Here is a 192,981-nt window from a genome sequence, read left to right as displayed (position 1 = left end):
CGCGTGCCGGAGCGGCGGTCGCCCTTGACCATGTCGATGGTGTAGGTTTCACGCACGTTCAGCGACGCCGGGTTGACGCCGGAGATGGTGCTCGAATTGATCAGCGGAATGCGTACCGATTTGCCGCCGATTGGCAGCGCAATGCCTTTCGAGGTGTTCTTGAAGCGCATCTGGAACGTGATGTCTTCCTTGGCGTCGCCGTTGTTGTCGATGTGGATTTCGTACAACGCGTTTTCGTCGAACTGGTAGAAGTTCGGGCCGCCCTGCGGATCCTGGAAAGGCTGGAAGTTGGCGATCATCGTCACGAAGCCTTCGCGTCCGGCGGCGTAGCTGCGGAACATGTAGAAGTCGGTGCCGTCGACCTTTGGCGCCTTGGTCAGGAACGGCGCTTCGCGGTGGCTCGACGCCTGCGCCGGCGCGAATGCGCCTGCCAGCACGGCGCCTGAAATCATACTTGCTAGCAAGAGGTTGGTTCGTTTGGTCTTGTCCATGATCGTTCCTTTGGTTATGTGGGATGCAGCTGCGCCGCGGAGTTGTTTGAACGTTACTTCGTGCTCCTAAGCTCATATACGAAGTCTTTTTGGAAATGGATTCAAACTTTTGAACTTATTTTTTTATGCCGTCGTAAAACGGCACGGTGGCTCGGAAACACGAGAAGTTCTCGTCTATAATTGTTGCGCTCTTCACAACGCTGGACACCACTAGCTCGGCCAAAATTCTAGAACGGATAATCTCGTGTCATCTATCGATCCGCAGCAAACTGAAATGCGGGAATGGCTCGCGGCGGTCGCACAACGCGACGCCGTGGCCTTCCGCCGTCTGTACGACGCAACTTCGCCGAAACTGTTTGGCTTTGCCACGCGTATATTGATTAAGAAAGAGTGGGCCGAGGAAGTGCTGCAGGAGAGCTACATTAGCATCTGGAACAATGCCGCCAGCTACCAGCCAGCGCTTGCGGCGCCAATGACGTGGATGACGACGATCGTGCGCAACAAGGCTTTCGATGCGCTGCGGCGCGCCGGTGTGACGGGCGCCGGCGTGGAGATCGATGCCGACACCTTCGATCCGGCCGTGATGGAAGCGCTGGAAAGTGGCGCGGCGACGCCGTTCGAAGCGCTGCAATTGAGCGGCGACGCGAAATCGCTGGCGCAATGCCTCACGCGCCTGGAAGGAATGCATCGGCAGGCCATCGCGCTGGCGTTCTATCACGACCTGTCGCACAGTGAAGTGGCGGAGCAGTTGAAATTGCCGATAGGTACAATCAAGACGTGGATCCGGCGCGGCCTCGAACGCCTGCGCGGTTGCATGTCGAAACTGGAGCGCGCATGAATCACCGCAATTTGCAGCGCAATGAAGTGCTCCGCGAACAGCTGGCGGCCGAGTACGTGCTCGGCACGCTCAAGGGCGGTGCGCGCCGCCGCTTCGAGCAGTGGATCGAGATCGATGCGACCCTGGCGCAGGCGGTCACGCGCTGGCAGAGTACGCTTCATCCATTGGCCGAACTTTCATCTTCCGTGCAGCCGCCGGCGAGCGTGTGGGCCGGCATCGAGCGCAGGCTCAACCTGGCGGCGCTGCGCATGGCGCCAGTGCAAGCAGCGATTTCCGGTCGGTTGCGCGACAGCCTGAATTTCTGGCGCGGCCTTGGACTCGGTGCAAGCGCGGTCGCGATGCTGCTCGTGTTCGTCCTCGCAACGCGCGCCCCGGTTGTCGACGCCCCCGCAGTTTCCTACGTTGCGGCACTGAGCGGCGAGAACGCGCAGGCCGCGGTCGTTGTTACCGCGGACGCCGTACGGCGCACGCTGATGGTCAGGGTCATCGGCGATTCGGCCGTCACTGCCGACAAGGTTCTGCAGTTGTGGGCGTTGCCGAAGCAGGGCGCACCGCGCTCGCTGGGTCTGCTCGCGGCCAACGGCGCGGTGACGCTGGCGATGCCGGGCGATGTCACACCGGGCTCGACGCCTCTGCTGGCAGTCAGCCTGGAGCAAAAAGGCGGCTCGCCAAATCCAAACGGGCCAACGGGACCGATCTTGTATAAGGGCGCACTGGTGCAGATTTAACTGCGCGAGTTGCCGTTAGAATAAATTGTGAATCTGGTGTGGTTGTGGCCGCGTATAAATTTATGCACATGCAAACAATCACACCAGGAGTCATCATGAAAAAGCTCGTTACCGTACTCGTTCTGACCGCAACATTTGCAACCGCCGGCACAGCGCTGGCCGCCAATACCATTATCGTCGGCGGCCAAAGCATGTTGCAGTCGAAGGACATCGTCGACAATGCCGTCAACTCGGCGGATCACACGACGCTGGTTGCCGCGGTCAAAGCTGCCGGCTTGGTCGAAACGTTGAAAGGCAAGGGCCCGTTCACGGTGTTTGCGCCGACCAATGCAGCGTTCGCCAAGCTGCCCGCCGGCACCGTCGATACGCTTGTCAAGCCGGAAAGCAAAGCGACGCTGACCAAGATCCTGACTTACCACGTCGTGCCGGGGAAGTATGATTTCAAGGCGCTGCAGGGCGCCATCAAGAAGGGCAATGGCAAGGCCGAACTGGCGACCGCGAGCGGCGGCAAGCTGATGTTCCACATGAACGGCATGCATAACATCGTCGCGATGGACGAAGCGGGCAACACCGCCAACATCAGCACCTACGATGTCTACCAGTTGAATGGCGTGATCAACGTCATCGATACGGTGCTGATGCCGAAGTAATTGTGCTGCGGGCGGGCTGCCGCGGTGGCGGCAACCCGGCGGGAAGCCGTCCAAAAGCGTGCTGCGAGGCTGACCCTGTGTAGTCAGCCGATGGGTCAAGCGATGTTCGGTGGCGGAACGCCACGCGCCGAAACTTAGCCTGCACGGGCCCAGCCCGATACCTGTTGCTTGCCTCGAAAAGCCCTTGTTAATCCAGGGGCTTTTTTATTTCTCATTGTCGAAAGGTTATGTTAGCCGCCGCACAGAACTGCCGCGTGGAAATTGCTAACCTATCGACAAGTAATCCTTGAAGCAAAAGACAAACGCTTGGTTTGTGGCTCGCGCTCCGCTATGAAATCCGCTCCAACGAGGAAGCAAAAATGAATTACACGTACGACATTCGCCCAGACGCCAAGGCTCCCGGACGTGGTTGGAATCTGCATCTGTTTGACAATGGCAAGGAAGCAGGGCAGATCGACTTCCCCGCTACCGATTACGAGAACACTCACTTAGATGCGATGAAGGTAGCCTTTCTTCGCGCGGAAGCGGAGGCAAAGGTGTGGATCAAGGGTCGTCGTGTCTATAGCAAGCGACGCATGCGCCTGGTGGTGCATCCCGCCCTCGCTGCAATTTTGGGTCTGGCCGTGCTGGTCGCCGCATATAACGTATTTAAATACGCCTTCTAGTCGAGGCCGGTCCATTCGGTTGGCGTAACGTGCATGTGACTACAATCAGCTCCCGAAAGGGAGCTTTTTCTCGTGCGCCCAGCATGGGCGCACTCCTGTGGGTGAAAGTCCCGCCGCGAGCTGACCACAGTGAGCGAAGTGAAGCGCAACTGCATGAGGGCAACCGAGTGTGGGAAGGAAGCGTGGAGCATAAATCATGAGCCGAGGGACACGAATCGCATAGAAGGCGCTGCCGATCAGGGCGAGCGGGCGAGAAACCGCAAAGCCCTTGTGGTCAATGAGAAGTGGCGTAAATGCGGCGGTTGTGTGATGAAGGAGTGCGGCCCTTACCTGGGGACGCCCCGCCTTGTGCCTGAAAGGGCGACGGTGCAAGCCGGAGCGGGGTCTCAGCAGAGGTCATAGTAGTCGGAGGTAGCGCCGGGAAGGCCCGTCGACACGAAATACCGTGGCTGCCGATTGTTTATCCTCAGGGCTTGTGCGACAGGCCGTTAGCCGTGTTTGAATCTGTCTCGATACGGCAGAGTGAAAGTCAGGTGCAGCGGGCAATGCGTTTTCTGTTGAGTACGTACATCGATCTGCTGTTCGCGTTAATCGGTACAACCCTGACAGTGCAGTTCGTATGTAACTGCGCGCAGAACGCACCAAAGACCAAATACTCATCAGGCTGTCAGCCCTGTCAGTTCCATCGCCGCTCCGGTATCATTCGGGGATGAACAAGAACTCAAACCTTCCGTTTGTCATTGGTGTCGCTGGCGGAAGCGGCAGTGGCAAGTCAACGGTGACCCAGCAAGTGCTGGCGTCGTTCGGCGCCGAGATGGTCTCGGTCGTGATGCAGGACGATTACTACTGCGACCAATCCGATCTCTCCCCTGAAGTGCGCCGCAAGCAAAATTACGACCATCCGCAGGCCTTCGACTGGCCCCTGCTGGTACAGCACGTCCAGGCCTTGCGCAATGGCGAGGCGATCGACATGCCGGAGTACGACTTCACCATCGACAACCGCTCCGACAAGACCATTCGAGTCAAACCAGCCCCGGTCATCGTGATCGAAGGCCTGTTTGCCTTGTATGACGCGGACCTGCGCAAGATGATGTCGCTGAAGATCTTTGTCGACACCGCGCCCGATGTGCGCTTCATTCGCCGCATGCAAAGGGATATTACCGAACGCGGTCGCTCGGTAAACAGCGTCGTTGCCCAGTATCTGGAAACAGTGCGCCCGATGCACAAGCAGTTCATCGAGCCGACAAAGCGTCACGCCGATGTCATCTTGCCGCATGGCGCGAACGGCCCGGCGGTCGATGTCATCACCACCAAGGTGGCGAGCGTCATCCGCCAGTTGAAAAAGCCCTGATCCGAGCTGCTGATGGTTCCGGCATTTGCTGAGGCCATTTCCTTCATCCTAACGGCAACGCATGCGTTTCAAACGGTGACAGACCTTATGCGCCTGAGTGCCCCGGCGTTTGCTGCGGCCCCCATTTTTGGTTATAGTCAACGTTTTACCTAGTGACAGGATAGTCGCCTTTCCTGCAGCGAGTCCGCCAATGAGTAGCAGTGCTTCATTTTCCAAGGTGACGTCAAGCTCCGTTCTGACCGCAACCTGCATCCTGGGCCTGCTCTATTTCGGTCGCGACGTGCTCGAGCCGCTCGCTCTGTCGCTGGTCCTTAGTCTCATTCTGGCGCCGCTGGTCCGCGCGCTCGCCAGGACAGGAATGGGGCAAATGCCATCGACCTTGATCGCGGTGTTGCTGAGCAGCGTGTGCGTGCTCGGCGTGTGCATCGTGCTGGCCGCGCAGATGGTCGCCGTCACCGCCGACTTGCCGCAGTACCGCGCGGCCATCCAGACCAAGCTCGAGACGGTGAGGGAGATCACCGAGCGTCCGTTCGCGCGCATTCAGGCCGAGCTGCGCGCGGTGGCGCCCGCCTTGCCGGTGGCCCCGGCGCCAACCCGCCGCGGCGGGCCGACCCTGGCGGCCGGTCAGAACAAGCCGATCGCCGTCGAGATCCGCACGCCTGAATTGTCGACCACCGCCACGGTCACGCGCTTGCTGTCGCTGGTGTCCGGTCCGATCGGCAAAGCGGGCCTGGTGCTGGTGCTGCTGATATTCATCCTGCTCGAACACGAATCGCTGCGCGACCGCGTGGTCCGCCTGGCGGGGAAGGGTGAAGTGGGCCGCACCATGCGCGCGCTGGGCGACGCCACCGAAGGCGTGTCGCGGTTTTTCTTTTCGCAGTTCCTGGTCAATGTCGTCTTCGGCACCGTGGTCGGCGCCGCGCTGTGGGCCGCCGACGTTCCGCACGCGGCCCTGTTCGGCGCCCTGAGCGGGCTGCTGCGCTTCGTGCCGTACCTCGGCGCGCTGGTTGCCGGCGCGGCGATCGCCCTGTTCGTCGCCGCCATCGATCCTGGCTGGACGCTGGCGCTGACGTGTGTGGCGATATTCGTCGGCCTCGAGCTGATTGTCGCCAACGTGGTCGAACCGAAGGTGTATGGCCACAGCTCCGGTTTGTCGCCGCTGGCGGTGATGGTGTCGGCGCTGTTCTGGGGCGCGCTGTGGGGGCCCGTCGGCCTGCTGCTGTCTACGCCGCTGACGCTGTGCCTCGTCGTCGCCGGCCGCCACGTCCGCGCGCTTGAACCAATCACGATCCTGTTTGCCGATACGCCCAACACCAGCGAGGCGCAGCGCTTCTATCACCGCATCATTTCCGGCGACGCGGACGCGATCATTCGCGATGCCCACGCCTATCTGCGCAAGTTCAACTTCGCCCGCTATTGCGACCAGGTGCTGCTGCCAGGCCTGGCGCTCGGCGCCGACGAATATGCGACCGGGCGTATCGAGAAGGCGCAGCAGAACAAGGTGCGCGCCACGATCGCGGCGCTGGCCGAGGCGGTCGTGCCGATCTCCGGCAGTGCGCGCAAAAGCCGCGGCCGGCGCCGCATATCGATGCTCGATGCGAACGTCGGCGCCCATCTGCGCCAGATGCGCCAGCTCCATCTTGGCCGCTGGCAGGGGTCGCTCGACGTGCCGCCAGGGTCGATTGCGCTCGCCGCCGGCCTGCCGAACGAGCGCGATGACTTGCTCAATGAGCTGTTCGTGCTGTCGCTGCGCGAAGTCGGGCTCGACGCGCGCAGCGTATCGGTGTCGGCGCCGGACGAAGGTCCCGGACCTGATCGCAGCAACCTGGTGTCGACCGTGTTCCTGACGTACCCGCTGAAGGACACGCTGGTTCAATGGCAAGTGGTGGCCGGCCACTTCAGGGAGCGCCTGCCGCAAGCGTTGGTGGTGACGATCCGCCTCAGTCCCGACGACAGGGACGCCGACCAGTCGGTGGTCGAGCAGAGCGTCGACATGGTGCTGCGAACGTACGAGGAAGGCGTGGCGCTGCTGACGCCGGAGGCGCCGGTGCCGGCATAAGCCGCAGTTGCGGTTGCTGTGGTTGGCAAACACCCGCGGTCACAAAACACCCGGTGTCAGGTCTGGCATTCGGACATTTCGTATCGAGAATGTCCGATTGTCAGACCTGACCCCAGATTTTCAGGCTGCGATTACTTGCCCAGGTGCGCATTCGGATACGCCTGCAGCAACACCTGCCCGCTCAGGCTCGCCAGCAATTGAAGGCGCTCGTCGCGGCGCTTTTCGTCGTCGTCGATCTCATGATAATTGTAATTCTGCGATTCGGCGCTGCGACCGAGCCGCAGCTCGGTGCCGGGCACGGAAGGGGTGTGATAGCTGGCCCTGAGCTGGAATTTCTGTTGCTGCGAGAACCAGCGATCGGCCTGGCTGCGGCCGCCAACACTGGTCTCTCGCGACACCTGATAGGCGAAGTTGTCCTGCTCGGCGGGACGCATCGGATTGACCGCGTCCGGCGTCTGGGTGATTGCAGAGCTGAAGTCGGCCAGGCCCGTCATGGCGGCGTGGTCTTGCGCCTCCAGTTGCACGGCGCTGGCCGCGCACCCGCCCGGGGAGGGTGCGGCGCCGATACTGCTGTGCATGCCAGCAAACGCTTCCTTGAACATCGAGACCAGGGCGGCGTCGCCATGTCCCCTGGTGGCGGCCCGGTCGAACTGTTTGAGGTAGCTGCCGACGGCGGTGGCTTGCCGCTCGGTCGGTGCGCATGCTGTGGATGGCTCGTACCCGCGCAGGCTAGCTGCCGCCGCGCAGGTCTGCCAGCAGCGCCATCAGCGCATTGCCGTCGACCGGCTTGGTGAAGTGATGATCGAAGCCGGCGCCACGCGCGGCGTCGCGGTCGGACTGCTGGCCGTAGCCGGTCACCGCCACCAGCACCGAAGCGCCCGTCGCCGGTTCCGCGCGCAGGCGCCGCGCCAGTTCATAGCCGTCCAGGTCGGGCAGGCCGATGTCGAGCAGGCAGACGTCGGGCACCATGGACGGCGCCCGCTGCAACGCCGCCCCGCAAGTATGGTCGACCGCGACGTCGTGGCCGGCCGATTCGAGCAGCATGGCGAGCATCAGCGCGGCGTCGACGTTGTCGTCGACCAGCAGCACCTTCAACGGCGCCGCCAGCGCGTGCGCTGCGGGGCGCGTCACCGGGCCAGGCGCCGCGGGCGCGATCGTCGGCAAGGTGACGATGAATTCGCTGCCGCGGTCGAGTCCCTCGCTGCGCGCGCGTACCGTGCCGCCGTGCAGTTCCACCAGCGTCTTGACGAGCGCCAGGCCAATGCCCAATCCGCCTTGCGAGCGGTCGGCGTTGCGTTTGCCCTGGGTGAACAGCTCGAAGGCGCGGCCCACCAGGTCTGCATCCATGTCGATGCCGTCGTCGGTCACCGCCACCGATGCCTGCGAGTCCTGCACCGTCACGCTCAATGTCAGGTGGCCGCCGGCCGGCGTGTATTTGGCGGCGTTGTTAAGCAGGTTGGCCACCACCTGCACGAGCCGCTTGCGGTCGCCGCGCACGATGGCGGCAGCCGGCGGCAGGTCGAACTGCAGCGTGTGACCGCGCAGCGCCATCAGCGGGCGCACCTGGTCGACGGCGTCGGCCAGGATGTCGCGCAGGTCGATCTCGTTCGATTCGAGCGTGATCAGGCCGCGCGTCACGCGCGAGATGTCGAGCAGGTCGTCGACCAGTCCGGTCATGTGCGCCACCTGGCGCTTGATGACGGCGCTGGTCTTGCGGATACTCGCCATATCCTGGTTGAGCGCCGACAGCAGGTCGGCCGCAGCGCTGATCGGCGCCAGCGGATTGCGCAGTTCGTGCGCGAGCATGGCGAGGAATTCGTCCTTCAGCTGGCTCGACATGCGCAGCGCTTCTTCGGCGCGGCCTCGCTCGACCGCATTCCAGGTGCGCTCGGCGACATCGGCAATGAGAGCGACGTCTGCCTGGCTCCAGCGGCGCGGCAGCGCGTGGACGACATTGAAGTTGCAGCGCCAGCGACCGGACTGGAACAGCGGGACGATCACCATCGACGCGATACCAAGCTGCCCGAAAGCGCCGGCGAACGCGCGCAGGTGCGGATCGGCGCCGATGTCATCGACCACGATTGCCTCGTTGGCGCGCAAGGTCTGCAGCAGGTGCGCGCCGAAGTCGGCGATGTTCCCGTGCGAGGGCAGCTCGGGCAGGTCGCCGCTTTGCGTCCACCGCTGATCGATGCGGAAGGTGCCGGCCTCGTCGTCGACCTCGGCGTAGTAGACGCGCGCGACGTCGAGATGCTGTCGTACCAGCTCGGTCGCCGTGGCGATGATGTCGTCGGCGGTGACGAGGCCGCGCAGGCGGTCGGCCAAGGTCAGCTGGAACGCCTGCCGGCGCTCGGCCAGCACGCGCGCGGTGGTCTCCACCGCCGCCGTGAACATGCCGTCGATGCGGCCATCAACGGAGCGGATCGGGCTGTACGAAAACGTGAAGTGGCACAGTTCTGGGAAGCCGTTGCGGTCGAGGACGAGCGGCATGTCGTCGCCGCGCACGGCGATCCCGCGCTGCACCACCTGTTCGACCATCGAGCCGATGGTTGGCCAGATTTCAGGCCAGGTCTCGACCGCTGGCCGGCCGAAGGCCGCCGGGTGCTTGGTGGCGCCGAGGATAGGGCGGTAGGCGTCGTTGTAGAACTGGACCAGGTCCGGGCCCCACCAGATGGCAATCGGGAACTGCGAATCGAAGCAGACGTTGAGCTGTAGCCGCAGCGTTTCGGGCCAGGTGCCGGGCATACCCAGGCTGCTGCGGGACCAGTCGGTGCTGCGCAGCAGCCCCACCATCTCGCCTTCTTGAGGCAGGTATTCGAACTCTGGAACTGAACTAGCCATGCGCGGCGCCGGGAAACTGTTGGATAGGGTGTATGCCTGCATTCAAATTGCATGTAACTTGGCTGAACCGGATTCCGTGCGAACAGCTGGGGTCAGGTCTGACAATCGGACATGTCGTATCGTGCATGTCCGATTGCCAGACCTGACCCCAGATTTTCAGGCGGCGATTACTTGCCCAGGTGCGACTTTACCGCCACCACCGAGGTGCCGACCGCCTTTACCGCGTCTTCGAGTTGTTGTTTCGATACGCCGAGCGCTTCGGTCCAGTGCTTCACTTCCCACGCTTCGTTCACGTTGATGCGGCTGCGGTCTTGTGAGCCGGCTTTCTGCAGATTGTCTGACATGGCTTTCCTCCCGTAGATGCGACGAAGTTGTCGGTACCAGAGGATTGCATGTTTGCTTGGATGATATCTGTTCGCTGCTTCACCTTGCGCTGCGCTTACTGCTGCCTTTACTCGGCAGTGCTCTGGCGGCGACGCCAGAACAGCAGGGCGCCGAGGCCAAGCACGATCAGCGCGACGCTGCCGGGCGTCGGCACCATGCTGACGGCACCTTCAATGACGTCGTTCTGGCAAGTCTCGCCCCAGTGCATCGCGAACGAGGCGAAGTTCATCAGGTCGCTCGAGGCAATGTTGATGACGAAGCGCAGTTCCTGGTCGGTGGTGACGGACCATTTGCCGGTCAGGCCGGTGTTGCTCACGGTGCCCGAGTCACGCTTGACGGCGGTGGCCTGGCCGTTGCGGTAGTAGCACTCGCTACCGATGTCGCAGTTCATGAATTGCTCGGAATTGTAGATATTCGCGGCATTCGTGGCGCCGTTCAGCTTGTAGAGCATGAAGTCGCCGCCGGTGTTGCTCCAGCGGTTATCCAGGCTGAGGCCGTAATTCCACAGCGTGCCGTTGACCGCGTTGTCGTTGGTGTGGTGCGAATCGGTGCCGAACGGGTTCCACATTTTCGACAGGAACACGTCGCCATAGCCGATGCCGCCCGGCGCGCTGCCAGGCTGCGCGCCGGCGTGGCCGGCGAAGTTCGTCGCGATCGCTACCGTCAGGATGCTGCCGACGCGGGTGATGGTGGCGCCCTGGATGTCGTAGGTGCTGCTGCCGATGACGTCGTTGTAGCCGTGGCCGTCGCCGCCCCAGTAACCGTTGACCCCGATGTCGCTGATGCCGCCGGCGCTGGCGCCGGCCACGGCGAACGCGAGGCAGGCGGCGAGCACGACGCTGAACAGGTTTTTCATTTTGGACGATCCCTTATTGTTTGAGATCATTTAAGCATTAATCATGCCTAAAATAAACAACTGTTTATTAACAGCGACTTATCGATGGATTGCATAATTCGTTGTCGGACGTTGTAAGTAATCCCGACAAATGCCGTAACACTGGCTTGTAGCTAGGAAATTTATTGCTACTATGCTGCTAACATGCCAACATTCAACATCGTTGAACGGCCGGCTGGCGAGGGTTTGGATGTTGCAACTTAACAACAAAAGTTTCCTGTGGTTTAGTGCTGCGGGCGCCGTCACGCTGACCTCCGTGCTTGCCGGCTGCAAGGGCGATTTGGCCCCCGGAACGTTGGCCGAGGCAAAGATCTACCATCAGAAGGGCGAATTGAGCGCCGCGGCGATCGTGCTGAAAAACGTCGTCGAAACGGCGCCCGATGACGCCGAGACTCGCTACGAGCTGGCCACGGTCTACCTCGACACGGGCGACGGCGTCAGCGCCGAGAAAGAAATCCGCATGGCGCTCAAGCACGGCTATCGCGGCGCCCAAGCGTTGCCGGTACTGGGCAAATCCTTGCAGATGCAGGGATTGTTCCATAAAGTGCTGGACGAAACGGCGGCCGAGGCGCGCGTGAAGCAAAGTGCCGAGTTGCTCTGCGTGCGCGCCGATGCGCTGCTCGCCATGGGCAAGCGCGATGAGGCCAAACAACTTTATTCGGCGGCGCTGGCCACCAGGCCGACGTTCACGCCGGCGCTGATCGGCATGGGCCGCGTGGCGGTGCTGGCGCGCGATGTCGACAGCGCCGTCCGCTATGCCGACCGGGCCACGGCAGCCGAGCCGCGCAACACCGATGCACTGCTGTTCAAGGGCGACCTGCTGCGCGCACAGAACCAGCCGGAGCAGGCCCTGGCGGCGTACGACAAGGTGGTGGCGATCGCGCCGCAACATCGCTCGGCGCACATCGAGAAAGCTTACCTGAAGACGGCGATCGGCAAGTTCGAGTCGGCCCAGGCCGACCTCGATATCGCCAGGAAGCTCGCGCCGACCAGCGTGCTGCTGAACTATACGCAAGCCTTGCTGGACTTCTCGCAAGGCAAGTACTCCGCCGCGCAGGATGCGATGCACCGGGTGTTGCGCGTGGCGCCGGATCACATGCCAAGCGTGCTGCTGGCCGGCGCCATCAGCCTGAACCTCGGTTCGCTGCACCAGGCCGAGCACCACCTGCGCCACTACCTCGAAAAGAATCCGGACAATGTGTATGCGCGCAAGTTGCTGGCGTCGACCTTGCTGCGTACCGGCCACACGCCCGACGCGCTGACGGTGCTGGCGCCTGCGCTGAACGATCCGCGCCGGGATGCGCAGGTGCTGGCGCTGGCCGGCGAGTCGTACATGCAGGCGCGCCACTTCGGCAAGGCCACCGAGCTGTTCGAAAAAGCCAGCGCGCTGGAACCGAAAGCGGCCAAGCTGCGCACGTCGCTGGCGCTGAGCCGGCTTGGCGCAGGCGACCAGGCGCAGGCGGTCAATGACTTGCAGCTCGCTGCCACGCTCGACGTCAAGTCGCCGCAGGCCGGGATCGCGCTGGTGCGCACCGAACTGAGCTTGAATCATATCGACAAGGCGTACGATGCCGTGCTGGCGCTGGAAAAGACGCAACCGAACAATGCGGCCGTGCAGGAACTGAAGGGCCTGGTCTACGTCGGCAAGCAGGACCTGGCGCAGGCGCGCGCCAGCTTCAGCAAGGCGCTGACGATCCAGCCGGCGTACTTTCCGGGCGCCGCCAACCTCGCGCAGCTCGACATGCGCGAGAAGAAGCCGGAGGCGGCCCGCCAAACCCTGCTCGCCTTCCTCGCCAACAACAAGACCGACAGCGACGTCATGACCGCGCTGGCCACGCTCGCCGCCGGCGAAGGCAAGAACGATGACGCCACCAAGTGGCTGGAGCAGGCCAACGCGGCCGATTCGAATGCGATTGCGCCGGCGGTCAACCTGGTCGCGCAATACCTGCAGACCGGCAAGACCCAGAAGGCGCTCGACACGGCGGCCAAGCTGCAAGTGATCCATCGCGACAATCCGGACTTGCTGGACTTGCTTGGCAAGGGCCAGCTTGCCAATGGCGAAAGGGAGCAGGCGCTCGACACGTACAAGAAACTGGCGGTGGCACTGCCGCGCTCGGCGCACGCGCAGATGCAGGTCGCGGCGATGCACCTGCTGTTGAAGCGGCCGACGCAGGCCGAGGATTACCTGAAGGCGGCGCTGGCGATGCAGCCCGACTTTCCGGCGGCCCAGCTGGCGCTGGCGGAGTTGTATGTCCGCAAGGGATGGAACGAGCTGGCGCTGATGACCGCGGCCAGCATGCAGCGCAACCACCCGAAAGGGGCGGCCGGCTACCAGCTGCAGGGCGACATCAACATGGCGCAAGGCAAGCCGGAACTGGCGCTCGACGCGTTCGAGCGGGCGATGGAGCTGAGCAAGACGAGCGAACTGATGGTCAAGTCGGTCAACGCGCTGCGTGCAGCCGGCCGGCAGGACGAGGGTGGCAAGCGCCTGGCGGCGTGGCTGCGCCAGCATCCCGATGACGTCCGCGCGCAGCTGTACAAGGGCGAAACGATGATGGCTGACAAGCAGTACAAGCCGGCGTCGGCGCAGTTTGAATCGATACTGAAACAGCAGCCGGCGAACGTGGTGGCGCTGAACAACCTGGCGCTGGCCTACCAGCTGTCGCAGGATACCCGGGCGGCAGACATTGCCGCGCAAGCGTACAAGCTGGCCAACGACCAGCCGATGGTGATGGATACGTTCGGCTGGATCCTGGTCGAGCAGGGCGACACCGCGCGCGGCCTGCCGCTGCTCAAGCAGGCCAGCGCCCTGGCGCCGCAGGCGCGCGACATCCGCTACCACATGGCGATGGGCTTGTTCAAGGCCGGCGACAAGACGGCCGCGCGCAAGGAGCTCGAGGTGCTCATGGCCGGCAACATGAAGTTCGCGCAGGCCGACGAGGCGCGCGCCTTGCTCAAGCAGCTGCAGTAATTTTCGCTGTCATAATTTCCGGTGTCTAATTTCCGGTGTCAGGTCTGACATTCGGACAGTTCGCTCCTTGAAATGTCCGAATGTCAGACCTGACACCAGCATTTCGGGTTGAAATGTCCGAATGTCAGACCTGACCCCAGCTTGTTGGGCTTAGCGCGGCGCCACCTCGAGCACGATCTTTCCGACGTGCTCGCTCGACTCCATCAAGGCGTGCGCGAGCGCAGCGTCGGCCAGCGGGAACGTCTTGTAGATCACCGGCTTGATCGCGCCCGCTTCGAGCAGCGGCCAGACGCGCTCGCGCAGCCGCGCGGCGATCTGCGCCTTGAACGACACCGGGCGCGGACGCAGCGTCGAGCCGGTCACCGTCAGCCGGCGCCGCAGGATCTGGCCCAGCGGTATCGTCGCGTTGGCGCCGCCCAGCAGCGCAATGATGACCAGCCGGCCATCGTCGGCCAGGCAGCCGATTTCGTTCGGGACGTAGTCGCCGCCGACCATGTCGAGGATGACGTCGACGCCCTTGCCGCCGGTGGCGGCCTTGACGACGTCGACGAAATCCTCGGTGCGGTAGTTGATGGCGCGGTCGGCGCCCAGCGCTTCGCAGGCACGGCATTTTTCATCCGAGCCGGCAGTGGCGAACACCGTGTGCCCCAGGGCCTTGGCAAGCTGGATTGCAGTCACGCCGATGCCCGATGAGCCGCCCTGCACCAGCAGCGTTTCGCCGTCGGCCAGCGCGCCGCGGTCGAACACGTTGCTCCATACCGTGAAGAACGTTTCCGGCAGCGATGCCGCTTGCAGCGCGCTCATGCCTTTCGGCAGCGGCAGGCACAGCGACAGCGCGGCGCTGCAATACTCGGCGTAGCCGCCGCCCTGCACCAGCGCGCACACCATGTCGCCGAGCGCGAAGCCGCTGCCGGCAAGGTCGCCGTCAACAATTTCGCCGGCCACTTCCAGGCCCGGAATGTCGGACGCGCCTGGCGGCACCGGATAGTTGCCGGTGCGCTGCAACACGTCCGGGCGGTTGATGCCGGCCGCGTGCACGCGGATCAGCACGTGGCCCGGCGTCACTGCCGGTATCGGCCGCTCGCACAGTTGCAAGACATCGGGCGGGCCCGGCTGGGTAATTTCGATTGCGCGCATGGTCTGTCTCCTCGTTTCGTTAGCCAAGCATACAAGAGCCTTGGCTGACGCGTCGAAACAGCACGTGCAATCGACCGCCTACCGCGTGTCCCCCTCGCTGGCGATCAGCAGCGCCGCGGCATACAAATCGGGTGCGATGCGCGTCGGCACCCGGCGCGGCCCCAGCCGCCATTCCTTCTCGTGACCGTTGTCGACCAGCAGCGTGCGGCAGCCGGCGCGGTTGCCCGCCTCGATGTCATGCAGCGTGGCGCCGACCATCCACGAGGCGCGCAAGTCGATCGCCAGCTCCTTTGCCGCCGTCAGCAGCATGCCCGGCTGCGGCTTGCGGCAGAAGCAGCGCGTCGACGACCCTTGCGGATCATGGGTGCAGTGGTAAAAGCCTTCCAGCGTGAGGCGTTCGCGAAACAGCAGGTCGCCCAGCCGGTGCGCCACCGGCGCCATGGCGTCGTCGTCGCCGGGCCCGATCCAGATCGGCGCCTGGTCGCTGACGACAACGAGCCGATAGTCGAGCCGCGCCAGCAGCCGCAGCGCCGGGCCGGTGCCGCTGCGCAGCGTGAAGCGGCACGGGCCGGCGAAGTCGTCGACCAGCGTGCCTTCCTTGTCGAGGAACACGGTCTTCATCGGTCAGGCAAAGCGGACGCGGTACTTGATGGCGCCGAGCAGGCGCCAGAATACGGCCAGCGGCGGAATCAGCGCCGACGTGAACAGCATGTCGGCCACATGCGCCACGCTCGCGCTGCTGCCTTGCAGCCGCCGGATGCACAGCATTGCGGTCAGCACCAGCCAGGCGCCCCAGCCGGCGACGGCGAGGATTTCGTGGCCCACCACCAAGCCCAGCACGCCGACCGCCAGTGCCGCCACGATCGCGTAGTCCTCCCAGCAGGGCTGGCGGCGGATTTTCTTGCGGTACAGCGCGGGATGCTTCTTGTAGAGCAGCGCGTCGAAGCTGATCTTGTGCAACTGGAACAGGCTCGCGCCCCATGCCGCCGGCCGCACTGGATGCACGACGACCGCCTGCGGCGCCGAGACAATGCTGGCGTTCATCTCCAGCAGGCGGAAGTGGAAGTCGTTGTCCTCGCGCCAGTCGTCGCGGAAGCGCTCGTCGAAGCCGTCCAGCGCTTCGAGCACGCGGCGCCGGCAAAAGCAGTTGGCGGCGACGAATTCGACCGCGCCGTCGCTGTCGCTGGCCACGTCGTCGCGGTGCGCGGGCGCCGGCGTCGGCGTTTCCACGCGGCCGCACAGCACGTCGGTGCCGGCGTCGAAGGCGGCCATGGCCTGCGTCAGCCAGCCGGTGGCCGGCACCGTGTCGTCATTGGTGAAGGCGATGATGGGCGCGCGCGCGCTGCGCCAGCCGAGGTTGCGGGCCGCCGCCAGCCCATGCGCGCCGTCGTTGGCGACATACACCAGGCGCGCATCACGGTCGAGCGTGCGCGCGCGCCAGCCGGCCACCAGCTGCAGCGTGTTGCGGCTGGGCTCGTCGTCGACGACGATGACTTCGTAGGCGCCGGCCGGGTAGTCCTGGCGGGTCAGCGCGTCGAGGCTACGGTCGAGCAGGTCGAGCCTGCCGCGGGTGGGGACAACGACCGATATTTCGATACCGATTGCGTCGGCGGCGTTTGCTGGTGTCGACGGCATGGCTCCCCCACGAACACTACCTGTTTGTTCGAGTTGGATCACGCCGTCGGGGCGGCGGTTCTTACTGCGTCACGCGGGTTGAACCTGCATCAATGGGACGCTTCGCGCTCGCCTGGACAAAGCGCGCCACCGCATCGACCGTCGGCGCGAGCGTGCGCAGCGGCGCGGCCATCGAGGCCACCAGCGTGGTGTGGCTGACGCCGTCGTAGTAGATTTCCTCGACCGGCACGCCGGCCGCGCGCAGCCGGTTTGCCAGGCCGCCGGTGTTGCGCACCGGATTGACCAGCTTGTCGTTGCGCGCCGCGATCAGCAACGCCGGCAACGCCGGGCCGGAGACATGGTTGACCGGCTGCGAATCGGTCGGCGTGTTCGGATAATGGAACACCGGCCGCGCCGTCGGGTTGACGATCGGGATGAAATCGTAGGGTCCGGCCAGGCCGATCCAGCCGGTCAGCGCGCTCGGCGCCATGCCCTGCTTGCCGAGCCAGCGCGGGTCGAGCGCCAGCATCGACGCGTTGTAGGCGCCGGCGCTATGGCCCATGACGAACAGGCGCGCCGGGTCGCCGCCGTAGGTCGCGATCTGCCTGGCGGTCCACGCTACCGCCTGCGCGGAGTCGTCGAGGAAGTCGGGATAGCGCACTTCGGGATACAGCCGGTAGTCGGGAATGACGACGACGATGCCGCGCGCGGCCAGGGCGCGGCCGACAAAGGCGTAGTCACGGCGCTGGCCGGTGCTCCAGTTGCCGCCGTAAAAGAACACCACCACCGGCGAGGCCGCGCTGGCCTTTGCCGGCCGGTAGATGTCGAGCTTGTTGCGCGCGCCTGGCCCGTAGGCGATGTCGACGTTGCTGTCGGAACCGATAGCCGGCGACAGTGCGTTGAGCGCCGTCAGCGGCGAGCAGGCAACCAGAGAGCCCAGCGCGACGATACCGGCGCCGAAGGCGAGCCACTTCACAGCTGGCGCGCGTTGAAGGTGTCGCACCGCTCGAACTGGCCGGTGTCGATCCCCTTGTTGAACCATCGCACACGCTGAGCCGACGTGCCGTGCGTGAACGAGTCGGGCACCACGGTACCTTGCGACTGGCGCTGCAGCGTATCGTCGCCGATCGCGGTGGCGGCGGTCAGCGCCGCTTCGACGTCACCTTTTTCAAGGATGCTGCGCGAGCGGTTGGCGTGGAACGCCCAGACGCCGGCGAAGCAGTCGGCCTGCAGTTCAAGCCGCACCGAGGCGGCGTTGGCCTGGCGCTCGTTGCCGCCCTGGCGCAGCGCAGCGACTTTCTGGTCGATGCCGAGCAGGTGCTGGACGTGGTGTCCCACTTCATGCGCGATGACATACGCTTGCGCGAATTCGCCGGTGACCTTGAAACGCTGCTCCATCAGGCGGAAGAAGGCCAGGTCGATGTACACCTTCTGGTCGCCGGGGCAATAAAACGGTCCGGACGCGCTCTGCCCGGTGCCGCAGGCGGTCTGGGTAGCGCCGGTAAACAGCACCAGCTTCGGCTTGATGTACTGGGCGTTCTGGGCGCGGAACAGCTCGCCCCAGGTGTCCTCGGTGTCGGCCAGCACGGTCGAGACGAACTTGGCCTGCGTGTCGGACGCCGGCGGGCGCTGGGCCGGCCCTTGTTCCTGCTGCACCGGCACGGCGCCGCCGCCGCCGCTGAGCATGTTGATGATCGTCATTGGGCTCACGCCCAGGAAGTACGAGCCGACGAGCGCAATGGCAATGGTGCCGATACCGATCGACCGACCACCGAAACCAAAGCCGCCACCGCCGCCGCCGCCGCCGTCACCGCGGCGGTCTTCGACGTTATCGCTCTCGCGATTGCCTTCCCATTTCATATGCTTCTCCTGCTGAATTATTGATGAGGTGTGCTTTTGCCAAGAATATACGCGCTTGCTGGGAATGGCAGCGCTACGTTGGCTGCGTTTGGGAAATTTCGCCGGGCGCCCCCGGCGGGCGAGGGCAGCCCGGCCTGCCGCTTAGTCCGGCGTGCCGTCGGAGCGGCGGCCGACGTTGCTCTGCAGGTCTTGCCGGTCGGGGTTGGCCGGCGGCTGGTTGGCGGTGTTCGACAAGCCGGTGTCGTCGTCCATTTTCTGGTCGGCGGCGAGGTGTTTGCCGCCAGGACTTTTCGGCAGGCCGCCGGCAACGTCATTCGACTCGCGCACCTGCGTCACGCCGTCCGGCGTCGACGTGGTGTCGTCTTTCGAAAAGGCGCGCGAGGACGACACGTTCAGCTCGTTGCCGCCGTTGTCGGTCTGGTTGTTGTCCGTGCTGCGTTGATTCGACGTGGTCATGGTGGTTTCCTTTGTGGAAGTGAAAAAGCGGTGAACTGCGGCGCGGTCGCGCCCGCGATATTAGATTGCCATCATGCAGGTTCGCTACGCGGTTCAGAATAGGAATACCGACCGAGCCGATGTAGGACGCACGCTGACGGGACGTTTCCAGCGGACGAAGCTTTTATTTTGCGCATTTTCTGTCGCCTGTTGTCCTACAAAGTCGGCTGCTTTCGTCCTATACCCTCATCCATCCCCGCTGCATAAGATGGTTTCACCTGCTCGCTCAACGGCCTTGCCGTAGAACGGATCGGGCATCGACCTCCGCAATCGCGGCGGATTGAACAGATGAGGGAGGTTCACCATGGCTTCAAGTAATCAGGGTAACCAAGGCAACAAGCAGAGCGGCAACCAGAGCGCAAGCCAGGGGGGCGGTACCAAGAATCGCGGATTCGCATCCATGGATCCGGCCCGTCAGCGCGAAATAGCCAGCGAGGGCGGCAAGGCAGCACACCAGAAAGGCACGGCGCATGAGTTCACGTCCGAGGAAGCCCGCAAGGCCGGCAGCATGAGCCACGGCAACCGGCAGTCGGCGGAGTCGCGCTCGCACAGCAGCGAGCGCGCCGGCAGCAAGGCCGAGCAGGGCGGCAGCAAGCAGTCCGAGCAGGGCGGCGGCAACCGCAGCGGCGGCGAAGGCGGCGGCGCGGAAGGCGGCAAGTCGGGTCGTTCGAGCGGCAGCAAGAAGTAGCCTGGGGCGCCGCCGCCGGCAGTGACGCTGGCGTCGGGCGGCCAGGCCCGTGGTGCGGCGGGGGGCGTCAGCTCCCCGCTTTTTATTTCCGCTCTCCCATTCCAGTTTGACCCATTCGCCAGAATGGATGGGGTAGAATCGTCGCGCCTTTTCAATCTACCCTGGGGAATTTCGTGGTGAAACAAGCGGTTATCCGTCAAGTCAAGAGCATGTGCATGTCCTGCGATCAGGTGGGTAACTTGCTGCTGTTTAAATTTTCCTACCGTGAAGCGAAAGAGTCGGGCGTCTTCGTGCCGGCGTCGATCGTGTTCTGGCTGCTCGAGCACCTGCCGGTCAACCAGGATCCGAACCTGCTGCAGCCGCCGGCGCCGCCGGCGATCTACCAGCACGACTGGGACGATCAGGTCACCCCGCGCGCGCTCAGCGTGCAGTGCCGTCAGTTCAACGATTTCATCCGCATGACCATCGAGCTCGACCGCAAACCGAACCTGACCGTGCTGCTCGACCGTGGCAATGTCGAACTGATGCGCCAGATCATGGAACACTACCAGGGCGACCTGATCAATCTCGACGCCTGAGGCAGCGGCGCCGCTGTCGGCGGCGCCTGAAATACGGGTATCATGCTCATCTTCGTGAACCCGTTTTTCAAGGATCTTCCATGCCCATCAAAATCAGCCAGCTGTTCGACTCCGGCGCCATCGACGTGGTGGCCGCCGACAGTGCCGCCCGGATCGACCTGAACCTGCGCAGCGATTCGCACGCGGACATCCACCAGTGGTTCCACTTCCGCCTGCAGGGCGCGCGCGGGCAGGCGTGCACGATCCGCTTCCTGAACGCCGGCCAGGCCACCTATCCGAAAGGTTTCGAAGGCTACCAGGCCTGCGCCAGCTATGACGGCGAGACGTGGTTCCGCGTTGCCACCAGCTTCGACGGCCAGGTCATGACGATCAGCCACACGCCAGAACTCGACAGCGTCTACTACGCCTACTTCGAGCCGTACTCGTGGGAGCGCCACCTGCGCCTGCTCGGCGAAGTGGCCGAAAACCCGCTGGCGCGCGTGATCGACATCGGCAGCACGGTCGACGGGCGCGACATGAACCTGGTCGTGGTCGGCAAGGCGTCGGCGGCCAACAAGATCTGGGTCATCGCGCGCCAGCATCCTGGCGAGACGATGGCCGAGTGGTTCGTCGAAGGCATGCTCGACGCCTTGCTCGACGACGCCAACCCGGTCGCCCGCAAGCTGCTGCAGCGCGCCGTGTTCTACATCGTGCCGAACATGAATCCGGACGGCGCCTACCGCGGCAACCTGCGCACCAACGCCGCCGGCGCCAACCTGAACCGCGAATGGATGACGCCCTCGCTCGAGCGCAGCCCTGAAGTACTGTGCGTGAAGAACAAGATCCACGAAGTCGGCTGCGACATGTTCTTCGACATCCACGGTGACGAAGCGCTGCCGTACAACTTCGTGGCCGGCAACGAGATGCTGGCCGACTTCACGCCCGAGCGCGCGGCCAGGCAAAAGGCGTTCGTCGACCAGTACATGGCGGCCAGCCCTGACTTCCAGAACGTGTATGGCTACGCCGCGAGCAAGTACAACGAAGACATGCTGACATTGGCGTCGAAGTACATCGGCCACACGTTCAAGTGCCTGTCGCTGACATTGGAAATGCCGTTCAAGGACAACGCCGACCTGCCCGATACCTGCACCGGCTGGAACGGCGCGCGCAGCAGCTTGCTCGGCGAGGCTATCTTGCAGCCGATCCTGCAGTCGCTGGACTGATCATGGGCGTCGAGATCGAGCGCAAGTTCTTGCTCGCAGCGGACGGCTGGCGCGCGCTTGGTGCGCCGGTGCTGCTGCGCCAGGGCTACCTGTCGTCCGATCCGGCGCGGGTGGTGCGGGTGCGCGTCGAAGGCGAGCACGCCTGCATGACCATCAAGGGCCAGAGCGTCGGCGCCACCCGCGGCGAGTGGGAGTATCCGATTTCGCTGGCCGACGCCAACGAGTTGCTCGAACGCCTGTGCGAGCAACCGATCGTCGAAAAGTACCGCCGCCGCATTGACTTTGCCGGCAACACCTGGGAGGTCGACGAGTTCCTCGGCGCCAACGAGGGCCTGGTGCTGGCCGAAATCGAACTCGGCGCCGAAGACCAGCAGTTCGACAAGCCGGAGTGGATCGGCGACGACGTCACCGGCGACCGGCGCTATTACAACTCCAACCTGGTGCGCCATCCGTTTTCAAGCTGGTAGCCATTCCAAAGAAAGTTGCAGATGATGACATTGTGCCGGCGCGCCGCCTGGCGCCTGTGTGTTGCGGCCGTGCTGGTGCCGATTGCCGTGCAGGCTGCCGAGCCGCAGTATTTCCCGCCTGCTGGTGACTGGGCCAGGAAGACGCCGGCCGAGATGGGTTTGAACCCGGCGCTGCTGGAAGCGGCGGTGAGCTACGCCAGGAACCACGAGACGACGCGCGCGCTCGACTTTTCCGACCAGGAGGCCACCTTCGGCACGCTGCTCGGTTCGATGCCGACGCGGCGTGCGCGCACCAACGGCCTGGTCATCTACAAGGGGTTCGTGGTGGCTGAATTCGGCGACACGGCGTTCGTCGACCCGACCTATTCGGTGGCCAAGAGCATGCTCTCGACGGTTGCCGCGGTGGCTCAGCGCGACGGCAAGATTGCTAGTCTGGACGAGTCGGTGGGCAAGCGCGTGCTCGATGGCGGCTACGAGTCACCGCGCAACGCCGCGGTGACCTGGCGCCAGCACCTGCAGCAGGAGTCGGAATGGGAAGGCGCCATCTGGGGCAAGCAGCACGACTTTGTCGGCGCCGCCGCTTACGGCCAGGGCGAGCGCAAGCCGCGGGCGCTGCAGCGGCCGGGCACGTTCTACGAATACAACGACGTGCGCATCAACCGCATGGCGCTGTCGCTGCTGCGCGTGCTGGACAAGCCGGTGCCGGAGGTGTTCCACGATGAGGTGATGGGACCGATCGGCGCGTCGACCTCGTGGAAGTGGGTGCCCTACCACAACAGCTACGTCGAGCTCGGCGGCAAGCGCGCGCCCTCGGTCAGCGGCGGCACCCGCTGGGGCGGCGGCATGTGGATCAATTCGTCGGACATGGCGCGCTTCGGCTACCTGTGGCTGCGCGGCGGCGCCTGGGGAGGCAAGCAGATATTGCCCGCGTCCTACGTCAAGGCGGCGCTCGCGCCAAGCGAGCACGGGCCCGACTACGGCTACCTGTGGTGGCTCAACACCAAGGGCAAGAACTTCCCCGGCTTGCCGGCCAACGCCTACGGCGCGCTGGGCGCGGGCAGCAACACGATCACCGTGTCGCCGGATCATGACCTGGTGATCGTCTGGCGCTGGCACGCCGGCAACTCGGCCGAATTCGCCCGCCGCGTCATCGAGGCGATTCCCGCACGCTGACGCGGGCGACGGCTGGCAGGAACTATCGGGGGCCCTGCGGTCAAACTTCTCTTGCAGCGTCAGGGAAGGCCCAATCGAAGACGAGTTGCTCGGCAATGCAATGGCCCGATGGACGATGGCGTTCGCCATCGCCCTCGGTCTGTACCTGGCCGCCATGCTCGCCAGGATGATTATTGTGCGCCATGTCGCGGTAATCGCCCGGCGAACCCCCACCAGGCTCGACGATTTCGCGATGCGCGTGCTGCACGCGACGTATTGGCCGGTGATCGCCGCGCTCGCCGTGTACGCCGGCAGCCTGACGCTGGAATTGCCGCAGCGCGTGGAAATCATCATCGCCCGCGTCGCCGTGATCAGCATCCTGACCCAGCTGGCGCTGTGGGGCGACAAGGCGGTGCGGTCGTGGCGCTCGGTGTACCACGACCAGGCCGGCAAAGTTATCGGCCATCTGGAATGGCGTCGAAGTGTGTGGATTCTTCGACCATCAGGTACCGAATCTATTTGGCCCAAGGGACGACGGCGTCAAGTTCTCGTGTACGCTGAAGATGTGCGAGGCAACCCGATCTGACAGTTCAGTGAAATCCCATATCCGGCTGCCGAAGTAGGGTCCTTGTTCCCGCCCCAATCGTCGGAGTCTGTATAGGGCGAACTTGCCGGGACGATCTACCGCGACAAATTGACCAGCGTGACGCGCCGATTCTCGGCCGCAATCGGATTGGCCTTGTTCATCAGGTGCTGGTCGCCTTTGCCGATCGGGTCTAATCTTGCGGCATCGATATGCTTGCTGTTGACCAGGTAGTCGCGCACCGCGACGGCACGCGCCTGTGACAGCTGCAGGTTGACGGCCGGCTTGCTGAACGGCCAGCGTGTCGAGGATCTTGCTCAGTTCAAGCTGCTTTTGCAGCAGCGCCGCTTTCATGCTTTCCATCTCGGCCAGCTTGGCCGTCGACGCGCTGAGTTCGGCATTGACCGAGGTCATCGCGTTTTTCTGCTGTACCGCGTCGCGGCCCTTGCCGCTCGGGGCTTGCTCGACGCTGCTCCTGAGCTTGTCCAGCTCGGCCTGCTTCTTCAGCAGCGCGGCCGTCTGCTCGGCCAGCTCGTGCTGTTTGGCCCGGGTCTGCGCGATCGCCACCTGCAGCTTGTCCAGTTGCGCCGCTTTGGCATTGAGTTCGGCGTCGCTGGCCAGCCGCTTGTCGGAACAGCCGGCCAGGCAGAACTTGCCGGCAAACGACGTGGTCACTTGCGGATCCTGGCGATGGCCGAGCGATCTGGCCTCGACGCTGGTGTCGCCGCTGGCCGCCTTGAACATGTCCTCGATCGGCTGGCGTGGCGTTGGCAGAAATTTCAGCAGATTTTTCGTGAAGGTGCCGTTGCGACCGGTGCCGTCGAGCGAGAGCTGGCCCAACCCGGTCGACATTGCGATGATGCTGTTGCTTGGCGCGTACAGCTGCGAGGCCAGCCCTCGTGCGGGCGTGTAGCCGCGGATCGGGTTGATGAAGGGATTGTTGCGGCAGGCGTCGAGCACGAAGATATTGAGGGCCGCGTGGCGCCCCTCGAGCTCGTTCATCCGATAGTTGATCTGCACGCTCTCGTCTTCGATGTCGCTTTTGGTGCGCATCGCAGCGGCGGTCGGCACCAGATAATTCAGGCCGTCGATCTGCACGCCGTGGCCGGCGTAGTAGAACAGGGCGATGGTCTGGTCGTTGATCCTGCCGCTGAACTCGAAGATGGCATCTTTGAATTCGCGCTTGGTGGCGAGATTCGTCTTGCAAAGCACGTCGAAGTCGAGCTTGCGCAGCGCTGCGCAGACATCGTTGGCATCGTTGACGGTATTGTCCAGTGGCACGGCGTTGACATAGGTGGCGTTGCCGATGACCAGGGCCAGTTTCTTTTCGGCAGCGCCGCGGCCAACTGCCGACAGCATGATCAGCATAGCCACAATAACGCGCACGATCAATTTCATGGTGACACATCCAATGGCGACCTGCCAACAGTTGAAATTATCACAAAATTCAAGCTTATTTACCTAGCTGAACGAAGCGTACCTAATTCGCAACCTCTTCAACAGAAAACATGCTCGCGCCATATGCAGGCGAACACCCGGGCTTGCCCGTGCAGTCGGGCGTGCCGGCGAACAGCGGCGTCGCGCCGGTGTAACTGCGGTGCATTTGCCGGGCGCGCGCGATCGGAAACTCGGAGAAAAGTTCGCCGGCAACAAGGCCGGCGCCGTCAAAGTTGCGCGGTACATCCGACACGATGGCGACGAAACGGTCAGTGCCCGGCGGGCCATCCACCCCCATGTGCCAGCCGCGGCGCGGCAGCGTCACGGTCTGTCCAGCCTTGATGAAGTTGTCCTTGTCCACGGCATTCGGAAACAGCAGCCAGAAATGGCTGCGTTCGCTGCCGACCATCTGCACGTAGAGATAGCCGTCGTGCGATGCGCGCACCGAAAAGTTCAGGCGGTCGCGGCCGATCTGAACGCGCGGCTGCGCGGCGTTGACATCGGCGCTGGCGCCGGCCACCACATGCTGCAGCGCCGCGGCCGGGACGAACGGCGCGGCGGCAACGGGCGGTGCCGCCGGCGGCGCCTTGCTGCGCAGCGTTGCATAGCCGCTTGCGGCCGCGACCACCGCCGCGATCACCGTTGCGGCGATGGCGCAGGCGGCCAGGTAGTGCCAGCGCGGGCGCAAGACGGGCCGCGCAACGCGGCGGCGATCGGCCAGCCGCAGCAGCGCGCGCATCTCGGCGGCGCTTTGCGGCCGTTGCTCCGGCCGGACCGACAGCGCGCGGTCGATGGCAGCCAGGAAACCCGCACTGAGGCGGCCGGCGAAGCGCTCGGCCAGCGGCACATAGGGATCGATCATCACACGCGCCACGGCCGGCGGCGGCGCGCAACCGGCGATGGCGAAGTGGACCACTGCCGCGAGCGCGAACAAGTCGGTCCATGCGCCTTGCTGCATGGCCGGCGTGTCGGCGTATTGTTCGATCGGCGCGTAGTTCTGCTTGTAGATGACGGTGAATTCCTGCGTCATGCCGGCGATGGCACGGCGGGCGGCGCCGAAGTCGAGTAGCAGCGGGCGGCCGTCTTCGAGCATCAGGATATTGTCGGGCGAGATGTCGCGGTGGAAGCACTGTTGCTCGTGCAGCAAGGCCAGCGTGTCGAGCAGCGGCGCCAGCAGCCGCTTCAGCCACGCCTCGTCGGGTGGCTCCGGACGCATCATCAGGGCTTCCTTCAGCGTCGGCCCGTGATAGTAGGGCATCACCATATAGGCGGTGCCATTGGCTTCCCAGAAACGGTACACCTTGATCAGCGACGGATCGTCGAAATGGGCGCTTCGTTGACGAAGCTGCGCAGGCCGGCCTGGAAGGTCTCGTCGTGTTCGGCGTTGACGCGCACGTGCGCCTGCTGCGTGCGCGCGGCGAACGCCGAGGGCATGTATTCTTTGAGGGCGACGTGGCGGTCAAGCGAACTGTCATAGGCGAGATAGACGATGCCGAAGCCGCCCTTGCCGAGCAGGCCAGTGATCTCGAATTCGCCCAGCCGGGTGCCGTTCGGTAACGCGTTGTCGGCGCCATTGCGCGGCGCTCCCGGCGCGTTCGGGCCGGTCGCGAGCACCGTGCATTCGTCGTCGGGCGGTTGGCTCACTTTGTTTCGCGATCGAAAAAGTGATACCAACGGTACCACAGCTTGTTTACCGAATCGATACAATTATATTAATGGCTGGCGGGCATCGGCGTGCGCGCCGTCAATCAACAAGGGAGGATGCCATGACACTTGCAATTACCTCGACCGAATTTGACGCCGGCGGGCCGATCCCGCCGATCTATAGCTGCGATGGCAACGACCTGTCGCCGCCGCTTGCCTGGTCCGGCGTGCCGGCCGGCAGCAAGAGTCTGGCGCTGATCGTCGACGACCCCGACGCGCCCAATCCGGCCGCGCCGCAGCGCACCTGGGTTCACTGGGTGCTGTACAACATTGCGCCCGACGCTGCTGGACTGGAGCAGGGGGCGCGGCAGTTGCCGGCCGGCGCGCGGGAAGGCACGAACGACTCGAAGCGCACGGGCTACGGCGGGCCTTGTCCGCCGATCGGCCGGCACCGTTACTTCTTCAAGCTGTACGCGCTCGATGCGATGTTGCCGGATTTGAAGCCGGCAACCAAGCAGCAGCTGGAGGACGCGATGGCCGGCCACGTGCTGGCGCAGGCCGAGCTGATGGGCACCTACCACCGCGGCTGACTGGTATCGCCGTTGTCCTCGCGAACGCGGTGACCCCATTTCGCGCCAAGGTGGTGGCGCTTGCGCTGGTGGCGATGCGAGCAAATGGGATCCTGCGTTCGCGAGCAGTCATTTCTGCCAGTGGCAGCAATGACGGCTCAGCTGACGGCGGGAGCAATGGCGTTCTCGTATTGCAGACGAAAAAAAGCCCGGTTTCCCGGGCTTCGTTCTAGTGGAAGTGCTCGCCGCCGGTCGGCGTGTCTTCCGGCATCTCGGCATGCACCAGCTCGCCCGCCGGGTCGGCGAACAGCGGTGCGCCGCAGTCGTCGCAGTACTCGGCGACGAAGTGCTCGCTGTGCTTCTTGATGTGGGTGATGCCGGCCTCGTTCAGGTGCGCCAGGATTTCGTCCAGCGGCGCCTTCTGCTCTTCGATGCCGGCGATGCCCGCGCCGATCAGGCCTTCCACCGGCGTGCCGTCCTCGTCCTCCTGGCCGTACAGCGGCCAGACGATGCCGTAGATGACGTCGGCCGTCTGGCGCAAGGTGAAGGCGACGCGGTACTCGTCGATCTGGCCGTCGGCCGCTTCCTCGCCGAAACCGGCCACCACCGCGCGCAGGTCGGATGGTTCCACCGCCAGCGTGTTGGTCAGGTAATGGACGGCGGCGCGGATCGACACCGGCCGGATCAGCTTGTCGGCTTCGCGGCAGGCGACGTAGTAAGCCTCCGGCAACAGCAACTCGATGCCGCAGCCCGGCAGCAGGCGCGCGATGTTCGGCATCGCCTGCTCGCGCCATTGCTCCAGCGCGTTGGAACGCTCGACGGCAAAATTAAGCTGGTGCTGCGGCTCCTGCCAGCGAAACAGCGGCGCGCCCAGCGGCGCGACGACGGCGATCAGCAGGTAGCGCGTGTCGGCCAGGAATGGCGCCGTTTCGGGCGGACGCGCGGCCGGCTTGATGGCGCTGCCCTTGAAGGCGGCCTGCGCCAGCTTGTGCGTGACGGCGTACGTTTCGGCGTGGGTGCGCGGCAGCTGGTCGATCGCAAACAGCGTCGGCGCCATCGCCATGCGCGTGCCTTCGGCCAGCAAATGGGCCGAGAAGTGGGCCGACAAGGTCGTTGCCAGCTCGGCCGGAATCGGGCCGGAGCCGATCGAAAAACGGGTCCAGGCCAGGATCGGCGCAGCTACCAGCAGTGCCTGCCAGCTGGTCTCGACGCCGTTGTGCATCTCGACCATGACGGACGATTCGCTGACTGCCTCGACCGCTTCCATCAGTACGTCATAGCCGTTCAGGTCGTCCTTGAAGAGAGCGTTGAGCACGGTGTCGACGGTATCCTGGTGACCGGTCTTGAGCAGTTTCTGCAGCTGCGTATCGAGCTGATGCTCCCAGGACCGCTCTTCGACGCGGCTGGCAGCTTGCGCGATGGCCATGGACAGACTGACGAGCCGTTGGCTGTCAATGGACAGTTTGTGGGAGGGGTCTTTGGGTGGACGACGCATAGCGCTGATAGGATCTTTATAAGTGGCATGAGCTGGCGGGCGCCGGGAACGAAAACCCGCCCTCATCACCCGTATTGTAGTTGATTCGGCCGTACACCATGAACACGGCGCAAGCAGGGGCCAAAAAACACCGGTTCTTGTTGCAGGCAATTCGTGCGCCCTGGTCGCTGTAGCCGCGACCGTGACTGGACGCCGGCGGATGCTTCAATCACCGTGCCGCCGCAAGCGGCTTTGTCGCCGAGCCGTATCCATCAGATTATTTTCTTGCCCGAGTATGCAAAGCACCAGTACTCTATGTGCAAGGCTGGGTCTTATTCAGTTGGGAACGGAGGCGCAATGCGATGACAACAAGGCAAATCGGCAGCACACTTAAACAGATTCCTCTCGGGATATGGATGCTCGGCTTCGTCAGCATGCTGATGGACATTTCGTCGGAAATGGTGCATAGCCTGCTGCCGATGTTCATGGTTGGCGCGCTCGGCGCGAGCGCCCTCACGGTTGGCATAGTCGAAGGTCTGGCCGAATCCACCGCGCTGATCGTCAAAGTATTCTCGGGGACGCTGAGCGACTATCTCGGCAAACGCAAGGGACTGGCGTTGTTCGGCTACGCATTGGGTGCCCTGACCAAGCCCCTCTTTGCGGTGGCGAATACGACCGGCATTGTGCTGACGGCCAGATTGCTGGACCGGGTTGGTAAAGGCGTCCGGGGGGCACCACGTGATGCACTGGTCGCCGACCTTGCGCCGCCGACCTTGCGCGGCGCGGCCTTTGGCCTGCGTCAGTCCCTCGATACTGTAGGCGCATTCATCGGCCCGCTGCTCGCGGTCGGCCTGATGCTTCTGTGGGCCAACGATTTCAGGATGGTATTCTGGGTCGCTGTGATCCCTGGTGTGCTCGCCGTTGCCCTGCTTTTGTTCGGCGTGCGCGAGCCGCAGCAGCACCAGATGGGCAAACGCACCAATCCGATTCGCCGAGAAAACCTGATACGCCTCAACGCTCCGTACTGGTGGGTCGTCGGAATCGGCGCGGTCTTTACGTTGGCCAGGTTCAGCGAGGCGTTTCTTGTCCTGCGCGCTCAACAAGGTGGCATCCCCATCGCACTGGTGCCGCTGGTGATGGTTGCGATGAATCTGGTTTACGCCGTGTCGGCATATCCATTCGGGAAACTCTCCGACCGCATGAGCCATTCCAAGCTGCTCGCACTTGGCCTCATCGTCTTGATCGCCGCCGACCTGGTTTTGGCCATTAGCGACCACTGGGCTGTCGTGTTGGCCGGGGTCGCGCTATGGGGCGTGCACATGGGGATCACGCAGGGGTTGATGGCGACGATGGTTGCGGATACCGCGCCAGCCGATCTGCGCGGCACGGCGTATGGGGTGTTCAACCTGATGAGTGGCATCGCCATGCTCGTCGCGAGCGTCCTGGCGGGGCTGCTCTGGGATCGACTCGGGGCTTCGTCCACATTCTATGCCGGTGCCGTCTTTTGCCTGGTAGCGCTCATCGGACTGACAAAGTACCAGAATGACGCTCCCCGATGAAGCCAACTTGCTAAATGCCCCGGCCTCTGCCAGCCATGCCAAATCATTATCGACGCACCTTCATATTGCGCAGCCAGTCAACAGCGGCGTGGACTGCTACATCGAACGCGTCGAAACCGATGCGCGCGTTACGCCCTAGCCGTCCGCCTACACCCGCTTGCGGCGGTCCTTGGCCGCCACTGCCTTGACCAGCACCTTCCACCTGGCCCGGTCGGCAATGCGCTCGAGCGGGGTTTGCTGGCTGCGCCGCACTTCGCGCAGCAGCTTGTGGTAATTGCGCAGGCGGTCCTCATCGACCGCGCCGCGCACCGCGCATGCGGGCTCAGCTTCGTGCCTGCAATCGCGGAACTGGCACTGGCGCGCAAGCGTATCGATGTCCTCGAAGGCGGCTTCAAGCTGCTCTTCATCGGCGTCCAGGCGCAGCGCCCGCAAGCCCGGGGTATCGATGATGCAGGCGCCGCCCGCGCAAAAATGCAGGGAGCGCGACGTGGTGGTATGGCGCCCGCGGCTGTCATCCGCGCGCACCCGGCCGGTGGCCTGCTACCCGCCCGTGAGGGTGTTGGTCAGCGTCGACTTGCCGGCGCCCGGCGAGCCCAGCAAAATCAAGGTTTGCGCGCCCCCCATCCAGGGCGCCAGCACGGCCGCAGGTTCGCAGGCCAGCGCATCGACCGCAAACACCGGCACTTGCGCGGAGAAGCGGCGCTGCATCTGTTCCAGCCGCGCCGGCGCGTCGATGACGATATCGGCCTTGGTCAGCACCACCACCGGTGCCACGCCGGCGGCGTGCGCGGACGCCGTCAACACAGGGTTTTTTGGTTGTTGCGTACAATCGAAGCCGTATTTAGTAACCGACCTGCCGTACCGGGACGCCTTGTTCGATTGCGTACGCGCGCTGCGATAGCCCGCGCGCCTGCCACTGCGCCACGCGCTCGTCCCAAAATGCCTCACGGTCCGTCTGCTTCACCATCTGTCTCCTCAATATCGGCGGACTCCAATTAGGCGAGACAAAAAAACACCCCTGCGCGAGGGGTGTAGGGTGAAAACATGTCAAAAAACGCCAACCATGTATCGCCGCTCAGGGGAATATACGAATCCGGCGTCTTGGGCGCTCGCTGAGACGTCGCAATGACGTTTGCTATCGCATCGTATTTACGCAGCCAGCAGCTGGCGCAGCACGAACGGCAGAATGCCGCCATGCTTGTAGTAGTCGACTTCGATCGGGGTGTCGATGCGCAGCAGGACGATCACTTGCTGGGTCTCGCCGTTGGCGCGGTGAATCACCAGCGTTGCCAGCTGTTGCGGCTTGATCTCGCCTTCCAGGCCCATCAGGTCGAACGTCTCGTTGCCGACGATGCCGAGCGACTGCACGCTGTCGTCGCCGATGAACTGCAGCGGCAGCACGCCCATGCCGACCAGGTTGGAGCGGTGGATGCGCTCGAACGAACGGGTGATGACCGCCTTCACGCCCAGCAGCTGGGTGCCCTTGGCCGCCCAGTCGCGCGACGAGCCGGTGCCGTACTCTTCGCCGCCGAACACCATCGTCGGCACGCCGTCGGCCACGTACTTCATGGCCGCGTCGTAGATCGACATCTGCTCGCCCGACGGCTGGTGCACCGTGATGCCGCCTTCGACCGCGGAACCGTCGGCCTTGGCCGGGATCATGCGGTTCTTGATGCGCACGTTGGCGAAGGTACCGCGCATCATGATTTCATGGTTGCCGCGGCGCGAACCGTAGGAGTTGAAGTCTTCCTTCATCACGCCGTGCGCCTTGAGCCATTTGCCGGCCGGGCCGTTTTCCTGGATCGAGCCAGCCGGGGAGATGTGGTCGGTGGTGATCGAATCGCCGAACACGCCGAGCGCGCGCGCGCCGGAGATGCCGGTAGCGGCCGCTTTCGGAATCATCTCGAAGTCGCCGAAGAACGGCGGCTCGGCGATGTAGGTCGATGCCGGCCAGTCGTAGACCTGGCCTTCGGTGGTCGTCACTTTTTCCCACAGCTTGCCTGGCGCGCCCTTGACGTCGGCGTAGTTGGCCTTGAAGACGGCCGAATTCATCGCGTGCTTCATCAGCGCCGACACTTCTTTCGAGGTTGGCCAGATGTCGCCGAGGTAAACGTCGCGGCCTTCCTTGTTCTGGCCGACAGGTTCGGTCATCAGGTCGCGCGTCATGTTGCCGGCGATCGCGTAGGCGACCACGAGCGGCGGCGAGGCGAGGAAGTTCGAACGGATGTTCGGGTGGATCCGCGCTTCGAAGTTGCGGTTGCCCGACAGCACGGCCGAGACGACGATGTCGTTATCGATGATCGTCGTGTTCATCTCCGGCGTCAGGTCGCCGGCGTTGCCGATGCAGGTGGTGCAGCCGTAGGCGGTGACGCCGAAGCCGAGCTGTTCCATGTATGGCAGCAGGCCGGCGGCGGTCAGGTACTCGGTGACCACGCGCGAGCCGGGCGCCAGCGACGTCTTGATGTGCGGCGCCACCGTCAGGCCCGCTTCAACGGCCTTCTTGGCCAGCAGGCCCGCGGCCAGCATCACGCTCGGGTTCGACGTGTTGGTGCACGACGTGATCGCGGCGATCAGCACGTCGCCGTTCTTGACGTGCACGCCATTGCTGGTCTGGTACACTTTGGTCAGGTCGGAGGCAGCCTTGTTGAAACCGTTTTCGGTGGTCGGCTTGGAGAACAGCTCGGCGAAGTTCGCCTTGACGTTGCCAAGTTCAATACGGTCCTGCGGACGCTTCGGGCCGGCCAGCGACGGCGTGACGGTTGCCAGGTCGAGCGTGACGACGCGGGTGTAGTCGATGTCGCCCGCTTGCGGCACGCCGTACATGCCCTGCGCCTTGTAGTAGTTCTGGAACGCGGTGATTTCGTCCTTGGTGCGGCCGGTGCCTTCGAAGTATTCGACGGTGGCGTCGTCGACCGGGAAAAAGCCCATCGTCGCGCCGTATTCCGGCGCCATGTTGGCGATGGTTGCGCGGTCGGTCAGCGACAGCGACTCGGTGCCGTCGCCGAAGAACTCGACGAACTTGCCGACGACTTTTTCCTTGCGCAGCAGTTCGGTGATGGTCAGCACCAGGTCGGTCGCGGTGCAGCCTTCGCGCAGCGCGCCGATCAGGTGTACGCCGACCACGTCCGGGGTGAGGAAGTAGACCGGCTGGCCGAGCATGCCGGCTTCGGCTTCGATGCCGCCGACGCCCCAGCCGACCACGCCGATGCCGTTGATCATGGTGGTGTGCGAGTCGGTGCCGACCAGCGTATCAGGGTAGAACACGCCGCCGGCGTTGTGCACGCCGCGCGCCAGGTATTCCAGGTTGACCTGGTGGACGATGCCGAAGCCCGGCGGCACCACGCCGAAGGTGTCGAACGCCTGCATGCCCCATTTCATGAACTGGTAACGCTCGTTGTTGCGCGAGAATTCGAGCTTCATGTTCAGGTCGAGCGCGCCCTTTTCGCGGAAGTGATCGATCGTCACCGAGTGGTCGACCACGAGGTCGACCGGCACCAGCGGCTCGATGTTTTTCGGATCGAGGCCCATCTTGGCGGCGACGTTGCGCATCGCCGCCAGGTCGGCCAGCAGCGGCACGCCGGTGAAGTCCTGCAGTACGACCCGCGCCACCACGAACGGGATTTCATCGGTGCGCTCGCCGTTCGGGGCCCAGTTCGCCAGTTGGCGAACGTGTTCCTCGGTGACTTTCTTGCCGTCGCAGTTACGCAGCACCGACTCGAGGACGATGCGGATCGATACTGGCAGGCGCGAAATGTTCACGCCCAGGCTCTTCTCCAGGGCGGGCAGCGAGTACAGCTGGCCTTTTTTGCCGGCCGACAGTTTGAAATCCTTGAGTGTGTTCAGAGTGTTGCGGGTCATGGCCTCTCCTTCAGTAGTGTTTTGCTATTTGATTGTTCGGTTAAATCGGTGCTGCTTTCGGCGCCGCCGGATCGGCAGCCGGCGCCGGCGACATTGCCGGGGTCACCACCGGTGTCGCCGCCGGGGCAGTTGCTGGCGTCACCGCCGGCGTCATCGCCGGCAGCGCCTGGGCCGGCACGATCGGCTCGACCTTGACCTTGACCTGGGTCGACGGCATGTCGGCCTGCTTCTCGATCTTCGGCGCCGACGCGGCGCGTTCCTGGTCGGCGTTCTTGCATTCGTTGGCCAGTTGGCGGTTCAGCTTCGAGTCGAGCAGCATGCCCTTGGCCGGGATGCCGATCCAGATCAGGCCGAACGTCTTGTTCTCGAAGCGCTGCGCGCCGGTGGTGGTGCCGATGCGGTCGAGGCGATGGATCCGCTTCTTCCAGCGCAGCGCGATGTGCGAGTCGTCCTTGTCGTTGGCGAAGATGGTCAGCTTGTTGCCAAGTTCGCAGTTGTAGTCGGACGTGACGGTATCGGTAATGTCGGCGTCCGGACCGTCGGGGATAGCCGCGTCGTCCGCTTTCGGGTGCGCGCGCTGTTTCGGTTCGGCCTTCGCTTTCGCCTTGACGGCTTTGGCCGGCTTCTTGTCGTCGGCGGCAAATGCCGCCGGCATGGTCAGCAGGCTTGCAGCGGCCAGCGCGAAACCGCAGGCGGCCAGGGATTTGGACAATAGTGTGGTCATGTTAGATAGGTTCCGGTTGGGAGTCTTGGTTGACCATCGCCGCCGCGGCATCCGGCAAGGCCAGGCCGGCCAGTCTGGCGCGTTGCAAAACCGTCCAGTAGTAGCGATAGCTGGCGCGGTCGTGCAGCCGGCCATGCTGGGCAATAGGGCCCCAGTTTGCGTTGATGGCTTCGGTAAGGATGTTGGTCGCTTCGTTCACTTCCGACACGCGCGGTGTGAAAGCCTTGATGATCGGCTTGATCTGGTTCGGATGAATGCTCCACATGCGCGTGAAACCGAATTCTGCGCCAGCGCGCTGGGCATCGTTGGCGACCAGCGCGGTGTCCTTGATTTCGGTCGTCACATTATGCGACGGTACCTTGCCGTGCGCGTGACATGCCGCAACGATCTCCAGCTTTGCGCGCACGACCAGCGGGTGTGCGAACTGGCCTGGCGTGCGCATCGCGTTGCCGGGAATGGCGCCGTAATGGGCCGACACAAAATCCATGATGCCAAACGACAGGCACTCGACCTGCGCCAGCGCGGCGATGTCCCAGCAATCGCGCAAGGCGCCGTGGGTTTCGATCAGCACGTGGATGGGCAGCGCGGCGCGCCCCGCCGGCACGGCGTAGCGGTTGACAAATTCGATCATGCGCACGACGTCGGCCAGGTTCTGCGCTTTCGGCAGCGCGATGTAGGCGAGCTTGCCGGCGCAGGCGCCGACGATGGTGGCGACGTCGCCGGCAAAATGCGCGCTGGCGCTGTCGTGCACGCGCACGCCGATGCGGCCAAAGCGGTTCGCTTCGTCGTTGACCAGCGTGGCCACCAGCTGCGCATGCTCGTTCTCCGCGCCGGCGGCGGCGCCGTCCTCGCAGTCGAAGGTGATGTCGAACAGGGCGCCGAGTTCCTGCTGCAGCGCCAGCGACTTGCGCATCAGCTTTTCGGAGCCGGCGTAGTGGTCACAGGCCGGCAGCAGCAATGGCTGGCGTTTGCCGTGGAATAGGACTGCGGAAGGGTGCATGGATGTTCTTTTAGATGCCGCGTGCGGCAGTGCTTGCGTTACAGCTTCAGATACAGCAGCGCCCGTGCCGCTCGGGGCGGCACGGCGCGTGCGGCGAACTGGTGGGCTGTCAGGCGCCACGAATCTGCCGCGGGGTTCGCTTAGGCCAGCAAATGGGCAACGCCGTCGCGCTCTTCGGTCAGTTCCTTGAGCGTCAGGTTGATGCGCTCTTGCGAGAACTCGTCGATGGACAGGCCCTGGACGATGGTGTACTCGCCATTTTCAACCGTGACCGGGAAGCCGAACATGGTCTCTTTCGGAATGCCGTACGAGCCGTCCGACGCGATGCCCATCGTGGTCCACTTGCCGCCGGTGCCGAGGTGCCAGTCGTGCATGTGGTCGATCGCCGCGTTGGCCGCCGATGCTGCCGACGACAGGCCGCGCGCTTCGATGATGGCGCCGCCGCGCTTGCCCACGGTCGGCAGGAACGTGTCGCGGTTCCAGGCGTCGTCGTTGATCGTCTCTTTGACCGACTGGCCGTCGATGGTGGCGAAACGGTAGTCGGCGTACATCGTCGGCGAGTGGTTGCCCCACACGCACAGCTTCTCGATCGACGCGACCGGCTTGCCGGTCTTGGCGGCGATCTGCGACAGCGCGCGGTTGTGGTCCAGGCGCAGCATGGCGGTGAAGTTCTTGGCCGCCAGCGACGGCGCCGATTTCATGGCGATGTAGGCGTTGGTGTTGGCCGGATTGCCCACCACCAGTACCTTGACGTTGCGCGAAGCGACGGCGTCGAGCGCCTTGCCCTGCACCGTGAAGATCTGGGCGTTCGCTTCCAGCAGGTCCTTGCGTTCCATGCCTGGGCCGCGCGGACGGGCGCCGACCAGCAGCGCGAAGTCGGCGTCCTTGAACGCGGTCATCGGGTCAGCGTGGGCGGTCATGCCGGCCAGCAGCGGGAAGGCGCAGTCGTCCACTTCCATCATCACGCCCTTGAGCGCTTTCTGGGCTTTCTCGTCAGGGATTTCCAGCAGTTGCAGGATGACCGGCTGGTCTTTGCCGAGCATGTCGCCGTTGGCGATGCGAAACAGCAGCGAGTAGCCGATCTGGCCGGCGGCGCCGGTAACGGCAACACGCATTGGGGTTTTAGCCATGAGAATCTCCAAAGTGGGAAAGAAATCGGTCGATGCCGAGGATACGCTTGTTCGGGCAAACTGCAATCATACCAAAACCGAACGCCTTTCGGCCGCTGCAGAGGAGGGCCGTGCAAGGTCCGCGCGTGTCGGATCGACCGCTACTGTAGGCTGCGCTGGCCCATCTGTCAATTTATATCATATGTCTTATATAAGACATCTAATCTACTGGACGGCGCCGGGCAATTGTGTTGAAATCTTGGTCTATGAACCCACTTCCGTCCCATCCGCCAGGCGATGGCAGCGCGCCCAACGGGACCGGCGGTTCGACTGCCGGCGCCGCTGCACTGCCCACCTTCAGCCCCCTGTACCAGCAGATCAAGGCGCTGATCACGCAAAGCTTGCAGTCTGGCGAGTGGAAGCCGGGCGAACTCATTCCCAGCGAAGTCGAACTGGCCGCCCGTTTCAAGGTCAGCCAGGGCACGGTGCGCAAGGCCATCGACGAGCTGGCGGCGGAAAACCTCGTCATGCGGCGCCAGGGCAAGGGCACCTTCGTCTCGACCCACCATGAAGAACGCGCCCACTTCCGCTTCCTGCGCCTGATGCCCGACGCCGGCGTGCCGCACCATCCCGACAACCGCATCCTCGACGTGCGGCGCCAGAGCGCGCCGGCCGAAGTGGCGCAGCTGCTGAGCCTGAAGTCGGGCGATGCCGTCATCTTCATCAAGCGCCTGATGTCGTTCGACGGCGCCCCCACCATCCTCGAGGAGCTGTGGCTGCCCGGGGCGATCTTCAAGGGCCTGACCGCCGAGCGGCTCGACCAGTACAAGGGACCGATGTACGGCCTGTTCGAGTCGGAATTCGGCACCCGCATGATCCGCGCGTCGGAAAGGATCCGCGCCGTCGGCGCCGACGCCGGCGCCGCCGAGCTGCTCGGCGTGGCCGAGGGCACGCCGCTGCTGTGCGCCGAGCGCGTCTCGTTTACCTACGGCGACAAGGCGGTCGAACTGCGCCGCGGGCTGTACCTGACGGCGTACCACCACTACCAGAACGACCTGTCGTAGCGCTGCCGCGGCGCGAAGGAGGGCACTTCCGGCCCGTCGCGCCGGTCTGACAGATGCGGATGGGAGGGGCGAAAGGGAGCGGGTCACGCGCCTGCAGGAATGCGCTGTTGGTATTAAAATAGGTTGGTTTTGAGAAAAAGAACCGATATCGCGATTTAGATATTGGTGCGGTGCATGAAATCGGCGAAAATTGCGTTTTCTAATTTTGTTCAGTCAGTTTAAGGGAGGTGTAGTCATGTCCGAAGCCGTGAGAGAGGTCCCAAAAAAACAGCGGCCGCAATTTCGTAACATCCACGTTACCGAGTTGTCGAATTACCGCATGACGATGGCGTCGATCGTCTCGATCCTGCACCGCATCAGCGGTTTCCTGATCTTCGCATCGCTGCCGCTGATCCTCTACATGTTCCAGCAGAGCCTGCTGTCGGAAGACACCTTCAAGTACTTCGCCGGCATCGCCTCCCATCCGCTGGTCAAGCTGATCATCCTGGCGCTGTGCTGGGCCTACTTCCACCACTTCGCCGCCGGCGTGCGCCACCTGTTCATGGACGTTCACTTCGCGCTCGACAAAGAGTCGTCGCGCCAGAGCGCCGTCGCCGTCCTCGCGATCAGCCTGTTCCTCACTGTCGTCACCGCCCTCAAATTGTTCGGAGTATTCTGAGATGGCTCACAATAACAACATCGGCCCAAAGCGCCTCGTCGTCGGCGCCCACTACGGCCTGCGCGACTGGCTGGCCCAGCGCGTCACCGCCATCGTCATGGCGACCTACACCTTCACCTTGCTGTTCGCTTTCCTGAGCGGCAACAATTTCACCTATGAAGGCTGGGCCGGCCTGTTCGCCGCCCAGTGGTTCAAGCTGTTTAGTCTGGTGACCTTCGCGGCGCTGTTCTACCACGCCTGGGTCGGCATGCGCGACATCTGGATGGACTATGTCAAATCGGTCGGCCTGCGCCTGACCCTGCAAATCATCTGCATCGTGTGGCTGGTCGTCTGCGCCGCCTGGACCGTACAAATACTCTGGAGTGTGTAACCGTGGCAGCTACTAAAACTGCAATTCCTACCCGCCGCTTCGACGCGGTCATCATCGGCGCCGGCGGTTCCGGCATGCGCGCTTCGCTGCAGCTGGCCGAAGCCGGCCTGAACGTGGCGGTGCTGTCGAAAGTGTTCCCGACCCGCTCGCACACCGTGGCGGCGCAGGGCGGCATCGGCGCCTCGCTCGGCAACATGAGCGAGGACGACTGGTACTGGCACATGTTCGACACCGTCAAGGGCGGCGACTACCTGGGCGACCAGGATGCGATCGAATTCATGTGCCGCGAAGCGCCGAAGGTCGTCTACGAGCTCGAGCACTTCGGCATGCCGTTTGACCGCAATCCCGACGGCACCATTTACCAGCGTCCGTTTGGCGGCCACACCGCCAACTTCGGCGAAAAGCCGGTCCAGCGCGCCTGCGCCGCGGCCGACCGTACCGGCCACGCGATGCTGCACACGCTGTATCAGCGCAACGTGCGCGCGCGCACCCAGTTCTTCGTCGAATGGATGGCGCTGGACCTGATCCGCGACGCCGACGGCGACATCATCGGCGTTGTCGCGCTCGAGATGGAAACGGGCGAGTGCATGATCCTCGAAGCGAAAACGACGATCATGGCCACCGGCGGCGCGGGACGCATTTTCGCCGCCTCGACCAACGCCTTCATCAACACCGGCGACGGCATGGGCATGGCCGCGCGCGCCGGCCTGCCGCTGCAGGACATGGAATTCTGGCAGTTCCACCCGACCGGCGTCTCCGGCGCCGGCGTGCTGATCACTGAAGGCGTGCGCGGCGAAGGCGGCATCCTGATCAACAGCAACGGCGAGCGCTTCATGGAGCGTTACGCGCCGACGCTGAAAGACCTGGCGCCGCGCGACTTCGTGTCGCGTTCGATGGACCAGGAAATCAAGGAAGGCCGCGGCTGCGGTCCGAACAAGGACCACGTGCTGCTCGACCTGCGCCACATCGGCGCCGAGACGATCGCCAAGCGTTTGCCGTCGATCCTCGAAATCGGTCACAAGTTCGCCAACGTCGACGCCACCAAGGAACCGATTCCGGTCGTGCCGACGATTCACTACCAGATGGGCGGCATCCCGACCAACATCCACGGCCAGGTCGTCGCACCAAAGGACGGCAACCCGGTGGCAGTGGTCAATGGCCTGTACGCGATCGGCGAGTGCGCCTGCGTATCGGTGCACGGCGCCAACCGCCTCGGCACCAACTCGCTGCTCGACCTGCTGGTGTTCGGCCGCGCGGCCGGCAACCATGTCGTCGCCTCGAACCTGAAGCAGAAGGACAACAAGCCGCTGCCGGCCGGCGCCGCCGAGTACGCGATGAACCGCCTCAATGCGTTGGAAAATTCGACCGGCGGCGAGCGTGTGCAAGATGTCGCCAACGACATTCGCGCCGCCATGCAGAAATACTGCGGCGTATTCCGTACCGACGAGCTGCTCAAGCAAGGCTTCGATGCCATCATGAAGCTCGACGCGCGCGTCAAGAACGTTTCGTTCAAGGACAAGTCGAAGGTATTCAACACCGCCCGCGTCGAAGCGCTCGAACTCGACAACCTGATCGAAACGGCCAAGGCGACCATCTCCTCGGCCGTGGCGCGCAAGGAATCGCGCGGCGCCCACGCCCACAGCGACTTCCCTGCACGCGACGACGAAGTGTGGATGAAGCACACGCTGTGGTTCTCGCAAGGCAACCGCCTCGAGTACAAGCCGGTGATCACCAAGCCGCTGACGGTCGACACATTCAAGCCAAAAGCTCGTACCTTTTAAAAGATTGCGGATAAGTGCTGCTCACCGGAGGTGGGCTGCCCTGACCCCAACTAGTTAGGAACAGAACATGACACGCACAGTAAAACTGAAAATCTACCGCTACGATCCGGACACGGACGCCAAGCCGTACATGCAGGACGTCACCGTCGAACTGCAGGACAACGACAAGATGCTGCTCGACGCGCTGCAGCGCATCAAGTCCGACGTCGACGACTCGCTGTCGCTGCGCCGCTCGTGCCGCGAAGGCGTCTGCGGTTCCGACGCGATGAACATCAACGGCAAGAACGGCCTGGCCTGCACCACCAACCTGAACGAACTGACCCAGCCGATCGTGCTGCGTCCGCTGCCAGGCTTGCCGGTGATCCGCGACCTGATCGTCGACATGACGCAGTTTTTCAAGCAGTACGATTCGATCAAGCCGTACCTGGTCAACGCATCGATCCCGCCGGAAAAAGAGCGCCTGCAAACGCCTGAACAGCGCGAAGAGTTAGACGGCCTGTACGAGTGCATCCTGTGCGCTTGCTGCTCGACGTCGTGCCCGTCGTTCTGGTGGAATCCGGACAAGTTCGTCGGCCCGGCCGGCCTGCTGCAAGCCTACCGCTTCATCGCCGACAGCCGCGACGAAGACACCGGCGCGCGCCTGGACAATCTGGAAGATCCGTACCGCCTGTTCCGCTGCCACTCGATCATGAACTGCGTCGACGTCTGCCCTAAAGGATTAAATCCTAACAAGGCGATCGGCAAGATCAAGGAACTGATGGTCCGCCGCGCCGTGTAATACGGCAATATGAATATAGTAATACTACCGTACTGCCGAATCAGGGCCGGCGGAGTATGATGTTGACCCAAACGACGGACTCTAGTGTGACTACGCATCAATCCGACCCGGCCAACCGCGCCCGCCTGCGCTGGCGCGCCCGCCGGGGACTGCTCGAAAACGACCTGATCCTGACGCGCTTTCTCGACGCGCACGAGGAGACGCTGAGCGATGATGATGTCGATGCACTGACGCGCTTGCTCGATCTGGCGGACCACCCGCTGATGGATCTGATCCTGTCGCGCGCCGAGCCTGAAGGCGAGCTTGATGTGCCGCACGTGCGCGCCCTGGTGGCGCGGCTGCGGCAAGCGTAGGACCAGATTCGTAATTTAATTGTAGACCCGCATCCATGAAGGAAGTGCCATGAATATCTCCGATACCAAAGCCACACTGTCGTTCTCCGATGGCAGCGCCGCGATCGACATGCCGATCTACAAAGGCACGGTAGGCCCGGACGTCATCGACATCCGCAAGCTGTACGGCCAGACCGGCAAGTTCACGTACGACCCAGGCTTCATGTCGACGGCCGCCTGTAATTCGGCGATCACCTACATCGACGGCGACAAGGGCGAGCTGCAATACCGTGGCTACCCGATCGAGCAGCTGGCGGAGAACTGCGACTTCCTCGACACCTGCTACCTGTTGCTGAACGGCGAACTGCCGAACGCCGAGCAGAGCAAGACGTTCGACGAGACCGTCACCAAGCACACGATGGTGCACGAGCAGATGCAGTTTTTCTTCCGCGGTTTCCGCCGCGACGCGCACCCGATGTCGGTACTGGTCGGCACCGTCGGTGCGCTGGCGTCGTTCTATCACGACTCGCTCGACATCAACGACCCGCATCACCGCGAAGTGTCGGCCATCCGTCTGATCGCCAAGATGCCGACGCTGGTCGCGATGGCGTACAAGTATTCGCTCGGCCAGCCGTTCATCTACCCGCGCAACGACCTGTCGTACAGCGCCAACTTCATGCGCATGATGTTTGCCAATCCGTGCGAAGAGTATGTCGTCAACGACGTGCTGGTGCGCGCGCTCGACCGCATCCTGATCCTGCATGCCGACCACGAGCAGAACGCGTCGACGTCGACGGTTCGCCTGGCCGGCTCGTCGGGCGCCAACCCGTTCGCTTGCATCGCAGCCGGCATCGCCTGCCTGTGGGGCCCGGCGCACGGCGGCGCCAACGAAGCGGCCTTGACGATGCTGAAGGAAATCGGCAGCGTCGAGAACATCCCGGCCTTCATCGACAAGGTGAAAGACAAGAATTCCGGCGTCAAGCTGATGGGCTTCGGTCACCGCGTCTACAAGAACTTCGACCCGCGCGCCAAGCTGATGCGCGAAACCTGCCACGAGGTGCTCGACGAGCTCGGCCTGCACGACGACCCGTTGTTCAAGCTGGCCATGGCGCTGGAAAAAATCGCGCTGGAAGACGACTACTTCGTGTCGCGCAAGCTGTACCCGAACGTCGACTTCTACTCGGGCATCGTGCAGTCGGCGCTGGGCATTCCAGTATCGCTGTTTACCGGTATCTTCGCGATGGCCCGCACGGTTGGCTGGATCGCCCAGTGGAACGAGATGATCGCCGATCCGGAGCAGAAGATCGGCCGTCCGCGCCAGCTGTTCATCGGTTCGCCGAAGCGCGACGTGCAGCCGATCGACAAGCGCTGATCGCGTTTGCCGCATCAAGAAAAGCGAGCTTCGGCTCGCTTTTTTAATGGATATGATTTACCGCGGTAAGGTGCGCAAAGTGCGCGGTGATGAAGCTCGCTATGCGTATGAAGCAGATGGGGCGAACGCTCCATGATAGGACGGTCATCACGATGTTTGCATTCCGTCTTCCCGCTGGGATAGAAGCTCGGCTTGACGCACTCGCCAAGCGCACCGGCCGTTCGAGCGGATGCGGGCTGCGACTGCAGCGGTCAGACCCCCGCCGCCCGGATGAGAATTTCCCAACGTTGTAGGTGTACAATCTTTTGATTCCACAACACTTTTCTGTCGAATCGAGGATTGTATGAAGACATTGGTTTCATTGCTCGCCGCACTGCTGCTGAGCGTTTGCACTGTCGCCGCTGCCGCGCCGCCAGCGTCGTATTTCTCCACCCACGGACGCACCGATGTGCTGAGCGGCGGCGTCAGGATGATTCCGATTTCCACGCCGAAGGGAACCTTCAACGTCTGGACCAAGCGGGTCGGCAACAACCCGACCATCAAGGTGTTGCTGCTGCACGGCGGCCCAGGCATGACGCACGAATATTTCGAAGCGTTCGACAGCTTCTTCCCCGGCGCCAGCATCGAGTACTACTATTACGACCAGCTCGGTTCGTTCTACAGCGACCAGCCGGACGACCCGTCGCTGGTGAACCTGCCGCGCTACGTCGATGAAGTCGAGCAGGTCCGCCAGGCGCTCGGCCTCGACCGCAAGAATTTCTTCGTGCTGGGCCACTCATGGGGCGGCATCCTGGCCATCGAGTACGCGCTGAAGTATCCGCAGAACCTGAAGGGCGTCATCGTGTCCAACATGATGGCCAGCATCCCGGCCTATAACGTGTACGCCGAGAAGGTGCTGATGCCGGCGATGGACCAGAAGGTGCTGGCCGAGGTCAAGCAGCTCGAGGCGCAAGGCAAGTACGAAGACCCGCGCTACATGGAGTTGCTGATGCCGCATCACTACGCCCACCACGTGCTGCGCATGGCGCCGGACAAGTGGCCCGAGCCGGTGCTGCGCTCAACCAGGCATATGAACCCGAAAGTGTATATTCCGATGCAGGGTCCGAGCGAACTGGGCGCCAGCGGCGCGCTGCTTGACTGGGACCGCGTGGCGGACCTGCCGAACATCAAAGTGCCGCTGCTGTCGATCGGCGCCCGTCACGACACGATGGATCCGGCCCACATGAAGATGATCGCCGCCAAGGTCAAGCGCGGGCGCTACCTGTATCTTCCTGACGGCAGCCACATGTCGATGTACGACGATCAGCAGAAATATTTCGACGGCGTCATCCGCTTCCTGCGCGACGTCGACGCCGGCCGCCTCTAAAAGGAACTGCAATGAAACGACTGATCCTGGCGTGCTGCCTGTTGCTCGCAAGCGTCGCCGGCCTGGCGCAGCCGGCCGATGCGGCGCTCAAGAAGCAGGTCAACGCTTTCGTCGACGAGTGGCACGACGACGCCGCCAACGCGCGCCTGGCCTTCTTCGACAAGATTGCCAAGGACGGCGTCTACATCGGCACCGACAAGACCGAGCTGTGGCACCGCGATGAATTCAAGGTGTGGGCCAAGCGTTTCTTCGAACGCAAATCGGCGTGGACGTTCAAGGCCATCAAGCGTAACGTGTATGCGTCGGCCGACAAGCACATCATCTGGTTCGACGAATTGCTCGACACGCAGATGGGCATCTGCCAGGCCAGCGGCGTGATCCACCGCACGGCCACCGGCTTCGAAATCGAGCACTATCAGCTCTCGATTGCGGTTCCCAACGACGTCGCCGGCGAAGTCACCAAGCTCATCAAGGAATTCGAGGCGAAGCCACCGGCGGCGAAATAGCATCAGGAGTTTCGACTTGCCCACCCGACCTGCCTACACCGGCCGATTCGCGCCATCGCCCACAGGTCCGCTGCACGCCGGCTCGATGGTGGCCGCGCTCGCCAGCTATCTCGACGCGCGCGCCCATCACGGCCGCTGGCTGGTGCGCGTCGAAGACGTCGATGAAGGCCGCAGCGTGGCCGGCGCCGCGGACGACATGCTGGGACTGCTGCACCAGCTCGGCATGCAATGGGACGGCGACGTGGTCTGGCAAAGTCGCCGCGGCGCGCTGTACCAGGCAGCCGTCGACCAGCTCGGCGCACACGCCTATCCGTGCGGCTGCAATCGCCGCGAAATTGCCGACTCGCGCCTCGGTACCGCGCCGGACGGCTCGGCCATCTATCCGGGCACCTGCCGCGCCGGACTTGGCGCCGGCAAGAGCATGCGCAGCCTGCGCTTGCGGGTGCCCGACGCGGGCGCCGACCTGATTGAATTTACCGACCGCTTTGCCGGCCCCATCGCGCACCACCTGACGCAGGACGCCGGCGACTTCGTCCTCAAGCGCGCCGACGGCTTCTGGGCATACCAGCTCGCCGTGGTGGTCGACGACGCGCAGCAGGGCGTTACCGATATTGTGCGCGGCGCCGATCTGCTTGACTCCACGCCGCGCCAGATCTACCTGCAACGCCTGCTCGGCGTGCCGACGCCGCGCTACCTGCATGCGCCGGTGCTGCGCAACGAAGGCGGCGAGAAGCTGTCGAAACAGACGGGCGCTGTCGCAGTGGCGCCGCGCAACGAGGCCGAAGCGGTCGCGGTGCTGCTTGCCGCCGCGCGCGGGCTCGGCCTGCCGCTCGAGCGCGCCGAATCGCTGGCCGCGTTCTGGCGCGCCGCCGTGCCGGCATGGGCGGTGCTGCTGCAAGGTCGCGCAGACGAGTTGTGCGACTAAAATGCTTGGGAACGGGCATGATGCTGCAAAGAAAAAAGGAGCTGCATGAATACCAACTATGTCGTCGTGCCACTGTTGCTCGCATGCGGCGTCGCGTCGGCGCAGGATGTCTCGCTGCTGGCCGGCAGTCTCGACAACACGATGGTGGATAGACGTTCGTTCGCCGCCCAGCTCGGCTTTTCGCAACGCTTCAGTCCCTACACGTCGGTCGGCGCCGAGTACTTCAACGAAGGCCATCCGAGCAAGCATCACCGCGACGGCTTGACGGCGCAGTTCTGGCTGCACACGCCGATCCCCGAACGGGGCGTCTCGTTTGGCGTCGGCTTTGGCCCGTACTATTTCTTCGATACCACCACCGGTCTCGGCCAGGCCAGCGACTACCGCAACGTGCATGGCTCGGGCAGCATGACGAGCGTCAACATGAAGTGGCACCTGGCGCAGCGCACCTATCTTGAAATGCGTTTTAACCATGTCGCCGCGCAAGGCCGGGGCGATTCGAACAGTCTGCTCTTCGGCATGGGCTACGAACTGCGCGACGTCCCCGACCATGTGCGCGACCTCAATCAGGAGCCGGGCGACGGCCTGCTGATGCTCCAGTTCGGGCAAGCCATCGTCAACAGTTTTGAATCGGAACGCGCCCGCGCGATGGGAATCGAGTACCGCGGCACCGTCACCCAGAACATGGAGTGGAGCACGTCTTACCTCAACGAGGGACGCATCGGCCTCGCTGAGCGCAAGGGCCTCACCGCACAGCTGTGGCTGCTGCGGCCGTTCACCGACCGCACCGTGATCGAGCTGGGCGTTGGCGGCTACCTGATGCGCGACCGCATCGACCGCTACGAACCGACGGAAGATTCGAACACCAAGCTGGTGCCGATCGTGTCGATCGGCGCGCGCTACCGGCTCAGTCCCGACTGGCGCGCGCAGCTGAGCTGGAGCCGCGTGGTCACCTCATACCATCGCGATTCCGACGTGCTGCTGCTCGGCATCGGCAAGGTGTTTTAAGCTGCGCGCATGGCGCTAAGCCGACTCCGTCTTCTTGACCTTCGGATTCTTCATGATGGTGATCGCGCCGTCGGCCTCGAGAAACGCGCACTGCATCTCCTCCAGCGAGCAGTCCGCCTCACGCAGCGCTTCTTCCAGGTCGGATGGGCCGAGCCGCAGTTCCTTCACCACCTTGTCGAAAAACTTGCCGTCGCGGCCAAGCAGCACCGCGGTGCCGTCGACTAAGTCGGAGATCTTGCGGCTGCGCGACGACGCCAGCGCCACCACCATGTTCAGCACGATGAGGGTGGCCGCGATGATCAGGCCGCCCGCCAGCGAATCGTCGCCGCCCGACAGCGAATTCGATACCGCTTCGCTCAGCAGCATGACCACGAGCAGGTCGAACGGCGTGAACTGGCCAACTGTGCGCCGGCCCGACACGCGCACCATCGCCAGCAGCACGATATAGACGACCGCTCCGCGCACGATAAATTCCCACCAGGGCAGGTCCATGTCGAACATACGCGCCTCCGTAGAATGTTTGACATATTGTAAAGATTTTTCACGCAGGCGGTTTTCAACAGTGCGCGCTAACGTCGCGCGATACGCCCGGACCGTCTACTTGTCGCGATCGAGGATCGCCTGGATCTGTTCACGTTCCTGCTGGGTGACGTGCCCGCGCAGCGCAGCGAGCACCAGGTCCTTGCCGGAACCGGAAAACGCCTTGTGGATCAGGTCCTTGATCAGGCTGGTCTGCGCAAATGTGAACTGGCGCTGCCGTAAAAAAGGTGAGCGCAATGACAACAACGTGGCACCGCGACCAATTTTTACGGCGTAGCTCGCCGGTGTCTCATCGGAGAAAGTGATGTTGCGTTACAATATGGCGTGCTATTCTGAAGGGCTTTCCCAAGAATTCCGCAGTAGTAAATGTCCTTCCCCACAACTTGATGTGCAATCCGCTAACCGGTCAGGCCGTGTCGCGGAAGGTTAGATTAACCCGCCAATTTCGCGAAGCGCGAATGAAAGGTGAGCAAGATGATGCAGAAACAGCTAGCCAACTCGTATCTGTTCGGCGGCAACGCGCCGTACGTGGAAGATCTATACGAGAACTACCTCGACAATCCTGGCTCGGTGCCGGAAAACTGGCGCTCCTACTTCGACGCCATGCAGAACGTGCCTGCGGTCGACGGTTCGAACAAGCCGGATGTGGTCCACTCCTCCGTGATCGCTTCGTTCGCCGAGCGCGCCAAGGCCGGCCCGATCCGCGTCGTCGCCGCTTCCGCCGACGCCGAAATGGGACGCAAGCGCGTCGCCGTCACCCAGCTGATCGCCGCTTACCGCTACCTCGGTTCGCAATGGGCGAACCTGGATCCGCTGCAGCGCCAGGAGCGCCCGGAAATACCGGAACTGCAGCCGGGCTTTTACGGCTTCACCGATGCCGACATGGACATCGTTTTCAACATCAGCAATACCTACTTCGGCCAGGAGACGGCGTCGCTGCGCGACCTGCTCAACTTCCTGCGCGACACCTACTGCCGCGCCATCGGCGCCGAGTTCATGTACATCAGCGACCCGGCCGAAAAGCGCTGGTTGCAGGAAAAGCTCGAATCGATCCGCTCGACCCCTAACTTCAGCGCCGAGAAAAAGCTGCACATCCTCGATCGCCTGACCGCGGCCGAAGGCCTCGAGCGCTACCTGCACACCAAGTACGTCGGCCAGAAGCGCTTCTCGCTGGAAGGCTCGGAGACGTTCATCGCCTCGATCGACGAGACGATCCAGCGCGCCGGCGAAAACGGCGTGCAGGAAATCGTCATCGGCATGGCCCACCGCGGCCGCCTGAACGTGCTGGTCAACACCCTCGGCAAGTCGCCGCAGGACCTGTTCGAAGAATTCGAAGGCAAGCACGGCGACGACCTGCCGTCGGGCGACGTCAAGTACCACCAGGGCTTCTCGAGCGATATCTCGACCGCCGGCGGCCCGGTCCACCTGTCGCTCGCTTTTAATCCTTCCCACCTCGAGATCGTCAACCCGGTCGTCGAAGGCTCGGTCAAGGCGCGCATGGACCGCCGCGGCGACAAGATCGGCTCGCAAGTGCTGCCGATCCTGGTGCACGGCGACGCCGCATTCGCCGGCCAGGGCGTGGTAATGGAGACGCTGAACCTGGCGCAAACGCGCGGTTACGGCACCGGCGGCACCGTCCACATCGTCATCAACAACCAGATCGGCTTCACCACTTCGGACCCGCGCGATGCCCGCTCGACCCTGTACTGCTCCGACGTCGTCAAGATGATCGAAGCGCCGGTCCTGCACATCAACAGCGACGACCCGGAAGCGGTCGTACTGGCGACCCAGATCGCGATGGACTACCGCGTGCAGTTCAAGAAGGACATCGTCCTCGACATCGTCAGCTACCGCAAGCTCGGCCACAACGAGCAGGACACCCCGGCGCTGACGCAGCCGCTGATGTACAAGAAGATCGCCCAGCATCCCGGCACCCGCAAGCTGTACGCCGACAAGCTGGCAGCGCAGGGCACCATCGCCGCCGACACCGGCGACAAGATGGTCGCCGCCTTCCGCGATGCGATGGACGCCGGCAAGCACACGGTCGACCCGGTCATCTCGAACTTCAAGAACAAGTACGCCGTCGACTGGCTGCCGTTCCTCAACAAGAAGTGGACCGACAGCGCCGACACCGCCGTGCCGATGACCGAACTCAAACGCCTGGCCCAGCGCATCACCACCGTGCCGGAAGAATTCAAGGTCCACTCGCTGGTCGAGAAAGTGCTGGGCGACCGCGCCACCATGGGCCGCGGCGAGATGAACCTCGACTGGGGCATGGGCGAGCACCTCGCCTACGCGTCGCTGGTCTCGTCCGGCTACGCGATCCGCCTGACCGGGCAGGATGCCGGGCGCGGCACCTTCGTGCACCGCCACGCGGTACTGCACGACCAGAACCGCGAGCGCTGGGATGCCGGCACCTACGTGCCGCTGGCGAACGTGTCGGAAACGCAGGCGCCGTTCACCGTGATCGACTCGGTGCTGTCGGAAGAAGCGGTGCTCGCGTTCGAATACGGCTACTCGACCGCCGAACCGAACACCTTGACCATCTGGGAAGCGCAGTTCGGCGATTTTGCCAACGGCGCCCAGGTCGTCATCGACCAGTTCATCAGCTCCGGCGAAGTCAAATGGGGCCGCGCCTCCGGCCTGGTGATGATGCTGCCGCACGGTTACGAAGGCCAGGGCCCGGAGCACTCGTCCGCGCGTCCCGAGCGCTTCCTGCAGCTGTGCGCCGACAACAACATGCAAGTGGTGCAGCCGACGTCGGCGTCGCAGATCTTCCACCTGCTGCGCCGCCAGATGGTGCGCCAGTTCCGGAAACCGCTCGTTATCATGACGCCGAAGTCGCTGCTGCGTAACAAGGACGCCGGCTCGCCGCTGTCGGACCTGGCCAAGGGCGCGTTCCAGACCGTCATCGGCGAAGTCGATGACAAGATCGACGCCAAGAAGGTCAAGCGCGTGATCGCCTGCTCCGGCAAGGTCTACTACGACCTGGTCAACGCCCGCAAGACGCGTGGACAGGTCGACACCGCCATCATCCGTGTCGAGCAGCTCTATCCGTTCCCGCACAAGGCGTTCGCCGCAGAACTGAAGAAGTTCTCGAACGCGACCGAGCTGGTATGGGCGCAGGACGAGCCGCAGAACCAGGGTCCGTGGTTCCAGATCCAGCACAATATCTTCGAAAGCCTGGAATCGGGTCAGCGCCTCGCGTATGCGGGCCGCCCGGCGTCGGCCTCGCCTGCGGTCGGTTACTACGACAAGCACTACGCGCAGCAGAAGGATTTGCTGGAGACGGCATTCTCGAAACTCAAGGGTTTCGTCCTGACCAAGTAAGCACGGCGCGCCCCGTCCCAGGCGGGGCGCCGCACATATAACAAGATACGGAGTTTTTCATGGCACAAATCGAAGTCAAGGTTCCACAACTGTCGGAGTCGGTAGCAGAAGCGACCATGCTTTCATGGCACAAGAAAGTCGGCGAGCCGGTCACGCGCGACGAAAATCTGATCGACATCGAAACCGACAAGGTGGTTCTTGAACTGCCGGCGCCGGCCACCGGCGTGATCGTCCAGATCATCAAGGGCGACGGCACCACCGTCGTTGCCGGCGAAGTCATCGCCATCATCGACACCGAAGCCGGCGTGATGGTCAGCCCGATTCCGATTTCCAGCGTCTCGACGCCGAACGCACCGGTGGCGCAAGCTCCGGCCGAAACCGCGCCGACGCCGTCGAAAGGCGACATCGCCATGCCGGCCGCGGCCAAGATCCTGGCCGATAACGCCATGACCACCAGCCAGGTGTCGGGCACCGGTAAAGATGGCCGCGTGACCAAGGGCGACGTGCTCGGCGCGATCGCCGGCGGCGTCAAGCCTGCTGGCCAGGCGCATGCGCCTGGCGCGCCCCTGACTTCTGTAGCAGTGGCCGCCAGACCGCAGCTGCAGCAGGTTGCAGCTCCCGCCGCGGCCAGCCTGGGCGACCGCCCGGAAGAGCGCGTGCCGATGAGCCGCCTGCGTGCCCGTATCGCCGAGCGTTTGCTGCAGTCGCAGTCGACCAACGCGATCCTGACCACGTTCAATGAAGTGAACATGCAGCCGGTGATCGACCTGCGCAACAAGTACAAGGACAAGTTCGAGAAAGAGCACGGCGTCAAGCTCGGCTTCATGTCGTTCTTCGTCAAGGCGGCCGTCGCGGCGCTGAAGAAGTACCCGGTCATCAACGCCTCGGTCGACGGCAACGACATCGTCTACCACGGCTACTTCGACATCGGCATCGCGGTCGGCTCGCCGCGCGGCCTGGTGGTGCCGATCCTGCGTAACGCCGATCAGATGTCGATCGCCGAGATCGAAAAGAAGATCGGCGAATTCGGCGCCAAGGCCAAGGAAGGCAAGCTCACGCTCGACGACCTGACCGGCGGCACCTTCTCGATCTCGAACGGCGGCATCTTCGGCTCGATGCTGTCGACCCCGATCATCAACCCGCCGCAGTCGGCCATCCTCGGCGTGCATGCGACCAAGGACCGCGCGGTCGTCGAAAACGGCCAGGTGGTGGTCCGTCCGATGAACTACCTGGCGATGTCGTACGATCACCGCATCATCGACGGCCGCGAAGCTGTCCTTGGCCTGGTCGCCATGAAGGAAGTGCTGGAAGATCCATCGCGCCTGCTGCTGGACCTGTAACAGCTGATGCTTGAGCCGAACCTGCGCGCTGCTTGCAGCGCGTGCCAATGTCCGTTTTTGAGAGGTAGTCGTGATGAATGTCTCCGATGAAATCAAGCGTTTGCACGAACTGCACCTGGCCGGCGCGCTGACCGACGCCGAATTCGAGCGCGCCAAGGCCAACGCCCTGGGCGGCGCCGTCAATCTCGACAAGACGTCGGACCGGCCGTCGACCGGCGGCGACGACCTCGTCGCCGAACTCGGTGCGCTGCGCCGTTCGCGCAGCGACCGCTGGCTGGGCGGCGTCTGCGGCGGCATCGGCAAGGCGTCCGGCATCGAGTCGTGGATCTGGCGCCTGATGTTCGTGCTGTGCACCGTCTTTATCGGTTTCGGCCTGCTGGTCTATCTCCTGATGTGGATTTTCGTCCCCGAAGAATAAAAGGAATTTCAATCAATGAGCACTTCCAAACAATTTGACGTCGTCGTCATCGGCGCCGGACCTGGCGGCTACATCGCCGCCATCCGCGCCGCTCAACTGGGCTTTTCGGTCGCCTGTATCGATGAATGGGTCAACGCCAAGGGCGGCCCCGCGCCAGGCGGCACCTGCACCAACGTCGGCTGCATTCCGTCGAAGGCGCTGCTGCAGTCGTCCGAACACTTCGAACACGCCGGCCACGGTTTCAAGGACCACGGCATCGACGTCGCCGGCCTGACCTTGAACCTGCCGCAGATGTTGAAGCGCAAGGACGTCGTCGTCAAACAGAACAATGAAGGCATCCTGTTCCTGTTCAAGAAAAACAAGGTCACCTTCTTCCACGGCCGCGGCGCCTTTGCCGGCACAGCTGTTGGCGGCTACAGCATCAGCGTCACCGGCGCCAACGCCGACACGCTCGCCGCCAAGCACGTGATCGTCGCCACCGGCTCCAACGCGCGCGAACTGCCCGGCGCACCGTTCGACGAAAAGCTGATCCTGTCGAACAGCGGCGCGCTCGCCATCGACGCGGTGCCGGCCAAGCTGGGCGTCATCGGCGCCGGCGTCATCGGCCTCGAGATGGGCAGCGTATGGCGCCGCCTCGGCGCCGACGTCACGATCCTCGAAGGCCTGCCGACGTTCCTCGGCGCGGTCGACGAGCAGATCGCCAAGGAAGCGCACAAGCTGTTTACCAAGCAGGGCCTGAAGGTGAGCCTCGGCTGCAAGATCGGCCAGATCACGCCAGGCGCGAACAACGTCACGGTCGAATACGCCGACGCCGCGGGCGCCGCGCAGACGGCCGTCTTCGACAAGCTGATCATCTCGATCGGCCGCGTGCCGAACACGATCGGCCTGAACGCCGAATCGGTCGGCCTCAAGCTCGATGAGCGCGGCTTCGTCGCCGTCGACGACGACTGCAAGACCAGCTTGCCGAATGTGTGGGCGGTGGGCGACGTCGTGCGCGGCCCGATGCTGGCGCACAAGGCCGAAGAAGAGGGCGTCGCGGTTGCCGAGCGCATCGCCGGCCAGCACGGCCACGTCAACTTCAACACGGTGCCGTGGGTGATCTACACGTCGCCGGAAATCGCCTGGGTCGGCCAGACCGAGCAGCAGCTCAAGGCGGCCAACGTCGCCTACAAGGCCGGCACGTTCCCGTTCATGGCGAACGGGCGCGCGCGCGCGCTGGGCGACACGTCGGGCATGGTCAAGGTGCTGGCCGACGCCACCACCGACGAAATCCTCGGCGTGCACATCGTCGGTCCGATGGCCTCCGAGCTGATCTCGGAAGCGGTCGTGGCGATGGAGTTCCGCGCCTCGTCGGAAGACATCGCCCGTATCTGCCACGCGCACCCGTCGCTGTCGGAGTCGACCAAGGAAGCCATGCTCGCCGTCGACAAGCGTTCGCTCAACTTCTGATAGTCCCCCACCGGGCCGGCCGCCAAAGCCGGCCCGTTTTGCATTGTCCGTGCCTCCATGAATGTTCAAGAGTTTTACCAGCATGCGCTATCCCAGCGCGGCTTCCAGTCCGACCAGGCCCAGCAGAAGGCGGTCGACCGCCTGCAGCGCTTCTACGAGCAGTGGGTGCACTACAAGTCGCGCCGCTCGTCGAGCTTCAAGCGGCTGGTCAACCGGCCCGACGTGCCGCGCGGCGTCTACCTGTGGGGCGGGGTGGGGCGCGGCAAATCGTTTTTGATGGACAGCTTTTACTCGGTGGTGCCGCTGGTGCGCAAGACGCGCGTGCACTTCCACGAATTCATGCGCGGCGTGCATCGCCAACTCGACGAGCTCAAAGGCGTTGCCGATCCGCTCGACGAAGTGGCGCTGCGCATCGCCAAGAAATACCGCCTGATCTGCTTCGACGAGTTCCACGTCTCCGACATCGCCGACGCGATGATCCTGCATAACCTGCTCAAGGCGCTGTTCGAAAATGGCGTCTCGTTCGTCATGACGTCGAACTACGACCCGGATTTGCTGTACCCGGACGGCCTGCACCGCGACCGCATGCTGCCGACCATCGCGCTGCTCAAGGACAAGCTCGACGTGCTCAACGTCGACGCCGGCGTCGACTACCGCAAGCGCGCGCTCGAGCAGGTCGAGAGCTACTACACGCCGCTCGGCGCCGCCGCCGACGAAGCGCTGCGCGTGGCGTATGCGAAGATCGCCGAGACGGCCGACGAAGACCCGCGCGTGCGCATCGAACAGCGCGAGATCCGCGCGCTGCGCCGCGCCGGCGGCATCATCTGGTTCGACTTCGCCACGCTGTGCGGCGGCCCCCGTTCGCAGAACGACTATTTGGAGATCGCCAGCCGCTTCCACACCGTGGTGCTGTCGTCGATACCGGCGATGTCCGCTTCGCATTCGTCCGAGGCGCGCCGCTTCACCTGGCTGGTCGACGTGTTCTACGATCACAAGGTCAAGCTGCTGATGTCGGCCGAGGTCCCGCCCGAAGAGCTGTACACGGAAGGGGTGCTGTCGAATGAGTTCCACCGCACCGTCTCGCGTATCATTGAAATGCAGTCGCGCGAGTACATGGATACTGCGCGCCGCGACGCCACCGAGGCGATCGCCTGATGCCGACAAAGGATCGAACAACCATGATGAAGCATATTTCCTTGCGCGCCGTCGCTGCCGCGCTGCTGCTGGCGGCGCTGGCCGGCTGCGCCGCCGTGAAGGCGCCGGAAGCGGCGCCGAGCGCGCCGCCGTCGCAATCGGTGGCCGACGCCGACGTCAAGCTGGCGCAGGCGGCGCGGCAGCGCGCCGCCGCCGAAGCCGAATTCGCCGCCAGCGAGCAGGTCTGCTATACCAAGTTCCTGGTCAACCGCTGCCTCGACACCGCGCGCGAGAAGCGCCGCCTGGCGCTGGCCGGTTTGCGCGTGATCGAAGTCGAGGCATCCCGCTACAAGCGGCAGGCAACCGTCGACGAGCGTGACCGCGAGCTGGCCAGGAGCGAGGCACAATTCAAGGCGGACGAGGCGAAACGCGCGGCCGAGCCGCCGCCGCCGCGAGCCCAAGAGAAGGCGCCGACGGCACCGAAGCGCGCGCGCGACGTCGCCGCCGAGCAGGCCGTCAAGGCGAAGAAGCTGGCAGCGCAGGAGCAGGCCGACGCCGGCAAGCGCGCCGACAGTGTCACCGCCTACGACAGGCGCAAGCGCGAATCGGAAGAGCGGCAGCGCAAGGTAGAAGAGCGCAAAAAAGCGCGGGCAGCCGAAGCCGCTGCAAAGAAGTAAACTGTGCAATAAATTCGTTCGCTCGCGCGAGGACGACCTTAATCGCTGCGTTGAGAGCTCGACTTAAACCGCGCGCCCCATCTTCTGCACCGTGTAGTTCGGCACATCCTTGGCCGGCTTGACCAGCTTGATGATCGCCATGGTGCAGTTGCCGCCCTTGCCCTGGGCGCGTTCGGCGGCCTTGTCGATCAGCATCTCGGACGCCTGCCGCGGCGCGCTCTTGCTCAGCACGGCGCCGAGTTCGGCGTCGGTGAAGAAATGCCACAAGCCATCCGAACACAGCAGGAACGCGTCGCCGGTGCCCAGCGCTTCCTGGCTGCCGATGGCGACGAACGGTTCCTTGCGGCTGTTGCCCAGCACATTGACCAGCAGTTTCGAGTGGCGGTGGTTGCGGGCCGACTCGGCCGGCAGCTTTTCGGTGCCCATCAGGTGGTCGATATAGCTGGCGTCGCTGGTGCGCGCCTTGCAGTCGCCCTGCTGGAAACGATACACGCGCGAATCGCCGACATGGGCCCATACCGCCTGGCCGCCAGGGGTGATGATCAGTCCGGCAAAGGTGCACTGCGGTTCGGTTTCGGTGGCAATGCCGTTCATCTTGATGACCAGGTGGGTCTCGTGGACGATATCGCGCAGTAGCGTGGCCAGTCGCTCGACGCCGGGATTGTCGCCCGGCTTGAATTCGTCGAATAGCTGCTTGGCCGTATGCAGCACCTGCTCGGAGGCGGTGGAGCCGCCGGCGATGCCGTCGGCCAGCACCGCCAGCACGTAGCCTGGGGCGCGCGCACCGGTGAAAATGGCGCTGCGGTCGTTCTGTTGTGGTCGGTTACCGATGTGCTGCGCGGTCCCGGCTTCGAGCTTGTATGGTTTCATAAACGTGGGCTTTCGCGCCCCTGGTCCTAATCTATGTTGGCGGCAACGTCTCGGTAGATTAAACTATGCACTGTTTACGGCAAATGTTGCAAGCAGTTACTAGTTAGCGTCGCGACACAATTGCTCCAGATTGTATGCGGTTCGAGGGGCGCCATTTCAAAGTTTTTGTAATATTCTGTTGGGAACAGCAAAAAATGACGGATGTTCAAGAAATCCAGCGGCGGCTGATCGAACTCGACGTGGAACATCGGGACCTCGACGCGGTCATAGATATGCTGATCCTGGACGGCCATCACGACCAGTTGCAGCTGCGCCGCCTCAAGAAGCGCAAGCTGCAGTTGAAAGACCACATCACCCTGTTGAAAATGCAATTGGTGCCGGATGTTCCGGCCTGATCCGTCTTCGCTTCACTGAAATGCCATTTTGACCGACTCCATCCAGGCGCCAGGCGACAGCCCCGACGCCGCCGACCACGGCGCTCTGCCAGTCGGCAAATACGACGCCGACATCGACCGCCTGTTTAGCGCAGGCGGCCCGCTCGCGCCCGCCGTCGGCAGCTTCAGCCCGCGCCGCTCGCAGACCGAGATGGCCAAGGCGATCGCGCAAGCCATTGCCGACCAGAAGACCCTGATCGCCGAAGCCGGCACCGGCACCGGCAAGACTTTCGCCTACCTGGTGCCGGCGCTGCTGTGGGGCGGCAAGACGATCGTCTCGACCGGCACCAAGAACCTGCAGGACCAGTTGTTCCTGCGCGACATTCCGACCGTGCGCGCCGCCTTGCGCGCCCCGGTCTCGGTGGCGTTGCTCAAGGGCCGCTCCAACTACGTCTGCCATTACCACCTCGAGCGCACGATGCAGAATGGCCGCATGACTTCGCGCGACGACATCGGCCACCTGCGCGAAATCTCGCGCTTCATCAAGATGACCAGCTCCGGCGACAAGGCCGAGCTGGCCAAGGTGCCGGAAAACGCCTCGATCTGGAACCTGGTGACGTCGACGCGCGACACCTGCATGGGCGCCGAGTGCCAGTATTACCAGGATTGCTTCGTCATGAAGGCGCGCCGTGAAGCGCAGCAGGCCGACGTCGTCGTCGTCAACCATCACCTGTTTTTCGCCGACGTCGCGCTGAAGGACACCGGCGTGGCCGAGCTGCTGCCGTCGGCCAACACCATCATCTTCGACGAGGCGCACCAGCTGCCCGACACCGCCACCTTGTTCTTCGGCCAGACGGTGTCGACCTCGCAGATCCTCGAGCTGTGCCGCGACGTGCTGGCCGAGGGCCTGGCGCACGCGCGCGGCGGCGCCGACTGGGCCAAGGTTGTCACCGTGGTCGAGAAGGCCGCGCGCGACCTGCGCCTGACGTTCCCGCAAGACATTATGCGCATGTCGCTGGCGCAGATCACGCCGTCGTCGGATTTCTTCCCGGCGCTGGCGACCGTCAAGGAGCAGCTGGCGGCGATGATCGGCGTGCTCGAAGAGCAGGCCGCGCGCGCCGAGACGATCGAGCAGGTGCGCGTGCGCGCGGTGGAACTGGCGCAGTCGCTGGACGGCTGGAAGGCTGATGGCAAGGGCAAGATGGTCGAGGGCGACGAGGCGGTGCTGTGGGTCGAGGCGTTCTCGTCATCGCTGCAGCTGCACAAGACGCCGCTGTCGATCGCGCCGATTTTCAACAACCAGCGAGAAGGCACGCCGCGCAGCTGGATTTTCACTTCGGCCACGTTGGCGGTGAAGAACGACTTCAAGCACTTCTCCAACCAGATGGGCCTGACGGGCGAGCCGGCGCAGACCTGGCCGAGTCCGTTCGATTACGAGCAGCAGGGCTTGCTGTACGTGCCGATCGGGCTGCCCGACCCGAACGCGGTCGGCTACACCGACGCGGTCGTCGACTGCGCCTTGCCGGTGATCGAGGCGGCCGGCGGGCGCACGTTCTTCCTGTGCACCACCAACCGCGCCGTCAAGCACGTCGCCGAGCGCCTACGCAAGGATTTTGCCGACCGCGGCCTCGCGTACCCGCTGTTCGTCCAGGGCGAGCGCGGCCGCACCGAATTGCTCGACTCGTTCCGCAGCGCCGGCAACGCGGTGCTGGTCGGCAGCCAGAGTTTCTGGGAAGGCGTCGACGTGCGCGGCGACGCGCTGTCGCTCGTCATCATCGACAAGTTGCCGTTCGCCCCGCCCGACGACCCGGTGCTGGCCGCGCGCATCGACGTCATGGAAAAGCAGGGCATGAACGGCTTCATGCACCACACCTTGCCGGAAGCGATCATCAACCTCAAGCAGGGCGCCGGGCGCTTGATCCGGGACGAGACCGACCGCGGGGTGCTGATGATTTGCGACCCGCGCCTCATTTCCAAATCCTACGGCAAGCGCGTCTGGCAAAGCCTGCCGCCGTTCAAGCGCACCCGCCTGCAGTCCGAAGTCCTCGACTTCTTCAAGCCACCGGCAGCCTGAAGGCGCAGCCGCTCCAGGCTTGTCTCAAAAACGGGGTCAGACCTAGGTCTGACCCCGTTTTCTGCTAGGGCACGATGACGACCTTGCCGGTGACCTTGCGCGCCGCCATGTCGTTGAGCGCCCTCGCCGTGTCCGCCAGCGCATAGCGGCCGGAAATGCGCGGCTTGATCTTGCCCTCGGCCAGCCAGCCCAGCAGCTGGCGCATCGCGCCCATGTTCGCTTTCGGCTCGCGCTTGGCGAACTCGCCCCAGAAGACGCCGACCACCGAGGCGCCTTTCAGCAGCATCAGGTTCCACGGCAACTTCGGGATCTCGCCGTTGGCAAAGCCCACCACCAGGTAACGCCCGCGCCAGCCGATCGAGCGAAACGCCGCCTCCGCATAGGCACCGCCGACCGGGTCGTAGATGACGTCAGGTCCCTTGCCGCCGGTCGCCGCCTTGATCGCTTCGCGCAAGTCGGCCGTCGTGTAATTAATGGTGTCGTCGGCGCCGTGCTCGCGGCACACCGCCAGCTTGTCGTCGCTCGAGGCAGCCGCAATCACGCGCGCGCCGAGCGCCTTGCCGATCTCGATCGCCGCCAGCCCGACGCCGCCGGCCGCGCCCAGCACCAGCATCGTCTCGCCAGCCTTCAGCGCGGCGCGGTCGACGACCGCGTGGTGCGACGTGCCGTAGGTGAGGGTGATGGCGGCGGCGGTGTCGAAGTCCATGCCGGGCGGCATCGGCATCACGGCCTGCGCCGGCGCCACCACCTGCTGGGCGAACGCGCCCTGGGCGGTGAACGCGATCACCTTGTCGCCGACCTTGACGCTGGCCACGCCGTCACCGACCGCGCGCACCACGCCCGACAGTTCGCTGCCCGGCGTAAACGGCAAGGCCGGCTTGACTTGGTACTTGCCCTGGATGATCAGTACGTCCGGAAAGTTGACGCCGGCCGCCTTGACGTCGATGACCACTTCGCCCGGTCCCGCCACCGGGTCGGGCAAGTCCTGCACTTCCAGGCTGTCTGGCAGCCCCCACGCTTTGCATACCACCGCTTTCATCGCCGTCTCCGCTTGCTTGTGTTTAATTAAAAAATAGTACGACCGTTTGATTTTTGATTATGCCCGTTCTCGCGCCCTCTGCCAATGCGCTTGAGGCCGCAGGAGGTTTTGCGTTCGCGCAAAGTGGCAAGTGTCGAGCTTGTTACAGTCTTGATGCGAGCGCGCCGTTAGCATTTTGTAAATGGGGAGGTAGAAATGGCAATCCGTTATGGCTGTTTCTTCAGTTATGCACATGGCCGCCACGACCTGATGCTCCGCTTCAAAACCGCGCTCGCCGATGCGCTGCGCTGCTACCTGGAACCGTATTTCGACAACGAGGACGAGCTGTTCGTCGACCATGAGCAACTCGGCGGCGGGGACGACCTCGACCGGAAAATCGCCCGCGCCATGTGCGAGAGCGTGTGCATGATCATGATCTACACGCCGAAGTACGAGGCCCATCCCTACACCCGGCGCGAGTACGCGGCGATGCAGCTGCTCGAGGCCGAACGCAGCCAGTGGTACGACCTGCCGAGCCACCTGATCATCCCGGTCATCATGACGCGCCACCCGACCAAGCTGCCGCCGCAAATTACCAATTCGAGCCTGTACGTGGACTTTTCGCATTTCACGATGGCCACCGCGGACCTGAAGTCGAACATCGACTTCATCCCCGACATCGACAAGATCGTCAAGCGCATCGTGTTGCACTATCAGTACCAGAAAATGTACACGCCTGCGAGCCACGACTGCAACCATTTCGTGCTTCCGGATGTCCCACCTGAATGGCGCGACATACCGGAAGTATTGTTCCCAAAAAAATAAAAGGGGTTCTATGGAAATGACCCGTATTACGCTACCGCCGATAACCGCTGCCGGCGAAGTGACCACGTTCTACTCATTCGAGAGCGGAACGGCGCGCAGTGTGGCGCTGTCGAACATGGCAGTGCTGCTGGCGGGGCGCAACAACGCCACGGTGCCGGTGCTCATGATCGATTGGGACACCGAATCGCCTGGCCTGCACCACTACTTCGACCAGCATGACGATCGTCCCGGCCTGCTCGAATATTTCGAGGCCTGCCGCGACCACATCGAGCTGCTGGCGCGCACCGCCGCGCCGCTCAGCGACGTCAAGATGGCTCGCCAGGTGCTCGAGGCGGTCGACTGGGAGCCATACGTCGAGCGTGTCGATCACAGCCGTCCGCTGTACCTGATGCGCGCCGGCCGCTTCGACGACCGCTACGGCGAGCGTGCCGACCGCGTGGACTGGGACGGCCTGTTCGCCGCCTGCCCGGCGCTGTTTCGCTGCTTCGCCGACCACCTGGCGCGCCGCTTCCGCCACGTGCTGGTCGACGCCCGCAGTGGCCGCTCGGCCGCCGTCAGCATCTGCACCACGCTGCTGCCGCGCAAGCTGGTGGCGCTGTTTACGCCGAACCAGCGCAGCCTCGAAGGCCTCGCCGGCGTGGTCACCCGCAGCATCGAATACCGCTGCAGCCACGAAGAGGCACAGCGCCCGCTGCTGGTCTACCCGCTGCCGTGCTCGATCGACAGCGCCGACTGCGCGCGCCGGCTGCAGTGGCGCCGCGGCGACCCGCAAAAAGGCCTGGCCGGCTACCAGCCGGCGCTCGAAAAGCTGCTGCGTGAATCATACGGACTGGCCCAGCTCTCGCTCGACAGCTACCTCGACGAAGTGCAGCTGCAGCAAACCAACGCCATGTCCAGCGGTGACCATCTGTCGGTGCGCGCCGACCCCGAAGGCGACCGTTTTTCGCTGACCCGTACTTTCGAGACCTTGCTCGACTGGGTCGCCGACGGCCACTTTCCCTGGCAATCGCACGCCGAAGTCGGCCTGCTGACCAACATCTCGGCTGCCCGCCTGCTGTCGGCCGACGGCATTTCCACCGCCGTGTCGGTGCCGCTGGCGGCCGACCTGAAGCGCCTGGGCGACCTGTACCGGCGCCAGGGCCGCGAGCGCCAGGCCCAGCAATGCTACGAAGAAAGCACGCGCTTGCGCCAGCGCCTGCTCGGCGAAGACCACGCCGACACTCGCCTCAGCCGTTCCTGCCTGGCCGACCTGCTGCGCAAGGTCGGCAAGCTCGACGAAGCTAAGTTCCTGTACGAACAGCTGGCCGACGACTGCCAGCGCCTGTTCGGCGCCGACCATCCCGACACGCTGGCCGCCCAGTCCGGCCTGGCCGCCACGCTGGCCCAGTTGGGCGACTTCGCCGCGGCGCTGCCGCTGCACGAACAGATCGTCGAGGCGTGGGACAAGCTGTCCGGCCCCGACCATGTGATGACCCTGGCCAGCATTGCCGCCCAGGCCGACACCATCATTTCTTCCGGCAACCCTGAACGGGGGCGTTTCCTGTACGAGCGGGTGCGGTTCGGCCGTGAACGCCTGCTCGGCAGCGAGCACGAGGACACGCTGCGCAGCACCGAACGGCTGTCGCTGCTGCTGTGTCAGCTGGGCGAAACGGCCCAGGCCATCAAGCTGCAGGAGTCGGTGGTGCGCGCGCGCGAGCGCCATGCCGGCGCCGAGCACCGCTACACGGTGCAGGCGCGCGAGGCGCTGGCCGAAATTCTCGCCGTGCGCGGCGACCTCGATGCCGTGCTGGCGATCCAGGAAACGCTGGTGCGCTCGCACAAGCTGCGTCTTGGCGCCGAGCATCCCGATACGCTCAGCGCGCAGCTGCGCCTGTCGAGCACCTTGGGCGAAAAGGGCTACCTCGACGCCGCGCGCTCCCTGCAGGAGCACGTCGTCAATCTGCACGAGCGCATCCTTGGCATGGACGACATCGAAACGCTCTACAGTAAAAAACTGCTGTCGGAGACCTTGTCGAGCCAGGGCAACACCAGCGCCGCGCGGACACTGAGCGAGACGGTACAGAAAGGCAACGACCGCCTGCGCCATATCGGCATGGCGTCCGGGCCGCACGAGTCCGACCGCGGTGAACTGGGCACCAAGGCGGCAATCCTCGAAGTGCGCGGCGCGGCCGCCAGCCCGAAGTCGCTCGCCCAGGAACTCGACAAGCTGAAGGACCTGAAGCTGCACAGTCCGCGGGAAGCGCGCGAGCTGGCCGACAGCCTGTCGCCGATGGTGCTGGGGCCGAACGTCGCCACGCCGCTGCGGCGCAAGGGCGTGAAGATGATCAAGGAGGTCTACATGCACCAGGGCGACAAGGATGCCCTGCTGGCATTCGGCGAAGCGGTGCAGTCCTTCTTCGAAGAGGCACTGCTCGAAGCGGCCGGCGGCAAGCAGGCCGGCGGGCAATAGGCCAGGGAAGTAGCGCACTACTGCAACGATTTTTCTACGTCATTCTCGCGCCAGTGGGACCCATTCAACGTCACAATATGCGTTGAAGGCGATCAGAATAGGTCCGCGCTCGGATGGGCGTCATTTCTGCAGGTGGTAGCGCGCGTGGCAGGCCTGTTCGCAATCATCCTGACAACGGTGTGTTGGCGCTGCAACGATAGTTTTCCCCATCGCGCCGATGCTGGCGTTGCTTCGGGTAAAATTGCTGCATGAGAATACTTATCAGTAATGACGACGGCTATCTCGCCCCGGGCATCAATGCCCTGGCCGAGGCGCTGGCCGCGGTTGCCGACATCGTCGTGGTCGCGCCCGACAGCAATCGCTCGGGCGCGTCGAATTCTCTGTCGCTCGATCGCCCCTTGTCGGTTCAGCAAGCTTCCAACGGTTTCTATTTCGTCAACGGCACGCCGACCGATTGCGTCCACGTCGCGCTCACCGGCATGCTCGACTACCGTCCCGACCTGGTCGTGTCGGGCATCAACAACGGCCCCAACATGGGCGACGACACGCTGTATTCCGGCACCGTCGCCGCCGCCACCGAGGGCTACCTGTTCGGCATCCCGGCGATCGCCTTTTCGCAAGCCGAACACGGCTGGACCCACATCGACGCCGCCGCCAGGCTGGCGCGCGACATCGTGCTGCGCCGCTTCGACGAGCTGGCCGCGCCGTGGCTGCTCAACGTGAACATTCCGAATCTGCCCTACGACAAGCTCGGTGCGATCCGCGCCACCCGGCTCGGCCGCCGCCACCAGGCCGAGCCGGTGATCCGCGCGCTCGACCCGCGTGGCCGTGAAATCTTCTGGATCGGCCCGCCCGGCGCCACCCGCGATGCTGGCGAAGGCACCGATTTTCACGCCGTCGCCCAGGGCCAGGTGTCGATCACGCCGCTGCAGGTCGACCTGACCCACAAGACGCAGCTCGTTCAGCTGGCACGGGATTTGGCATGAAAGATCGATTCGGCGCCCCGAAAAACAGCAACTTCCCGCTGCCGCTGTCGTCGCTGACCCGGCCGGCTGAACGCAAGCCGGGCGCCTACTCGCCGGCACCGGTGGCCACGCCGCAGACAGCAACGCGCAACGCTGCCCGTACCGCGGTGCTGGCGCCGTATGCGAGCCCGTCCTTGCGGGCGGCGCCGTCGAAGTCGCACAGTGAAGCGCTGCAGCGAGCCCAGCCGGCAACGCCGAGCGCGCCGCGTCCGGATCTGATGGTGTCGGACGCCATCCGGCGCCAGATGGTCAATCGCGTCGCCAAGCAGGGCGTGCAGGATCAGCTGGTGCTGGCCGCGCTCGAACGGGTGCCGCGCCACATGTTCATCGAGCCGGCGCTGTCGGCCCAGGCGTACATCGACGCCTCGCTGCCGATCGGCCACCACCAGACCATTTCCCAGCCGTACATCGTGGCGCGCATGATCGAAGTGATGCGCAACGGCGGCAAGATGGGCCGGGTTCTCGAAATCGGCACCGGCTGCGGCTACCAGGCCGCCGTGCTCGCCTGCGTGGCGCAGGAGGTCTTCTCGATCGAGCGGATCAGGCCGCTGCACGAGCTGGCCAAATCGAATTTGCGGCCGTTGCGCATTTCTAACCTGCGCTTGCATTACGGAGATGGTATGCTTGGCCTGCCGCAGGTCGCCCCATTCGACGGCATCATCCTGGCCGCAGCCGGCCTCGAGGTCCCGCGGGCGTTGCTCGAACAACTCGCCATCGGCGGCCGCCTGGTCGCGCCGGTGGGCGCGCAGGTCCAGCACCTGCAATTGATAACCCGCTGCGGCAAGGCTGACTGGATGAGTGAAACACTCGAAGCTTGTCACTTTGTACCGTTGCGCCCCGGCACCGTCTAAGCTGCCTGTGTGACAAGCCATGGATTGCCGACACCTATACTGATGAGAATGAACCAAACACGCCCTTTAGCCTTGCTGACCCTGACCCTGTCCCTGGGATTGCTGAGTGCCTGCAACACGACCAACCGCAAAGCGCCCGTCATTGACCGTATTGCGCCCGCCGTTGCCACCCGTCCTGCCGCCGCCGACGACGCCAAGGACGACGCGCGCGGCACCTATACCGTCAAGCGCGGCGACACCTTGCTGCGCATCGCCCTCGACCACGGCCAGAATTACCGCGACGTGGTGGCATGGAACAGCCTGGCCAACCCGAACGACATCAAGGTCGACCAGGTCCTGCGCGTGGCCCCGCCCGAGCATGACAGCGCCGCCGTGAGAACGACGCCGATCGCGATGCCCGAGAGCCGTCCGGCCCCGGTGGTGGCCGTGGTGCCGAAAAAGACCGCGCCGCGCGCCGATAAACGGGCCTACAGCGACGCCGCGCTGGCGGACATGAAGAAAGACGACGGCGCCAGGGTCGCCGATAAATCGGATAAGTCGGACAACGCCGACAAGGTCGACAAGCCGGAGCCGAAAGTGGAAAAAGCCGTCGTCGCCGCACCGGCCACGGCCATCGTCCAGGGCAGCGCCGTCAGCGCGGCCGATGACGAGAAACTGAGCTGGATGTGGCCGTCCGAGGGCAAGATCGTCGCCAGCTTCGACGAAGGCAAGAACAAGGGCATCGACATCGCCGGCCGGCCTGGCCAGCAAGTGATGGCGGCCGGCGCCGGAAAAGTCATGTACGCTGGCAGTGGCATCCGCGGTTATGGTAACCTTGTGATCGTCAAGCATAGCAACAGCTTGCTGTCGGCCTACGCTCACAACCGCAGCATTGTCGTGAAAGAAGGCCAGAACGTAAACAAGGGCCAGATGATCGCCGAGATGGGCGATTCGGACGCCGATTCGGTCAAACTGCACTTTGAAATTCGCCAGCAGGGCAAACCGGTCGATCCGTCCAGGTTCCTGCCAACCCGCTAAGCCGATGCCATGAAACGCCCATGACAATGCCGCCGCACCAGCCGGAAGACGATTCGGGTTCGGACGATTTCGCTGACGGCCCGTCGGACGACAGCGTGATCGATCCGGACGAGGGCGAGCGCCCCGATCAGGATGCGGCGCCCGGGCCCGGTGTGGCGCTGGCCAGCGTCGATGAACTGAAGAAAGTCCTGGCGGCCGAGCTCTCGACCGACACCACCCAGCATTACCTGAACCAGATCGGCACCCGGCCGCTGTTGACCGCGCCCCAGGAAGTCCATTTCGCCACGCTGGCCAAGTCGGGCGACTTCAGCGCGCGCCAGACGATGATCGAACACAACCTGCGCCTGGTGGTGTCGATCGCCAAGCACTACATCAACCGCGGCGTCGTGCTGCTCGACATGATCGAGGAGGGCAACATCGGCCTGATGCGCGCCATCGACAAGTTCGAGCCCGAGCGCGGCTTTCGCTTTTCCACCTACGCCACCTGGTGGATCCGCCAAAGCATCGAGCGCGCCATCATGAACCAGGCGCGTACGGTGCGCCTGCCGGTGCACATGGTGCGCGAGCTGAACCAGGTGCTGCGCGCCAAGTACCACCTCGAAGCCCAGCACCACAATGGCAAGGACGCCACCGCCGAAGACATCGCCCACCTGGTCGGCCGCCCGGTCGAGGAGGTGCAGGACATCCTGGCGCTGTCCGAGCACGCCACCTCGCTCGACGCGCCGCTCGACAACGACCCGCAGTCGAGCCTGATGGACATGCTGCCCGGCGACGCCGACGACACCCCCGATGCGCGCGCCGAACACCACGAAATGACGGTGCTGGTGCGCGACTGGCTCACCAAGCTGCCCGACAAGCAGCGCATCGTCGTCATGCGCCGGTTCGGCCTTGACAATGACGATCCGGCCACGCTTGAAACGCTGGCCGAGGAAATGGGCGTCACGCGCGAACGGGTGCGCCAGATCCAGCAGGAAGCCCTCGTCAAGCTGAAGCGGGCGATGGCCGCCCGTGGCGTGGTGCGCGATTCCTTGCTATGATGCGCCCGGGCTGAACGGCTCGCAGTCCGCTTGTTTCCCCACTATTCATCGTCCGCCGGCACCATGCGCCCGCCGACTCTTATTGCCGAATCGCTATGCCAGACATTCAGATTGACATCAAATCCCTCGACATGGATGCGCGCGGCGTAGGCCACCTGCAAAACGAGGACGGCTCCAGCGGCAAGGTGATTTTCGTCGAAGGCGCCTTGCCCGGCGAGCGCGTCAGCTTTTTGACGTTCAAGAAAAAGAAGAACTGGGAGGCGGCGCGGATGACCGAATTGCACCGCGCCACGCCGATGCGGGTCGCGCCCAAGTGCCCGCATTTCGACAGTTGCGGCGGCTGCTCGATGCAGCACCTGGAGCCATCGGCCCAGGTGGCGATGAAGCAGCGCGTGCTGGAAGACAACCTCTGGCATATCAGCAAGGTCAAGGCGGAAAACATCATGCGCCCGATGTACGGCCCGACCTGGGGCTATCGCTACCGGGCGCGGCTGTCGGTGCGCCACGTGGCCAAGAAGGACACGGTGCTGGTCGGCTTCCACGAAAAGCGCTCCGCCTTCGTTGCCGACATGACCCAATGCAAAATTTTGCCGCCGCACATAGAGGCGATGTTGCTGCCGCTGCGCGCGCTGATCGGCGCGCTGTCGATCTACGACCAGATGCCGCAGATCGAAGTGGCCGTCGGCGAGGAAGTTACCGCAATGGTGCTGCGCATCATGGCGCCACTGACGCCCGCCGACCAGACGCTGTTGAAGGCCTTCGCCGACCAGTGGACCATCCAGTGGTGGCTGCAGACCAAGGGCCCGGAGACGGCCGCGCCGTTCTATCCGCTCGGCAAAGAGCTGTTCTACACCTTGCCCGAATTCGGCGTCAAGATGCCGTTCAAGCCGGTCGACTTCACCCAGGTCAACCACATGATCAACCGGGTACTGGTGTCGAGCGCGCTGCGCCTGCTCGACGTGCAGCCGCAGCACCGCGTCGCCGACCTGTTCTGCGGCCTGGGCAATTTCACCTTGCCACTGGCGACCCGCTGCGCCGAAGTGGTCGGCATCGAAGGCAGCGCCAGCTTGACCGAGCGCGCGCTCGACAACGCCAGGGCGAACGGCCTGTCGGCCAAGACCAGCTTCCTCACGCGCAACCTGTTCGACGTCACCACCGAAGACCTCGTTGCGCTGGGCAAGTTCGACCGCATGCTGATCGATCCGCCGCGCGACGGCGCCATGGCCCTGGCGCAAGCACTGGCCGGGCTGCGCGCCAGCCATCCGGACATGCTGCCCGAGCGCATCGTCTACGTCTCGTGCAGCCCGTCGACCCTGGCGCGCGACGCCGGCATCCTGGCCCATGAAGCCGGCTACGTGCTGAAGAAGGCGGGCGTCGTCAACATGTTCCCGCACACCTCCCACGTCGAATCGATGGCGGTGTTCGAGTTGCCCCGATAGTTCCGGTGTCAGGTCTGACACCGCGGTTTCGACACCGCGGTTTCGAGCCGGGCAGCAATTCTCGAGACGTAAAAAAGCCGACCCGCGGGTCGGCTTTTGATTTGCAGCGCCGCCGTCTTATTCGCGGCTGCCGCCACCGATGCCGAGCAAGGACAGCAGCGCGGTGAAGATGTTGTACACGTCGAGGTAGATCGACAAGGTGGCGGTGATGTAGTTCGTCTCGCCGCCGTTGACGATGCGCTGCACGTCATACAGGATGAAGGCCGAGAAGATACCGATGGCCATCACCGAGATGACGATCGACAGCGCCGACATGCCAAGAAAGATGTTGGCCACCGATGCCAGGATCAGCACGATCACGCCGGCCATCAGCCACTTGCCCATCATCGAGAAATCGCGCTTCGACACGGTGGCGACGCTGGCCATCACCGCGAAGATGCAGGCGGTGCCGCCGAACGCGGTCATGATCAGGCTGCCGCCGTTGCTGTAGCCGAGCGTATGGCGCAGCAGCGGCGTCAGCAGCAGGCCCATGAAGAACGTGAAGCCGAGCAGGAAAGCGACGCCGGCGGCCGAATCCTTGGTCTTGTTGATGGCGTAGATGAAGCCGAATGCAACGGCCATGAACAGCACGAAGCCCATCATGCCGGTTGGAATCGGCACTTGCATCGTGACGCCGACGAAGGCGCCCAGGATGGTCGGGATCATCGACAGCGCCAGCAGCCAGTAAGTATTGCGCAAGACGCGATGGCGTACCGCCTGGGTATCTACCGCATATTCGTAGCCTTGTTGCATGGTTGGAATCATAGTGCCTCCGATACGTGAAAAAGGGTGAAGCTCGCTAAAAGAATAGCACACGGCGAAAAAAGCGCGCAGAATCGCTCGCAATGACCAGCAGATTGACACGCGCCACTCTAGCACTTCCGCAGCCGCAGGTGCAATATCGGTCAGATGGGGTGTTATATGGTAAAATCAAAGGTTGATTGAGTTCCTATTTTCTCGATTTAAACCTTTCTTTTTATTGGAGTTTTTACACATGGCAATCGAACGCACCCTGTCGATCATCAAACCTGACGCAGTTGCAAAAAACGTCATCGGCCAAATCTACAGCCGTTTCGAAGGCGCTGGCCTGAAGATCGTCGCTGCCCGCATGACCCAACTGTCGCGCGAGCAAGCTGAAGGCTTCTACGCCGCCCATAAAGAGCGCGGCTTCTTCAAGGACCTGGTTGACTTCATGGTCTCCGGCCCAGTCATGATCCAGGCGCTGGAAGGCGAAAACGCTGTCATCGCTCACCGCGACCTGATGGGCGCGACCGATCCGAAAAAAGCTGAAAAAGGCACCATCCGCGCCGATTTCGCCGATTCGATCGACGCCAACGCCGTCCACGGTTCGGACGCTGTCGACGCTGCAAAAGTTGAAATCGCTTACTTCTTCCCAGAAGTGAAGTAATCAGTAACAAGGGCTAACGCCCTGCCGTTCCCGGGCGGCTGTCGCCGCCCCCTATGCGCGGGGACGGCTTTTTGGATTAAAGAATATGACGACTCTCACCAACTTGCTGGACTTCGATCCCGCGCAACTCGTCGCTTACTGCGCCGAATTGGGTGAGAAGCCGTTCCGCGCCAAGCAGCTGCAGCGCTGGATCCACCAGTTCGGCGCGGCCGACTTCGACAGCATGACCGACCTGGCCAAGTCGCTGCGCGACAAGCTCAAGACGCGCGCCGAAGTGCGCTCGCCCGCCGTCATCAGCGACAACACGTCGATCGACGGCACGCGCAAGTGGCTCGTCGACGTCGGCAACGGCAACGCCGTCGAAACCGTGTTCATCCCGGAAGAAAATCGCGGCACCCTGTGCATCTCGACCCAGGCCGGCTGCGCCGTCAACTGCCGTTTCTGCTCGACCGGCAAGCAGGGCTTCAACCGCAACCTGACCGTGTCCGAGATCATCGGCCAGCTGTGGATGGCCGAGTTCGAGTTGCGCCGCACCAAGGGCATCGAGCCGGGGCCGAAAGGCGAGCGCCAGATCACCAACGTCGTCATGATGGGCATGGGCGAGCCCTTGCTCAACTTCGAGCCGACCGTCACCGCGCTCAAACTCATGCTCGACGATAACGCCTACGGCCTGTCGCGCCGCCGCGTTACCTTGTCGACCTCGGGCGTGGTGCCGAACATGGACAAGCTGTCGCAGGAAGTGCCGGTGGCGCTGGCCGTGTCGCTGCACGCGTCGAACGATGCGCTGCGCGACGGCCTGGTCCCGCTCAACAAGAAGTATCCGCTGCGCGAACTGATGGCTGCCTGCAGGCGCTATCTCGCATTCGCGCCGCGCGACTTTATCACGTTCGAATACTGCATGCTCGACGGCGTCAACGACAGCGACGAGCACGCGCGCGAGCTGCTGGCGCTGGTCAATGACCCGGTCGTCGGCGTGTCGTGCAAGTTCAACCTGATCCCGTTCAACCCGTTCCCGGAGTCGGGCCTGCTGCGCTCGAAGAATCCGCGCATCAAGGCGTTCGCCCAGGTGTTGATCGATGGCGGGCTCGTGACCACCATTCGCAAGACGCGCGGCGACGATATCGACGCCGCCTGCGGCCAGCTGGCCGGCGAAGTGCAGGACCGCACCCGCGTGCAGCAACGGATGGAGAAAATGGACGAATACAAGCAGAAATTCGGCGCCAACTTTGGCCGCATCGTCGAGGTCCGTTCTTGAGCGCGCGCATCGTACGCGCCGCCGGCGCGGGCCTGCTGGCAGCGGCGCTGGCCGGCTGTGCCGGCGGCGGCGCCAGCGCGCCGAACGGCGAACTGAAGACCGCGTCCGACCAGAGCCCGCAGGAAAAGCGCGCGTCGATCCGGCTGCAGTTGGCGGTCGGCTATTTCCAGGACGGCAAGCTCGAAGTGGCGCTCGACGAAGTCAAGCAGGCCATCGCCATCCAGCCGGACTTTGCCGATGCGTACGGCGTGCGCGCGCTGATCTATTCGCAGCTTGGCCAGACGGCGCTGGCCGACGAGAATTTCCAGCGCGCCATCAAGCTGGCGCCGGCCAATCCCGAGCTGGCCAACAACTATGGCTCCTTCCTGTGCCAGCAGGGCAAGGGCGCGCAGGGCATCGCCCTGTTCGAGTCGGCGCTGAAGAATCCGGCTTACGCCTCGCCCGTCAAGGCGATGCTCAATGCCGGCTCGTGCAGCCTGAAAATGAAGAACCTCGAGGCGGCGGAACGCTATTTGCTTGACGCCTTGCGCTACGAGCCCGATCATCCTGCCACCAACGCCAACCTGGCGCGGGTTTACTATGAGCGGCGCGACTATACGCGCGCCGGATTTTTTATCAATCGCGTCAAGGCAGCGGCCAAGCTCGACAGTTTGTCGCCGGACGTGCTGTGGTTGGCGATGCGGATCGACCGCAAGCTGGGCGACAAGGCATCCGAGGCCAGCCTCGGCACCATGTTGCGCCGGCACCATCCCGGCTCTCCCGAGTATGCGGCTTTCCAGCGCGGTGCATTTGATGAGTGAAACAGGATCGACAATGAGTTCAGAGTGGGCAGAACAGCCGGCGGCGCCGGATAACCACGGCGTGCCAGGCAGAACCTTGGCGGCCCAGCGCGAGGCAATGGGCTGGACCGTCGAACAGGTTGCCGACCAGCTCAAGCTGGCGGTGCGCCAGGTGGTCGCGCTGGAAGCGGGCGACTACGCTTCGCTGCCCAGTCCCGCCGTGGTGCGCGGCTTCGTGCGCGCCTACGCCAAGATCGTCAAGCTCGACCCGATGCCGCTGGTGGCCCAGATCGCCCTCGAGGCGCCGGGCCCGACCGATGCCACCGGCACCACCGTGCGCCGCGAGCCGAAGCCGGCTTCATTCGCCGAGGTGCGCTTTCCTAGCTCCGGCAAGCGCGCGTCGCTGCCGATCGTGCCGATCGCCCTCGTCCTCGTCGTTGCCGCCGGCGCTGCCGCCTGGCACTTTGGCCTGTTGTCCGGCCTGATCTCGCGCGGTACGGCGCCGGCCACGCCGGTCGCCTCGACCGCCGTGCTGCAGCCGAATCCGGCGCTGGTGCAGGCGCCGGCCGCGGCCGCCGCGACGCCGACGATGGAAACGAATGCCCTGCAAAACCCGTCGGTGCCGCTGATTTCGGTGCCGCCGCCGAGCACGGCGACGGCCGGATCGCCGGCCGCCAACGTTGCGCCGGCCGCCACACCTGCAGCCGCGGCAGCCGTTGCCGCCGGCGCCAACGCGCTGGTCGTCAACGTGCGCGAAGATTCGTGGATCGAAGTGCGGCGCGCCGCCGGCGCCCCGCTCATTTCGCGCCTGGTCAGGGCCGGCAGCACCGAAACGTTCGACATTACCGAGCCGGTCACGCTGGTGGTCGGCAAGCCGTCCGCCGTCAGCGCCACCTTGCGCGGCGCCGCCGTTGCATTGCCACCGGTGGCAGGCAGCAGCGTGTCGCGCGTCAACCTCAAGTGATCTGCTTACGCTTATGTCTTCTTCGAATTTAGCGATACCTTCCGGCCCGCTCGCGCGGCGCCTCAGCCGCTCCGTGCTGGTGGCCCATGGCGAACGCCGCGTCTGGGTCGGCGGCGACGCCCCCGTGGTGGTGCAGTCGATGACCAACACCGACACGGCCGACGTCATCGGCACCGCGATCCAGATCAAGGAGCTGGCGCGCGCCGGCTCCGAACTGGTGCGCATCACCGTCGACAAGCCGGAAGCGGCCGCCGCCGTGCCGTTCATCCGCGAGCAGCTCGACAAGATGGACATCAACGTGCCGCTGGTCGGCGACTTCCACTATAACGGCCACACCTTGCTGCGCGACTTCCCGGAGTGCGCGCGCGCGTTGTCGAAGTACCGCATCAATCCGGGCAACGTGGGGCAGGGCGCCAAGCGCGACAGCCAGTTCGCGCAGATGATCGAAGTGGCCGCGCAGTACGACAAACCGGTGCGCATCGGCGTCAACTGGGGCAGTCTCGACCAGTCGCTGCTGGCGCGCATCATGGATGAAAACGCCGGCCGGGCCCAGCCCTGGAGCGCGCAGGCGGTGATGTATGAAGCGCTCATCACGTCGGCCATCGACAACGCCGTACGCGCCGAGGAACTGGGCCTGGCGCGCGACAAGATTATCCTGTCGTGCAAGGTGTCCGGCGTGCAGGACCTGATCGCCGTCTACCGCGAGCTGGCGCGCCGTTGCGATTACCCGCTGCACCTGGGCCTGACCGAAGCGGGCATGGGCAGCAAGGGCATCGTCGCCTCGACTGCTGCACTGTCGGTGCTGCTGCAGGAAGGCATCGGCGACACCATCCGCATTTCGCTCACCCCCGAACCGGGCGGCGACCGCACCCGCGAAGTGATCGTCGGCCAGGAAATCCTGCAAACGATGGGCCTGCGCAAGTTCGCGCCGATGGTGATCGCCTGCCCAGGTTGCGGACGCACCACGTCGACGACGTTCCAGGAGCTGGCCGACAACATCCAGACGTATCTGCGCGAGCAGATGCCGGAGTGGAAACTATCCTATCCGGGCGTCGAGGCGATGAACGTGGCCGTGATGGGCTGCATCGTCAACGGTCCTGGCGAATCGAAGCACGCCAACATCGGCATCAGCCTGCCTGGCACGGGCGAATCGCCGGCCGCGCCGGTATTTGTCGACGGCCAGAAAACAGTCACCCTGCGTGGCGAAAACATCGTCCAGGAATTCCAGGCGATTGTCCTGAACTACGTGCAAACGAATTACGGTAAAAAATAATATGCGCAAGCCTGAAAAAATGGTAGGTGTCGCCGGGGTTTAGAGCGGCATGCCGCTCGCCGGCGAAACGGTCCCGGCTTGCAAGCCGGGACTCCTTGGCGACATTCTGAAATTACAGAGCAACAGAATTCATAGAAGCGAAGATAGAGATGTCCGAGAACAAGAAACCTGAAAAAATCGTCGCAGTTAAGGGCATGAACGACATGCTGCCGGCCGAAGCGCCGCTGTGGGAACTGCTGGAAAACACCACCGAGTCGATCCTGAAAAGCTACGGCTACCAGAAGATCGTCACGCCGATCCTGGAACAGACTGGCCTGTTCGCCCGCGCCATCGGCGCCGTCACCGACATCGTCGAAAAGGAAATGTACTCGTTCACCGATTCGATGAACGGCGACCTGTTGACCTTGCGCCCTGAGGGCACCGCCGGCACCGTGCGCGCCGTGCTCGAACACAACCTCGTCTACGACGGCCCGAAGCGCCTGTGGTACAAGGGCCCGATGTTCCGCCACGAGCGCCCGCAGCGCGGCCGCTATCGCCAGTTCTTCCAGTTCGGCGCCGAAGCGATCGGCTTCACCGGCCCGGACATCGATGCCGAGCTGATCATGATGTGCCGCCGCCTGTGGGACGACCTCGGCCTGGAAAACATCCGCCTCGAACTGAACTCGATCGGCGACGCCGCCGAGCGCCTGCGCCACCGCGCCGACCTGATCGCCTACTTCGAAGCGAATGAAGCCACGCTCGACGCCGAAGCGAAGCGCCGCCTGCACACCAATCCGCTGCGCATCCTCGACACCAAGAATCCGGCGATGCAGGACCTGGTCAACGGCGCGCCGAAGCTGCTCGACTATCTCGAAGGCGAGTCGCTGGCGCACTTTAACGGCGTCAAGAAGATCTTAGACCACAACAACGTGCCGTACGTCGTCAACACGCGCCTGGTGCGCGGCATCGACTACTACAACCGCACCGTGTTCGAATTCGTCACCGACGAGCTCGGCGCCCAGGGCACCGTCTGCGCCGGCGGGCGCTACGACCCGCTGATCGAAATGTTCGGCGGCAAGCCTACCCCTGCGGTCGGTTTCGCGATGGGCATGGAGCGCCTGATCGAACTGATGAAGTCGGCCGGCGAGAGCGCCGCGCCGTCGCAATGCGACGTCTACATGGTGCACCAGGGCGAGACGGCGCAGATGCAGGCGTTCGTGCTGGCCGAGAGAATTCGCGATGCCGGACTCGATGTTGTGCTACATTGCGCGGCGGCGAGCGGCGCCGGCAGCTTCAAGACGCAGATGAAGAAGGCCGACGCCAGCGGCGCCGCGTTCGCCGTCATCCTCGGTGACGACGAAGTCGCCAACCACGTGGCGGCGATCAAGGCGATGCGCGGCAGCGCCACCGACACGCAGCAGGCCACGGTGCCGTTCGACGACGTCGTCGAGTACCTGGTCGACCAGATCGTCGGCGACGATCACGACCACGAACACGTGCACTACCATCATTGAGCTGCCCGGCAGCATACATATTCCTTAACCTCTACTAGACAAATCCATGGCATACGATCTCGAAGAACAAGAACAATTGGCCGACCTGAAGGCGTTCTGGAACAAGTACGGCAACGTCTTGACGTGGGTGCTGATCATCGCGCTGGCGTCGTTTGCCGGCTACAACTTCTGGAAGTCGCACCAGTCCAGCCAGGCCGCCGACGCGTCGGTGCTGTACGAAGACCTCAACAAGTCGCTGGCCGACAAGGACAACGTCAAGGTGCAGCGCATCGCCGCCGACATCGAGAACAAGTTCGGCTCGACCGCCTACGGCCCGATGGCCGCGCTGGTCGCCGCCAAGGCCGCGTTCGACGCCAACGACCTGAAGACTGCGAAAACCCAGCTGCTATGGGCCATCGAGCACGGCAACGACGAGTACAAGGCGATCGCGCGCCTGCGCCTGGCCGGCATCCTGCTCGACGAAAAAGCCTACGATGAAGGCCTCAAGGTGCTCGCCGTCGAATTCCCGGCGCAGTTTGCCGGCTCGGTGGCCGACCGCAAGGGCGACATCCTGGTGGCGCAGAACAAGCTGGCCGACGCCCGCACCGCCTACCTGGCGGCGCTGACAGCGATGGGCGAGAGAAGTCCTGGCCGCAAGCTCGTCGAAGTCAAGCTCGAGTCGATCGGCGGCAGCGTGCCGGCGGTGACGGTCAAGCCGGCCGCCTGATCGCTGCAAGCTGCAACTACCAGTACTACAACAAGTCCAAGAACAAGGTTAGAAGACTATGCGTATTACCCAGAAACTGGTTGGCCTGAGTGCGCTGGCGCTGATGGCGGGCTGTTCGTCCCTGCCAAGCATGCCAAGCCTGAGTTCGCTCAATCCTTTTGCGTCAAAATCGAAGACCAACCTGCCGGCGCCGCTGGTCGAGCTGAAGGGCGCGATGGCAGTGCGCACCGCATGGAAACTCGACATCGGCAAGGCCAACGATTTCATCCTGTCGCCGGCGCTGGTCGGCACCGAACTGCTGGTCGCCGGCGGCGACGGCGCCATCGCGCGCGTCGACTCCGTCACCGGCCGCGTCGTCTGGCGCATCAAGGCCGACAAGCCGCTGACGGCCGGCATCGGCTCCGACGGCACCATGCTCGCCGTCGGCGGCGCCAAGGGTGCCGTGATGGCTTTCAGCATGGACGGCAAGCCGTTGTGGACCGCGCAGGCGTCCAGCGAAGTGCTGTCGGCGCCGGCGGTGGGGCAGGGCTTCGTGGTGGTGCGCTCGATCGACAACCGCATCATCGGCCTCGACGCCAGGACGGGCGAAAAGAAGTGGACCGTGCAGCGCCCGTCGCCGCCGCTCACCTTGCGTAACGCGCCGGGCATGGTGATGGCCGGCAAGGACGTCCTGATCGCCCAGCCGGGCGGCAAGCTGCTGTCGCTGATCGTCGCCACCGGCGCGCCGCGCTGGGAAGTCGCCGTCGGCGAAGCGCGCGGCGCCACCGAACTTGAACGCGTCACCGACATCGGCGGCACCCCGGTGGTGATCGAGAGCGACGTCTGCGCCGTCTCGTACCAGGGCCGGGTCGGCTGCTTCGACCTGCTCGCCGGCACTGCCCGCTGGACCAAGGAATTGTCGTCCGACGTCGGCGTTGCCGCCGACCAGCGCTTCGTGTTTGCCGTCGCCGACAACGGCGCCATCTCCGCCTTCAATCGCGACGGCGGCACCAGCGCCTGGAAGAACGACAAGCTGAGCTACCGGCGTCTGTCGACGCCGGTCTCGTACGGCCGCGCTGTCGCGGTCGGCGATTACCAGGGCTTCATCCATTTCCTGTCACGGGAAGATGGCGCCTTTTTAGCACGTGCGGCAACTGACGGGAGCCCGGTCAAAACGGTACCGCTGGTCGCTGGCTCGAATCTGATTTTTCAAACACAATCTGGGACTGTGACCGCAATCGCGGTCGAATAACACCATGAAGCCGGTAATAGCATTAGTTGGTCGCCCCAACGTCGGGAAATCGACCTTATTCAATCGCCTCACGCGCTCGCGTGACGCCCTCGTGGCAGACTTGCCTGGCCTGACGCGCGATCGCCACTACGGCGAAGGCCGCGTCGGCGAGCGCCCCTTCCTGGTCATCGACACCGGCGGTTTCGAGCCGGTCGCGAAGGAAGGCATCATGCACCAGATGGCCCTGCAGACCAAGCAGGCCGTCGCCGAAGCGGACGTCGTCGTGTTCATCGTCGACGGCCGCCAGGGCATGACGCCGCACGACAAGACCATCACCGACTTCCTGCGCAAGTCAGGCCGCAAGGTCATGTTGGTCGTCAACAAGGGCGAGGGCATGAAGTACAGCGCCGTCGTCGCCGATTTCTATGAGCTCGGCATGGGCGACCCGTACGTCATTTCCGCCGCCCATGGCGACGGTGTCAACGACCTGGTCGAGGAAGCGCTCAACGAAGCGTTCGCCTCGCGTCCGGACGATGCCGAGGAACTCGCGCCGGCCGAGCGCGGCGTCAAGATCGCCATCGTCGGCCGCCCGAACGTCGGCAAGTCGACCCTGGTCAACACCCTGATCGGCGAAGAGCGCGTGATCGCCTTCGACATGCCGGGCACCACGCGCGACTCGATCGAGGTGCCGTTCGAACGCGACGGCAAGAACTACACGCTGATCGACACGGCCGGCATCCGCCGCCGCGGCAAGGTATTCGAAGCGATCGAGAAGTTTTCGGTCGTCAAAACCCTGCAGTCGATTTCGGAAGCGAACGTCGTCATCCTGCTGCTCGATGCGCAGCAGGACATTTCCGAGCAGGACGCCCACATCGCCGGCTTCATCCTCGAAACGGGACGCGCGCTGGTGGTGGCTGTTAACAAGTGGGATGGCTTGCGCTCGGACGAGCGCGACGAGATCAAGATCGACATCGACCGCAAGCTCGATTTCCTGTCGTTCGCCAAGACGCACTTCATCTCGGCGCTGAAGAACAGCGGCATTGGTCCGTTGATGAAGTCGGTCGACGCCGCCTACGCCGCCGCCACCGCCGACCTGTCGACGCCGCGCCTGACGCGCGCGCTGATCGAGGCGGTCGAAAAGCAGGAGCCGCGCCGCAAGGGTTCGATCAGGCCGAAGCTGCGTTACGCCCACCAGGGCGGGCAGAATCCGCCGATCATCGTCATCCACGGCAATGCGCTCGACTCGGTCGGCGAACCGTACAAACGTTACCTGGAAAAGCATTTCCGCGACACGTTTAACCTGGTCGGCACACCGCTGCGAATCGAATTGCGCGTAGGTAAGAATCCGTTTGCCAAAACGCAGAAATAACGGCCGGGCGTACGACAGGAACTGGCAAAACAGGTTACAGTGGCTTAACGACATCTTTGGCGTCTTGAGGAAAGATCAGTATTAACACTTGAAATCGCCCGAGTCGCCTCCAATTTTTGAACTACAACAACACACGGAGCTGTCATGAGCAACAAAGGGCAACTGTTACAAGACCCATTCCTTAATGCCTTGCGCAAGGAACACGTTCCCGTTTCGATCTACCTGGTCAACGGCATCAAACTTCAGGGACACATCGAGTCCTTCGACCAGTACGTTGTACTGCTGCGTAACACCGTTACCCAAATGGTCTACAAGCATGCGATCTCCACCGTCGTACCGGCGCGCGCCGTCAACCTGAACCTCGAGGCGGAAGCTGAATAAGGCTTCGGGCGCGGCGGCCATGGCCCAGGCACAGAGCATATGCGCGCAGCCTTAGTCGGCATCGACTTCGGCGCTGGCGATTTTGACGCCAGCGTTGAAGAGCTGTCGCTGCTCGCCCAGTCGGCCGGCGCCGTGCCGATCACGACCATCACCGCCAGGCGTTCCAGTCCGGACGCTGCCTACTTCGTCGGCAGCGGCAAGGCCGACGAAATCGGCCAGGCCGTCCTCGCCGACAACATCGAAATCGTCATCTTCAACCATGCGCTCTCGCCTGCCCAGCAGCGCAACCTCGAAAAGCGCATCAACGTGCGCGTGCTCGATCGCACCAGCCTGATCCTCGACATCTTCGCGCAACGCGCCAAGAGCCACGAGGGCAAGCTGCAGGTTGAATTGGCCCAGCTGCAGCACCTGGCCACGCGCCTGATCCGCGGCTGGACTCACCTCGAGCGCCAGAAGGGCGGTATCGGCCTGCGCGGCCCGGGTGAAACCCAGCTCGAGACCGACCGCCGCCTGATCGGCGAGCGCGTCAAGGCGCTGCGCGCGCGCCTGGTCAAGCTGCGCAAGCAGCACGAGACCCAGCGCCGTTCGCGCGGCCGCAACACCACTTTTTCGGTGTCGCTGGTCGGCTACACCAACGCCGGCAAGTCGACCCTGTTCAATGCCCTCACCAAGGCCGGCGTGTACGTCGCCGACCAGCTGTTCGCTACCCTCGATACCACCTCGCGCCGGCTTTACCTGGGCCAGGAAGTGGGCAACGTCGTCATGTCCGACACGGTCGGTTTCGTGCGCGAGCTGCCGCACCAGCTGGTGGCGGCGTTTCGCGCCACGCTGGAAGAAACCATCCACGCCGACTTGCTGCTGCACGTTGTCGACGGCGCCAGCCCCGTGCGCATGGAGCAGATCGACCAGGTCAACCTGGTGCTCAAGGAAATCGGCGCCGACCATATTCCGCAGATCCTCGTCTGGAACAAGATCGATGCAGCCGGCCTCGAGCCGGCGATCGAGCGTGATGAATATGATAAAATCAGCCGCGTTTTTCTCAGCGCCAGGACCGGCGAAGGCCTCGACCTGCTGCGCGAAGCAGTTGTAGAAGCGGCCAAGGCGGCGCCAGGTCTGACCCATCGGTTCGATCGTCAGGACGATGCCGGCGACGATGCGCCCGAAGAAGAAGCAGAAGAAGCAGAAGAAGCGTCTTCCGATAGTATTTCAACCAACGCCGGACCACGATAGCATGCTCGTTTCCCTGATCAGGCGCCTCGGCGTCAAATTGTCGCTCAACGATCCTCGTTGGGGCCGCCGGCCTGAAGGCGACAATAAAAAACAAGAAGGCAGGAAGCCGGGGGAGGGTCCGCCGGACCTCGACCAGATGTGGCGCGACTTCAACGCGCGCCTGAACCGCATGTTCGGCCAGAAGAACAACGGCGGCACGCCCGAGCCGGGCGGCTATCGTCCCGACATGAAAGGCGCCGGCCTCACCGCCGGCGTGGTCGGCGCGGTCATCGTTTTCATCTGGCTCGCCAGCGGCGCCTTCATCGTGCAGGAAGGCCAGTCGGCCGTCGTCACCACCTTCGGCAAGCTCAGTCACACCACCGGCGCGGGCTTCAACTGGCGCTGGCCGTACCCGTTCCAGTCGCACGAGATCGTCAACGTGTCGCAGGTCCGCACCGCCGAAGTGGGCTACCGCGGTTCGGTGCGCGCGAAGAATTCGAAAGAATCGCTGATGCTCACCGACGACGAAAACATCATCGACATCCAGTTCGCAGTGCAGTACACGCTGAAGGATCCCGTCGCGTGGATCTTCAACAACCGCGACCACGACGACGACACCATCCGCCAGATCGCCGAAACGGCAATCCGCGAAGTGGTCGGAAAGAGCAAGATGGACTTCGTCTTGTACGAAGGGCGCGAGAAGGTCGCCATCGACACCCACAAGCTGATGCAGTCGATCGTCGACCGCTACGCCCTGGGCGCGCAGATCACCAATGTGACGATGCAGAGCGTGCAGCCGCCGGAGCAGGTGCAAAGCGCCTTCGACGACGCCGTCAAGGCTGGCCAGGACCGCGCCCGCGCCCGCAGCGAAGGCGAGGCTTACGCCAACAACGTCATTCCTAGCTCGCGCGGTAACGCCATCCGCCTGACCCAGGAAGCCGAGGCGTACCGCGCCATGGTGGTCGAAAACGCCACCGGTAACGCCGCCCGCTTCACGTCCGTGCTGAGCGAATACCAGAAGGCGCCGGGCGTCACGCGCGACCGCATGTACCTCGACACGATGCAGACGATCTTCAGCAGCGCGAGCAAGGTGCTGGTGGACGCCAAGTCCGGCAGCAATTTGCTGTACCTGCCGCTCGATAAACTGATCGCCCAGGCGGCTGCCAACGATGTCGCCGCCACGACCCGCACCGCGCCGGCGCCAGCCGCGCCGGTCACGACGCCGCCCCAGGAAGCCATGCAGACAGTAGAAAACATCCGCCATCGGGACAGCCGCAGCCGCGAGAATTCGCGTGATCGGGAGAGCCGCTGATGAACCGCCTGGTTACCCTGTTTGTTGCCGGCTTCATTGCCCTGATGCTGCTCTCGTCCACGGTATTCGTGGTCGACCAGCGCCGCTTCGCGATCGTCTTCGCGCTCGGTGAAGTACGTGAAGTGATCAGCCAGCCCGGCCTTCACTTCAAGCTGCCGCCGCCGTTCCAGAACGTGCTGTACCTCGACAAGCGCATCCTGACGATCGACACGCCCGACGCCGACCGTTTCATCACGGCCGAGAAGAAGAACATTCTGGTCGACGCTTTCGTCAAATGGCGCATCACCGATCCGCGCCTGTATTACGTCAGCTTCAGCGGCGAAGAAGCGCGCGCGCGCGACCGCATGAACCAGATCGTCAAGTCGGCGCTGAACGACGAGATCACCAAGCGCACGGTGCGCGAAGTGATCTCCGGCGAGCGCGGCAAGGTGATGGAAGCGATCCGCGTCAAGGTCGTCGCCGAAGCCAAGCAGATCGGCGTCGAGATCGTCGACGTGCGCCTGAAGCGCGTCGATTACGTCGAGCAGATCAACGCCTCGGTGTATGACCGCATGAAGGCCGAGCGTACCCGCGTGGCCAATGAGCTGCGTTCGACCGGTTCGGCCGAATCGGAAAAGATCCGCGCCGATGCTGATCGCCAGCGCACCGTGATCCTGGCCGAAGCGTTCCGCGACGCCGAAAAGATCAAAGGTGACGGCGACGCCAAGGCATCGCAGATCTACGCCGAAGCGTTTGGCAAGAACCCCGAGTTCTACAAGTTCTACCGTTCGCTGGAAGCATACCGCAGCACCTTCAAGAACCGCGGCGACGTGATGGTGCTCGATCCGAGCTCCGAGTTCTTCAAGTACTTCCGCAGCCCAGGTGGCGCCGCGGCGGCGCCAGCCAAGAAGTAGTGTCTGGGGTCTGACCCCATGGGGTCAGACCCCGGTGTAGCCGCCGGACCGAAACGCAATTCCCCCCATCCCAATCCAATACTGGATGTCGCCCTCAATTTTCAGGTAAAATTGATGGTTCGGCGCGCCGTTTGTGCGCGCGTCTCTGGTTCATCTTGACCGATTTTTAATAAAGCTTTTTGCCCATGCCGAATTGGCTCCTGCCTGAGAACATCGCCGACGTCTTGCCCTCCGAAGCGCGCAAGATCGAAGACCTGCGTCGTCAGATGCTCGACAACTTCCGCCTGTACGGCTACGAGCTGGTGATGCCGCCGCTGCTCGAATACGTCGACTCGCTATTGGCCGGCGCCGGCAAGGACACCGACCTGCGCACCTTTAAACTGGTCGACCAGATTTCCGGCCGCATGCTCGGCCTGCGCGCCGACATGACGACCCAGGTCGCGCGCATCGACGCCCACCTGCTCAATCGCGATTCGGTCACCCGCCTGTGCTACGCCGGCAGCGTGCTCCATACCCGTCCATCGGGCCTGCACGCCACCCGCGAGCCGCTGCAGATCGGCGCCGAGATCTACGGCCATGCCGGCCTCGAAGCCGACGCCGAGATCCAGGAACTGGCGCTCGCCTCGCTGGCGATGGCAGGCTTTGGCGAAGTGCGCCTCGACCTGTCGCACGCCGGCTTGCTGCGCTCGATCATCGCCGACGATGCCGCCGCCCGCAACGACGAAGTGGCGCTGTACGCGCTGCTGCAGGCCAAGGACAGCCCTGGCCTGGCCGCGCTCACCGCCAACTACGCCGCCGTCACGCGCGACGCCTTGCTGGCGCTGCCGCAGCTGTACGGCGACGTCGAGGTGCTGGCGCGCGCGCGCGACGTGCTGCCGGCCTTCCCGGGCATCATCAAGGCCTTGGCCGAACTGGCCGCGCTGGCCGGCTCCGCGCTCGGCCGCGCCGAGGTGGCGATCGACCTGGCCGACCTGCGCGGCTACCAATACGAAAGCGGCGCCATGTTCGGGCTGTACGTGCCGGGCCTGCCGAACGCGGTGGCGCGCGGCGGGCGCTACGACCATGTCGGCGAAGCGTTCGGCCGTGCGCGGCCGGCCACCGGCTTCTCGCTCGACCTGCGCGAACTGGCGCGGCTGTTGCCGAGCGCCGAGCGCAAACACGCCATCCGCGCGCCGTGGGGCAATGCGCCCGAACTGCGCGAGCAGATCGCCGGCCTGCGCAAGGCCGGCGAAGTCGTGATCCAGAGTTTGCCGGGTCATGACGACGATCAGGACGAGTTCGAGTGCGATCGCGTACTCGTGCTCGAAGACAGTAACTGGATTCTCAAAAACTTAGGCTAAGTGTGATGTCAAAGAAAAACGTGGCAAAAAACGTCGTCGTCATCGGTACCCAATGGGGCGATGAAGGCAAGGGCAAAATCGTCGACTGGCTGACCGATCACGCCAAGGGCGTGGTGCGTTTCCAGGGCGGCCATAACGCCGGCCATACGCTGGTCATCAAGGGCCAGAAAACCGCGCTGCAGCTGATCCCGTCGGGCATCATGCGCGAAGGCGTCGCCTGCTACATCGGCAACGGCGTGGTCGTCTCGGTCCCGGACATCATGCGCGAAATCGACAAGCTGCAGGCGATCGGCGTTGAAGTCGTCTCGCGCCTGAAGATCTCCGAAGCCTGTCCTGCGATCCTCCCGTACCACGTTGCCATCGACGTCGCGCGCGAAGCTGCCCGCGGCGACAACAAGATCGGCACCACCTGCAAAGGCATCGGCCCGGCCTACGAAGACAAGGTGGCGCGCCGCGCGATCCGCATCGCCGACATGCTCAATGAAGAGCGCTTCGCCGAGAAGCTCAAAGAGAATCTCGACTACCACAACTTCGTGCTGACCAATTACCTGAAGGTCGCCGCGGTCGACTATCAGAAGACGTTCGACGACGCGATGGCCCTGGTGCCGCGCCTCAAACCGATGGTCGGCGACGTCTCGTCGGCGCTGCACGCCACCTTCAAGGCCGGCGGCAACCTGCTGTTCGAAGGCGCGCAAGGCTCGCTCCTCGACATCGACCACGGCACCTATCCCTACGTGACGTCGTCGAACTGCGTCGCCGGTAATGCATCGGCCGGCGCCGGCGTTGGGCCGAACATGCTGCACTACATCCTCGGCATCACCAAGGCCTACACCACGCGCGTTGGCTCCGGCCCGTTCCCGTCCGAGCTGCCGACCGATGCCGGCGTCGGCGAGCACCTGTCGCGCGTCGGCCATGAATTCGGCACCGTCACCGGCCGCGCGCGCCGCTGCGGCTGGTTCGACGCCGCGCTGCTCAAGCGTTCCGTCCAGATCAACGGCGTGTCGGGCATGTGCCTGACCAAGCTCGATGTCCTGGATGGCATCGAGTCGCTCAAGCTGTGCACCGGCTACAAGATCGACGGCCGCGATGTCGACATCTTCCCGGTCGGCGCCGAGGACGCGGCGCGCTGCGTGCCGGTGTACGAAGAGATGCCGGGCTGGAAAGAGAACACGGTCGGCGCCAAGTCGCTGGCCGAGCTGCCTGCCGCCGCGCGCGCCTACATCAAGCGCATCGAAGAGCTGGTCGGTGTTCCGGTCGACATGGTATCGACCGGTCCTGACCGCGAAGAGACCATCGTCCTGCGCCACCCGTTTGAATAACCGATCGACATAAGAAGAGAACGAGCATGACAACCCCACAATCGACCGACACGGACCTCTGGGTATCCTGGGACGAGTACCACACGCTGATCGAGCGCCTGGCGCTGAAGGTCTACGAATCGGGCTGGAAGTTCGACCAGGTGCTGTGCCTGGCGCGCGGCGGCGTGCGTCCGGGCGACGTCTTCTCGCGCATCTTCGATGTGCCGCTGGCGATCCTGTCGACCAGTTCCTACCGCGAAGAAGCCGGCACCGTGCGCGGTGACCTCGACATCGCCAAGTACATGACGATGACGAAGGGCCCGCTGGGCGGCAAGATCCTGCTGGTCGACGACCTGGCCGATTCCGGCGTCACGCTCGACAAGGTCACGCGCCATCTGGCCGACAATTTCGACGGCGTCACCGAGGTTAAGTCGGCCGTCATATGGGTCAAGGGCACTTCGTCGATCAAGCCTGACTACTTCCTCGAAGAGCTGCCGCACAACCCGTGGATCCACCAGCCGTTCGAGAACTACGACGGCCTGCGTCCGCACCAGCTGGCCGCGTGGATGAAAAAGGGCAGCGGCCAGGCCTGAACCGCACGCCGATAGCACACGCAACACGGGGCCAGAGTACACGCGACTCTGGCCCTTTTTCTTGCCCATCAAAAGCTGGTGTCAGGTCTGACATTAAGACATTCGCGCCTGAATGTCTTAATGTCAGACCTGACACCAGCGTGCCAGTCGAGCAACTTATGACCCAAAGCTTCCTCCAGACCTTCATTCTTCTGCTGCTCGTGACCGATCCTTTCGGCAACGTGCCGATCTTCGTCACCGCGCTGGCGCCGGTCGAGCGCGCGCGCCGCCCGCGCATCGTGCTGCGCGAGTGCGCGATCGCCTTCATCGTGCTGCTGGTGTTCATGTTCTTCGGCCGCCACTTGCTGACGGCCTTGCAGCTGTCCGAAGTCTCGCTGCGCATCGGCGGCAGCGTGATCCTGTTGCTGATTGCCATTCGCATGGTGTTCCCGCATCCGGACGGCGTGCTTGGCAAGACCGACGGCGGCGAACCGTTCATCGTGCCGCTGGCGATACCGGCGCTGGCCGGCCCGTCGGCACTGGCCACCGTGCTGCTGTTGTCGCACGAGACGAAAGGGGAAGTGATGATCAACGTCGCCGCGCTGGCCGCGGTGGCGGTGGTGTGGCTGGTGGTGTTCCTCGGCGCCGAACGGCTGCAGAAGGCGCTCGGCCCGCAAGTGATGACGGCGTTCGAGCGCCTGATGGGATTGATCCTGACGGCGATGGCGGTCGAGATGCTGCTCGGCGGCGTACGTGCTTTTGTCAAGACCTTGTAGCGCCGAACGCGCTACGCACAACGCGAGACCGAAGTAGACTGACGGCTTCCATCACAGAAGCGAGCCCGCGATGAACAAGACAGCATTAGTAGTAGGAGCCAGCGGTATCGCTGGCAGCAACCTCGCCATCGAACTTCTGCAAAACGGCTGGGACGTGTACGGCCTGGCGCGCAGCCCGCAACACGACTTGCCCGGCCTGCGTCCTGTCGCTGCCGACCTGCTCGATCCCGCCAGCCTGACCGCGGCGCTGGCCAACGTTGCGCCCACCAACGTGTTCATCACCGCGTGGCTGCGCCAGGATACCGAAGCCGAAAACATCCGCGTCAATGCCAGCATGGTACGCAATATATTGGCCGCGCTGTCGTCGAAAAAATCGGTGCGCCATGTCGCGCTGGTGACCGGCTTGAAGCACTACCTCGGGCCGTTCGAAGCCTACGCCAGCGCCGGCACATTGCCGGAAACGCCACTGCGCGAAGAACAGCCGCGTCTGCCAATCGAAAACTTCTACTACGCGCAGGAAGATGAAGTCTACGCCGCCGCCGAGCGCGACGGTTTCAACTGGAGCGTGCATCGCCCCCACACCTTGATCGGCAAGGCGGTCGGCAACGCGATGAACATGGGCAGCACACTGGCGGTCTACGCGTCGATCTGCAAGGAGACCGGCCGGCCGTTCCAGTGGCCGGGCTCGCAGGCGCAATGGCAGGGCGTCTCGGACGTCACCGATGCACGCCAGCTCGCCAGGCAGCTCGTGTGGGCGGCCGACACCGAAGCGGCCTACAACACGGCCTTCAACATCGTCAACGGCGACGTGTTCCGCTGGCAGTGGCTGTGGGGCAGGTTGGCCAATTGGTTCGGCGTCGAGGCGGCCGGTTTCGACGGCACCATTCGCCCGCTCGAGGCGGCCATCGCCGGCGATAGCGACTTGTGGCGCGAGATGGCCCAGCGGCACGGCCTAGCCGAGCCAGACCTCGGGCGATTGGCGTCAGCGTGGCATACCGATCTCGACCTGAGCCGGCCGATCGAAGTAATGACCGACATGGCGCGCAGCCGCAAGCTCGGCTTCACTGGCTACCAATCCACCGAGGAGTCGTTTTATGACTTGTTCGCGCAATTGCGCACGGAGCGGTTGATTCCGTAGTCCTGTTCGCAGTCTCAGAAATCCCAAAGCAAAACATCGTCGACAAATCTTGACGTCGCCCTGCCATTGGCAGGACCGACTCCTCGCGAACGCGGGGGCCCCGTTTCGCGAGACATTGTTGGCTTTATTTCAATGTGCATTTGCCTTGGTTGACTCGCAAAAATTGGACCCCCGAATTCGCGAAGATGACGTGCGTGGGACAGTGGCTTCAAATTGTGCTTACGTCCAGCCGAAAAAGCCGCGCCGCAGTCGCATGGACTGGAGCGCGGCTTGTTATCCTGCAGCCTTACTTCGCGGCAGGCTTCAGATACGCATCCAGCCAGTCGATCACCGTGCGATGCCACAGCACCGAATTAGCCGGCTTCAGCACCCAGTGATTCTCATCGGGGAACACCAGCAGCTTGCTGTCAACGCCCTGGCGCTGCAGCGCGGTGAATGCGCCGATTCCCTGGCTCACCGGAATACGGTAATCCTTCTCGCCGTGGATCACCAGCATTGGCGTTTTCCACTTCGTCACGTGATGCACCGGATTGAATTTCTCGTGCTTCTCCGGCACCGCGAAATAGCTGCCGCCATTTTCCCATTCGTTAAACCACAGCTCCTCGGTGCCGTAATACATCGAGCGGTTATCGAACACGCCGTCATGGTTGACGATGCACTTGAAACCGTCGGTCCAGTTACCCTGGATCCAGTTCATCATGTAGCCACCGTACGATGCGCCCAGCGCGCAGCTCTTCGACGTATCCAGCCATGGATACTTGGCGCCGGCCGCGGCCAGGCCTTTCTTCAGGTCTTCCAGCGGCGCGCCGCCCCAGTCGCCGCTGATCGAATCGGTAAAACCCTGGCCATAGCCGGTCGAACCGTGAAAATCGATGAACACGGTGGCATAGCCGGCGCCCGCATACACCTGCGGATTCCAGCGGTAGCTCCAGCTGTTGCCGAAGCTGCCCTGCGGCCCGCCATGCACGATGAACGCCACCGGATACTTCACGCCCGGCGCGGCGTTCCATGGCTTCATCACGTGGCCGTACACCGTCTCGCCGTTGGCGCCGGCGAACGAAAACTGCTCCGACTCGCCCATGCGCACGTCCGTCAGCGCCGCGGCATTGAGCGTTGTCAGTTGCGTCATCGCTTCCGCGCCGATCTTGGCCGAACGCTTGAACAGCTGCGCGCCCGACGCCAGGTTCGCCTGGGTCATCACGATGGTGTCGCGCTGCACGTCGAACGCGCCGACGTAGCCGTTGCCGCTCATCGGCGTGACCTTGCCGCTTTGCGCGTCGATGGCGAACAGCCGATGCTGGCCGATGTCGTCGGCGGTCGCCAGCAGCGTCTTGCCGTCCGGCGCCCAGCGGAAGTCCGCGATTGAACGGTCCCAGCTGTCGGCCAGCATGCGCTTCTTGCCGGTGGCCACATCGCGCAGCACCAGCTGGAAGCGGTCGGCCTCGAAGCCCGGACGCTTCATCGCCAGGTAGGCGAGGGTGCGCCCGTCCGGCGAATAGGTCGGCTTTGAATCCCACGCCGGATTGTCCGCCGACAAGTTGCGCGGCGTGCCGCCCGCGGCAGGCACCTCGAACACGTCGAAGTTGGTCGACCACGACTCGGTCTTGCCGGCGATGCGCGCGGCGAACACGACCGTCGTGCCGTCCGGGCTGAAGCGGTATTCATCCTTGTCGCCGAACGGCTTCGACGGCACGTCGCCATCGAGCGAACCGGACAGGCTGACCGGCACGGCGCTCACGCGCCCGCTGCTGTCGATCGGCGCCGAATACAGCACCGCGTTGCGCTGGTCGCCCCAGGTGTCCCAGTGGCGCACGAACAGGCGGTCGTACACGCGCCCGCTCGACTTGCCCTTGACCTGATCGGACAGCCGCCTGGTGGTGCACGCCAGGTCGGCGCAATCGCGGAACACGGCCAGGCTCAGCGCGATGCGGTCGCCCTGCGGCGACAGCCGGAAATTGTCGACATCGAGCGGCAGGTCGGTGACCCTGCCGGCTTCGCCGCCGCCGAGCGGCAGGCGCCACACCTGCGAGCTGCCCGATCGGCCCGACAGGAAATAGATGGCGTCGCCATTCGGCGACCATTCGGGATCGCTGCTGCTGGAGTCGGCCTGCGTCAGACGCTGCGGCGCCGCTTTCGGCGTGCGCAGGTCCAGCAGCCACAGGTCGGTCTGGCCGCGGTTCTTGCCCATGTCGGTGCGGCGCACGGTGTAGACCAGGCGCGTGGCGTCTGGCGAGAGCACCGGGCTGCCGACGCGCTCCATGTTGACCATGTCTTCCACGGTAAATCCGCGCGGCGCGGCGAGCGCTCCGCCCGCCACCATGGCGGCTCCTAAAACCAGCAAACGTAATCTCATGCGGTGTCTCCGATGATGTGAAAAATTCCGGCTCGTGGCCGGTAGCCGGACATCATACCAATTTCCCTATCAGCCGTTGCCGGCGAAAGCGGCCCGGTGCTTTCCGTTAACTTCCAGATCGAAGGCTGCGGCGCCTATTGCGAGACCTACCACGAGATTCGTCACTACGACACATCGACGGGTCGCAGGGTGAACGACGACGACATCCTCACCCCCGCCGGCAAGCGCGACCTCGCCCGTCGAATGGCCACCGAGCGGCTGAGCCGGTTCAAAAAACAGCTGGCGGAAATTGCCGCAATAACGAAAGCGGCCAAACGCAAGCACTTGTCGAAAGAAGTGCTGGGAGACCTGAACGAACGCCGGGAACTCAACCTCGAGTGCGCAGTCCGGGAACAGGGCACGCTGGCGGACCAAGCCGCGCTTGCCACTGCATTGAGTTACTACACTCAGCAACATGCGAACCAGGCGCTGGTGCTCACATCCGGGCGATGCAGCAACCATGCGATGCGCGCCCTCGACGACGTCGGCGATGTCAGCATCACGGTGCCGTATGCCAGGCTGCGTCCGCACCTGACCGTTTACGGAAAATCCCTGCTGCTTGGCGAAGGTGCGGCCAAGGCAAGCAGCATCTACGGCCAGCTGCTGCGCGGCCAACTGAACGGCAACATCGCCATCACGATGAAGCTCAGAAACGAGAGTGGCGACGCCATCGACGGCTTCTACCTTTACGACAAGGTCGGTAAACCGATTCCGCTCGCCGGCAAGCGCGAGCGCAACGAGCTGACGCTGACGGACAAGCTGGTCGAGGAGAAAACGGCCGGCGCCTCGTTGAAGCTGGTCGTCACCGGATCGCAAGTGACGGGCCGGTGGACCGGCAAGAAGCAGTTCCCGATTCAACTGACGGTGCCCTGAGCAATGCAGGACCAGTAATCAGTAGACAAAGCGAACCTCTGAAGGAATTGGAGCATGCATCATACGTGCGCCAGCACAATATCGAAACGTGCCGCCAATTCGCCAGGGCGCTCCTTGCCAGGCACGAACGGTACCATGAGGGCCGCGCGCTGTTTGGCGTCGCGGATACTTCTCAGCACTCCATCGCGTTCATTCAGTGGATGGCTCTGAACGTACATTTGCGTGGTGAGCAACTCCCTGCCGCCCTTGCGGAGCTTGACGTGGATATGTGGGGTGCGCCCCGGATACGGTACCGGCTTGATCGTCCTGAACCGGTATTCGCCGCTCTGGCCGGTTTCGAAGCGGCCGAAGCCCTGGAAATTCGGATCGTTGCCGGCGCCCGCATCGCCCGAATGGCTGTAGTGGCCGTTGTTATCGACCTGCCAGATTTCGATCGTCACGCCCCGCAGCGCCTTGCCGTCCAGGTCGAGGATGTGCCCCGTCAGCTCGGTCACTTCGCCGGCGGCCGGCTTGCTGTGGCCTGCGATGTTCACCAGGTTGTTGTCCTGGTCCAGCGGCAGCCTGTCCGGATAGAACGGTCCTTCGGTCTGGCGCTGCGTCGCGGCCAGGCGCTGCGCCAGCGCCACCTGAACGCTGCCAGCGAGCGCGCCTGCCAACAGCGTTTTCAATAAAGTACGGCGCTCCATCTCGCTCTCCCGTCATCACTTTTTGAAGTATAGCGAATCCACCGCAACGGTCGGCCGTTCTGGCCGAACCAACGCCCGCCGCCCAACTCCAACCTACATGAAACGTCACGCGCCGATTCGTTGCATCACGTTTTTCCATCCCGGAGGCATCGATGTTCGTTGGGAGCTTGCGCATACTGCTGCTGGTGATGCTTGCCGTGCTCGCCGCGGTCGCTGCCGGCTGCGGCCCGAAGCAGGACCCGGCGCACGGCCCCGGCGCCGGCGCCGCGCCGCCGGTGTCGGTAGCGCCCGTCACGCGTGCCGCTGGGCGCGCTGATGAAGGTCGACGACACGTTCGGCCCGACCCGGGTGACGCGCTACAACGGCATCCCGTCGGCCGACATCAACGGCGCGGCCAAGCCGGGCTTTTCGAGCGGCCAGGCCGAAGCCGAGATCGAGCGCTTGCTGGCCGGCACGCTGCCGCGCGGCATGAGCTACGAATGGACCGAGCTGACGTACCAGGACCGCCTGACGCGCGACGTCCACATTCCAGGCGCCAACGTTGCCATTCCGACGCTGGCGGCGGTGCTGGCCCTGTCGCTGGTGCGGGTGATGCTGGTGCTGGCGGCGCAGTATGAAAGCTGGACCTTGCCGCTGGCCATCGTGCTGATCGTGCCCATGTGCATTTTGTCGGCGCTGCTGGGCGTGTGGATCTCGAGCCTGCCGTTTTTTCAGCAGCCGGGCGACCTGAATATTTTTACGCAAGTGGCGCTGGTGGTGCTGGTCGGACTGGCCTGCAAGAACGCCATCCTGATTGTCGAGTTTGCCAAGGACCTGGAAGAGCAGGGCAGGGATACGCTGGCCGCCACGGTGGAGGCGGCACGCCTGCGGCTGCGGCCGATCCTGATGACGTCGATCGCGTCTTGCGCCGGCGTCACGCCGCTGATCGTCAGCAGCGGCGCCGGCGCCGAGATGCGCCGCGCGATCGGCATCGCCGTGTTTTCCGGCATGCTCGGCGTGACCGCCCTCGGCATCTTCCTCACGCCGGTGTTCTACGTCCTGCTGCGCGGCACTACGGCGCGCCGCCGTGCCCGCGCCGCGCAGCAGCGCGCCGAGATCGACGCCTGTGCGGGTCCCTACCATCCGGGCGAGGATCCGGTGCCGGATACCGACCGCCGCTAAGGCGTGGCGCCAGCACCATCATCGTCAGCAGGCCGTGCGGTGTGCGGCCACCAGTTTTCAGCGCTTCTTCAACACGGCTGACCTAGCGCACACTCCCGCGTGGCATTTACAACATGATTATGTATCTGCCATCCACGGGGAACCCCATGTCCATCCGAAATGTTTTACGCAAGCTGCTGCTGCCGCTGCTCGCCGCACCGCTGGCAGCCGTTGCCGACCCCATCTACACGCTGACGTTGCTGCCCGACGGCTTTTACGCGTCCGCCGTCAACAACGCCGGCCAGGTGGTCGGCAGCGCCGGTGGCGGCGCGGCGGTGTGGAGCCCGACGTCGGTGGCCTATTTCCTGCCCGGCGCCGAGGGCCTGGCGATCAACAACAACGGCGACGTCGCCGGCCGCCTCGGTATCCAGGGATTCATCTATTCGGGCGGCGTGGTCGAGACGATCGATGCGTCCGGCTCGCGCAACTGGGCAACCGGCATCAACGACGCTCGGCGCGTATCGGGCACGGTGCGCCAGTTCGAAGGATCGGCGGAAACGCGCGCCTTCGTGTATGTCGACGGCGGCCTGGCCACGATACGCGCGTTCAATGGCTATCAGGATTTCGGCAATGCCATCAACAACGCCGGCCAGGTCACCGGTTTCGCCAGCCTGCCGGGCCCTGGCGACTTGAGCAACCCTGCGCGCACCGCGTATATCTACGATTTCCTCGGCACTGTGCGCAGCCTGGGCACGCTGGGCGGGTCGGTCAGCGAAGGCAACGATATCAATGATGGCGGCCAGGTTGCCGGCTGGTCGAGTACCGGCATCGCCGGCGAGGAGCGGCCCTTCCTCTTTACCGATGGCGCCGGCATGGTCAACCTGGGCTCGCTCGGCGGCAGTTCCGGCCACGCTTTCGGCCTGAACAATGCCGGCGCGGTCGTCGGCATGTCCGATGTCAGCAGTGGCGCCGGCTTCGACTACCACGCCTTCCTGTACGACGACGGCGCGATGGTCGACCTGAACGCGCTGATCGATCCGGCGTCCGGTTGGCGCATCGTGTCGGCTACCGACATCAACGACCAGCGCCAGATCCTCGGCAGGGCGTGCCTGGGCGATACCTTCGAATGCCGCGCCGTGCGGCTCGACCTGATGCCGCCTGTGCCAGAACCGGGCGCCTGGACAATGCTGATCGCCGGTCTTGGCCTGCTGGCATGGCGCAAGCGCAGGCAAGCGGCCCGCCCGCTATTGCTCGCTTTGCTGGCCAGTCCGCTGGCCGCGCTGGCCGATCCGGTCTACACGCTGCGTTTGTTGCCGGCCGACTTTCAGGCGGTAAATATCAACAACGCCGGCCAGGTGGTCGGCACGTTCAACAACGCTGCTGCCATCTGGAGCACGACGGCCACGCGCGACCTCAGTGCGCTTGCGCCCGGCAGCTTCGGCACGGCGATCAACAGCCGTGGTCACATTGGCCTGGGCTGGGAAGGCGATGGCTACCTCTATTCGCCCGACGCGCTGCGCAATATCGGCCGGCTCGGGATCTGGGACTTCAACTACGTGTCCGCGCTCAACGATGCCGGCCAGGCAGCCGGCAATGCTTTCTATGGGCCCGGCGAAAGGGCGCGCGGCTTCATCTACAGCGACGGCATCGTGCGCATCATCCCGACCCTGGGTGGCGACTGGAGCAGCGCCTCGGCGATCAACAACCAGGGCCAGGTGGCCGGCATCGCCACCATCGATTCGACCGACTTCATCAATCCGACCAGGACCGCGATCGTCTTCCGGGACGGGCAGCTGCGCGATCTTGGCGGCCTTGGCGGCTTGATTAGCGAAGCATATGACATCAACGAGGCCGGCCAAGTGGTCGGCATGGCGGAGACGACGCCGGATGTCAAATCGGGCGAGGGGCATGCCTTCCTGTTTGATGGCGGCGTGATGGCCGACCTCGGCTTTCTCGGCAACGGCATCCGCGCCAGCGCGCTCGGCCTGAACAATGGCGGCATCGTCGTCGGCGCATCGGAATGGAACTTCGACTTGCCCTTTGACTCGCATGGATTCCTGTACGGCGGCTCTGGCATGGTCGACATCAACACCTTGATCGACCCGGCACTGGGATGGACGATCGTGTCGGCAAAAGACATCAACGATGCCGATCAGATCCTGGCGCTGGCGTGCAGGGACGCGCTGTGCACCAATGTCCTGCTCGATCCGATCGCCTCGGCCGTGCCGGAGCCGCATGCGTGGATGATGGTCGTGGCCGGGCTGGCGCTGATGGGCAGCCGGCGCCGGCGCCGCCCACGCTGGTCGGAAAAGTTCACCGTGTAGCGATCGGCCCACTGGCTGCAGTCGGTGGGCGTGTGCGTTTCGCTGGCCTACTTGCCCAGCATCGACACCACGTTATCGGTACCCGGCGCGCCGAACGCCTGCTGCTTGAGCACGTGCAACTGATCGCGCACCTGCGCCGCTTTCTCGAACTCCAGGTTGCGCGCGTGATCGACCATCAGCTTCTCTAACCGCTTGATCTCCTTGCTGATCTGCTTTTCGCTCATCGACTCGACCTTGGCGGCCTCGGCTTCGGCGCCGAGCGTCTCGCGCGCCTGCTGCGGGCTGTACACGCCGTCGATCATGTCGCGGATCGCCTTCTTGATGCCGATCGGCGTGATGCCGCGCTCGAGGTTGTAGGCGATCTGCTTGGTGCGACGGCGTTCGGTTTCGTCGATGGCAAGGCGCATCGAGTCGGTCACCTTGTCGCCATACAGAATCGCCACGCCGTTGAGGTTACGCGCGGCGCGCCCGATCGTCTGGATCAGGCTGCGCTCCGAACGCAGGAAGCCCTCCTTGTCGGCGTCGAGAATCGCCACCAGCGACACCTCCGGCAAGTCGAGGCCCTCGCGCAGCAGGTTGATGCCGACCAGCACGTCGAACGTGCCCAGCCGCAAGTCGCGCAGAATTTCGACGCGCTCCACCGTCTCGATGTCGCTGTGCAGGTAGCGTACCTTGATGCCGTGGTCGGACAGATACTCGGTCAGCTGCTCGGCCATGCGCTTGGTCAAGGTCGTCACCAGCACCCGCTCGTCCTTCTTGACGCGGTCCTGGATTTCCGACATCAGGTCGTCCACCTGCGTCATCGCCGGCCGCACGATGATCTGCGGGTCGACCAGGCCGGTCGGTCGCACCACTTGCTCGACGACATTGTCGGCATGCGTCTTTTCATAGTCGGCCGGCGTGGCCGAGACGAACACGGTCTGGCGCAGCTTGCCCTCGAATTCCTCGAACTTGAGCGGCCGGTTGTCCAGCGCCGACGGCAGTCGGAAACCATAGTCGACCAGGTTGGTCTTGCGCGAACGGTCGCCGTTGTACATCGCATTGAGCTGGCCGACCAGCACGTGCGACTCGTCGAGGAACATCAGCGCGTCCTTCGGCAGGTAGTCGACCAGCGTCGGCGGCGGCTCGCCCGGCATCGCGCCCGACAGGTGGCGCGAATAGTTCTCGATGCCTTTCGTAAAGCCGATCTCGGCCATCATCTCGAGGTCGAAGCGGGTGCGCTGCTCGAGGCGCTGCTCTTCGATCAGCTTGTTCTCCGTGCGGAAATATTCGAGCCGGTCGCGCAGTTCGAGCTTGATCGATTCGATCGCCCGCAGCACGGTGCTGCGCGGGGTGACGTAGTGCGAGCCCGGGTACACGGTAAAGCGCGGGATCTTCTGGCGCACGCGCCCGGTCAGCGGGTCGAACAGCTGCAGCGACTCGATCTCGTCGTCGAACATCTCGACGCGGATGGCCAGCTCGGCATGCTCGGCCGGGAAGATGTCGATGGTGTCGCCGCGCACGCGGAAGGTGCCGCGGCCGAAGTCGACTTCATTGCGCGTGTACTGCATCTGGATCAGGCGCGCGATCACGTCGCGCTGCGCGACCTTGTCTTTGGCGCGCAAGGTCAGGATCATCTGGTGGTATTCGCTCGGATTACCGATACCGTAAATGGCCGATACGGTGGCGACGATAATCACGTCGCGCCGTTCCATCAGCGACTTGGTGCACGACAGGCGCATCTGCTCGATATGCTCGTTGATCGACGAGTCCTTTTCGATGAACAGGTCGCGCTGCGGCACGTACGCTTCCGGCTGATAGTAGTCGTAATAACTGACGAAATACTCGACCGCGTTTTGCGGGAAGAACTCGCGAAATTCCGCATACAGCTGCGCCGCCAGCGTCTTGTTCGGCGCGAAGACGATCGCCGGCCGGCCGCACTGGGCGATCACGTTCGCCATCGTGTATGTCTTGCCCGATCCGGTCACCCCGAGCAGGGTCTGGAACGACAAGCCGTCGTTGATGCCTTCAACCAGGCCGGCGATCGCGGTCGGCTGGTCGCCGGCCGGCGCGAACGGCTGATGCAGCTTGAATGGCGAATCGGGGAAGGTGATCACGGTCGGCGCCGGGTCATTTGCGAGGGATAGTTCTGCCATACTTTCAGACCTTTGTTAGAATGGGAGTCCGCTTGCGACCCCCGCAGTTCACTGGGGCGCTGTCTATACAACCCTGCTGCGAACCAGCCGATTATCAAGTTTAAACCACGATGACTTCTACAGCACCCGCCAGTATCTTCAGTACCATTGCCATGGCCCCGCGCGATCCTATCCTGGGGATTACCGAAGCCTTCAATGCCGATACCAATCCAGCGAAAATCAACCTCGGCGTCGGCGTCTATTATGACGACAACGGCAAGGTTCCGCTGCTGGCGTGTGTGCGCAAGGCCGAGGCACTGATGATAGAACAGCAGTCGCCGCGCACCTATCTGCCGATCGAAGGGCTGGCCGCGTACGACAAGGCGGTGCAGGAACTCGTATTTGGGGCCGACAGCGCCATTATTCAAGAGAAGCGCGCGGTGACGGTGCAGGCGGTAGGCGGTACCGGCGCGCTGAAAATCGGCGCCGATTTCCTCAAGCGCTTCGCCCCGGAAGGCGCGCAGGTATTCATCAGCGACCCAAGCTGGGAAAACCACCGCGCCCTGTTCGAAAGCGCCGGTTTCACGGTCGGTAATTACAAATATTACGACGCAGCGACCCATGGCGTCGATTTCGACGGCATGCTCGCGTCGCTGAAGGCCATGCCGGCCAGTTCGATCGTCGTGCTGCACGCGTGCTGCCACAACCCGACCGGCGCCGACATCACTTCCGCGCAATGGGACCAGGTCATCGAGGCGGTCATCGCCGGCGGCCTGATTCCCTTCCTCGACATGGCCTACCAGGGCTTTGGCGCCGGCATCGCCGAAGACGGCGGCGTGGTGCGCCGCTTTGCCGCGGCCGGCGGCGCGCTGCTGGTGTCGAACTCGTTCTCGAAGTCGTTTTCGCTGTACGGCGAGCGCGTCGGCGCGCTCAGCGTCGTCGCTGCCAGCGCCGAAGAGGCCGGCCGCGTGATGTCGCAGCTCAAGCGCGTGGTGCGCACCAATTACTCGAACCCGCCGCTGCACGGCGGCAAGGTCGTCGCCACCGTGCTCAACACGCCAGAACTGCGCCAGCTGTGGGAAGACGAGCTGGCCGGCATGCGCGTGCGCATCAAGGAGATGCGTGGCGAGCTGGTGCGCAAGCTGAAAGAAAAGGCGCCTGGGCGCGATTTCGAATTCGTCCGCGCGCAGGTTGGCATGTTTTCGTACTCGGGCCTGACCAAGGATCAGGTCGGCAAACTGCGCGACGAATCGATTTACGCGGTCGACACCGGTCGCATTTGCGTCGCTGCGCTGAACTCCAAAAATATTGATCTCGTCATTGACGCGATTGCGAAAGTCCTTTAAGATCTTGCTTCTTCGGATCGCCGGAAACAGCGATTCGAAAGGGCAGCAGAGTCATATTGCAGTGGTCGTCGCGGTGTAGTCAGAAGTTTGACAGGGCGGTTTCGGGAATATATAATGTTGCCTCTTTTCCCTGATAGCTCAGTTGGTAGAGCGACGGACTGTTAATCCGCAGGTCCCTGGTTCGAGTCCAGGTCGGGGAGCCAGAATACAGAAAAAACCACGAGAAATCGTGGTTTTTTTTCGTCCGCCGCTTATTTCCCAATCCTGTTAGCCTTCTTCCACACTTGCACACTGTGCATTTACAACGAATCGTGAAAGGAATCGCCATGGGAACGCAAAATGCAGCAGGAGGTCACCCTGGTGACGCCTCGGTCGGGGTCGGCTCCGAAAACGACGGTCAGGGCATGCCACAGGAGCAGGACGGCTCGCAACGCGACAGTGGCGGCAGCGGCGGCGCCCAGATGACGCGCAGTCTTGACGACACCAACAGCGACGCGCCATCGCCGCACGACGCGCGCACTGACAGCGACGACGTGCCCGAAGGCGCCGGCACGGCGGCCACTGCCACCACGCGCGGTCCGGTCGACACCCACAGCCACCAGGGTAGCGCCGGCAAGACCGGCATGGGCGTGCCTGAAACCGGCGGCAACCAAAAGCCGTCCGACATGGCGCCGCCGAGCGACACCTGATCCGCCTCCACCTAAGCTTGAGAACGCTGGGGTCAGGTCTGACATTCGGACATTTCGCCGGAAAAATGTCCGAATGTCAGACCTGACCCCAGCAACTTCAACAGCCACCACGAGACGATCGTGGTTTTTTTTCGGGTGCTCACTTGCCAAATAACCATCTTGCCCCAGATGAGCGTTTCATTGTCCATTGGAAATATATGAAATCGAAGAAGGCGCGCATCGTCAAGAACGTCATCCAGGCAATCGTGGTCGTTGGCCTGGGCTATCTGGTGCGCCACAAGGTGTCCGAGACTGGCGGCGCAACGGTATGGCTAGCGGCCGGGTGGCTGCTGACGGCGTGGGTGGTGCTGCGTCTGGCAATGGCGCTCAAGCGCGGCTACGCGAACGTTCGCACGCACACGCAGAGCGGCGTCAACATCAAAACTCTCGACCAGCTGACGACGGCATCGATGCCACCGTGGAGCCGCGGCTTTTATCAGATGGAGAAGCTGGCCTACCGCGGCGCCTGGCGAACCGTCACCGCGAGGCCGCTGGTGCCGGCCGGCGAGTTTTCCGTGGCCGGCGGGCCGCGCAGCGCCATCGTGTCGACGATCGCGCTGATGCTGGTGGCCATGTTGGCCGCCGTAGCCGTCACGTTCCTGCCGATGTGGATCAGCGGCTTCTGGCCGCGCGCGCTGTGGTTCGGCGGCGCCGGCTTCGCGCTGCTGTACGCGGAAATTTGGATCTTTGGCTGGCGCCGTCGGCTGAAGGAGGGCGGCCATCGTATCGACCAGGGCCAGCTGATGCTGGACGCCGGCATGCGCGGCTCCGGCGCGGTTGCGCTCGGCGACATCGCGCGGTGCAGCGTGCTCGGAGGCGGCGTCGCTCAGGCTTCCGATGGGCAGGTGTGGACCCTGTCGCCAGGCGAGCGACCGAACGTGCTGATCGAACTGACGGGCGAGACGCCGCTCGCGATCACGGCGTTCGACTCGCCGCGCGACATCAGCAGGCGGCGCATCGCGCTGTACGTCGACCAGCCCGCCGCGTTCGTCGATGCGGTCGTGCGCGCGCTTGCAGCACGCACGCACGGCGCGGCCGCCTGATTGCACGAGGGCTAGTCATTCTCCGCGCCGGCAGCTATAATTCGCGCTCTTTTCCCTGATAGCTCAGTTGGTAGAGCGACGGACTGTTAATCCGCAGGTCCCTGGTTCGAGTCCAGGTCGGGGAGCCAGAATACAGGGGCTGCATCGCGAGATGTGGCCCTTTTTTCTTGTGCAGTTTTATTGATTTGGACAACGAATGAGCGATCTCGCGAAAAATGTGGAATTCTGGGATGAATGGCAGTTGGCGGCAGTGGCCGCCGGCGTTGCCGTGCCGCTGGCGGAGCTGGGCTGCGACGTCTTGCGCACCCATCGCAAAAACCGCTGGAGCAAGGAGTTTCTCGGCGTCGCGGACGATGGCCCCGTGATGCTCGACATGTGCCTGGACGAGCCGGCGCAGGCCGAGATGCTGTTTCTCGAAAACCTGCATCCCTACGATGCGGCGCTGCTGGCGGCCGCGCGCAGCCGTCTCGGGCTGACCTGACCGGATCGCGCCTATGGCGCCGGCGTCGGCAGCGGGAACGCAAAAAAACCACGAGGAATCGTGGTTTTTTTCGAACAGTCGTTTGAACTTTTACTCTTCCAGCAGGCTGCGCAGCATCCAGGCAGTTTTCTCGTGCACGTCGAGGCGCTGCGCCAGCAAGTCGGCGGTTGGTTGGTCGTCTGCTCCACTGACTAAAGGCAACAGCTTGCGTGCGGTTCGCGCGGTCGCCTCCTGCGCTGTGACCAGGTGCCGCACCATGTCCATGGCTTTTGGCACACCCTCGACTTCCTTGATCGTCGCCAGCTTGACGAATTCGGAATAGGTTCCCGGCGCGGGATAGCCCAACGCACGGATACGTTCTGCAACCAGGTCTAACGCAGTCCATTGTTCGGTGTACTGCGTCATGAACATCTGGTGCAGGCTGTTGAACATCGGCCCTTTGACGTTCCAGTGGAAGTTGTGGGTCATCAGGTAAAGCGTATAGCTATCAGCAAGCAAGCCGGACAGACCGGCGGCAATGCTGGCGCGACTTTCATCGGATAGGCCGATATCGATCTTGGCGGCTTTCTCATCCATGGTGTAACTCCTTCCGGAAGACTTGGGCTTTCATTGTAATCGCATCAGTGCGTGCGCGCTTTGGGATCAACGGCCGCCTTCATTGCTGTGGAACGATAGCGACGCGCGGCGCGTCCCGGCCAGCCGGCTGAGCCGAGCGCAGCGTCAGCTTGAGAATCTCGCCCGGCTGCCGCAGGCGCATGCGTCGTCCCGGCTGCCGGCGCCGCGCTGATCACCAGCGCCATGTCGCCGACCTTGTGCGCCCCTACCAGCAGAGCAGTGAACCGATAACATTCAGGATGATCTAACCTTGTGTCGTCAAATAGAGTTGGATTGCACGGAGCGTGGCAGAGGAGCGCATGTCCCCGGCGGCGATCGCGAGCGGGCAGGGCACGACATCGTCGAGCAAAGGGGCGAGGCTGAGCGTTCGATATGAGCGCATTCCCAGACCTTGCGCAGGGCAGGGCGGTGAATGCGAATGAAGCGTTCCATTGTGCCTCCCTTTTTCTTACCGGCATGGTTGATTGGCCGAAGATGGCGTCGGCGGCTGCGTTCAGCCAGCAATTCTGTGGGGCGTGCGCTAGACTGCGTGACATCAACGAAGGGAGTGAAGCAAATGAAGATGTTGAAAGTGCCGTATGCGGAAAAGGACCAGGCGAAAGCCCTGGGAGCGCGCTGGAACGCTCAACGCAAAGCATGGTACGTGCCCGACGGTGCAGACGCCGCCCCGTTCGAACAGTGGTGGGCCGATGACGGCGCCGGGCCACAGCCCGCGACCGGCGCCGGGAAGATGACACTGGCGAAGGTCGATTCATATGTCGGCAAACCGACCCTGGGCGCGCACTACATCGTACTGGAGCACGACTGCAATCCGTTCGTGGAGTGCGCGCAGTGCCGCCCCGCGCTGGTGAAGTCCGGATGGTTGGCGGCGCATGACGCGGTGAAGCTGGTGATCACAGCCTTATAGGTCGCATGTACCGGGATAAAAGTCTTCTTCGGAAGGCAGTCCGTTTGTTTGCCGCGCTCGGTCTTTAGCGCAAGTTGTGGGAATCTGAAAAGTGCTGAATTGCTTGACTTTCCCTCCGTTGGAGAGTCTAAGGTAATCATATGCGATGACGTTGCTGTTCGATGAGTCGAACTCTGACGCAGTAGAGCATGAAGTTGCCAGCATGCAAGGTAACAAGATTTGTAGTCAATCTGGGAGCCAGATTCGCCGATCCAACCATATGCATCGGGTCTGAGGTTCAATAGATGAATGGCAGGCTGTCAACTCTACAGGGCCCCAAATCAATGAGATAGCTATGGACCATACGCATCAGCATAATGACCCCACGCTGCGTCGGGGGTCATCGCCAACGCGCTGCGGCTACGCGGAACCGAAAAATAGGGCAGCATGACGGTACTTCAGCCAGAATATGGAACGCACGTGAAAAATTTCGACAGCAGCTGTGGCGTCCCCTCCGGCGGACAAGGCGCCTCCGGACTGGTACTTGCCGAGCAACTCAATAGTGGATGTTTTTGCAGCAGTCTCGATGTTGCCGCTTTGCGCGCCGCCTTGTCGACCGAACTTGGCGACGCAAAAGTGTTCGAGCTCGTCACCGAGCGCTGTCCCTACCTGTTCTCGTCGCGCCCGGTGTTCATCGCGGAGACGCAAACCAAACGCATCGCTGAAGTGATCGCCGCGATTGAATCGGTGATCGCCATGCCGGCCTATCGCCAGTTCGCGCTCGACCATGCGCCGGAGATTGCCCGCCACGACCCTGGCGGCGCCAAGGGAGTGTTCTTCGGCTACGACTTTCACTTGCGCGACGAGTCGGTGGGCTTGATCGAAATAAACACCAACGCCGGCGGCGCCATGCTCAACGCGGCGATGGCCAAGGCGCACCGTGCGTGCTGCTCAACCGACGCGCAGATGGTCGCGTCCGTGGAGTCCGGCGCCGTGCTCGAAGACGCCATCGTGGCGATGTTTCGCGCCGAGTGGGCGGCGTCGAATCGCGGCAAGGCGCTGGCCACGATCGCGATCGTCGATGCCCATCCCGAGGACCAGTATCTCTACCCTGAGTTCCTGCTGTTCCAACAATTGTTCGAGCGCCACGGGTTGACAGCGGTCATCGCCGACCCCGCCGCGTTCGAATTTCGCGACGGCGTCCTCTGGCGCGACGACATCGCGATCGACCTCGTGTACAACCGCCTGACCGACTTTTTGCTGGAACTGCCGGACTCGGCATCGCTGCGTGCGGCGTATCTGGCCAATGCTGTCGTGTTGACCCCGCACCCGCAGGCACACGCGCTGTACGCCAACAAACGCAACCTGTCGACACTGACGAGTGCGGCGCAGTTGCAGGCGCTGGGCGTACCGCAGGCGGTTCAGGATGTGCTCATCGCGAACATTCCTGCCACCGAACTTGTGACGCAAGAAAATGCCGGCCGTTTGTGGACGCAGCGCCGCCAGCTGTTTTTCAAGCCTCTGGCCGGCTACGGCGGGCGCGCCGCCTACCGCGGAGACAAGCTGACCAAGGGCGTGTGGAGCGACATCGTGGCCGGCGACTACATCGCGCAGGCACTGGTGCGGCCCGGCGAGCGCGCCGGCGGTGAACGCGCCGATGCGACCTCGCTCAAGTTCGATATTCGCAGCTACGTGTACGCCGGCCAGGTGCAATGGACGGCGGCGCGGGTGTATCAGGGGCAGACCACCAACTTCCGCACGCCGGGCGGCGGCTTCGCCCCGGTCTACAGCTTGCCCGATGACACTGTGCTCAGGCAAATCGAGCGCATTGCCGAAGGCTGAAAACGCGTGCCGCAGGGCAGGGCGCTGATCCCACAGTTAACGGTGACATAGCGCCGCGCCCCGCGCGGAGGCACCCGCGCTGTTGGGCAATACCGCTGCGACTTCATTGGAGGGATCCCAGGCATGGACACGTCTTCTGCGGCTTTCATGAGCTACGCCCGTTTCGATGATGAGCACAACGGTGGACAGCTGACGAAATTTCGAAAGCTGTATTACATCACCTGTCCGATCCTCGACGACAGCCCGGCATCCAGCGGCGATCGCTTGGTCAAGTTGATCGGCGAGCGCAATTACTTCGACCTGCGCGCCTTGCGCGGCCGTCCGCCCGGCAAATAGCGAACCCGGCCGCGAGCGACGACGCCGGATCAGGCGCCGACGATCAGCCGGCGGCCGACCATGCCGATTGGTGGAATCGCATGCGCCGCTACCGGTCGCGGCCGAGTGCGCGCACAAGGAGGAATGACGGTCAGGCTTGCGGCACTACCGGCTTGACCTTTGCCGCCGCTGCCTTGGCGAGCGTGCGCGCGGTATCGACATCGTCGGCTGTTGCCAGCGCCACGCCCATGCGCCGGCGGGCGAACGATTCGGGCTTGCCGAACAGGCGGATGTCGGTACCCGGAACGCTGAGCGCCTCGGCCACGCCTTCGAAGGCGATGCCCTTGGCGTCGTGCTGGCCGTAAATGACCGCCGACGCGCCCGGCGCGCGCATCGCCACCGTGACCGGCAATCCCAGCACTGCCTTGGCGTGAATCTCGAATTCGCTCTGCACTTGGGTGGCCATCGTCACCATGCCGGTGTCGTGCGGACGCGGGCTCACTTCCGAGAACCATACCATGTCGTCCTTGACGAACAGTTCCACGCCGAACACGCCCAGTCCGCCCAAGTTGCCGGTGACCTTCTCGGCGATGTCGCGGGCGCGCTGCAGCGCCGCCGGGTGCATCGGCTGAGGCTGCCATGATTCGACATAGTCGCCATGCACTTGCAGGTGGCCGATCGGCTCGCAGAACTGGGTTTCGACTTGGCCGCCGGCACCGATCGCGCGCACCGTCAGCAGCGTGATTTCGTAGTCGAAGTCGATGAAGCCTTCGACGATGACGCGGCCGGCATCGACCCGGCTGCCGGCTGCGGCGTAGACCCACGCGGCCGCTACCTCGCTCGGCCCGTCGACCTTCGACTGGCCCTTGCCGGACGACGACATCACCGGCTTGATCACGCACGGAAAGCCGACGTCGGCGCAGCCCTGTTCCAGTTCGGCCAGGCTGCTGGCGAAGTGATACGGCGACGTGGCCAGCCCCAGTTCTTCGGCGGCGAGGCGGCGGATGCCTTCGCGGTTCATCGTCAGCAGCGCCGCGCGCGCCGTCGGGATGCAGGTGATCTTGCCGGCCGCTTCCAGTTCGGCCAGCATGCCGGTGGCGATCGCTTCGATCTCCGGCACCACCAGGTCCGGCTGTTCCAGTTCGATCAGCGCGGCCAGGGCGGCGCCGTCGGTCATGTCGATCACATGCGCGCGGTGCGCCACCTGGTGCCCCGGTGCGTTCGGATAGCGGTCGACGGCGATGACTTCGACGCCCAGTCGCTGCAGCGAGATGATCACCTCCTTGCCGAGTTCACCGGAGCCGAGCAGCATGACTTTGGTGGCGGAAGGGGACAGCGGGGTACCGAGCGTGCGGGAAGGAGTCATGAGTTTGCGTGTTGAGCGGCTGGCGCCGGGGTGGCCAGCAGACCTGTGACTATAGCAAAGAGCCCGGCTGCTTGCAGAAAGCGGGCCGGTCGCCGCAGGGGTCTGACCCGGCGTTGGGGGCAGACCCCGGATTCGCAGGCGCCGACGACTCCGGCGTCTGACCCAAAATCGGGTCAGACGCCTGCTGCCAACTCTTCGGGCTATCTCTTATATACTGCGTCGATGCGCATACAGCTTTTCTCGGACCTCCACCTCGAACGTTACCCGGACTTTCAGCCCCATTTCGCCGCCGACGTCGACGTCATCGTGCTGGCCGGCGACATCGGCTCGTACCAGGCGGGATCGCGTCTGAAGTCGCACGACTTCGGCCTCGAACGCTTTTCGCCGCTGCAACCGGGCGCTGCCCGCGCGAAGGTGCTGTACGTTCCAGGCAACCACGAATTCGACGCGCTCGACTTCGACGCCACCTACGCCCGCCTGCGCGACACCTGCGAGCGTCTGGGCATCACCTGGCTCGACCGCGAGGTCGTCGTGCAGGGCGGCGTGCGTTTCGTCGGCACCACGCTGTGGACCGATTTCGAGGCGCTGGTCGACCGCGACGCCAGCATGACCGTGCAGATGCAGTCGCTGACGAAGGCTTTTCGCGCCGCTAACTATTATTTGAGCAAGAACACCACCTTGAAGGACGGCGAGCAAGTGCTGGCCGAAGGGATCCGCGCGATGTCGCTGGAATGTCGGGCCTGGCTGCGCGAAGCGCTGTCGACGCCGTTCGACGGCGCTACCGTGGCGGTGACCCATTTCGCCCCCAGCTTGCTGAGCGCGGACCCGCGTTACGGGCTCACGGCCGGCACGGCGGGATTTTGCAATGCGCTCGACAACCTGCTGCCCTTCGCCAAGGTCTGGATGCACGGCCACCTTCACTGCTTGAACGACTACGTCGTCGAAGGCGACAACGGCGGCAACGCCTGGGCATGCCGGGTCGTCGCCAACCCGCTCGGCTATTCGAGCAAAGGCGAGCAGGAAGCGTTCCGCCCCAATCTGGTCATCGACGTCTAGCCAAGTGCAGGTCAGGGCGGCGCGCTGCCGGCGCCGCTCGCTTGCGCGCCGCCCAGCGCGCCCGAGTACGGCAGCATCAGCGGATCGCGCAGCCTGATAATCTGGCGCGTGCCATCGCCGTCGATCACTTCCAGGCTGACCAGCCGGACGGCGTCGTGATCGATGAAGATCTCGCTCGGCTTGTGGATCAGGTGATCGAGCCCTTGCATCAGGACCTCGACGACATCGCTGTTCGGGTCGTACACCAGGCCCATCAGCGGCAGCCATTCCGCTTCGATCTGGTCGCCGATGTTCAGCGACGAAATCTCGACTTCGGCTTCCTTGCCGCCGAGGATTTTCGACACATTGTCGAAGTACGCATGCCAGGTTGATTTCTCGAGTTTGGTCATAGCCATCATTTGCTCCCATCGTGTCAGCAGCCACATGGGGATTAGACCGTTGCGCGGCGCGCGAATTCCTTGACGCGCGAATCCGAAATAAATGTTGCCAAGAATAAAATTAGTGTAGTATCGGCAACGCTGTGATGGACCAAATGACCGACCTTTCTTGATGGGGGACTTCCATGAGCCTGAAAGATGAGTTGCAAAGCGCGCAAAACGGCCTGGCCGCCGCCTTCTGCGCCCGCGATGCGGTGCGCGCCGCGGCACTCTACACCGACGACGCCTGCCTGATGCCCGACGGCCTGCCGACCTTTCACGGCCGCGCCGCGATCGGCCAGTTCTTCGGCGGCGCCATCGAACAGGGCATCGTCGAGGCGCGCTTTACCACCGAGGAAGCGGACGGCGACGACCAGCAGGCGCTGGAAGTGGGACGTTACGAACTGTTCGCCGCGCTGCCGAACGGCGAGCGCGAATGCATCGACGATGGCCGCTACTTCATCGCCTGGCGCAAGATCGACGGCGCCTGGCGCATCGCGCGCGACATGTTCAACCGCTACCGGCCGATCCCGGCGTAGCAAGCGTGCGTTCAGGGGTAGACTTGAAGGGTCACTCACCACCGGAAAGTCCACCATGATGAAGGCGATCCTTACCGGCCACAGCAAGGGGCTTGGCGCCGCCATCGCCGCCGACCTGCTGGCGCGCGGCGTCGCCGTGCATGGCATCGCGCGCGGCGCGGCGCCGCAACTGGCCGCGCGCTTTCCCGACCTGCTGCGGCAAACCGAACTCGACCTGGCCGACAGCGCCGTCCTCGGCGCCTGGCTGGCCGGCCCCGCGCTGGCGGCGTCGCTGGCCGGTTGCGACACTGTCCTGCTGATCAATAACGCCGGCACCGTACAGCCGGTTGGCCCGCTGGCGCTGCAGGACGCCGGCGCCGTCGCCCGCGCCATCGCCGTCAATGTCGCCGCGCCGCTGATGCTCGCCGGCGCCGTCGCCGCCGCCTGCGCGCCGCACGCGGCCTGCCGCATCCTGCACGTGTCGAGCGGCGCCGGCCGCAGCGCCTATCCGGGCTGGAGCGTCTACTGCGCCACCAAGGCCGCGCTCGACCAGCACGCCCGCGCGGTCGCGCTCGACCAGAATAGCAACCTGCGCATCTGCAGCCTGGCACCGGGCGTCATCGACACCGGCATGCAGGCCGAGATTCGCGCCACTGGGCTCGACCGGTTCCCGCTGCGCCAGCGTTTCGACGAACTCAAGCGCGCCGGCGAGCTGGCCGCGCCGGCCCGCTGCGCCGCCGCGCTCATCGACTACCTGCTGGCCGATCGCTTCGGCAATTTGCCGGTCGACGACCTGCGCAACAGCGGCGCGTAAGGTCGCATCAGGTCGCATCAGGCCACATCGGACCGCGCAATCGCGCTAATCGCTCAGTCGGGCGCGCCCGATTGACTCAGCACAAACGAGGTGGGGCCTGCTCCCTTAGCGTGGACTATGTGGCGCTGTCGCGCCCCCACCGTTGCGAGCCCGACCATGACTAGCCAGACCGATTCCTACCGCGTGCGCCTGCCGCGGCGCCGCGCCATCAGCAAGCACATCGCCGTGCCGCCGCCGCCGGTGCCGGAAGACGACGAGCCCGAACTGGCCACCTGGCTGCAGCTGCTGCGCGACCATCTTCGCCTGATCGGCGCCATCACGCTGGCCGTCACGCTCGCCGCCGCCGCCTACGCACTGCTGGCGCGGCCGGTGTACGAAGCGAGCATGCTGATCCATGTGGAAGAAGCGATGCCGGCCGCGGCGAAAAACGCGCTGACCGAAGCGGCGGCGATGTTCGAGACCAAAAAGGCGGCGACCGCCGAGATGGAGCTGCTGCGCTCGCGCACCGTGGTCGGCCCGGCCGTCGAGCGCCTCAAGCTGTACATCGAGGCCGCGCCGGATTACTTTCCGCTGGTCGGCCGCCTGCTGGCCGACCAGCGCCCGGGGCAGTTGTCGCAGCCAGGCGTGGTTGGCATTGGCGGCAAGGTATGGGGCGCCGAACGGATCGAGGTCCCGTGGTTCAACGTGCCGCCTGCGATGTACCGGCGTAAATTCGTCGTCACCAGCCTCGGCGAAGAACGCTTCAGCCTGTACGACGCGGTCAGCACCATCGTCGTCTACGGCAACGTCGGCACGGCGATGCGCGCCGTCACGCCCGATGGGCCCATCGAACTGCTGGTGGCGCGCCTCGATGGCCTGCCCGGCGCCCGCTTCAAGCTGGCCCGCAATTCGGCCATGTCGAGCATCCGCAAGCTGCAGCGCTCGCTCGCTATCGCCGAGCAAGGCAAGCACTCCAGCGTGATCGTCGTCAGGCTGGAGGGCGGCAGCGCCGAGCTGGTCAACGAGCTGCTGCTCGAAATCGGCCGCCAGTACATGGGCCAGAACGTGGCGCGCAAGAGCGAGGAGGCGGACCAGTCGCTGGCCTTTCTCGACCAACAGCTGCCCAAGCTGAAGGCGCGCGTCGAACAGGCCGAGGGCGAGTACAACGCCTTTCGCAAGGCCAACGGCAGCGTCGACTTCGCCGAGGAAGCGAAGCTGAGCCTGCAGCAGGCGGCCGCCGCCAAGGCGCGCCGCGCCGAGCTGCTGCAGAAACGAACCGAGCTGCTGACCCGCTTCACGGCGCGCCATCCGGTGGGGGCGGCCGTCGGCGGCCAGCTTGGCGAAGTCGAGCGCGAACTGGGCGACATCGCCCGCCACATCAAGACCTTGCCGCTGCTCGAACAAGACGCGGTGCGCCTGAGCCGCGAGGTCAAGGTCAACACCGACCTGTATACGGCTTTGGCGAACACGGCGCAGCAGCTGCGCATCGTTTCGGTGGGCAAGACGAGCAATGTGCGGATGGTCGACGCGCCGATGGTCGTCGACGAGCCGGTGCGCCCGCAACGCACGCTGATCGTGCTCACCGGCCTGGCCGCCGGCTTGCTGCTCGGTGTGGCGGCGGCGTTCGTGCGGCGCCACCTGGCCGGCGGCGTCGACGATCCCGTGCGCATCGAACAGCTGCTCGGCTCGCGCGTGGTATTTGCCAGCATTCCGCACAGCGATGCGCAGGCCAAGCTCAACAGGCGCGGCGCCGTCAACGGCCGCCACCTGCTGCTGGCGCTGGACCGGCCCACCGATGGCGCGATCGAAGCGCTGCGCAGCTTTCGCGCATCGCTGCAGTTCTCGATGCCGCAGTTCGACAGCAACGTCATCATGTTCGCCGGGCCGACGTCGAGCCTGGGCAAGTCGTTCGTGTCGGCCAACTTTGCCGCCGTCATGGCCGCCGGCGGCAAGCGGGTGCTGCTGATCGACGCCGACGTGCGCAATGGCCGCCTGCACCAGTATTTCGGCGCCACCCGCGAGCGCGGCCTGTGCGAAGCGGTCGGCGGCGCCTTGCCGATCAGCCAGGCGATCCGCCACGACGTGCTGGCCAACCTCGACTTCATCCCGACCGGCTGCCCGCCGGCCGGCGACCCGGACGTCTTCATGCACGCCGACGTCGGCGCGCTGCTGGCGTCGGTGAGCGAGCACTACGACGTGGTGCTGCTCGATTCGCCGCCGATCCTGGCGCTGGCCGACGCGCTGGTGCTCGGCAGCCATGCCGGCGCGGTGTTCCTGGTGGCGCGCGCCGGCGTGTCTACCGAGCGCGAGATCACCGAATCGATCAAGCGCCTGAACCAGGCCGGCGTGGCGCCGTTCGGCATCGTCTTCAACGACGTCCAGCCGCGCCTGTCCTGCTACGGCTACAAATACGGCTATGGCAACCTCGAACGGCTCGAGTACAGCGGCTGACGCGCAGGCTCGGGGCCGCCAGTCACGGCAGGCCCCCGCGCGCGGGCGCTGTCTTGCGCAGCGTGCGCAGACGGCGGCCGCCAGCAATCAGCATGTCGGCCAGGCGCGCGACGACCCACCCGTCGTTGCACGCGGCGTGCAGCAGAGCGCGCCGCAGGTGGAAGGCGCAGCCCCCGAGCAGCGCGCCGAGCGCGGCGCCGGCGTTGCGCATGACGTGCAGGCGCGAGCGGAACAGCGACAGGTGTACCAGCGCGCGCTCGCGTCCGCCCAGCTGGCGCTTGTAGTCGCGCTGTCCCCAGCCGAAGTGGAAATAGCGGCTGTTGCCGGCGGCGATGCATTCGCAGACAGTCAGGTAGGCGCATGCAAATCCGACCCGCAGGCCGGCATGGACCGGGTCGTGCGCCAGGATGCGGGTCGTGAAATTGCTGCCCAGCCGGTACGTGATGGCGCCGGCGCAGACCTTGCCGTTGCTTGATGCGAGCGACACGAAGCCGCACAGCGCGACGTACGCGATGATGCGCTGTTCCTCATCGTCGTCGATGCGCGCCGCCATTCCCTTCGCCACCATGTTCAGCCGGTGCAGACGGATCAGTGCGCGCACCTGGCGCACCGGCACCTGCTGCTTTTCGAGCACGGTAAAGGTAAAGCCAGGCAGGGCGCGTTCAATGCGGTTCAGGCGATGGTCAAGGCTGCGCTGCGTGCTCGCGCCCAGGGCTTCGCGGTAGGCGGCCACGCTGGCCGGCAGGGCCAGCACGGTGTCCTCGCCGCAGGCGGCGCGCACGGACGGAAAGGCGAAGCGCGGCGCACCGGTTTCGATAAAGTGAAACGCGATCAGCGACACGCTGTCGTGGTTGCGAAACAGGTAGCTGGCGAAGCGGTTGGCGATTTCTTCGCTCACGGTCATGCCTTCGTTGAGCACCACGGCGCGGCCGTGCTCGAAGCGGTACAGGAACACCGCTTCGGCCACGCCGGCGCGCCTGGCGACGTACGCGCGCACGCCGTCCCAGCTGCCGTGCAGCCGGAAGCGCGGCAGGCACGACAGCCGGGTGCCGTACAGGCGGTCGAGTTCCGGTTCGAGGAATGCGGGCGGTTCGCCGGCGCAGGAATAGCTTGCCTCTAGCCAGCTCGTCATGATCGCGCGTCCCCCGCTGTGGTTGGACATCCATTCTAGGCAGCGGCGCGGCGCGCGGCGCTGTGCGTCCGCAAAGCGATCGAGGAACTCACGGTGCGTCGCGCGCCCGCACGGCCGGCGCCGGCCGTGCGCCCAGCAGCGCGCGCACATACAAGGCAATCTTGTTCAGCACGTACGGCACGGCGTGGCCGAGCCGCTGCGCCGGCACGATCGTCACGCCGGCCTTGCGCCACGCCGCCCACAGCGCCGCGGCCAGCGGCAGCGCCGGCAGTGCGGCCAGTGCCCACGGCAGCGCCGCGCCGCTGGCCATCCAGGCCAGCGCGCCAGCGCCAAGCGCGAGCAGCGCGAGCATCAGCAGCAGGCTTACCGACGGCACGCACACGTCGGCTGCCAGCGCCAACAGCGACACGTCGCGCCGCAATAGCGCGCGCTGCAGCAGGCGCGGACCGTACCGGGCAATCAGCGCCAGCTGGCACAGTTCGCGGCGGGTGTGGCGCAGCACGGCGGCGTCGTCGGGCCACGCGGTGGTGACGACGGCGTCGGCGCAAAACAGCGGCGTCGACCCGGCCAGCGCGAAGTGCAGTCCCAGCGCGAGGTCGAGGGCGCAGTGCGGATTGGCCAGCGGCCAGGTGCTTGCCAGCGGCCACGGCAGCGCCACGCCGCTGCCGGCCAGCGTACAGCCCATGCGGAGCCGGCGCCACCCGAGCGGACGCAGCCAGTGCTCGGTGAGCGACGCCCATTGCGCCAGCTGGTGGGCGGCGCCGTCGCCGTCGCGCGGGCGCGGCAGGCATGCGGCCTGCACCGGACGGCGCGTCGCCGCGCACGTGTTGGCCAGCCATTCGATGGCGTCCGCTTCGAGCAGGCAGCCGGCGTCGATCGCCAGCACCACTTGCGGCGGCGTCTGCGCCAGGTGGTGCACGCCGGCGGCCAGCGCGTGACCTTTGCCGGGCCGGCAGGCGTCGCTGTGCACCAGCACCTCGGCGCCGGCCAGGCAGGCGGCCAGCGCCGTGTCGTCGCGGCAGTTGTCGGCCACCACCAGCAGGCGGTCGCCGCCCTGCAACTGCGCGCGGACCGATGCCAGCGTGGCGCCGATGCGCGCCGCTTCGTCATGCGCCGGCACCAGCACCGCGACCGACGGCCGCTCGCACGCCGGCAGCGCGTGCTGCGCACGCGTGCGCGGCGCGGCAATCAGCTGCAATGCCAGCGCGCCCGCCGCCAGCGTCAGCGCCAGCACCAGCAGCACGAACACGGCCTGCAACGCGACCAGCAGCAACGCCATCATCGTTCCTCCGGCCCGGTTGCACGGCGGGGGCCTGAGCACGATCATATGGGTGGCCGGGCGCTGCCGATTGACGTCGCTCTAGTGTGGCGCGCGCACTGCCGGCCGCCGAAACGGTCGCATTGCGCAGCGTGCCGGTAGATGTTGCCAATCTCCTGCAGCGCCAGCGCAGCGCGCCGCCAGTGCGGCCGCAGATAAGTCCAGAGGACATGCATGAAGTCATCCGTCGTTGTTCGATATCTAATCTTGACAACGGCCGGCCCGGTCCGGCGCTCAGCCTGACCCGGTAATGGCGCGCCCGCTAATGGCGTGCTCATGTAATATTGCTATCGAACAGCCGGCGCGATGCGCCGATGTGCGCATCCGATCTAACGCAATGACCACAGGAGAACGACAAATGAAGACTTCAAAAAAAGACGTCCGCTTAGTATGTGCCGCCACCGCGGCCGCACTGTTGCTGCTTGCCGGCTGCGCCTCGAAGAGCGAAACGGCGCCGGCGAAAGCGACGCCGACTGCCATCAATCCGACGCCGACCGTTGCCGCCGCATCTGCCGCCGTCACTGCCGCTCCCGCGCTGACCTTGAGCCCTGCCCAGGAAGTGCCGCCGAACCCGTCTAGCGCCACCGGCAAGAGTACGATCGCGGTCGGCCCCGACATGACCGTCACCGGCACCGTGCAGGTGATGGGCATGACGCCGACCATGGCGCACATCCATGAAGCGGCGCCGGGCAACAACGGTCCGGTCATCCTGCCGTTTGCCAAGACCGGCGAGAATACCTTCGCGCCGGCCCCTGGCGCCAAGCTGACGGCCGCGCAATACGCCAGTTACCAGCAGGGCAAGCTCTACGTCAACGTCCACAGCGCGGCCTATCCGGGCGGCGAAGTGCGCGTCCAGCTGCCGGGCAAATAAGGTCAGGCGGCATTGCGGGGTGGATCGAATTCGTTGACCACCCAGCGAAATTTGCCGGCGGCGGTGCTGGGGATGTCATCCCTCAGCACGACCGTGACGGCCACGTGCGGGTCGACCAGCTGATGGATGTTGTCGACCAGTCTCTGCTGGTCGGTCGCGGTAAATCCCGGCAGCGGCACCACCCGCACTTCCCAGCACGCGGGGCCGACCTGGGCGACCTGCGACTTGCAGATGCTGTTCATGTTCTTGAAGGCGAAGGTCAGCACCGATGAACTGACCGGTTCGCCGTTGCCGCCAGTAATACTGTCCTCGAACTTTCCGGTGACAGGTTCGATCATCGGAAAAGCCCGTCCGCACGCGCATTGTCCGCGCTTCCAGCGGGTGCGGTCGCCGAGCCGGTAGCGCACCAGCGGCATTGCATGGTTGTGGAACGTCGTGCCGACTACGCTGCCGCAGTGGTCGGTCGGACGGCCGTGCTCGTCGACAATTTCGACGTACGAATAATCCGGATTGATGTGCAGTTGGCCATGTTCGCACTCGCCGGCGAACGCCACCCGTTCGGCCATGCCGTACATGTCCATCACCTTGCCGCCCAGCGACTGCTCGACCAGCGCGCGCTGGTGCGGGTACAGCGGCTCTGACGACGTGAAAATAAACGGAATGCGCAGGCGCCGCTTGCGCCGTTCCAGCAGGCCGGCCAGCGTGAATGCGGTCGACGGGTACGCTTGCAGCATCGCCGGCGCCAGCTGCTCCAGGCGATCGATGATGGCGTCGGCATGCGCGTCGACCAGGTGGCGCGACGACACGACCAACTGGCGGTTGTAGCGGTTCCAGAACCAGAACGGCGGCCCGGCCTGGTTGAAGCCGGCAACCAGTTCGCCGCGCAAGGTGGCGCGCACCATGCCGTCGTGGTAGCCGGCCCAGGCCCAGTGGCGCTTGACGAACGCCTGCTCCATCAGCAGCGACGCCAGGCTGCGAAATACCGTCACCGGCGCCCCGGTGGTGCCGCTGCTCTTGCCCGGCGCCTGCCACGGCTGCCGCTCGCCGCGGTTCGGATACAGCGAGCCGCGGTGCGCGAACAGCGTATCCTTGGCGATGATCGGAAACATCGTGCGCAGCACCTCGGGCGCGGCCGCCACCGGAAAATCGGACGCGATGTGCTTGTACTTCGGCAGCCGCGCGATGGCGGTGCGCAACGTCCGGTGCAGCAGCGCCGCCTGCAGCTGTTCGAGTTGCGCGCGCTCGAGCGACTCGTTGCGCTGCAGGGCGCGCAGCCGCCATTGGCTCAAAGAGTTGTCCCGAAGCAGTGCGCGCGTGCCGAACAGCAGTTCGTTGCGAAGTTGCGAGGTCATGTCGAGTTGGTGTTTTCTGGGGACGTTGTGGGCGCGGAGCCACGTTCCACTGTACTCCCGAATCGAGGTGCGGCGAGCCGCCGGACGCAAAGCGGACGCATTTGCCGGCATCGGTGGTAGAATTTTTTCCCCGTCCACGAATGGCTCGCCACGATGTTGCAACCAGTTGACTTTCCGATTCGCTCCGAATGCCCGCCTGGGGCGTGCGTCTGCGACCGCGAACGCCTGCTGGCCGAGCCAGGCGCCGACCTGCGGATCTTGAAGCTGACGCGCGACGAAGAGAGAAAATTGCTGGCTCGCATCGAAGCCATCGCCTGCTACGACGACCTGCTGAAGATGGAGCAGAAGATGCATCAACTGCTCGGCATCGCCATCAGCATCACCCCCAGCGCCAACGAAGTGCGCACGGTGCGCGGCTTCAACATTGAGCTCGCCGAGTTGCCCGGCCTGTGCCGCAAGACGCGCCAGTCGATTCCGGCGGCGGTGCGGCGCTGCCTCGACCAGCATCCCGAGATCGCCTTCGCCATCCTCGACTCCCACGATCTGTTCGGCATGGGGCAGGGCGGCAACACCACCGACCAATAACCCGTCGCCCGCGGGGACCCCATGACTGAAACCCCCGACAACAACTCACTGCACACCATGCCCCTGCACATCGAAACCCCGCTGCTCGAATCCGGCGCCATGTCCACCCCGGGCCAGTCGGTCTGGCTCAAGATGGACGCCTTGCAGCCGCCTGGCTCCTTCAAGATCCGCGGCATCGGCTTCGCCTGCGAGGAATACGCCCGCCGCGGCGCCCGCCGCTTCGTCTCGTCTTCCGGCGGCAACGCCGGCATTGCCGCAGCCTACGCTGGCCGGCGCCTGTCGATCCCGGTCGTGGTGGTGGTGCCCGAAACGACCAGCGCGCGCGCCATGGAACTGATCCGCCGCGAGCAGGCCGAGGTCATCGTGCACGGTGCATCGTTCCAGGAAGCAAACGCACTGGCCCAGTCGATGCTGCTGCCCACCGACGCCTTTATCCACCCGTTCGACGATCCCTTGCTGTGGCAAGGCCACGCCAGCATGATCGACGAGGTAGCCCGCGCCGGCCTGGTTCCTGACGCGGTGCTGCTGTCGGTCGGCGGCGGCGGCCTGCTGTGCGGCGTGGTGGCCGGCCTGCGCCGCAACGGCATGGCCGGCGTGCCGGTGATCGCCGTCGAAACCGCCGGCGCCGATTCGCTGGCGCAGTCGGTCGCCGCCGGCGCGCGCATCGAGCTGCCGCGCATCAGCAGCCTGGCCACGTCGCTCGGCGCGCGCAAGGTCGCCGAACAGGCGTTCGAGTGGACCCGGCAGCATCCGGTACGCAGCGTCGTCGTGCCCGACAGCGCCGCCGTGGCGGCCTGCATGCGCTTCATCGACGACCACCGCGTCGTGGTCGAACCAGCGTGCGGCGCGTCGCTCGCCGTCGCCTACGACCGCGCCGCGCTTGGCGCCTGCCGCGACGTGCTGGTGATCGTGTGCGGCGGCGTCACCGCCACCGTCGGCCAGCTGCAAGCCTGGGCTACAGAGCGTAGATGATGGCGCCGATGCGGTCGTACACCGGAAAGACCGGCGCCGGCCCGCCTGGCCAGCCGAGAATGTCGAAGTGGTCGTACCCTTCATAGGTGCGCAGGTAATTCCACGTGCCGCGCTGCGCGCTGCCGTTGTAGTTGCGCTGCGGATGGCCGGCCGGCCCCTTCATGCTGCTGGTGTTGACGACGCCGTCGTTGACGAACCAGCTGCGGTCCACCAGCACTCGGTCCGGCGCCGATTGCGTATAGGAACCGATGCCGCGCTGGATGCGCATCGGCGCGATCAGCTCGCCAGCCGTCGCCCTGCAAAAATAAATCATGTCGCTGCGCGCATACTGGTACGAGGGCCACTGCAACGGCGCGACGAAGCGGTCGGTGTCGTTGCAGCAGGCGCTGCCAGCTTCGGTGGCGCGTGTGCCGATCGAAAAATAGTACACATGCGGCGACGTGCGTGCCCATTTGTTGAACGCGCGCGCGCCGTCCGGCGCCATTTCCAGCTGCGAGGTGTCGAAGTCGCCGCTCATCGATGACGTGGCGATGCCGGGCGGCGGCGCCACCCACGGATTCGGCGGCCCGGCCGCCAGCAGCACGAAGTTGTCGACCATCGTTGCCCACGCCCCCAGCAGCGACGGAAAATCCTGCACCGCGTCGCGCAGCGTGGTGCCGTTGTGCGGCGCCGAGATGGTCGTGACGCTGGTCACCCAGCCAACTTTGCCGCCTTCGTACAGGTCGCCGCCGCCTTCGTCGCCGTTCGGCGAGCCGTGTTCGAGCAGCTCGATCAGCGCGCGGATCGTGGTGCCGCCCTGGCTGTGGCCGACCAGGTGGATCGGATGCGCGCCGTCCCACGCCGGGTAGAACGCCAGCCGGTAACGGTGCGGATTGTCGGCCGGATCTGCCGCCCAGCATTTGCCGGCCGGCTTCGCTACACCGTCTAGCGCGTGGCGCGTGCTGTGCTCGTTGCCGTAATCGACGCAGCCGCCCTTGATCTGGTAGTACAGCTCGGCGGCCCGGTCCCAGTTGACGGCGATCGGCGAGACCGCCGCCGCCAGCACCCGGTGGGCGCCGCCGGCACGCATGCGCTCGGCAATGTCGTCAAAGCCGCCCCAGTACAGGAAGCCACTGCCGTTGAACTGGTCCGGGCCGAAGCCAAGGAATCCCGGCACCAGCACCACCGGATGGTTGTTGCCGGCTTGCACCGGCGCGGCGCCGGCGAGCCCCGCGATGGCGATTGCCAGCAGCATGCCTGCCAAGCGTAAACGAAGTCGCGACATGCGCCCCTCCAATGATCAATCGCTCATTGTCGGGCCGGCGCGACAGGTCCGGCTTGCGCTGGTGCAGTTCGTTGAACGGTTCAGTTGGTGACGGAACTGGTGCCGCCGACCGCGCCGGCGGCGCGTGGCAACACCCGGCTGGCGAGCGCGGTGCCATCGGGCAACGGCGACGGATCGGCGAGCCAGACGACGTGCTCGTCGACCGAGTACAGCTTGCACGGCTGGCCGCCTTTCTTTTCGCACGTGGCGAGCGCGCGCGCGTCCGGGTCTTCGCCTTCCTCGGCCCAGCACCAGGCGCCGTTTGGCGACACCGCGAACGCGCGCGGGCTCATCTTGGAAAGATATTCGCGGTAAGCGGTGCGGCCGTGCTCGCCCATGTAGGGCACCGCGTCGACATCGTCGATGTTGGCAAAGTCGCTTTTTGGCAACGTCGGCTGCGGCACCACTGCGTAGCGCACCGCCGTCGGCATGTCGACCTGCTTGAGAAATTGCTCGGTCTCCTGCCACCAGATTTTTTCGCCGTCGCGGCTGGCGATCATGCCGTGGGCATCGCGCTTGAACGGGCCGAACTCGACCAGGCGGGCCTGGCCGCCGGCGCGCACGAAGGCGCCGTGCATGCGGCGCACCAGTTCCGGGCCGAACAAAGAATCGTTGGAGCCGTACATCCACAGGCTGGCAATCTTGTTGGCCGCGCCATAGTTGCCGAACGCTTTGACCAGTTCGCCGCGCCAGTCGCAGCTGTTGGCGTCGTCGCGCAGGCCGCCGGCGAAGTTGATCAGCCCGCGCACCCCCGGCAAATCCTCGGTGCCGAGCGCCATCGTCGCCATGCCGCCGTAGGATTGCCCGGCCACCACGATGCGGTCGCTGTCGATCCAGTCCTGCTGGCGCGCATAATTGACCGCGGCGCGCACGTCGTTGGCCTGCGAATAGCCGTTGGCCGTCATGTTGCAGCCGAAATCCTTGTAGCGTCCGGTCGAATTGGCAAAGCCCTGGCGCATCGGCACGATCACCGCATAGCCGCGCTTGACGAACGCGGTGGCCATGAAGATGAAGCGGTCGCGCTGCTGCGCGCTGGGCGCGCCGGCTTCCTTGCCGTGGTTGATGATCAGCAGCGGATACGGGCCCGGACCGTTCGGCTGGAATACCGTCGTTTCCATCATCGAGCGGCCGCTGCCGGCCGGGATCAGCACGATGTGTTCGTTGAGCCGGTAGTCAAGTTTCAGTTCTTGCTCAACGGAAAAGGAAGGCAGCGATGCCAGGCCGACAATGATCGCCAACGTGATGTTGCGGACGGACGGGAGGACGCGAGCCATGGCGGAGAAGGGCAGTTGGGCTAGATGAAATTTCCGATTGGAATATTTGATTCTAGGCACCTTAAATTTTCAGAGCAATACCCAACTGCTAAGTTCGCCCGTTTATTTTTTCGGTAGTAGCAGAACATCAATTCATATCAAGCGGACGCGACAATCAATCGACCCGTTGACACTAGCGTCAATACACTTCACACAACAACCGTTTAAATTTCCATAACAAAATAATAGTTTTTATGTTGCAAAAAAACCTTTGTGCATTTGCACCTTTTTGGGAATTGGTGAATTTCCTGTTAGCATCAAATCCCGTCTCGTGCATAGCGCTCCACCATGAAAAATCTGAACATTGGTATCCGTCTCGCGCTTGGTTTCGCCATCGTCCTTTTCCTGCTTGTCGCCATCAGCGCCACCGCGCTGTGGCGCATGCAGTCGGCCAGCGCCGTCACCGAGCACCTGATCGAGCAAAAGGTCCGCAACGAGCGCCTCATCGGCGAGTGGGCGCAGGTCATCCACGTCAATGCGGCGCGCACCACCGCCGCCTGGCTGGCCACCGATACGGCCGATCAGAAAGCGGTCGAAGACATGATGAAAGCCTCGTCGGCGCGCGCGACGGTGGTGCAGGACACCCTGGTCAAGTTGCTGCAGGAGCCAGTGGCCAAAGGACTGTTGGCCAACGTGTTGACCACCCGCGCCGCGTACACGGCGGCGCGCGCCAGCGTCTTCAAGGGCAAGGCCGCCGGCGACCTCGAAGGCGCCAAGGCGATCTACAACAAGGAGATGGTTGCCACCCGCACCGCCTACCTCGACGCGCTCGAGAAATTGTCGCTGTCGCAGCGCGCCTTGCTCGACGAGACCGGCGACGAGATTGCCGCGCAGTACGCCAACGGCCGCAACATGACGATCGCGCTCGGCGCGGCGGCGATCCTGATCGGCGCCATTTTTGCTTACCTGATCACCCGCTCGATCACCGGCCCGATCCGCGAAGCGGTGCGGGTTGCCGAAACGGTGTCTGCGGGCGACCTGACGAGCAACATCGTCGTCGACAGCACTGACGAGACCGGCCAGCTGATGGCTGCCCTCAAGGCAATGAACGACAGCCTTGTCGGCATCGTCGGCCAGGTGCGCAGCGGCACCGACACCATCGGCACCGCGTCGGCCGAGATCGCCAGCGGCAACCTCGACCTGTCCTCGCGTACCGAAGAGCAAGCCAGTTCGCTGGAAGAAACCGCATCGTCGATGGAAGAGCTGACCTCGACGGTCAAGTTCAACGCCGAAAACGCCCGCCAGGCCAACCAGCTGGCGATCACCGCCTCGCAGGTGGCTTCCCAGGGCGGCGCCGTGGTGTCGCAAGTGGTCGCGACGATGGGCTCGATCAACGACTCGTCGCGCAAGATCGTCGACATCATCAGCGTGATCGACGGCATCGCCTTCCAGACCAACATTCTCGCCCTCAACGCCGCAGTCGAAGCCGCGCGTGCCGGCGAGCAGGGCCGCGGCTTCGCCGTGGTCGCCTCCGAAGTGCGCAACCTGGCGCAGCGTTCGGCGGCCGCCGCCAAGGAAATCAAGGCCTTGATCGGCGACTCGGTAACCAAGGTCGACACCGGCTCGCGCCTGGTCGACGAGGCCGGCAAGACGATGGCCGAGGTGGTTGCCAGCATTGCCCGCGTGACCAGCATCATGAACGACATCACCACCGCCAGCGACGAGCAGCGCGACGGCATCGAGCAAGTCAACATGGCCATCACGCAAATGGATTCGGTCACCCAGCAGAACGCCGCGCTGGTCGAGCAGGCTGCTGCTGCTGCCGCGTCGATGCAGGACCAGGCCGCGCGCCTGTCCGAAGTGGTCGGCGTGTTCAAGCTGAATCAGCTGGCGGCGCCGCGCGCCGCCGCGCCGCGCCCATCGGTCGCTGCGCGTCCGGCGCCGGCACTGCGCCAGGCCGCCCGCGGCGCCGCGCCGGCGCCGGCCGTGCGCAAGCCCGCCGTCGCGCTCGCCGCCACCAAAGACGAGTGGGAAGAGTTCTAATCCCAAAACGCTGGTGTCAGGTCTGACATTCGGACATTTCGATCCCAAAACACCCCAGCTTTTTTTATTGCTGCGTCCCTGCTTGCCAGCGGGCGCCGCCGACGCTTATGCTGGCGGCCATGAGCAACTCGTCCCACCCCCGCCGCCCGATCTGCGCCACCTGCCTGCGCCCCGTTTCCACGTGTATCTGCCGATGGATCGCGCCGGTCTCGACCAGTGTCGAGCTGCTGATCTTGCAGCATCCGCTCGAAGTCGCCAACGCCAAGGGCAGCGCCCGCCTGCTGCACCTGAGCGTGCCCGGCAGCGTACTTCTCACCGGAGAGTTGTTCGATCCTGCCCAACTGTCGGCCCTGCTGCACGCCGGCGGCCGTACGCCGCTGCTACTGTACCCGGACGATAGTGCCGCGGCGGCGGATACTGCCAGCCTCGCCAACCCCGCCGCGCTGCGCCTCGTCGTGCTAGACGGCACCTGGCGCAAGAGCCGCAAGATGCTGTATCTCAATCCGCTGCTGCAGGGCTTGCCGCGGCTGGCGCTGCAGCGCATGCCGGCCTCCCACTACCGCATCCGCAAGGCCCACGCGCCCGACCAGCTGTCGACGCTCGAAGCGGCCGCCTACGCGCTGATGCGGCTCGACGGCGGCGAGGCCAGCTTCGCGCCGCTGCTGGCCGCGTTAGACGGCTTCGTTGCCCAGCAGGCCGGTTACGCCGGCCGTGCAGCGCCAGCACAGGAATTTTCCCGCCGTGCGCCAGTCGAATGAAGACGGCGCACCGTCCGCGCTGGCGAGGATTCCATGAACAAAGTATTCAACAACATATCGGCCACAGCCGCGGCGCTCCTGATGGCCAGCGCGGCCCACTCCCAAACCGCAACCCCGAATCCAACCGGTCCGCTCGCAAAGGCCAATATCGGCCCGGCAAATGCAGCCGGCCAATTCTGGACGCCTGAACGCTTGAAGTCCGCCAGGCCCTTGCCTGTGCCACAGGCGCGGCAGGGCATGGTGTCGGCCGCCCCGCCATCGGCGCTCGGCGCGGCCGCGCCGGTCCGCAACGAGGGCAGCCCGCCCACCGTGCAGGTCGCTCCCCGCGAGCGGCGCCTGTTCACGCCAGATAAAAGGTCCGCCGTCGCGCCGGCCGATGCGCCGGTGCGCCCTAGCGCCGCGGGCAATCTTGGCGCCTGCTTCACCAGCACCCGGGTTTTTCCCATGTTCAATGGCGAAGCGGCCGAATATTCGGCCGATCGCGTCTTTCCCTACCGTGCGGTCGGCAAGTTGTTCTTCACCGCCAACGGCGCTCCCTTCACCTGCTCGGCCGCGGTGCTCCAGCGCCGCGTGGTCGTCACCGCCGGCCACTGCGTGCATAGCGGCTCGCCGAACGGCTTTTACGAAAACTTCCTGTTCGTGCCGGCCTATCGCGACGGCGTTGCGCCATTTGGCGCCTGGACCTGGAGCAACGTGATCGTCGCTCCCGCGTGGGCCAATGGCGGCGGCATGGTGCCCAACCCCGCCGATTACGCGATGATCAGTTTTCGCGACCAGCGCCTCGAGCCTGATGCGCCACTGTCCCGGCTCGGCGACGTTGCCGGCTGGTTCGGCTGGCAGACCGGCAGCCTGTACCCCAACCACACCTCCAAGATCGGCTATCCATGCAATCTCGACGACTGCGAAAAAATGCAGAACGTCATGAGCGCCAGCTTGCGCGCCACCGACGCGAACACCGTCGAATACGGCTCGGACGCGCGCGAAGGTTCCAGCGGCGGCCCGTGGATACAGAATCTTGAACAGGTTTCGCTGGGCGGCGCCAGCGGCATCGACGCCGTGCCGAATGTGCTGGTCGGCGTCACCTCGTACATCTATAACGACCAGCTCGAAAAGGCCCAGGGCTCGTCGGTGCCGGACAACCGCTGGATCCAGCTGTGGAAAGCGATCTGCGCCTCCAGCGGCAACTGCAACTAGTGCGGTAATTACTGAGGCGTCGGCGCAACGGCGGCGCCGCACGCCCGCGCTCCGCTTGAACAGGCCACGGCGCCATGGTAATATACTGTATGCTTATACAGTATCTGGGGCCCCGCCGTGACCGACAGCGATAACGAGTTTGAAGGGCAGGTCATGCTGCCGCCCAAGCCGCTTGCGCCTCGGAAGGGACGCGGGGCGGTTTCCAACGTGCAGGGCCGCTACGAGGTCAACGGCCGCGAAGGCTTCGACGACGGGTGGGTGCATGACGACGAAGAGGGCGGCGCGGCCGCCTTCAAGACCCACGTCACCGACGAGTACGCCAAGACCATCCTCAGCCGCAATGCTTCTCCGGACATCCCGTTTAACGTCTCGCTCAATCCTTACCGCGGTTGCGAGCACGGCTGCATCTACTGCTTTGCCCGGCCAACGCATAGTTACCTTGGCCTGTCGCCGGGGCTCGATTTCGAAAGCCGCCTGTTCGCCAAGGTCAACGCGCCCGAGCTGTTGCGGCGCGAACTGGCCAAGCCCGCCTACGTGCCCGAATCGATCGCCCTCGGCGTCAACACCGACGCGTACCAGCCGTGCGAGCGCCAGTTCGGCATCACCCGCCGCGTGCTCGAGGTACTTAACCAATGCGAGCACCCGGTCGGCCTCATCACCAAGTCGTCGCTGATCGAGCGCGACATCGACATCATCGGCGCCATGGCGGCGCGGCGCCAGGCGTGCGCCTCGATCACCATTACCACGCTCGATCCGGACATCTCGCGCACGCTCGAACCGCGCGCCGCGGCGCCGGCGCGGCGCCTGCGCACCATCCGCCGCCTGGCCGACGCCGGCATTCCCGTCAGCGTCAGCGTCGCGCCGATCATCCCCTTCGTCACCGAGCCCGAAATCGAAAAAGTGCTCGAAGCGGCGCACGACGCCGGCGCCATCGGCGCCCACTATGTCGTGCTGCGGCTGCCGTGGGAAGTCAACCCGCTGTTCCAGGAATGGCTGCAGGCACACTTTCCCGACCGTGCCCAGCGCGTGATGAACCGGGTGCGCGAAATGCACGGCGGCAAAGACTACGACAGCGACTTTTCCATGCGCATGCACGGCGAGGGCGTGTGGGCCGACCTGATCCGCCAGCGCTTCAGCAAGACCGTCGAGCGGCTCGGCATGGGGAGCAACGGCAGCCGCTTCGCCAAACTCGATTTCTCGCGCTTTCGCAAGCCGCTGGTGGTGCCCCCGGCGCCATGCAGACAAAGCGGCAACGCGACCGGCCAGCTGGACCTGTTTTAAACGTGTCTGGCTAGAATTCCGCCAGGTGGCGTTCAATGGCAAACACGTGTGCATCGTCCTTGCCGAGAGAACGCAGCGCGTCGGCAAGATCGGTCAGGTAGTCCCGGTTAGGGCCGCTCGGTCCGGCGGAAGCGGCGATCTGGCGCGCGATGTCGCGTTCCGGCGCTTCGCCCAGGTAGGCGGCGTTGTCTTCGGTGGCGATGTAGACCAGGCCCTCTTCGCTGCCGCCGTCGTCGAAGTTGATGTTGACGGCCAGTCGCAGGTAACCATTCTTTTCGCGGTGGTCCAGGTGGGCGAATACTTCCGGCGTGATCAGGTAGGCCATGCCGGCGCAGATGGCGCCGGCATCGGGCGTCAGCGTCAGTACGCGGCCCGGCGCCGTTTCCGTGCCGCGATGGTCGTGCGATCCCTGCCAGAATCGCCGCGCCCAGCCTTCGATGCTGGCAAGACGCCGCTCGATGAAAGGGAAGTCGGCCTTGAAAATGAGCGAGCCGTAGCCGAACAGCCACACGCGATGGTGGCCGTCGAATTTGTCCATGCGCTGGTTGATCGCGATGGTGTTGGGTGACATGTGCGGGTTCCCACAATTGCGGAGAATAATTATAGCCGCGCTGCGATGCCTTCGCAGCGCGACGCCGCATAATATGAATCGCCCCGCGGCGCGGAAAAACATTTGTATGATTGCCAGTTTTGCACTCTAATGATGACATCTATGGAGGAGCACGCAATGCCAATCAAAAAAATCCAGCACGCCGCCTACCGCGCCCAATCGCAGGAGCACGCATGAAGCTCGCCACCCTGAAGAGCGCGGGCCGCGACGGCGTGCTGATCGTCGTCAGCCGCGACCTCGTCACGTGCCAGCGCGTGCCGAAGATTGCCGCCACCTTGCAGTTCGCACTCGATAACTGGGACACCGTCGCGCCGCGCCTGCGCAACATCTACCGCGACCTCAACGACGGCACTGCCCTGGCGGCCGAACCGTTCGTCGAGTCGCTGTGCCATTCCCCGCTGCCGCGCGCCTACCAGTGGGCCGACGGCTCGGCCTACATCAACCACGTCGAGCTGGTGCGCAAGGCGCGCAACGCCGATGTGCCGGCCTCGTTCTACACCGATCCGCTGATGTACCAGGGCGGCTCCGACTCCTTCGTCGGCCCGTGGGATCCGATCTTCGCGCTGTCCGAGGAGTGGGGCATCGACCTCGAAGCGGAAGTGGCAGTCATCACCGGCGACGTCGCCATGGGCGCCAGCGTCGAAGACAGCGCCGCGGCGATCAGGCTCGTCATGCTGGTCAACGACGTCTCGCTGCGCAACCTGATTCCCAATGAACTGGCCAAGGGCTTCGGCTTCTTCCAGTCCAAGGCCGCCAGCGCGTTTTCGCCAGTGGCGGTCACGCCCGACGAATTGCAAGCAGCGTGGCAGGACAGCAAACTGTGCCTGCCGCTGACGGTCACGCTCAACGAACTGCCGTTCGGCAAACCCAACGCCGGCCAGGACATGACCTTCAATTTCGCCCAGCTGGTGGCGCACGCCGCCAAAACACGCGAGCTGGCCGCAGGCACCATCATCGGCTCGGGCACCGTATCGAACAAGCAGGGCGGCTTGCATGGCTCGAGCATCGAGCATGGCGGCGTCGGCTATTGCTGCCTGGCCGAATTGCGCATGTACGAAACGATCGAAAAGGGCATGCCCACCACGTCCTATCTCAAGTTTGGCGACAACGTCCGCATCGAAATGCTCGACGCCGACGGCGCCAGCATCTTCGGCGCCATCGACCAGCAAGTGGCGCACTACCACGCGCTGACCAAATGAAGCTCTACACCTACTTCCGCAGTTCCGCGGCGTACCGCGTACGCATCGCGCTGAACCTGAAAGGGCTGCCGTACGAGGCAGTGCCGGTGCACCTGGTCAAGCATGGCGGCGAGCATCTGCAGGACGACTACCGCGCCATGAATCCGAGCGCGCTGGTGCCGACCTTCGACGATGACGGCGCCACCTTGACGCAGTCGATGGCGATCCTCGAATACCTCGAAGAGACCCATCCCGCTGTGCCGCTGCTGCCGGCTGCGCCGCGCCAGCGCGCCCGCGTGCGCGCGCTGGCGCAGATCGTCGCCTGCGACATCCACCCGGTCAACAACCTGCGCATCCTGCGCTACCTCGTCAGAACGCTCGGCATCAGCGACGACGCCAAGAACGAGTGGTACCGCCACTGGATAGGCGAGGGCTTCGCCGCGCTGGAAGCGCAGCTGGCGGCCGATTCGGCGCCCGGCCGCTTCTGCCAGGGCGACGCGCCAGGCTTCGCCGACTGCTTCCTGGTGCCGCAGGTGTACAACGCCCAGCGCTTCAACATCGACCTGGCGCCGTACCCCAACATCGCCCGCATCAACGATGCCTGCGCCCAGTTGCCGGCTTTCATTGCCGCCCACCCTTCGCAACAGCCCGACGCGGAGTAAAGCACCCCCTATACATACCAAATATTCCCCACGTGCACCGAAACTCCTCATACAATTGTTTTTTCTCTTCGGTGCATTTGATGAAACTTTTCAAGCTTGCCGCCTTTGCCATCGCCGCACTGTCGCTCGCACTTCCGTTGCAGGCGCAGACCGTCGATCCACTCTGGACCAAAACGCTGGCGCACTCCGCGCTGGTCAAGAAGTGGGCGCCGGAAGAGAAAACCATGCGCATCGACGCCAGTGGCGACGACAAGAACGAGCGCGTCAAAGTCAGGGCGCGCCTGAAGGGCTGGGACAACGGCAAGCCGATCTACGACACGGTCCAGATCGAGCCCAAGCCTGAACCCGGCAAGTCGTCCAAAGGGCAAACGGAGATGAACGACGCCAACAACATGACCGATGAACTGATGCGGATGAACGCGCCGGTCAAGCGCACCGACGGCCAGCTGTTGCATGGCAAGAGCTGGACCATGTTCGACGTCGCCGAGTCGAAGGGGCCGGTGAATGTTTCGGTACGCCTCTGGGTCGATCCGGTCACCGGCGTGGCCCATCACGTCGAGTCGAAGCTGCGCGGCACGTTGATGTTCGACATGTTCATGGCGACTAGCTACATGCCGCACAAGCTGGCCGGCAGCCTGCCCGAACGCTCCGAGTTCCGCCTCAAGGTGCTGGTGCCGTTCGTCGACGCCAAGGTCAATATCCTCAGCAGCATGGACAACTGGGTGCCGAGGCCAAATTGATGCCGGACGCGCCTCTGCTGGCACTGGCACTGGCGGCCTTCTGCTGCGCGCCGGCGCTCGCTCAGGACGCTGTCGATACGGCGGTGCCCGCGGTGGAAATCCGCTCGAAGAAAAATGCCGGCGACATGCCTTACCTGTCGGCCTACAAGATCCAGCAGCGTCTGCTGTCCTTGCTGCCGCCCGAGCCGCGCGTCAGCGACATCCGCATGCGCGTGCTGTATACCAGCCTGTCGCAATCCGAGCAGGATGACTTCTTGCCGGCGAGCTGGGCGGTGGCAATTGTCGGCAAGACGTTCGAGCAGGTGGTCCCGGTAACGCGGGGCGGCTATTTCCTGCTGCCCGAAGTGCCGGTTGCCGCGGACGAGGATGGCACCTTGATGTTCAACACGCAGACCAAGAAGAAAACCTTGTCGGCTGTCTGGACCGTGCGCGCCCAAGGCAACGTGCTGCCATACCGCGACTTTGCGCGCGCCATCGGCGAATACGAGCTGGTGCGGCGAAGAATTGGCGTCGGTGAACTGGCGCTGCGGCAGATCCGCGAGCATCGGCCAAACGCATTGCGCGCCTGCTTTGCCAACCGGGAAGGGGCGATTCTTGTCGACGGGGCTGCCTCGGGCGCGGTCGCGCGCGGCAGTTGCTGGCTGCTCAAGTTCGATGTCGACAAGGCCAATACCGCTGCCGTCGTCGGTTTCAGCGGCGCGTTGGAAGCGTTGGCGCTCGATGCATTGGGCGACTCGTCGATCCCGCCCGAAGGCAAATATCGAATAAGCCGCCCCGAGCTCATCGAGGATTTCGACTCCGAAGGCAAGATCGGCTGGTAGAGCCAGTCCTCGCGAGCGCGTGAGCACCGACTTTCACCGAGCCAGCCCGCAGTGCAAAGCAGCGCGGGCCCCGTGGCAAATTAAGCCTTGCTGTCGCTTGGCTGCGAGATTTCGCCCAGCGCCTGGTCGGTGCTGGCGGCATTCTTGGTGGCCATGTCGCCCAGCGACACGATGCCGACCAGCGAGTGCGATGCCTGGTCGACAACGACGACGCGGCGGATCTGCACGTCGCCCATTTCGGCCAGCACTTCTTCCACCGTCTGGGTGGCGAAGCACGTGCGCACGTCGGTGCTCATCACGTCGCCGGCGCGGGTCTTGCTCGGATCTTGCCCGGCAGCGGTGGAGCGGATCGTAATGTCGCGGTCGGTCAGCATGCCAACGAGCTTGGCGCCGTCGACAACCGGAACGGCGCCCACATCGAGTTCCTTCATCAATTCGGCGGCGCGGCGCACGGTGTCTTCTGGCGAGATGCTTTTTACATTGCGGGTCATTACGTCTTGAATCGTTTGCATGTGAACCTCCCTACGGAATAATTGGTTGAACCCCAACTGGGGGAGCCCGAATGATGCACTTATTTCAAGAAATCAGCCGCATGGTTGAAACTGCATCATTCGCGCGCATCCGGCAGCGAAGCCTGCGCTACAATCGCCCCTTTCCGCGCCGCTCCCACATGCCTGCCAACACCATTCCCGCCGCCATCCTCGACGCGCTCGACCTGGCCGACGCCAGCTGGCGCCCGATCCTGCAGGGCGGCCTGGCCGCGGTCGCCGCCGCCATTCCCGGCTACTTGGCGGACCTCGCCGCCGACGATTACCTGCCCACCGGGCAGCGCCTGTTCGCCGCCTTCGCCCTGCCGCTGCCGGCGGTGCGCTACGTACTGGTGGGGGAGGGGCCGTATCCGCGCGCCGAGAGCGCCACCGGCGTGTGCTTCATGGACGGCGCCGTCGGCGACCTGTGGAGCGAAGCGGGCTTGTCGAAGCCGGTCAACCGCGCCACGTCGCTGCGCAACTTCATGAAGATGCTGCTGGTGGCCGACGGCCAGCTCAGCGCCGGCGACACCGGCGGCGCGGCGATCGCGCCGGTGGCGGCCAATGCCCGCGGCAACGGCTCGATCCAGACGCTGGCGCAGTTGCAGCAGAACCTGACGCGCCACGGCTTCCTGCTGCTCAACGCCGCGCTGGTGTTCCGCCCCCATGTGGCGCCAGTCACCGAGGCGCGCGCCTGGCTGCCGTTCCTGCAAGTGGTGCTGGCGTCGTTGGCCGGCACCGGCGCCAAGCTGGTGCTGTGGGGCAAAATCGCCGAGCAGCTCAAGACGCTGCCCGAGTGCGGCGGCCTCGAACAGCTCTGCTCCGAGCATCCCTACAACCTGTCATTCATCACGCACGCTGGCATGCAGCAATTGTTCGGACCGATGCGGCTGTTGCGCGCGCGCTGAGTCCCGCCGGCACTCGTTGGCGGAATGGGGCGCTCCAAGACAAGCGGGTGGGAATTTGCTATACTTGACTAAATCATTCAACTAATCAGGGCATCGAATTCCTTCGACGCACGACATGGTCAGTTGGGTGGGTGCAATATTCTAACATTGACCGGGGTTGTGATGCGTCTGACCACTAAAGGCCGTTTTGCTGTTACTGCGATGATCGATCTTGCCCTGCGCCAGGGCAACGGTCCTGTCACGCTGTCGGGCATCAGCCAGCGCCAGGCCATCTCGCTGTCTTACCTCGAGCAGCTGTTTGGCAAACTGCGTCGCCACGAGATCGTCGAATCGATCCGCGGCCCGGGCGGCGGCTACAGCCTGGCGCGCAAGGCCGACAAGGTGACGGTGGCCGACATCATCATCGCCGTCGACGAGCCGATCGACGCCACCCAGTGCGGCAGCAAGGAAAACTGCCGCGGCGCCGACGCCGCCACCGGCACGCGCTGCATGACGCACGAGCTGTGGGCAACGCTCAACGAGAAGATGGTCGATTACCTCGATTCGGTCTCCCTGCAAGACCTGGTCGATCAGCAGAAGCAAAAGAATTCGGAACAAGCCGTCGTCGTGATGCACCGCAACCACGCCGCCGTCGGACAAAATTAAAGCATATTGGAGTGATTTGATGAACGCGCCTTTGGACAAGAACCTCGAGCACACATTCGTGACCGCCCCGCATTTTCCGATCTACATGGATTATTCGGCGACCACGCCGATCGACCCGCGCGTCGCCGACAAGATGATTCCGTACCTGCGCGAGCAGTTCGGCAATCCCGCCTCGCGCAGCCACATGTACGGCTGGACGGCCGAAGCGGCCGTCGAGGAAGCGCGCGCCGAAGTGGCCAAGCTGGTCGGCGCCGACCCGCGTGAAATCATCTGGACCTCGGGCGCGACCGAAAGCAACAACCTCGCGCTGAAGGGCGCCGCCCAGTTCTACAAGACCAAGGGCAAGCACATCATCACGGTCAAGACCGAGCACAAGGCCGTGCTCGACACGGTCCGCGAACTCGAGCGCGTCGGCTTCACCGCCACCTACCTCGAACCGCAAGACAATGGCCTGATCACGGTCGAGCAGCTCAACGACGCGATCCAGCCTGACACGATCCTGGTGTCGGTCATGCTCGTCAACAACGAGATCGGCGTCATCCAGCCGGTCGAAGAACTCGCCGCGCTGTGCCGCTCGAAGGGCATCATCTTCCATTGCGACGCCGCGCAGGCAACCGGCAAGGTCGTCATCGACCTGGCCAACAGCAAGGTCGACTTGATGACCTTCACCGCGCACAAGACGTACGGCCCGAAAGGCATCGGCGCGCTGTACGTGCGCCGCAAGCCGCGCGTGCGCCTCGAAGCGCAGATGCACGGCGGCGGCCACGAGCGCGGCCTGCGCTCCGGCACCTTGCCGACCCACCAGATCGTCGGCATGGGCGAAGCGTTCCGCATCGCGCGCGAAGAGATGGACAGCGAAATCGTCCGCGTCAAGGCGCTGCGCGACCGCCTGGCCGCCGGCCTGCAGGAGATCGAAGAGGTCTACATCAACGGCGACATGGAGCACCGCGTGCCGCACAACCTGAACGTCAGCTTCAACTACGTCGAAGGCGAATCGTTGATCATGGCGATCAAGGGCCTGGCGGTGTCGTCCGGTTCGGCCTGCACCTCGGCCAGCCTGGAACCGTCCTACGTGCTGCGCGCGCTGGGCCGCAGCGACGAACTGGCGCACAGCTCGATCCGCTTTACCATCGGCCGTTTCACGACCGAAGCGGACATCGATTTCGCGGTCGACCTGCTGAAATCGAAAGTGCACAAATTACGCGAACTGTCGCCCCTGTGGGATATGTTCAAGGACGGCATCGACATCGCGTCGATCCAATGGGCAGCCCACTAATCGTATCTAAGGAGTATCACCATGGCATATTCGGACAAAGTGTTGGACCATTACGAAAACCCGCGTAACGTCGGCGCCTTCGACAAGGGCGACGAGACGATCGGCACCGGCATGGTCGGCGCGCCGGCCTGCGGCGACGTCATGAAACTGCAGATCAAGGTCGGCGCCGATGGCCTGATCGAAGACGCAAAGTTCAAGACCTACGGCTGCGGTTCGGCCATCGCGTCAAGCTCGCTGGTGACCGAATGGGTCAAGGGCAAGACGCTCGACCAGGCGCTGGCGATCAAGAACACCCAGATCGCGGAAGAGCTGGCGCTGCCGCCGGTCAAGATTCACTGCTCGATCCTGGCGGAAGACGCCATCAAGGCAGCCGTGCTGGACTACAAGACCAAGCATCCGGCGGCCGCTTAAAAAGTTTGCGGAGAACCACATGGCAATCACACTGACCGAAAAAGCAGCCAAGCACATCAACCGCTACATTGAACGTCGCGGCAAGGGTGTCGGCTTGCGTTTTGGGGTGCGCACGACGGGCTGCTCCGGGCTTGCCTACAAGCTCGAGTACGTCGACGAAGCCGTCGCCGAAGACCAGATCTTCGAGTCGCACGGCGTGAAGGTATTCGTCGACCCGAAAAGCCTGCCGTACATCGACGGTACCGAGCTCGACTTCACGCGCGAAGGCCTCAACGAGGGCTTCAGGTTTAACAACCCGCACGTCAAGGATGAGTGCGGTTGTGGAGAAAGCTTCCGCATCTAGCATCATGCAGAATCACTTCGACCTGTTTCAACTGCCGGAGCGCTACACGATCGACCTGGCCGCGCTCGACGCGGCCTATCGCGACGTGCAGGGGCAGGTGCACCCCGACCGTTTCGTCAATGCCACCGACGCCGAAAAGCGCGTCGCGATGCAGTGGGCGACGCGCGCCAACGAGGCCTACCAGACGCTGAAGCATCCGCAGAAGCGCGCGCGCTATCTGTGCGAACTCAATGGTGTCGACCTGCAGACCGAATCGAACACGGCGATGCCGATGGACTTCCTGATGCAGCAGATGGAATGGCGCGAAGCGCTCGGCGAGGCGAGGGCGGACAAGGATGTCGCGGCGCTCGAAGCGCTCGACGAGCAGGTCAAGGGCGAGCGCAAGGCGCGGCTCGAACAGGTGGGCGGCAAGCTCGATGCGGGTGATTTCAAGCAGGCCGCGGAGGGCGTGCGCGCCCTGATGTTCCTTGATAAATTCGGCGAGGAAGTTCACCACGCATTTGAGGCCGCTGAGTCCTAGGGGACCAAACCGGGGTCTGCCCCCAGACCTGGCCGCCGCACCATCAAATAAAAAGAAGACAGATCAAACAACCATGGCCTTACTCCAAATCTCCGAACCCGGCATGTCGACCGCTCCGCACCAGCACCGGCTGGCAGTGGGCATCGACCTTGGCACCACCAACTCGCTGGTCGCCACCGTGCGCAGCGGCATTCCCGAAGTGCTCAGCGACGACGATGGCCGCCTGCTGCTGCCGTCGATCGTGCGCTACCTGCCCAACGGCCACGCCCACATCGGCTACAAGGCGCAGGCGCACCAGACAACCGACCCGAAAAACACCGTGGTCTCGGTCAAGCGCTTCATGGGCCGCGGCCTGGCCGACATCGCCCACGCCGAAAACCTGCCGTACGATTTCCAGGATTCGCCCGGCATGGTGCAGATCCGCACCGTCGCCGGCGTCAAGAGCCCGGTCGAGATCTCGGCGCAGATCCTTGCCACCTTGCGCCAGCGCGCCGAAGATTCGCTCGGCGACGACCTGGTCGGCGCCGTCATCACCGTGCCGGCCTACTTCGACGACGCGCAGCGCCAGGCCACCAAGGACGCCGCCCAGCTGGCCGGCCTGAACGTGCTGCGCCTGCTGTCCGAACCGACCGCCGCGGCGATCGCCTACGGCCTCGATCATGGCTCCGAAGGCGTCTACGCCGTCTATGACCTCGGCGGCGGCACCTTCGACATCTCGATCCTCAAGCTGTCCAAGGGCGTGTTCGAAGTGCTCTCCACCGGCGGCGACTCCGCGCTGGGCGGCGACGACTTCGACCACCGCCTGTTCTGCTTCATCTCGGAGCACGCCAAGCTGGCGCCGCTGTCGGACGAAGACACCGCCACCTTGATGGTCAAGGCGCGCCAGGCCAAGGAGCAGCTGTCCAACAACGCCGCCACCACCATCGACGCCATCCTCAACTCCGGCGAGATCGTGCACCTGCGCGTCACCGCCGAAGAATTCTGCGAGATGACGAAGCACCTGGTCGCCAAGACCATGACGGCGATTAAAAAAGCCATGCGCGACGCGTCGGTGTCGGTCGACGACGTCGACGGCGTCGTGATGGTCGGCGGCGCCACCCGCATGCCGCACGTGCGGCGCGCCGTCACCGAGTTTTTCAAGACGATCCCGCACGCGAACATCGACCCGGACAAAGTGGTCGCGCTCGGCGCCGCCATCCAGGCCAACCTGCTGGCTGGTAACCGCGCTGCCGGCGACGACTGGCTGCTGCTCGACGTCATTCCACTGTCGCTCGGCATCGAGACGATGGGCGGGCTGGTCGAGAAAATCATCCCGCGCAATTCGACCATCCCGTGCGCCCGCGCCCAGGAGTTCACCACCTTCAAGGACGGCCAGACGGCGCTGGCGGTGCACGTGCTGCAGGGCGAGCGCGAGCTGGTGTCCGATTGCCGTTCGCTGGCGCGCTTCGAGCTGCGCGGCATTCCGCCGATGGTGGCCGGCGCCGCCCGCATCCGCATCACCTACCAGGTCGACGCCGACGGCCTGCTGTCGGTGTCGGCGCGCGAAACGCGCTCCGGCGTCGAAGCGCACATCACCGTCAAACCGTCGTATGGCCTGGCCGACGACGACGTCGCGCGCATGCTGCAGGACTCCTACACCTCGGCCCAGGTCGACATGGTGCTGCGCGCGCTGCGCGAAGAGCAGGTCGAGGCCGAGCGCATCCTGCTGGCCACCCAGTCCGCGCTGGACGGCGACGCCGCCTTGCTGTCGCCGGACGAGCGCAGCGCCATCGATGCGCTGATGGCCAAGGTGCGCGACGCGGTTGCCGCCACTGCCGGCGAACCGGCCGACGTGCCGGCCGCGCAGGCGACGCTGCACGCCGCCGTCGAAGCGCTGGCGCAAGGCACCGAGGAATTCGCCTCGCGCCGCATGGACCGGAGCGTGCGCAGCGCGCTGGCCGGCAAAACGCTCGACGAAGTCTGAACTTACAAAAATTGAAGAGGTAATCCCAGTGCCGCAAATTGTCATCCTGCCCCATCCCGTATTCTGTCCTGAAGGCGCTGTGCTGGAGGCGCCGAAAGGCAAATCCGTCTGCGACGTCATGCTCGAAAACGACATCGACATCGAGCACGCATGCGACCGCGTGTGCGCCTGCACCACCTGCCACGTGCTGGTGCGCGAAGGCTACGACAGCCTCGACGAGCCGGAAGAAAAAGAAGAAGACATGCTCGACAAGGCGTGGGGCCTGGAAGCGGTGTCGCGCCTGTCGTGCCAGGCGATCGTCGACGACACCGACCTGGTGGTCGAGATCCCGAAATACACGATCAACCACGCCGCCGAAAAAAACCATTGAACGGGAAGTAGTCATGAAGTGGAGCGACATCACGGCGATTGCCGAAGCCCTGTACGAACAATATCCTGACGCGGACCCGGCCGCGGTGCGCTTCGTCGACCTGCACAACTGGGTCGTCGCGCTTGACGGCTTCGACGACGACCGCACGCGCGGCGGCGAAAAGGTCCTGGAAGCGATCCAGGCAGCGTGGATCGATGAAGCGCGCTGACGCCGGCGGCAAGGCTGCCGCATCCCAGGAGCTCGCCCCTGAAATCCGCCCCGGCCAGTCGGTCGCGCTGCTGCAGGAACTGCACATCCTCACGCGCGACGGCAAGCTCAATCAGGACAGCCGCCGCAAACTCAAGCAGGTGTACCACCTGGTGCAGTTCATCGAGCCGCTGCTGAACGAAATCCAGCAGGACCATCCGGCCATTTCGCTGGTCGACCATGGCGCCGGCAAGTCCTACCTCGGCTTCATCCTGTACGACCTTTTCTTCAAGAACAAGGACGACGGCTCGCACATCTACGGCATCGAAACGCGCGAAGAGCTGGTGCAGAAATCGACCGAATTGGCCAAGCGCCTCGAGTTCCCCGGCATGTCGTTCCTGCCGCTGTCGGTGGCCGAGTCGACCACGTCGAACAAGCTGCCGGAGAGAATCGACATCGTCACCGCGCTCCACGCCTGCAACACCGCCACCGACGACGCCATCGACTTCGCGCTGAAGAAGAAGGCCAAGTTCATGGTGCTGGTGCCGTGCTGCCAGGCCGAAGTGGCCACTGTCCTCAAGAAGAACAAGGGCAAGGACCTCGGCAAGAGCGCGCTGACCGAAATCTGGCGCCATCCGCTGCACACCCGCGAATTCGGCAGCCAGGTCACCAACGTGCTGCGCTGCCTGCAGCTCGAGGCGCACGGCTACCAGGTCAACGTCACCGAGCTGGTAGGCTGGGAGCACTCGATGAAAAATGAGCTGATCATCGCCGGCTACAAGAACCTGCCGCGCAAGCGCCCGAGCGAGCGGCTGCAGGAAGTCCTGACCACGCTGGGCCTCGAAGAAATGGGCCAGCGCTTCTACACCGAACATTTGACCCACGCATAAATCATGAGTGAACACTGGATCGACCTGCGCAGCGACACCGTCACCCAACCATCCGAGGCGATGCGCGCCGCGATGGCGGCAGCCCCCGTCGGCGACGACGTCTACGGCGACGACCCGACCGTCAACCGCTTGCAGGAAGTGACGGCCGAATTGTTTGGCTACGAAGCGGCGCTGTTCGCGCCGTCCGGCACCCAGAGCAACCTGATCGCGCTGATGCTCCATTGCGGGCGCGGCGACGAGTACCTGGTCGGCCAGGACGCGCACACCTATAAATATGAAGGCGGCGGCGCGGCTGTGTTGGGCAGCATCCAGCCGCAGCCGATCGCCAACCAGCCGGACGGCAGCCTCGCGCTGGGCGACATCGAGCACTACATCAAGCCGGACGACATGCACTTCGCGCGCACGCGCCTGCTGGCGCTGGAGAACACCATCGGCGGCAAGGTGCTCGGCGCCGATTACATGGCGCAGGCGACGGCGCTGGCGAAGTCGCGCGGTCTTGCCACGCACCTCGACGGCGCGCGCATCTGCAACGCCGCCGTCAAGCAGGGCATCAGCCTGCGCGCCGCGGTGGCCGGCTTCGATTCGGTGTCGGTATGCCTGTCGAAAGGGCTGGGCACGCCGGTCGGCTCGGTGCTGTGCGGGCCGAAGGCGTTCATCGAACAGGGCAAGCGCTGGCGCAAGATGCTCGGCGGCGGCATGCGCCAGGCCGGCGTGCTGGCCGCGGCCGGCCTGTACGCGCTCGAACATAACGTCGAGCGCCTCGCCGACGACCATGCCAACGCGGCCAGGCTGTCGGCCGGCCTGCGCGCCATCGAGGGCCTGCAGGTCACCACGCCGCAGACCAACATCTTCTACGTCGACGTGCCGCCGGCAGCGTGCGACGCGCTGCGCGCCACGCTCACGCGCGAGCGCATCCGCGCCACCGTCGGCCCGCATACGCGGCTGGTGACGCACCTTGATGTCAGCGCGGCCGACGTCGAGCGCGTCATCGCCGTATTCACCGGATTTTTCAAAGAGCACAATGACCGATAACACCATCCGGCTCGCCAAGCGCGTGGCCGAAATGATGCCATGCTCGCGCGCCGAAGCCGACAAGTACATCGCCGGCGGCTGGGTCAGCGTGGACGGCGCGGTCGTCGAGGAAGCCGGCGCGCGCGTGGCCGACGATCAGGAAGTGACGCTGCATCCCGATGCCGCGCTGGTCGACCTGGCGCCGGTGACGATCCTGCTGCACAAGCCGGCGCTCTTTAGTGCCGGCTTCGACAACGACGGCGAGGCTGCCACCAGTTGTCTGACGCAGCAGACGCTGGTGCTGCCCGATCACGGCAACCAGCGCTTCCTCAAGCGCCACCTGTCGAACCTGACGCTGGCTTCGCCGCTGGAGACAAAGGCGAGCGGGCTGGTGGTCTACACGCAGGACTTCCGCGTCGCGCGCAAGCTGGTCGACGAAGGCCAGCGGGTCGAGCAGGAGTTCATCATCGAAGTGGCAGGGACGATCCGCGAAGGCGGGCTGGCGCTGCTCAATCACGGCCTGCCGTTCAACGGCAAGGAGATCGCGCCGATGAAGGTCAGCTGGCAGAACGAAACGCGCCTGCGCTTTGCGGTCAAGGGACCCAAGCCGGGGCAGCTCGTGCACATGCTGCGGATGGTCGGATTGACGCCGGTGTCGACCAAGCGCATTCGCGTTGGCCGCGTGCCGATGGCCAGCCTGCCGGTAGGGCAGTGGCGCTACCTACACGAGTACGAGCGCTTTTAAACTACCTTCAGCTGCGAGAACGAGAAGCCGATCTGGTCGAGCGCCTTGACGGCTTTGTCGAGACTGGCGAAGCAGTAGGGTTCGAGGGTTTGCACATCGAGCAGCATGCCGGCGTCGCCCTTGGCGCCGGAAAGGCGGATGGTCCAGTCGGACGTGGTCATCGGCACGCGGATCAGCATGGCGCCGGTCAGCCGGCCGGCGGCGAAGTCGCGCTTCGCCTGTTCCATCGTGCGGTTACATTCGATCATCGCGTATCTTTGCAAGCATGCGTGAGCAGTGACGACTTAAACCTTCGCCGCTTTAACCTTCTTCTCCGGCTTCGGCAACGATATCAACCGCGTACCGGCAACCCGGTCATGCAGGAACTGCCGATCCTTGTTCAACAGCGCGGTCGCCGCCCATGCCACGATCCCGACCGCCACTGCTGCGCTGACCTGGCCGGCGCTCTTCCACCCAAACGCGTAACACGCCACGATCGCCGGCAGAAACCAGAACCACGCCATCAGGTAGCGCACGGCGGACGCGCGGTACGGCACCGTCTTGTAACCGAGTTTGACGACCTTGATACGCCACGTCTTCATCGCCAGCGTATGTCCGCTGCCGCTCCACGCATGGATGAAGTACAAGGCGCCAACGAGAAAGAACACGGCATTGCGGCCATGTTCAATCAGCGATGAATGAAATTTCTGGGTGATAAACAGGTAGATAAACATCGCCAGCGCCTCGACCGCGATAAACAGGAAGGCTTCATACACCATACTGATCAGGCGACGTTTGACGGTCGGCGTTGCAATCACAGACTTACTATTTTGCATTTGGGACGGGAGCTGCCGGGGCGACCGGTGTGGGGGTGACTGTCGTAGGAACAACGGGAGCGACCGCTGCGGGCGCGGCGGCAGGCGCCGCAACGCAGGCCGGCGTCGGCGCCGCGGTATTTTTCACTGTGCCGGCCGGGCAGGTTGCCACCGGCGGCGGCGTGCGCTTGAGCGGCTCCACCGTCTTGCCGCTCGATTGCGCCGCCGACGGCAGGTTGGCGACCTGCTTCTTGCCGCGTGCGATGGCGGCATCGGCGGCAAGCTTCTTCTTTTGCTCTTCCGGCAACTGCTGGTACTTTTCCCACTCCTCGGATTTCTGGCCTGGGTCGATTTTCTTGGTGCGCGTGTAATTCTCGCGCACCAGGCGGCGCTCGTCCGGCGTCATTTTAAGCCAGTCGCGCATGCGTTCGTGCACCCGCACCTGCTCGTCGGGCTTCATCGACGAATAGCGGTTGGCGATCTCAAGCCATTTCTGCTTGCGCACGCCTTCCATGCGGTCCCACTCGCCGGCCAGCGGCTCGAGCGCGATCTGCTGCGGGCGTGTCAGCGTATTCCACAACGGCTTTTCAGGGGCCTTCTGGACCGGCGGCCTGACTGCGGCCGGCGCTGGTGAAGTGGGCGCCTGCGCGACGGCGGCGCCGGCCAGGCCAGACAATGCCAGCGCCGTTACGGCCGCCTTGAAGAAGAAAGACAAATGCGCGGCAGTCACCTTATTGACCGCGCTGCGCCAGATAGGCGTTAAAACCATGATCGAGGTAGGCGGTCAGGGGGAGTTCGTCGGACAGTACCGCCGCGTCGAGCTCGGCGAGTTCGGCGATGCGCTGCTGCTGCTCGTACTGGTACACGCCGGCAAGGCCGGCAACGAGGGCCAGCAGCGGGATGATCGCGCCGGCGCGACCGAGTGAGGAGAATGTAAAAAAGCTGCCGAAGTTGCCGGCAAGGGCGCGCTGTGCGACCTGGACGGGGGCGTGCGCTTTTTTGCGCGAAACGGCCATCTTGCGCGCCGAAGCGAGCCGTTCGGCGGTGGAAGCCGGCAAATTGTCGAGGTTCGCGTTGAGCGCGTGCCGCACTTTGTACGCCAGGTTGATGTCTTCGGTATTCATAATTTTAATCCCTTGGCTTTCAGCGCTTCGGCGAGGGTATGGGTCGCCCGTGAACAGTGTGTCTTGACGCTACCTTCTGAACACCCCATTGCTTCCGCTGTTTCAGCCACGTCCATGTCCTGCCAATAACGCATCAGGAACGCTTCCCGTTGACGCGAAGGCAGTTTTTGTACCTCCGCTTCGATCACCGCCAGGGTCTGCATCCGCTCGACCTGGTCGGCACTCGACTCAGCGCGGGCAGAACCTTCTTCCGCTTCGTACGAATCGAGTATATCAAAGTCGTCGTCGCCGCCATCGCGTTTGCCCATCGAAGAGAACAGGCTGACCCACGTATTTCGCACTTTTTCGCGGCGGAAGTAATCAAGGATGGTGTTCTGGAGGATGCGCTGAAACAACATCGGCAGTTCGGCAGCCGGCTTGTCACCGTATTTTTCGGCAAGCTTGATCATCGCGTCCTGCACGATATCAAGAGCGGCCTCGTCCTTGCGCACGGCGTAGACCGCCTGCTTGAAGGCGCGCCGCTCGACATGCTCGAGGAAATCGGATAATTCTTTGTCTGTGGCCATGCGCGGAAGGAGTTGCAACATCGGGGTCAGACCTAGGTCTGACCCCGATGTCTGAAGGGGTGACGTCATTACGCCAATAGTGCTGAACTGCAAAACTGACGCATCCTAGCAAAAAACGGGCCATTTTGCTCGGTTTTTACGCAAAATGCACCGCCGCGGATCACGCCGCCATCTTTTACCTTGACCAAAATGGTGCAACGCAGTAAGGTAAGCCACGCTTTGCAACCCCGAAGCTGTATGGTCAGGTCGTGACCGGCACACAAGGCCACCATCGACATGACGCGCTTTCATATGTAGGCAGTTTGCTCTAACCCGTGCCACAAGTACGAGAGGTTCGCGTAACCGCTGCAGAAACTCACGCCAAACGAGTTGCGCTTAGCGCCGGTTCGTAACGTATCTATGGGTACGTGAAAAATCGCCGTGACCGCAGAAAGAAGGGAAGCCTGAGCACTGTCGCGCCACGTGTATCTCGTTAGGAAAGAGCATCCGATCACCTCCCAATGGGTCTTGAAAGGAATGTATCATGAACAACGAAACGACAGCTCCCATCACGGGCGCTGAGATTGTCGTCCGCTGTCTGGCCGAAGAGGGCGTCAGGCACGTCTTTGGTTATCCCGGCGGCGCGGTGCTGTATATCTACGACGCCATCTTCAAGCAAGACAAATTCCAGCACATACTGGTGCGCCATGAACAGGCCGCCATCCACGCCGCCGACGCCTATTCGCGCAGTTCGAATACGGTCGGGGTCGCCCTCGTCACGTCCGGTCCGGGCGTGACCAATGCCGTCACCGGCTTGTCGACCGCCTACATGGATTCGGTGCCGATGGTCGTCATCTCCGGCCAGGTGCCGAGCCACGCGATCGGCCAGGACGCGTTCCAGGAGTGCGACACGGTCGGCATCACCCGCCCCGTCGTCAAGCACAACTTCCTCGTCAAGGACGTGCGCGACCTGGCGGCAACGATCAAGAAAGCATTCTTTATCGCCCGCACCGGCCGTCCCGGTCCGGTGCTGGTCGATATCCCCAAAGACATCAGCATGCACACCTGCCATTTCGATTATCCGAAGGAAATCGAAATGCGCTCGTACAAGCCGGTCGACAAGGGCCACTCGGGCCAGATCCGCAAGGCGGTGCAACTGCTGCTGCAGGCCGAACGGCCGATGATCTACGCCGGCGGCGGGGTGATCCTGGCCAACGCCGCGCCCGAGCTGAACAAGCTGGTCGACCGTCTCGGCTTCCCGTGCACCAACACGCTGATGGGCCTGGGCGGCTACCGCTCGTCGTCCGACAAGTGGGTCGGCATGCCCGGCATGCACGGCACCTACGAAGCGAACATGGCGATGCAGCACTGCGATGTCCTGATCGCCATCGGCGCCCGTTTCGACGACCGCGTGATCGGCAACCCGAAGCACTTCGCCTCGCATCCGCGCAAGATCATTCACATCGACATCGACCCGTCGTCCATTTCGAAGCGCGTCAAGGTCGACATTCCGATCGTCGGCAACGTCAAGGATGTGCTGGTCGAGTTGCTGTCGCAGCTCGACGCCGCCGACGCCAAGGTCAATGCGGCGCCGCTGAAGGACTGGTGGAAGCAGATCGGCGAATGGCGCGGCCGCGACTGCCTGAAGTTCCAGGATTCGGACACCATCATCAAGCCGCAGTCGGTCGTGCAAAAAGTGTGGGAAGTGACCGGCGGCGACGCCTTCATCACGTCGGACGTCGGCCAGCACCAGATGTGGGCGGCCCAGTACTATCCGTTCGACAAGCCGCGCCGCTGGATCAATTCCGGCGGCCTCGGCACGATGGGCGTCGGACTGCCGTACGCGATGGGTGTGCAGATGGCCAACCCCGGCGCGACCATTGCCTGCATCACCGGCGAAGGCTCGATCCAGATGAACATCCAGGAACTGGCTACCTGCAAACAATACCACCTGACGCCAAAGATCATCCTGCTCAACAATCGTGCCCTCGGCATGGTGCGCCAGTGGCAGCAGATCGACTACGGCGGGCGCTATTCGGAGTCGTACATGGATTCGCTGCCGGACTTCTCGATGCTGGCTGAATCATTCGGCCACGTCGCCATGAAGATCGAAAAGCCGGGTGACGTCGACGGCGCCTTGAAAGAAGCGTTCAGCATGAAGGACCGGCTGGTGTTCATGAATTTCATTACCGACCAGTCGGAAAACGTGTGGCCGATGGTGAAAGCCGGCAAGGGCCTGTCCGAAATGCTGCTTGGCTCGGAGGACCTCTGACATGCGCCATATTATCTCTGTCCTGCTGGAAAACGAAGCCGGCGCGCTGTCGCGCGTGGTCGGCCTGTTCTCGGCCCGCGGCTACAACATCGAGACCCTGACCGTGGCGCCGACCGAAGACGCCACCTTGTCGCGCATGACGATCGTCACCAGCGGCTCGGACGACATCATCGAGCAGATCACCAAGCACCTGAACCGCCTGATCGAGGTGGTCAAGGTGGTCGATCTGACGGAAGGCTCGCACATCGAGCGTGAGCTGATGCTCATCAAGGTGCGCGCGGTCGGCAAGGAGCGCGAAGAGATGAAGCGCACCGCCGACATCTTCCGCGGCCGCGTCATCGACGTCACCGAGAAGACCTACACGATCGAACTGACCGGCGCCAAGAGCAAGCTCGACGCGTTCATCGATTCGATCGACCGCGCGTCGATCCTCGAAACGGTCCGTACCGGCGGCTCGGGCATCGGCCGCGGCGAACGCATCCTCAAAGTCTGAGCATTTCCCCACAACTTAAAATTACAGGAAAAAATATCATGAACGTTTTTTACGACAAAGATTGCGACCTCTCCCTCGTCAAAGGCAAGAACGTTGCCATCATCGGCTACGGCTCGCAGGGCCACGCCCACGCACAGAACCTGAACGATTCGGGCGTCAACGTCACCGTTGGCCTGCGCAAGGGCGGCGCTTCGTGGAACAAGGTCGAACAGGCCGGCCTGAAAGTAGCTGAAGTCAACGACGCCATCAAGGCCGCCGACATCATCATGATCTTGCTGCCTGACGAGAACATCGCCCAGGTCTACAACGAAAACGTCGCGCCGCACGCCAAGCAGGGAGCCGTGCTGGCCTTCGCCCACGGCTTCAACGTGCACTACGGCCAGGTCGTGCCGCGCGCCGACCTCGACGTCATCATGATCGCGCCAAAGGCGCCGGGCCACACCGTGCGCGGCACCTATGCGCAGGGCGGCGGCGTGCCGCACCTGATCGCCGTCTACCAGGACAAGTCCGGCTCGGCGCGCGACATCGCCTTGTCGTACGCGATGGCCAACGGCGGCGGCCGCGCCGGCATCATCGAAACGAATTTCCGCGAAGAGACCGAGACCGACCTGTTCGGCGAGCAGGCAGTGCTGTGCGGTGGCGCCGTCGAGCTGATCAAGGCTGGCTTCGAGACCTTGACCGAAGCCGGCTACGCGCCGGAGATGGCGTACTTCGAGTGCCTGCACGAACTGAAGCTGATCGTCGACCTGATCTATGAAGGCGGCATCGCCAACATGAACTACTCGATCTCCAACAACGCCGAGTACGGCGAATACGTCACCGGTCCGAAGATCGTCACGTCGGCCACCAAGGATGCGATGCGCCAGTGCCTGAAGGACATCCAGACCGGCGAGTACGCCAAGAGCTTCATCCTCGAGAACAAGGCCGGCGCGCCGACCCTGATCTCGCGCCGCCGCCTCAATTCCGAGCACCAGATCGAAGTGGTGGGCGAGAAACTGCGCGCGATGATGCCGTGGATCGCGAAGAACAAGCTGGTCGACCAGTCGAAAAACTAAGCAGCACCGCAACTCTCAAGGCCGTCATTCCCGCGTAGGCGGGACTGGCGGTTTTTCATTTTGCGTGTACTTTGTATGTAAACAGTAATCAATTGCAACGAATGGTGTCCGACGCCCGCCGCTCGCCGTTTTCCGGTTATCTTTCAGGCTAAGAACAACAACCTGAAAGAGTCACATGTCTTTTCCGAAACTCCTCATCGCCGCCACGATCATCCTGGCATCGCAAGTCCACGCCCAGACGCTCGTCATCGTCCCCGCTTTTGGCGAAGTGACGCATCCGAACGACCAGGCCACCGCCACCTTCCTCGTCGAAGAACAGGACAAGGACAAAGCGGCCGCCGCATCGCGCGTGAACCAGAAAATGAAGCAGGGCCTCGACATCCTGCGCAAGGAAGACCCGCAAGCGATTCTGAAGACGCAGGGCTACTACACCTATCCGATCTACCCGGAGCAACGCCCGCTGCCGAACGGCACCATGCCAAAACCCGTCGCGACGGGATGGCGTGTCGGCAATTACGTCGAAATGAAAACCACCAGCCTGGCCAGCCTGGCGAAAACAACGGCCGCCGCCCAGAAAGTGCTCGCACTGAACAACCTCAATTTTGGTCTGACCCCTGCCACCTTGAAGAAGCTGGACGACCAGCGCATCGGCGCGACCTACCGCAACCTGACCGAGCGAGTCGCGTCGATCGCCAAGGCAATGGGGCGCAACACCGCCGACGCCGTGCTCGACACGGTTGATTTCGAAGGCTCCGGCAACTATGCGGCGCAGGGCGAAGCTGCCGGGGCGCCAATGGCAATGTCGCGCATGGCAAAGGACTCGGGCGAAGTGAGCGAACCGACCTTCGAGCCGGGCGAGACGACGCTGCAAATGCGTCTGGTCGGCAAGGTGAAGTTCAAGTAATTTTCTGTGTTGGCGGCGCATTAACTTTCCCTTTCGGGTTATCTTGTCTCTTCATTAAGTCAATCTGAGGAGAAAGTTATGTCGCTGCCGAAACTGTTCATCGCCGCCGCGCTGGTGCTGTGCGCGCACGCCAACGCGCAAACGACGAGCTCGACCGCTGGCGCACTGGTGGTCGTGCCGGCGTTTGGCGAAGTGACCCACGCCAACGACCAGGCCACGGCGGCGTTTGCGGTCGAGGAGCAGGACAAGGACAAGACCGCCGCCGCGTCGCGCGTCAATCAGAAGATGAAGCAGGGCACCGAGATCATCCGCCGGGAGGATCCGCAGGCGAGCCTGAAAACGCAGGGCTATTACACCTATCCCATCTATCCCGAGCAGCGGCCGCTGGATGGCGCGGCCGTGTCGAGGCCGGTGCCGGTGGGCTGGCGCGTCGGCCAGTATCTGGAAGTGAAAACGACCAACCTGGCAAACTTGGCGAAGACCACCGCCGCGGCCCAGAACGTCATGTCGCTCAACAACCTGCGGTTCGGCTTGTCACCTGCAACGCTCAAGCAACTCGACGAGCGCCGTATTGCCGCCACTTATCTGAACCTGAACGAGCGCATCGCCTCGATCGCCGCGGCGATGGGCCGCAAGCCGGGCGACGCCGTCATCGACACCATCGACTTCGAAGGCTCCGGCCGCTACGCCGAGCAAGCTGTCAGCGTCACCGGCGCGCGCATGATGGCGGCGAAGACGGCGCCGGAAGTGGCCGAGCCTACTTTCGAGCCGGGCGAGACGACTTTGCAGATGCGCCTCGTCGGCAAGCTTAAGTTCAGGTAATAGTAACGGTTCGCTATGTATTTCGTTAGCCTACTATAATAGGATAAAGACGCGCTCACACCAGAAACGGAAACTTATGCCCATATTCCCCCGCCGCCGGAAACCCGGCGCCAAAAAACTGTCGCGCTTCGGCAAAATCGGCCGGCAAAAATTTGACGCCAACGGCATTCCGGTGCGCCGGCGCGGGATTTACCTGTTGCCCAACGCTTTCACCACCGCGGCGCTGTTCTGCGGCTTCTACGCCATTGTGATGGCAATGAACCAGCGTTTCGAACATGCAACCTGGGCCATCTTCGTGGCCATGGTGCTCGACGCCCTCGACGGTCGCGTCGCGCGCCTGACCAACACCCAGTCCGAATTCGGCGCCCAGTACGACAGCCTGTCCGACATGGTGTCGTTCGGCGCCGCGCCCGCGCTGGTGATCTACGAGTGGTCGCTGCGCGGGCTCGGCAAGCTCGGCTGGATCGCCGCCTTCGTCTACTGCGCCGGCGCCGCGTGCCGGCTGGCGCGCTTCAACACCAACATCGACGTAGTCGACAAGCGCTACTTCCAGGGCTTGCCAAGCCCTGCCGCGGCGGCGATCGTCGCCGGCTTCATCCTGATGATGACGGACCTCGGAGTGAGCGGCATGCAGATGTCGTGGATCTCGTTCGGCATCGCGCTGTTCGCCGGCCTGACGATGGTCACCAACGTGCCGTTCTACAGCTTCAAGGACGTCAATTTTCGCAAGTCGGTGCCGTTCATCGCGGTGTTCCTCATCGCCCTGGCGTTCGCGCTGGTGTCGATCGATCCGCCGAAAGTGCTGTGGCCGATTTTCGTCGCTTACGGCTTATCCGGTTACGCGGTGTACCTCTGGCGCCTGGCGAAGGGCAAGCCGGTCAGCATCGTGCAGACCGACGCCGAGCCGATCGATCCGAGCGACCGCAGCTAACATCAGCGCCGTTACCTCTAGCGGAAAAACCGCCTTTCCTCGTACATCGGATCCGGTCCGTTTTGCATCATCTGCACCACGCCGGCGCGGTCGAAGTGCACGTGCATCATCGAATTCCACACGCCGGCCTCCTTGTAGCGGTACGACCAGACCTCGAAGTCGCGCAGCGGCAGGAACGATTTTTCGGCCGGCCGGCCAACGGCGCGCAGTACATCCTCGTGCGTTGCCGAGCCGACCTTGATGGTGGCGAATTTTTCGCCCGTCAGCACCTGTTCGAGCCGCGTCAGCCGGCCGTCGGCGCCGATGTGCGCCATCCACGTGGTCTGGCCCATCGGCCCGGTCGCGTACTCGAGCAGCTGCTCTTGCCCGGCAGAATATGACGCCGTCGGCGTTCCCAGCTTGAGCTTGACCGTGTCGATCGAGTCGCCCGGCAGCAACGGCGGCCCGGACAGGCTGGCGCAGCCTGCCACGGACAGCAATACAAACAGGATGGTTATCACATTTCGCATGGTTTCACCCCCAAAAGCTGCAAAAATCCTATCATGCCCGACTCAGGCGCATTGAGCACTGGCTGCACGAACAGTTTTCGCATATACTAGCGGGTCTGGTCGTTTGGACCAGCTTGTTAATCGAAGTTCACGGTGCGCTGGGTTGCGACTCTTGCACCGCATGTGAAAGGTAATATCATGACCGTAGAAAACATCAACAAAGCCGCGATTATCGCGGACAACGCCCGTGCTCAAAACGACACCGGTTCGCCAGAAGTCCAGGTCGCACTGCTGACCGCACGCATCAACGAACTGAACGGCCACTTCAAAGCCCACGCGAAAGATCACCACTCGCGCCGCGGCCTGATCATGATGGTCAACCGTCGTAAGAGCCTGCTGTCCTACCTGAAAAGCAAAGACGCTGCCCGTTATCGCGATCTGATCGCTAAACTCGGCCTGCGCAAGTAATTTTTGCCGCTCCCGATTTAAACGAAAATGCCTGCGTCAGTCTGACTGTCGCGGGCATTTTGCATTTCTGAATAGTATTAAAGTTGCATTAAAGCAGTAAAGGCAAGGTTGCACTTGCCTGTGGTGAGGTGAACGACAGCCCCTGAAAATCTGTCGGCAAATAGAAAGGGATTACCCATGTTTAACAAAGTTACGAAAACGTTCCAGTACGGTCAGCACACGGTCACGCTGGAGACTGGCGAGATCGCTCGCCAGGCGTCCGGCGCGGTGCTGGTGTCGATCGACGACACCGTCGTGCTGGCGACTGTCGTCGCGCGCAAGGACGCCAAGCCGGGCCAGGACTTTTTCCCGCTGACCGTCGACTACGTCGAGAAGACTTACGCTGCCGGCAAGATCCCGGGCGGCTTCTTCAAGCGCGAAGGCCGTCCTTCGGAAAAGGAAACGCTGACGTCGCGCCTGATCGACCGTCCGATCCGTCCGCTGTTCCCGGAAGGCTACCTGAACGAAGTCCAGATCATCATCCACGTGCTGTCGGTCAATCCTGAGATCGATCCGGACATCGCCGCCATGATCGGCGCATCGGCCGCGCTGTGCGTCTCCGGCGTGCCGTTCTCCGGCCCGATCGGCGCCGCCCGCGTCGGTTACGCCAACGGCCAGTACATCCTGAACCCGACCACCACGCAGCTCAAGACGAGCCAGATGGACCTGGTCGTCGCCGGCACCGAAACGGCCGTCCTGATGGTCGAGTCCGAAGCGCAGCAGCTGTCCGAAGAAATCATGCTCGGCGCCGTCGTCTTCGGCCACGACCAGATGAAAGCGGTCATCGACGCGATCCATGACCTGGTACGCGACGGCGGCAAGCCGGAAGTCGAGTGGACTGCGCCCGCCAAGAACGAAGCGCTGATCGCCCGCGTCAAGGCGTTTGCCGACGCCAAGATCAACGATGCCTACCAGACCAAGGACAAGCAGGCGCGTACCGCCAAGCTGAAGTCGGCGTTCTCGGAAGTGGTCGCTGCCCTGACGGCTGAATCGGCCGCCAACAACCTCGGCGACATCGACAGCTCGGAAGTCGGCAATATCCTGTTCGACATCGAAGCGTCGGTCGTCCGTTCGCAGATCCTGAACGGCGAGCCGCGCATCGACGGCCGCGACACTCGCACCGTGCGTCCGATCTCGATTCGCACCAGCGTGCTGCCGCGCACCCACGGTTCGGCGCTGTTTACCCGCGGCGAAACGCAGGCGCTCGTCGTTGCCACCCTTGGCACCGCGCGCGACAGCCAGAAGATCGATGCGCTGATGGGCGAGTACACCGACTCGTTCATGCTGCATTACAACATGCCTCCGTTCGCCACCGGCGAAACCGGCCGCGTCGGTACGCCGAAGCGCCGCGAAATCGGCCACGGCCGCCTGGCCAAGCGCGCGCTGCTCGCAGCGTTGCCTAACCCGGAAGACTTCAGCTACTCGGTGCGCCTGGTGTCGGAAATTACCGAATCGAACGGTTCGTCGTCGATGGCATCGGTGTGCGGCGGTTGCCTGGCACTGATGGACGCCGGCGTGCCGATGAAGGCGCACGTCGCCGGCATCGCGATGGGCCTGATCAAGGAAGGCGGCAAGTTTGCCGTGCTGACCGACATCCTCGGCGACGAAGACCACCTCGGCGACATGGACTTCAAGGTAGCCGGTACGCCTGAAGGCATTACCGCGTTGCAGATGGACATCAAGATCATGGGCATCACCAAAGAGATCATGCAAGTGGCACTGGCGCAAGCGAAGGAAGCGCGCCACCACATCCTCGGCGAAATGCAGAAGGCGATGCCGCACGTGAAGACCGAACTGTCGGACTTCGCACCGCGCCTGATCACCATCAAGATCAACCCGGAGAAGATCCGTGACGTCATCGGCAAGGGCGGCGCCGTCATCCGCGCGCTGACCGAAGAGACCGGCACCCAGATCGACATCAGCGACGAAGGCGTGGTCACCATCGCTTCGGTCGACGCTGCCGCCGGCCAGGAAGCCAAGCGCCGCATCGAAGAGCTGACCGCATCGGTCGAAGTGGGCAAGACCTACGACGGCGTCGTGCTGAAATTGCTCGACTTCGGCGCGATCGTCCAGGTCATGCCGGGCAAGGACGGCCTGCTGCACATCTCGCAGATCGCCAACGAGCGTGTCAACGCCGTTGCCGACTACCTGAAAGAAGGCCAGGCAGTGCGCGTCAAGGTCCTCGAGACCGACGACCGCGGCCGCCTGAAGCTGTCGATGAAGGCCGCTGAAGGTGCCGAGGGCGCCGCAGCACCTGCAGCGTAATTCGCATCGCCCCGGCCTCGGCCGAATGAAAAAACCGCCAGCGCGCAAGCCCTGGCGGTTTTTTTGTATTAATTTGTTCGGAATGGCGCCGGTTTGCTTGGCGTCGAGAGTCCCGGTAGGGCATGCATTAGTGTGTATGATTACTCACGCAGCGCCGACGGAGATACAGTTGAATTCGACCGTTCTCATCAGGAAGTTGCAGGTGGCGGAGTGGCGGCCGGTCAGGCAAGCGGCAGTCACATTACCTTTAAGCACCCGAACTACACGAAGCTTTGTACCGTGCCTCACCCCAAAAAGGATCTGCCGGCCGGGACAGTTAAGGCAATTTTGAAAGCTGCGGGTCTAAAGTGATTACATCACGAGGAGGAAAATTCCATGGATATTCCTGTTGCCATTCATAAGGACGAGGACAGCGTTTACGGTGTCGTGGTGCCAGGAGTGCCAGGCTGCTTTTCGTGGGGTGACTCCATCGACGATGCGCTGATAAATGCGCGGGAAGCAATATCCTCTCAAGTCGCGGCGATGATTGATGAGGGCCTTCCAGTGGACCTCGGCCATTCCAAGATAGAAGACTTCGCTCAACGCGACGGATATGCGGGCGTCACCTGGGCACTTGTGCAAGTCGACCTGTCCCAACTCGAGGCTAGATTGCAGCTCGTCAAAGGCCGCTCTCGCGGCTGACCAAGACGTGTCAAGGCAGACTCCGTACTACACATACCGGTTGGCGTGGTCAGGCGAGGACGGCGAGCACGTTGGGTTGTGCGTGGAATTTCCGTCTCTGTCTTGGCTCGCGCCAACTCAGGACGAGGCTTTGAGCGGGATCCGGCGGATCGTCTCGGACGCAGTGGCGGACATGCATGCTAGTGGCGAAGAGGGACCGCAGCCGCTGGCTGATAGCCCTCAACGTGCGAGCAAGTGATCGCCGAGCCGCACTCCAAGGCATAGCAGCGTCAGCGTCGGCGGCAGCCCCCATGCGCGCGGAATGACCGAAGCGTCGCAGACAAACAGATTGGCCGCGCCGGCTTCCAGATTGGCGTCGACGCCGTCACCGATGCGCACGCTGCCGCCCGGGTGCGCGGCGAAGTGGTGGCTCTGGAATACATGCGTCGCGCCGGCGGCGGCCAGCACGTCGCGCGCCACGCCCACGCCGGTATCGAACTTCTTGCGGTCCGACGCCAGCAGCGGCTTGCTGGCCCAGCGTGGGCCGACCGCGCCGCCGATCTCGTCGCGGATCTTGACCATGATGCTGAGCGTGCGGCGATGCGCCAGCAGGCGGTCCAGCCGGCCAACCTGGGCCGTGAAGCCCTGGTACATCGGCGCCGGCAACGTCATGTCGGCCAGCGTGATGCCATCGTCATCCCAGCGCGCGCCCGCCGCCATCGGCACTTCGGCGCCGCCGTCGATGTCGTCAACCGTGCCCATCACGGCGATGACCGGATCATTGAAGAAGCTGCTCTCGCGCGATCGCAAGCCGGAACTGTGCAGCAGCCGCGGACTGCCGACGCCGCCGCCGGCCAGCACGACAACCGGCGCCTTGACCTGTTGCACTTCGCCGCCGCGCACGAACGCGACGCCGGCGGCGCGGCCGTCTTCGATGAGGACCTTCAGCACCTTGGCGCGGTCCAGCAACTGCGCGCCGTGCTGGCCGGCGTCGTCGAGAAAATCGCGGGCGCTCCATTTGGCGCCGAACGGGCAGCCATACGCGCAACGCCAGCAGCCGGCGCGGCAGATCTGCGGGCGGATCATCTTGTCGAGCTTATGCCAGTTGAGCCCGATCGCGCGGGCGCCCGTCATGATGCGCGACGCCATCGGGCCGACCAGCTTGTCCGGCAGCGGCCCGATCGGCAGTTCGGCGCGCAGGCCGCGCAGCGCCGGCACCAGGTCGATGCCGTAGGCGGCGAACATCGCCAGCGGCGGATCGGCGGCGGTGGCGAAATTGATGGCTGAACTGCCGCCGGCGGTGACGCCTTGCACCAGCAGCGACGCGTCGCGCTGGATGAACACGCCTTTGCCGGGCACCGCCGCCATCTTCGCCATCTGGGCCAACGTGCCGGCCAGCGGCGCGGCGCTGCCCTGTTCGAGCACCAGCACGCGCCGGCCGCCGCGCGCGAGCTGGCGTGCGACGCTAGCGCCGCCGGGCCCGCTGCCGACGATGATCGCGTCGTACGAAGAGGAAAGCGCTGCAGTCATGGAAAAGGGACGGAGGGCGGCAATGTCCGACAGTATCCGCGCTGCGGCCGGTGCCGTCAAAATTCGATCATTCGGCGCCAATTGATGAGAAAAAAGAAGGTGCTGCTAGCGTACGTCAAGCAGACGATGCAGCTCAACGACGAGGGCGTGAAGACGCCCGCGCGCGCCAAGCCGGCAACGCCGCGCGCCGTCGTCGTGCCCGACTGCTTCCAGGCCGCGCTGAAGGCGCGCGCGCAGGCAGAGGAACAGTTCGACGCCGGCAGCGCCAGCTTCAAGCGCGAATACATCGACTGGTTGGAAGAAGCAAAGACCGAAGCGACGCGTACGCGCCGGATGGACAAGGCGATCGACGGGATCGCCGAGGGCAAGGGACGCAACTGGAAGTACGCGAAGGGTTGAAATGATCATATATGGCGGCCGTTTTCGGGCACGCCCGGGCCGATTCGGTGCCGCGCCGGCCCGCGCTGCGCCAACTTGGTGAGGCGGCGACGCTAAAACGGCCATATTTGCTGGCACGGAACATGCGTTAACTGCTGTATCCCTGCATACCCCGGATGGAGTTCACCATGACAGCCCAGCTCAGTATCCCACTCGCACCGAACGCTGAGACAGCAACCGCCGACGTGCATTTGTCCGGGGATGTGTTCGGCGCCCTGATCAACCTGTCCGGCCGGCGCCGCTTCACGTCGCAGCGCGTGGTGCTGTACGCAGTGCTCGCGTCGATGGGCCATCACGGCGCGGCTGCCACCGCGCGTGAGACGCTGGCCTTGTTCAGCGATGCCCACACCGTGCTGATTGAAGGCAGGGGCGCCTTGCCTGGCGTGTTCTGCAGCCAGCTGCGCGACGCGTATTTCGGCACCTTGCAAGGCGACAAGGTGATCCGCGACTTCATCGCGCTGGCCGAGGCTACGCTCGATGCGATCGTCGGCAACGGCCGCGGCGCGCCCGGCCTGCTCGACGAACTGGTGCGTGGCGCGACGCCGTTGCTGAGCGTTCTCAATGGATTGACGCTGGTCTACGAAGAGCAATCGAAGCGCCATGCCCACGCCCAGAAGCGCCAGTTGCAGGAATTAATGGGCGATATCAAAACCATCGCCAGGCACGCCCGCATGGTCGCCTTCAACGCGCAGATCGTCGCCGCGCGCGCCGGGACGGTTGGCCGCGAGTTCGCCGTGGTGGCCAGCACAATGACCAACGTCACGTCCGAAATCGACAAGCTGGTGCAAGCGGCGCTGACCAGCTCGCTGGCGCACTGACGCGCCGGATTCTTACAAGCTAGTCTTCAAGAGGCCAGTTCAGCTCGGTCTGCCACTGCGCCGGGTCGGATGTATCGCCCGGCCCGACCAGGTAGCGCTCGAACATCTGGCGTTGCGCCGCATGGCCGTTCGCCCCGATCCATTCGCGCAACTCACCCCATGCCGAACCGAGGCCTTCCATCGGGCGCGATACACCGCGCGCGCGACCTCGAACTCAGGCACTTCGCTGCCGACGACGCGCCCGCTCGGCTGAATTTACTGCGCGACCAGAAAGGCGATGTCGAAGTCGAACACCGCTCTCGGCATGTTGACGTGGTAGCTGAGCAAAGGGCCGGCTGGCGCCTGCCCCTGCGCGCCCAGCACGCCCAGCAGTTCGGTCACGGCCGGCCCGAACGCTTGCTGGATATCGTTGCGCGGAATGGTGAGGTGGACGGCGGCGGTAAGCTGCCGGTCCCATTGGACGATCTGCGGGGTGTCGATCATGGTTGCTCTCCTATTGATGTTGGGCGCGGATCGCGTCTGGCAGACCTTACTGCCTTATTCGCACGTGCAGTTGCACGATCGCCGAGTTATCTCCGGTATTCACTTCCTTTACTTCTAAATAGGGCTGTTTGCGGACCAGTTCCCCCAATTTGGCGAAACCATAGTTGCGCGGGTCGAACGAGGGGCTGTTTTTCATCAGCATGGACCCGATCGCGGCCAGCGCTGACCAGCCGGTTTCCTTGGCAGTGGCGGTGACGGCGTTGCGGAGCAAAGGTTCGACCGGTGCCACCGCGACTTCATCTGCGGCGATCGGCGGCGATTGCGGCCGCAGGATCTCCGTGTAAATGAACTTGTCGCAGGCTGCTACGAATGGCTGCGGCGTCTTCTTCTCGCCGAACCCGTAAACCTTCAGACCTGCCTCCCTGATCCGGTTTGCCAGTCGCGTGAAATCGCTGTCGGACGACACCAGGCATATCCCATTGATATTGCCGGCGTGCAGAAGGTCCATCGCGTCGATGATCAGTGCCGAGTCTGTCGAGTTTTTGCCGGTGGTGTAACTGAATTGCTGCATCGGCTGGATGGCCATGGTGTGCAAGACGTCTTTCCATCCTTTCAGGTTCGGCGTCGTCCAGTCACCATAGGCGCGTTTGACGCTCGCCGTGCCATAGCGCGACACTTCAGCCATTAGTTCCTCGATCACTGACGGCTGCGCATTGTCCGCATCGATCAGCACTGCCAACCTGTCGTTCACTGGTAATCCCATTCTGGCTCCCATCTATTCGATGCCTCAGCGTACAGCACGAGCCGGGCGCGAATATACGCGGAATGTAACGAGCAATTCACGAACAGCGCGATTTGCCCGCTATTCCTGCTTTTGTGTAGCCCAGGTAGCCAAATATGCATTTCATCGCAATTCGATGGAGCGGACAGGGCGGTGTAGTTATAGTCACACCATGGCAGCATCTGGATTATCGGGCAAGTTGCTGGTAGTGTTACGGCGACTCGCCAGCACGCTGAGCAGCAAACAATAACAACGCAGTGGAGAGTGTAATGAACCGGATTCTCAACTTGAGCATGTGCGGCGCGGCGTTGTGCGCGCTGGTCTCGACGACGGCCCTGGCGGCGGACGAACACGCCAGCGAGAAGCGCGCCATCGATGCGCGCGTGGTGCGCGTCAAGATCGACGGCGTCATCGACGTCAAGCTCAAGCAAGGGCCGGTGGCGCTGCTGGTCATCAGCGGCGACAGCCGCTACCTGGCCAGGACGACGACCATCCAAAGCGGCGACACCCTCGTCATCGATACCGAAAGCCATGACTTCAAGTTCAGCCGCTCGCGTTTGCGCGCCGAGCTGACGTTGCCCAAGCTGCGCGAAGTGTCGTCCGAAAGCGTCGGTTCGACCGACGTGGCCGGCTTCACCGGCGACGAACTCGACTTGACGCTCGACGGCGCCGGCTCGATGAAGGTGGTCGGCGACTTCAGGGTCGTCAACGCCACGCTCGGCGGCGTCGGCAGCATGAACATTCAGGGCGTCAACAGCGACGGCCTTGACTTGAACTTGCGCGGCGCCGGCTATGTCACGTTGGCGGGACGCAGCAAGTGGATGAAGGCGAACATGGGCGGCCTGGGCGGGCTCGATGCCAGGCAGTTCGAGGTCGAGGCGGTGACCTTGGAGTTGAGCGGGCTGGGCAACGCAAAGATCACCGCGCGCCAGAGCGCAACCTTGAGCGTGTCGGGACTCGGTTCGGTGACGGTGTACGGCAAGCCGCAGCACCGCAGCGTCAGCGTCGACGGCCTCGGCAAGGTGAGCTGGAAATAACCGGCCAACGAGCACAGAACACGCAGAAAATACACAGAAGCGTCGAATAATAAGAAATTGGGAACCTGGGTTTCACCAAGAGACATGAAAAAATATTTGTTGCGATTACATTCGCGCTCGGCGTGCACGCCAGCGCGGTGGCCGGCTTTACCGAAGGGGCGAACGCGTACAACGCGCGCAATTATGCGCTGGCGTTGAAAGAAGTCACGCCGCTCGCCAAGGCCGGCCACCCGGATGCCCAGCACTTGCTGGGACTGATGTATTACATGGGCCAGGGCGTCGAACGCGACTACAAGCAGGCCATGCAGTGGCACCGCAAGGCAGCGATGCAGGGCAAGGCCGACGCGCAGTACGTCGTCGGCGCGATGTACTACACCGGCAACTCGGTCCCGCTCGACCATAAGCTGGCGGTGTCGTGGTTTCGCAAGGCGGCCGAGCAGGGCCACGCCGACGCGCAATACGCCATCGGCCTGATGTACCGCTATCACCAGGCCGGCATGCCGCAGGACGTGGTGCTTGCCTACATGCTGTGGAACCTCGCCTCGGCCAGCGGCAACACCAACGCCGCCGAACAGCGCGCGGCGATCGCGCGCCGCATGACCCAGGAGCAGATCGAAGAAGCGCAGGCAATGGCGCGCGCCTGGCGTGTCGGCACGCCGCTGCCGACCAGGTCGCGCACCGGCGCCACCATCTCCTGAGCCGCACAGATCTCACTGCGCCAACGCTGGGGCAGCGGCCGCGGCCGCGTCCAGCGCCGGCGCCTGCGCCGTTACGTTCAGGTGCGAGCGGAACAGGTCCAGTGAAATCGCATTGCCCATCGCCTGGTAGCCCGCGTTGTTCGGATGGAGCCGGTCGCCGCTGTCGTAGCCCGGCCGCAGGCTGAGCGGGTTGGACGGATCCTGCAAGGCGCGGTCGAAGTCGATCACGCCGTCGAGTTCGTTGCCAGTGCGAATCCAGTTGTTGATCGACTGGCGCACCGCGTCCTTGGCCGTCGAATAATAGCCCGCCCCCTGGAATGGTCCCAGCGTGGCGCCGATCACCGCGATGCCGCGCGCGTGGGCGCGGGCGATCACCTGGCGGTAGCCACTGATGAAGGTGGCGGCAGTCATCGGCGCCGATGTCGAGGCGTAGCCGATGTCGTTAATGCCCAGCGCCATGATCAGGTAGCGCACGCCGGCCGTCGCCAGCACGTCGCGGTCGAAGCGCTCCAGGCCGTTGCGCCCGGCCAGCGAGCCGAGCGTGGTGCTCGTCAGCAGGCGGTTGCCGGAAATGCCGCGGTTGACGACGCCGAGCGTGGCGTTGACGCCGCCGCTGTCGGGCGTGCTCTGCAGGCGCCGCGCCAGCCAGTCGGGCCAGCGGCTGTTGCTGTCGTTGGTGCCGCGGCTGCCATCGGTGATCGAGTCGCCGATGGCGACGATGGCCGCGCCGGTACCGGCTACCTCAACCTCGGTCAGGAACGGCCACCACCACGTCGAGCGCGACAGCGGGAAGCTGCCGCCGCCCGTGAAATTGCCAGCCGTCGAGATGTAGACGGTCTGCAGCGCGTTCGGGTGCACGGTGGTCAGGCGGGTCGACGCCGGCAGGTGGATGCTGATGGCCAGGTCGGCCATTGCCGGAAAGCTGAGATCGACCGGATCGCTCAGCGCCGGCGCGCCCGGCGCGATGCTGATCGACGTTGCGCCGCCGAACGTCAGCGGGCGGTTGCTGCCGGCGGCGATCTGGTAGCCGCTGCCCTGGCGCAGCGCCACGCTGGCTGCGCCGAGATACAGCGCGGTGGTGCCCATTTCGTTCGACAGCCGGATCCGCACGCGGCTGCCGCCGACGCTCGTGTGCGCCACGAGACGCACCGTCTGGTTGGCCAGCATCTGCGTGTCGACGTCCTGCGGCGGGCCGGCCGGCGCCTTGCCGAAGGTGCCCACCCACTGTTCGCCGCGCCAGTTGGTCGCGTTCTGCGCGCCGGCCGGCGCCTGTACCAAGGTCAGCATGGCGGCGAAGGCCGCCTTCGAAACCAGCGCGCTGCCGTGCGCCCACCGCAAAAGCCTCATCATGATCAGCTCCCGTTGGTTGAATCGCCACCTCCCAGTTGAATCTACGTGGCTGACCTGGGCCGATCAAGGTGGCACAGCCGGGTAGCTTGCGGTAGGTCCAAGGATGGGCAGGAATCGGCTGCCGCGCGGATATATGGATGTGTGGGCTTACCATTTGCGCAATTTCCGGGGCAGGCCCTGCCATTGTTTGACCAGCCCCGGAACGACGGTTAAAATAGCGGGTTAAACAAATCTGGGCTACTATGCGTCGCAAACTCGTCGTCGGCAATTGGAAAATGAATGGCAGCAAGGCGTCGAACGCTGCGCTGCTCTCCGGTATTTCCGCGGGCGTCACGGGCGCGCAAGCGGCCTGCGCGGTGTGCGCGCCGGCGCCGTACCTGGCGCAGTGCGAAGCGGCCCTCGCCGGCGGCGCGCTGGCGTGGGGCGCGCAGGACGTGTCGGCGCATGCCGGCGGCGCCTACACCGGTGAAGTGTCGGCGGCAATGCTGGCCGACTTTGCCTGCAGCTACGTCATCGTCGGCCACTCCGAGCGCCGCGCCTATCACGCCGAGACCAGTGAACTTGTGGCCCAGAAGGCTGTCGCAGCATTGGAAGCGGGACTGACGCCGATCGTTTGCGTCGGCGAAACGCTGGCCGAACGCGAAGCCGGCCAGACTGCCGCCGTGGTGTCGGGTCAGCTCGATGCGGTATTGACCTTGCTGGGCGACGACAACATCGCCCGCATCGTGCTCGCCTACGAGCCGGTATGGGCGATCGGCACCGGCAAGACGGCGACGCCGGCGATGGCGCAGGAAGTGCACGCGCAGTTGCGCGCGCAACTGCAACAAAAGAATGCAGCAGCGGCCGCCACGGTACAGATCTTGTACGGCGGCAGCATGAAGCCCGACAACGCCAGCGAATTGATGGCCCAGCCAGATATCGACGGCGGCCTGATCGGCGGGGCAGCACTGAAGGCGGCCGATTTCCTGGCCATCGTCAGCGCCGCCAACTGAATTAGTAAACAGTAGTTTTTAGTCCGTAAATCAAACTTGGAATGGAATAGCAATGAACACCTTGTTCAATCTGGTCGTCGTCGTACAGGTTCTGTCAGCCCTGATCATCATCGGCCTGGTGCTGCTGCAGCACGGTAAGGGCGCCGACATGGGCGCCGCCTTCGGCTCGGGCGCGTCGGGCAGCCTGTTCGGCGCCACTGGCTCGTCGAACTTCATGTCGAAGTCGACCGGCGTGGCGGCGGCGATCTTTTTTGCATCGACCCTGGCGCTGGCGTACTTCGGCACCAACCGCGTCGTCAATACCGGCGGCGGCGTGATGGAGCGCGCCACCGTTCCTGCCAAAGCCCCCGTGACGAGCTCGGGCGTGCCGGTGACGACCGCGCCGGCCCCGGCCGCGCCGGCCACCACCGTTGCACCTGCTCCTGCGCCGGCACCAGCGGCGCCAGTGAACCAGATCCCGAAGTAATCTGCACATAGTTTCAGCAGTAACGGCGCAATGTTTTGCTGTGTAATAAAAGATTTACAGATTTACCCGTGTTTCCCTGTTCTAGCGCAACTTTAGCATTGAAAAATAGTGCTGCGGCGGGTTAGAATAGCGGTCTCAGAGATGCCGACGTGGTGAAATTGGTAGACACGCTATCTTGAGGGGGTAGTGGGAGCAATCCTGTGCGAGTTCGAGTCTCGCCGTCGGCACCAACAAATTTAGAAGCCAGCAAGGGCTGTGCGCCTGAGCTGGCTTTTTTACGAGGATCAGTCGTCGACGATCCTGGTGGCAGGCTTCAAGCCAGGGTCGCGCGATAGGGCGCTGCAACAGCAGTGGTTCATTAACCGATCATTCAACATAGGCTCATCAACCGTGAACCTCGAAAATTATTTCCCCGTATTGATGTTCATTTTGGTCGGCATCGGCGTCGGCGTGGTGCCGCAGGTGCTCGGCTACCTGCTCGGTCCGAACAAGCCCGACGCGGCCAAGTTGTCGCCGTACGAGTGCGGCTTCGAAGCGTTCGAAGACGCGCGCATGAAATTCGACGTCCGGTACTATCTGGTCGCGATCCTGTTTATTTTGTTTGACCTGGAAACGGCATTCTTCTTTCCATGGGGCGTCTCGATGAAGGAGCTCGGCTGGTCCGGGTTCGTCACGATGATGGTCTTCATCGCCGAATTCGTGGTCGGGTTTTGGTATATTTGGAAGAAAGGTGCCCTTGATTGGGAGTGAGCCATGTCTATTGAAGGCGTTTTTAACGAAGGTTTCATTACCACCACAGCCGACAAGCTGATCAACTGGGCCCGCACCGGATCGATGTTTCCGATGACGTTCGGCCTGGCTTGTTGCGCCGTCGAAATGATGCACACCGGCGCCGCGCGCTACGACATGGACCGCTTCGGCGTCGTGTTCCGGCCGTCGCCGCGCCAGTCCGACGTCATGATCGTCGCCGGCACGCTGTGCAACAAGATGGCGCCGGCGCTGCGCAAGGTCTATGACCAGATGCCCGAGCCGCGCTGGGTCATCTCGATGGGTTCGTGCGCCAACGGCGGCGGCTATTACCACTACTCCTACTCGGTGGTGCGCGGCTGCGACCGCATCGTCCCGGTCGACGTCTATGTCCCGGGCTGCCCGCCGACCGCCGAGGCGCTGCTGTACGGCATCCTGCAGCTGCAGAACAAGATCAAGCGCACCAACACCATCGCCCGCTAAACCATGACGACCAAACTTGAAAAACTCGCCTCGACCCTGACATCCGTGCTGGGCGAGCGCGTCAGCCTGACGACCGCGCTGGGCGAAGTGACCTTGGTGGTCAAGGCCGCTGATTACCTCGAAACGATGCTGGCGCTGCGCGACGATCCTGCGCTCAAGTTCGAGCAGTTGCTCGACCTGTGCGGCGTCGACTATTCGACCTATGGCGAAGGCGCCTGGGACGGCCTGCGTTTTGCGGCGACCTCGCACCTGCTGTCGCTCGAGCACAACTGGCGCGTGCGCGTGCGCGTGTTCGCCGCCGACGACGACATGCCGGTGCTCGCCTCGGTGGTCGGCATCTGGCGCGCGGCCAACTGGTACGAGCGCGAAGCGTTCGACCTGTTCGGCATCCTGTTCGAAGGCCACAACGACCTGCGCCGCATCCTGACCGACTACGGCTTCATCGGCCATCCGTTCCGCAAGGACTTCCCGGTGACCGGCTACGTCGAGATGCGCTACGATCCCGAGCAGAAGCGCGTGATCTACCAACCCGTGACGATCGAGCCGCGTGAAATCATTCCGCGCGTGATCCGCGAAGACACCTACGGGATGAAATAATGGCTGAACTTAAAAATTACACGCTGAACTTCGGTCCGCAGCACCCGGCAGCGCACGGCGTGCTGCGCCTGGTGCTGGAGCTCGACGGTGAAGTGATCCAGCGCGCCGACCCGCACATTGGCCTGTTGCACCGCGCCACCGAGAAGCTGGCCGAGACGCGCACCTACCTGCAGTCGGTGCCGTACATGGACCGTCTCGACTACGTGTCGATGATGGCCAACGAACACGCCTACGTGCTGGCGATCGAAAAGCTGCTCGGCGTCGAGGCGCCGATCCGCGCGCAGTACATCCGCGTCATGTTCGACGAAATCACCCGATTGCTGAACCACCTGATGTGGCTGGGCGCGCACGCGCTCGACGTCGGCGCCATGGGGCCGTTCCTGTACGCCTTCCGCGACCGCGAAGACCTGTTCGACGTCTACGAAGCGGTGTCGGGCGCGCGCATGCACGCGGCCTACTACCGCCCGGGCGGCGTCTACCGCGACCTGCCGGACGCGATGCCGAAGCACAAGGCCTCGATCATCCGCAGTGCGAAGGCCATCGACGCGCTCAATCAAGCGCGCCAGGGCTCGCTGCTCGACTTCATCGACGATTTCTCGAAGCGCTTCGTCACCTACGTCGACGAGTACGAAACGCTGCTCACCGACAACCGCATCTGGAAACAGCGCACCGTCGGCATCGGCGTGGTGTCGCCGGAAGCTGCGAAGGCGATGGGCTTTACCGGCGCCATGCTGCGCGGCTCCGGCGTCGAGTGGGATCTGCGCAAGACCCAGCCGTATGCGGTGTACGACAAGATGGAATTCGACATCCCGGTCGGCACCAACGGCGACTGCTACGACCGCTACCTGGTGCGCGTGGAAGAGATGCGCCAGTCGAACCGCATCATCAAGCAGGCGTCGGCCTGGCTGCGCGCCAACCCGGGCCTGCCGGTGATGATTGACAACCACAAGATTGCGCCGCCGTCGCGCGTCGACATGAAGTCGAACATGGAATCGCTGATTCACCACTTCAAGCTGTTTACCGAAGGCATGCACGTGCCGTCCGGCGAGGCATACGCCGCGGTCGAGCACCCGAAGGGCGAGTTCGGCATCTACATCGTGTCGGACGGCGCCAACAAGCCGTACCGCCTGAAGATCCGCGCCCCGGACTATGCGCACCTGCAGAGCCTGGACGAGATGGCGCGCGGCCACATGATCGCCGACGCCGTCACCATCATCGGAACGCAAGACATCGTATTCGGCAGTATCGATCGCTAAGCGGTTGCACATTTAGGGCAGAACCATGTTGTTATCTGAGCATTGCTACAAAAAAATCGACCGCGAGTTGGCCAAGTATCCGGCCGACCAGCGGCAGTCGGCCGTGATGGCCGCGCTGGCCCACGCGCAGGTCGAACTGGGCTGGCTGGCGCCGGACACCATGCAGGAAATCGCCGACTACATCGGCATGCCGGCCATCGCCGTGCAGGAAGTGGCCACGTTCTACAACATGTACAACGTCAAGAAGGTCGGCACGCACAAGATTTCCGTCTGCACCAACCTGCCATGCGCGCTGTCGGGCGGCGTCGATGCCGCCAAGCGCCTGCAGGCCAAGCTGGGCATCGGTTTTCGTGAAACCACCGGCGACGGCAAGTTCACCCTGGTCGAAGGCGAGTGCATGGGCGCCTGCGGCGACGCGCCGGTCATGATCGTCAACAATCACCACATGCATTCGTTTATGAGCGACGACAAGATCGACGCCCTGGTAGAGGAACTGAACAAATGACCAGCCTGCACGACCGACACATCAATCCGCTGATCCTGAAAGACCTGGACGGCGCCAACTGGCATCTGAACGACTACGTCAAGCGCGGCGGCTACAGCGCGCTGCGCCGCATTCTCGACGAGAAGATCACGCCGGAACAGATCATCGCCGACCTGAAGGCGTCGGGCCTGCGCGGCCGCGGCGGCGCCGGTTTCCCGACCGGCCTGAAGTGGAGCTTCATGCCGCGCCAGTTCCCGGGCCAGAAATACCTCGTCTGCAACACCGACGAAGGCGAGCCGGGCACCTTCAAAGACCGCGACATCATCCGCTACAACCCGCATGCGCTGATCGAAGGCATGGCCATCGGCGCCTACGCGATGGGCATCACGGTCGGCTACAACTACATCCACGGCGAAATCTGGGCCGAGTACGAGCTGTTCGAAGAAGCGCTTGAAGAGGCGCGCGCCGCCGGTTTCCTCGGCGACAAGATCATGGGCAGCGAGTTCAACTTCCAGCTGCACGCCGCGCACGGTTACGGCGCGTATATCTGCGGCGAAGAAACCGCGCTGCTCGAGTCTCTCGAAGGCAAGAAGGGCCAGCCGCGCTTCAAGCCGCCGTTCCCGGCCTCGTTCGGCCTGTACGGCAAGCCGACGACGATCAACAACACCGAGACGTTTGCCGCGGTGCCGTTCCTGCTGAACATGGGCCCGGAGAACTACCTGGCGCTGGGCAAGCCGAATAACGGCGGCTCGAAGATCTTCTCGATCTCCGGCGACGTCAACCTGCCGGGCAACTACGAAGTGCCGCTCGGCACGCCGTTCGCCACCTTGATGGCGCTGGCCGGCGGTATGCGCGGCGGCAAAAAGATCAAGGCTGTCATTCCTGGCGGCTCGTCGGCGCCGGTAGTGCGTGGCGACCTGATGATGAACACCGATCTCGACTACGATTCGATCGCCAAGGCCGGCTCGATGCTCGGCTCGGGCGCCGTCATCGTCATGGACGAGACGCGCTGCATGGTCAAGTCGTTGCTGCGCCTGTCGTTCTTCTATTACGAGGAATCGTGCGGCCAGTGCACGCCGTGCCGTGAGGGCACCGGCTGGATGTACCGCATGGTGCACCGCATCGAGCACGGCCAGGGCCGTCCGGAAGACATGGACTTGCTGAACCAGATCGCCGACAACATCAAGGGCCGCACCATCTGCGCGCTCGGCGATGCCGCCGCGATGCCGGTGCAGGCGATGATCAAGAACTTCCGCGAAGAATTCGAATACCACATCGAGCACAAGCATTGCCTCGTGCCCGCATATATTTAAGGCCAGAGAACTCTCATGGTTGAAATTGAAATTGACGGTAAAAAGGTAGAAGTCCCACCAGGTTCCATGGTGATGGACGCTGCCAACAAGCTCGGGACCTACATCCCGCACTTCTGCTATCACAAGAAATTGTCGATCGCTGCCAACTGCCGCATGTGCCTGGTCGAAGTCGAGAAGGCCCCGAAGCCTTTGCCGGCTTGCGCCACGCCGGTCTCGGCCGGCATGATCGTGCGCTCGAACAGCGAAAAGGCCGTGCAGGCGCAGAAGTCGGTAATGGAGTTCCTGCTCATTAACCACCCGCTCGACTGCCCGATCTGCGACCAGGGCGGCGAATGCCAGCTGCAGGACCTGGCCGTCGGTTACGGCAAGTCCGATTCGCGCTACGCCGAAGAAAAACGCGTCGTGCCGCCGAAAGACGCCGGCCCGCTGATCTCGATGGCCGAGATGACCCGTTGCATCCACTGCACCCGCTGCGTGCGTTTCGGCCAGGAAGTGGCCGGCCAGATGGAATTGGGCATGCTCGGCCGCGGCGAACACGCCGAAATCACCTCGTTCGTCGGCAAGACCGTCGACTCCGAAGTGTCGGGCAACATGATCGACCTGTGCCCGGTCGGCGCGCTGACCAGCAAACCATTCCGCTACCAGGCCCGTACCTGGGAACTGTCGCGCCGCAAGTCGGTCAGCCCGCACGATTCGCTCGGCTCGAACCTGATCGTCCAGGTCAAGGCCGGCAAGGTCATGCGCGTGCTGCCGCTGGAAAACGATGCGATCAACGAATGCTGGCTGTCCGACAAGGACCGCTTCTCGTACGAAGGCCTCGACAGCGCCGACCGCCTGACGTCGCCGATGATCAAGCAGGGCGGCCAGTGGGCCCAGACCGACTGGCAGACCGCGCTCGAGTACATCGCCCACGGCCTGCGCAACATCAAGCATGAACATGGCGCCGCCGCCATCGCCGCCGTCGCCACGCCGCACTCGACGACTGAAGAGCTGCACCTGCTGGCCAAAGCCATGCGCGGCCTCGGTTCCGAGAACGTCGAATTTCGCCTGCGCCAGACCGACTTCGCCAACGACGGCCAGGTCACGCCTTGGCTCGGCATGCCGATCGCCGACCTGTCGAACGTCAAGCGGGCGCTGGTCATCGGCTCGTTCCTGCGCAAGGACCATCCGCTGGTCGCCACGCGCCTGCGCGCCGCGGTCAAGAACGGCGCCAGGCTGTCGGTGCTGCACGGCGCCGATGAAGAGTTGTTGATGCCGGTCGCGAACAAGATGATCGCCGCGCCGTCCGACTGGCTGGCCGCGCTGTCCGAGCTGGCCGCCGCGGTTGCCAAGGCGGCCGGCACATCGGCGCCGGCGTACGACAAGGTCAAGCCGTCCGAGTCCGCCACCAGGATGGCCGCCAGCCTGTTTGCCGGCGAGGCCAAGCTGCCAAGCGTGATCCTGCTCGGCAACGCCGCCGTCCAGCATCCGCAGGCGTCCGCCATCCACGCCGCAGCCCAGCTGATCGCCGAACTGACCGGCGCCAAGCTCGGCTACCTGGTCGATGCCGCCAACACCGTCGGCGCTTACCTCGCCGGCGCGGCCGCCAAGAACGCCAAGCCGGTATTTGCCGAGCCGAAGAAAGCCTACGTGCTGCTCAACGCCGAGCCGGAGCTGGACTGCGCCAACCCGCAGCAAGCCCGCGCCGCACTCGACGCCGCCGAGATGGTCGTCGTCATGAGTGCCTTCAAGCACGGCATGGACTACGCCGACGTGCTGCTGCCGATCGCGCCGTTCAGCGAGACTGCCGGCACCTTCGTCAACTGCGAAGGCCGGGCGCAAAGTTTCAACGGCACCGTCAAGCCGCTCGGCGAAGCCCGTCCGGCCTGGAAAGTGCTGCGCGTGCTGGGCAACCTGCTCGGCCTGACCGGTTTCGACTACGACACTTCCGAAGCGATCCGCGACGAAGTGCTCGGCAAGGGCGTGACCGATCTGTCGGGCAAGCTGTCGAACGTGTCGACCATTGCCGCCACCGCCGCCGTCTTTGGCGACGGCAGCGCGCTCGAGCGCGTCACCGACGTGCCGATCTATTTTGCCGACGCCATCGCGCGCCGCTCCGAGCCGCTGCAGCGCACCGCGGACGCGCAAGCGCCGCGGGCGCACCTGCCGGCCGCGCTGGCCGCGCAGTTGGGCATCGTCGCCGGCGACACCGTCAAGGTCACGCAGGGCACCGGTTCCGCGCTGCTGGTTGCCGCCATCGACAAGACCTTGCCGGCGAATGCGGTTCGGGTTGCCGCGGCGCACCCGAGCACCAGCATGCTGGGCGCGATGTTCGGTGCAATCGAGGTTGAAAAAGCAGGGAAGGGCGCGTAATGAACGACTTTATCGTTAGCCTGAATACGTACGGCGTCAACTACCTCGGCCCGGTGTGGCCGCTGGCCTGGACCATGATCAAGATCATGTGCGTGCTGCTGCCGCTGATGGGCCTGGTTGCCTACGCAACCCTGTGGGAGCGCAAGCTGATCGGCTGGATCCAGATTCGTATCGGCCCGAACCGGGTCGGTCCGATGGGCCTGCTGCAGCCGATCGCCGACGCGCTGAAACTGCTGTTCAAGGAAATCGTCGTGCCGACCAAGGCCACCACGAGCCTGTTCATCATTGGCCCGATCATGACGATCATGCCGGCGCTGGCGGCATGGTCGGTGATCCCGTTCGGTCCGGAAATCGCGCTGGCCAACGTCAACGCCGGCCTGTTGCTGCTGATGTCGATCACGTCGCTGGAAGTGTACGGCATCATCATCGCCGGCTGGGCGTCGAACTCGAAGTACTCGTTCATGGGCGCGATGCGCGCTTCGGCCCAGATGATTTCCTACGAAATCCCGATGGGCTTCGTGCTGGTCGTCGTGCTGATGGTGTCGGGCAGCCTGAACTTTTCGGACATCGTTGCCGGCCAGACCCGCGGCATGTTCGTCGACCATGGCGTCAACTTCCTGTCGTGGAACTGGCTGCCGCTGCTGCCGCTGCTGGTGGTCTACCTGACGTCCGGTCTTGCCGAGTGCAACCGGCACCCGTTCGACGTCGTCGAAGGCGAATCCGAAATCGTTGCCGGCCACATGGTGGAATACTCGGGCATGTCGTACGCCATGTTCATGCTGGCCGAATACGCCAACATGATCCTGATCGGCTGCCTGGCATCGATCATGTTCCTCGGCGGCTGGGCTGCGCCATTCAGGTTCCTCGAATTCTGGGGCGCGTTCGGCGGCTTCTTCTGGCTGTTCGCCAAGACGTTCTTCATCGTTTCCCTGTTCGTCTGGGTGCGCGGCACGTTCCCTCGTTACCGTTATGACCAGATCATGCGCCTCGGCTGGAAGATTTTCATTCCGCTGACCCTGGTCTGGCTGGTCCTGGTCGCAGGCTGGATGCAGACGTCCTGGAACATTTGGAAGTAAGGAAAAAGTAATGGATCGCGTTAAAGATTTTTTTGGCAGCATGATGCTGACCGAGCTGATCAAGGGCATGGCCCTGACCGGCAAGTACATGTTTTCTCGCAAGATCACGGTGCAGTATCCGGAAGAGAAGACGCCGATGTCGCCGCGGTTCCGCGGCCTGCACGCGCTGCGCCGCTACCCGAACGGCGAAGAGCGCTGCATCGCCTGCAAGCTGTGCGAAGCGGTGTGCCCGGCGATGGCGATCACGATCGAGTCGGAAATGCGCGACGACGGCTCGCGCCGCACGACGCGCTACGACATCGACCTGACCAAGTGCATCTTCTGCGGTTTCTGCGAAGAGTCGTGCCCGGTCGATTCGATCGTCGAGACCCACGTGCTCGAATACCACGGTGAAAAGCGCGGCGACCTGTACTACACGAAAGAAATGCTGCTGGCGGTCGGCGACCGCTATGAAAACGACATCGCCGCCGCTCGCGCCGCCGATGCGCCGTACCGCTGATAACCGTAGGACTTTGGGTTAGCCATGGATTTTAAAACTTTCTTGTTCTACGCGTTTTCGGCGATCATGATCATCGCCGCGACACGCGTCATTACCGCGCGCAATCCGGTGCACGCGGCGCTGTTCCTGGTGCTGGCGTTCTTCAACGCCGCCGGCATCTGGATGCTCCTGAAGGCCGAGTTCCTCGCCATCGTGCTGGTGCTCGTCTACGTCGGCGCCGTGATGGTGCTGTTCCTGTTCGTCGTCATGATGCTCGACATTAACGTCGACCGCATGCGCGAAGGCTTCTGGGGCTACCTGCCGCTGGCGTCGGGCATCGGCGCGCTGATCGTGCTCGAGATGGCCGCCGTGCTGTGGCGCGGCTTCCTGACGTTCGAGCAGCAGCCTGCCGCGCTTGGGGCCAACATCGGCGGCACCAAGGAACTTGGACTGCTGATCTACACCAGGTACATCTACGGCTTCGAGATCGCCGCCGTGATCCTCTTGGTGGCGATCATCGCCGCCGTTGCGCTGACCCTGCGCAAGCGCAAGGACACCAAGGCGTTCGATCCGGGCGACGCCGTGCGCGTCAAGCGTAACGACCGCCTGCGCATCGTCAAGATGGCATCGATCGACCAGCCGGCGCTGGACGCCGCATCGACCGCGGCCGCGCAGGCCGCCGCTGCCGCACCGGCTGCTGGCGAAGCCAAGGAGACCAAATAATGACTTTATCGCTCGCACACTACCTGGTCCTGGGCGCGATCCTGTTCGCGATCTCGATCGTCGGCATTTTCCTGAACCGCAAGAACATCATCATCCTGCTGATGGCCATCGAGCTGATGCTGCTGGCAGTGAACCTGAACTTCATCGCGTTCTCGCATTACCTCGGTGACGCGGCAGGGCAGATCTTCGTGTTCTTCATCCTGACCGTGGCGGCCGCCGAATCGGCAATCGGCCTCGCGATCCTGGTGGTTCTGTTCCGAAATGTAGATACGATCAATGTGGAAGACCTGGACAGCCTGAAGGGCTAAGCCTTTCAGGTTCAGATTCAACACTCAAATAAATAACGATTAAGGTTCAACATGGCGGGGCAAATTCTCAACCCTAACCTCCTTTTGGCGGTTCCTCTCGCACCGCTGGCCGGCGCGGCGATTGCCGGTTTGCTCGGCACCAAATTCCTCGGCAACGTGGTTGGCCGCAAGATCTCGACCGCGGCCTGCATCCTCGGCGTGCTGGTCGCGCTGATCCTGTCGGTGCAGACCTTGCTGGCGGTGTTGGACGGCGCCAGCTTCAACGGCACCATCTACAACTGGATGACGGTCGGCACGCTGAAGATGGAAGTCGGCTTCCAGATCGACTCGCTGTCGGCAATGATGATGTGCGTGGTCACGTTCGTATCGCTGATGGTGCACATCTACACGATCGGCTACATGGCCGAGGACGAAGGCTACAACCGCTTCTTCTCGTACATCTCGCTGTTTACGTTCTCGATGCTGATGCTGGTCATGGCCAACAACTTCCTGCAGCTGTTCTTCGGCTGGGAAGCGGTGGGCCTGGTGTCGTACCTGTTGATCGGTTTCTGGTACACCCGCCCGACGGCGATCTTCGCCAACATGAAGGCCTTCCTGGTCAACCGCGTCGGCGACTTCGGCTTCATCCTCGGCATCGGCCTGTTGCTGGCCTACGCCGGCACCATGAACTACCAGGAAGTGTTCGCCAAGCGCGACGCGCTGGCGCTGTTGACCCTGCCGGGTTCGGACTGGATGCTGCTCACCGTTGCCTGCATCTGCCTGTTCATCGGCGCGATGGGCAAGTCGGCCCAGTTCCCGCTGCACGTCTGGCTGCCCGATTCGATGGAAGGCCCGACGCCGATTTCGGCGCTGATCCACGCGGCGACGATGGTTACCGCCGGCATCTTCATGGTCGCCCGCATGTCGCCGCTGTTCGAACTGTCCGATACCGCGCTGACCTTCGTCATGGTCATCGGCACCATCACCGCGTTGTTCATGGGCTTTCTGGGCATCATCCAGAATGACATCAAGCGCGTCGTCGCATACTCGACCCTGTCGCAGCTCGGCTACATGACCGTCGCGCTCGGTGCGTCGGCCTATTCGGTCGCCGTGTTCCACCTGATGACGCACGCGTTCTTCAAGGCGCTGCTGTTCCTCGGCGCCGGCTCGGTCATCATCGGCATGCACCACGACCAGGACATCCGCAACATGGGCGGCTTGCGCAAATACATGCCGATCACCTGGATCACGTCGCTGCTCGGTTCGCTCGCGCTGATCGGCACGCCGTTCTTCGCCGGTTTCTACTCGAAGGACTCGATCATCGAAGCGGTGCACGCCAGCAATCTCGGCTTTGCCCATGTCGCCTACTGGGCGCTGATCATCGGCGTGTTCGTCACCGCGTTCTACTCGTTCCGCATGTACTTCCTGGTCTTCCACGGCAAGGAACGCTTCGGCCAGCCGCAGCATCACAGCCATGGTCATGATTCCGACGCCCACAACGAAGAAGAAGAGGACGCGCACGGCCACCATGGACTGGCTCCCGGCGAGAAACCGCACGAGTCGCCGTTCGTCGTCTGGTTCCCGCTCGTCGCGCTGGCCATCCCGTCGGTGCTGATCGGCTACCTGACGATCGGACCGATGCTGCACGGCGACTTCTTCAACGGCGTCATCTTCGTCGGCGAGAACCACCGCGCGATGGAAGTGCTGCGCGAGGAATTCCACGGCGCCGCGGCGATGGCGATCCACGGCCTGCAGACGATGCCGTTCTGGTTCGCCTTTGCCGGCGTCGCGCTGGCCTACTACTGCTACCTGGTCAACCCGCGGGTGCCGGCCTGGTTCTATGCCAGGTTCCACGCGGTCCACACGCTGCTCGACAACAAGTACTACATGGACAAGTTCAACGATGTGGTGTTCTCGGGCGGCGCACGCCTGCTCGGCAACGGCCTGTGGAATGTCGGCGACAAGGGCCTCATCGACGGCCTGATCGTCAACGGCAGCGCGAAGATGGTGGGTTGGTTCTCGTCCGTCGTCCGTACCGCCCAGACCGGCTACATCTACCACTATGCGTTCGTGATGATCCTTGGCGTGCTCGGTACGCTGCTGTATTTCTTCCCGTTCTGGCACGCTTAATCAGATCCGCAAAGACAACGACAAATGATGCAGTCTACTTTCCCTCCTTACCTGAGCCTGGCGATCTGGCTCCCGATCATCCTCGGCTGCGTGGTGCTGGCCATCGGCCGCGACGACAAGCCGGGCATGACCCGCTGGTTCACCCTGGCCGCCGCCATCGTCAGCTTCCTGCCGACCATTCCGCTGGTGCAGCTGTTTGACAACGCCGCGCACGGCTTCCAGTTCGTCGAAAGCACGCCGTGGATCGGCCGCTTCAACATCATGTACGCGCTCGGCATCGACGGGCTTTCGCTGTGGTTCGTGCCGCTGACGGCGTTCATTACCGTCATCGTCGTCATCTCGGCCTGGCAGGTCATCGAGACGCGCGTGGCGCAGTACATGGGTTCGTTCCTGATCCTGTCCGGCCTGATGGTCGGCGTGTTCTGCGCGCTCGACGGCCTGCTGTTCTACTTCTTCTTCGAAGCGACCCTGATCCCGATGTTCATCATCATCGGCGTGTTCGGCGGCGCCAACCGGGTGTATGCGGCATTCAAGTTTTTCCTGTACACCTTTTTCGGCTCGCTGCTGACCCTGGTCGCCATCGTCTACCTGTACAACAAGGCCGGCGGCAGTTTCGACATCCCGACGTGGCACAAGCTGCCGTTGACGATGAAGGAACAAGTGCTGATTTTCCTGGCGTTCCTGATGGCGTTTGCCGTCAAGGTGCCGATGTGGCCGGTCCACACCTGGCTGCCGGACGCCCACGTCGAGGCGCCGACCGGCGGCTCGGTGGTGCTGGCTGCCATCATGCTCAAACTCGGCGCCTACGGCTTCCTGCGTTTCTCGCTGCCGATCGCCCCTGACGCCAGCCACTACCTGGCCGGCTTCATCATCACGCTGTCCCTGATCGCGGTGATCTACATCGGCCTCGTCGCGCTGGTGCAGAAAGACATGAAAAAACTGGTCGCCTATTCGTCGATCGCGCACATGGGTTTCGTCACCCTCGGCTTCTTCATCTTCAACCCGATGGGCATGCAGGGCGGTATCGTGCAGATGATTTCGCACGGCTTCATCTCCGGCGCGATGTTCCTGTGCATCGGCGTGCTGTACGACCGCATGCACTCGCGCCAGATCGCCGACTACGGAGGAGTGGTCAACCGCATGCCGAAGTTCGCCGCCTTCTTCGTGCTGTTCTCGATGGCCAACTGCGGCCTGCCGGCGACGTCCGGTTTCGTCGGCGAATTCATGGTCATTCTCGGCGCCGTCCAGTTCAACTTCTGGATCGGCCTGCTGGCCGCCACCGCGCTGATCTTCGGCGCCGCCTACTCGCTGTGGATGGTCAAGCGCGTCGTGTTCGGCGCGATCGGCAACAAGCATGTCGCGGAACTGACCGACATTAACAAGCGCGAGTTCTTCATGTTCGCCGTGCTGGCCATCGCCGTCATCTGGATGGGGCTGTACCCGGCGCCGTTCACCGATACGATGCAAACCTCGGTGGCTGACCTGCTCCAGCATGTCGCCGTCAGCAAACTGCCATAAGATCGAAAAATGAATCAAATGACCAACCCCAACCTGATCCCGGTCTACGCCGAAATCTTCCTGATGGTCGCGGCATCGGCGATCCTGTTGATCGACATGTTCCTGTCGAAGCGTTCGCTGGCCTACTACCTGTCGCTGGCGGCGCTGGCAGGCTGCGGCATCCTGACCTGGGCCGACTACAACGCCGGCGCGACCGTCTACACGTTCTCCAACATGTTCGTGTCGGATCCGATGTCGAACCTGCTCAAGCTGTTCGCCTACCTGGCCACCGGCATTACGCTGATCTACTCGCGCCAGTATGCGACCGAGCGCGGCATGCTGTCCGGGAACCTCGGCGGCGAGTTCTACGTGCTGGCGCTGTTCTCGCTGCTGGGCCAGATGGTGATGATCTCCGGTAACAACATGCTGGTCATCTACCTCGGCCTCGAACTGATGTCGCTGGCGCTGTACGCGCTGGTGGCGCTGCGCCGCGACCACGCCGTGTCGACCGAAGCTGCGATGAAGTACTTCATCCTCGGCGCGCTGTCGTCCGGCTTCCTGCTGTACGGCATCTCGATGCTGTACGGCGCCACCGGTTCGCTCGACATCACCGAAATCGCCCGCGTCGCCGCGTCCGGTACCGTCAACAAGACCATCATGGTGTTCGGCATCGTCTTCATGGTCGCCGGCCTCGGCTTCAAGCTTGGCGCCGTGCCGTTCCACATGTGGGTGCCGGACGTCTACCAGGGCGCGCCGACGGCGGTGACGCTGCTGCTCGGCGGGGCGCCGAAACTGGCCGCCTTCGCCATCTGCATCCGCCTGCTGGTCGAAGGCTTGCTGCCGATGGCGATCGACTGGCAGCAGATGCTGATGGTGCTGGCCGTCGCCTCGCTGGCGGTCGGCAACCTGACGGCGATCGCCCAGACCAACCTGAAGCGCATGCTGGCGTATTCGACCATCGCCCAGATGGGCTTCGTGCTGCTCGGCCTCGCGGCCGGCGTGGTCGCCGCCGCACCCGGCAGCGGGCTCGCGGCCGATTCAAGCAATGCCGTGCCGGCCTACAGCGCCGGCCTGTACTACTCGATCACCTACGTGCTGACCACGCTGGGCAGCTTCGGCCTGATCATGATGCTCGCGCGCGCCGGCTTCGAAGCGGAAGAACTGACCGACTTCAAGGGCCTGGGCAAACGCAGCCCGTGGTTCGCCATCGTCATGACCATTTTGATGTTTTCGCTCGCCGGCGTGCCGCCGATGATGGGCTTCATGGCCAAGTGGTCGGTGCTGCAGGCGGTCGTCACGTCCGGCCAGGTCTGGCTGGCCGTCGTGGCGGTGATGTTCTCGCTGATCGGCGCGTTCTACTACCTGCGCGTGGTCAAGACGATGTGGTTCGACGAGCCGGCCGACGCCTCCTTGATCGCCGTGCCGCTCGACATGCGCGTCGCGCTGTCGGCCAACGGCATCGCCATCGTCGCCCTCGGCCTGGTGCCGGGCGCGCTGCTCGGCGCCTGCCTGAACGCGATGAGCAAGACGCTGGGCGGCTAACGATGGATGTATCGTCAGCAAGCTGGCTGGTGATTGCCGTTGCATTGGTGCTCGCCAACCTGCCATTTTTCAATGAGTCGGTGTTCGGCTTCATTCCTCTGGGCCGCGACAAGCCGCTGTGGGTGCGCCTGCTCGAACTGGTGGTGCTGTATTTTGTTGTCGGTTTGCTGGCGCGCCTGCTGGAAGGGCGCATCGGCAGCGTGTTCGAGCAATCGAAAGAGTTCTACATGCTGACCGTGCCGCTGTTTGTCACCTTGGCGTTTCCCGGCTTCGTGGTGCGCTACCTGCGCAAGCGCCACCACTGATCCTTTCCCGTTGGCGCAGCTACAGGAGGCAGCATGGATACCCATCTGAAGGAAACCCGTCTCGACGGCGAACTGGCGTACGACGGCGGCTTCCTGAAAGTCACGCGCGACCGCATCGCGCTGCCCGACGGCGCCGAGACCCACCGCGAATACATCCGCCATCCGGGCGCGGTCGTTATCCTGCCGCTGTTCGAGGACGGCAGCGTGCTGCTCGAGCGCCAGTTCCGCTACCCGCTCGGCCGCGTCTTCATCGAGTACCCGGCCGGCAAGATCGACCCGGGCGAAGATCCGCTCGCCTGCGCCAAGCGCGAGCTGCAGGAAGAGACCGGCTACACCGCCACCGACTGGCATTTCCTGTGCACCATCCACAACGCCATCGCGTACTCCGACGAGCACCTCGACCTGTACCTGGCGCGCAACCTGACCGCCGGCGAAGCGCAGCTCGATGACGGCGAGTTCCTCGAAACGTTCCGCGCCAGCGTGCCGGAGATGCTTGAAAAAGTGCGAAGCGGCGAAGTCACCGACGTCAAGACGGTGATCGGCACGTTCTGGCTCGAAAAAATCCTCGACGGGCGCTGGTCGCCCGGCTGAACGCCACCATGAAACGGCTGTTGCTGGTCGCCGCGCTGTGCTGGTCGTCTTCTGCCTGGAGCGCGCGCACGCCGTTCCAGGCGCGCTGCGAAGATACCATCGGCGCCACCGTCGTCACCCTCACCAGCAGCGAAAATGGCCACAGCATCGACAACACGGTGCCGTTTCGCGCGCTCACGCGCATGAAGCAGGAGGGCGGCGGCGCCAGCTTCGTGCTCGGCCTCACGCGCACCGAGTCGCGCATCTCGTTCGCCCTCGACGGCGCCATCCTGACCGACCCCAAAACCAGCTACGAGTGCGTCGCGCCCAGGATCGATGTCACGCTGGCCTACCAGCCGATCGTCATTTATGTCGGGCGGGAATTCTTGCCGGGGACTTGCGCATATCAGCAAATTCTTGCGCACGAAATGCGCCACCTCAAAGCCTACTTGGAGCATTTGCCGAAAGTGGATAGGTTAGTGCGCGCGGCGTTGAAAGCGCGTTTCGCGGGGCAACCAATTTACGCGCCGGCCGGCCAGGCGAAGCGATTGCTGGAGCAAGAAATGGACGTCGGCTGGATGCCGTACATTAAAAATGAGATGGCTAAAGTAGAACGTTTACAAGCCGCCATTGACTCACCGCAGGAGTACGCCCGCTTGAGCAAAGTTTGCGCAGGTGAGGTACAGTTACTTGTCGGTCCGCCGAAACGAAACAAAAGATAAGCATGCACAGCCAAGCACCTCGTTACTTTGCACTGATCCCCGCCGCCGGTGTTGGCGCCCGGATGGCTGCAGGCGGACCGAAGCAATACCTGCACCTCGGCGGCAAGCCGATGCTGCGCCATACGCTCGACGCCTTCCTCTCCAGCGAGCGCATCAGCCACACCTTCGTCGTCGTCAGCGAAGGCGATCCGCACATCGACGCGGTCGCCCCCAGCCACGGCGTGACGGTGCTGCGCTGCGGCGGCGCCACCCGCATGGAATCGATCCGCAACGGCCTGGCCGCAATGGCAGCGATGGCCGAACCCGTGCGCGACATCGACTGGGTGCTGGTGCACGACGCCGCGCGCCCTGGGCTGACCGCCGGCCTGATCGACAAACTCATTATTGAAGTGGGCGTCCATCCGGTCGGCGGCCTGCTGGCGCTGCCGGTGGTCGACACCGTCAAGCGCGCCGAAGCCGGCGCCGTCTCCACCATTTCGCGCGACGCTCTGTGGCTGGCGCAGACGCCGCAAATGTTCCGCCTCGGCCTGTTGCGCGAGGCGCTGGCGGCCGCCACCGACGCGGCCGCCGTTACCGACGACGCCAGCGCGGTCGAGGCCATCGGCCACGCGCCGCTGCTGGTGGAGGGACATCCCCGCAATTTGAAAGTGACGCTGCCGTGCGACATCCCGATTGCCGAGATGTACCTGGCCGCGCCTTAACCTGTTTACTGTGAATCGACATGGCACTTGCATCCTACAACCTCGCACCACCGTTCCGCATCGGAACGGGCTATGACTGCCACGCCCTCGTCGAGGGCCGCAAACTGATTATCGGCGGGGTCACCATCCCGCACCGTCTGGGCCTGTTTGGCCATTCGGACGCCGACGTGCTGCTGCACGCCATCATCGACTCGATGCTGGGCGCGGCCGCGCTGGGCGACATCGGCAAGCATTTCCCCGATACCGACCCGATGTTCGCCGGCGCCGATTCGCGCACCTTGCTGCGCGAAGTGGCGCACCGCGTCGTCGCCACCGGCTACACCATCGGCAACATCGACGCGACCATTATCGCCCAGGCGCCGAAGATGGCGCCGCACATCGCCCAGATGATCTCGCGCATCGCCGAGGACATCGGCGTGTCGCCGCAACAGGTCAACATCAAGGCCAAGACCAACGAAAAGCTCGGCTACCTGGGGCGCGAGGAGGGCATGGCCGCCGAGGCGATCTGCATGCTGATCAAGGCGCCGACGGCATAGTTTTCCGCAGCGGCGACGCTGTGTAAAAGGGGTTCCCGCGCACGCGGGGACCCCATTTCGTCGCGTAATCCGAACGCCGGCAAATATTTGCCTTGCATATGCGTGCATCTACACTATAATCATGGCAACAACAGTGTACCTGCACCCATATGCCCGATCCTACCGACAAGCTCCTCGGCTGCACCTGCTTCAAGCTGCGCAAACTGACGCGCAGCATGTCGCGCATTTACGACCAGCACCTGGCCACGGTCGGCCTGAAGACGACCCAGTATTCCGTGCTCACCAATGCCGCGCGCGAAGCGCTGCCGGTGGCCGAACTGGCCGACCGGCTCGGCACCGAGCGCACCACGCTCACGCGCAACCTCAAGCCGCTGATCGAGGCGCAGTGGGTCACGCTCGAAGCCGGCGCCGACAGTCGCCAGCGCATCGTCACAATCACGCCGTCTGGCCGCGCCAAGGTCGACGAGGCGTTCATCGCCTGGCGCGCCGCCCAGAGCGCGCTCGAAGACCTGCTCGGCCACGACACCGTGCGCAGCCTGCACGCCCAGCTCGACGCCACCCTTCTCCAACTGACCCCACTGATCGAGGATCTGCATCATGCCCACCCAGACTGAAATGACGCCGCGCGCCGCGTGGCTGCTGATCCTCGCGGCGTCGGCGATCCTGATGATCACGATGGGCGCGCGCCTGACCACGGGCCTGTTCATGTCGCCGATTAACACCTCGACGGGCCTGGGCATCGCCTCGATCAGTTTCGCGCTGGCGGTCGGGCAGTTCATGTGGGGCGCGGCGCAGCCGATATTCGGCGCCGTCGCCGACAAGTACGGCTCGGCCAAGGTCATCATCCTCGGCGCGCTGATGCTTGCCGCCGGCCTCGCGCTCACGCCGTTCGTCACCTCGCAGTGGGGCCTGCTGTTCACGATGGGCTTTCTGAGCGCCGCCGGTGCCGGCGCCGGCAGCTTCTCGATCCTGATCGGCGCCACCGCGCAGCGCCTGCCGGCGGCGCGCCGCCCGTTCGCGGCCGGCTTCATCAACGCCGGCGGCTCGTTCGGCCAGTTCGTGTTCGCCCCGCTGATGCAGGCCATCATCAGCAGCGCCGGCTGGATCGCCGCGATGATGACGATGGCCGTCACCACGCTGCTGACGATCCCGCTGGCGTGGCTGCTGCGGCGCGGAGCCGGCATCAAGAAAGTGGCCGGCACGCCCGCCGTCAAGCCGGTCGAGGCGCCGGGAATGGGCCTGGGCAGACAGATCAAGATCGCGCTGCGCGACCCCAGCTACCTGTTCCTGCACGCCGGCTTTTTTACCTGCGGCTTTCACATCGCCTTCCTCGTCACCCACCTGCCGGGCGAAGTGGCGCTGTGCGGCCTGTCGGCCGGCGTGTCGGCCACCGCGCTTGCGCTGATTGGCCTTTTCAACATCGCCGGCAGCCTGACAGCCGGCGCGCTGTCGACGCGCTATCGCATGAAGTCCCTGCTGGCCCTGATGTACGCCAGCCGCGCGGTGATCATCGTGATCTACCTGCTGGCGCCGAAAACGCCGATGACATTCTACGTGTTCGCCGCGGCACTTGGCTTTACATGGCTGGCGACGGTGCCGCCGACGGCGGGTCTGGTGGGCAAGCTGTTTGGCATGCGCTACCTGTCGACGCTGTTCGGGCTGACCTTGCTGTCGCACCAGGTCGGCGGCTTCCTCGGCGCCTGGCTGGGCGGCCTGTCGTTCGTCAGCTTCGGCGACTACACGTGGATGTGGTATGCCGACATCGTGCTGGCGATCGGCGCCGCGCTGATCAACCTGCCGATCCGCGAAGACAAAGTGGTGCGCACGCCGGCCGCGGTGGCGAAGGCGTAAGGCGATGGCGCGCGACACCTGGGCATACCGCGAAGTGGCGGTCGAATCGGTGATCGATCCACGCAGTGGCGCATTGCGGATCCGGCCGATGGCGGGGCAGGCGTTCGCGCCGACGCTGCCGGTGCAGTGCTCGCGTCGGTTGGTCGACCCGGCGCTGTATCCGGCCGGGACCAGGTTCCTGTTGTCGGCCAAGCTGACGGACCGCCAGGGCGGCCCACAGTTCCTATACGCCTACCATGGCGATCCGGTGGTGGTGTTCACCAACGCTGCGGCCAGAAAATTTCTGGCCGCTTTCCGGCGAGGTCGTATTTAAGCTGGGCGGGAACCATTGATGATCCTGCTTCTCTTGATACCTAATGGCGAGTACGGTTACAACATCACTCTGATGAAGATAGCGGGCGACGTATCCGGTTGCGCCGAACGTGATCGGCAATTCGCGAAACGGGGAGTCCATATCGTCGGTTGGTCTGCCGATTAGCGGTGGGAGACCAAGGGCTTGAATTGCCGTGATTATTGCTTTCGCAGCGCGCCTCGCTGCATTTGGATTTTTAGCCGCGAGGAATGCACGCAAGCGCTGTAGATCTTGCAGGGCCGTTCGGGCGAGTTTTACTTGTGGCATAGGGGTGGAGGCAGTTCATTTTCCTCGCCCCATGTTGCCAGCCATTCGGTCACCTCTTCGGCATCCACGTGCAGGCCCGTTTCCTGATAATCTTTCCAGGCATTGAGCGTGTCTTGACGAAACGTCTCGCGTTTCTCTTCCCGATCGAGGTACTGATGGATTGCCTCTTTCATCATTCCATCTGGCGTACGCTGGCGCGCGTCGGCCAGTCGCTTTAGGCGATCTTGTGTTTCTTGTTCAATCTCGACCGCGATGGCACACTGATTCGAGGCCGTCATGGCAGAACTCCGAACAGGTTTCAATAGCATCACATTAGCATCTTTGCGGCCGCGATTTTCCTGCGACGCCGTGACGGATATCGCGAAACCTGTCGGATCTCCGCTCGCTGTATACTGTCGTGTTTATTCTTGATGTGGTAACAATGCGTACAAAACAAGCAATGGTGCTGTCTGCCGATCACCCGCTGCGCCGCCGTGGCGCATTCGTCATGCTGTCGCTCGTGATCATCCTCAGCGGCAGCGTCGTGCTCGCGCAAGTGCTGCAGCAGCCGGCGCCGGCGCGGATGCCCGCCACAGCCGTCGCCGCGCCCGTCGCCCCGGTCAAACTCGATACCGTCACGGTGCAGCGCGGCGACATCCAGGACACCATCGGCGCCGCCGGCAAGCTGCAGCTGTTCCAGTACGCCGACGCCTACGCGCAGGTCGCCGGCCAGGTCAAGGACGTGACGGTGGCCGTCGGCGATATGGTCAAGGCGAACAGCCTGCTGGTGGAAATCAGCCCGACCTTGCAACCGGCCAAGGTCGAAAACAACCGCGCGCACATGGCGCGCCTGCGCGCCGAACTGGCCGACCAGCGCGCCCAGCTCGATTTTGCCGAACTGCAGTTCAAGCGCCAGACGCAGCTCAAGGCGCAGAACGCCACGCGCGAAGACGCTTTCGAATCGAGCCGCATGGCGCTGTCGTCGGCCAGGGCGCGGACCGACGCGATCGACGCCCAGATCCACCAGCTCGAAGCGACACTGAAGATCGAAGAAGAGAACCGCCAGCAAACGCAGGTGCTCGCGCCGATTGCCGGCACCGTCGTCACGCTGAATGCGCGCGCGGGCCAGATGGTCAGCACAAGCCAGCCGGCGGTGCCGCTGGTGCGCATTGCCGACCTGTCGAAATTGACGGTGGCTGCGCGCGTGGCCGAAAACGACGTGACGCGACTGCGCATCGGCATGCCGGCGACGTTCACCACGCCTGGCTATCCCGGACGCCACTGGAGCGGCAAGCTGCGCCAGGTGCTGCCGGTGCCGGCCGACGGCAGCGCCGAACACGGCAAGCAGACGTTCTACATCGTGCTGTTCGAAGTGAACAACGCCAACCACGACCTGATGAGCGGCATGAGCACGCAGGTGCAGTTCGTCGTCGCGCAGGCGGCAAACGCGCTGCTGCTGCCGGCCAGGGCGCTCGGCGTGCCCGATGCCGCCGGCGCCTACAGCGTCAACCTGGTCGATAGCAAGCAGCGCTTCAGCAGCCGCAAGCTCAAGATCGGCATGCGCAATGCGCGCGAGGTGCAGGTGCTCTCCGGCCTGGCCGAGGGCGACCAGGTACTGGTCGGTCCGGTGCCGATGCCGCCTGCCGCGCTGCCATCGAAGTCGATCGCGGCGGCGCCTTGACGATCCGCGCGGTCGGCATGATCGCCGCGGCATGCGCCGTGCTGGCCGGCTGCGCGCCGATCAAGCCGGTCGTATCGCCGCCGCCGAAGGTGGCGATGCCGGCCGGCTGGAGCGCCGGCGAAACGGCGAAGGCACGCGCCTGGCCCGAGCGCGACTGGTGGAGCAGCTTCGGCAGCGCCGAACTATCCAGCATGGTCGAAAGCGGACACGCGGGCAATCTCGAACTGGCGGCGGCGCTGGCACGCTTGCGCCAGGCCGAAGGGCAGGCGCGCATCGCCGGCGTGGCCTTGCTGCCGACGGTGGACTTCTACAGTGGCTCGGATCGTTCACTGCCGCTAGGAAGCGGCAGCACCAGCACCTCGGCCAGCGGCCAGTTGCAGGTCGCCTACGAGGTCGACTTCTGGGGCAAGAACAAGGCCAGCGTGGCCGCCGCCGCCGCCTCGCTCGAAGGCAATCGCGACGACCGCCAGACGGTCGAATTGACCGTCACCAGCGCCATCGTCTCGACCTACTTGCAGGTGCTGTCGCTGCACGACCGCCTGGCCAGCGCGCGCGCCCACGTCGCCAATGCCGAACACGTGCTCAAACTTGTGCAGGCGCAGCGCAGCGCCGGCGCCGCGTCGCCGCTGGACCTGGCGCGCCAGCGATCGGTGGTGGCCGGGCAGCAGGCGGCGATCCCCGACTTGCTGCAGCAGCAGCGCGAGGCGCAGTCGGCGCTGGCGATTTTGCTGGGACGCGCGCCGCAGACATTCAAGGTCGCCGATCACGGCCTCGACACCATCTCGCTGCCGCTTGTGACGCCTGGCCTGCCGTCCGAACTGCTGGCGCGCCGGCCCGATATTCGCCGCGCCGAGGCCAGCCTGGCCGAAGCCGACGCCAACGTGGCCGTCGCGCGCGCGGCGCTGTTTCCGAATATCCGCCTGACCGGCGCGCTCGGCGCGCAAAGCAGCGCGTTGCTGTCGCTGTTGAATGCACCGAACCTGGTGGCCAACGTCAGCGCGTCGTTGATGACGCCGATCTTCGACGCCGGCCGCCTCAAGCGCGAGCGCGACATCGCCATCGCGCGCAAGCACGAACTGGTGCAGGTGTATCGCGCCGCGGTGCTTGGGGCGCTGGCCGAAGTGGGCATCGTGCTGGGACAGATCCACAGCCTCGATGAACAGCGCAAGCTGAAGACGGTCGAACTGGAAGAGGCGAAGCTGGCATTCGATTTGTCGGAGATCCGCTACCGCGTCGGCGCGGAGGATTTGATGACGGTGCTCGACACCCAGCGTGCGCTGTCGGATGTGCAGAACGATCTGGGCATGTTGAAGCTCAAGCGCCTGCAGGCAACGGTGTCGCTGTACAAGGCGCTCGGCGGGGGCTGGCAGGCCGATGTGGTCGCCGGCGCTGCGGTTGGCGTTGCCGCCCAATAGCGGCAGGCGAGGCCCCTAGGCCTGGTTGAACTGCTGTGGCTTCGCCGACAGCACGAACGGGATCGCGAACGGTCCGGCCATGGCAACCGCCATCGACCTGAGCGCCGTTTGTTTCAGGTGGCGGCGTTTGGCAATATAGAGGCAAACGAAGGCCGAAAGCAGCCAGATCAAGGCGGGCAAGTAGGTTGTCATGATGAACTCCGAAAAACCGTGAAGGCCATGGCGGCCAAGGGAACTTTACCTCATCTCACTGTTGTCCGCTCATAATTTGTCTTGCTCCGTGACCCGCCGGACACCCGTGCGCGCCGATGTGGCAAAAGATGCAAAGATATAAGTATTCCGCCCGCTCATCGCTCCCGAAAGGACACACGTCATGACCACTCGCAAGATCGCAGTTATCGTTGGCAGCCTCCGCAAGGAGTCGTTCAGCCGCAAGGTCGCCAAGACGTTGATGCTGCTGGCGCCGTCGCAGCTGGAAATGGAAATCGTCGAGATCGGCAATTTGCCACTGTACAACCAGGACGACGACGACAATCCGCCGGCGGTCTATACCGAGTTCCGCGACACGATCAGGAAATTCGACGGCGTGCTGTGGGTCACGCCGGAATACAACCGTTCGGTGCCAGGCGTGCTGAAAAACGCCATCGACGTCGGTTCGCGCCCATACGGGCAGAGCGCGTGGAGCGGCAAGCCGTGCGGCGTGGTCAGCGTGTCGCCGGGCGCCATCGCGGCCTTCGGCGCCAACCACCACCTTCGCCAGTCTTTGGTGTTTCTCAACATGCCAGCCATGCAGCAGCCGGAAGCGTACGTCGGCAATATCGGCAACCAGTTCGATGGCGACACCGTCAATAACGCGTCGACCAAGAAGTTCTTGCAGGGATTCGTCGATGCGTTCGCCACCTGGGTCGAACGCCACGCGGATTGAATAGCCGCGACGTTTGTTTCGTATGTCGAAAGGGAAATGTCATGAAGCAGTCCCGTATCCTCGTCAACAGTCTGCTGGCCGCCGGTGTTGTCAGTGGTGCGGCGCACGCGGCAACGCTGCCGGCCCCGTTCGCCGAGCAGCTCGATGCCCACTATCCCGCGGTCGAGACCCTGTACCAGGAACTTCACCGCAATCCGGAGCTGGGCTTTAACGAACACCAGACCGCCGCCAGGCTGGCCAAACTGGTCAAGGGGCTCGGCTACGACGTCACCACCGGCGTCGGCGGCACGGGCGTGGTCGGGATTCTTCGCAACGGCCCGGGCCCGACCGTGATGCTGCGCACCGAGCTCGACGCCTTGCCGGTCCAGGAAAAAACCAACCTGCCATTTGCCAGCAAGGTTACGTCCAAGAATGCCGCCGGCGAGACCATCCCCGTGGCGCACGCCTGTGGCCACGATTTGCACATGTCCGCCTGGTACGCTACCGCCAAGCTGATGGCGGACAACCGCAATGCCTGGAGCGGCACCTTGGTGCTGGTCGGCCAGCCCGCCGAGGAGTCGGTAGCGGGCGCCGCGGCGATGCTGCGCGATGGGCTGTTCCAGCGCTTTCCCAAGCCGGACTACGCACTGTCGATGCACGACGACGCCAGTGGCCCGTCGGGGACGATCATGTACCACGCCGGTGCGTTCCGCGCCTCGTCCGACGTGGTCAACATCACCGTGTTCGGGCAGGGCGGCCATGGCGCCGTGCCGCATGAGACGCGCGATCCGATCGTGATGGCGTCGCGCATCGTGCTCGCGCTGCAAACGCTCGTATCGCGCGAGAACAATCCGATCGACCCGGCGGTCATCACCGTCGGCAGCATCCACGGCGGCACCCAGGCCAACATCATTCCCGAACAGGTCACGTTGCAGCTGTCGGTGCGCACCTTCAAACCCGAGGTGCGCAAGCGTGTGCTGGCCAGCATTGCGCGTGAAGTCAAGGGCGAGGCCATCGCCGCCGGTGCGCCCAGGGAGCCGCTGGTCGAGGTCAAGACGGGGACCGATTCGGTGTTCAACGATCCCGAACTGATCGGCCGCGTGGTCAAGACGCTGCAAGGCGCGCTCGGTCCGGAGTTCGTACAGGAGATGCCGCCCAAGATGACGTCGGAAGACTTTTCGCAGTACGGCATGCAGCCGGGAGTGAAGGCGATCCTGTTGCACGTGGGTGCGGTCGATCCGGCGCGCCTGGAAGCGGCGCGGAAGGCCGGCCAGCCGTTGCCGGGCACCCACTCGCCACAGTGGGCGCCGGACTTCAAGCCCACGGTGACGAATACCATCAAGGCCGAGGTTGCGATCCTGCTCGACCTGATGGCGCCGAAGCGCTGAGGTGTAATACCGTGTTCAGCGGCGGGACGGGGCGCGTCTGACCCAGTGCTCGGAGCTGCCGATCTGTGTGATGCCGATCGTCGCCATGACGCCGACGGCGAGCGGCAGCACCAGGTCGCGCACGCGCCAGCCGATGGTGTGCTGGATCACCAGAATCGGAATGCAGGCCAGCGATACCTTCGCCCAGAACGCCAGCATCGGAAACACGAACGCGCCTTGCTGCGACGCGCCGGCCACGCCGAGCAGCGCGATCGTCAGCGCGACCGAGCCGACCAGCACCGCGTTCGCCCCGGCCACAAACAGCCACGCCAGCACTGCCTTGGCGGCGTTCAGCTGCCGCGACACCGGCAACGTCAGCATCAATCGCCAGATCTGGTTCTTGTGCTCGTGCCCGTTGAGCAGGCTGGTGATCAGCGCGATATACAGCGGCATCATGAAGTAGCACCACAGCATCGTGCTGCCCATCCACAGGCGCGCCCAGTGCGCCTCACCAAGGGCGCCGATCGAAATTTTTTTCAGCGTCATCAGCACGTTGAGCAGCAGCACCACCAGCGGGACCGCGAACATCATCCACAGCGCCTGCGAGCGCTTTACCTTCAGCAGTTCCATCGACAATAACTTAAGCATGGTGCTCCTTCAGGAACCATTGTTCCAGCGACGGTGTACGGAAAACCGATTGCAGCAGGCGGCTACGGCGACATCACGCCGCAGACCGGACTGGGCAAGCTGATCGCGTCGTTCATGATGCTGCTTGGCTTGGGGCATCCTGGCCGTGCCCACCGGCATCGTCACCGCCGAGATGGCCGCGCAGCGCTTCAACCTGCGCGGCGCGGCGCGCCAGTCGTCGAAGCGCGCCTGCGCCGCCTGCCACACCAAGGGCCACGAGCCAAACGCAAGGTTTTGCAAGGACTGTGGGGAAGAACTGCCGCCCGTGCCGGAAAGCCCGGGCGGCAAGGCGGGTACTAGAACTTCAGGCCGGCGCGCACGAAGTAGTAGCCGCCGTTGATGCCGAACGGCGAGAGCGACGGGTACACCGTGACGGCCGAGTTATCCAGGTTGGCGCGCTGCTCGGCCAGCAAATTGGCGTTGACCATGTCCGGATACTTGTTGAACAGGTTGTTGGCGCCGATCGACAGCGACAACGCCGTGCTTGCCTTGTAACTGACAGGTCGGTCAGGGCGCGTCCCTTGACGGTGGTCTGGTAGTACAGCGCGCCGTCGGACGCGCCCATTTCGGACGACTTGCCGTAGTAGTAGATCGGCGGCAAGCCGCAAAAAGAACCGGCTTTTTTTGGCGCGCCGCAACACGAATGTGCGCCATGTCGACATCAAGCCGGCGGCAGGGGGCGATCCCGCTCGGCGCAAGGCTTGTTCGTTTGATACGGATCAAACTCGCGACGGCGTGGTGCCCTAGCCTTGTACCTCGTGCTGAAGACCGGCGCTTCCTTCGAGGAGTCAGCAGGTGTTCACCGACTAGAGGCCGCGACTGCGCGCATGATGCCGGGTTCGCCAGCCCCGTGCCCAGGCCCGCGATTCAATCACCAATTCCTTTTCAGAGGTCCACTAATGTATCCATTCGCTCAATCCGTTACCCCAGCCGTCCGTACCCACATGGACGCGCAAGTGTCGTTCATGAACGACGTTACCAAGTCGATGTTCAATTCGTTTCAACAGATGTGCGACCTGAATATCCAGCTGGCCCAGACCCTGCTGGAAGAGACCACTATCGCGGGCCAGCAAGTGATGACCACCCACCGTCCGACCGAAGCGCTGAGCGCTGCCAGCGGTCGTGCCCAGCCTGCGGCCGAAAAGCTGCGCGCCTACCAGCAGCACATTTCGCGCGTGGCGGCCGATGCCCAGGTCGAACTGGCGCGCGTGACCGAGCAGCATGTCCAGGAAACCTCGCGCACTGCCCAGGCGCTGGCGCAGGAAGTGCAGAAAGCGGCGTCGGAAGAGACCGAACGCGGCCTGCGCACTCAGCAGGAAACCATGCGCAAGTTCAGCGATCCATTCCAGACCAGCGCCAGCAGCCGCGGCAACGGCGGCGCTGCCAGCATGCAGAGTGGCAGCCATGGCGGCAGCCAGGGCGGCAGCCAGAGCGGCAGCTCGATGGGCGGCAGCTCCGACCAGTCCGTATCGTCCCAGGCTCAGGCCGGCAAGGGCACCAGCCCAGGCGCTACCCGCAAGGATGCGTAATCGCTACGTCAGCAAGTGCCTGAACTGACCGCTTCGGCGCTCGAAACGAAAAAGCCGTATCCGATATCTCGTGTGCGGCTTTTTTGCGTCCTGTTTGTTTCAAGCGTGCGCGGGCAGCCGCGTCTGGCGTTACCGGGCGCGCCGCGGCGCCTAGCCCGAACAGCGAGCGCAGCGGTGCAAAGCGGCGTCGCTTCATGCAGTTCGCTCACGTCGAGCGTGCGGCGCAGCACGTCGGCCAGGCGCATCAGCGTGGCGTCGGCGCGCGCGACATCGGTGTGCATCAGCGACGAGACGGTATTGAGCGCGTTGAACAGGAAGTGCGGCTGCATCTGCTGCGTCAGGCGCTGCAACTGCGCCTGGCGCAGCAGCGCGTTGGCCTGCTGCGCGGGGCCGAACCAGCGCCACGGGGCTGGCCAGCAGGTGGCGGTGGCGCGCGGTGAAGTGGTGCTGCACCAGCAGCAGCACGGTGGCCACCGCCATCGACGAGCCTTCCCACAACAGCGGCTGCCACACGGCCTTGCCCTGGTGGTCGCGGTAGTAGTCCTGCACGCTCACCGACGCCATCAGCGTCCAGAACAGGATCCAGGCAAACGCGTACGCTAGGTCGGTGCGGTTGGGCGTCACGCCGGCCTAGTCGTCGTCGTCGGCCGCAGCCTGGTCCTTGACCTTCTTGATACGCTCGGCGTCGAGCTTGGCCTTCATCGCGTTGACCTTGCCCATGAACTCGTCGACGTTGTGGTCCTTCGCCACCCGCATCGCCGGCGGCATCAGCACCGACATGTACAGTTCATCGCCGAGGCGCCCGCTGCGCTGCTCGTTGCTGATCAGGGTCAGGCCGGAGCCGAGCAGGGCCAGCACCACGCAGACGATGGCAAACCGGCGCGACGTGTTCGGCTTGACCGTCGACAGGTGAAAGTACAGCATGCCGGCTGCCAGCATGATCGCCACGTGCGAGCCGTAGCGGGTCAGCATCTCGAACGAGAACGCATACGCCAGCGCGCTCGATACGAGCTTGAAGACGGTGATGGCGGCCAGCCCGCAGCCGAAGATGAACAGGTGGCGCCCGAGCCGCGCGTGGCGGCCGAACAGGCGGTTGGCGAACGCCCACGCGCCGCTCCAGACCACGCTGGCGCCGATGCCGTAGGCGAGTGCCTGCAGGTAGCGGATCAGCTGGAACGACTGCGTGTCGTTCAGCCACACGGTAAATACCGACACCACGCCGATCAGGAACAGGCCGACCAGGCCGGGCATGCCGCCTTCCCACGAGTGGCGCGTGCGGTCGAGCTGCTCGGCCGGCACGGGAAAGTCGGCCGGGCGCACCCGCAAGGTGGTGTGGCCGAGCCGCACCACGGTGTCGCCGCCGACCACCAGGCGCGACGTGCGCTTGCCGCGATGGACCATGCCGTTTTTCGAGCCGAGGTCGCGCATCACCAGCTGGCCGTCTTCGTCCGCTTCGACGATCGCGTGGCGCGCCGCGCAGTGGGCGTCGTCGACGATGAAGTCGTTGTCGTAGCCGCGCCCGAGTCGAATCGGCAGCGCATCGACCTTGTGCCGGTGCAGCACGTCGCCGTTGCGCGCCAGGGTCTCGACGAAGTAGGGCGCGCTCAAAGCTTGCTTCCGCGGCCGAGCGCTGCGAGGAAGGCGCGGGTGGTGCGCATGCCGTTTTCATACGACACGCCGGAGACGTCGACGCGGCTTTGCAAGCTCGCTTTCGGGTCGTCCGTGGTGGCGGTCATCAAGGTGAAGTTGTACAGCCCGGCGAACTTGCGATAGGCGCGCACGCAGGTGACGGCGCGCACAGGCACCGTCTTGGTGGTGACGAATTGCTCGGTGCACGACGGGCCGGTCAGGCGCGCGTCCTTGCTTGAGCCGAGGTTGTCGACCTTGAACAGGGTGCTGGCCAGTACCGCGAAACGCAGCTTGTCCAGGCTTGCCGAGCGCACGTACTGGTGCGCCATCGCCATGTGGCCGGTCTGCTGCGTGTCCGACACGTAGATCGCCGACTCCATCGAGCAACTGATGGTGTCGGCGGTGAACGACGCTTCGGCCTTGACGTTCGAGCGCCCCCAGCAACGCACCTGTTCCGATTCGCGCACCGGCACCAGGTAGGGTCCCATCATCTTCACCGACAGTGGCGAATCGAGCAGGCGGTCGATCATCGCCTTCTGGTGCGCCAGCAGCTGCTGGCCGATCAACGGATTGAAGTCCTTCGGCGGCGCCGTCTGCGCGGCCACCTTCTTCAGCAGTTCCTGCGCGTAGCGTACCGGCACCAGGAAGCTCACCAGTTCGCCGTCGCGCCGCTTCGACACGTTCACGCCGGCGACGTCGCCCGACACCGTCACGCTCGGCCCGCCGCTCATGCCCGAGTTGATCGGGCCGGTAAACATCAGCTGGTCGTAGAAGCTGCGCGTGATGACGCCGTTGTACGAGCCTTCCGAAATGGCGAAACCGAGGTCGAGCGGATTGCCCAGCGAGTACAGGTACTGGCCTTGGGTCAGCCTGGCCAGTTTGTCGGGCACGTTGAAAAAGCCGGTGCCGTTGCGGTTGATGCGCACCACCGCCAGGTCGTGCAGCACGTCGACGGCCAGCAGTTCGACCGGGCCGCGGCGGCCGTCGGTGTCGACGTATTCGCCGGCATACACGTCCGGGTCGAGCGCCATCTGCGACACCACGTGGTAGTTCGTCAGCACCAGGTTGCTGGTGCCGACCATGAAGCCGGAACCGACGGTCGACTGGCTGCGGCCATTGCGCAGCAACATGCGGATCTGCAGCAGGTCGGCCTTGGCGGCGGAGTACACCTTCTGCGCGGCCGACGACGGCGGCGGCAGCGCTGCGTTGTTATCGACTTCGCCCGGCGCCGGCGCCGGCGGCGTGGCGGTCGGCGGCAAGGTCGACGGCGGCAGCGCAGGCGTCAGCGTCGGCGCATTTGGCGAGATCGGCCCGCGCGGCGGCGCAGCCGGTGTGGCCTGTGGCGCGGCGCTGGCGCCAAGGCTGATGCAGCAAAGCAGGGCGGCGGCCTGGATGAATTTCATGCAATCCTTCATAACGCGATGCGGTTGACACTCTTGCCGACAGCATAACTTATTTGGCGAGGATCGGCATCTGCCGCGGCATCGGGCTACAACTCGCCGTCTGCGGCGACCACTTCGTGCAGCGGCGTCATCATGTGGCCGAGCTTGGCCTGCTTGGTATTCAGGTAGCTGTTGTTGAACGCATTGCGGTTCACCAGCAGCGGCACGCGCTCGGCCACGGTCACGCCCAGCTTTTCCATGGCGTCGATCTTGCGCGGGTTGTTGGTCATCAGGCGCAGGCTCTTGATGCCGAACTGGGCCAGCATCGGCTGGCACAGCTCATAATTGCGCGCGTCGGCGTGAAAGCCGAGCGCCAGGTTCGCCTCGACCGTGTCGGCGCCGGCTTCCTGCAGGCGGTAGGCACGCATCTTGTTGACCAGGCCGATGCCGCGTCCTTCCTGGCGCAGGTACAGCAAGATGCCGCGTCCCTCGGCGGCGATCTTTTGCAGCGCGCCTTCGAGCTGGGCGCCGCAGTCGCAGCGCTGCGAGAACAGCACGTCGCCGGTCAGGCATTCGGAATGCACGCGCGCCAGCACCGGCTCGCCGTCGCTGATGTCGCCGAGCGTCATCGCCAGGTGTTCCTTGCCGGTCGCGTGTTCGATGAAGGCGTGCAGCGTGAACTGCGCCCATGGCGTCGGCAGCGCGCACGAGGTGGCGTAGTCCAACAGGTCTTCGTACGGTGTGGCGGGCATGGCAGTATCTCGATCAATTGCTGTAGCCGCAAGTGTAGCGGAAATCGGCCTCACCCGTTGGGGGGAGAGGCCGCGCCGCCACCGCCCAAACCGTTGTCAGACGACGGGGTCAGACCTGGGTCTGACCCTAATGCCGCTAAGTTAAGCTTTTTTTTCCTCAGTCGTCTTTTTCGTCAATCGTTTTTCGGGATAGCGCTGCGCTACTGCTTTAACGACCCGGGC

General features: G+C 64.0%; 197 protein-coding genes, 3 tRNA genes and 4 pseudogenes. 144 read left to right on the top strand and 60 right to left on the bottom strand.

From position 1 onward, the window contains the following. A partial coding sequence (locus tag ACP7DD_RS11190; RefSeq protein WP_426174884.1) for a DUF4331 family protein occupies positions 1 to 452 on the bottom strand: 452 nt, incomplete at its 3' end. 313 nt (positions 453 to 765) lie between these two features. On the opposite strand from ACP7DD_RS11190, the gene ACP7DD_RS11185 reads away from it, so the two are divergent. From ACP7DD_RS11185 to ACP7DD_RS11160, 6 genes are all read left to right on the top strand, one after another. Next, complete coding sequence (locus ACP7DD_RS11185; RefSeq protein WP_426174883.1) at positions 766 to 1,329, top strand: RNA polymerase sigma factor; 564 nt, start codon at positions 766 to 768, stop codon at positions 1,327 to 1,329. Further along, a complete protein-coding gene (locus ACP7DD_RS11180) occupies positions 1,326 to 2,057 on the top strand; it encodes an anti-sigma factor (protein ID WP_426174882.1) in 732 nt (243 codons plus the stop codon). Before ACP7DD_RS11185 ends, ACP7DD_RS11180 begins: the two co-directional genes overlap by 4 nt. A 95-nt stretch (positions 2,058 to 2,152) precedes the next feature. Next, positions 2,153 to 2,707: a fasciclin domain-containing protein gene (locus ACP7DD_RS11175; protein WP_426174881.1), complete on the top strand. Its 555-nt coding sequence runs from the start codon at positions 2,153 to 2,155 to the stop codon at positions 2,705 to 2,707. A gap of 359 nt (positions 2,708 to 3,066) precedes the next feature. Then, positions 3,067 to 3,372: a hypothetical protein gene (locus ACP7DD_RS11170; RefSeq protein ID WP_426174880.1), complete on the top strand. Its 306-nt coding sequence runs from the start codon at positions 3,067 to 3,069 to the stop codon at positions 3,370 to 3,372. A gap of 709 nt (positions 3,373 to 4,081) precedes the next feature. Then, the gene (gene udk / locus ACP7DD_RS11165) at positions 4,082 to 4,723 is read left to right on the top strand and encodes a uridine kinase (RefSeq protein ID WP_426174879.1); all 642 of its coding nucleotides are present in this window, start codon (positions 4,082 to 4,084) and stop codon (positions 4,721 to 4,723) included. Between the two features lie 190 nt (positions 4,724 to 4,913). Next, positions 4,914 to 6,782 carry an AI-2E family transporter gene (locus ACP7DD_RS11160; RefSeq protein ID WP_426174878.1) on the top strand — a complete coding sequence of 623 codons (1,869 nt, stop codon included), beginning with the start codon at positions 4,914 to 4,916 and terminating at the stop codon, positions 6,780 to 6,782. Between the two features lie 131 nt (positions 6,783 to 6,913). Here ACP7DD_RS11160 and ACP7DD_RS11155 read toward each other — a convergent pair whose 3' ends face one another. The 4 genes from ACP7DD_RS11155 to ACP7DD_RS11140 all read right to left on the bottom strand — a co-directional run bounded on the left by ACP7DD_RS11155 (position 6,914) and on the right by ACP7DD_RS11140 (position 10,860). Then, positions 6,914 to 7,384 (bottom strand): hypothetical protein, encoded by a 471-nt coding sequence (locus ACP7DD_RS11155; protein ID WP_426174877.1) that lies wholly within the window; start codon positions 7,382 to 7,384, stop codon positions 6,914 to 6,916. Positions 7,385 to 7,511: 127 nt separating this feature from the next. After that, positions 7,512 to 9,620, bottom strand: coding sequence for an ATP-binding protein (locus ACP7DD_RS11150; RefSeq protein ID WP_426174876.1), 2,109 nt, complete (start codon positions 9,618 to 9,620; stop codon positions 7,512 to 7,514). 167 nt (positions 9,621 to 9,787) lie between these two features. Continuing rightward, positions 9,788 to 9,964 (bottom strand): DUF3606 domain-containing protein, encoded by a 177-nt coding sequence (locus ACP7DD_RS11145; protein WP_426174875.1) that lies wholly within the window; start codon positions 9,962 to 9,964, stop codon positions 9,788 to 9,790. Between the two features lie 107 nt (positions 9,965 to 10,071). Next, entirely contained in the window at positions 10,072 to 10,860 is a 789-nt protein-coding gene (locus ACP7DD_RS11140; protein WP_426174874.1) for a hypothetical protein, read from the bottom strand. A 229-nt stretch (positions 10,861 to 11,089) separates the two neighbouring features. On the opposite strand from ACP7DD_RS11140, the gene prsT reads away from it, so the two are divergent. Beyond that, positions 11,090 to 13,870 (top strand): XrtA/PEP-CTERM system TPR-repeat protein PrsT, encoded by a 2,781-nt coding sequence (gene prsT / locus ACP7DD_RS11135; RefSeq protein WP_426174873.1) that lies wholly within the window; start codon positions 11,090 to 11,092, stop codon positions 13,868 to 13,870. Positions 13,871 to 14,020: 150 nt separating this feature from the next. On the opposite strand, the gene ACP7DD_RS11130 is transcribed toward prsT, so the two are convergent. The 6 genes from ACP7DD_RS11130 to ACP7DD_RS11105 form a co-directional block, all read right to left on the bottom strand. Next, positions 14,021 to 15,007, bottom strand: a complete 987-nt coding sequence (locus ACP7DD_RS11130) for an NAD(P)H-quinone oxidoreductase (protein WP_426174872.1) — start codon at positions 15,005 to 15,007, stop codon at positions 14,021 to 14,023. Between the two features lie 78 nt (positions 15,008 to 15,085). Next, entirely contained in the window at positions 15,086 to 15,628 is a 543-nt protein-coding gene (locus ACP7DD_RS11125) for a D-glycero-alpha-D-manno-heptose-1,7-bisphosphate 7-phosphatase (RefSeq protein WP_426174871.1), read from the bottom strand. A gap of 3 nt (positions 15,629 to 15,631) precedes the next feature. Beyond that, complete coding sequence (locus tag ACP7DD_RS11120) at positions 15,632 to 16,642, bottom strand: glycosyltransferase family 2 protein (protein WP_426174870.1); 1,011 nt, start codon at positions 16,640 to 16,642, stop codon at positions 15,632 to 15,634. Positions 16,643 to 16,703: 61 nt separating this feature from the next. Further along, positions 16,704 to 17,597 carry an alpha/beta hydrolase gene (locus ACP7DD_RS11115; RefSeq protein ID WP_426174869.1) on the bottom strand — a complete coding sequence of 298 codons (894 nt, stop codon included), beginning with the start codon at positions 17,595 to 17,597 and terminating at the stop codon, positions 16,704 to 16,706. After that, a complete protein-coding gene (ypfJ, locus tag ACP7DD_RS11110; RefSeq protein ID WP_426174868.1) occupies positions 17,594 to 18,481 on the bottom strand; it encodes a KPN_02809 family neutral zinc metallopeptidase in 888 nt (295 codons plus the stop codon). Before ypfJ ends, ACP7DD_RS11115 begins: the two co-directional genes overlap by 4 nt. A gap of 141 nt (positions 18,482 to 18,622) precedes the next feature. Next, positions 18,623 to 18,937 (bottom strand): hypothetical protein, encoded by a 315-nt coding sequence (locus ACP7DD_RS11105; RefSeq protein WP_426174867.1) that lies wholly within the window; start codon positions 18,935 to 18,937, stop codon positions 18,623 to 18,625. 439 nt (positions 18,938 to 19,376) lie between these two features. Here ACP7DD_RS11105 and ACP7DD_RS11100 point away from each other — a divergent pair, with 439 nt between their 5' ends. The 6 genes from ACP7DD_RS11100 (at position 19,377) to ACP7DD_RS11075 (ending at position 23,649) form a co-directional block, all read left to right on the top strand. Further along, a complete protein-coding gene (locus tag ACP7DD_RS11100; RefSeq protein WP_426174866.1) occupies positions 19,377 to 19,664 on the top strand; it encodes a KGG domain-containing protein in 288 nt (95 codons plus the stop codon). Positions 19,665 to 19,879: 215 nt separating this feature from the next. Next, complete coding sequence (locus tag ACP7DD_RS11095; protein ID WP_426174865.1) at positions 19,880 to 20,242, top strand: hypothetical protein; 363 nt, start codon at positions 19,880 to 19,882, stop codon at positions 20,240 to 20,242. Between the two features lie 80 nt (positions 20,243 to 20,322). Further along, positions 20,323 to 21,444 (top strand): M14 family metallopeptidase, encoded by a 1,122-nt coding sequence (locus tag ACP7DD_RS11090; RefSeq protein ID WP_426174864.1) that lies wholly within the window; start codon positions 20,323 to 20,325, stop codon positions 21,442 to 21,444. A gap of 2 nt (positions 21,445 to 21,446) precedes the next feature. Then, positions 21,447 to 21,911, top strand: coding sequence for a CYTH domain-containing protein (locus tag ACP7DD_RS11085; RefSeq protein WP_426174863.1), 465 nt, complete (start codon positions 21,447 to 21,449; stop codon positions 21,909 to 21,911). A 21-nt stretch (positions 21,912 to 21,932) separates the two neighbouring features. Further along, positions 21,933 to 23,084, top strand: a complete 1,152-nt coding sequence (locus ACP7DD_RS11080) for a serine hydrolase domain-containing protein (protein WP_426174862.1) — start codon at positions 21,933 to 21,935, stop codon at positions 23,082 to 23,084. Positions 23,085 to 23,199: 115 nt separating this feature from the next. After that, positions 23,200 to 23,649, top strand: coding sequence for a hypothetical protein (locus ACP7DD_RS11075; protein WP_426174861.1), 450 nt, complete (start codon positions 23,200 to 23,202; stop codon positions 23,647 to 23,649). Here ACP7DD_RS11075 and ACP7DD_RS11070 read toward each other — a convergent pair. The 3 genes from ACP7DD_RS11070 to ACP7DD_RS11060 all read right to left on the bottom strand — a co-directional run bounded on the left by ACP7DD_RS11070 (position 23,566) and on the right by ACP7DD_RS11060 (position 26,727). Then, positions 23,566 to 25,044: a caspase family protein gene (locus ACP7DD_RS11070; protein WP_426174860.1), complete on the bottom strand. Its 1,479-nt coding sequence runs from the start codon at positions 25,042 to 25,044 to the stop codon at positions 23,566 to 23,568. The genes ACP7DD_RS11075 and ACP7DD_RS11070 overlap by 84 nt on opposite strands. An 82-nt stretch (positions 25,045 to 25,126) precedes the next feature. Further along, positions 25,127 to 26,383 carry a DUF4384 domain-containing protein gene (locus tag ACP7DD_RS11065; protein ID WP_426174859.1) on the bottom strand — a complete coding sequence of 419 codons (1,257 nt, stop codon included), beginning with the start codon at positions 26,381 to 26,383 and terminating at the stop codon, positions 25,127 to 25,129. Between the two features lie 5 nt (positions 26,384 to 26,388). Further along, complete coding sequence (locus ACP7DD_RS11060) at positions 26,389 to 26,727, bottom strand: hypothetical protein (protein WP_426174858.1); 339 nt, start codon at positions 26,725 to 26,727, stop codon at positions 26,389 to 26,391. A 122-nt stretch (positions 26,728 to 26,849) separates the two neighbouring features. Here ACP7DD_RS11060 and ACP7DD_RS11055 point away from each other — a divergent pair, with 122 nt between their 5' ends. After that, positions 26,850 to 27,317 (top strand): YbhB/YbcL family Raf kinase inhibitor-like protein, encoded by a 468-nt coding sequence (locus ACP7DD_RS11055; RefSeq protein ID WP_426174857.1) that lies wholly within the window; start codon positions 26,850 to 26,852, stop codon positions 27,315 to 27,317. Between the two features lie 208 nt (positions 27,318 to 27,525). Here the strand turns inward: ACP7DD_RS11055 and ACP7DD_RS11050 are convergent, their stop codons facing one another. Next, the gene (locus ACP7DD_RS11050) at positions 27,526 to 28,791 is read right to left on the bottom strand and encodes a DUF2863 family protein (protein ID WP_426174856.1); all 1,266 of its coding nucleotides are present in this window, start codon (positions 28,789 to 28,791) and stop codon (positions 27,526 to 27,528) included. A gap of 341 nt (positions 28,792 to 29,132) precedes the next feature. Between ACP7DD_RS11050 and ACP7DD_RS11045 the strand changes: the two genes are divergently transcribed. Continuing rightward, a complete protein-coding gene (locus ACP7DD_RS11045; protein ID WP_426174855.1) occupies positions 29,133 to 30,329 on the top strand; it encodes an MFS transporter in 1,197 nt (398 codons plus the stop codon). Positions 30,330 to 30,476: 147 nt separating this feature from the next. On the opposite strand, the pseudogene rsgA reads toward ACP7DD_RS11045, so the two are convergent. The 6 genes and pseudogenes from rsgA to ACP7DD_RS11015 all read right to left on the bottom strand — a co-directional run bounded on the left by rsgA (position 30,477) and on the right by ACP7DD_RS11015 (position 37,041). Next, positions 30,477 to 31,133, bottom strand: a pseudogene (rsgA, locus tag ACP7DD_RS11040) (ribosome small subunit-dependent GTPase A). A 37-nt stretch (positions 31,134 to 31,170) separates the two neighbouring features. Next, on the bottom strand, positions 31,171 to 31,296 hold the full coding sequence (gene tnpA, locus ACP7DD_RS11035) for an IS66 family insertion sequence element accessory protein TnpA (protein WP_426174854.1): 126 nt from the start codon (positions 31,294 to 31,296) through the stop codon (positions 31,171 to 31,173). Between the two features lie 182 nt (positions 31,297 to 31,478). Continuing rightward, a complete protein-coding gene (gene acnA / locus ACP7DD_RS11030) occupies positions 31,479 to 34,187 on the bottom strand; it encodes an aconitate hydratase AcnA (RefSeq protein ID WP_426174853.1) in 2,709 nt (902 codons plus the stop codon). Between the two features lie 40 nt (positions 34,188 to 34,227). Further along, positions 34,228 to 34,911, bottom strand: coding sequence for a hypothetical protein (locus ACP7DD_RS11025; protein WP_426174852.1), 684 nt, complete (start codon positions 34,909 to 34,911; stop codon positions 34,228 to 34,230). 1 nt (position 34,912) lies between these two features. Then, a complete protein-coding gene (locus tag ACP7DD_RS11020; RefSeq protein ID WP_426174851.1) occupies positions 34,913 to 35,911 on the bottom strand; it encodes an HpcH/HpaI aldolase/citrate lyase family protein in 999 nt (332 codons plus the stop codon). Positions 35,912 to 36,051: 140 nt separating this feature from the next. Further along, on the bottom strand, positions 36,052 to 37,041 hold the full coding sequence (locus ACP7DD_RS11015) for a malate dehydrogenase (protein ID WP_426174850.1): 990 nt from the start codon (positions 37,039 to 37,041) through the stop codon (positions 36,052 to 36,054). Between the two features lie 245 nt (positions 37,042 to 37,286). Between ACP7DD_RS11015 and ACP7DD_RS11010 the strand changes: the two genes are divergently transcribed. The 11 genes from ACP7DD_RS11010 (at position 37,287) to ACP7DD_RS10960 (ending at position 47,177) form a co-directional block, all read left to right on the top strand. Further along, complete coding sequence (locus ACP7DD_RS11010; RefSeq protein WP_426174849.1) at positions 37,287 to 38,084, top strand: GntR family transcriptional regulator; 798 nt, start codon at positions 37,287 to 37,289, stop codon at positions 38,082 to 38,084. Between the two features lie 235 nt (positions 38,085 to 38,319). Further along, a complete protein-coding gene (gene sdhC, locus ACP7DD_RS11005; RefSeq protein ID WP_426174848.1) occupies positions 38,320 to 38,742 on the top strand; it encodes a succinate dehydrogenase, cytochrome b556 subunit in 423 nt (140 codons plus the stop codon). Position 38,743: 1 nt separating this feature from the next. Beyond that, entirely contained in the window at positions 38,744 to 39,112 is a 369-nt protein-coding gene (gene sdhD / locus ACP7DD_RS11000) for a succinate dehydrogenase, hydrophobic membrane anchor protein (RefSeq protein ID WP_426174847.1), read from the top strand. A gap of 2 nt (positions 39,113 to 39,114) precedes the next feature. Beyond that, entirely contained in the window at positions 39,115 to 40,893 is a 1,779-nt protein-coding gene (gene sdhA, locus ACP7DD_RS10995; RefSeq protein WP_426174846.1) for a succinate dehydrogenase flavoprotein subunit, read from the top strand. 67 nt (positions 40,894 to 40,960) lie between these two features. After that, positions 40,961 to 41,671, top strand: coding sequence for a succinate dehydrogenase iron-sulfur subunit (locus ACP7DD_RS10990; protein ID WP_426174845.1), 711 nt, complete (start codon positions 40,961 to 40,963; stop codon positions 41,669 to 41,671). Positions 41,672 to 41,730: 59 nt separating this feature from the next. Beyond that, a complete protein-coding gene (locus ACP7DD_RS10985) occupies positions 41,731 to 42,024 on the top strand; it encodes a succinate dehydrogenase assembly factor 2 (RefSeq protein WP_426174888.1) in 294 nt (97 codons plus the stop codon). 49 nt (positions 42,025 to 42,073) lie between these two features. Further along, entirely contained in the window at positions 42,074 to 43,375 is a 1,302-nt protein-coding gene (locus ACP7DD_RS10980; RefSeq protein ID WP_426174844.1) for a citrate synthase, read from the top strand. 343 nt (positions 43,376 to 43,718) lie between these two features. Continuing rightward, positions 43,719 to 44,741, top strand: coding sequence for a proline iminopeptidase-family hydrolase (locus ACP7DD_RS10975; protein WP_426174843.1), 1,023 nt, complete (start codon positions 43,719 to 43,721; stop codon positions 44,739 to 44,741). An 11-nt stretch (positions 44,742 to 44,752) separates the two neighbouring features. Continuing rightward, entirely contained in the window at positions 44,753 to 45,247 is a 495-nt protein-coding gene (locus ACP7DD_RS10970; protein WP_426174842.1) for a nuclear transport factor 2 family protein, read from the top strand. Positions 45,248 to 45,263: 16 nt separating this feature from the next. Continuing rightward, positions 45,264 to 46,172 (top strand): tRNA glutamyl-Q(34) synthetase GluQRS, encoded by a 909-nt coding sequence (gluQRS, locus tag ACP7DD_RS10965; protein ID WP_426174841.1) that lies wholly within the window; start codon positions 45,264 to 45,266, stop codon positions 46,170 to 46,172. A 45-nt stretch (positions 46,173 to 46,217) separates the two neighbouring features. Continuing rightward, positions 46,218 to 47,177 (top strand): hypothetical protein, encoded by a 960-nt coding sequence (locus ACP7DD_RS10960; protein ID WP_426174840.1) that lies wholly within the window; start codon positions 46,218 to 46,220, stop codon positions 47,175 to 47,177. A gap of 15 nt (positions 47,178 to 47,192) precedes the next feature. On the opposite strand, the gene ACP7DD_RS10955 is transcribed toward ACP7DD_RS10960, so the two are convergent. Both ACP7DD_RS10955 and ACP7DD_RS10950 read right to left on the bottom strand, forming a co-directional pair. After that, the gene (locus tag ACP7DD_RS10955; RefSeq protein ID WP_426174839.1) at positions 47,193 to 47,678 is read right to left on the bottom strand and encodes a DUF421 domain-containing protein; all 486 of its coding nucleotides are present in this window, start codon (positions 47,676 to 47,678) and stop codon (positions 47,193 to 47,195) included. A 96-nt stretch (positions 47,679 to 47,774) separates the two neighbouring features. Beyond that, the gene (locus tag ACP7DD_RS10950) at positions 47,775 to 47,954 is read right to left on the bottom strand and encodes a hypothetical protein (RefSeq protein WP_426174838.1); all 180 of its coding nucleotides are present in this window, start codon (positions 47,952 to 47,954) and stop codon (positions 47,775 to 47,777) included. A 237-nt stretch (positions 47,955 to 48,191) separates the two neighbouring features. Between ACP7DD_RS10950 and ACP7DD_RS10945 the strand changes: the two genes are divergently transcribed. From ACP7DD_RS10945 to ACP7DD_RS10920, 6 genes are all read left to right on the top strand, one after another. Beyond that, positions 48,192 to 51,047 carry a 2-oxoglutarate dehydrogenase E1 component gene (locus ACP7DD_RS10945; RefSeq protein ID WP_426174837.1) on the top strand — a complete coding sequence of 952 codons (2,856 nt, stop codon included), beginning with the start codon at positions 48,192 to 48,194 and terminating at the stop codon, positions 51,045 to 51,047. A gap of 59 nt (positions 51,048 to 51,106) precedes the next feature. Beyond that, a complete protein-coding gene (gene odhB, locus ACP7DD_RS10940) occupies positions 51,107 to 52,387 on the top strand; it encodes a 2-oxoglutarate dehydrogenase complex dihydrolipoyllysine-residue succinyltransferase (RefSeq protein ID WP_426174836.1) in 1,281 nt (426 codons plus the stop codon). Between the two features lie 73 nt (positions 52,388 to 52,460). Beyond that, on the top strand, positions 52,461 to 52,805 hold the full coding sequence (locus ACP7DD_RS10935; protein WP_426174887.1) for a PspC domain-containing protein: 345 nt from the start codon (positions 52,461 to 52,463) through the stop codon (positions 52,803 to 52,805). A 15-nt stretch (positions 52,806 to 52,820) separates the two neighbouring features. After that, on the top strand, positions 52,821 to 54,254 hold the full coding sequence (gene lpdA, locus ACP7DD_RS10930) for a dihydrolipoyl dehydrogenase (protein WP_426174835.1): 1,434 nt from the start codon (positions 52,821 to 52,823) through the stop codon (positions 54,252 to 54,254). Positions 54,255 to 54,311: 57 nt separating this feature from the next. Then, complete coding sequence (gene zapE / locus ACP7DD_RS10925) at positions 54,312 to 55,409, top strand: cell division protein ZapE (protein WP_426174834.1); 1,098 nt, start codon at positions 54,312 to 54,314, stop codon at positions 55,407 to 55,409. A gap of 23 nt (positions 55,410 to 55,432) precedes the next feature. After that, entirely contained in the window at positions 55,433 to 56,065 is a 633-nt protein-coding gene (locus tag ACP7DD_RS10920; RefSeq protein ID WP_426174833.1) for a hypothetical protein, read from the top strand. Between the two features lie 63 nt (positions 56,066 to 56,128). On the opposite strand, the gene ACP7DD_RS10915 is transcribed toward ACP7DD_RS10920, so the two are convergent. Continuing rightward, positions 56,129 to 56,935 (bottom strand): PP2C family protein-serine/threonine phosphatase, encoded by an 807-nt coding sequence (locus tag ACP7DD_RS10915; RefSeq protein ID WP_426174832.1) that lies wholly within the window; start codon positions 56,933 to 56,935, stop codon positions 56,129 to 56,131. Positions 56,936 to 57,129: 194 nt separating this feature from the next. On the opposite strand from ACP7DD_RS10915, the gene ACP7DD_RS10910 reads away from it, so the two are divergent. Both ACP7DD_RS10910 and ACP7DD_RS10905 read left to right on the top strand, forming a co-directional pair. After that, positions 57,130 to 57,330 carry a YdcH family protein gene (locus ACP7DD_RS10910; protein ID WP_073212909.1) on the top strand — a complete coding sequence of 67 codons (201 nt, stop codon included), beginning with the start codon at positions 57,130 to 57,132 and terminating at the stop codon, positions 57,328 to 57,330. A gap of 28 nt (positions 57,331 to 57,358) precedes the next feature. Next, the gene (locus ACP7DD_RS10905) at positions 57,359 to 59,383 is read left to right on the top strand and encodes an ATP-dependent DNA helicase (protein ID WP_426174831.1); all 2,025 of its coding nucleotides are present in this window, start codon (positions 57,359 to 57,361) and stop codon (positions 59,381 to 59,383) included. Positions 59,384 to 59,447: 64 nt separating this feature from the next. Here ACP7DD_RS10905 and ACP7DD_RS10900 read toward each other — a convergent pair whose 3' ends face one another. Beyond that, on the bottom strand, positions 59,448 to 60,422 hold the full coding sequence (locus ACP7DD_RS10900) for an NADPH:quinone oxidoreductase family protein (protein ID WP_426174830.1): 975 nt from the start codon (positions 60,420 to 60,422) through the stop codon (positions 59,448 to 59,450). A gap of 195 nt (positions 60,423 to 60,617) precedes the next feature. On the opposite strand from ACP7DD_RS10900, the gene ACP7DD_RS10895 reads away from it, so the two are divergent. From ACP7DD_RS10895 to rlmD, 7 genes are all read left to right on the top strand, one after another. Further along, on the top strand, positions 60,618 to 61,226 hold the full coding sequence (locus ACP7DD_RS10895; protein WP_426174829.1) for a toll/interleukin-1 receptor domain-containing protein: 609 nt from the start codon (positions 60,618 to 60,620) through the stop codon (positions 61,224 to 61,226). 10 nt (positions 61,227 to 61,236) lie between these two features. Next, entirely contained in the window at positions 61,237 to 63,675 is a 2,439-nt protein-coding gene (locus tag ACP7DD_RS10890) for a tetratricopeptide repeat protein (protein ID WP_426174828.1), read from the top strand. A 248-nt stretch (positions 63,676 to 63,923) separates the two neighbouring features. Next, complete coding sequence (gene surE / locus ACP7DD_RS10885; protein ID WP_426174827.1) at positions 63,924 to 64,661, top strand: 5'/3'-nucleotidase SurE; 738 nt, start codon at positions 63,924 to 63,926, stop codon at positions 64,659 to 64,661. Continuing rightward, complete coding sequence (locus tag ACP7DD_RS10880) at positions 64,658 to 65,551, top strand: protein-L-isoaspartate(D-aspartate) O-methyltransferase (RefSeq protein WP_426174826.1); 894 nt, start codon at positions 64,658 to 64,660, stop codon at positions 65,549 to 65,551. Before surE ends, ACP7DD_RS10880 begins: the two co-directional genes overlap by 4 nt. A 48-nt stretch (positions 65,552 to 65,599) precedes the next feature. Beyond that, positions 65,600 to 66,568, top strand: a complete 969-nt coding sequence (locus tag ACP7DD_RS10875) for a peptidoglycan DD-metalloendopeptidase family protein (protein ID WP_426174825.1) — start codon at positions 65,600 to 65,602, stop codon at positions 66,566 to 66,568. A gap of 20 nt (positions 66,569 to 66,588) precedes the next feature. Further along, entirely contained in the window at positions 66,589 to 67,605 is a 1,017-nt protein-coding gene (gene rpoS / locus ACP7DD_RS10870) for an RNA polymerase sigma factor RpoS (protein WP_426174824.1), read from the top strand. Positions 67,606 to 67,700: 95 nt separating this feature from the next. Further along, complete coding sequence (gene rlmD / locus ACP7DD_RS10865) at positions 67,701 to 69,044, top strand: 23S rRNA (uracil(1939)-C(5))-methyltransferase RlmD (protein ID WP_426174823.1); 1,344 nt, start codon at positions 67,701 to 67,703, stop codon at positions 69,042 to 69,044. A gap of 117 nt (positions 69,045 to 69,161) precedes the next feature. On the opposite strand, the gene ACP7DD_RS10860 is transcribed toward rlmD, so the two are convergent. Next, a complete protein-coding gene (locus ACP7DD_RS10860) occupies positions 69,162 to 69,848 on the bottom strand; it encodes a Bax inhibitor-1/YccA family protein (RefSeq protein WP_426174822.1) in 687 nt (228 codons plus the stop codon). Positions 69,849 to 70,077: 229 nt separating this feature from the next. On the opposite strand from ACP7DD_RS10860, the gene ndk reads away from it, so the two are divergent. The 18 genes from ndk (at position 70,078) to ACP7DD_RS10770 (ending at position 88,459) form a co-directional block, all read left to right on the top strand. After that, positions 70,078 to 70,491, top strand: a complete 414-nt coding sequence (gene ndk / locus ACP7DD_RS10855) for a nucleoside-diphosphate kinase (protein WP_426174821.1) — start codon at positions 70,078 to 70,080, stop codon at positions 70,489 to 70,491. 85 nt (positions 70,492 to 70,576) lie between these two features. Continuing rightward, on the top strand, positions 70,577 to 71,746 hold the full coding sequence (gene rlmN, locus ACP7DD_RS10850) for a 23S rRNA (adenine(2503)-C(2))-methyltransferase RlmN (RefSeq protein WP_426174820.1): 1,170 nt from the start codon (positions 70,577 to 70,579) through the stop codon (positions 71,744 to 71,746). Then, a complete protein-coding gene (gene pilW, locus ACP7DD_RS10845; protein ID WP_426174819.1) occupies positions 71,743 to 72,546 on the top strand; it encodes a type IV pilus biogenesis/stability protein PilW in 804 nt (267 codons plus the stop codon). The genes rlmN and pilW overlap by 4 nt, the downstream gene beginning before the upstream one ends. Positions 72,547 to 72,559: 13 nt before the next feature. Further along, positions 72,560 to 73,489 carry a helix-turn-helix domain-containing protein gene (locus tag ACP7DD_RS10840; protein ID WP_426174818.1) on the top strand — a complete coding sequence of 310 codons (930 nt, stop codon included), beginning with the start codon at positions 72,560 to 72,562 and terminating at the stop codon, positions 73,487 to 73,489. A 13-nt stretch (positions 73,490 to 73,502) separates the two neighbouring features. After that, positions 73,503 to 74,762, top strand: a complete 1,260-nt coding sequence (ispG, locus tag ACP7DD_RS10835) for a flavodoxin-dependent (E)-4-hydroxy-3-methylbut-2-enyl-diphosphate synthase (protein ID WP_426174817.1) — start codon at positions 73,503 to 73,505, stop codon at positions 74,760 to 74,762. A gap of 149 nt (positions 74,763 to 74,911) precedes the next feature. Then, positions 74,912 to 76,255 carry a histidine--tRNA ligase gene (hisS, locus tag ACP7DD_RS10830; protein ID WP_426174816.1) on the top strand — a complete coding sequence of 448 codons (1,344 nt, stop codon included), beginning with the start codon at positions 74,912 to 74,914 and terminating at the stop codon, positions 76,253 to 76,255. Between the two features lie 46 nt (positions 76,256 to 76,301). Beyond that, a complete protein-coding gene (locus ACP7DD_RS10825) occupies positions 76,302 to 76,961 on the top strand; it encodes a YfgM family protein (RefSeq protein WP_426174815.1) in 660 nt (219 codons plus the stop codon). 58 nt (positions 76,962 to 77,019) lie between these two features. Next, positions 77,020 to 78,192, top strand: coding sequence for an outer membrane protein assembly factor BamB (gene bamB / locus ACP7DD_RS10820; protein WP_426174814.1), 1,173 nt, complete (start codon positions 77,020 to 77,022; stop codon positions 78,190 to 78,192). Positions 78,193 to 78,196: 4 nt separating this feature from the next. Continuing rightward, the gene (gene der / locus ACP7DD_RS10815; protein WP_426174813.1) at positions 78,197 to 79,540 is read left to right on the top strand and encodes a ribosome biogenesis GTPase Der; all 1,344 of its coding nucleotides are present in this window, start codon (positions 78,197 to 78,199) and stop codon (positions 79,538 to 79,540) included. Positions 79,541 to 79,684: 144 nt separating this feature from the next. Further along, positions 79,685 to 79,921 (top strand): RNA chaperone Hfq, encoded by a 237-nt coding sequence (gene hfq / locus ACP7DD_RS10810; RefSeq protein WP_061539949.1) that lies wholly within the window; start codon positions 79,685 to 79,687, stop codon positions 79,919 to 79,921. 39 nt (positions 79,922 to 79,960) lie between these two features. Further along, positions 79,961 to 81,151 (top strand): GTPase HflX, encoded by a 1,191-nt coding sequence (hflX, locus tag ACP7DD_RS10805; protein WP_426174812.1) that lies wholly within the window; start codon positions 79,961 to 79,963, stop codon positions 81,149 to 81,151. 1 nt (position 81,152) lies between these two features. Beyond that, positions 81,153 to 82,442 carry an FtsH protease activity modulator HflK gene (gene hflK, locus ACP7DD_RS10800; RefSeq protein WP_426174811.1) on the top strand — a complete coding sequence of 430 codons (1,290 nt, stop codon included), beginning with the start codon at positions 81,153 to 81,155 and terminating at the stop codon, positions 82,440 to 82,442. Then, entirely contained in the window at positions 82,442 to 83,335 is an 894-nt protein-coding gene (hflC, locus tag ACP7DD_RS10795; RefSeq protein WP_426174810.1) for a protease modulator HflC, read from the top strand. The genes hflK and hflC overlap by 1 nt, the downstream gene beginning before the upstream one ends. Positions 83,336 to 83,520: 185 nt before the next feature. Further along, the gene (locus ACP7DD_RS10790; protein ID WP_426174809.1) at positions 83,521 to 84,675 is read left to right on the top strand and encodes an ATP phosphoribosyltransferase regulatory subunit; all 1,155 of its coding nucleotides are present in this window, start codon (positions 83,521 to 83,523) and stop codon (positions 84,673 to 84,675) included. A gap of 5 nt (positions 84,676 to 84,680) precedes the next feature. Then, positions 84,681 to 85,994: an adenylosuccinate synthase gene (locus ACP7DD_RS10785; RefSeq protein ID WP_426174808.1), complete on the top strand. Its 1,314-nt coding sequence runs from the start codon at positions 84,681 to 84,683 to the stop codon at positions 85,992 to 85,994. Positions 85,995 to 86,020: 26 nt separating this feature from the next. After that, positions 86,021 to 86,566 (top strand): phosphoribosyltransferase, encoded by a 546-nt coding sequence (locus tag ACP7DD_RS10780; protein WP_426174807.1) that lies wholly within the window; start codon positions 86,021 to 86,023, stop codon positions 86,564 to 86,566. A 158-nt stretch (positions 86,567 to 86,724) separates the two neighbouring features. Next, positions 86,725 to 87,321, top strand: a complete 597-nt coding sequence (locus tag ACP7DD_RS10775) for a MarC family protein (RefSeq protein WP_426174806.1) — start codon at positions 86,725 to 86,727, stop codon at positions 87,319 to 87,321. Positions 87,322 to 87,391: 70 nt separating this feature from the next. Beyond that, positions 87,392 to 88,459 (top strand): SDR family oxidoreductase, encoded by a 1,068-nt coding sequence (locus ACP7DD_RS10770; RefSeq protein WP_426174805.1) that lies wholly within the window; start codon positions 87,392 to 87,394, stop codon positions 88,457 to 88,459. Positions 88,460 to 88,745: 286 nt separating this feature from the next. On the opposite strand, the gene ACP7DD_RS10765 is transcribed toward ACP7DD_RS10770, so the two are convergent. Then, positions 88,746 to 90,812 carry a prolyl oligopeptidase family serine peptidase gene (locus ACP7DD_RS10765; protein ID WP_426174804.1) on the bottom strand — a complete coding sequence of 689 codons (2,067 nt, stop codon included), beginning with the start codon at positions 90,810 to 90,812 and terminating at the stop codon, positions 88,746 to 88,748. Positions 90,813 to 90,908: 96 nt separating this feature from the next. Here ACP7DD_RS10765 and ACP7DD_RS10760 point away from each other — a divergent pair, with 96 nt between their 5' ends. Next, positions 90,909 to 91,724, top strand: a complete 816-nt coding sequence (locus tag ACP7DD_RS10760) for a hypothetical protein (protein ID WP_426174803.1) — start codon at positions 90,909 to 90,911, stop codon at positions 91,722 to 91,724. Positions 91,725 to 91,783: 59 nt separating this feature from the next. Here the strand turns inward: ACP7DD_RS10760 and ACP7DD_RS10755 are convergent, their stop codons facing one another. After that, on the bottom strand, positions 91,784 to 92,410 hold the full coding sequence (locus ACP7DD_RS10755) for an intradiol ring-cleavage dioxygenase (RefSeq protein ID WP_426174802.1): 627 nt from the start codon (positions 92,408 to 92,410) through the stop codon (positions 91,784 to 91,786). A 297-nt stretch (positions 92,411 to 92,707) separates the two neighbouring features. On the opposite strand from ACP7DD_RS10755, the pseudogene ACP7DD_RS10750 reads away from it, so the two are divergent. Together ACP7DD_RS10750 and ACP7DD_RS10745 are read left to right on the top strand one after the other, a co-directional pair. After that, positions 92,708 to 93,571, top strand: a pseudogene (locus ACP7DD_RS10750) (efflux RND transporter permease subunit); the annotation flags it as partial. Between the two features lie 146 nt (positions 93,572 to 93,717). After that, the gene (locus ACP7DD_RS10745) at positions 93,718 to 95,874 is read left to right on the top strand and encodes a PEP-CTERM sorting domain-containing protein (RefSeq protein WP_426174801.1); all 2,157 of its coding nucleotides are present in this window, start codon (positions 93,718 to 93,720) and stop codon (positions 95,872 to 95,874) included. Positions 95,875 to 95,921: 47 nt separating this feature from the next. On the opposite strand, the gene uvrB is transcribed toward ACP7DD_RS10745, so the two are convergent. Continuing rightward, entirely contained in the window at positions 95,922 to 98,009 is a 2,088-nt protein-coding gene (uvrB, locus tag ACP7DD_RS10740) for an excinuclease ABC subunit UvrB (protein ID WP_426174800.1), read from the bottom strand. Between the two features lie 110 nt (positions 98,010 to 98,119). On the opposite strand from uvrB, the gene ACP7DD_RS10735 reads away from it, so the two are divergent. From ACP7DD_RS10735 to ACP7DD_RS10710, 6 genes are all read left to right on the top strand, one after another. After that, positions 98,120 to 99,334, top strand: coding sequence for an aromatic amino acid transaminase (locus ACP7DD_RS10735; RefSeq protein ID WP_426174799.1), 1,215 nt, complete (start codon positions 98,120 to 98,122; stop codon positions 99,332 to 99,334). A 127-nt stretch (positions 99,335 to 99,461) separates the two neighbouring features. Next, positions 99,462 to 99,537 (top strand) — tRNA-Asn (locus ACP7DD_RS10730). Between the two features lie 123 nt (positions 99,538 to 99,660). Next, the gene (locus ACP7DD_RS10725; protein WP_426174797.1) at positions 99,661 to 100,023 is read left to right on the top strand and encodes a hypothetical protein; all 363 of its coding nucleotides are present in this window, start codon (positions 99,661 to 99,663) and stop codon (positions 100,021 to 100,023) included. A 197-nt stretch (positions 100,024 to 100,220) separates the two neighbouring features. Further along, positions 100,221 to 101,105: a hypothetical protein gene (locus tag ACP7DD_RS10720; RefSeq protein ID WP_426174796.1), complete on the top strand. Its 885-nt coding sequence runs from the start codon at positions 100,221 to 100,223 to the stop codon at positions 101,103 to 101,105. 52 nt (positions 101,106 to 101,157) lie between these two features. Then, positions 101,158 to 101,233 (top strand) — tRNA-Asn (locus tag ACP7DD_RS10715). 68 nt (positions 101,234 to 101,301) lie between these two features. After that, the gene (locus ACP7DD_RS10710; protein ID WP_426174795.1) at positions 101,302 to 101,586 is read left to right on the top strand and encodes a hypothetical protein; all 285 of its coding nucleotides are present in this window, start codon (positions 101,302 to 101,304) and stop codon (positions 101,584 to 101,586) included. Between the two features lie 90 nt (positions 101,587 to 101,676). Here ACP7DD_RS10710 and ACP7DD_RS10705 read toward each other — a convergent pair whose 3' ends face one another. After that, positions 101,677 to 102,162 carry a Dps family protein gene (locus tag ACP7DD_RS10705; protein ID WP_426174794.1) on the bottom strand — a complete coding sequence of 162 codons (486 nt, stop codon included), beginning with the start codon at positions 102,160 to 102,162 and terminating at the stop codon, positions 101,677 to 101,679. Positions 102,163 to 102,757: 595 nt separating this feature from the next. On the opposite strand from ACP7DD_RS10705, the gene ACP7DD_RS10700 reads away from it, so the two are divergent. From ACP7DD_RS10700 to ACP7DD_RS10690, 3 genes are all read left to right on the top strand, one after another. Next, a complete protein-coding gene (locus ACP7DD_RS10700; RefSeq protein ID WP_426174793.1) occupies positions 102,758 to 103,108 on the top strand; it encodes a DUF5710 domain-containing protein in 351 nt (116 codons plus the stop codon). 459 nt (positions 103,109 to 103,567) lie between these two features. Next, positions 103,568 to 104,929: a hypothetical protein gene (locus tag ACP7DD_RS10695; protein WP_426174792.1), complete on the top strand. Its 1,362-nt coding sequence runs from the start codon at positions 103,568 to 103,570 to the stop codon at positions 104,927 to 104,929. Between the two features lie 123 nt (positions 104,930 to 105,052). Continuing rightward, on the top strand, positions 105,053 to 105,265 hold the full coding sequence (locus tag ACP7DD_RS10690; protein WP_426174791.1) for a hypothetical protein: 213 nt from the start codon (positions 105,053 to 105,055) through the stop codon (positions 105,263 to 105,265). Between the two features lie 130 nt (positions 105,266 to 105,395). On the opposite strand, the gene purT is transcribed toward ACP7DD_RS10690, so the two are convergent. Further along, entirely contained in the window at positions 105,396 to 106,610 is a 1,215-nt protein-coding gene (purT, locus tag ACP7DD_RS10685; RefSeq protein ID WP_426174790.1) for a formate-dependent phosphoribosylglycinamide formyltransferase, read from the bottom strand. A 222-nt stretch (positions 106,611 to 106,832) separates the two neighbouring features. Between purT and ACP7DD_RS10680 the strand changes: the two genes are divergently transcribed. Beyond that, a complete protein-coding gene (locus ACP7DD_RS10680) occupies positions 106,833 to 107,666 on the top strand; it encodes a metallophosphoesterase (protein WP_426174789.1) in 834 nt (277 codons plus the stop codon). Positions 107,667 to 107,677: 11 nt separating this feature from the next. Here the strand turns inward: ACP7DD_RS10680 and ACP7DD_RS10675 are convergent, their stop codons facing one another. Then, on the bottom strand, positions 107,678 to 108,061 hold the full coding sequence (locus ACP7DD_RS10675) for a DUF5335 domain-containing protein (protein ID WP_426174788.1): 384 nt from the start codon (positions 108,059 to 108,061) through the stop codon (positions 107,678 to 107,680). A 167-nt stretch (positions 108,062 to 108,228) separates the two neighbouring features. Here ACP7DD_RS10675 and ACP7DD_RS10670 point away from each other — a divergent pair, with 167 nt between their 5' ends. The 3 genes from ACP7DD_RS10670 (at position 108,229) to ACP7DD_RS10660 (ending at position 111,844) form a co-directional block, all read left to right on the top strand. Beyond that, positions 108,229 to 108,621 (top strand): YybH family protein, encoded by a 393-nt coding sequence (locus tag ACP7DD_RS10670; RefSeq protein WP_426174787.1) that lies wholly within the window; start codon positions 108,229 to 108,231, stop codon positions 108,619 to 108,621. Between the two features lie 55 nt (positions 108,622 to 108,676). Continuing rightward, positions 108,677 to 109,414 carry an SDR family oxidoreductase gene (locus ACP7DD_RS10665; RefSeq protein ID WP_426174786.1) on the top strand — a complete coding sequence of 246 codons (738 nt, stop codon included), beginning with the start codon at positions 108,677 to 108,679 and terminating at the stop codon, positions 109,412 to 109,414. 156 nt (positions 109,415 to 109,570) lie between these two features. Then, positions 109,571 to 111,844 carry a polysaccharide biosynthesis tyrosine autokinase gene (locus tag ACP7DD_RS10660; protein WP_426174785.1) on the top strand — a complete coding sequence of 758 codons (2,274 nt, stop codon included), beginning with the start codon at positions 109,571 to 109,573 and terminating at the stop codon, positions 111,842 to 111,844. 22 nt (positions 111,845 to 111,866) lie between these two features. Here the strand turns inward: ACP7DD_RS10660 and ACP7DD_RS10655 are convergent, their stop codons facing one another. Together ACP7DD_RS10655 and ACP7DD_RS10650 are read right to left on the bottom strand one after the other, a co-directional pair. Then, positions 111,867 to 112,976: a GNAT family N-acetyltransferase gene (locus tag ACP7DD_RS10655; RefSeq protein WP_426174784.1), complete on the bottom strand. Its 1,110-nt coding sequence runs from the start codon at positions 112,974 to 112,976 to the stop codon at positions 111,867 to 111,869. 88 nt (positions 112,977 to 113,064) lie between these two features. Further along, positions 113,065 to 114,258 carry a glycosyltransferase family 2 protein gene (locus ACP7DD_RS10650; RefSeq protein WP_426174783.1) on the bottom strand — a complete coding sequence of 398 codons (1,194 nt, stop codon included), beginning with the start codon at positions 114,256 to 114,258 and terminating at the stop codon, positions 113,065 to 113,067. 394 nt (positions 114,259 to 114,652) lie between these two features. Here ACP7DD_RS10650 and ACP7DD_RS10645 point away from each other — a divergent pair, with 394 nt between their 5' ends. Further along, a complete protein-coding gene (locus ACP7DD_RS10645) occupies positions 114,653 to 115,165 on the top strand; it encodes a CHRD domain-containing protein (RefSeq protein WP_426174782.1) in 513 nt (170 codons plus the stop codon). 2 nt (positions 115,166 to 115,167) lie between these two features. On the opposite strand, the gene ACP7DD_RS10640 is transcribed toward ACP7DD_RS10645, so the two are convergent. Beyond that, positions 115,168 to 116,517: a phenylacetate--CoA ligase family protein gene (locus ACP7DD_RS10640; protein WP_426174781.1), complete on the bottom strand. Its 1,350-nt coding sequence runs from the start codon at positions 116,515 to 116,517 to the stop codon at positions 115,168 to 115,170. A 153-nt stretch (positions 116,518 to 116,670) separates the two neighbouring features. Here ACP7DD_RS10640 and ACP7DD_RS10635 point away from each other — a divergent pair, with 153 nt between their 5' ends. Both ACP7DD_RS10635 and ACP7DD_RS10630 read left to right on the top strand, forming a co-directional pair. Then, a complete protein-coding gene (locus tag ACP7DD_RS10635) occupies positions 116,671 to 117,102 on the top strand; it encodes a hypothetical protein (RefSeq protein ID WP_426174780.1) in 432 nt (143 codons plus the stop codon). A 57-nt stretch (positions 117,103 to 117,159) separates the two neighbouring features. Continuing rightward, a complete protein-coding gene (locus ACP7DD_RS10630) occupies positions 117,160 to 118,074 on the top strand; it encodes a pyridoxal-phosphate dependent enzyme (RefSeq protein WP_426174779.1) in 915 nt (304 codons plus the stop codon). Here the strand turns inward: ACP7DD_RS10630 and ACP7DD_RS10625 are convergent. Together ACP7DD_RS10625 and ACP7DD_RS10620 are read right to left on the bottom strand one after the other, a co-directional pair. Further along, a complete protein-coding gene (locus tag ACP7DD_RS10625; protein ID WP_426174778.1) occupies positions 118,058 to 119,338 on the bottom strand; it encodes an esterase/lipase family protein in 1,281 nt (426 codons plus the stop codon). The two genes, ACP7DD_RS10630 and ACP7DD_RS10625, sit on opposite strands and share 17 nt — an antisense overlap. An 80-nt stretch (positions 119,339 to 119,418) precedes the next feature. Beyond that, positions 119,419 to 120,651 (bottom strand): dienelactone hydrolase family protein, encoded by a 1,233-nt coding sequence (locus ACP7DD_RS10620; RefSeq protein WP_426174777.1) that lies wholly within the window; start codon positions 120,649 to 120,651, stop codon positions 119,419 to 119,421. A gap of 327 nt (positions 120,652 to 120,978) precedes the next feature. Between ACP7DD_RS10620 and ACP7DD_RS10615 the strand changes: the two genes are divergently transcribed. The 4 genes from ACP7DD_RS10615 (at position 120,979) to ACP7DD_RS10600 (ending at position 125,906) form a co-directional block, all read left to right on the top strand. Next, a complete protein-coding gene (locus ACP7DD_RS10615; RefSeq protein ID WP_426174776.1) occupies positions 120,979 to 122,673 on the top strand; it encodes a methyl-accepting chemotaxis protein in 1,695 nt (564 codons plus the stop codon). Positions 122,674 to 122,792: 119 nt separating this feature from the next. After that, positions 122,793 to 123,431: a tRNA-uridine aminocarboxypropyltransferase gene (locus ACP7DD_RS10610; RefSeq protein ID WP_426174775.1), complete on the top strand. Its 639-nt coding sequence runs from the start codon at positions 122,793 to 122,795 to the stop codon at positions 123,429 to 123,431. Positions 123,432 to 123,464: 33 nt separating this feature from the next. Continuing rightward, on the top strand, positions 123,465 to 124,625 hold the full coding sequence (locus ACP7DD_RS10605) for a trypsin-like serine peptidase (protein ID WP_426174774.1): 1,161 nt from the start codon (positions 123,465 to 123,467) through the stop codon (positions 124,623 to 124,625). Between the two features lie 153 nt (positions 124,626 to 124,778). Next, the gene (locus ACP7DD_RS10600) at positions 124,779 to 125,906 is read left to right on the top strand and encodes a PA0069 family radical SAM protein (protein ID WP_426174886.1); all 1,128 of its coding nucleotides are present in this window, start codon (positions 124,779 to 124,781) and stop codon (positions 125,904 to 125,906) included. 10 nt (positions 125,907 to 125,916) lie between these two features. On the opposite strand, the gene ACP7DD_RS10595 is transcribed toward ACP7DD_RS10600, so the two are convergent. Then, complete coding sequence (locus ACP7DD_RS10595) at positions 125,917 to 126,477, bottom strand: gamma-glutamylcyclotransferase (protein WP_426174773.1); 561 nt, start codon at positions 126,475 to 126,477, stop codon at positions 125,917 to 125,919. 212 nt (positions 126,478 to 126,689) lie between these two features. On the opposite strand from ACP7DD_RS10595, the gene ACP7DD_RS10590 reads away from it, so the two are divergent. The 4 genes from ACP7DD_RS10590 to ACP7DD_RS10575 all read left to right on the top strand — a co-directional run bounded on the left by ACP7DD_RS10590 (position 126,690) and on the right by ACP7DD_RS10575 (position 129,917). Next, the gene (locus tag ACP7DD_RS10590; protein WP_426174772.1) at positions 126,690 to 127,715 is read left to right on the top strand and encodes a fumarylacetoacetate hydrolase family protein; all 1,026 of its coding nucleotides are present in this window, start codon (positions 126,690 to 126,692) and stop codon (positions 127,713 to 127,715) included. Beyond that, the gene (gene maiA / locus ACP7DD_RS10585; RefSeq protein WP_426174771.1) at positions 127,712 to 128,356 is read left to right on the top strand and encodes a maleylacetoacetate isomerase; all 645 of its coding nucleotides are present in this window, start codon (positions 127,712 to 127,714) and stop codon (positions 128,354 to 128,356) included. Before ACP7DD_RS10590 ends, maiA begins: the two co-directional genes overlap by 4 nt. A gap of 80 nt (positions 128,357 to 128,436) precedes the next feature. Next, the gene (locus ACP7DD_RS10580; RefSeq protein WP_426174770.1) at positions 128,437 to 129,096 is read left to right on the top strand and encodes a hypothetical protein; all 660 of its coding nucleotides are present in this window, start codon (positions 128,437 to 128,439) and stop codon (positions 129,094 to 129,096) included. Continuing rightward, positions 129,096 to 129,917: a hypothetical protein gene (locus tag ACP7DD_RS10575; RefSeq protein ID WP_426174769.1), complete on the top strand. Its 822-nt coding sequence runs from the start codon at positions 129,096 to 129,098 to the stop codon at positions 129,915 to 129,917. The genes ACP7DD_RS10580 and ACP7DD_RS10575 overlap by 1 nt, the downstream gene beginning before the upstream one ends. Before the next feature lie 80 nt (positions 129,918 to 129,997). Here the strand turns inward: ACP7DD_RS10575 and ACP7DD_RS10570 are convergent, their stop codons facing one another. Beyond that, positions 129,998 to 130,429 carry a CBS domain-containing protein gene (locus ACP7DD_RS10570; protein WP_426174768.1) on the bottom strand — a complete coding sequence of 144 codons (432 nt, stop codon included), beginning with the start codon at positions 130,427 to 130,429 and terminating at the stop codon, positions 129,998 to 130,000. Positions 130,430 to 130,587: 158 nt separating this feature from the next. Between ACP7DD_RS10570 and ACP7DD_RS10565 the strand changes: the two genes are divergently transcribed. The 12 genes from ACP7DD_RS10565 (at position 130,588) to ACP7DD_RS10510 (ending at position 139,712) form a co-directional block, all read left to right on the top strand. Continuing rightward, the gene (locus ACP7DD_RS10565; protein WP_426174767.1) at positions 130,588 to 131,352 is read left to right on the top strand and encodes a uracil-DNA glycosylase; all 765 of its coding nucleotides are present in this window, start codon (positions 130,588 to 130,590) and stop codon (positions 131,350 to 131,352) included. Between the two features lie 162 nt (positions 131,353 to 131,514). Further along, positions 131,515 to 131,997, top strand: coding sequence for a Fe-S cluster assembly transcriptional regulator IscR (gene iscR, locus ACP7DD_RS10560; protein ID WP_426174766.1), 483 nt, complete (start codon positions 131,515 to 131,517; stop codon positions 131,995 to 131,997). Between the two features lie 19 nt (positions 131,998 to 132,016). After that, the gene (locus ACP7DD_RS10555) at positions 132,017 to 133,273 is read left to right on the top strand and encodes an IscS subfamily cysteine desulfurase (protein ID WP_426174765.1); all 1,257 of its coding nucleotides are present in this window, start codon (positions 132,017 to 132,019) and stop codon (positions 133,271 to 133,273) included. A 21-nt stretch (positions 133,274 to 133,294) separates the two neighbouring features. Continuing rightward, positions 133,295 to 133,684: a Fe-S cluster assembly scaffold IscU gene (iscU, locus tag ACP7DD_RS10550; RefSeq protein WP_426174764.1), complete on the top strand. Its 390-nt coding sequence runs from the start codon at positions 133,295 to 133,297 to the stop codon at positions 133,682 to 133,684. Positions 133,685 to 133,703: 19 nt separating this feature from the next. After that, on the top strand, positions 133,704 to 134,027 hold the full coding sequence (iscA, locus tag ACP7DD_RS10545; protein WP_426174763.1) for an iron-sulfur cluster assembly protein IscA: 324 nt from the start codon (positions 133,704 to 133,706) through the stop codon (positions 134,025 to 134,027). 4 nt (positions 134,028 to 134,031) lie between these two features. Continuing rightward, the gene (hscB, locus tag ACP7DD_RS10540; protein ID WP_426174762.1) at positions 134,032 to 134,547 is read left to right on the top strand and encodes a Fe-S protein assembly co-chaperone HscB; all 516 of its coding nucleotides are present in this window, start codon (positions 134,032 to 134,034) and stop codon (positions 134,545 to 134,547) included. 73 nt (positions 134,548 to 134,620) lie between these two features. Continuing rightward, the gene (gene hscA / locus ACP7DD_RS10535; protein ID WP_426174761.1) at positions 134,621 to 136,510 is read left to right on the top strand and encodes a Fe-S protein assembly chaperone HscA; all 1,890 of its coding nucleotides are present in this window, start codon (positions 134,621 to 134,623) and stop codon (positions 136,508 to 136,510) included. A 28-nt stretch (positions 136,511 to 136,538) separates the two neighbouring features. Then, positions 136,539 to 136,880, top strand: a complete 342-nt coding sequence (gene fdx / locus ACP7DD_RS10530; RefSeq protein ID WP_426174760.1) for an ISC system 2Fe-2S type ferredoxin — start codon at positions 136,539 to 136,541, stop codon at positions 136,878 to 136,880. Between the two features lie 13 nt (positions 136,881 to 136,893). Beyond that, positions 136,894 to 137,088, top strand: coding sequence for a Fe-S cluster assembly protein IscX (gene iscX / locus ACP7DD_RS10525; RefSeq protein ID WP_426174759.1), 195 nt, complete (start codon positions 136,894 to 136,896; stop codon positions 137,086 to 137,088). Next, the gene (locus tag ACP7DD_RS10520) at positions 137,075 to 137,956 is read left to right on the top strand and encodes a class I SAM-dependent methyltransferase (protein ID WP_426174758.1); all 882 of its coding nucleotides are present in this window, start codon (positions 137,075 to 137,077) and stop codon (positions 137,954 to 137,956) included. The genes iscX and ACP7DD_RS10520 overlap by 14 nt, the downstream gene beginning before the upstream one ends. Positions 137,957 to 137,959: 3 nt before the next feature. Then, positions 137,960 to 138,988: a low-specificity L-threonine aldolase gene (gene ltaE, locus ACP7DD_RS10515; protein WP_426174757.1), complete on the top strand. Its 1,029-nt coding sequence runs from the start codon at positions 137,960 to 137,962 to the stop codon at positions 138,986 to 138,988. Next, on the top strand, positions 138,978 to 139,712 hold the full coding sequence (locus ACP7DD_RS10510; RefSeq protein ID WP_426174756.1) for an RNA pseudouridine synthase: 735 nt from the start codon (positions 138,978 to 138,980) through the stop codon (positions 139,710 to 139,712). Before ltaE ends, ACP7DD_RS10510 begins: the two co-directional genes overlap by 11 nt. Here the strand turns inward: ACP7DD_RS10510 and ACP7DD_RS10505 are convergent. From ACP7DD_RS10505 to ACP7DD_RS10480, 6 genes are all read right to left on the bottom strand, one after another. Beyond that, the gene (locus ACP7DD_RS10505; protein WP_426174755.1) at positions 139,709 to 139,960 is read right to left on the bottom strand and encodes a hypothetical protein; all 252 of its coding nucleotides are present in this window, start codon (positions 139,958 to 139,960) and stop codon (positions 139,709 to 139,711) included. The two genes, ACP7DD_RS10510 and ACP7DD_RS10505, sit on opposite strands and share 4 nt — an antisense overlap. A 36-nt stretch (positions 139,961 to 139,996) precedes the next feature. After that, positions 139,997 to 140,509 carry an RDD family protein gene (locus tag ACP7DD_RS10500; protein ID WP_426174754.1) on the bottom strand — a complete coding sequence of 171 codons (513 nt, stop codon included), beginning with the start codon at positions 140,507 to 140,509 and terminating at the stop codon, positions 139,997 to 139,999. A 7-nt stretch (positions 140,510 to 140,516) separates the two neighbouring features. After that, entirely contained in the window at positions 140,517 to 141,275 is a 759-nt protein-coding gene (locus tag ACP7DD_RS10495; RefSeq protein ID WP_426174753.1) for a DUF3106 domain-containing protein, read from the bottom strand. Further along, positions 141,238 to 141,630 carry a DUF3619 family protein gene (locus ACP7DD_RS10490; RefSeq protein ID WP_426174752.1) on the bottom strand — a complete coding sequence of 131 codons (393 nt, stop codon included), beginning with the start codon at positions 141,628 to 141,630 and terminating at the stop codon, positions 141,238 to 141,240. The genes ACP7DD_RS10495 and ACP7DD_RS10490 overlap by 38 nt, the downstream gene beginning before the upstream one ends. After that, complete coding sequence (locus tag ACP7DD_RS10485) at positions 141,627 to 142,196, bottom strand: RNA polymerase sigma factor (protein WP_426174885.1); 570 nt, start codon at positions 142,194 to 142,196, stop codon at positions 141,627 to 141,629. Before ACP7DD_RS10485 ends, ACP7DD_RS10490 begins: the two co-directional genes overlap by 4 nt. A 68-nt stretch (positions 142,197 to 142,264) precedes the next feature. Beyond that, on the bottom strand, positions 142,265 to 142,474 hold the full coding sequence (locus ACP7DD_RS10480; RefSeq protein ID WP_426174751.1) for a hypothetical protein: 210 nt from the start codon (positions 142,472 to 142,474) through the stop codon (positions 142,265 to 142,267). 245 nt (positions 142,475 to 142,719) lie between these two features. Here ACP7DD_RS10480 and ACP7DD_RS10475 point away from each other — a divergent pair, with 245 nt between their 5' ends. The 6 genes from ACP7DD_RS10475 (at position 142,720) to pssA (ending at position 148,652) form a co-directional block, all read left to right on the top strand. Continuing rightward, entirely contained in the window at positions 142,720 to 144,447 is a 1,728-nt protein-coding gene (locus ACP7DD_RS10475) for an acetolactate synthase 3 catalytic subunit (protein ID WP_426174750.1), read from the top strand. 1 nt (position 144,448) lies between these two features. Next, the gene (gene ilvN / locus ACP7DD_RS10470) at positions 144,449 to 144,940 is read left to right on the top strand and encodes an acetolactate synthase small subunit (RefSeq protein ID WP_099789304.1); all 492 of its coding nucleotides are present in this window, start codon (positions 144,449 to 144,451) and stop codon (positions 144,938 to 144,940) included. Positions 144,941 to 144,978: 38 nt separating this feature from the next. Continuing rightward, the gene (gene ilvC / locus ACP7DD_RS10465) at positions 144,979 to 145,995 is read left to right on the top strand and encodes a ketol-acid reductoisomerase (protein ID WP_099789302.1); all 1,017 of its coding nucleotides are present in this window, start codon (positions 144,979 to 144,981) and stop codon (positions 145,993 to 145,995) included. A 175-nt stretch (positions 145,996 to 146,170) separates the two neighbouring features. After that, a complete protein-coding gene (locus tag ACP7DD_RS10460) occupies positions 146,171 to 146,899 on the top strand; it encodes an SIMPL domain-containing protein (RefSeq protein ID WP_426174749.1) in 729 nt (242 codons plus the stop codon). 78 nt (positions 146,900 to 146,977) lie between these two features. Continuing rightward, on the top strand, positions 146,978 to 147,721 hold the full coding sequence (locus ACP7DD_RS10455) for an SIMPL domain-containing protein (RefSeq protein ID WP_426174748.1): 744 nt from the start codon (positions 146,978 to 146,980) through the stop codon (positions 147,719 to 147,721). Positions 147,722 to 147,797: 76 nt separating this feature from the next. Then, the gene (gene pssA / locus ACP7DD_RS10450; RefSeq protein WP_426174747.1) at positions 147,798 to 148,652 is read left to right on the top strand and encodes a CDP-diacylglycerol--serine O-phosphatidyltransferase; all 855 of its coding nucleotides are present in this window, start codon (positions 147,798 to 147,800) and stop codon (positions 148,650 to 148,652) included. 17 nt (positions 148,653 to 148,669) lie between these two features. Here pssA and ACP7DD_RS10445 read toward each other — a convergent pair whose 3' ends face one another. Next, positions 148,670 to 149,161 carry a hypothetical protein gene (locus tag ACP7DD_RS10445; RefSeq protein ID WP_426174746.1) on the bottom strand — a complete coding sequence of 164 codons (492 nt, stop codon included), beginning with the start codon at positions 149,159 to 149,161 and terminating at the stop codon, positions 148,670 to 148,672. Positions 149,162 to 149,338: 177 nt separating this feature from the next. On the opposite strand from ACP7DD_RS10445, the gene rpsO reads away from it, so the two are divergent. The 5 genes and pseudogenes from rpsO to ACP7DD_RS10420 all read left to right on the top strand — a co-directional run. Beyond that, on the top strand, positions 149,339 to 149,608 hold the full coding sequence (rpsO, locus tag ACP7DD_RS10440; protein ID WP_099789292.1) for a 30S ribosomal protein S15: 270 nt from the start codon (positions 149,339 to 149,341) through the stop codon (positions 149,606 to 149,608). 177 nt (positions 149,609 to 149,785) lie between these two features. Beyond that, positions 149,786 to 151,912, top strand: a complete 2,127-nt coding sequence (pnp, locus tag ACP7DD_RS10435; protein ID WP_426174745.1) for a polyribonucleotide nucleotidyltransferase — start codon at positions 149,786 to 149,788, stop codon at positions 151,910 to 151,912. A gap of 169 nt (positions 151,913 to 152,081) precedes the next feature. Further along, positions 152,082 to 152,263: pseudogene (locus ACP7DD_RS10430) on the top strand (type II toxin-antitoxin system HicA family toxin). A 24-nt stretch (positions 152,264 to 152,287) separates the two neighbouring features. Continuing rightward, positions 152,288 to 152,593 (top strand): type II toxin-antitoxin system HicB family antitoxin, encoded by a 306-nt coding sequence (locus ACP7DD_RS10425; protein WP_426174744.1) that lies wholly within the window; start codon positions 152,288 to 152,290, stop codon positions 152,591 to 152,593. A gap of 7 nt (positions 152,594 to 152,600) precedes the next feature. Further along, positions 152,601 to 152,807 (top strand): annotated as a pseudogene (locus ACP7DD_RS10420) (toxin-antitoxin system HicB family antitoxin); the annotation flags it as partial. 5 nt (positions 152,808 to 152,812) lie between these two features. Here ACP7DD_RS10420 and ACP7DD_RS10415 read toward each other — a convergent pair. Further along, positions 152,813 to 154,102, bottom strand: coding sequence for a GMC family oxidoreductase N-terminal domain-containing protein (locus ACP7DD_RS10415; protein WP_426174743.1), 1,290 nt, complete (start codon positions 154,100 to 154,102; stop codon positions 152,813 to 152,815). Positions 154,103 to 154,186: 84 nt separating this feature from the next. Between ACP7DD_RS10415 and ACP7DD_RS10410 the strand changes: the two genes are divergently transcribed. Beyond that, complete coding sequence (locus ACP7DD_RS10410; protein ID WP_426174742.1) at positions 154,187 to 154,501, top strand: YdeI/OmpD-associated family protein; 315 nt, start codon at positions 154,187 to 154,189, stop codon at positions 154,499 to 154,501. Positions 154,502 to 154,668: 167 nt separating this feature from the next. Next, on the top strand, positions 154,669 to 155,358 hold the full coding sequence (locus ACP7DD_RS10405; RefSeq protein WP_426174741.1) for a methyl-accepting chemotaxis protein: 690 nt from the start codon (positions 154,669 to 154,671) through the stop codon (positions 155,356 to 155,358). 19 nt (positions 155,359 to 155,377) lie between these two features. Here ACP7DD_RS10405 and ACP7DD_RS10400 read toward each other — a convergent pair whose 3' ends face one another. The 3 genes from ACP7DD_RS10400 to ACP7DD_RS10390 all read right to left on the bottom strand — a co-directional run bounded on the left by ACP7DD_RS10400 (position 155,378) and on the right by ACP7DD_RS10390 (position 156,592). Beyond that, complete coding sequence (locus ACP7DD_RS10400) at positions 155,378 to 155,539, bottom strand: hypothetical protein (RefSeq protein WP_426174740.1); 162 nt, start codon at positions 155,537 to 155,539, stop codon at positions 155,378 to 155,380. Between the two features lie 74 nt (positions 155,540 to 155,613). Further along, entirely contained in the window at positions 155,614 to 155,841 is a 228-nt protein-coding gene (locus ACP7DD_RS10395) for a hypothetical protein (RefSeq protein WP_426174739.1), read from the bottom strand. Between the two features lie 46 nt (positions 155,842 to 155,887). Continuing rightward, positions 155,888 to 156,592 (bottom strand): NYN domain-containing protein, encoded by a 705-nt coding sequence (locus ACP7DD_RS10390; RefSeq protein ID WP_426174738.1) that lies wholly within the window; start codon positions 156,590 to 156,592, stop codon positions 155,888 to 155,890. A gap of 299 nt (positions 156,593 to 156,891) precedes the next feature. On the opposite strand from ACP7DD_RS10390, the gene ACP7DD_RS10385 reads away from it, so the two are divergent. Then, on the top strand, positions 156,892 to 157,659 hold the full coding sequence (locus ACP7DD_RS10385; RefSeq protein ID WP_426174737.1) for a GIN domain-containing protein: 768 nt from the start codon (positions 156,892 to 156,894) through the stop codon (positions 157,657 to 157,659). A gap of 122 nt (positions 157,660 to 157,781) precedes the next feature. Further along, the gene (locus ACP7DD_RS10380) at positions 157,782 to 158,357 is read left to right on the top strand and encodes a tetratricopeptide repeat protein (RefSeq protein ID WP_426174736.1); all 576 of its coding nucleotides are present in this window, start codon (positions 157,782 to 157,784) and stop codon (positions 158,355 to 158,357) included. A 12-nt stretch (positions 158,358 to 158,369) separates the two neighbouring features. Here the strand turns inward: ACP7DD_RS10380 and ACP7DD_RS10375 are convergent, their stop codons facing one another. Then, complete coding sequence (locus tag ACP7DD_RS10375; protein WP_426174735.1) at positions 158,370 to 159,707, bottom strand: SGNH/GDSL hydrolase family protein; 1,338 nt, start codon at positions 159,705 to 159,707, stop codon at positions 158,370 to 158,372. Positions 159,708 to 159,949: 242 nt separating this feature from the next. Here ACP7DD_RS10375 and tpiA point away from each other — a divergent pair, with 242 nt between their 5' ends. The 25 genes from tpiA (at position 159,950) to ACP7DD_RS10250 (ending at position 181,128) form a co-directional block, all read left to right on the top strand. Continuing rightward, positions 159,950 to 160,699: a triose-phosphate isomerase gene (tpiA, locus tag ACP7DD_RS10370; protein WP_426174734.1), complete on the top strand. Its 750-nt coding sequence runs from the start codon at positions 159,950 to 159,952 to the stop codon at positions 160,697 to 160,699. A 52-nt stretch (positions 160,700 to 160,751) separates the two neighbouring features. Then, complete coding sequence (secG, locus tag ACP7DD_RS10365; RefSeq protein ID WP_426174733.1) at positions 160,752 to 161,165, top strand: preprotein translocase subunit SecG; 414 nt, start codon at positions 160,752 to 160,754, stop codon at positions 161,163 to 161,165. A 143-nt stretch (positions 161,166 to 161,308) separates the two neighbouring features. Then, positions 161,309 to 161,395, top strand: a tRNA-Leu gene (locus tag ACP7DD_RS10360). A 160-nt stretch (positions 161,396 to 161,555) separates the two neighbouring features. Beyond that, positions 161,556 to 161,915, top strand: a complete 360-nt coding sequence (locus tag ACP7DD_RS10355; RefSeq protein WP_133112351.1) for an NADH-quinone oxidoreductase subunit A — start codon at positions 161,556 to 161,558, stop codon at positions 161,913 to 161,915. A gap of 3 nt (positions 161,916 to 161,918) precedes the next feature. Next, positions 161,919 to 162,395, top strand: a complete 477-nt coding sequence (locus ACP7DD_RS10350) for a NuoB/complex I 20 kDa subunit family protein (protein ID WP_131021719.1) — start codon at positions 161,919 to 161,921, stop codon at positions 162,393 to 162,395. A gap of 3 nt (positions 162,396 to 162,398) precedes the next feature. Beyond that, positions 162,399 to 162,992: an NADH-quinone oxidoreductase subunit C gene (locus ACP7DD_RS10345; protein ID WP_426174732.1), complete on the top strand. Its 594-nt coding sequence runs from the start codon at positions 162,399 to 162,401 to the stop codon at positions 162,990 to 162,992. Next, a complete protein-coding gene (locus tag ACP7DD_RS10340; protein WP_426174731.1) occupies positions 162,992 to 164,248 on the top strand; it encodes an NADH-quinone oxidoreductase subunit D in 1,257 nt (418 codons plus the stop codon). The genes ACP7DD_RS10345 and ACP7DD_RS10340 overlap by 1 nt, the downstream gene beginning before the upstream one ends. 25 nt (positions 164,249 to 164,273) lie before the next feature. Continuing rightward, positions 164,274 to 164,753 (top strand): NADH-quinone oxidoreductase subunit NuoE, encoded by a 480-nt coding sequence (gene nuoE, locus ACP7DD_RS10335; protein WP_426174730.1) that lies wholly within the window; start codon positions 164,274 to 164,276, stop codon positions 164,751 to 164,753. Beyond that, positions 164,750 to 166,045, top strand: coding sequence for an NADH-quinone oxidoreductase subunit NuoF (gene nuoF / locus ACP7DD_RS10330; RefSeq protein WP_426174729.1), 1,296 nt, complete (start codon positions 164,750 to 164,752; stop codon positions 166,043 to 166,045). The genes nuoE and nuoF overlap by 4 nt, the downstream gene beginning before the upstream one ends. Positions 166,046 to 166,060: 15 nt before the next feature. Beyond that, positions 166,061 to 168,397, top strand: coding sequence for an NADH-quinone oxidoreductase subunit NuoG (gene nuoG / locus ACP7DD_RS10325; protein ID WP_426174728.1), 2,337 nt, complete (start codon positions 166,061 to 166,063; stop codon positions 168,395 to 168,397). Beyond that, on the top strand, positions 168,397 to 169,473 hold the full coding sequence (gene nuoH, locus ACP7DD_RS10320; RefSeq protein ID WP_426174727.1) for an NADH-quinone oxidoreductase subunit NuoH: 1,077 nt from the start codon (positions 168,397 to 168,399) through the stop codon (positions 169,471 to 169,473). Before nuoG ends, nuoH begins: the two co-directional genes overlap by 1 nt. A 10-nt stretch (positions 169,474 to 169,483) precedes the next feature. Continuing rightward, positions 169,484 to 169,972, top strand: coding sequence for an NADH-quinone oxidoreductase subunit NuoI (gene nuoI, locus ACP7DD_RS10315; RefSeq protein ID WP_099789260.1), 489 nt, complete (start codon positions 169,484 to 169,486; stop codon positions 169,970 to 169,972). Between the two features lie 24 nt (positions 169,973 to 169,996). Further along, positions 169,997 to 170,674, top strand: coding sequence for an NADH-quinone oxidoreductase subunit J (locus tag ACP7DD_RS10310; protein WP_426174726.1), 678 nt, complete (start codon positions 169,997 to 169,999; stop codon positions 170,672 to 170,674). Then, on the top strand, positions 170,674 to 170,982 hold the full coding sequence (nuoK, locus tag ACP7DD_RS10305) for an NADH-quinone oxidoreductase subunit NuoK (protein WP_099789256.1): 309 nt from the start codon (positions 170,674 to 170,676) through the stop codon (positions 170,980 to 170,982). Before ACP7DD_RS10310 ends, nuoK begins: the two co-directional genes overlap by 1 nt. Positions 170,983 to 171,033: 51 nt before the next feature. Next, positions 171,034 to 173,091, top strand: coding sequence for an NADH-quinone oxidoreductase subunit L (gene nuoL / locus ACP7DD_RS10300; protein ID WP_426174725.1), 2,058 nt, complete (start codon positions 171,034 to 171,036; stop codon positions 173,089 to 173,091). 24 nt (positions 173,092 to 173,115) lie between these two features. Further along, positions 173,116 to 174,609, top strand: a complete 1,494-nt coding sequence (locus ACP7DD_RS10295) for an NADH-quinone oxidoreductase subunit M (protein ID WP_426174724.1) — start codon at positions 173,116 to 173,118, stop codon at positions 174,607 to 174,609. An 18-nt stretch (positions 174,610 to 174,627) separates the two neighbouring features. Then, positions 174,628 to 176,130: an NADH-quinone oxidoreductase subunit NuoN gene (nuoN, locus tag ACP7DD_RS10290; protein ID WP_426174723.1), complete on the top strand. Its 1,503-nt coding sequence runs from the start codon at positions 174,628 to 174,630 to the stop codon at positions 176,128 to 176,130. 2 nt (positions 176,131 to 176,132) lie between these two features. Next, positions 176,133 to 176,435, top strand: coding sequence for a DUF2818 family protein (locus ACP7DD_RS10285; RefSeq protein ID WP_426174722.1), 303 nt, complete (start codon positions 176,133 to 176,135; stop codon positions 176,433 to 176,435). Between the two features lie 33 nt (positions 176,436 to 176,468). Then, positions 176,469 to 177,026 carry an NUDIX domain-containing protein gene (locus ACP7DD_RS10280; protein ID WP_426174721.1) on the top strand — a complete coding sequence of 186 codons (558 nt, stop codon included), beginning with the start codon at positions 176,469 to 176,471 and terminating at the stop codon, positions 177,024 to 177,026. Positions 177,027 to 177,034: 8 nt separating this feature from the next. Further along, positions 177,035 to 177,727 carry a hypothetical protein gene (locus ACP7DD_RS10275; RefSeq protein ID WP_426174720.1) on the top strand — a complete coding sequence of 231 codons (693 nt, stop codon included), beginning with the start codon at positions 177,035 to 177,037 and terminating at the stop codon, positions 177,725 to 177,727. 2 nt (positions 177,728 to 177,729) lie between these two features. Then, the gene (gene ispD, locus ACP7DD_RS10270) at positions 177,730 to 178,428 is read left to right on the top strand and encodes a 2-C-methyl-D-erythritol 4-phosphate cytidylyltransferase (protein WP_426174719.1); all 699 of its coding nucleotides are present in this window, start codon (positions 177,730 to 177,732) and stop codon (positions 178,426 to 178,428) included. 20 nt (positions 178,429 to 178,448) lie between these two features. Beyond that, positions 178,449 to 178,964, top strand: a complete 516-nt coding sequence (ispF, locus tag ACP7DD_RS10265; RefSeq protein ID WP_426174718.1) for a 2-C-methyl-D-erythritol 2,4-cyclodiphosphate synthase — start codon at positions 178,449 to 178,451, stop codon at positions 178,962 to 178,964. 149 nt (positions 178,965 to 179,113) lie between these two features. Further along, entirely contained in the window at positions 179,114 to 179,578 is a 465-nt protein-coding gene (locus ACP7DD_RS10260) for a MarR family winged helix-turn-helix transcriptional regulator (protein ID WP_426174717.1), read from the top strand. Continuing rightward, entirely contained in the window at positions 179,562 to 180,815 is a 1,254-nt protein-coding gene (locus ACP7DD_RS10255) for an MFS transporter (protein WP_426174716.1), read from the top strand. The genes ACP7DD_RS10260 and ACP7DD_RS10255 overlap by 17 nt, the downstream gene beginning before the upstream one ends. Before the next feature lie 4 nt (positions 180,816 to 180,819). Next, entirely contained in the window at positions 180,820 to 181,128 is a 309-nt protein-coding gene (locus ACP7DD_RS10250; RefSeq protein WP_426174715.1) for a hypothetical protein, read from the top strand. Here the strand turns inward: ACP7DD_RS10250 and ACP7DD_RS10245 are convergent. Both ACP7DD_RS10245 and ACP7DD_RS10240 read right to left on the bottom strand, forming a co-directional pair. Beyond that, positions 181,039 to 181,434: a type II toxin-antitoxin system RelE/ParE family toxin gene (locus ACP7DD_RS10245; RefSeq protein WP_426174714.1), complete on the bottom strand. Its 396-nt coding sequence runs from the start codon at positions 181,432 to 181,434 to the stop codon at positions 181,039 to 181,041. The genes ACP7DD_RS10250 and ACP7DD_RS10245 overlap by 90 nt on opposite strands. After that, positions 181,422 to 181,712, bottom strand: a complete 291-nt coding sequence (locus tag ACP7DD_RS10240; protein ID WP_426174712.1) for a CopG family ribbon-helix-helix protein — start codon at positions 181,710 to 181,712, stop codon at positions 181,422 to 181,424. The genes ACP7DD_RS10245 and ACP7DD_RS10240 overlap by 13 nt, the downstream gene beginning before the upstream one ends. Before the next feature lie 143 nt (positions 181,713 to 181,855). Here ACP7DD_RS10240 and ACP7DD_RS10235 point away from each other — a divergent pair, with 143 nt between their 5' ends. Further along, positions 181,856 to 183,094, top strand: a complete 1,239-nt coding sequence (locus ACP7DD_RS10235) for an efflux RND transporter periplasmic adaptor subunit (RefSeq protein WP_426174710.1) — start codon at positions 181,856 to 181,858, stop codon at positions 183,092 to 183,094. Continuing rightward, complete coding sequence (locus ACP7DD_RS10230) at positions 183,091 to 184,509, top strand: efflux transporter outer membrane subunit (protein WP_426174708.1); 1,419 nt, start codon at positions 183,091 to 183,093, stop codon at positions 184,507 to 184,509. The genes ACP7DD_RS10235 and ACP7DD_RS10230 overlap by 4 nt, the downstream gene beginning before the upstream one ends. A 15-nt stretch (positions 184,510 to 184,524) precedes the next feature. On the opposite strand, the gene ACP7DD_RS10225 is transcribed toward ACP7DD_RS10230, so the two are convergent. Next, a complete protein-coding gene (locus tag ACP7DD_RS10225; protein ID WP_426174707.1) occupies positions 184,525 to 184,701 on the bottom strand; it encodes a hypothetical protein in 177 nt (58 codons plus the stop codon). Positions 184,702 to 184,882: 181 nt separating this feature from the next. Here ACP7DD_RS10225 and ACP7DD_RS10220 point away from each other — a divergent pair, with 181 nt between their 5' ends. Both ACP7DD_RS10220 and ACP7DD_RS10215 read left to right on the top strand, forming a co-directional pair. Then, positions 184,883 to 185,434, top strand: coding sequence for an NADPH-dependent FMN reductase (locus ACP7DD_RS10220; protein ID WP_426174706.1), 552 nt, complete (start codon positions 184,883 to 184,885; stop codon positions 185,432 to 185,434). Positions 185,435 to 185,475: 41 nt separating this feature from the next. Next, positions 185,476 to 186,801, top strand: coding sequence for an amidohydrolase (locus ACP7DD_RS10215; protein ID WP_426174705.1), 1,326 nt, complete (start codon positions 185,476 to 185,478; stop codon positions 186,799 to 186,801). Between the two features lie 15 nt (positions 186,802 to 186,816). On the opposite strand, the gene ACP7DD_RS10210 is transcribed toward ACP7DD_RS10215, so the two are convergent. Continuing rightward, positions 186,817 to 187,428 carry an ABC transporter permease gene (locus ACP7DD_RS10210; RefSeq protein WP_426174703.1) on the bottom strand — a complete coding sequence of 204 codons (612 nt, stop codon included), beginning with the start codon at positions 187,426 to 187,428 and terminating at the stop codon, positions 186,817 to 186,819. A 33-nt stretch (positions 187,429 to 187,461) separates the two neighbouring features. Here ACP7DD_RS10210 and ACP7DD_RS10205 point away from each other — a divergent pair, with 33 nt between their 5' ends. Then, a complete protein-coding gene (locus ACP7DD_RS10205; RefSeq protein ID WP_426174701.1) occupies positions 187,462 to 187,767 on the top strand; it encodes an ion channel in 306 nt (101 codons plus the stop codon). On the opposite strand, the gene ACP7DD_RS10200 is transcribed toward ACP7DD_RS10205, so the two are convergent. Then, complete coding sequence (locus ACP7DD_RS10200; RefSeq protein WP_426174699.1) at positions 187,764 to 187,943, bottom strand: hypothetical protein; 180 nt, start codon at positions 187,941 to 187,943, stop codon at positions 187,764 to 187,766. The genes ACP7DD_RS10205 and ACP7DD_RS10200 overlap by 4 nt on opposite strands. 468 nt (positions 187,944 to 188,411) lie before the next feature. Here ACP7DD_RS10200 and ACP7DD_RS10195 point away from each other — a divergent pair, with 468 nt between their 5' ends. After that, a complete protein-coding gene (locus ACP7DD_RS10195) occupies positions 188,412 to 188,996 on the top strand; it encodes a phasin family protein (protein WP_426174697.1) in 585 nt (194 codons plus the stop codon). 8 nt (positions 188,997 to 189,004) lie between these two features. Here the strand turns inward: ACP7DD_RS10195 and ACP7DD_RS10190 are convergent, their stop codons facing one another. The 4 genes from ACP7DD_RS10190 to ribA all read right to left on the bottom strand — a co-directional run bounded on the left by ACP7DD_RS10190 (position 189,005) and on the right by ribA (position 192,759). After that, positions 189,005 to 189,346 (bottom strand): histidine kinase, encoded by a 342-nt coding sequence (locus ACP7DD_RS10190; RefSeq protein ID WP_426174695.1) that lies wholly within the window; start codon positions 189,344 to 189,346, stop codon positions 189,005 to 189,007. A 280-nt stretch (positions 189,347 to 189,626) separates the two neighbouring features. Further along, positions 189,627 to 190,604, bottom strand: coding sequence for an FHA domain-containing protein (locus ACP7DD_RS10185; protein ID WP_426174694.1), 978 nt, complete (start codon positions 190,602 to 190,604; stop codon positions 189,627 to 189,629). Next, entirely contained in the window at positions 190,601 to 192,028 is a 1,428-nt protein-coding gene (locus tag ACP7DD_RS10180) for a S1 family peptidase (protein WP_426174692.1), read from the bottom strand. The genes ACP7DD_RS10185 and ACP7DD_RS10180 overlap by 4 nt, the downstream gene beginning before the upstream one ends. Positions 192,029 to 192,114: 86 nt before the next feature. After that, positions 192,115 to 192,759, bottom strand: a complete 645-nt coding sequence (gene ribA, locus ACP7DD_RS10175) for a GTP cyclohydrolase II (RefSeq protein WP_426174691.1) — start codon at positions 192,757 to 192,759, stop codon at positions 192,115 to 192,117. Between the last annotated feature and the right edge of the window lie 222 nt (positions 192,760 to 192,981).

The organism is Massilia sp. TWR1-2-2 (genome assembly GCF_049897565.1).
Taxonomy (GTDB): Bacteria; Pseudomonadota; Gammaproteobacteria; order Burkholderiales; family Burkholderiaceae_D; genus JAFCUW01.
This window is presented reverse-complemented; position numbering and strand designations above follow the sequence as displayed.

Excerpts from the sequence above, each read along its gene's own strand:
- ACP7DD_RS11185 (WP_426174883.1), top strand. The coding sequence starts at position 766 with ATGCGGGAATGGCTCGCGGCGGTCGCACAACGCGACGCCGTGGCCTTC.
- ACP7DD_RS11180 (WP_426174882.1), top strand. The coding sequence starts at position 1,326 with ATGAATCACCGCAATTTGCAGCGCAATGAAGTGCTCCGCGAACAGCTG.
- ACP7DD_RS11175 (WP_426174881.1), top strand. The coding sequence starts at position 2,153 with ATGAAAAAGCTCGTTACCGTACTCGTTCTGACCGCAACATTTGCAACC.
- ACP7DD_RS11170 (WP_426174880.1), top strand. The coding sequence starts at position 3,067 with ATGAATTACACGTACGACATTCGCCCAGACGCCAAGGCTCCCGGACGT.
- udk (WP_426174879.1), top strand. The coding sequence starts at position 4,082 with ATGAACAAGAACTCAAACCTTCCGTTTGTCATTGGTGTCGCTGGCGGA.
- ACP7DD_RS11160 (WP_426174878.1), top strand. The coding sequence starts at position 4,914 with ATGAGTAGCAGTGCTTCATTTTCCAAGGTGACGTCAAGCTCCGTTCTG.
- ACP7DD_RS11155 (WP_426174877.1), bottom strand. The coding sequence starts at position 7,384 with ATGTTCAAGGAAGCGTTTGCTGGCATGCACAGCAGTATCGGCGCCGCA.
- ACP7DD_RS11150 (WP_426174876.1), bottom strand. The coding sequence starts at position 9,620 with ATGGCTAGTTCAGTTCCAGAGTTCGAATACCTGCCTCAAGAAGGCGAG.
- ACP7DD_RS11145 (WP_426174875.1), bottom strand. The coding sequence starts at position 9,964 with ATGTCAGACAATCTGCAGAAAGCCGGCTCACAAGACCGCAGCCGCATC.
- ACP7DD_RS11140 (WP_426174874.1), bottom strand. The coding sequence starts at position 10,860 with ATGAAAAACCTGTTCAGCGTCGTGCTCGCCGCCTGCCTCGCGTTCGCC.
- prsT (WP_426174873.1), top strand. The coding sequence starts at position 11,090 with ATGTTGCAACTTAACAACAAAAGTTTCCTGTGGTTTAGTGCTGCGGGC.
- ACP7DD_RS11130 (WP_426174872.1), bottom strand. The coding sequence starts at position 15,007 with ATGCGCGCAATCGAAATTACCCAGCCGGGCCCGCCCGATGTCTTGCAA.
- ACP7DD_RS11125 (WP_426174871.1), bottom strand. The coding sequence starts at position 15,628 with ATGAAGACCGTGTTCCTCGACAAGGAAGGCACGCTGGTCGACGACTTC.
- ACP7DD_RS11120 (WP_426174870.1), bottom strand. The coding sequence starts at position 16,642 with ATGCCGTCGACACCAGCAAACGCCGCCGACGCAATCGGTATCGAAATA.
- ypfJ (WP_426174868.1), bottom strand. The coding sequence starts at position 18,481 with ATGAAATGGGAAGGCAATCGCGAGAGCGATAACGTCGAAGACCGCCGC.
- ACP7DD_RS11105 (WP_426174867.1), bottom strand. The coding sequence starts at position 18,937 with ATGACCACGTCGAATCAACGCAGCACGGACAACAACCAGACCGACAAC.
- ACP7DD_RS11100 (WP_426174866.1), top strand. The coding sequence starts at position 19,377 with ATGGATCCGGCCCGTCAGCGCGAAATAGCCAGCGAGGGCGGCAAGGCA.
- ACP7DD_RS11095 (WP_426174865.1), top strand. The coding sequence starts at position 19,880 with ATGTCCTGCGATCAGGTGGGTAACTTGCTGCTGTTTAAATTTTCCTAC.
- ACP7DD_RS11090 (WP_426174864.1), top strand. The coding sequence starts at position 20,323 with ATGCCCATCAAAATCAGCCAGCTGTTCGACTCCGGCGCCATCGACGTG.
- ACP7DD_RS11085 (WP_426174863.1), top strand. The coding sequence starts at position 21,447 with ATGGGCGTCGAGATCGAGCGCAAGTTCTTGCTCGCAGCGGACGGCTGG.
- ACP7DD_RS11080 (WP_426174862.1), top strand. The coding sequence starts at position 21,933 with ATGATGACATTGTGCCGGCGCGCCGCCTGGCGCCTGTGTGTTGCGGCC.
- ACP7DD_RS11075 (WP_426174861.1), top strand. The coding sequence starts at position 23,200 with ATGGCGTTCGCCATCGCCCTCGGTCTGTACCTGGCCGCCATGCTCGCC.
- ACP7DD_RS11070 (WP_426174860.1), bottom strand. The coding sequence starts at position 25,044 with ATGAAATTGATCGTGCGCGTTATTGTGGCTATGCTGATCATGCTGTCG.
- ACP7DD_RS11055 (WP_426174857.1), top strand. The coding sequence starts at position 26,850 with ATGACACTTGCAATTACCTCGACCGAATTTGACGCCGGCGGGCCGATC.
- ACP7DD_RS11050 (WP_426174856.1), bottom strand. The coding sequence starts at position 28,791 with ATGCGTCGTCCACCCAAAGACCCCTCCCACAAACTGTCCATTGACAGC.
- ACP7DD_RS11045 (WP_426174855.1), top strand. The coding sequence starts at position 29,133 with ATGACAACAAGGCAAATCGGCAGCACACTTAAACAGATTCCTCTCGGG.
- tnpA (WP_426174854.1), bottom strand. The coding sequence starts at position 31,296 with ATGGTGAAGCAGACGGACCGTGAGGCATTTTGGGACGAGCGCGTGGCG.
- acnA (WP_426174853.1), bottom strand. The coding sequence starts at position 34,187 with ATGACCCGCAACACTCTGAACACACTCAAGGATTTCAAACTGTCGGCC.
- ACP7DD_RS11025 (WP_426174852.1), bottom strand. The coding sequence starts at position 34,911 with ATGACCACACTATTGTCCAAATCCCTGGCCGCCTGCGGTTTCGCGCTG.
- ACP7DD_RS11020 (WP_426174851.1), bottom strand. The coding sequence starts at position 35,911 with ATGCACCCTTCCGCAGTCCTATTCCACGGCAAACGCCAGCCATTGCTG.
- ACP7DD_RS11015 (WP_426174850.1), bottom strand. The coding sequence starts at position 37,041 with ATGGCTAAAACCCCAATGCGTGTTGCCGTTACCGGCGCCGCCGGCCAG.
- ACP7DD_RS11010 (WP_426174849.1), top strand. The coding sequence starts at position 37,287 with ATGAACCCACTTCCGTCCCATCCGCCAGGCGATGGCAGCGCGCCCAAC.
- sdhC (WP_426174848.1), top strand. The coding sequence starts at position 38,320 with ATGTCCGAAGCCGTGAGAGAGGTCCCAAAAAAACAGCGGCCGCAATTT.
- sdhD (WP_426174847.1), top strand. The coding sequence starts at position 38,744 with ATGGCTCACAATAACAACATCGGCCCAAAGCGCCTCGTCGTCGGCGCC.
- ACP7DD_RS10990 (WP_426174845.1), top strand. The coding sequence starts at position 40,961 with ATGACACGCACAGTAAAACTGAAAATCTACCGCTACGATCCGGACACG.
- ACP7DD_RS10985 (WP_426174888.1), top strand. The coding sequence starts at position 41,731 with ATGTTGACCCAAACGACGGACTCTAGTGTGACTACGCATCAATCCGAC.
- ACP7DD_RS10980 (WP_426174844.1), top strand. The coding sequence starts at position 42,074 with ATGAATATCTCCGATACCAAAGCCACACTGTCGTTCTCCGATGGCAGC.
- ACP7DD_RS10975 (WP_426174843.1), top strand. The coding sequence starts at position 43,719 with ATGAAGACATTGGTTTCATTGCTCGCCGCACTGCTGCTGAGCGTTTGC.
- ACP7DD_RS10970 (WP_426174842.1), top strand. The coding sequence starts at position 44,753 with ATGAAACGACTGATCCTGGCGTGCTGCCTGTTGCTCGCAAGCGTCGCC.
- ACP7DD_RS10960 (WP_426174840.1), top strand. The coding sequence starts at position 46,218 with ATGAATACCAACTATGTCGTCGTGCCACTGTTGCTCGCATGCGGCGTC.
- ACP7DD_RS10955 (WP_426174839.1), bottom strand. The coding sequence starts at position 47,678 with ATGTTCGACATGGACCTGCCCTGGTGGGAATTTATCGTGCGCGGAGCG.
- ACP7DD_RS10945 (WP_426174837.1), top strand. The coding sequence starts at position 48,192 with ATGATGCAGAAACAGCTAGCCAACTCGTATCTGTTCGGCGGCAACGCG.
- odhB (WP_426174836.1), top strand. The coding sequence starts at position 51,107 with ATGGCACAAATCGAAGTCAAGGTTCCACAACTGTCGGAGTCGGTAGCA.
- ACP7DD_RS10935 (WP_426174887.1), top strand. The coding sequence starts at position 52,461 with ATGAATGTCTCCGATGAAATCAAGCGTTTGCACGAACTGCACCTGGCC.
- lpdA (WP_426174835.1), top strand. The coding sequence starts at position 52,821 with ATGAGCACTTCCAAACAATTTGACGTCGTCGTCATCGGCGCCGGACCT.
- zapE (WP_426174834.1), top strand. The coding sequence starts at position 54,312 with ATGAATGTTCAAGAGTTTTACCAGCATGCGCTATCCCAGCGCGGCTTC.
- ACP7DD_RS10920 (WP_426174833.1), top strand. The coding sequence starts at position 55,433 with ATGATGAAGCATATTTCCTTGCGCGCCGTCGCTGCCGCGCTGCTGCTG.
- ACP7DD_RS10915 (WP_426174832.1), bottom strand. The coding sequence starts at position 56,935 with ATGAAACCATACAAGCTCGAAGCCGGGACCGCGCAGCACATCGGTAAC.
- ACP7DD_RS10910 (WP_073212909.1), top strand. The coding sequence starts at position 57,130 with ATGACGGATGTTCAAGAAATCCAGCGGCGGCTGATCGAACTCGACGTG.
- ACP7DD_RS10900 (WP_426174830.1), bottom strand. The coding sequence starts at position 60,422 with ATGAAAGCGGTGGTATGCAAAGCGTGGGGGCTGCCAGACAGCCTGGAA.
- ACP7DD_RS10895 (WP_426174829.1), top strand. The coding sequence starts at position 60,618 with ATGGCAATCCGTTATGGCTGTTTCTTCAGTTATGCACATGGCCGCCAC.
- ACP7DD_RS10890 (WP_426174828.1), top strand. The coding sequence starts at position 61,237 with ATGGAAATGACCCGTATTACGCTACCGCCGATAACCGCTGCCGGCGAA.
- surE (WP_426174827.1), top strand. The coding sequence starts at position 63,924 with ATGAGAATACTTATCAGTAATGACGACGGCTATCTCGCCCCGGGCATC.
- ACP7DD_RS10880 (WP_426174826.1), top strand. The coding sequence starts at position 64,658 with ATGAAAGATCGATTCGGCGCCCCGAAAAACAGCAACTTCCCGCTGCCG.
- ACP7DD_RS10875 (WP_426174825.1), top strand. The coding sequence starts at position 65,600 with ATGAACCAAACACGCCCTTTAGCCTTGCTGACCCTGACCCTGTCCCTG.
- rpoS (WP_426174824.1), top strand. The coding sequence starts at position 66,589 with ATGACAATGCCGCCGCACCAGCCGGAAGACGATTCGGGTTCGGACGAT.
- rlmD (WP_426174823.1), top strand. The coding sequence starts at position 67,701 with ATGCCAGACATTCAGATTGACATCAAATCCCTCGACATGGATGCGCGC.
- ACP7DD_RS10860 (WP_426174822.1), bottom strand. The coding sequence starts at position 69,848 with ATGATTCCAACCATGCAACAAGGCTACGAATATGCGGTAGATACCCAG.
- ndk (WP_426174821.1), top strand. The coding sequence starts at position 70,078 with ATGGCAATCGAACGCACCCTGTCGATCATCAAACCTGACGCAGTTGCA.
- rlmN (WP_426174820.1), top strand. The coding sequence starts at position 70,577 with ATGACGACTCTCACCAACTTGCTGGACTTCGATCCCGCGCAACTCGTC.
- ACP7DD_RS10840 (WP_426174818.1), top strand. The coding sequence starts at position 72,560 with ATGAGTTCAGAGTGGGCAGAACAGCCGGCGGCGCCGGATAACCACGGC.
- ispG (WP_426174817.1), top strand. The coding sequence starts at position 73,503 with ATGTCTTCTTCGAATTTAGCGATACCTTCCGGCCCGCTCGCGCGGCGC.
- hisS (WP_426174816.1), top strand. The coding sequence starts at position 74,912 with ATGTCCGAGAACAAGAAACCTGAAAAAATCGTCGCAGTTAAGGGCATG.
- ACP7DD_RS10825 (WP_426174815.1), top strand. The coding sequence starts at position 76,302 with ATGGCATACGATCTCGAAGAACAAGAACAATTGGCCGACCTGAAGGCG.
- bamB (WP_426174814.1), top strand. The coding sequence starts at position 77,020 with ATGCGTATTACCCAGAAACTGGTTGGCCTGAGTGCGCTGGCGCTGATG.
- der (WP_426174813.1), top strand. The coding sequence starts at position 78,197 with ATGAAGCCGGTAATAGCATTAGTTGGTCGCCCCAACGTCGGGAAATCG.
- hfq (WP_061539949.1), top strand. The coding sequence starts at position 79,685 with ATGAGCAACAAAGGGCAACTGTTACAAGACCCATTCCTTAATGCCTTG.
- hflX (WP_426174812.1), top strand. The coding sequence starts at position 79,961 with ATGCGCGCAGCCTTAGTCGGCATCGACTTCGGCGCTGGCGATTTTGAC.
- hflK (WP_426174811.1), top strand. The coding sequence starts at position 81,153 with ATGCTCGTTTCCCTGATCAGGCGCCTCGGCGTCAAATTGTCGCTCAAC.
- hflC (WP_426174810.1), top strand. The coding sequence starts at position 82,442 with ATGAACCGCCTGGTTACCCTGTTTGTTGCCGGCTTCATTGCCCTGATG.
- ACP7DD_RS10790 (WP_426174809.1), top strand. The coding sequence starts at position 83,521 with ATGCCGAATTGGCTCCTGCCTGAGAACATCGCCGACGTCTTGCCCTCC.
- ACP7DD_RS10785 (WP_426174808.1), top strand. The coding sequence starts at position 84,681 with ATGTCAAAGAAAAACGTGGCAAAAAACGTCGTCGTCATCGGTACCCAA.
- ACP7DD_RS10780 (WP_426174807.1), top strand. The coding sequence starts at position 86,021 with ATGACAACCCCACAATCGACCGACACGGACCTCTGGGTATCCTGGGAC.
- ACP7DD_RS10775 (WP_426174806.1), top strand. The coding sequence starts at position 86,725 with ATGACCCAAAGCTTCCTCCAGACCTTCATTCTTCTGCTGCTCGTGACC.
- ACP7DD_RS10770 (WP_426174805.1), top strand. The coding sequence starts at position 87,392 with ATGAACAAGACAGCATTAGTAGTAGGAGCCAGCGGTATCGCTGGCAGC.
- ACP7DD_RS10765 (WP_426174804.1), bottom strand. The coding sequence starts at position 90,812 with ATGAGATTACGTTTGCTGGTTTTAGGAGCCGCCATGGTGGCGGGCGGA.
- ACP7DD_RS10755 (WP_426174802.1), bottom strand. The coding sequence starts at position 92,410 with ATGGAGCGCCGTACTTTATTGAAAACGCTGTTGGCAGGCGCGCTCGCT.
- ACP7DD_RS10745 (WP_426174801.1), top strand. The coding sequence starts at position 93,718 with ATGTCCATCCGAAATGTTTTACGCAAGCTGCTGCTGCCGCTGCTCGCC.
- uvrB (WP_426174800.1), bottom strand. The coding sequence starts at position 98,009 with ATGGCAGAACTATCCCTCGCAAATGACCCGGCGCCGACCGTGATCACC.
- ACP7DD_RS10735 (WP_426174799.1), top strand. The coding sequence starts at position 98,120 with ATGACTTCTACAGCACCCGCCAGTATCTTCAGTACCATTGCCATGGCC.
- ACP7DD_RS10725 (WP_426174797.1), top strand. The coding sequence starts at position 99,661 with ATGGGAACGCAAAATGCAGCAGGAGGTCACCCTGGTGACGCCTCGGTC.
- ACP7DD_RS10720 (WP_426174796.1), top strand. The coding sequence starts at position 100,221 with ATGAAATCGAAGAAGGCGCGCATCGTCAAGAACGTCATCCAGGCAATC.
- ACP7DD_RS10710 (WP_426174795.1), top strand. The coding sequence starts at position 101,302 with ATGAGCGATCTCGCGAAAAATGTGGAATTCTGGGATGAATGGCAGTTG.
- ACP7DD_RS10705 (WP_426174794.1), bottom strand. The coding sequence starts at position 102,162 with ATGGATGAGAAAGCCGCCAAGATCGATATCGGCCTATCCGATGAAAGT.
- ACP7DD_RS10700 (WP_426174793.1), top strand. The coding sequence starts at position 102,758 with ATGAAGATGTTGAAAGTGCCGTATGCGGAAAAGGACCAGGCGAAAGCC.
- ACP7DD_RS10690 (WP_426174791.1), top strand. The coding sequence starts at position 105,053 with ATGGACACGTCTTCTGCGGCTTTCATGAGCTACGCCCGTTTCGATGAT.
- purT (WP_426174790.1), bottom strand. The coding sequence starts at position 106,610 with ATGACTCCTTCCCGCACGCTCGGTACCCCGCTGTCCCCTTCCGCCACC.
- ACP7DD_RS10680 (WP_426174789.1), top strand. The coding sequence starts at position 106,833 with ATGCGCATACAGCTTTTCTCGGACCTCCACCTCGAACGTTACCCGGAC.
- ACP7DD_RS10675 (WP_426174788.1), bottom strand. The coding sequence starts at position 108,061 with ATGGCTATGACCAAACTCGAGAAATCAACCTGGCATGCGTACTTCGAC.
- ACP7DD_RS10670 (WP_426174787.1), top strand. The coding sequence starts at position 108,229 with ATGAGCCTGAAAGATGAGTTGCAAAGCGCGCAAAACGGCCTGGCCGCC.
- ACP7DD_RS10665 (WP_426174786.1), top strand. The coding sequence starts at position 108,677 with ATGATGAAGGCGATCCTTACCGGCCACAGCAAGGGGCTTGGCGCCGCC.
- ACP7DD_RS10660 (WP_426174785.1), top strand. The coding sequence starts at position 109,571 with ATGACTAGCCAGACCGATTCCTACCGCGTGCGCCTGCCGCGGCGCCGC.
- ACP7DD_RS10655 (WP_426174784.1), bottom strand. The coding sequence starts at position 112,976 with ATGACGAGCTGGCTAGAGGCAAGCTATTCCTGCGCCGGCGAACCGCCC.
- ACP7DD_RS10650 (WP_426174783.1), bottom strand. The coding sequence starts at position 114,258 with ATGATGGCGTTGCTGCTGGTCGCGTTGCAGGCCGTGTTCGTGCTGCTG.
- ACP7DD_RS10645 (WP_426174782.1), top strand. The coding sequence starts at position 114,653 with ATGAAGACTTCAAAAAAAGACGTCCGCTTAGTATGTGCCGCCACCGCG.
- ACP7DD_RS10640 (WP_426174781.1), bottom strand. The coding sequence starts at position 116,517 with ATGACCTCGCAACTTCGCAACGAACTGCTGTTCGGCACGCGCGCACTG.
- ACP7DD_RS10635 (WP_426174780.1), top strand. The coding sequence starts at position 116,671 with ATGTTGCAACCAGTTGACTTTCCGATTCGCTCCGAATGCCCGCCTGGG.
- ACP7DD_RS10630 (WP_426174779.1), top strand. The coding sequence starts at position 117,160 with ATGCCCCTGCACATCGAAACCCCGCTGCTCGAATCCGGCGCCATGTCC.
- ACP7DD_RS10625 (WP_426174778.1), bottom strand. The coding sequence starts at position 119,338 with ATGTCGCGACTTCGTTTACGCTTGGCAGGCATGCTGCTGGCAATCGCC.
- ACP7DD_RS10620 (WP_426174777.1), bottom strand. The coding sequence starts at position 120,651 with ATGGCTCGCGTCCTCCCGTCCGTCCGCAACATCACGTTGGCGATCATT.
- ACP7DD_RS10615 (WP_426174776.1), top strand. The coding sequence starts at position 120,979 with ATGAAAAATCTGAACATTGGTATCCGTCTCGCGCTTGGTTTCGCCATC.
- ACP7DD_RS10610 (WP_426174775.1), top strand. The coding sequence starts at position 122,793 with ATGAGCAACTCGTCCCACCCCCGCCGCCCGATCTGCGCCACCTGCCTG.
- ACP7DD_RS10605 (WP_426174774.1), top strand. The coding sequence starts at position 123,465 with ATGAACAAAGTATTCAACAACATATCGGCCACAGCCGCGGCGCTCCTG.
- ACP7DD_RS10600 (WP_426174886.1), top strand. The coding sequence starts at position 124,779 with ATGCTGCCGCCCAAGCCGCTTGCGCCTCGGAAGGGACGCGGGGCGGTT.
- ACP7DD_RS10595 (WP_426174773.1), bottom strand. The coding sequence starts at position 126,477 with ATGTCACCCAACACCATCGCGATCAACCAGCGCATGGACAAATTCGAC.
- ACP7DD_RS10590 (WP_426174772.1), top strand. The coding sequence starts at position 126,690 with ATGAAGCTCGCCACCCTGAAGAGCGCGGGCCGCGACGGCGTGCTGATC.
- maiA (WP_426174771.1), top strand. The coding sequence starts at position 127,712 with ATGAAGCTCTACACCTACTTCCGCAGTTCCGCGGCGTACCGCGTACGC.
- ACP7DD_RS10580 (WP_426174770.1), top strand. The coding sequence starts at position 128,437 with ATGAAACTTTTCAAGCTTGCCGCCTTTGCCATCGCCGCACTGTCGCTC.
- ACP7DD_RS10575 (WP_426174769.1), top strand. The coding sequence starts at position 129,096 with ATGCCGGACGCGCCTCTGCTGGCACTGGCACTGGCGGCCTTCTGCTGC.
- ACP7DD_RS10570 (WP_426174768.1), bottom strand. The coding sequence starts at position 130,429 with ATGCAAACGATTCAAGACGTAATGACCCGCAATGTAAAAAGCATCTCG.
- ACP7DD_RS10565 (WP_426174767.1), top strand. The coding sequence starts at position 130,588 with ATGCCTGCCAACACCATTCCCGCCGCCATCCTCGACGCGCTCGACCTG.
- iscR (WP_426174766.1), top strand. The coding sequence starts at position 131,515 with ATGCGTCTGACCACTAAAGGCCGTTTTGCTGTTACTGCGATGATCGAT.
- ACP7DD_RS10555 (WP_426174765.1), top strand. The coding sequence starts at position 132,017 with ATGAACGCGCCTTTGGACAAGAACCTCGAGCACACATTCGTGACCGCC.
- iscU (WP_426174764.1), top strand. The coding sequence starts at position 133,295 with ATGGCATATTCGGACAAAGTGTTGGACCATTACGAAAACCCGCGTAAC.
- iscA (WP_426174763.1), top strand. The coding sequence starts at position 133,704 with ATGGCAATCACACTGACCGAAAAAGCAGCCAAGCACATCAACCGCTAC.
- hscB (WP_426174762.1), top strand. The coding sequence starts at position 134,032 with ATGCAGAATCACTTCGACCTGTTTCAACTGCCGGAGCGCTACACGATC.
- hscA (WP_426174761.1), top strand. The coding sequence starts at position 134,621 with ATGGCCTTACTCCAAATCTCCGAACCCGGCATGTCGACCGCTCCGCAC.
- iscX (WP_426174759.1), top strand. The coding sequence starts at position 136,894 with ATGAAGTGGAGCGACATCACGGCGATTGCCGAAGCCCTGTACGAACAA.
- ACP7DD_RS10520 (WP_426174758.1), top strand. The coding sequence starts at position 137,075 with ATGAAGCGCGCTGACGCCGGCGGCAAGGCTGCCGCATCCCAGGAGCTC.
- ltaE (WP_426174757.1), top strand. The coding sequence starts at position 137,960 with ATGAGTGAACACTGGATCGACCTGCGCAGCGACACCGTCACCCAACCA.
- ACP7DD_RS10510 (WP_426174756.1), top strand. The coding sequence starts at position 138,978 with ATGACCGATAACACCATCCGGCTCGCCAAGCGCGTGGCCGAAATGATG.
- ACP7DD_RS10505 (WP_426174755.1), bottom strand. The coding sequence starts at position 139,960 with ATGATCGAATGTAACCGCACGATGGAACAGGCGAAGCGCGACTTCGCC.
- ACP7DD_RS10495 (WP_426174753.1), bottom strand. The coding sequence starts at position 141,275 with ATGGTTTTAACGCCTATCTGGCGCAGCGCGGTCAATAAGGTGACTGCC.
- ACP7DD_RS10490 (WP_426174752.1), bottom strand. The coding sequence starts at position 141,630 with ATGAATACCGAAGACATCAACCTGGCGTACAAAGTGCGGCACGCGCTC.
- ACP7DD_RS10485 (WP_426174885.1), bottom strand. The coding sequence starts at position 142,196 with ATGGCCACAGACAAAGAATTATCCGATTTCCTCGAGCATGTCGAGCGG.
- ACP7DD_RS10480 (WP_426174751.1), bottom strand. The coding sequence starts at position 142,474 with ATGTCGATGGTGGCCTTGTGTGCCGGTCACGACCTGACCATACAGCTT.
- ACP7DD_RS10475 (WP_426174750.1), top strand. The coding sequence starts at position 142,720 with ATGAACAACGAAACGACAGCTCCCATCACGGGCGCTGAGATTGTCGTC.
- ilvN (WP_099789304.1), top strand. The coding sequence starts at position 144,449 with ATGCGCCATATTATCTCTGTCCTGCTGGAAAACGAAGCCGGCGCGCTG.
- ilvC (WP_099789302.1), top strand. The coding sequence starts at position 144,979 with ATGAACGTTTTTTACGACAAAGATTGCGACCTCTCCCTCGTCAAAGGC.
- ACP7DD_RS10460 (WP_426174749.1), top strand. The coding sequence starts at position 146,171 with ATGTCTTTTCCGAAACTCCTCATCGCCGCCACGATCATCCTGGCATCG.
- ACP7DD_RS10455 (WP_426174748.1), top strand. The coding sequence starts at position 146,978 with ATGTCGCTGCCGAAACTGTTCATCGCCGCCGCGCTGGTGCTGTGCGCG.
- pssA (WP_426174747.1), top strand. The coding sequence starts at position 147,798 with ATGCCCATATTCCCCCGCCGCCGGAAACCCGGCGCCAAAAAACTGTCG.
- ACP7DD_RS10445 (WP_426174746.1), bottom strand. The coding sequence starts at position 149,161 with ATGCGAAATGTGATAACCATCCTGTTTGTATTGCTGTCCGTGGCAGGC.
- rpsO (WP_099789292.1), top strand. The coding sequence starts at position 149,339 with ATGACCGTAGAAAACATCAACAAAGCCGCGATTATCGCGGACAACGCC.
- pnp (WP_426174745.1), top strand. The coding sequence starts at position 149,786 with ATGTTTAACAAAGTTACGAAAACGTTCCAGTACGGTCAGCACACGGTC.
- ACP7DD_RS10425 (WP_426174744.1), top strand. The coding sequence starts at position 152,288 with ATGGATATTCCTGTTGCCATTCATAAGGACGAGGACAGCGTTTACGGT.
- ACP7DD_RS10415 (WP_426174743.1), bottom strand. The coding sequence starts at position 154,102 with ATGACTGCAGCGCTTTCCTCTTCGTACGACGCGATCATCGTCGGCAGC.
- ACP7DD_RS10410 (WP_426174742.1), top strand. The coding sequence starts at position 154,187 with ATGAGAAAAAAGAAGGTGCTGCTAGCGTACGTCAAGCAGACGATGCAG.
- ACP7DD_RS10405 (WP_426174741.1), top strand. The coding sequence starts at position 154,669 with ATGACAGCCCAGCTCAGTATCCCACTCGCACCGAACGCTGAGACAGCA.
- ACP7DD_RS10400 (WP_426174740.1), bottom strand. The coding sequence starts at position 155,539 with ATGGAAGGCCTCGGTTCGGCATGGGGTGAGTTGCGCGAATGGATCGGG.
- ACP7DD_RS10395 (WP_426174739.1), bottom strand. The coding sequence starts at position 155,841 with ATGATCGACACCCCGCAGATCGTCCAATGGGACCGGCAGCTTACCGCC.
- ACP7DD_RS10385 (WP_426174737.1), top strand. The coding sequence starts at position 156,892 with ATGAACCGGATTCTCAACTTGAGCATGTGCGGCGCGGCGTTGTGCGCG.
- ACP7DD_RS10375 (WP_426174735.1), bottom strand. The coding sequence starts at position 159,707 with ATGATGAGGCTTTTGCGGTGGGCGCACGGCAGCGCGCTGGTTTCGAAG.
- tpiA (WP_426174734.1), top strand. The coding sequence starts at position 159,950 with ATGCGTCGCAAACTCGTCGTCGGCAATTGGAAAATGAATGGCAGCAAG.
- secG (WP_426174733.1), top strand. The coding sequence starts at position 160,752 with ATGAACACCTTGTTCAATCTGGTCGTCGTCGTACAGGTTCTGTCAGCC.
- ACP7DD_RS10350 (WP_131021719.1), top strand. The coding sequence starts at position 161,919 with ATGTCTATTGAAGGCGTTTTTAACGAAGGTTTCATTACCACCACAGCC.
- ACP7DD_RS10345 (WP_426174732.1), top strand. The coding sequence starts at position 162,399 with ATGACGACCAAACTTGAAAAACTCGCCTCGACCCTGACATCCGTGCTG.
- ACP7DD_RS10340 (WP_426174731.1), top strand. The coding sequence starts at position 162,992 with ATGGCTGAACTTAAAAATTACACGCTGAACTTCGGTCCGCAGCACCCG.
- nuoE (WP_426174730.1), top strand. The coding sequence starts at position 164,274 with ATGTTGTTATCTGAGCATTGCTACAAAAAAATCGACCGCGAGTTGGCC.
- nuoF (WP_426174729.1), top strand. The coding sequence starts at position 164,750 with ATGACCAGCCTGCACGACCGACACATCAATCCGCTGATCCTGAAAGAC.
- nuoG (WP_426174728.1), top strand. The coding sequence starts at position 166,061 with ATGGTTGAAATTGAAATTGACGGTAAAAAGGTAGAAGTCCCACCAGGT.
- nuoH (WP_426174727.1), top strand. The coding sequence starts at position 168,397 with ATGAACGACTTTATCGTTAGCCTGAATACGTACGGCGTCAACTACCTC.
- nuoI (WP_099789260.1), top strand. The coding sequence starts at position 169,484 with ATGGATCGCGTTAAAGATTTTTTTGGCAGCATGATGCTGACCGAGCTG.
- ACP7DD_RS10310 (WP_426174726.1), top strand. The coding sequence starts at position 169,997 with ATGGATTTTAAAACTTTCTTGTTCTACGCGTTTTCGGCGATCATGATC.
- nuoK (WP_099789256.1), top strand. The coding sequence starts at position 170,674 with ATGACTTTATCGCTCGCACACTACCTGGTCCTGGGCGCGATCCTGTTC.
- nuoL (WP_426174725.1), top strand. The coding sequence starts at position 171,034 with ATGGCGGGGCAAATTCTCAACCCTAACCTCCTTTTGGCGGTTCCTCTC.
- ACP7DD_RS10295 (WP_426174724.1), top strand. The coding sequence starts at position 173,116 with ATGATGCAGTCTACTTTCCCTCCTTACCTGAGCCTGGCGATCTGGCTC.
- nuoN (WP_426174723.1), top strand. The coding sequence starts at position 174,628 with ATGACCAACCCCAACCTGATCCCGGTCTACGCCGAAATCTTCCTGATG.
- ACP7DD_RS10285 (WP_426174722.1), top strand. The coding sequence starts at position 176,133 with ATGGATGTATCGTCAGCAAGCTGGCTGGTGATTGCCGTTGCATTGGTG.
- ACP7DD_RS10280 (WP_426174721.1), top strand. The coding sequence starts at position 176,469 with ATGGATACCCATCTGAAGGAAACCCGTCTCGACGGCGAACTGGCGTAC.
- ACP7DD_RS10275 (WP_426174720.1), top strand. The coding sequence starts at position 177,035 with ATGAAACGGCTGTTGCTGGTCGCCGCGCTGTGCTGGTCGTCTTCTGCC.
- ispD (WP_426174719.1), top strand. The coding sequence starts at position 177,730 with ATGCACAGCCAAGCACCTCGTTACTTTGCACTGATCCCCGCCGCCGGT.
- ispF (WP_426174718.1), top strand. The coding sequence starts at position 178,449 with ATGGCACTTGCATCCTACAACCTCGCACCACCGTTCCGCATCGGAACG.
- ACP7DD_RS10260 (WP_426174717.1), top strand. The coding sequence starts at position 179,114 with ATGCCCGATCCTACCGACAAGCTCCTCGGCTGCACCTGCTTCAAGCTG.
- ACP7DD_RS10255 (WP_426174716.1), top strand. The coding sequence starts at position 179,562 with ATGCCCACCCAGACTGAAATGACGCCGCGCGCCGCGTGGCTGCTGATC.
- ACP7DD_RS10250 (WP_426174715.1), top strand. The coding sequence starts at position 180,820 with ATGGCGCGCGACACCTGGGCATACCGCGAAGTGGCGGTCGAATCGGTG.
- ACP7DD_RS10245 (WP_426174714.1), bottom strand. The coding sequence starts at position 181,434 with ATGCCACAAGTAAAACTCGCCCGAACGGCCCTGCAAGATCTACAGCGC.
- ACP7DD_RS10240 (WP_426174712.1), bottom strand. The coding sequence starts at position 181,712 with ATGACGGCCTCGAATCAGTGTGCCATCGCGGTCGAGATTGAACAAGAA.
- ACP7DD_RS10235 (WP_426174710.1), top strand. The coding sequence starts at position 181,856 with ATGCGTACAAAACAAGCAATGGTGCTGTCTGCCGATCACCCGCTGCGC.
- ACP7DD_RS10225 (WP_426174707.1), bottom strand. The coding sequence starts at position 184,701 with ATGACAACCTACTTGCCCGCCTTGATCTGGCTGCTTTCGGCCTTCGTT.
- ACP7DD_RS10220 (WP_426174706.1), top strand. The coding sequence starts at position 184,883 with ATGACCACTCGCAAGATCGCAGTTATCGTTGGCAGCCTCCGCAAGGAG.
- ACP7DD_RS10215 (WP_426174705.1), top strand. The coding sequence starts at position 185,476 with ATGAAGCAGTCCCGTATCCTCGTCAACAGTCTGCTGGCCGCCGGTGTT.
- ACP7DD_RS10210 (WP_426174703.1), bottom strand. The coding sequence starts at position 187,428 with ATGCTTAAGTTATTGTCGATGGAACTGCTGAAGGTAAAGCGCTCGCAG.
- ACP7DD_RS10195 (WP_426174697.1), top strand. The coding sequence starts at position 188,412 with ATGGACGCGCAAGTGTCGTTCATGAACGACGTTACCAAGTCGATGTTC.
- ACP7DD_RS10180 (WP_426174692.1), bottom strand. The coding sequence starts at position 192,028 with ATGAAATTCATCCAGGCCGCCGCCCTGCTTTGCTGCATCAGCCTTGGC.
- ribA (WP_426174691.1), bottom strand. The coding sequence starts at position 192,759 with ATGCCCGCCACACCGTACGAAGACCTGTTGGACTACGCCACCTCGTGC.